The sequence below is a fragment of the Streptomyces sp. ASQP_92 genome (genome assembly GCF_025399895.1).
In the GTDB taxonomy this organism is placed as follows: Bacteria; Actinomycetota; Actinomycetes; order Streptomycetales; family Streptomycetaceae; genus Streptomyces.
Genome location: NZ_JAODUA010000001.1, coordinates 226806 through 457491, shown reverse-complemented (window position 1 = coordinate 457491; position 230686 = coordinate 226806). Strand labels below are relative to the sequence as shown.

The 230686-nt window shown below is 71.8% G+C and carries 186 protein-coding genes, 4 tRNA genes and 2 pseudogenes (1 of these 192 running past the window's edge); 92 read left to right on the top strand and 100 right to left on the bottom strand.

Annotated features, from left to right (window positions below; genetic code table 11):
- Nucleotides 1-44: 44 nt before the first annotated feature.
- The 10 genes from N4G70_RS02000 to N4G70_RS01955 form a co-directional block, all read right to left on the bottom strand.
- Nucleotides 45-1970, bottom strand: coding sequence for a TIGR03960 family B12-binding radical SAM protein (locus tag N4G70_RS02000; protein ID WP_261710603.1), 1926 nt, complete (start codon nucleotides 1968-1970; stop codon nucleotides 45-47).
- 95 nt (nucleotides 1971-2065) lie between these two features.
- Nucleotides 2066-3607 (bottom strand): CYTH and CHAD domain-containing protein, encoded by a 1542-nt coding sequence (locus N4G70_RS01995; protein WP_261710602.1) that lies wholly within the window; start codon nucleotides 3605-3607, stop codon nucleotides 2066-2068.
- Nucleotides 3608-3689: 82 nt separating this feature from the next.
- On the bottom strand, nucleotides 3690-4880 hold the full coding sequence (rodA, locus tag N4G70_RS01990; protein WP_261710601.1) for a rod shape-determining protein RodA: 1191 nt from the start codon (nucleotides 4878-4880) through the stop codon (nucleotides 3690-3692).
- Nucleotides 4881-4884: 4 nt separating this feature from the next.
- Nucleotides 4885-7122: a penicillin-binding protein 2 gene (mrdA, locus tag N4G70_RS01985; RefSeq protein WP_261710600.1), complete on the bottom strand. Its 2238-nt coding sequence runs from the start codon at nucleotides 7120-7122 to the stop codon at nucleotides 4885-4887.
- A gap of 19 nt (nucleotides 7123-7141) precedes the next feature.
- A complete protein-coding gene (gene mreD / locus N4G70_RS01980; RefSeq protein WP_261710599.1) occupies nucleotides 7142-7816 on the bottom strand; it encodes a rod shape-determining protein MreD in 675 nt (224 codons plus the stop codon).
- 12 nt (nucleotides 7817-7828) lie between these two features.
- Nucleotides 7829-8968 carry a rod shape-determining protein MreC gene (gene mreC / locus N4G70_RS01975; protein ID WP_261710598.1) on the bottom strand — a complete coding sequence of 380 codons (1140 nt, stop codon included), beginning with the start codon at nucleotides 8966-8968 and terminating at the stop codon, nucleotides 7829-7831.
- Between the two features lie 123 nt (nucleotides 8969-9091).
- Nucleotides 9092-10111: a rod shape-determining protein gene (locus N4G70_RS01970; RefSeq protein WP_053727412.1), complete on the bottom strand. Its 1020-nt coding sequence runs from the start codon at nucleotides 10109-10111 to the stop codon at nucleotides 9092-9094.
- 267 nt (nucleotides 10112-10378) lie between these two features.
- On the bottom strand, nucleotides 10379-10792 hold the full coding sequence (gene ndk, locus N4G70_RS01965; protein ID WP_261710597.1) for a nucleoside-diphosphate kinase: 414 nt from the start codon (nucleotides 10790-10792) through the stop codon (nucleotides 10379-10381).
- 87 nt (nucleotides 10793-10879) lie between these two features.
- Nucleotides 10880-11230: a DUF4233 domain-containing protein gene (locus N4G70_RS01960; protein WP_261710596.1), complete on the bottom strand. Its 351-nt coding sequence runs from the start codon at nucleotides 11228-11230 to the stop codon at nucleotides 10880-10882.
- Between the two features lie 4 nt (nucleotides 11231-11234).
- Nucleotides 11235-12740 carry a folylpolyglutamate synthase/dihydrofolate synthase family protein gene (locus tag N4G70_RS01955; RefSeq protein ID WP_261710595.1) on the bottom strand — a complete coding sequence of 502 codons (1506 nt, stop codon included), beginning with the start codon at nucleotides 12738-12740 and terminating at the stop codon, nucleotides 11235-11237.
- A gap of 101 nt (nucleotides 12741-12841) precedes the next feature.
- On the opposite strand from N4G70_RS01955, the gene N4G70_RS01950 reads away from it, so the two are divergent.
- Nucleotides 12842-13849 carry a rod shape-determining protein gene (locus tag N4G70_RS01950; protein WP_261710594.1) on the top strand — a complete coding sequence of 336 codons (1008 nt, stop codon included), beginning with the start codon at nucleotides 12842-12844 and terminating at the stop codon, nucleotides 13847-13849.
- Between the two features lie 249 nt (nucleotides 13850-14098).
- Here the strand turns inward: N4G70_RS01950 and N4G70_RS01945 are convergent, their stop codons facing one another.
- Together N4G70_RS01945 and N4G70_RS01940 are read right to left on the bottom strand one after the other, a co-directional pair.
- Nucleotides 14099-15259, bottom strand: a complete 1161-nt coding sequence (locus tag N4G70_RS01945; RefSeq protein WP_399033774.1) for a sensor histidine kinase — start codon at nucleotides 15257-15259, stop codon at nucleotides 14099-14101.
- A 184-nt stretch (nucleotides 15260-15443) separates the two neighbouring features.
- Nucleotides 15444-18068 carry a valine--tRNA ligase gene (locus N4G70_RS01940; protein ID WP_261710593.1) on the bottom strand — a complete coding sequence of 875 codons (2625 nt, stop codon included), beginning with the start codon at nucleotides 18066-18068 and terminating at the stop codon, nucleotides 15444-15446.
- 137 nt (nucleotides 18069-18205) lie between these two features.
- On the opposite strand from N4G70_RS01940, the gene N4G70_RS01935 reads away from it, so the two are divergent.
- On the top strand, nucleotides 18206-19195 hold the full coding sequence (locus N4G70_RS01935; protein ID WP_261710592.1) for a hypothetical protein: 990 nt from the start codon (nucleotides 18206-18208) through the stop codon (nucleotides 19193-19195).
- Nucleotides 19196-19285: 90 nt separating this feature from the next.
- On the opposite strand, the gene clpX is transcribed toward N4G70_RS01935, so the two are convergent.
- From clpX to N4G70_RS01910, 5 genes are all read right to left on the bottom strand, one after another.
- On the bottom strand, nucleotides 19286-20578 hold the full coding sequence (gene clpX, locus N4G70_RS01930; RefSeq protein WP_261710591.1) for an ATP-dependent Clp protease ATP-binding subunit ClpX: 1293 nt from the start codon (nucleotides 20576-20578) through the stop codon (nucleotides 19286-19288).
- Nucleotides 20579-20754: 176 nt separating this feature from the next.
- Nucleotides 20755-21438 (bottom strand): ATP-dependent Clp protease proteolytic subunit, encoded by a 684-nt coding sequence (locus N4G70_RS01925; protein ID WP_315904226.1) that lies wholly within the window; start codon nucleotides 21436-21438, stop codon nucleotides 20755-20757.
- Nucleotides 21439-21483: 45 nt separating this feature from the next.
- Nucleotides 21484-22092 carry an ATP-dependent Clp protease proteolytic subunit gene (locus N4G70_RS01920; RefSeq protein ID WP_261711336.1) on the bottom strand — a complete coding sequence of 203 codons (609 nt, stop codon included), beginning with the start codon at nucleotides 22090-22092 and terminating at the stop codon, nucleotides 21484-21486.
- 253 nt (nucleotides 22093-22345) lie between these two features.
- Entirely contained in the window at nucleotides 22346-23731 is a 1386-nt protein-coding gene (gene tig / locus N4G70_RS01915) for a trigger factor (RefSeq protein ID WP_261710589.1), read from the bottom strand.
- A 211-nt stretch (nucleotides 23732-23942) separates the two neighbouring features.
- Nucleotides 23943-24019 (bottom strand) — tRNA-Pro (locus tag N4G70_RS01910).
- Between the two features lie 212 nt (nucleotides 24020-24231).
- Between N4G70_RS01910 and N4G70_RS01905 the strand changes: the two genes are divergently transcribed.
- Nucleotides 24232-24302, top strand: a tRNA-Gly gene (locus tag N4G70_RS01905).
- A 51-nt stretch (nucleotides 24303-24353) separates the two neighbouring features.
- Here the strand turns inward: N4G70_RS01905 and N4G70_RS01900 are convergent.
- The 4 genes from N4G70_RS01900 to N4G70_RS01885 all read right to left on the bottom strand — a co-directional run bounded on the left by N4G70_RS01900 (nucleotide 24354) and on the right by N4G70_RS01885 (nucleotide 29787).
- Nucleotides 24354-24548: a hypothetical protein gene (locus N4G70_RS01900; protein WP_100579694.1), complete on the bottom strand. Its 195-nt coding sequence runs from the start codon at nucleotides 24546-24548 to the stop codon at nucleotides 24354-24356.
- Between the two features lie 310 nt (nucleotides 24549-24858).
- On the bottom strand, nucleotides 24859-27321 hold the full coding sequence (locus N4G70_RS01895) for an ABC transporter permease (protein WP_261710588.1): 2463 nt from the start codon (nucleotides 27319-27321) through the stop codon (nucleotides 24859-24861).
- Between the two features lie 351 nt (nucleotides 27322-27672).
- On the bottom strand, nucleotides 27673-28479 hold the full coding sequence (locus N4G70_RS01890) for an ABC transporter ATP-binding protein (protein ID WP_261710587.1): 807 nt from the start codon (nucleotides 28477-28479) through the stop codon (nucleotides 27673-27675).
- Nucleotides 28480-28641: 162 nt separating this feature from the next.
- On the bottom strand, nucleotides 28642-29787 hold the full coding sequence (locus N4G70_RS01885) for a PP2C family protein-serine/threonine phosphatase (protein ID WP_261710586.1): 1146 nt from the start codon (nucleotides 29785-29787) through the stop codon (nucleotides 28642-28644).
- Between the two features lie 118 nt (nucleotides 29788-29905).
- Here N4G70_RS01885 and N4G70_RS01880 point away from each other — a divergent pair, with 118 nt between their 5' ends.
- Nucleotides 29906-31135, top strand: coding sequence for a GNAT family N-acetyltransferase (locus N4G70_RS01880; protein WP_261710585.1), 1230 nt, complete (start codon nucleotides 29906-29908; stop codon nucleotides 31133-31135).
- Here N4G70_RS01880 and N4G70_RS01875 read toward each other — a convergent pair.
- Together N4G70_RS01875 and N4G70_RS01870 are read right to left on the bottom strand one after the other, a co-directional pair.
- A complete protein-coding gene (locus tag N4G70_RS01875) occupies nucleotides 31123-31932 on the bottom strand; it encodes an Fpg/Nei family DNA glycosylase (RefSeq protein WP_261710584.1) in 810 nt (269 codons plus the stop codon). The two genes, N4G70_RS01880 and N4G70_RS01875, sit on opposite strands and share 13 nt — an antisense overlap.
- A gap of 9 nt (nucleotides 31933-31941) precedes the next feature.
- Nucleotides 31942-32430, bottom strand: a complete 489-nt coding sequence (locus N4G70_RS01870) for a ribose-5-phosphate isomerase (RefSeq protein ID WP_261710582.1) — start codon at nucleotides 32428-32430, stop codon at nucleotides 31942-31944.
- 336 nt (nucleotides 32431-32766) lie between these two features.
- Here N4G70_RS01870 and N4G70_RS01865 point away from each other — a divergent pair, with 336 nt between their 5' ends.
- The gene (locus N4G70_RS01865) at nucleotides 32767-34236 is read left to right on the top strand and encodes an amino acid permease (protein WP_261710581.1); all 1470 of its coding nucleotides are present in this window, start codon (nucleotides 32767-32769) and stop codon (nucleotides 34234-34236) included.
- On the opposite strand, the gene N4G70_RS01860 is transcribed toward N4G70_RS01865, so the two are convergent.
- Complete coding sequence (locus tag N4G70_RS01860; protein ID WP_399033764.1) at nucleotides 34200-35771, bottom strand: serine/threonine-protein kinase; 1572 nt, start codon at nucleotides 35769-35771, stop codon at nucleotides 34200-34202. The two genes, N4G70_RS01865 and N4G70_RS01860, sit on opposite strands and share 37 nt — an antisense overlap.
- Nucleotides 35772-35975: 204 nt before the next feature.
- On the opposite strand from N4G70_RS01860, the gene N4G70_RS01855 reads away from it, so the two are divergent.
- On the top strand, nucleotides 35976-36767 hold the full coding sequence (locus tag N4G70_RS01855; protein ID WP_261710579.1) for an LPXTG cell wall anchor domain-containing protein: 792 nt from the start codon (nucleotides 35976-35978) through the stop codon (nucleotides 36765-36767).
- A gap of 57 nt (nucleotides 36768-36824) precedes the next feature.
- Here the strand turns inward: N4G70_RS01855 and N4G70_RS01850 are convergent, their stop codons facing one another.
- Entirely contained in the window at nucleotides 36825-37436 is a 612-nt protein-coding gene (locus N4G70_RS01850) for a Uma2 family endonuclease (RefSeq protein WP_261710578.1), read from the bottom strand.
- A gap of 204 nt (nucleotides 37437-37640) precedes the next feature.
- A complete protein-coding gene (locus N4G70_RS01845) occupies nucleotides 37641-38267 on the bottom strand; it encodes a biotin transporter BioY (protein ID WP_261710577.1) in 627 nt (208 codons plus the stop codon).
- 259 nt (nucleotides 38268-38526) lie between these two features.
- Here N4G70_RS01845 and N4G70_RS01840 point away from each other — a divergent pair, with 259 nt between their 5' ends.
- From N4G70_RS01840 to N4G70_RS01830, 3 genes are all read left to right on the top strand, one after another.
- Entirely contained in the window at nucleotides 38527-39894 is a 1368-nt protein-coding gene (locus N4G70_RS01840) for an amino acid permease (RefSeq protein WP_261710576.1), read from the top strand.
- A gap of 151 nt (nucleotides 39895-40045) precedes the next feature.
- Entirely contained in the window at nucleotides 40046-41455 is a 1410-nt protein-coding gene (locus N4G70_RS01835) for an amino acid permease (RefSeq protein ID WP_261710575.1), read from the top strand.
- Nucleotides 41456-41650: 195 nt separating this feature from the next.
- Nucleotides 41651-42292, top strand: coding sequence for a superoxide dismutase (locus N4G70_RS01830; protein ID WP_261710574.1), 642 nt, complete (start codon nucleotides 41651-41653; stop codon nucleotides 42290-42292).
- Between the two features lie 400 nt (nucleotides 42293-42692).
- Here the strand turns inward: N4G70_RS01830 and N4G70_RS01825 are convergent, their stop codons facing one another.
- The gene (locus N4G70_RS01825) at nucleotides 42693-43343 is read right to left on the bottom strand and encodes a DsbA family protein (protein WP_261710573.1); all 651 of its coding nucleotides are present in this window, start codon (nucleotides 43341-43343) and stop codon (nucleotides 42693-42695) included.
- A gap of 190 nt (nucleotides 43344-43533) precedes the next feature.
- On the opposite strand from N4G70_RS01825, the gene pepN (N4G70_RS01820) reads away from it, so the two are divergent.
- Nucleotides 43534-46113, top strand: coding sequence for an aminopeptidase N (pepN, locus tag N4G70_RS01820; RefSeq protein ID WP_261710572.1), 2580 nt, complete (start codon nucleotides 43534-43536; stop codon nucleotides 46111-46113).
- Nucleotides 46114-46249: 136 nt separating this feature from the next.
- A complete protein-coding gene (locus tag N4G70_RS01815) occupies nucleotides 46250-47296 on the top strand; it encodes a hypothetical protein (protein ID WP_261710571.1) in 1047 nt (348 codons plus the stop codon).
- A gap of 66 nt (nucleotides 47297-47362) precedes the next feature.
- Here N4G70_RS01815 and N4G70_RS01810 read toward each other — a convergent pair whose 3' ends face one another.
- Complete coding sequence (locus N4G70_RS01810) at nucleotides 47363-47833, bottom strand: NUDIX hydrolase (protein ID WP_261710570.1); 471 nt, start codon at nucleotides 47831-47833, stop codon at nucleotides 47363-47365.
- Nucleotides 47834-48083: 250 nt separating this feature from the next.
- Here N4G70_RS01810 and N4G70_RS01805 point away from each other — a divergent pair, with 250 nt between their 5' ends.
- Nucleotides 48084-51410, top strand: a complete 3327-nt coding sequence (locus tag N4G70_RS01805; RefSeq protein WP_261710569.1) for a S8 family serine peptidase — start codon at nucleotides 48084-48086, stop codon at nucleotides 51408-51410.
- Between the two features lie 66 nt (nucleotides 51411-51476).
- On the opposite strand, the gene N4G70_RS01800 is transcribed toward N4G70_RS01805, so the two are convergent.
- A complete protein-coding gene (locus N4G70_RS01800; RefSeq protein ID WP_261710568.1) occupies nucleotides 51477-52946 on the bottom strand; it encodes a M28 family metallopeptidase in 1470 nt (489 codons plus the stop codon).
- A 258-nt stretch (nucleotides 52947-53204) separates the two neighbouring features.
- Between N4G70_RS01800 and N4G70_RS01795 the strand changes: the two genes are divergently transcribed.
- Nucleotides 53205-54221, top strand: coding sequence for an aspartate-semialdehyde dehydrogenase (locus tag N4G70_RS01795; RefSeq protein ID WP_261710567.1), 1017 nt, complete (start codon nucleotides 53205-53207; stop codon nucleotides 54219-54221).
- A gap of 633 nt (nucleotides 54222-54854) precedes the next feature.
- On the opposite strand, the gene N4G70_RS01790 is transcribed toward N4G70_RS01795, so the two are convergent.
- Nucleotides 54855-55349 (bottom strand): DUF1203 domain-containing protein, encoded by a 495-nt coding sequence (locus N4G70_RS01790; protein ID WP_261710566.1) that lies wholly within the window; start codon nucleotides 55347-55349, stop codon nucleotides 54855-54857.
- Between the two features lie 131 nt (nucleotides 55350-55480).
- Between N4G70_RS01790 and pepN (N4G70_RS01785) the strand changes: the two genes are divergently transcribed.
- Nucleotides 55481-58057 carry an aminopeptidase N gene (gene pepN, locus N4G70_RS01785; RefSeq protein WP_261710565.1) on the top strand — a complete coding sequence of 859 codons (2577 nt, stop codon included), beginning with the start codon at nucleotides 55481-55483 and terminating at the stop codon, nucleotides 58055-58057.
- A 95-nt stretch (nucleotides 58058-58152) separates the two neighbouring features.
- On the opposite strand, the gene N4G70_RS01780 is transcribed toward pepN (N4G70_RS01785), so the two are convergent.
- Complete coding sequence (locus tag N4G70_RS01780) at nucleotides 58153-59088, bottom strand: helix-turn-helix domain-containing protein (RefSeq protein ID WP_261710564.1); 936 nt, start codon at nucleotides 59086-59088, stop codon at nucleotides 58153-58155.
- A gap of 127 nt (nucleotides 59089-59215) precedes the next feature.
- Here N4G70_RS01780 and N4G70_RS01775 point away from each other — a divergent pair, with 127 nt between their 5' ends.
- From N4G70_RS01775 to N4G70_RS01765, 3 genes are all read left to right on the top strand, one after another.
- On the top strand, nucleotides 59216-60268 hold the full coding sequence (locus tag N4G70_RS01775; protein WP_261710563.1) for a trans-acting enoyl reductase family protein: 1053 nt from the start codon (nucleotides 59216-59218) through the stop codon (nucleotides 60266-60268).
- 267 nt (nucleotides 60269-60535) lie between these two features.
- Nucleotides 60536-61324: an alpha/beta fold hydrolase gene (locus N4G70_RS01770; RefSeq protein ID WP_261710562.1), complete on the top strand. Its 789-nt coding sequence runs from the start codon at nucleotides 60536-60538 to the stop codon at nucleotides 61322-61324.
- A 134-nt stretch (nucleotides 61325-61458) separates the two neighbouring features.
- Nucleotides 61459-62289 carry an alpha/beta fold hydrolase gene (locus tag N4G70_RS01765; RefSeq protein WP_261710561.1) on the top strand — a complete coding sequence of 277 codons (831 nt, stop codon included), beginning with the start codon at nucleotides 61459-61461 and terminating at the stop codon, nucleotides 62287-62289.
- Between the two features lie 544 nt (nucleotides 62290-62833).
- Here the strand turns inward: N4G70_RS01765 and alc are convergent.
- A complete protein-coding gene (alc, locus tag N4G70_RS01760) occupies nucleotides 62834-64000 on the bottom strand; it encodes an allantoicase (protein WP_261710560.1) in 1167 nt (388 codons plus the stop codon).
- Nucleotides 64001-64133: 133 nt separating this feature from the next.
- Between alc and N4G70_RS01755 the strand changes: the two genes are divergently transcribed.
- On the top strand, nucleotides 64134-65039 hold the full coding sequence (locus N4G70_RS01755) for an aldo/keto reductase (RefSeq protein ID WP_261710559.1): 906 nt from the start codon (nucleotides 64134-64136) through the stop codon (nucleotides 65037-65039).
- Nucleotides 65040-65589: 550 nt separating this feature from the next.
- Here N4G70_RS01755 and N4G70_RS01750 read toward each other — a convergent pair.
- From N4G70_RS01750 to N4G70_RS01735, 4 genes are all read right to left on the bottom strand, one after another.
- The gene (locus tag N4G70_RS01750; protein ID WP_261710558.1) at nucleotides 65590-66498 is read right to left on the bottom strand and encodes a LysR substrate-binding domain-containing protein; all 909 of its coding nucleotides are present in this window, start codon (nucleotides 66496-66498) and stop codon (nucleotides 65590-65592) included.
- Nucleotides 66499-66532: 34 nt separating this feature from the next.
- On the bottom strand, nucleotides 66533-67462 hold the full coding sequence (locus N4G70_RS01745; RefSeq protein ID WP_261710557.1) for a DMT family transporter: 930 nt from the start codon (nucleotides 67460-67462) through the stop codon (nucleotides 66533-66535).
- 129 nt (nucleotides 67463-67591) lie between these two features.
- Nucleotides 67592-68572 carry an EamA family transporter gene (locus N4G70_RS01740; protein WP_261710556.1) on the bottom strand — a complete coding sequence of 327 codons (981 nt, stop codon included), beginning with the start codon at nucleotides 68570-68572 and terminating at the stop codon, nucleotides 67592-67594.
- A 40-nt stretch (nucleotides 68573-68612) separates the two neighbouring features.
- On the bottom strand, nucleotides 68613-69896 hold the full coding sequence (locus N4G70_RS01735; RefSeq protein ID WP_261710555.1) for an MFS transporter: 1284 nt from the start codon (nucleotides 69894-69896) through the stop codon (nucleotides 68613-68615).
- A 130-nt stretch (nucleotides 69897-70026) separates the two neighbouring features.
- Here N4G70_RS01735 and N4G70_RS01730 point away from each other — a divergent pair, with 130 nt between their 5' ends.
- Nucleotides 70027-70566, top strand: coding sequence for a MarR family winged helix-turn-helix transcriptional regulator (locus N4G70_RS01730; RefSeq protein ID WP_261710554.1), 540 nt, complete (start codon nucleotides 70027-70029; stop codon nucleotides 70564-70566).
- Between the two features lie 507 nt (nucleotides 70567-71073).
- On the opposite strand, the gene N4G70_RS01725 is transcribed toward N4G70_RS01730, so the two are convergent.
- The 4 genes from N4G70_RS01725 to N4G70_RS01710 form a co-directional block, all read right to left on the bottom strand.
- Nucleotides 71074-71313, bottom strand: coding sequence for a hypothetical protein (locus N4G70_RS01725; RefSeq protein ID WP_261710553.1), 240 nt, complete (start codon nucleotides 71311-71313; stop codon nucleotides 71074-71076).
- Between the two features lie 78 nt (nucleotides 71314-71391).
- On the bottom strand, nucleotides 71392-73401 hold the full coding sequence (malQ, locus tag N4G70_RS01720) for a 4-alpha-glucanotransferase (protein ID WP_261710552.1): 2010 nt from the start codon (nucleotides 73399-73401) through the stop codon (nucleotides 71392-71394).
- Between the two features lie 4 nt (nucleotides 73402-73405).
- Nucleotides 73406-73549, bottom strand: a complete 144-nt coding sequence (locus N4G70_RS01715; RefSeq protein ID WP_162952284.1) for a hypothetical protein — start codon at nucleotides 73547-73549, stop codon at nucleotides 73406-73408.
- 213 nt (nucleotides 73550-73762) lie between these two features.
- Complete coding sequence (locus tag N4G70_RS01710) at nucleotides 73763-74299, bottom strand: HNH endonuclease (protein WP_120723363.1); 537 nt, start codon at nucleotides 74297-74299, stop codon at nucleotides 73763-73765.
- A gap of 251 nt (nucleotides 74300-74550) precedes the next feature.
- On the opposite strand from N4G70_RS01710, the gene N4G70_RS01705 reads away from it, so the two are divergent.
- The 14 genes from N4G70_RS01705 (at nucleotide 74551) to N4G70_RS01640 (ending at nucleotide 93333) form a co-directional block, all read left to right on the top strand.
- On the top strand, nucleotides 74551-75633 hold the full coding sequence (locus N4G70_RS01705; RefSeq protein ID WP_261710551.1) for a mechanosensitive ion channel family protein: 1083 nt from the start codon (nucleotides 74551-74553) through the stop codon (nucleotides 75631-75633).
- A gap of 234 nt (nucleotides 75634-75867) precedes the next feature.
- Nucleotides 75868-77070 carry an ROK family transcriptional regulator gene (locus tag N4G70_RS01700; protein ID WP_261710550.1) on the top strand — a complete coding sequence of 401 codons (1203 nt, stop codon included), beginning with the start codon at nucleotides 75868-75870 and terminating at the stop codon, nucleotides 77068-77070.
- Between the two features lie 63 nt (nucleotides 77071-77133).
- The gene (locus N4G70_RS01695; protein ID WP_261710549.1) at nucleotides 77134-78471 is read left to right on the top strand and encodes an ABC transporter substrate-binding protein; all 1338 of its coding nucleotides are present in this window, start codon (nucleotides 77134-77136) and stop codon (nucleotides 78469-78471) included.
- 7 nt (nucleotides 78472-78478) lie between these two features.
- The gene (locus N4G70_RS01690) at nucleotides 78479-79423 is read left to right on the top strand and encodes a carbohydrate ABC transporter permease (protein ID WP_261710548.1); all 945 of its coding nucleotides are present in this window, start codon (nucleotides 78479-78481) and stop codon (nucleotides 79421-79423) included.
- Nucleotide 79424: 1 nt separating this feature from the next.
- Entirely contained in the window at nucleotides 79425-80312 is an 888-nt protein-coding gene (locus tag N4G70_RS01685) for a carbohydrate ABC transporter permease (RefSeq protein WP_261710547.1), read from the top strand.
- A 5-nt stretch (nucleotides 80313-80317) separates the two neighbouring features.
- Nucleotides 80318-81589, top strand: coding sequence for a 6-phospho-beta-glucosidase (locus tag N4G70_RS01680; RefSeq protein ID WP_261710546.1), 1272 nt, complete (start codon nucleotides 80318-80320; stop codon nucleotides 81587-81589).
- A complete protein-coding gene (locus tag N4G70_RS01675; protein ID WP_261710545.1) occupies nucleotides 81586-82560 on the top strand; it encodes an N-acetylglucosamine kinase in 975 nt (324 codons plus the stop codon). Before N4G70_RS01680 ends, N4G70_RS01675 begins: the two co-directional genes overlap by 4 nt.
- A 181-nt stretch (nucleotides 82561-82741) precedes the next feature.
- On the top strand, nucleotides 82742-84139 hold the full coding sequence (locus N4G70_RS01670) for a hypothetical protein (protein WP_399033735.1): 1398 nt from the start codon (nucleotides 82742-82744) through the stop codon (nucleotides 84137-84139).
- 59 nt (nucleotides 84140-84198) lie between these two features.
- Nucleotides 84199-85263: a glutamate ABC transporter substrate-binding protein gene (locus tag N4G70_RS01665; protein WP_399033733.1), complete on the top strand. Its 1065-nt coding sequence runs from the start codon at nucleotides 84199-84201 to the stop codon at nucleotides 85261-85263.
- Between the two features lie 95 nt (nucleotides 85264-85358).
- Nucleotides 85359-86639: a hypothetical protein gene (locus N4G70_RS01660; protein ID WP_261710544.1), complete on the top strand. Its 1281-nt coding sequence runs from the start codon at nucleotides 85359-85361 to the stop codon at nucleotides 86637-86639.
- A 50-nt stretch (nucleotides 86640-86689) separates the two neighbouring features.
- Complete coding sequence (locus N4G70_RS01655) at nucleotides 86690-89260, top strand: serine/threonine-protein kinase (RefSeq protein ID WP_261711333.1); 2571 nt, start codon at nucleotides 86690-86692, stop codon at nucleotides 89258-89260.
- Nucleotides 89257-90501 carry a PP2C family protein-serine/threonine phosphatase gene (locus N4G70_RS01650; RefSeq protein ID WP_399033730.1) on the top strand — a complete coding sequence of 415 codons (1245 nt, stop codon included), beginning with the start codon at nucleotides 89257-89259 and terminating at the stop codon, nucleotides 90499-90501. Before N4G70_RS01655 ends, N4G70_RS01650 begins: the two co-directional genes overlap by 4 nt.
- Before the next feature lie 73 nt (nucleotides 90502-90574).
- The gene (locus N4G70_RS01645; protein WP_261710542.1) at nucleotides 90575-91930 is read left to right on the top strand and encodes a VWA domain-containing protein; all 1356 of its coding nucleotides are present in this window, start codon (nucleotides 90575-90577) and stop codon (nucleotides 91928-91930) included.
- A gap of 101 nt (nucleotides 91931-92031) precedes the next feature.
- Nucleotides 92032-93333 (top strand): FHA domain-containing protein, encoded by a 1302-nt coding sequence (locus tag N4G70_RS01640; protein WP_261710541.1) that lies wholly within the window; start codon nucleotides 92032-92034, stop codon nucleotides 93331-93333.
- Here N4G70_RS01640 and N4G70_RS01635 read toward each other — a convergent pair.
- Nucleotides 93314-94288, bottom strand: coding sequence for a methyltransferase domain-containing protein (locus tag N4G70_RS01635; protein ID WP_261710540.1), 975 nt, complete (start codon nucleotides 94286-94288; stop codon nucleotides 93314-93316). The two genes, N4G70_RS01640 and N4G70_RS01635, sit on opposite strands and share 20 nt — an antisense overlap.
- A 167-nt stretch (nucleotides 94289-94455) precedes the next feature.
- Between N4G70_RS01635 and N4G70_RS01630 the strand changes: the two genes are divergently transcribed.
- From N4G70_RS01630 to N4G70_RS01615, 4 genes are all read left to right on the top strand, one after another.
- Nucleotides 94456-94860 (top strand): globin, encoded by a 405-nt coding sequence (locus N4G70_RS01630; protein WP_261710539.1) that lies wholly within the window; start codon nucleotides 94456-94458, stop codon nucleotides 94858-94860.
- Nucleotides 94861-95088: 228 nt separating this feature from the next.
- Nucleotides 95089-98322, top strand: coding sequence for an FtsX-like permease family protein (locus N4G70_RS01625; RefSeq protein ID WP_261710538.1), 3234 nt, complete (start codon nucleotides 95089-95091; stop codon nucleotides 98320-98322).
- Nucleotide 98323: 1 nt separating this feature from the next.
- On the top strand, nucleotides 98324-101041 hold the full coding sequence (locus N4G70_RS01620; protein ID WP_261710537.1) for an FtsX-like permease family protein: 2718 nt from the start codon (nucleotides 98324-98326) through the stop codon (nucleotides 101039-101041).
- Entirely contained in the window at nucleotides 101038-101979 is a 942-nt protein-coding gene (locus tag N4G70_RS01615; protein ID WP_261710536.1) for an ABC transporter ATP-binding protein, read from the top strand. Before N4G70_RS01620 ends, N4G70_RS01615 begins: the two co-directional genes overlap by 4 nt.
- Nucleotides 101980-102356: 377 nt before the next feature.
- Here N4G70_RS01615 and N4G70_RS01610 read toward each other — a convergent pair whose 3' ends face one another.
- The 3 genes from N4G70_RS01610 to ettA are packed head-to-tail and all read right to left on the bottom strand — an operon-like array spanning nucleotide 102357 to nucleotide 105198.
- Entirely contained in the window at nucleotides 102357-103034 is a 678-nt protein-coding gene (locus N4G70_RS01610) for a hypothetical protein (protein ID WP_261711332.1), read from the bottom strand.
- A gap of 8 nt (nucleotides 103035-103042) precedes the next feature.
- Entirely contained in the window at nucleotides 103043-103528 is a 486-nt protein-coding gene (locus tag N4G70_RS01605) for a thioesterase family protein (protein WP_261710535.1), read from the bottom strand.
- Nucleotides 103529-103533: 5 nt separating this feature from the next.
- The gene (ettA, locus tag N4G70_RS01600; RefSeq protein WP_261710534.1) at nucleotides 103534-105198 is read right to left on the bottom strand and encodes an energy-dependent translational throttle protein EttA; all 1665 of its coding nucleotides are present in this window, start codon (nucleotides 105196-105198) and stop codon (nucleotides 103534-103536) included.
- A gap of 187 nt (nucleotides 105199-105385) precedes the next feature.
- Here ettA and N4G70_RS01595 point away from each other — a divergent pair, with 187 nt between their 5' ends.
- A complete protein-coding gene (locus N4G70_RS01595) occupies nucleotides 105386-105832 on the top strand; it encodes a hypothetical protein (protein WP_261710533.1) in 447 nt (148 codons plus the stop codon).
- Nucleotides 105833-105991: 159 nt separating this feature from the next.
- Here the strand turns inward: N4G70_RS01595 and N4G70_RS01590 are convergent, their stop codons facing one another.
- The 4 genes and pseudogenes from N4G70_RS01590 to N4G70_RS01575 all read right to left on the bottom strand — a co-directional run bounded on the left by N4G70_RS01590 (nucleotide 105992) and on the right by N4G70_RS01575 (nucleotide 111818).
- Nucleotides 105992-107404, bottom strand: a complete 1413-nt coding sequence (locus N4G70_RS01590) for a Cys-Gln thioester bond-forming surface protein (protein ID WP_261710532.1) — start codon at nucleotides 107402-107404, stop codon at nucleotides 105992-105994.
- Between the two features lie 525 nt (nucleotides 107405-107929).
- Nucleotides 107930-108287, bottom strand: a pseudogene (locus tag N4G70_RS37115) (single-stranded DNA-binding protein); the annotation flags it as partial.
- Between the two features lie 211 nt (nucleotides 108288-108498).
- Complete coding sequence (locus tag N4G70_RS01580) at nucleotides 108499-110217, bottom strand: GTPase (RefSeq protein WP_261710530.1); 1719 nt, start codon at nucleotides 110215-110217, stop codon at nucleotides 108499-108501.
- Nucleotides 110214-111818: a dynamin family protein gene (locus N4G70_RS01575; RefSeq protein WP_261711331.1), complete on the bottom strand. Its 1605-nt coding sequence runs from the start codon at nucleotides 111816-111818 to the stop codon at nucleotides 110214-110216. The genes N4G70_RS01580 and N4G70_RS01575 overlap by 4 nt, the downstream gene beginning before the upstream one ends.
- Before the next feature lie 365 nt (nucleotides 111819-112183).
- Here N4G70_RS01575 and N4G70_RS01570 point away from each other — a divergent pair.
- Nucleotides 112184-112256: transfer RNA gene (locus N4G70_RS01570), tRNA-Arg, on the top strand.
- A gap of 186 nt (nucleotides 112257-112442) precedes the next feature.
- Here N4G70_RS01570 and N4G70_RS01565 read toward each other — a convergent pair.
- From N4G70_RS01565 to N4G70_RS01555, 3 genes are all read right to left on the bottom strand, one after another.
- Nucleotides 112443-113138 carry a TetR/AcrR family transcriptional regulator gene (locus N4G70_RS01565; RefSeq protein WP_261710529.1) on the bottom strand — a complete coding sequence of 232 codons (696 nt, stop codon included), beginning with the start codon at nucleotides 113136-113138 and terminating at the stop codon, nucleotides 112443-112445.
- Nucleotides 113139-113214: 76 nt separating this feature from the next.
- On the bottom strand, nucleotides 113215-113655 hold the full coding sequence (locus N4G70_RS01560; protein WP_261710528.1) for a hypothetical protein: 441 nt from the start codon (nucleotides 113653-113655) through the stop codon (nucleotides 113215-113217).
- A 68-nt stretch (nucleotides 113656-113723) separates the two neighbouring features.
- Entirely contained in the window at nucleotides 113724-115286 is a 1563-nt protein-coding gene (locus N4G70_RS01555; RefSeq protein ID WP_261710527.1) for a cytochrome bc complex cytochrome b subunit, read from the bottom strand.
- 210 nt (nucleotides 115287-115496) lie between these two features.
- On the opposite strand from N4G70_RS01555, the gene tsaD reads away from it, so the two are divergent.
- Both tsaD and N4G70_RS01545 read left to right on the top strand, forming a co-directional pair.
- Nucleotides 115497-116558 carry a tRNA (adenosine(37)-N6)-threonylcarbamoyltransferase complex transferase subunit TsaD gene (tsaD, locus tag N4G70_RS01550; RefSeq protein WP_261710526.1) on the top strand — a complete coding sequence of 354 codons (1062 nt, stop codon included), beginning with the start codon at nucleotides 115497-115499 and terminating at the stop codon, nucleotides 116556-116558.
- 133 nt (nucleotides 116559-116691) lie between these two features.
- Entirely contained in the window at nucleotides 116692-117963 is a 1272-nt protein-coding gene (locus tag N4G70_RS01545; RefSeq protein ID WP_261710525.1) for an aminotransferase class I/II-fold pyridoxal phosphate-dependent enzyme, read from the top strand.
- A gap of 56 nt (nucleotides 117964-118019) precedes the next feature.
- On the opposite strand, the gene N4G70_RS01540 is transcribed toward N4G70_RS01545, so the two are convergent.
- Nucleotides 118020-118889, bottom strand: a complete 870-nt coding sequence (locus N4G70_RS01540; protein ID WP_261710524.1) for an ABC transporter permease — start codon at nucleotides 118887-118889, stop codon at nucleotides 118020-118022.
- Nucleotides 118886-121507 carry an alpha/beta fold hydrolase gene (locus N4G70_RS01535; protein ID WP_261710523.1) on the bottom strand — a complete coding sequence of 874 codons (2622 nt, stop codon included), beginning with the start codon at nucleotides 121505-121507 and terminating at the stop codon, nucleotides 118886-118888. The genes N4G70_RS01540 and N4G70_RS01535 overlap by 4 nt, the downstream gene beginning before the upstream one ends.
- A gap of 424 nt (nucleotides 121508-121931) precedes the next feature.
- Here N4G70_RS01535 and N4G70_RS01530 point away from each other — a divergent pair, with 424 nt between their 5' ends.
- On the top strand, nucleotides 121932-122795 hold the full coding sequence (locus N4G70_RS01530) for a hypothetical protein (protein ID WP_261710522.1): 864 nt from the start codon (nucleotides 121932-121934) through the stop codon (nucleotides 122793-122795).
- A 114-nt stretch (nucleotides 122796-122909) separates the two neighbouring features.
- Here the strand turns inward: N4G70_RS01530 and N4G70_RS01525 are convergent, their stop codons facing one another.
- The 9 genes from N4G70_RS01525 to iolC form a co-directional block, all read right to left on the bottom strand.
- Nucleotides 122910-124307 carry an APC family permease gene (locus tag N4G70_RS01525; RefSeq protein WP_261710521.1) on the bottom strand — a complete coding sequence of 466 codons (1398 nt, stop codon included), beginning with the start codon at nucleotides 124305-124307 and terminating at the stop codon, nucleotides 122910-122912.
- Between the two features lie 286 nt (nucleotides 124308-124593).
- On the bottom strand, nucleotides 124594-125337 hold the full coding sequence (locus N4G70_RS01520) for a LysR substrate-binding domain-containing protein (RefSeq protein ID WP_261710520.1): 744 nt from the start codon (nucleotides 125335-125337) through the stop codon (nucleotides 124594-124596).
- Complete coding sequence (locus N4G70_RS01515) at nucleotides 125288-125854, bottom strand: Fic family protein (RefSeq protein ID WP_261710519.1); 567 nt, start codon at nucleotides 125852-125854, stop codon at nucleotides 125288-125290. The genes N4G70_RS01520 and N4G70_RS01515 overlap by 50 nt, the downstream gene beginning before the upstream one ends.
- The gene (locus tag N4G70_RS01510) at nucleotides 125851-126210 is read right to left on the bottom strand and encodes a type II toxin-antitoxin system Phd/YefM family antitoxin (protein WP_261710518.1); all 360 of its coding nucleotides are present in this window, start codon (nucleotides 126208-126210) and stop codon (nucleotides 125851-125853) included. The genes N4G70_RS01515 and N4G70_RS01510 overlap by 4 nt, the downstream gene beginning before the upstream one ends.
- A gap of 71 nt (nucleotides 126211-126281) precedes the next feature.
- Nucleotides 126282-127784, bottom strand: a complete 1503-nt coding sequence (locus tag N4G70_RS01505) for a CoA-acylating methylmalonate-semialdehyde dehydrogenase (RefSeq protein ID WP_261710517.1) — start codon at nucleotides 127782-127784, stop codon at nucleotides 126282-126284.
- A 14-nt stretch (nucleotides 127785-127798) separates the two neighbouring features.
- Nucleotides 127799-129682 carry a 3D-(3,5/4)-trihydroxycyclohexane-1,2-dione acylhydrolase (decyclizing) gene (gene iolD / locus N4G70_RS01500; protein WP_399033711.1) on the bottom strand — a complete coding sequence of 628 codons (1884 nt, stop codon included), beginning with the start codon at nucleotides 129680-129682 and terminating at the stop codon, nucleotides 127799-127801.
- A complete protein-coding gene (iolB, locus tag N4G70_RS01495; protein ID WP_261710516.1) occupies nucleotides 129679-130494 on the bottom strand; it encodes a 5-deoxy-glucuronate isomerase in 816 nt (271 codons plus the stop codon). Before iolB ends, iolD begins: the two co-directional genes overlap by 4 nt.
- 16 nt (nucleotides 130495-130510) lie before the next feature.
- Nucleotides 130511-131398, bottom strand: coding sequence for a deoxyribose-phosphate aldolase (locus tag N4G70_RS01490; protein WP_261710515.1), 888 nt, complete (start codon nucleotides 131396-131398; stop codon nucleotides 130511-130513).
- On the bottom strand, nucleotides 131395-132429 hold the full coding sequence (gene iolC, locus N4G70_RS01485; protein WP_261711329.1) for a 5-dehydro-2-deoxygluconokinase: 1035 nt from the start codon (nucleotides 132427-132429) through the stop codon (nucleotides 131395-131397). The genes N4G70_RS01490 and iolC overlap by 4 nt, the downstream gene beginning before the upstream one ends.
- A gap of 218 nt (nucleotides 132430-132647) precedes the next feature.
- Between iolC and N4G70_RS01480 the strand changes: the two genes are divergently transcribed.
- The 4 genes from N4G70_RS01480 to N4G70_RS01465 all read left to right on the top strand — a co-directional run bounded on the left by N4G70_RS01480 (nucleotide 132648) and on the right by N4G70_RS01465 (nucleotide 135525).
- Nucleotides 132648-133550, top strand: a complete 903-nt coding sequence (locus tag N4G70_RS01480; RefSeq protein ID WP_261710514.1) for a sugar phosphate isomerase/epimerase — start codon at nucleotides 132648-132650, stop codon at nucleotides 133548-133550.
- Between the two features lies 1 nt (nucleotide 133551).
- Complete coding sequence (locus N4G70_RS01475) at nucleotides 133552-134559, top strand: Gfo/Idh/MocA family protein (RefSeq protein ID WP_261710513.1); 1008 nt, start codon at nucleotides 133552-133554, stop codon at nucleotides 134557-134559.
- Nucleotides 134560-134801: 242 nt separating this feature from the next.
- The gene (locus N4G70_RS01470; protein ID WP_120723292.1) at nucleotides 134802-135002 is read left to right on the top strand and encodes an AlpA family transcriptional regulator; all 201 of its coding nucleotides are present in this window, start codon (nucleotides 134802-134804) and stop codon (nucleotides 135000-135002) included.
- Between the two features lie 211 nt (nucleotides 135003-135213).
- Entirely contained in the window at nucleotides 135214-135525 is a 312-nt protein-coding gene (locus N4G70_RS01465) for a heavy-metal-associated domain-containing protein (protein WP_261710512.1), read from the top strand.
- Between the two features lie 545 nt (nucleotides 135526-136070).
- Here the strand turns inward: N4G70_RS01465 and N4G70_RS01460 are convergent.
- Nucleotides 136071-137369, bottom strand: a complete 1299-nt coding sequence (locus N4G70_RS01460) for a citrate synthase (protein ID WP_261710511.1) — start codon at nucleotides 137367-137369, stop codon at nucleotides 136071-136073.
- A 179-nt stretch (nucleotides 137370-137548) separates the two neighbouring features.
- Nucleotides 137549-139771 carry an ATP-dependent RecD-like DNA helicase gene (locus N4G70_RS01455; RefSeq protein WP_261710510.1) on the bottom strand — a complete coding sequence of 741 codons (2223 nt, stop codon included), beginning with the start codon at nucleotides 139769-139771 and terminating at the stop codon, nucleotides 137549-137551.
- A gap of 279 nt (nucleotides 139772-140050) precedes the next feature.
- Here N4G70_RS01455 and N4G70_RS01450 point away from each other — a divergent pair, with 279 nt between their 5' ends.
- On the top strand, nucleotides 140051-140626 hold the full coding sequence (locus N4G70_RS01450; protein ID WP_261710509.1) for a DUF937 domain-containing protein: 576 nt from the start codon (nucleotides 140051-140053) through the stop codon (nucleotides 140624-140626).
- A 166-nt stretch (nucleotides 140627-140792) separates the two neighbouring features.
- Here the strand turns inward: N4G70_RS01450 and N4G70_RS01445 are convergent, their stop codons facing one another.
- Entirely contained in the window at nucleotides 140793-141035 is a 243-nt protein-coding gene (locus N4G70_RS01445; protein ID WP_261710508.1) for a hypothetical protein, read from the bottom strand.
- Nucleotides 141036-141222: 187 nt separating this feature from the next.
- Between N4G70_RS01445 and N4G70_RS01440 the strand changes: the two genes are divergently transcribed.
- Nucleotides 141223-142377: a CapA family protein gene (locus N4G70_RS01440; protein ID WP_261710507.1), complete on the top strand. Its 1155-nt coding sequence runs from the start codon at nucleotides 141223-141225 to the stop codon at nucleotides 142375-142377.
- 520 nt (nucleotides 142378-142897) lie between these two features.
- On the opposite strand, the gene N4G70_RS01435 is transcribed toward N4G70_RS01440, so the two are convergent.
- The gene (locus N4G70_RS01435) at nucleotides 142898-143968 is read right to left on the bottom strand and encodes a LacI family DNA-binding transcriptional regulator (RefSeq protein ID WP_261710505.1); all 1071 of its coding nucleotides are present in this window, start codon (nucleotides 143966-143968) and stop codon (nucleotides 142898-142900) included.
- A 280-nt stretch (nucleotides 143969-144248) separates the two neighbouring features.
- On the opposite strand from N4G70_RS01435, the gene N4G70_RS01430 reads away from it, so the two are divergent.
- The 5 genes from N4G70_RS01430 (at nucleotide 144249) to N4G70_RS01410 (ending at nucleotide 149750) form a co-directional block, all read left to right on the top strand.
- Entirely contained in the window at nucleotides 144249-145403 is a 1155-nt protein-coding gene (locus N4G70_RS01430; RefSeq protein ID WP_261710504.1) for a Gfo/Idh/MocA family protein, read from the top strand.
- Nucleotides 145400-146551 carry a dihydrodipicolinate synthase family protein gene (locus N4G70_RS01425; RefSeq protein ID WP_261710503.1) on the top strand — a complete coding sequence of 384 codons (1152 nt, stop codon included), beginning with the start codon at nucleotides 145400-145402 and terminating at the stop codon, nucleotides 146549-146551. The genes N4G70_RS01430 and N4G70_RS01425 overlap by 4 nt, the downstream gene beginning before the upstream one ends.
- Before the next feature lie 44 nt (nucleotides 146552-146595).
- Nucleotides 146596-147393, top strand: a complete 798-nt coding sequence (locus N4G70_RS01420; protein WP_261711328.1) for a sugar phosphate isomerase/epimerase — start codon at nucleotides 146596-146598, stop codon at nucleotides 147391-147393.
- 136 nt (nucleotides 147394-147529) lie between these two features.
- A complete protein-coding gene (locus N4G70_RS01415; RefSeq protein WP_261710502.1) occupies nucleotides 147530-148375 on the top strand; it encodes a VOC family protein in 846 nt (281 codons plus the stop codon).
- A 583-nt stretch (nucleotides 148376-148958) separates the two neighbouring features.
- On the top strand, nucleotides 148959-149750 hold the full coding sequence (locus tag N4G70_RS01410; RefSeq protein ID WP_261710501.1) for a sugar phosphate isomerase/epimerase: 792 nt from the start codon (nucleotides 148959-148961) through the stop codon (nucleotides 149748-149750).
- 40 nt (nucleotides 149751-149790) lie between these two features.
- On the opposite strand, the gene N4G70_RS01405 is transcribed toward N4G70_RS01410, so the two are convergent.
- Together N4G70_RS01405 and N4G70_RS01400 are read right to left on the bottom strand one after the other, a co-directional pair.
- On the bottom strand, nucleotides 149791-152100 hold the full coding sequence (locus N4G70_RS01405; protein ID WP_261710500.1) for an FtsX-like permease family protein: 2310 nt from the start codon (nucleotides 152098-152100) through the stop codon (nucleotides 149791-149793).
- A complete protein-coding gene (locus N4G70_RS01400; RefSeq protein ID WP_261710499.1) occupies nucleotides 152097-152807 on the bottom strand; it encodes an ABC transporter ATP-binding protein in 711 nt (236 codons plus the stop codon). The genes N4G70_RS01405 and N4G70_RS01400 overlap by 4 nt, the downstream gene beginning before the upstream one ends.
- 141 nt (nucleotides 152808-152948) lie before the next feature.
- Between N4G70_RS01400 and N4G70_RS01395 the strand changes: the two genes are divergently transcribed.
- Both N4G70_RS01395 and N4G70_RS01390 read left to right on the top strand, forming a co-directional pair.
- Entirely contained in the window at nucleotides 152949-153782 is an 834-nt protein-coding gene (locus N4G70_RS01395) for a sensor histidine kinase (protein ID WP_261710498.1), read from the top strand.
- A complete protein-coding gene (locus N4G70_RS01390; RefSeq protein ID WP_261710497.1) occupies nucleotides 153779-154480 on the top strand; it encodes a response regulator transcription factor in 702 nt (233 codons plus the stop codon). The genes N4G70_RS01395 and N4G70_RS01390 overlap by 4 nt, the downstream gene beginning before the upstream one ends.
- Here the strand turns inward: N4G70_RS01390 and N4G70_RS01385 are convergent.
- Nucleotides 154457-155371: an EamA family transporter gene (locus tag N4G70_RS01385; protein ID WP_261710496.1), complete on the bottom strand. Its 915-nt coding sequence runs from the start codon at nucleotides 155369-155371 to the stop codon at nucleotides 154457-154459. The genes N4G70_RS01390 and N4G70_RS01385 overlap by 24 nt on opposite strands.
- A gap of 135 nt (nucleotides 155372-155506) precedes the next feature.
- Between N4G70_RS01385 and N4G70_RS01380 the strand changes: the two genes are divergently transcribed.
- A complete protein-coding gene (locus N4G70_RS01380) occupies nucleotides 155507-156427 on the top strand; it encodes a LysR family transcriptional regulator (RefSeq protein ID WP_261710495.1) in 921 nt (306 codons plus the stop codon).
- On the opposite strand, the gene N4G70_RS01375 is transcribed toward N4G70_RS01380, so the two are convergent.
- Entirely contained in the window at nucleotides 156402-156689 is a 288-nt protein-coding gene (locus N4G70_RS01375; protein WP_261710494.1) for a DUF397 domain-containing protein, read from the bottom strand. The two genes, N4G70_RS01380 and N4G70_RS01375, sit on opposite strands and share 26 nt — an antisense overlap.
- On the bottom strand, nucleotides 156676-157500 hold the full coding sequence (locus N4G70_RS01370; protein WP_261710493.1) for a helix-turn-helix transcriptional regulator: 825 nt from the start codon (nucleotides 157498-157500) through the stop codon (nucleotides 156676-156678). Before N4G70_RS01370 ends, N4G70_RS01375 begins: the two co-directional genes overlap by 14 nt.
- Nucleotides 157501-157613: 113 nt before the next feature.
- Between N4G70_RS01370 and N4G70_RS01365 the strand changes: the two genes are divergently transcribed.
- The 4 genes from N4G70_RS01365 (at nucleotide 157614) to N4G70_RS01350 (ending at nucleotide 161337) form a co-directional block, all read left to right on the top strand.
- Nucleotides 157614-157835 (top strand): hypothetical protein, encoded by a 222-nt coding sequence (locus N4G70_RS01365; RefSeq protein ID WP_261710492.1) that lies wholly within the window; start codon nucleotides 157614-157616, stop codon nucleotides 157833-157835.
- 188 nt (nucleotides 157836-158023) lie between these two features.
- On the top strand, nucleotides 158024-158479 hold the full coding sequence (locus N4G70_RS01360; protein WP_261710491.1) for a carboxymuconolactone decarboxylase family protein: 456 nt from the start codon (nucleotides 158024-158026) through the stop codon (nucleotides 158477-158479).
- Nucleotides 158480-158551: 72 nt separating this feature from the next.
- Nucleotides 158552-159220 carry an NAD(P)-dependent oxidoreductase gene (locus N4G70_RS01355; RefSeq protein ID WP_261710490.1) on the top strand — a complete coding sequence of 223 codons (669 nt, stop codon included), beginning with the start codon at nucleotides 158552-158554 and terminating at the stop codon, nucleotides 159218-159220.
- A 350-nt stretch (nucleotides 159221-159570) separates the two neighbouring features.
- Nucleotides 159571-161337, top strand: a complete 1767-nt coding sequence (locus N4G70_RS01350) for a glycoside hydrolase family 3 protein (protein WP_399034289.1) — start codon at nucleotides 159571-159573, stop codon at nucleotides 161335-161337.
- Nucleotides 161338-161923: 586 nt separating this feature from the next.
- On the opposite strand, the gene N4G70_RS01345 is transcribed toward N4G70_RS01350, so the two are convergent.
- From N4G70_RS01345 to speB, 5 genes are all read right to left on the bottom strand, one after another.
- The gene (locus N4G70_RS01345; protein WP_261710488.1) at nucleotides 161924-163324 is read right to left on the bottom strand and encodes a S28 family serine protease; all 1401 of its coding nucleotides are present in this window, start codon (nucleotides 163322-163324) and stop codon (nucleotides 161924-161926) included.
- Between the two features lie 171 nt (nucleotides 163325-163495).
- On the bottom strand, nucleotides 163496-163888 hold the full coding sequence (locus N4G70_RS01340) for a hypothetical protein (protein WP_261710487.1): 393 nt from the start codon (nucleotides 163886-163888) through the stop codon (nucleotides 163496-163498).
- A 645-nt stretch (nucleotides 163889-164533) separates the two neighbouring features.
- Nucleotides 164534-168352, bottom strand: coding sequence for an ABC transporter ATP-binding protein (locus N4G70_RS01335; RefSeq protein WP_399033687.1), 3819 nt, complete (start codon nucleotides 168350-168352; stop codon nucleotides 164534-164536).
- A 33-nt stretch (nucleotides 168353-168385) separates the two neighbouring features.
- A complete protein-coding gene (locus N4G70_RS01330) occupies nucleotides 168386-170062 on the bottom strand; it encodes a thiamine pyrophosphate-binding protein (RefSeq protein WP_261710485.1) in 1677 nt (558 codons plus the stop codon).
- A 62-nt stretch (nucleotides 170063-170124) separates the two neighbouring features.
- Nucleotides 170125-171090, bottom strand: coding sequence for an agmatinase (gene speB / locus N4G70_RS01325; protein ID WP_120723270.1), 966 nt, complete (start codon nucleotides 171088-171090; stop codon nucleotides 170125-170127).
- A gap of 193 nt (nucleotides 171091-171283) precedes the next feature.
- Between speB and N4G70_RS01320 the strand changes: the two genes are divergently transcribed.
- The 3 genes from N4G70_RS01320 (at nucleotide 171284) to tesB (ending at nucleotide 175590) form a co-directional block, all read left to right on the top strand.
- A complete protein-coding gene (locus N4G70_RS01320) occupies nucleotides 171284-173224 on the top strand; it encodes a PucR family transcriptional regulator ligand-binding domain-containing protein (protein ID WP_261710484.1) in 1941 nt (646 codons plus the stop codon).
- A gap of 292 nt (nucleotides 173225-173516) precedes the next feature.
- On the top strand, nucleotides 173517-174674 hold the full coding sequence (locus N4G70_RS01315) for an acyl-CoA dehydrogenase family protein (RefSeq protein WP_261710483.1): 1158 nt from the start codon (nucleotides 173517-173519) through the stop codon (nucleotides 174672-174674).
- Nucleotides 174675-174714: 40 nt separating this feature from the next.
- A complete protein-coding gene (gene tesB / locus N4G70_RS01310) occupies nucleotides 174715-175590 on the top strand; it encodes an acyl-CoA thioesterase II (protein WP_261710482.1) in 876 nt (291 codons plus the stop codon).
- Nucleotides 175591-176157: 567 nt separating this feature from the next.
- On the opposite strand, the gene N4G70_RS01305 is transcribed toward tesB, so the two are convergent.
- Together N4G70_RS01305 and N4G70_RS01300 are read right to left on the bottom strand one after the other, a co-directional pair.
- Entirely contained in the window at nucleotides 176158-176925 is a 768-nt protein-coding gene (locus tag N4G70_RS01305) for a phosphatase (protein ID WP_261710481.1), read from the bottom strand.
- A gap of 84 nt (nucleotides 176926-177009) precedes the next feature.
- Nucleotides 177010-177615: a TetR/AcrR family transcriptional regulator gene (locus tag N4G70_RS01300; protein ID WP_261710480.1), complete on the bottom strand. Its 606-nt coding sequence runs from the start codon at nucleotides 177613-177615 to the stop codon at nucleotides 177010-177012.
- Between the two features lie 111 nt (nucleotides 177616-177726).
- Here N4G70_RS01300 and N4G70_RS01295 point away from each other — a divergent pair, with 111 nt between their 5' ends.
- From N4G70_RS01295 to N4G70_RS01245, 11 genes are all read left to right on the top strand, one after another.
- Nucleotides 177727-179334, top strand: coding sequence for a carboxyl transferase domain-containing protein (locus N4G70_RS01295; protein ID WP_261710479.1), 1608 nt, complete (start codon nucleotides 177727-177729; stop codon nucleotides 179332-179334).
- Between the two features lie 74 nt (nucleotides 179335-179408).
- Nucleotides 179409-181373, top strand: coding sequence for an acetyl/propionyl/methylcrotonyl-CoA carboxylase subunit alpha (locus N4G70_RS01290; protein WP_261710478.1), 1965 nt, complete (start codon nucleotides 179409-179411; stop codon nucleotides 181371-181373).
- Nucleotides 181370-182308 carry a hydroxymethylglutaryl-CoA lyase gene (locus N4G70_RS01285; RefSeq protein WP_261710477.1) on the top strand — a complete coding sequence of 313 codons (939 nt, stop codon included), beginning with the start codon at nucleotides 181370-181372 and terminating at the stop codon, nucleotides 182306-182308. The genes N4G70_RS01290 and N4G70_RS01285 overlap by 4 nt, the downstream gene beginning before the upstream one ends.
- A gap of 2 nt (nucleotides 182309-182310) precedes the next feature.
- Entirely contained in the window at nucleotides 182311-183471 is a 1161-nt protein-coding gene (locus tag N4G70_RS01280) for an acyl-CoA dehydrogenase family protein (protein WP_261710476.1), read from the top strand.
- Between the two features lie 91 nt (nucleotides 183472-183562).
- Nucleotides 183563-183757, top strand: coding sequence for a hypothetical protein (locus N4G70_RS01275; RefSeq protein ID WP_261710475.1), 195 nt, complete (start codon nucleotides 183563-183565; stop codon nucleotides 183755-183757).
- Between the two features lie 109 nt (nucleotides 183758-183866).
- A complete protein-coding gene (locus N4G70_RS01270) occupies nucleotides 183867-184901 on the top strand; it encodes an ABC transporter substrate-binding protein (RefSeq protein WP_261710474.1) in 1035 nt (344 codons plus the stop codon).
- A 2-nt stretch (nucleotides 184902-184903) separates the two neighbouring features.
- Entirely contained in the window at nucleotides 184904-185740 is an 837-nt protein-coding gene (locus tag N4G70_RS01265; RefSeq protein WP_261710473.1) for a siderophore-interacting protein, read from the top strand.
- A gap of 881 nt (nucleotides 185741-186621) precedes the next feature.
- On the top strand, nucleotides 186622-188070 hold the full coding sequence (locus tag N4G70_RS01260) for an aspartate aminotransferase family protein (RefSeq protein WP_261710472.1): 1449 nt from the start codon (nucleotides 186622-186624) through the stop codon (nucleotides 188068-188070).
- A complete protein-coding gene (locus tag N4G70_RS01255) occupies nucleotides 188054-189349 on the top strand; it encodes a lysine N(6)-hydroxylase/L-ornithine N(5)-oxygenase family protein (RefSeq protein ID WP_261710471.1) in 1296 nt (431 codons plus the stop codon). Before N4G70_RS01260 ends, N4G70_RS01255 begins: the two co-directional genes overlap by 17 nt.
- The gene (locus tag N4G70_RS01250) at nucleotides 189346-189906 is read left to right on the top strand and encodes a GNAT family N-acetyltransferase (RefSeq protein ID WP_261710470.1); all 561 of its coding nucleotides are present in this window, start codon (nucleotides 189346-189348) and stop codon (nucleotides 189904-189906) included. The genes N4G70_RS01255 and N4G70_RS01250 overlap by 4 nt, the downstream gene beginning before the upstream one ends.
- A complete protein-coding gene (locus tag N4G70_RS01245; protein WP_261710469.1) occupies nucleotides 189903-191711 on the top strand; it encodes an IucA/IucC family siderophore biosynthesis protein in 1809 nt (602 codons plus the stop codon). The genes N4G70_RS01250 and N4G70_RS01245 overlap by 4 nt, the downstream gene beginning before the upstream one ends.
- Before the next feature lie 61 nt (nucleotides 191712-191772).
- Here the strand turns inward: N4G70_RS01245 and N4G70_RS01240 are convergent, their stop codons facing one another.
- Nucleotides 191773-193365: a beta-N-acetylhexosaminidase gene (locus tag N4G70_RS01240; protein ID WP_261710468.1), complete on the bottom strand. Its 1593-nt coding sequence runs from the start codon at nucleotides 193363-193365 to the stop codon at nucleotides 191773-191775.
- 316 nt (nucleotides 193366-193681) lie between these two features.
- Here N4G70_RS01240 and N4G70_RS01235 point away from each other — a divergent pair, with 316 nt between their 5' ends.
- Both N4G70_RS01235 and glmS read left to right on the top strand, forming a co-directional pair.
- A complete protein-coding gene (locus N4G70_RS01235) occupies nucleotides 193682-193963 on the top strand; it encodes a hypothetical protein (protein WP_261710467.1) in 282 nt (93 codons plus the stop codon).
- 58 nt (nucleotides 193964-194021) lie between these two features.
- The gene (gene glmS, locus N4G70_RS01230) at nucleotides 194022-195839 is read left to right on the top strand and encodes a glutamine--fructose-6-phosphate transaminase (isomerizing) (protein WP_261710466.1); all 1818 of its coding nucleotides are present in this window, start codon (nucleotides 194022-194024) and stop codon (nucleotides 195837-195839) included.
- A gap of 93 nt (nucleotides 195840-195932) precedes the next feature.
- On the opposite strand, the gene N4G70_RS01225 is transcribed toward glmS, so the two are convergent.
- A complete protein-coding gene (locus N4G70_RS01225) occupies nucleotides 195933-196502 on the bottom strand; it encodes an acetate uptake transporter (RefSeq protein WP_261710465.1) in 570 nt (189 codons plus the stop codon).
- Nucleotides 196503-196713: 211 nt separating this feature from the next.
- Nucleotides 196714-197235, bottom strand: a complete 522-nt coding sequence (locus N4G70_RS01220) for a universal stress protein (protein ID WP_261710464.1) — start codon at nucleotides 197233-197235, stop codon at nucleotides 196714-196716.
- A gap of 459 nt (nucleotides 197236-197694) precedes the next feature.
- Here N4G70_RS01220 and N4G70_RS01215 point away from each other — a divergent pair, with 459 nt between their 5' ends.
- The 4 genes from N4G70_RS01215 to N4G70_RS01200 all read left to right on the top strand — a co-directional run bounded on the left by N4G70_RS01215 (nucleotide 197695) and on the right by N4G70_RS01200 (nucleotide 200472).
- A complete protein-coding gene (locus tag N4G70_RS01215) occupies nucleotides 197695-198018 on the top strand; it encodes a hypothetical protein (protein WP_261710463.1) in 324 nt (107 codons plus the stop codon).
- A gap of 387 nt (nucleotides 198019-198405) precedes the next feature.
- Entirely contained in the window at nucleotides 198406-199653 is a 1248-nt protein-coding gene (locus tag N4G70_RS01210) for a helix-turn-helix domain-containing protein (protein WP_261710462.1), read from the top strand.
- Nucleotides 199654-199663: 10 nt separating this feature from the next.
- Complete coding sequence (gene orn, locus N4G70_RS01205) at nucleotides 199664-200266, top strand: oligoribonuclease (protein ID WP_261710461.1); 603 nt, start codon at nucleotides 199664-199666, stop codon at nucleotides 200264-200266.
- Nucleotides 200267-200399: 133 nt separating this feature from the next.
- Nucleotides 200400-200472 (top strand) — tRNA-His (locus N4G70_RS01200).
- Between the two features lie 86 nt (nucleotides 200473-200558).
- Here N4G70_RS01200 and N4G70_RS01195 read toward each other — a convergent pair.
- Both N4G70_RS01195 and N4G70_RS01190 read right to left on the bottom strand, forming a co-directional pair.
- Entirely contained in the window at nucleotides 200559-201416 is an 858-nt protein-coding gene (locus tag N4G70_RS01195; protein WP_261710460.1) for a helix-turn-helix transcriptional regulator, read from the bottom strand.
- Nucleotides 201417-201430: 14 nt separating this feature from the next.
- Nucleotides 201431-202186: a DUF6879 family protein gene (locus N4G70_RS01190; protein WP_261710459.1), complete on the bottom strand. Its 756-nt coding sequence runs from the start codon at nucleotides 202184-202186 to the stop codon at nucleotides 201431-201433.
- A 171-nt stretch (nucleotides 202187-202357) separates the two neighbouring features.
- Between N4G70_RS01190 and N4G70_RS01185 the strand changes: the two are divergent.
- Together N4G70_RS01185 and N4G70_RS01180 are read left to right on the top strand one after the other, a co-directional pair.
- A pseudogene (locus tag N4G70_RS01185) lies at nucleotides 202358-202543 on the top strand (hypothetical protein); the annotation flags it as partial.
- An 86-nt stretch (nucleotides 202544-202629) separates the two neighbouring features.
- Nucleotides 202630-203127 carry a hypothetical protein gene (locus tag N4G70_RS01180; protein WP_261710458.1) on the top strand — a complete coding sequence of 166 codons (498 nt, stop codon included), beginning with the start codon at nucleotides 202630-202632 and terminating at the stop codon, nucleotides 203125-203127.
- A 6-nt stretch (nucleotides 203128-203133) separates the two neighbouring features.
- Here N4G70_RS01180 and N4G70_RS01175 read toward each other — a convergent pair whose 3' ends face one another.
- Nucleotides 203134-204165 carry a LacI family DNA-binding transcriptional regulator gene (locus N4G70_RS01175; RefSeq protein WP_261710457.1) on the bottom strand — a complete coding sequence of 344 codons (1032 nt, stop codon included), beginning with the start codon at nucleotides 204163-204165 and terminating at the stop codon, nucleotides 203134-203136.
- A gap of 231 nt (nucleotides 204166-204396) precedes the next feature.
- Between N4G70_RS01175 and N4G70_RS01170 the strand changes: the two genes are divergently transcribed.
- The 6 genes from N4G70_RS01170 to N4G70_RS01145 all read left to right on the top strand — a co-directional run bounded on the left by N4G70_RS01170 (nucleotide 204397) and on the right by N4G70_RS01145 (nucleotide 210050).
- Nucleotides 204397-205740, top strand: a complete 1344-nt coding sequence (locus tag N4G70_RS01170) for an ABC transporter substrate-binding protein (RefSeq protein WP_261710456.1) — start codon at nucleotides 204397-204399, stop codon at nucleotides 205738-205740.
- A gap of 2 nt (nucleotides 205741-205742) precedes the next feature.
- Nucleotides 205743-206738: a carbohydrate ABC transporter permease gene (locus N4G70_RS01165; RefSeq protein ID WP_261711327.1), complete on the top strand. Its 996-nt coding sequence runs from the start codon at nucleotides 205743-205745 to the stop codon at nucleotides 206736-206738.
- Nucleotides 206735-207577, top strand: coding sequence for a carbohydrate ABC transporter permease (locus N4G70_RS01160; RefSeq protein ID WP_261710455.1), 843 nt, complete (start codon nucleotides 206735-206737; stop codon nucleotides 207575-207577). Before N4G70_RS01165 ends, N4G70_RS01160 begins: the two co-directional genes overlap by 4 nt.
- Nucleotides 207578-207640: 63 nt before the next feature.
- Entirely contained in the window at nucleotides 207641-209044 is a 1404-nt protein-coding gene (locus N4G70_RS01155) for a GH1 family beta-glucosidase (protein WP_261710454.1), read from the top strand.
- 68 nt (nucleotides 209045-209112) lie between these two features.
- Entirely contained in the window at nucleotides 209113-209886 is a 774-nt protein-coding gene (locus N4G70_RS01150) for a MerR family transcriptional regulator (RefSeq protein ID WP_261710453.1), read from the top strand.
- Nucleotides 209886-210050 (top strand): hypothetical protein, encoded by a 165-nt coding sequence (locus N4G70_RS01145; RefSeq protein WP_261710452.1) that lies wholly within the window; start codon nucleotides 209886-209888, stop codon nucleotides 210048-210050. The genes N4G70_RS01150 and N4G70_RS01145 overlap by 1 nt, the downstream gene beginning before the upstream one ends.
- A 67-nt stretch (nucleotides 210051-210117) precedes the next feature.
- Here N4G70_RS01145 and N4G70_RS01140 read toward each other — a convergent pair whose 3' ends face one another.
- From N4G70_RS01140 to N4G70_RS01130, 3 genes are all read right to left on the bottom strand, one after another.
- Entirely contained in the window at nucleotides 210118-211638 is a 1521-nt protein-coding gene (locus N4G70_RS01140; protein WP_261710451.1) for a cellulose binding domain-containing protein, read from the bottom strand.
- A gap of 754 nt (nucleotides 211639-212392) precedes the next feature.
- Nucleotides 212393-213775 carry a HAMP domain-containing sensor histidine kinase gene (locus N4G70_RS01135; RefSeq protein WP_261710450.1) on the bottom strand — a complete coding sequence of 461 codons (1383 nt, stop codon included), beginning with the start codon at nucleotides 213773-213775 and terminating at the stop codon, nucleotides 212393-212395.
- Nucleotides 213772-214461, bottom strand: a complete 690-nt coding sequence (locus N4G70_RS01130; RefSeq protein ID WP_261710449.1) for a response regulator transcription factor — start codon at nucleotides 214459-214461, stop codon at nucleotides 213772-213774. The genes N4G70_RS01135 and N4G70_RS01130 overlap by 4 nt, the downstream gene beginning before the upstream one ends.
- Nucleotides 214462-214560: 99 nt before the next feature.
- On the opposite strand from N4G70_RS01130, the gene N4G70_RS01125 reads away from it, so the two are divergent.
- Entirely contained in the window at nucleotides 214561-215142 is a 582-nt protein-coding gene (locus N4G70_RS01125) for a hypothetical protein (RefSeq protein WP_261710448.1), read from the top strand.
- Nucleotides 215143-215192: 50 nt separating this feature from the next.
- On the opposite strand, the gene N4G70_RS01120 is transcribed toward N4G70_RS01125, so the two are convergent.
- Together N4G70_RS01120 and N4G70_RS01115 are read right to left on the bottom strand one after the other, a co-directional pair.
- Nucleotides 215193-216050, bottom strand: coding sequence for a spermidine synthase (locus N4G70_RS01120; RefSeq protein WP_261710447.1), 858 nt, complete (start codon nucleotides 216048-216050; stop codon nucleotides 215193-215195).
- 54 nt (nucleotides 216051-216104) lie between these two features.
- Nucleotides 216105-216590 carry a hypothetical protein gene (locus tag N4G70_RS01115; RefSeq protein ID WP_388721660.1) on the bottom strand — a complete coding sequence of 162 codons (486 nt, stop codon included), beginning with the start codon at nucleotides 216588-216590 and terminating at the stop codon, nucleotides 216105-216107.
- Nucleotides 216591-216839: 249 nt separating this feature from the next.
- Here N4G70_RS01115 and N4G70_RS01110 point away from each other — a divergent pair, with 249 nt between their 5' ends.
- Complete coding sequence (locus N4G70_RS01110; protein WP_261710446.1) at nucleotides 216840-218282, top strand: tetratricopeptide repeat protein; 1443 nt, start codon at nucleotides 216840-216842, stop codon at nucleotides 218280-218282.
- Between the two features lie 54 nt (nucleotides 218283-218336).
- Here N4G70_RS01110 and N4G70_RS01105 read toward each other — a convergent pair whose 3' ends face one another.
- A complete protein-coding gene (locus N4G70_RS01105; RefSeq protein WP_261710445.1) occupies nucleotides 218337-219539 on the bottom strand; it encodes an MFS transporter in 1203 nt (400 codons plus the stop codon).
- A gap of 160 nt (nucleotides 219540-219699) precedes the next feature.
- Between N4G70_RS01105 and N4G70_RS01100 the strand changes: the two genes are divergently transcribed.
- Nucleotides 219700-220524 carry a helix-turn-helix domain-containing protein gene (locus tag N4G70_RS01100; protein WP_261710444.1) on the top strand — a complete coding sequence of 275 codons (825 nt, stop codon included), beginning with the start codon at nucleotides 219700-219702 and terminating at the stop codon, nucleotides 220522-220524.
- Between the two features lie 139 nt (nucleotides 220525-220663).
- On the opposite strand, the gene N4G70_RS01095 is transcribed toward N4G70_RS01100, so the two are convergent.
- From N4G70_RS01095 to N4G70_RS01050, 10 genes are read right to left on the bottom strand one after another with little or no spacing between them, the layout of a single operon-like run.
- Nucleotides 220664-221770 (bottom strand): zinc-binding dehydrogenase, encoded by a 1107-nt coding sequence (locus N4G70_RS01095; protein ID WP_261710443.1) that lies wholly within the window; start codon nucleotides 221768-221770, stop codon nucleotides 220664-220666.
- On the bottom strand, nucleotides 221767-222585 hold the full coding sequence (locus N4G70_RS01090) for a phytanoyl-CoA dioxygenase family protein (RefSeq protein ID WP_261710442.1): 819 nt from the start codon (nucleotides 222583-222585) through the stop codon (nucleotides 221767-221769). Before N4G70_RS01090 ends, N4G70_RS01095 begins: the two co-directional genes overlap by 4 nt.
- A 56-nt stretch (nucleotides 222586-222641) precedes the next feature.
- A complete protein-coding gene (locus tag N4G70_RS01085) occupies nucleotides 222642-223376 on the bottom strand; it encodes an SDR family NAD(P)-dependent oxidoreductase (protein WP_261710441.1) in 735 nt (244 codons plus the stop codon).
- Between the two features lie 32 nt (nucleotides 223377-223408).
- Nucleotides 223409-223825 carry an aspartate 1-decarboxylase gene (gene panD, locus N4G70_RS01080; protein ID WP_261710439.1) on the bottom strand — a complete coding sequence of 139 codons (417 nt, stop codon included), beginning with the start codon at nucleotides 223823-223825 and terminating at the stop codon, nucleotides 223409-223411.
- A gap of 55 nt (nucleotides 223826-223880) precedes the next feature.
- On the bottom strand, nucleotides 223881-224402 hold the full coding sequence (locus N4G70_RS01075) for a flavin reductase family protein (protein WP_261710438.1): 522 nt from the start codon (nucleotides 224400-224402) through the stop codon (nucleotides 223881-223883).
- The gene (locus tag N4G70_RS01070; protein WP_261710437.1) at nucleotides 224396-225586 is read right to left on the bottom strand and encodes an acyl-CoA dehydrogenase family protein; all 1191 of its coding nucleotides are present in this window, start codon (nucleotides 225584-225586) and stop codon (nucleotides 224396-224398) included. The genes N4G70_RS01075 and N4G70_RS01070 overlap by 7 nt, the downstream gene beginning before the upstream one ends.
- A gap of 29 nt (nucleotides 225587-225615) precedes the next feature.
- Nucleotides 225616-226776, bottom strand: a complete 1161-nt coding sequence (locus tag N4G70_RS01065) for an acyl-CoA dehydrogenase family protein (RefSeq protein ID WP_261710436.1) — start codon at nucleotides 226774-226776, stop codon at nucleotides 225616-225618.
- On the bottom strand, nucleotides 226773-227036 hold the full coding sequence (locus tag N4G70_RS01060; protein ID WP_261710435.1) for an acyl carrier protein: 264 nt from the start codon (nucleotides 227034-227036) through the stop codon (nucleotides 226773-226775). Before N4G70_RS01060 ends, N4G70_RS01065 begins: the two co-directional genes overlap by 4 nt.
- Nucleotides 227033-228631 carry an amino acid adenylation domain-containing protein gene (locus N4G70_RS01055; RefSeq protein WP_261710434.1) on the bottom strand — a complete coding sequence of 533 codons (1599 nt, stop codon included), beginning with the start codon at nucleotides 228629-228631 and terminating at the stop codon, nucleotides 227033-227035. The genes N4G70_RS01060 and N4G70_RS01055 overlap by 4 nt, the downstream gene beginning before the upstream one ends.
- Nucleotides 228628-229410 (bottom strand): alpha/beta fold hydrolase, encoded by a 783-nt coding sequence (locus tag N4G70_RS01050; RefSeq protein WP_261710433.1) that lies wholly within the window; start codon nucleotides 229408-229410, stop codon nucleotides 228628-228630. Before N4G70_RS01050 ends, N4G70_RS01055 begins: the two co-directional genes overlap by 4 nt.
- A 520-nt stretch (nucleotides 229411-229930) precedes the next feature.
- Between N4G70_RS01050 and N4G70_RS01045 the strand changes: the two genes are divergently transcribed.
- A protein-coding gene (locus tag N4G70_RS01045) for a LysR family transcriptional regulator (protein WP_261710432.1) crosses the window boundary here: on the top strand, nucleotides 229931-230686 show its 5' portion. 99 nt of this gene lie beyond the right edge of the window; only the first 756 of its 855 coding nucleotides appear in the window; its start codon is at nucleotides 229931-229933; its stop codon lies off the right edge, out of view.

The window sequence follows — 230686 nt, the reverse complement described above, 5'->3', positions numbered from 1 at the left end:
GGCACAGATGGACACGGCAACACCTCGGCTCGAGCCGAGTAGCGCTACTTGACGACCGTCAGCGGCAGCAGCTTCTTGCCCGTCGGGCCGATCTGGATCGACGTGTCCATCTGCGGGCAGACCCCGCAGTCGAAGCACGGGGTCCAGCGGCAGTCCTCGACCTCGGTCTCGTCGAGCGAGTCCTGCCAGTCCTCCCAGAGCCAGTCCTTGTCGAGGCCCGAGTCGAGGTGGTCCCAGGGCAGGACTTCCTCGTAGGTGCGCTCGCGGGTGGTGTACCAGTCGACGTCCACGCCGTAGGCGGGCAGCGTCTTGTCGGCGCAGGCCATCCAGCGGTCGTAGCTGAAGTGCTCGCGCCAGCCGTCGAAGCGGCCGCCGTCCTCGTAGACGGCGCGGATGACGGCGCCCACCCGGCGGTCGCCGCGCGAGAGCAGGCCCTCGACGATGCCGGGCTTGCCGTCGTGGTAGCGGAAGCCGATGGAGCGGCCGTACTTCTTGTCGCCGCGGATCTTGTCGCGGAGCTTGGTGAGGCGGGCGTCGGTGTCCTCGGCGCTGAGCTGCGGCGCCCACTGGAAGGGGGTGTGCGGCTTGGGCACGAAGCCGCCGATGGAGACGGTGCAGCGGATGTCGTTCTGCCCGGAGACCTCGCGGCCCTTGGCGATGACGTTGACCGCCATGTCGCCGATCTGGAGGACGTCCTCGTCGGTCTCGGTGGGCAGGCCGCACATGAAGTACAGCTTCACCTGGCGCCAGCCGTTGCCGTAGGCGGTCGCCACGGTACGGATCAGGTCCTCTTCGGAGACCATCTTGTTGATGACCTTGCGCATGCGCTCGGAGCCGCCCTCGGGGGCGAACGTGAGGCCCGAGCGGCGGCCGTTGCGGGTCAGCTCGTTGGCGAGGTCGACGTTGAAGGCGTCCACCCGGGTCGAGGGCAGCGAGAGGCCGATCTTGTCGTCGGCGTAGCGGTCGGCGAGGCCCTTGGCGATGTCACCGATCTCGGTGTGGTCGGCGGAGGAGAGGGAGAGCAGGCCGACCTCTTCGAAGCCGGTCGCCTTGAGGCCCTTCTCCACCATCTCGCCGATGCCGGTGATGCTTCGCTCCCGCACGGGGCGCGTGATCATGCCGGCCTGGCAGAAGCGGCAGCCGCGGGTGCAGCCGCGGAAGATCTCCACGGACATGCGCTCGTGGACGGTCTCGGCGAGCGGGACCAGGGGCTGCTTGGGGTAGGGCCACTCGTCGAGGTCCATGACGGTGTGCTTGGAGACCCGCCACGGCACGCCCGACCTGTTCGGTACGACCCGGGCGATGCGGCCGTCCGGCAGGTACTCGACGTCGTAGAAGGCGGGGACGTAGACGCTGCCGGTGCGCGACAGGCGGAACAGGACCTCCTCGCGGCCGCCGGGGCGGCCCTCGGCCTTCCACGCCCGGACGATCTCCGTCATGTCGAGGACGGCCTGCTCGCCGTCGCCGATGATCGCGCAGTCGATGAAGTCCGCGATCGGCTCGGGGTTGAAGGCCGCGTGGCCGCCCGCGAGCACGATCGGGTCGTCGATCGTGCGGTCCTTGGACTCCAGCGGGATGCCCGCGAGGTCCAGGGCGGTGAGCATGTTGGTGTAACCGAGCTCGGTGGAGAAGCTGAGCCCGAACACGTCGAAGGCGCGCAGCGGGCGGTGCGAGTCCACCGTGAACTGCGGCACCCGGTGCTCGCGCATGAGCTCTTCCATGTCCGGCCACACGCTGTAGGTGCGCTCGGCGAGGACGCCCTCGCGTTCGTTGAGTACCTCGTAGAGGATCATGACGCCCTGGTTGGGCAGCCCGACCTCGTACGCGTCCGGGTACATGAGCGCCCAGCGGACGTCACACTCGTCCCAGGCCTTGACGGTGGAGTTGAGCTCACCGCCGACGTACTGGATCGGCTTCTGCACATGCGGGAGCAGCGCTTCGAGCTGTGGGAAGACGGACTCGGCAGACATCTCGACCTTCGTGGGCTGGCAGGGGGCGACTCTCTAGCGTAACGCGAGCCGCGTCGCCCCCTCACCCGACGATCAGTCGCCCCCTCGCACGACGGTCAGCGCCCGGCCCGGCCCTTGGGGAGTCCGGGCCGGGAGGCGCGGGCCCAGGCCTGGGGCAGTTCGTGCTCGCGCCGTGCGGCCGTCGCCTCCTCGTGCCCGTACAGGAGTCCCCAGGTGAACGCGGACTCGCCGGCCGCGTGGGCCTGGGCGGCCAGGGTGCGCAGCGCGTGACGGGCGACCACGCTGTCCTGGTGCTCGCCGAGCACGTTCTGGACGGCTTTGAGGCGTTTGCCGAGTTTCCTGGCGGGTTTGCCGAGGGCGGGAGCCGCGGCCTGGGCGGCGTACCGGGCCCGCTTGGCCGCCTTGCGGGCCGCGTGCAGGGCGAGGTCGCGTTCGGGGCCGGGTTCGAGGGCGAGCGCGGTGTGCAGGCGGCTCGCGAGGCGCCGGTGGTCCTTGCGGACGGCCTTGCGGAGCACACCGGCGGCGGGGCGCCCGGCGGCGGGCAGCAGCGGCGGGTCGGCGAGCAGGGCGTCGAGGGCGCCGAGCAGGGCGAGGTAGCGCTCGCCGTCGAGGGCGGCGAGGGTCCTGCGCCGGGCGTCGGCGCCCCCCGCCACGGTCCGGATGCGCAGCCGGGCGCGGACCGGGCCGAGCAGCAGCGTGTCGGGCAGCGCCGCGATACGGGTCCGCAGGCGTTCGGCGAGCACCTCGCCGTCGCGTTCGACGCCGAGTTCGGCGGCGAGCCAGGTGAGCTCCGCGCGGACGGGTTCGGTGGCGGACCGGTCGATCACCTTGGCGTACGACCGGAAGGCGCTGCGCAGCCGGCGGGTGGCGACCCGCATGCGGTGGACGGCGTCGGGCAGTTCGCGCCGCACGGCCGGGTCGAGGGCGACCAGGGTGTCGCGCTGGGCGCGCAGGTGGGCCAGGACGTGGGCGCCCGCGGTGCCGTCGCCGGGTTCGGCGTCGGGGGCGCGTGGGGGCGTGGGGGTCGTCTCGCGCAGGGCGCGGGAGAGCTTGGAGGGGCTGGACGAGGGCAGGATGCCCGCCGCGCGCAGCTCGTTCTCCACCGCGTCGAGGACGCCCTGGTCGTGGACGCCGTCGGCGAGTTCGACCTCGATCTCGGTCCAGGTGGTGGTCGAAGCGCCGTCGGTCAGCCCCTCGGCGACGACGGTGTCGACGCTGAGCTCGGCGAGCGGGGTGCCGTCGCCGGCCAGCAGATGGCGGACGTCGCGCGAGGTCAACAGCCGTACGACGGGGGCGAGTTGGGCGTTGCGGACCCGGGAGCGCAGGAGGGCGGTGAGCGCGGGAGGCGGGTCGTCGCTGAGCGGGGCGCGGATCTCGTCGCGGATCCCGGTGGCGACGGGGAACTTCAGATGCCAGCCGGCGTCGTCGCCGCCCGTTCTGCGGCGCAGGGTGAGCCGGGCGGCGTTCAGGCGCAGGTCCGGGGTGTCGTAGTAGACGGCGTCGAGCTCCATGACGCCCCGCGCCACGACGCGGGCGACGCCGGGGGCCCGGGTCAGGTCGGGGAGTTCGGTGCGGTGCTCCCCGTCGGCCGGGGGGAACTCGAATTTCCGCTCGATCTCGCGCTTCGTGTCCGCCATGACAAAAATCTAGACGCCTTCGGCGCCCGGCGGCAGGGCGCCGAGGACCGGCCGTGTCCCGGCCGGTCCCTTCCCGGGGTGGCTATGCCGTTATCGGCCGCTGCACCCGGATCGACTGGAGCAGCCCTATGGCGACCCACACCGCGAACATCGAGGACCCTCCGTAGGAGACGAAGGGCAGCGGGATGCCGGTCACCGGCATGATGCCGAGCGTCATGCCGATGTTCTCGAAGGACTGGAAGGCGAACCAGGCGATGATGCCGGCCGCGACGATCGTGCCGTACAGCTCGGTCGTCTCGCGGGCGATGCGGCAGGCGCGCCACATGACGACGCCGAGCAGCACGATGATCAATCCGGCGCCCACGAAGCCGAGTTCCTCCCCGGCGACGGTGAACACGAAGTCCGTCTGCTGTTCGGGCACGAACTGGCCGGTGGTCTGGGAGCCCTTGAACAGGCCGGTGCCGGTCAGGCCTCCGGAGCCGATCGCGATCCTGGCCTGGCTGGTGTTGTAGCCGACACCGGCCGGGTCGAGGCTGGGGTTGGCGAACGCGGCGAACCGGTTGATCTGGTACTTGTCCAGTATCCCGAGCGCGGCCACGAGCACCGCCCCGACCACTCCGGCCGAGAACAGGCCGATGATCCAGCGGTTGGACGCCCCGGACGAGAGCAGCACACCGAGGATGATCACCACGATGACCATGGTGGAGCCGAGGTCGGGCATCAGCATGATGCAGCCGATCGGCACCATCGCGAGGGCGAGGGCCTTGGTCACGGTGCGGTGGTCGGGGTGCAGTTGGTCGCCGGCGTCCACCCGCGCGGCGAGCAGCATCGCCATGCACAGGATGATCGAGATCTTCGCGAACTCGGAGGGCTGGAGGGAGAATCCGCCGCCGAGCACGATCCAGGAGTGCGCGCCGTTGACGGTGGCGCCGAGCGGTGAGAGCACCGCGAGCAGCAGCAGGATGGAGAGGCCGTACAGGATGGGCACGGCGCCGCGCAGGGTGCGGTGGCCGAGCCAGATGGTGCCGATCATCAGGCAGAGCCCGATGCCGGAGTTCACGATGTGCCGGATGAGGAAGAAGTACGGGTCGCCCTGGTTGATGCTGGTGCGGTTGCGGGTCGCGGACCACACCAGGAGCGAGCCGATGAGGCAGAGCGCGAGGGCCGCGAGCAGCAGCGGCCAGTCCAGCCGGCGCAGCACCGAGTCGCGCGCCGTCAGCTTGGCGAACGCGCCGCGCTCGGGGGCGTAGCGCTGGACGGAGAAGCCTGCCATGGCGCTAGTCCCTTCGCGGATTGCGGTTGTCGACGTTGGCCGCCGGGCTGTTGTCGGGCTGCGGCTGACCGGCGGGCTGCTGCTTGTCCTTGGGGTCCTTGGGGTCCTTGGTGTCCTTGGTCTTGCCCGCGTCCGGGTCGTACGCGGCGACCGTCGGCGCGTCGATGGAGCCGTCGGCCTGGATCTTGGGCAGGGACTGCTCGGGCTGCGGGAGCAGGGCGCGCTTGATGTCCTGGTTGCCCGCGTCGTCGATGCCGTACATCGCCTCGTAGATCTTGCGCACGGCGGCACCGGAGGCACCCGAACCCGTACCGGCCTGGGCGATCGTCATGACGACGGTGTAGTCCTTGGAGTACGTGGCGAGCCAGGAGGTGGTCTGCTTGCCGTAGACCTCGGCGGTGCCGGTCTTGGCGTGGAGTTCGACCTTGTCCTGCGGCCAGCCCTGGAACTTCCAGGCGGCGGTACCGCTGGTGACGACGCCCGCGAGGGCCTTGTTGAAGCCGTCGAGGGTGGCCTGGGTGACCGGGAGCCTGCCGTTGACCTTCGGCTTGATCTCCTGGATCGACTTGCCGTCGGCGCTGATGATCGCCTTGCCGATGGTCGGGGCGTGCATGGTGCCGCCGTTGGCGATGGCTCCGTAGATCATGGCCTCCTGGATCGGCGTGACGAGGGTGTCGCCCTGGCCGATGGAGTAGTTGATCGAGTCGCCCTCGCGCATCTTGTTGCCTTCGAGGCAGTTCTCGTACGCGATCTTCTCGACGTAACTGCCGTCCTTCTTGCCGGTCTTGCACCAGCTGTCCTTGTTGGCCGCCCAGTAGTTCTCCTTCCACTGGCGGTCCGGGACGCGGCCGGTGACCTCGTTGGGCAGGTCCACGCCGGTGGGCTTGCCGAGGCCGAACTGGTGGGCGGCCTTGTAGAAGTAGTCCTTGGGCTGGCCCTTCTTCGGGTTGATCCCGCCGTCCTTCTTCCACTCGTTGTCGGCGAGCCCGTAGAAGACGGTGTCGCAGGAGACCTCAAGAGCGCGTCCGAGCGAGATGGGTCCGAAGTTCTCGCCCTCGAAGTTCTTGAAGACCTGCCCGCCCACGGAGTACGAGCTGGTGCAGGGGTAACCGCCGTCCCACTTGTAGCCGGCCTCGACCGCGGCGGCCGTGGAGACCACCTTGAACGTCGAACCGGGTGCGGCCTGACCCTGTATGGCGCGGTTCAGCAGCGGATAGTCGCTGTCCTTGCCGGTGAGCTGCTGGTAGTCCTTGCCGGAGATGCCGCCGACCCAGACGTTCGGGTCGTAGGTGGGCGCCGAGGCCATGGCGACGATCCGCCCGGTCTTGGCCTCCATGACGATGACCGCGCCGGAGTCCGCCTTGTAGTTCTCGTTGGTGATCTTGTCGAACTGCTGGCGGGCCTCGACCATCGCGTTGTTCAGCTCGTACTCGGCGACCGCCTGCACGCGTGCGTCTATCGACGTGACGACGTTGGAGCCGGGCTGGGCCTTGTCGCTCTCGGCCTGCCCGATGACCCGCCCGAGGTTGTCGACCTCGTAGCGGGTGACGCCGGCCTTGCCGCGCAGCTGCTTGTCGTAGGTGCGCTCAAGACCCGAGCGGCCCACCTGGTCGGAGCGCAGATAGGGCGAGTCGGTGTCCTTGGCCTTGGTGATCTCGTCGTCGGTGACGGGCGAGAGGTAGCCGAGCACCTGGGCGGTGTTGGACTTGCCGGGCGCCGGGTAGCGGCGCACCGCGGTGGGGTCGGCGGTGATGCCGGGGAAGTCCTCGGAGCGCTCGCGGATCTGGAGGGCCTGCTGGGTGGTGGCCTTGTCGGTGACCGGGATCGGCTGGTACGGGGAGCCGTTCCAGCAGGGCTTGGGGGTCTTGGCGTCACAGAGCCTGACCTTGTCCATGACGTCCTGCGGCTTCATGCCGAGCACCCCGGCGAGCCGGGTCAGGACGGCCTTGCCCCGGTCGGGCATCTTGGAGAGGTCGGTGCGCGAGGCGGAGACCACCAGCCGGGTCTCGTTGTCGGCGAGCGGGACGCCCCGCGCGTCGAGGATCGAGCCGCGCACGGCGGGCTGGACGACCTGCTGGACGTGGTTGTTCTTGGCCTCGTCCTGATACTCCTGGCCGTTGCGGATCTGGAGGTACCACAGGCGCCCGCCCAGAGTGAGCAGGAGCGAGAAGACCAGGACCTGGATGATGATGAGGCGGATCTGCACCCGGGGGGTGCGTCCGGTCTCGGGGATGTTGCTCATGCGGTGACGACCCCCTCGGTCACAGTCGCTTGACGCCCTTGATGCGGCCGGCGCGGGCCGCCCTGTTCCTGGCGGCCTTGATCCGCAGACCGCCGCGCTGGTTGCCGATGCGCAGACCGGTGCCGCCGGAGAGCCAGCCGGAGGTGATGTTGCTCTTGGGGCTGCCGTTGGCGGTGGTGTCGCCGAGCGGGTCGTTCTCGGCCCGCCGGGCGATCGCCATGATCAGCGGCACCGTGAACGGCGCGAGCAGCAGGTCGTAGACGGTGGCCGTGAACAGCAGGCTGGGCAGGCCGACATGGCGGGCCGCGGTGTCTCCCACCAGCGCCCCGACGGTGGCGTAGAGCAGCGTCGAGCCGATGGCCGCGCCGACCACCACCAGCATCGGTCCTGCCGCGCTGCGCAGCCGTCCGTGGTCGGGCTTGGCGAGTCCGGCGAGGTAGCCGATCACGCACAGCACCAGGGCGTAGCGCCCGGCGGCGTGGTCGGCGGGCGGTGCGAGGTCGGCGAGCAGTCCCGCGCCGAAGCCGACGAAGGCGCCCCCGACGTGGCCGTACACCAGGGCGAGACCGAGGACGGTCAGGAGCACCAAGTCCGGTACGGCGCCGGGGAGTTGGAGGCGGGCGAGGACGCTGACCTGGACGACGAGGGCGACCACGATCAGGGCGGCGGAGAGGAGGACCCTGTTGAGACGCATCTGGATCAGCTCCTACTGCTCGCCGTCGGCGTTGGCGTTGCCTTGGCCGTTCGGGTCGCCGTTGGCGTTGGGCGGATTCGGATTGGCGTTCCCGTTCGTTCCGGCCGGTGGGTTGGCGTTGCCGGCCGGCGGGTTGTTGCCGCCGGCGTCGGGCTTGGCGTTCGGGTCGGGGCGGCCGTTGCCGTTGGCCGTCGCGTTCTGGTTGGCGATGTCGGTGTTGCCCTGGCCGTTGGGGGTGGGGCTCCCGGTGGGGCTCGCCGTGACGGTGACCGTGGGCGTCGGGGTCGGCCGGGGCTTGGCGGGGAGCACCTGGTCGCGCGGGTCGGTGCGGGGGGCCTGGACGACGACGCCGACGATGTCGAGCTTGGTGAAGCCGACATAGGGGCGTACGTAGATGGTGCGCGTGAGGTCACCGCCCGAGGGGTCGACCTTGACGACCTCGCCTACGGGCACGCCGGGCACGAACGGCTTGTCGGCCTGGGAGCCGAAGGTCACCAGGCGGTCGCCGGGGTTGACCTTGGCCTTGCCGTTGAGCAGTTGGACCGACAGCGGACGGTCGCCGTGGCCGGTGGCGAAGCCGAGCTCGTCGCTCTTCTCCATCCGGGTGCCGACCGTGAAGTCGGGGTCGTTGGCGAGCAGCACCGTCGAGGTGGAGGGGCCGACGGTGGTGACCCGCCCGACCAGGCCCTCGCCGTTGAGCACCGTCATGTCGCGCTGGATGCCGTCGTTGGACCCGGCGTCGATGGTGACCGTCCAGGAGAAGCCCTGGGCCGCTCCTATGGCGACGACCTGGGCGGCCTTGATGCCGTACTGGCCCTCGCCGGCGGTCTTCAGCATCGAGTCGAGCTGGTTCAGCCGGCTGCGGTTGCGGGCGTCGCTGCCGAGCCTCTGCTTGAGGGCCTCGTTCTCGGCCTGGAGCGCGGAGATCCTGTCGTGGCGCTTGCCGGAGTCGCGTACGGCGCCGATCGCGTTGCCGACCGGGTCGACGGCGGCCGCGACCCCGTTCTCCACCGGTCCGAAGACCGCGGCGGCGGCCTGCCGGGCGCCGTCCACCGGTGAATTCGCCCCGCCTCTGATGTCGACCGTGATCAGCGCGAACGCTACGGCGATCAGCAGCACCAGGAGCAGCCGGCTCTCTCGTGTGTCCCTCACGTGCGGCGGCCGTGCCTTCCTCGTAGGAATATGGGTGATCTACAAGATCTCTTCGATCTGTATATCAACGATCCGCCGTACGGGTTGGCAGTGACCCATACGGCGGACAGCAGGCTCCGGGAGCTATCGGCGGGGCTGCGCGTCGAGCACCTGCTGGAGCGCTTCGAACTCCTCCACGCACTTGCCGGACCCCAGGGCGACCGAGTCCAGCGGGTCCTCGGCGATGTGGATCGGCATGCCGGTCTCCCGGCGCAGCCGCTCGTCCAGGCCGCGCAGCAGGGCGCCGCCGCCGGTGAGGACGATGCCGCGGTCCATGATGTCGCCGGAGAGCTCGGGCGGGCACTTGTCGAGCGTCGTCTTCACGGCGTCGACGATCGCGTTGACGGGTTCCTCGATCGCCTTGCGCACCTCGGCCGCGGAGATCACCACGGTCTTGGGCAGCCCGGAGACGAGGTCACGGCCGCGGATCTCGGTGTGCTCGTCCTTGTCGAGGTCGTACGCGGAACCGATCGTGATCTTGATCTGTTCCGCGGTGCGCTCACCGAGGAGGAGGGAGTACTCCTTCTTGATGTGCTGGATGATCGCGTTGTCCAGCTCGTCGCCCGCGACCCGGATGGACTGTGCCGTGACGATTCCGCCGAGCGAGATGACGGCGACCTCGGTGGTGCCGCCGCCGATGTCCACCACCATGTTGCCGGTGGCCTCGTGGACCGGCAGACCCGAGCCGATGGCCGCGGCCATGGGCTCCTCGATGATGTGCACCTGGCGGGCGCCCGCCTGGGTGGAGGCCTCGATGACGGCGCGGCGCTCGACTCCCGTGATGCCCGAGGGCACACAGACCACGACGCGCGGGCGGGCCAGGTACCGGCGCTTGTGGATCTTCAGGATGAAGTAGCGGAGCATCCGCTCGGTGATTTCGAAGTCGGCGATCACGCCGTCCTTCAGAGGCCGTACGGCGACGATGTTGCCCGGCGTACGGCCGATCATCTTCTTGGCTTCCGCGCCGACCGCCAGGATGCCGCCGGTGTTGGTGTTGATGGCGACGACGGACGGCTCGTTCAGGACGATTCCGCGGCCCCTGACGTACACCAGCGTGTTGGCGGTCCCGAGGTCGACAGCCATGTCACGGCCGATGAACGACATTTTGTTGCTCCCCATGAGGATGCGTCCGGCCTTCCCTAATCGAGCGTTGACGGCTTCTCAGGTCGGCGAGGTGGGTGCGTTGAGCGTGAGGCCCCATCGTAGTCCGGCCTGCGCGGACACGGCGCGGTGGTCCACCTCAGTAATGGTGACGTCGTGTCGGGGCGATGCGTTCCCGAAGTCGGCCCGCATATGCCCTGGGACGACCGAAATTCCTTCGGTCGCCCCAGGTCATGAGCGCTATATGGCTGACATCGCGTCAGTATGTGTTCAGGCGCGGCCGGGGAAGAAGAGCTTCAGCTCCCGCTCCGCGGATTCCTCGGAATCCGAGGCGTGGATGAGGTTCTCCCGGACGATGGTGCCGAAGTCGCCGCGGATCGAGCCGGGGGCCGCCGCGATCGGGTCGGTGGGACCCGCCAACTGGCGTACACCCTCGATGACGCGCTCGCCCTCGACGACCAGGGCGACGACCGGACCCGAGGACATGAACTCCACGAGCGGCTCGTAGAAGGGCTTGCCCTTGTGCTCGCCGTAGTGCTGCTCCAGGGTGTCCTGGTCCAGGGCGCGCAGTTCGAGGGCGGTGATCCGCCAGCCGGCCTTGCGCTCGATGCGGCCGATGATCTCGCCCACCAGCGAGCGGCGGACGGCGTCCGGCTTGAGGAGGACGAGGGTGCGCTGCGTCATGGTGTACGGCTCCTTGGCAAACGTGTGCGGTCCGCCGAGATTACCGGGTGTAGCGAAACGCCCGGCACCCGGTCCCGCCAAGGGCCGTCAGGCTCCCGGCTGTGCCTCGGCCGCCGCGGCGAACCGCGCCTTCGCCTCGTCGATCTTGCGGCCGTAGTGCACCGAGGCCCACCACAGGGCGCCGAACAGGAGGCCCATGAAGAACATCAGCGGAACGACGAAACCGCTCGCGATCAGGGCGACCTGAAGGGCCCAGCCGAGCTCGACCCCGCCGCGTCGGCCGAGCATCCCGCACAGCAGCACCGAGAGCAGCATGCCGATCCCGCACACCGTCCACACGGTGGTGGTGGCGAGATGGGGGTCCTTCATCGCGACCAGGCCCGCGAAGGCGATCACGAAGAATTCACCGATCAGGGTGGACGCGCAGAGCGTACGCATCGGCTCAGCCCCTCTTCAGCAGCAGCCGGGCGTCGCCGACCGTGAACACGGAGCCGGTGACCAGGACGCCCGCGCCGGCGTACTCGTCCTCCTCCTCGGCCAGCGTGATGGCGGCCTCGATCGCGTCGTCCAGACGGGGCTCGACGACCACCCGCTCGTCGCCGAACACCTCGACGGCGAGCGCGGCCAGCTCGTCCACGTCCATGGAGCGCATGGAGGTGTTGGCGGTGACGACGACCTCGGCCAGGACCGGCTCGAACGCTTCGAGGACGCCCTTGACGTCCTTGTCGGCGCTGGCGGCGATCACGCCGATCAGGCGGGAGAAGCCGAACGCCTCGGTCAGGCCGTCCGCGGTGGCGCGGGCGCCCGCCGGGTTGTGCGCGGCGTCGAGCACGACGGTGGGCGAGCGGCGCACGACCTCCAGACGGCCGGGCGAGACGACGGAGGCGAACGCCTTGCGGACGGTGTCCAGGTCGAGCGGGCCCGGCTGCTGGGAGCCGACGCCGAAGAACGCCTCGACCGCGGCGAGCGCCACCACCGCGTTGTGCGCCTGGTGGGCCCCGTACAGCGGCAGGAAGACGTCCTCGTACTCGCCGCCCAGGCCGCGCAGGGTCAGGAGCTGGCCGCCGACGGCGACCTCGCGCCGCACGAGGCCGAACTCCATGCCCTCGCGGGCCACGGTGGCGTCCGTCTCGACGGCCTTCTTCAGCATGACCTGGGCCGCGTCGACGGGCTGCTGGGCGAGGATCACCGTCGCGCCCTGCTTGATGATCCCGGACTTCTCGACGGCGATCTCGGCGGGCGTGTTGCCGAGCCGGTCGGTGTGGTCGAGGTCGATGGGGGTGACGACGGCGACGCCCGCGTCGATGACGTTCGTCGCGTCCCAGCTGCCGCCCATGCCGACCTCGACGACGGCCACGTCGACCGGGGCGTCCGCGAAGGCGGCGTAGGCCATGCCGGTGAGGACCTCGAAGAAGGAGAGCCGGAACTCCTCCTGCGCGTCCACCATCTCGACGTACGGCTTGATGTCCTCGTACGTCTCGACGAAGCGCTCGGCGGGGATGGGCAGGCCGTCCAGGCTGATCCGCTCGGTGATCGACTGGACGTGGGGCGAGGTGTAGCGCCCCGTGCGCAGCTCGAAGGCGCCGAGCAGGGATTCGATCATCCGGGCGGTGGAGGTCTTGCCGTTGGTGCCGGTGATGTGGATCGTCGGGTAGGCGCGCTGCGGCTCGCCGAGGACGTCCATCAGGGCGGCGATGCGGCGGACGGACGGCTCCAGCTTGGTCTCGCCCCAGCGGCCCGCGAGCTCGGTCTCGACCGCGCGCAGCGCCGCGTCCACCTCGGGGTCGGCGGGCCGGCCGGGCACGGCCTCGCCCTGCGGCGCTCCGCCGTGGGTGCGCAGGGTGCGGCTGCCCGCTTCGATCACCGCCAGATCGGGGTCTCGATTGGTCTCGGCTTCGACAATTCCGTCGAAGTCATCGGCTTCACTGCGGTCGGGCTGCTCGGTCACGGGACCAGTCTACGGAGGGGTACCGACAGGACCTTGGACCCGCCCCTTTCGGGACCTTCGGCCCCCGGGTCCCCCGGCCTCTCCCGGCAAACTTGGCGATCATGGACATAGGGATCGACCTCGGGACCGCCAATACGCTTCTGTACGCCCGCGGGCAGGGCATCGTGCTCAACGAACCATCCGTGGTGGCGATGAAGGAGGGCGGCCGCACGGCTCTGGCCGTCGGCACGGAGGCCAAGGAGACCATCGGCCGCACGCCCGGTTCGATCACCGCGATCCGGCCGCTGCGGGACGGGGTGATCAGCGACTACGAGGCGGCCGAGGAAATGATCCGCCACTTCGTGAAGAAGGCCGTGCCCGGGCGCAGGCCGCGCACCCGCATGGTGGTGTGCGTGCCGAGCGGGGTGACCCCGGTGGAGCGGCGGGCCATCGTCCACGCCGCGCAGCGGGCCGGCGCGAAGGCCGTGCACCTCATCGAGGAGCCGATGGCGGCGGCGATCGGGGCCGGCCTCCCGGTGGCCGAGCCGCGCGGTTCGATGGTGGTGGACATCGGCGGCGGCACCACCGAGGTCGCCGTGATCTCGCTCGGCGGCATCGTGACCTCGCAGTCCCTCAGGGTGGGCGGCGACCGTCTGGACACCGCGATCACCGACTACGTACGCAAGGAGCACTCGCTGCTCATAGGCGAGCGCACCGCCGAGGACGTCAAGTGCGCGATCGGGTCGGCCTGGCCGGTGCCGGGCGACGAGGAGCTGGAGGAGCGGACCTTCAGGATCCGGGGCCGCGAGAAGGTGCGGGGCCTGCCCAAGACGCTCTCGCTCACCGCGCGCGAGGTGCGGGCCGCCCTCGACGAGCCGGTGGAGTCGATCATCGCGGCGGTGAAGGTGACCCTGGAGGAGTGCCCGCCGGAGCTGTCCGGGGACGTGATGGAGCACGGCATCGTCCTGACCGGCGGTGGCGCGCTGCTGCCGGGCCTGGACCTGCGGATGGCGTCGGCGACCGGCATTCCGGTCTTCGTGGCCGACGACCCGCTGGACTGTGTGGTGCTGGGCTCGGGCAAGTGCGTGGAGGACTTCGACGGGTTGCAGAAGCTGCTGGCCGGCGCGTAGGCCTTCTCCGCAGCCCGGGGCCACCGCCCTGCCGGCCCGGCACTGGCCCACCTACTAGGGGCGCGGGGAACTGCGCGCCCAGCCCACGACGGGCCGCACCGATCCACGTACACGCGGAAGCGCGACACCCCGGTGCCGGGCACCTTCGTCCGCGGACCATGGGACCCGTTCGCGCAGTTCCCCGCGCCCCTGGAGAGTTGGGGGCTGGGCGGCGCCGGCAGGGAAGGCCCCCGGGGAGGGCAGCCCCGGTCAGCCGATCGCGCCCGCCGGGAGCGTGGCCCGGACCTCGTACGTCGTGTCGGTACGGGTCGTCGCGAGCGAGCCGCCCATGCTCTCCACCCGCTCCCGCATCGAGAACGTGCCGGTCCCGGTGGAGACCGGGGCCTTCACCGGCGCCGAGCGCGGCAGCGGGTTCTGCACGGTGACCACGAGGTCCCCGGCGGCGAGCCGGATCGTCACCGCGACGGGCTCGCCCCGGGCATGCTTGACCGCGTTGGTGAGGCACTCCTGGACCACCCGGTAGACGGCCGCCTGGCGCAGCGGGGACAGCCGGTGGACGTCCTCCTCGATGTCGAGGCCGACCGGGGTGCCCGCGAGCCGGCTCTCCTCGGCGAGCGCGTGCAGCCCGTCGATGCCGGGGGTCGCGGTGCGTTCGTCCGCGCGCCGCACGATGATCTCGTTGAGCATGAGGTGGGCCCGGCGCGCGGTGTCGGCGAGCTCCTCGAAGTCCTTGTGGTGCGGCTCGTTCCTGGCGCGCAGCGCCAGCACCTCGGAGCGCACCGCGAGCATCGTCAGCTCCCGGCCCACCATGTCGTGCACGTCCCGGGCCACCGAGACCCGCTCGGCCTGCACGGCGTGCAGGGCCGCGGACTCGGCGCGCTGGGCCTCCAGTTCGTGGACGAGGTCGTGCCGGTAGGCGGAGATGCCGACGCCCGAGGCGAGCACGCCCACCGGCACCACGATCGCCAGGAACGAGCTGAGCGTCTCGCCCCGGATGTCGGGCCAGCCCGGCAGGTTGAACAGGACGTACGCCACCGCGATGTATCCGCAGGTGGCGAGGATGCCCGCGCGCCGGCCCCGGAAGCGGCCCAGCGAGTACAGCGCGAACTGGACCAGGTTCAGCTGGTGCAGCCAGCCCAGGAAGAACAGGGCGACCAGATACGGCAGCCACGGCCACCGGCGCCGCAGCAGCAGGGTCGCGGCCCCCAGGGCCAGGACGGGCGGCGCGGTGTAGCTGTTGAGGGAGTTGTCGCTCCGGGCCAGGCCCGGCACGTCCAGGACCATCAGGCCGAAGCAGCTCAGCGCGATCAGGATGTCCAGGGCGCGCTCCTCGCCCACCCAGCGCGTGCCCATCGCCCGCGCCGCCGCCAGCGCGCGCTGTGGCGCGGAGGTGGGGAGCGGGGTGTGCATGCCTTCCATCATCCAAGGTCTTTGGGCCCGAACGCCCGAGTCGAACGGCCCCCATGTAGTGATATGTCGCACGTGCCACTCGGCGCTCACCCGGTGCCGGGCCCCGGGACTCCCACCGCGCGCATGAGGAAGGCCCCCGGGACCGAGGTCCCGGGGGCCTTGCTCAGCTCACCATGACGGCCGGTCAGCCCTGGGGCAGCGACGCGATCTGGCGGGCGATGCGCTCGATGTCGGCCTCGGCCTTGGCGAGCCGCGTACGGATCTTGTCGACCACGTTGTCCGGGGCCTTCGCGAGGAAGGCCTCGTTGCCGAGCTTCTTGTTCGCGTCCGCCTTCTCCTTCTCGGCGGCGCCGAGGTCCTTGGTCAGGCGCTTGCGCTCGGCCTCGACGTCGATGGTGCCCGACAGGTCGAGCGCGACCGTGGCGCCCGCGACCGGCAGCGAGGCGGTGGCGTGGAAGTCCTCACCGGCCGGCTGGAGGCGCAGGAGCTGGCGGATGGCCGCCTCGTGCGGGGCCAGCGCCGTACCGTCCAGGGTCAGCTCGGCCGGGACCTTCTGGCCGGGCTGGAGACCCTGGTCGGAGCGGAAGCGGCGGACCTCGGTGACGACCTGCTGGACCAGCTCGATCTCGCGCTCGGCCGCCTCGTCGCGGAAACCGCTGTCCCGCGGCCAGTCCGCGACGACGAGCGACTCGCCGCCGGTCAGCGTCGTCCACAGGGTGTCGGTGACGAACGGGACGATGGGGTGCAGGACCCGCAGCATCACGTCGAGGACCTCGCCCAGGACCCGGCCCGAGACCTTCGCCTGCTCGCCGCCCGCGAAGAACGTCGTCTTGGACAGCTCGACGTACCAGTCGAAGACCTCGTCCCACGCGAAGTGGTAGAGCGACTCGCTGACCTTCGCGAACTGGTAGTCCTCGTAGTACGCGTCGACCTCGGCCACGGTCTTGTTCAGGCGCGACAGGATCCAGCGGTCCGTCGCCGAAAGCCGCTCCACGGGCGGGAGTTCACCCTCGACGGTGGCGCCGTTCATCAGCGCGAAGCGGGTCGCGTTCCAGATCTTGTTGGCGAAGTTGCGGGACGCCTGGACCCAGTCCTCGCCGATCGGCACGTCCGCGCCGGGGTTGGCGCCCTTGGCCAGGGTGAAGCGGACCGCGTCCGAACCGTACGCGTCCATCCAGTCGATGGGGTCGACCGCGTTCGGGTTGGACTTCGACATCTTCTTGCCGAACTCGTCGCGGACGAGACCGGTCAACGCGACCGTCTTGAACGGGACTTCGCCGTCCATCGCGTACAGGCCGAACATCATCATCCGGGCGACCCAGAAGAAGATGATGTCGTGGCCGGTGAGCAGGACGTCGGTCGAGTAGAACTTCTCCAGGTCGGCGGTCTTCTCCGGCCAGCCGAGCGTGGAGAAGGGCCACAGGCCCGACGAGAACCAGGTGTCCAGGACGTCGGGGTCCTGGCGCCAGCCCTCGCCGGTCGGGATCTCGTCGTCGGGTCCGACGCAGACGACCTGGCCCTCGGGGCCGTACCAGATCGGGATGCGGTGGCCCCACCAGAGCTGGCGCGAGATGCACCAGTCGTGCATGTTGTCGACCCAGTCGAAGTACCGCTTCGACATGTCCTCCGGGTGGATCTTGACCCGGCCGTCGCGGACCGCGTCACCGGCGGCCTGCGCGAGCGGGCCGACCTTGACCCACCACTGCATCGAAAGGCGCGGCTCGACGGTCGTCTTGCAGCGCGAGCAGTGGCCGACCGAGTGCATGTAGGGGCGCTTCTCGGCGACGATGCGGCCCTGCTCCTTGAGCGCGCCCACGACGGCCGAGCGGGCCTCGTAGCGGTCGAGGCCCTGGAAGGGACCCGGGACGGTGATGACGCCGCGCTCGTCCATGATCGTCATGGATTCCAGGCCGTGGCGCTGCCCGATGGCGAAGTCGTTCGGGTCGTGCGCCGGGGTCACCTTGACGCAGCCGGTGCCGAACTCGGGGTCGACGTGGGTGTCCGCGACGACCGGAATGGAGCGGTCGGTCAGCGGCAGCTTGATGAGCTTGCCGACGAGGTGCTTGTACCGCTCGTCGTCGGGGTGGACGGCGATCGCGGTGTCGCCCAGCATCGTCTCGGCGCGGGTGGTGGCGACGACCAGGGTGTCGTCCCCCTCGCCGTACTTCAGCGAGACCAGCTCGCCCGGGTCGTCCTGGTACTCGACCTCGATGTCCGAGATGGCGGTCAGACAGCGCGGGCACCAGTTGATGATGCGCTCGGCGCGGTAGATCAGCTCGTCGTCGTAGAGGTTCTTGAAGATGGTCTGGACGGACTTGGACAGGCCCTCGTCCATCGTGAACCGCTCACGCGACCAGTCCAGGCCCGCCCCGAGCCGCTTGAGCTGGCCGAGGATGCGGCCGCCGTACTCGCCCTTCCACTGCCACACGCGCTCGGTGAAGGCCTCGCGCCCCAGGTCCTGGCGGGACTTGCCCTCCTCGGCGAGCTGCTGCTCCACCTTGTTCTGGGTGGCGATGCCCGCGTGGTCCATGCCGGGCAGCCACAGCGTCTCGTAGCCCTGCATCCGCTTGCGGCGGGTGAGCGCGTCCATGAGCGTGACCTGGAAGGCGTGCCCCAGGTGCAGCGCCCCGGTGACGTTGGGCGGCGGGATGACGATGGTGTACGGGTCCTTCTCGGACCCGGCGTCGGCGGTGAAGTAACCGCGCTCCACCCAGCGCTCGTACAGCTTCCCCTCTACCTCGGCCGGCGCGTACTGGGTCGGCAGTTCGGTGGTGGGCGCTGGGTTCTGCTGCTGAGTGTTCTCGGTCACGGGGTCAGTTTAGGGGTGTCACCGGCCCGCACCGAAACGGGAATCTTTCGTAACGGTGGGGCCCCCGATGCGCGAGGTCGGCGGCCGTTCCGCGAGGATGTTCGGATCGGATGAACATCCCTAGGGGGAACCCAACCATGAGCTACAACCAGCCGGGCCCGTACGGTGGCCAGCCCCAGCAGCCCGGCCCCTACGGCCAGCAGCCTCCGCAGCAGCCCCCGTACGGGCAGCCCGGTCCGCCGCAGCCCGGCTACGGCTACCCGCAGCAGGCCCCGCAGGGCGTGCCGCCCCAGCAGCCCGGCCCCTACGGCCAGCAGCCGCAGCAGCCCTACGGCTACCCGCAGCAGCAGCCCCCGCAGTACGGCCAGCAGCCGCCGTACGGGCAGCAGCCGCCGTACGGTGGCCCGACGCACCCCATGCCGTCGGTTCCCCCGAAGAAGAAGACCGGCCTGATCGTCACGGGGGTCGTCGTGGCGCTCGCGGTGATCGGAGGCGGCGTGTGGTTCCTCACCAAGGGCGGCGCCGACAACGGGGACGTGTCGGCCGACACCAAGGGCTACAAGGTCGTCTTGCCCGCCACGGTCGAGGACTACAAGAAGGACGCCAAGGGCGACGACACGGCGCCGATGTCGGACGAGCAGAAGAAGAAGGCCGAGGCCGCCGGCGTCAAGAACCCGCAGCAGACCGGCGCCTCGTACGCCTCCGGCGACCCGAAGGTGAACCCGCTGACCGCCAAGTCGCTTCAGATCAACGCCTATTGGGGTGAGATCAGCGACCCGGCGAAGGTCATCGACGCGTCGTTCCAGAACGCCAAGGACAACACCTCCAAGAGCAAGACCATCAAGGTCGAACTCATCGGCTCGCCCAAGCTGGTCAAGCCGGCCGGGTTCAAGGGCGCCCTGATGAAGTGCCAGGACATGAAGTTCACCAACTCCGGCGCCGACGGCTCCCTCGGCAAGGGGCCCAAGGAGTTCACGGCTCCGGCGTGCGTGTGGGCGGACTACAGCACGTACGGCGTCGTGCTCCTGATGGACATCGGCAAGGCCTCCACGGGTGGCGGCGCGAGCCAGGAGGACGCCGCCAAGCTGACGGCCTCCGTCTACAACACGGCCCGTCAGAAGGCCTAGCACCAGGAGCCCCGCACACGCCAAAGGGCCGCCTGGTCAAGGAAGTTGACCGGGCGGCCCTTTGCCGTGTCCGAGAAGTCGAGCGCGGTGCTACGCGCTCTTCTCGTGCCGTCCGTCGTTCTTCACGATGCGGGGCTCGCGCGGGACCAGCGTCGGGTTGACGTTGTTGCGGACCACGTCGGCGGTGATGACGACGCGGGCGACGTCCTTGCGGGACGGCACCTCGTACATCACCGACTGGAGGACCTCCTCCATGATGGCGCGCAGCCCTCGGGCGCCGGTGCCGCGCAGGATCGCCTGGTCGGCGATGGCCTCCAGGGCCGGGCGGTCGAAGTCCAGCTCCACGCCGTCGAGTTCGAACAGGCGCTGGTACTGCTTGACGAGCGCGTTGCGCGGCTCGACCAGGATCTGGAGCAGGGCCTCGCGGTCGAGGTTGTGGACCGAGGTCAGCACCGGGAGGCGGCCGATGAACTCCGGGATCATCCCGAACTTCACCAGGTCCTCCGGCATGACCTCCTGGAACTGGTCGCTGGCCTCGATCTCCCGCTTGGAGCGGATCGTCGCGCCGAAGCCGATGCCCTTGGCGCCGGCCCGGGACTCGATGATCTTCTCCAGGCCCGAGAAGGCACCGCCCACGATGAACAGCACGTTCGTCGTGTCGATCTGGATGAACTCCTGGTGGGGGTGCTTGCGTCCGCCTTGGGGCGGGACGGAGGCGGTGGTGCCCTCCAGGATCTTCAACAGGGCCTGCTGGACGCCCTCGCCGCTGACATCGCGGGTGATCGACGGGTTCTCGCTCTTGCGGGCGACCTTGTCGATCTCGTCGATGTAGATGATGCCGGTCTCGGCCTTCTTGACGTCGTAGTCGGCCGCCTGGATCAGCTTCAGGAGGATGTTCTCGACGTCCTCGCCGACGTACCCGGCCTCGGTGAGGGCGGTCGCGTCGGCGATGGCGAACGGCACGTTCAGCATGCGCGCCAGGGTCTGCGCGAGCAGCGTCTTGCCGGAGCCGGTCGGGCCGAGCAGCAGGATGTTGGACTTGGCGAGCTCGATCGCGTCGTCCCGGCTCTGCGCGCCGCCGTTCTCGCCGGCCTGCACACGCTTGTAGTGGTTGTAGACCGCCACCGAGAGGGCCTTCTTGGCGGGCTCCTGCCCGACGACGTACCCCTCGAGGAACTCGTAGATCTCGCGCGGTTTGGGGAGTTCCTCCCACCGCACCTCGGAGGACTCGGCGAGTTCCTCCTCGATGATCTCGTTGCAGAGGTCGATGCACTCGTCGCAGATGTACACCCCGGGGCCTGCGATGAGCTTCTTCACCTGCTTCTGGCTCTTTCCGCAGAACGAGCACTTGAGCAGGTCGCCGCCGTCACCGATGCGTGCCACGAGGTGCTTCCCCTTCGCCTGGGAGACGCCATGTGCGCCGCCTCCTGGTGCTTACTGCGGTTTCCGGGGGGACGCCCCCAGACCCCCTACCGACGGTACCTTGCCGGGACCCCCGTTCGGGCCCCCCTTGGCGCGGTTCACTTCCACGTGGACCGCGCCAAGCTCGCCGAAGCGGGTCAGGCGGCCGCGGAGGTCGTCGTCTTGCGGGTCGACACGATCTGGTCGACCAGGCCGTAGGACAGCGCGTCCTCGGCCGTGAGGATCTTGTCGCGCTCGATGTCGTCGCGGATCTTCTCGATCGGCGTCGTCGAGTGCTTGGCCAGCATCTCCTCCAGCTGCGAACGCATCCGGAGGATCTCGTTGGCCGCGATCTCCAGGTCGGAGAGCTGCTCGCGGCCGGTGCCGCCCGAGGGCTGGTGGATCAGGACGCGGGCGTTCGGCAGCGCCATGCGCTTGCCCGGCGTACCGGCGGCGAGCAGGACGGCGGCGGCGGAGGCCGCCTGGCCCATGCAGACCGTCTGGATGTCGGGCTTCACGAACTGCATCGTGTCGTAGATCGCCGTGAGGGCGGTGAAGGAACCACCCGGGCTGTTGATGTAGATCGAGATGTCACGGTCGGGGTCCATCGACTCCAGGCACAGGAGCTGCGCCATCACGTCGTTGGCGGACGCGTCGTCGATCTGCACACCGAGGAAGATCACGCGCTCCTCGAAGAGCTTCGCGTACGGGTCGTACTCACGCACGCCCTGCGAGGTGCGCTCGACGAAGCGCGGGACGATGTAGCGGTTGTCGACCTGCGGGCCGGTGTAGAGGCCGGCGGCGTTGGCCGAGTTGAAGTTGCTCATGGGGGTGTTCACCATCCTGGTGGCGTTCAAGTGGGCAGGGGTAGCGGTGCGGGCCGGGGCTCAGGCCCCGGTGCCGCCGCCGCCCGGAACGCCCGAGGCAGCGGAGATGATCTCGTCGATGAGGCCGTATTCCTTGGCCTCCTCCGCCGTGTACCAGCGGTCGCGGTCGCCGTCGCGGATGATCGTCTCGACGGTCTGGCCGGAGTGCGCGGCAGTGATCTCCGCCATGCGCTTCTTCGTCCGGATCAGGTACTCGGCCTGGATCTTGATGTCGGAGGCGGTGCCACCGATACCGGCGGAGCCCTGGTGCATCAGGATGTCGGTGTTGGGGAGCGCGAAGCGCTTGCCCGCGGCGCCACCGGTCAGCAGGAACTGGCCCATCGAGGCGGCCATGCCCATGCCGATGGTGACCACGTCGTTCTGGATGTACTGCATGGTGTCGTAGACCGCCATGCCGGCCGTCACCGAGCCGCCGGGGCTGTTGATGTAGAGGTAGATGTCCTTGTTCTGGTCGGCAGCGGCCAGCAGGAGCATCTGGGCAGTGATCTTGTTGGCGATCTCGTCGTCGACCTGCTGGCCGAGGAAGATGATGCGGTCGTTGAGCAGTCGGCTGTAGACCTGGTCACCGAGGCCACCACCGAGGGACGGCTCACCGGCGGCGTAAGGCATCAGATTCGTCACGTATCCACCTGCTCGTCTCTGACGGCTTCAACCGTCTCAGCGTCTTCGTTCCGGGGGCGCGGACTCCGGCTCGCCAGACTCCACCACCCTCGTATTCATGGACCCTAACGCGCAGGTGGGACAACGCCATCCCGGTTCCCGAACTGTTCGCTCGGAGCGCAAGGTGGTTGAAGCGGAATTCGGTACGAAGAAGGGCCCGTACGCGGCTGCGCAGGGCCCTTCTCAGCGGTCAGAAGGAGGCTCAGGCCTCGGTCTTCTCCGCGGTCTCGGCCTCGGCGGACTCGGCCTCGACGGCAGGCTCGGCGGCCTCGTCCTCGGCGTCCTCCAGGTCGACGACCTCACCGTTGGTGTCGGTGACCTTGGCGGCCTCGACGACGACGGCGAGCGCCTTGCCGCGGGCGACCTCGCCGACGAGCATCGGCACCTGACCACCCTCGACGACGGCCTGGGCGAACTGGTCCGGGCTCATGCCGGAGGAGGCGGCACGCCGCATGAGGTGCTCGGTGAGCTCCTCCTGGTTGACGTTCAGCTTCTCCTTGTTGACGAGCTCGTCCAGGATGAACTGCGTCTTGATGCCCTTGACCGCCTGCTCCTCGGTCTCGGCGGTGAACTCTTCCTCGGTCTTGCCCTGGATCTCCAGGTACTTGGCAAGGTCGATGCCCATCTGGCCGAGCTGGTGGTGCTCGAGGTTGTGCTTGCGGGTCTGGATCTCGTCCGCGAGGAGCTTCTCGGGGATCGGGACCTCGGCCAGCTTCAGGAGCTCGTCCAGGACGCGCTCCTGGGCCTGGGTGGCCTGGTCGTACTGCTTCATGTTCTCGAGGCGCTTGCGGCTGTCGGCCTTGAGCTCGTCCAGGGTGTCGAACTCCGACGCGAGCTGCGCGAAGTCGTCGTCCAGGGCGGGCAGTTCACGGGCGGCGACCTGGGTGACCTTGACGGTGACCTCGGCCTCCTTGCCCTCGGCCGAGCCGCCCTTGAGCTCGGAGGTGAAGGTGGCCTCGCCACCGGCCTCCAGGCCCTTCACGGCGTCGTCGATGCCCTCGAGGAGCTCGCCGGAACCGATGGTGTACGAGACACCCTCGGCCACGCCGTCCTCCAGGACCTCGCCGTCGACCTTGGCCTCGAGGTCGATCGTCACGACGTCGCCGTCCTCGGCGGCACGCTCGACGGGGGAGGTCGAGGCGAAGCGCTCGCGGAGCTGCTCCACGGACTTCTCGACGTCCTCGTCGCTGACCTCGACGGCGTCCACGGTGACCTCGATGCCGGAGTAGTCCGGGATCTCGATGGTCGGGCGGATGTCGACCTCGGCGGTGAAGTTCAGCGTGTCGCCGTCCTTCAGCTCGGTGATGTCGACCTCGGGCTGACCCAGCGGGTTCAGCTCCGCCTCGTTGATCGCCTCGGTGTAGAACTTCGGAAGCGCGTCATTGACGGCCTCTTCGAGCACGGCGCCACGACCGAACCGCTGGTCGATCACTCGGGCCGGGATCTTGCCCTTACGGAAGCCCTTGACCGTGACCTGCTGGTTGATCTTCTTGTACGCCGCGTCGAGGCTGTCCTTGAGCTCCTCGAAGGGCACCTCGACAGTGAGCCGAACCCGAGTCGGGTTCAGGGTCTCCACGGCGCTCTTCACGGTTCGGTCTCCTTGTGGCTGACTTCTTTGGGTTTCTGCCGCAGACCGACGGTCTGGAGCGGATGGGGCCCGGTACATCGGATTCATCAGACACACGGGCACGCAGCTTGCATAGTAACCGCAAGCGGGATGCCTCCCACAATGTGATCTTGATACGCGGAGAACGCGGAGATCTCGAACGTCATCGGACGTCATCGGACATCGGTGACGCTGGTCGGGGTGGCGGGATTTGAACCCACGGCCTTCCGCTCCCAAAGCGGACGCGCTACCAAGCTGCGCCACACCCCGTCGGTGCGAGACGTAGGGTACATGCCCGCGGGGGCCGCGTCGGCCGCTTTGTTCGGGGCGTTCGTCCGGCGGGCTCGCGCCCGGATCGGCTCGGCCGGGTGCGGTCCGGCCGGGTCCGGACGGTGGCCGGGAAACGCGGTGTGCGCGTACGGGGGGTGACCCGCTACGATGCTCTACGTGCCGGGGTCGCGATGACCTGCGGCGCGATGCTTGCGGGCGTAGCTCAATGGTAGAGCCCTAGTCTTCCAAACTAGCTACGCGGGTTCGATTCCCGTCGCCCGCTCTCAACGGTCCGAAGGGCCCGGCAGCCGAGCTGCCGGGCCCTTCGGCGTGCTCAGAACTTGATCTGGTTGATCGTGTCCGCTATCGAGTTCAGGAAGCGCTGGATCGAGGGGGCCATGCCCGTCGATGCCAGGAAGAAGCCGAAAAGTATCGCGACGATGGCTGGGCCGGCCTTGATGGAGCCGCCCCGGATGAGCACCACGAGGACGACCGCCAACAGCACCACGGCTGACAGTGAAATGGCCACAACTGATCACACACCCTTGGTCGGTCCGCCTTGCCGGCCCGAGGGCATGTCGCACACACCCCCGCGAGAACCATCGTGCCACCAACACCCCTGTGGTTGTTCCCGGGTGACGGACACACCATGTATGGATCCGGCCAACCGCGAGCCGGGGTCCAGGGGTTCACTTGCTCACGAGGCGCCCCGGGCGGCCGGGTACGGGGCGGCCCGGGGCGCCCCGCCCGGCGACGTCCCCCTTCAACCGCCCGCGCGCGTACGGCAGTTCGGCGAAATCTGGCCATCGGCTCGGCAGCGTCCGCACGCCTCGGGCGCTTCACGCGGCGGTCTTCAGGGCCGCGCGGGCGGGCAGGGCGGTCGCGGCCAGGCCGAGGACCAGGATGCCGCCGGCGAACGAGCCGTACAGGAGCGGCGGTATGTACGGGGCGCGGCCGGTCAGGCCGTTCACCATCGGGACGAGGGTGGCCAGGGCGATCGCGCTGCCGAGGGCGATGCCGGCCGCGACCACCACGAGAGCCTCCCAGCGGATCATCTTGAGGACCTGGCGGCGGGTGGTGCCGATGAGGCGCAGGGTGCCGAGTTCGCGGCGGCGGTCGAAGACCGTCATCACCAGGGTGTTGACGGCGGCGACGGCCGCGAAGCCGCCGAGGACCGCGGCCATCACGGTGTTGGCCCAGGCGTTGACCTCGCGGTCCGTGCTCTGCGCGGTGGCGTGGCCCGCGGCGTCGGTGACGTGGCCGAGGGCGGCGAGGGGCGCGGCCGCAGCGGGTGCGGCCCGGGTGAGCAGGGTGGTGGGGTTGGAGTGGCTGAGGTGGGCCTTCAAGTCGGCCTGCGGGAAGGTGACTTGGGCAAGGCCCAGGCCTCGGTCGTAGGTGGCCACGATCTTCGGGGAGGCCTTCGTGCCGTCGGGCAGCAGCAGCGGGAGGCGCTCTCCCGGGCGCACGTGAGCGGCTTCGGCGAGGGAGGCGTCGAGGGCGACGGTGCCCGGGGCGAGGGCGGCCAGGGAGCCGGTGCGCAGACCCAGGTCCTGGACCTTGGCGAGGTCGGCGCCGGTGCCGGTGACGCCCTGGGCGGAGGCCTGGCTGGGGGTGTAGCCGGTGCCGCCGTTCGGGATGAGGACGGAGGTGCGGGTGAGGCCCACCGCCGTCTCGACGCCGGGGATGGCACGGGCGCGGGCCACCGCGTCGGAGGGCAGGCCCGCGGGGTCGGTGACCACCTGGTCCGCGGTGATGCCGGCCCGCTGCTGGTCCTCGATCGCCCGTTCCTCGCTGGTGTGCAGGAAGACCAGGACGGAGGAGAACGCCATCGCGAGGACGATGGGGGTGATCGCGGAGGCCAGCCGGCGGGCGTTGGTACGGGTGTTGGCGGCGGCGAGCGAACCGGCCGCGCCGGCGGCGCGCAGCGGGAGGCCGAGGACGGCGGCGCAGCCGCGGGCGATCAGCGGGCCGAGCAGGGCGACGGCCATCATGAACAGCATGACGACGCCGAGGGCGGCGTTGGCCGCGTCCTCCCCGGTCTCGGAGGCCGCGAGCCCGGCGAAGGAGCATCCGCCGACGACGGCGCCGACGCCGAGGACGGTACGGATCCAGCCGGGGCGCAGGCGCTCCACGGCGGACTCGGCGAGCGCCTGGCCGGGCTTGATCTTCGCGGGGCGGCGGGCCGCGGCGGCGCCGGCGCACAGGGCGGTCACGACGGTGGCGCCGACGGCGACGAGCAGCGGCAGCGGGGTGATCGACAGGTCAACGGTGGGCGGGATCGCGCCCTTGTCGCGCAGCTGCCCGAACCACCAGGTGGCGAGCGCGACTCCGGGCAGGCAGCCGAGCGCTCCGGCGAGCGGGGCGACGAGCAGGGCCTCGGTGGCGATGGTGCGGCGGATCTGGCGCGGGGTGGCGCCGATGGCGCGCAGCAAGGCGTACTCGCGGCGGCGCTGTCCGACGGAGAGGGCGACGGTGCCGGCGGCGGTGAACACGGCGACCATCGTGGCGACGCCGCCGAAGGAGCCGCCGAGGCCGACGAGCACCTCCTTGGCCTGGGCGAGGCCCCCGTCCTCGACGGTGGAGCGGTCGTCGCCGGTGTGCACCCGGGCCCGGTCGCCGAGGGCGTGCCTCACCTGGGCGGCGAGGGTGTCGGTGGAGACGCCCGGCTTGGGCAGCACGGCGATCGCGTCGACCTTGCCGGGGTGTCCGGACAGGGCGCGGGCGTCGGCATCACTGAGCCAGATGCCGGGGCTGCGGGCGGCGCCGGTCGTGCCGGTCGTGCCGGAAATCGTGAACTCCCTTGTGCCGCCAGGGGTGTCGAGGGTGATCCGCTCCCCCACGGCGCCCGTCGTGGTGACGACCTCGCCGGGGCGGGGCGCGGCGCCGGAGGTCGGCTTCGTACCGGTGAAGGCGGTGGAGGCCCAGTTGTACGCGGTGACGGGGACGTTCTTGTCGGTACGCACCGGCACGGCGAGGTCGGCGATCGCTGCGGCGGCGCCGGGGACCGAACCGGCCCTCGCCACCAGGGAGTTGTCCAGACGGGCCCGGTCCGGCAGGGGCAGGGCCTCCTCGTCGCGGTCCTCGCCGGAGCCGATCGTGTAGCGCAGGCTCTGGTCGGCGGCGGCCACGACGGGGGCGGCGGCGTAACGCTGGGGCGGCACGGACGCGGTGATCCCGGTCGCGAGCAGGAGACCGCAGGCGGAGACGATCATCGCGGCCATGAGCAGGGCGACGAACGTCCCGGCGAACGCGGACGGTTTGAAGCGGATGGCTGCGCGGGCCAGGCGGTTGGGGGCGTGCATAGGGGGACTCCTGCGGAGGGCTGGCGGAGGGGGCGCTGGGCGGAGGGGTGCGGGGCCTGTGGGTGGTGAGTTGGGTGCGGGCCGTCTTGGGCTGGGCGCGCAGTTCCCCGCGCCCCCAAGGGCGGACCTGTGCGCCGGGGTGCGGCGGGGAGCCCACCGGGGTGCGGGGCCTGTGCGTTGGGGCTCGGGTGCGGGTCGTCTTGGGATGGGCGCGCAGTTCCCCGCGCCCCTAGCAGGATCGATGCTGGCCCGCATCGGCCACCTCAGCCCCGTCCGGCTATTGAGGACGCGCGCCGTTCAGGCGCGAACGGGGTCTGGGGCAGAGCCCCAGGGGCCGAACCGATCAACCCGCTAGGCCGCCACGCTTACCCGGCGGGTCGTCAGGGTTGTCATGCGGGTGGCGATCTGGGCGGCGGAGGCTCGCGACAGGGCGTCCACCATCGAGCCGTCCGCGAGGAAGAGGACCTGGTCGGCGTAGGCGGCGGCCGAGGGGTCGTGGGTGACCATCACCACCGTCGCGCCGAGGGAGTCCACCGCGTTGCGGAGCAGGGCGAGGACCTCGGCCGCGGTGGTGGTGTCCAGGGCGCCCGTCGGCTCGTCCGCGAAGATCACGTCGGGGCGGGTGACCAGGGCGCGGGCGATCGCCACGCGCTGCTGCTGGCCGCCGGAGAGTTCGCCGGGGCGGCGGGCGCCCTTGCCCTCCAGGCCGACCTGGGCGAGGAGTTGGGCGGCCCGGTGCCGGTCGGGGCGGTCGCCGGCGAGCCGCATGGGCAGGACCACGTTCTGCTCGACGCTGAGCGAGGGCAGCAGGTTGAACGCCTGGAAGACGAAGCCGAGTCGGGAGCGGCGCAGTTCGGTCAGCTTGTTCTCGCTCATGCCGGTGATCTCGGTGCCGCCGAGCCGCACCGAGCCCTCGCTCGGCCGGTCCAGGCCCGCCGAGCACTGGAGGAACGTCGACTTGCCGGAGCCGGAGGGGCCCATCACCGCGGTGAAGCTCGCCCGGGGCAGGGTGAGGTCGATGCCGCGCAGGGCGTGCACGGCGGTGGCGCCGCGCCCGTACTGGCGCGTGACGCCGCGCAGTTCGACGGCCCAGTCGTGGCCGGGCGCCGCGTCCGCCGCGGTCGTCCGCCGTGTGTTCTTGGCCCGTCGCAGTGCCATGGCCCCTGCCCTTCGCTCGCTCCGGCCGACGCGTTCGCGCCGACCCTTCGAACCTAGGGAGCGGGGTGGGGTGGGGGCCATGGCGGCCGCCGGTGGATCAAGGGTGGGGCTGGCCCCACCACCGGAGCCCGGCCCTCCCCCGGGGCCGGGTCGGCGCGGGGCTCAGGCGTCGCGCCTGATCAGCAGGAGGGCGCGGTCGTCGTTGACGTCCTTGGCGACCGCTTCGATCAAGTGCCAGGCCGCCCCGCCGAAGCCCGTGGTGACATAGCGGTCGGCCTCGCCGGTCAGGCGGTCGATGCCTTCGCCGATGTCGCGCTCCGAGGTCTCCACGAGGCCGTCGGTGAAGAGCATCAGGACGTCGCCGGGAGCCAGCGAGCCCTTGGCCGGGTGGAATTCGGCGCCGTCGTAGACCCCGAGCAGGGGGCCTTCGGCGGCCTGCTCCTGCCAGCGGCCGGAGCCCGCGTGGAGTTGCAGGGCCGGGGGGTGCCCGGCGGAGAGGAGTTCGTAGTCGCCGGAGTCGAGGTCGAGGACGAGGTGGATGGCGGTGGCGAAGCCCTCGTCCCAGTCCTGGCGGAGGAGGTAGCCGTTGGCGGCGGGCAGGAAGGCGTGCGGGGGCAGCGAGCCGAGGAGGCCGCCGAAGGCGCCGGAGAGCAGCAGGGCGCGCGAGCCCGCGTCCATGCCCTTGCCGGAGACGTCGGTCAGGACGATCTCCAGGGTGCGGCCGCCGCCGGTGCGGGCGGCCACGACGAAGTCGCCGGAGAAGGACTGGCCGCCGGCGGGCCGCAGCGCCATCTCGCGGTGCCAGCCCCGGGGCAGCGGCGGCAGCGCGCTCTGGACGCGGATGCGTTCGCGCAGGTCGAAGAGCATGGTGCCGCCGCGCCGCCAGGGCACCCCGACCCGGGCCCGGAACTGTGCGATGAGCAGCCCGAAGAGTCCGCAGGCCGCCACCACCAGGACGGTGCCGGGGGTGACCCGGGAGGGCCCCGCGGTGTAGGGGCCGAGCCGTACCGATTCCACGATCAGCGCGGTCGCGGCGGCCGCGTACAGGCCGAGGAGGTTGGCGGGGCGCAGCAGGAGCCCGCCCGCCACGATCGGCAGGACCAGGGCGGAGGGGGCGCACCAGAGCGGCGCGAGGAGGGTGCCGCAGGTGATGGCGGGAACGGTGAGGAGCAGGGCGGCCAGCGCGACCCAGTCGGAGCCGTCGCCGCGGAAGTAGTCGACGCCGGATCTGCGCACCGCGTTGCGGACCCGGTGCAGCGCCTTGCGCCACCGGGCGGTGAACGAGTCCGCTCTCATCGCACGTGCCATTGCCGAGGACCCTATCCAGCCGGTGGCGCCGCGCGCAGGTGACCCCCGGCGCCCGGAACGGGCGCCCCGATGGAAACCGGGTCGCTCGGACGGCGTACTCCCTGTTTAGGTAAGGCCCATGACGATGGAGTTTCGGGTTCTGGATCCGGCCGAGTGGGACACGTGGTATGCGGCCCTGGTGGTGGCGTTCGGTGGCGTTTCTGACGCCCCCGAGGAAGTGGCCGTGTGGCGGGAGCTGATCGACCCCGGGCGGACGATCGCCGTGTGGGACGGCGACCAGTGCGTGGCCGGCACCAGCGTCTTCCCGTTCCGGTTGAGCGTCCCCGGCGGGGCCGTGGTGCCGGCCGCGGGCGTGACGGGGGTCGGCGTCATGGGCACCCATCGCCGCCGCGGCGTTCTGACCTCGATGATGCGGCGCCAGCTGGACGATGTGCGGGAGCGGGGCGAGGCGCTCGCCGTCCTGACCGCGTCCGAGCCGGCCATCTACGGACGGTTCGGCTACGGCATCGGCACGATGACGCTGTCCGCGGAGATAGACACGACCCGGGTGCGGCTCGATGTGCCGCCGGGCACCGACGAGGTGCGGCTGCGGTACGTGAGGACGGCGGACTCGCTCGCGGCGTGCGAGGAGTTGTACGCGCGTCTGGTGCCGGGGCGCCCCGGCATGCTGGCCCGGCAGCCAAGCTGGGACCGGTTCACCACGCTCGACCCGGAGGCCTACCGCGACGGCGCCTCGCCGTTGCAGTGCGTCCTCGCCGAGCGGGACGGAGCGCTGGTGGGCTACGCCCGCTACCGGACCGCGATGGCCTCGGAGCCGACGGGCCCCAACGGCACGGTGACGCTCCAGGACCTGGAGGCGGTGGATCCGGCGGCCGCCGCGGCGCTGTGGCGCTATCTGTTCGGCCTGGATCTGACGAACACGCTGAAGGTGAGGAGCCGTCCGGTCGACGACCTCTTCCAGCACCTCGTCTCCGATGTGCGCCGCTGCGGGCTGCGGCTGCGGGACTCGATGCACGTCCGTCTGGTGGAGGTGGGCGCGGCCCTGGAGGCCCGTACGTACACCGCGCCCGTGGATGTGGTCATCGAGGTGGAGGACGCCTTCTGTCCGTGGAACGCGGGCCGCTGGCGGCTGACCGGCGACACCAAGGGCGCCTCCTGCGTCCGCACCGATGACCCGGCCGAACTGGCCCTGTCCGTACGGGAGTTGGGCGCCGCCTACCTCGGCGGCGTCACCCTGGCCTCACTGGCGCAGGCGGGCCGGGTGCGCGAGCTGCGCCGGGGCGCCCTGGCCGAGGCCTCGACGGCGTTCGCCGGCGTGCTCGCGCCCTGGCTGCCTCACGGCTTCTGACAGCCGGGGCACCAGAACAGATTGCGGGCGGCGAGGTCGGCGGTGCGGATCTCGCCGCCACAGATGTGGCAGCCCTGGTGGGCGCGGCGGTAGACGTACACCTCGCCGCCGTGGTCGTCGACGCGCGGCGGCCGGCCCATCGCCTCGGGGGTGTGCTCGGGGCGGACGGTGTCGATGCGGCCCAGCCGTACGCCCTCGCGCATCAGCGCCCCCAGGTCCGCCCAGATCGCGTCCCAGGTCGCGCGGGAGAGGTCCTTGCCGGGGCGGTAGGGGTCGACGCCGTGCCGGAAGAGGACCTCGGCGCGGTAGACGTTGCCGACGCCCGCGATGACCTTCTGGTCCATGAGCAGGGCGGCGATGGTGGTGCGGCTCCTGGAGATCCGCTGCCAGGCCTTGTCGCCGGTGTCGGCGGGCCGCAGCGGGTCGGGCCCGAGCCGGTCGTGTATGGCCCGCTTCTCGCCGTCGGTGATCAGCGCGCAGGTGGTCGGCCCGCGCAGATCGGCGTAGGCGGTGTCGTTCAGGAGCCGCAGCCGTACGGTGTCGGTGGGCGGCGGGGCGGGCGCCTCGCCCAGGGCGTACTTGCCGAACAGGCCGAGGTGGATGTGGATCCAGCCCGAGGGCCCGAAGCCGAGGAAGAGGTGCTTGCCGTGGGCTTCGGCGCCCTCCAGGACCTGGCCGTCGACCAGGGCCGCGCCGTCCGAGAACTTGCCCTGGGGGCTGGTCGCGCGCAGCGGCCGGCCGCCGAACATCAGATCGTGGTCGGCGGCCAGGCGGTGGATGGTGTGACCCTCGGGCATGGGCCGGGGTCAGCCCTGCTGCGGGTGGTGGGCCGGGATCTCGGGGAGCTTGCCGCTGGTCTCGTACTCCGAGAGCATCTCGATGCGCCGGGTGTGGCGCTCCTCGCCCGAGTACGGGGTGGCGAGGAAGATCTCGACGAACCTGGTCGCCTCCTCCTCGGTGTGCATCCGGCCGCCGATGGAGATCACGTTGGCGTTGTTGTGCTCACGGCCGAGGGCCGCGGTCTGCTCGCTCCAGGCCAGTGCGGCGCGGACGCCCTTGACCTTGTTGGCGGCGATCTGCTCGCCGTTGCCGGAGCCGCCGATCACGATGCCGAGTGCCTCCGGGTCGGCGGCCGTCTTCTCGGCGGCCCGCAGACAGAACGGCGGGTAGTCGTCCTGGGCGTCGTAGATGTGCGGACCGCAGTCCACGGGCTCATGGCCGTGGGCCGTGAGCCACTCGACGAGGTGGTTCTTGAGTTCGAAGCCGGCATGGTCGGAGCCGAGGTACACGCGCATGTACCCGAGTGTGGCATGCGCGGGGGTGGGCAGGGCTGAGCGGGGTGGGGCCTGTGTCCGTACCCGGTCCGGATCAGACCGCGGCGTTTGGTGCGTGCGATCGCAAGGCGCCGGAAGGCCCTCGTAGCGGAGCTACTAGGGCATTTCGGCAACGCGGCGAGCGTGCGTGCCAAACGCCGCGGGCCCGGGCAGGGTGCGGACACAGGCCCCCAGGGCTTTGGTCCCTGTCGTTGGTCCTGTCTAACGATCCGGATTCAGGCCTTCCGTCCCGAAGCGGACCAGGTTTGAATACCCGGGCTCGTAACCCGAGTGCTCCGAAGACGTAAGGAAGCGTTCATGACCTCGCAGCCGTCCCTTGCGAAGGAAGACCGCCTGCCCGGTGAACCCGGTGATGCGCAGGTGCCCGACAGCGGCCTCAAGGCCGGTCTCAAGAACCGTCATCTGTCCATGATCGCCATCGGTGGTGTGATCGGCGCCGGCCTGTTCGTGGGCTCCGGCTCCGGCATCGCCGCGGCCGGCCCCGCGATTCTGCTCTCGTACGCCCTCGTCGGCGTGATGGTCGTGTTCGTCATGCGGATGCTGGGCGAGATGGCGGCGGCCCGCCCGTCGTCGGGCTCGTTCTCGGCGTACGCGGACCGGGCGCTCGGCCGCTGGGCCGGGTTCTCCATCGGCTGGCTCTACTGGTTCTTCTGGGTCGTGGTGCTCGCGGTCGAGGGCACGGCCGGCGCCAAGATCCTGCACGACTGGGTGCCGGGGGTCCCGCAGTGGGGCTGGGCGCTCATAGTGATGGTGGTCCTGACCGCCACCAACCTGGCCTCGGTGTCCTCGTACGGCGAGTTCGAGTTCTGGTTCGCCGGGATCAAGGTCGTCGCCATCGGCGGCTTCGTGATCATCGGCCTGCTCGCGGTGTTCGGCGTGCTGCCGGGCTCCGACAACCCGGGCGAGGGCTTCGCGCACCTCACGGACGCCGGAGGGTTCTTCCCCAAGGGCTACGGGGCGATCCTCACCGGTGTGCTGATGGTCGTGTTCTCCTTCATGGGCTCCGAGATCGTCACCCTGGCCGCGGGCGAGTCCGAGGACCCGCGCCGCGCCGTGACGAAGGCCACCAACAGCGTGATCTGGCGGATCGCGGTCTTCTACCTCGGCTCGATCTTCATCGTGCTGACCCTCCTGAAGTGGAGCGACCCCTCGATCGTCGCGGACGGCTCCTATGTGGCGGCCCTCAAGACGATCGGCATTCCGCACGCCGACCAGATCATGAACGTGATCGTCCTGACGGCGGTGCTCTCCTGCCTCAACTCCGGCCTGTACACGGCTTCCCGGATGGCGTTCTCGCTCGGTGAGCGCGGCGACGCCCCGAAGTCCTTCGCCCGGACCAACAAGCGCGGTGTGCCGCAGGTCGCGATCCTGTCCTCGGTCGTGTTCGGCTTCGTGGCGGTCTTCTTCAACTACAAGTGGCCCGACACCGTCTTCGCCTTCCTCCTGAACTCCTCGGGCGCGGTCGCCCTGTTCGTGTGGCTGGTGATCTGCTTCACCCAGCTCCGGATGCGCGGCATCATCCTGCGCGAGCAGCCGGAGAAGCTGACCGTGAAGATGTGGGGCTTCCCCTACCTCACGTGGCTGACGATCGGGATGATCTCCTTCGTCCTCGTCTACATGCTGTTCGACGACTCGGGGCGCGAGCAGGTGCTGCTCTCGCTGCTCGTCGCGGCGATCGTCATCGTGATCGCCGTGGTCAAGGAGAAGGTGCTCGCGGGCCGCGCCGCCGCCTACAGCGGAGTGAAGGACGACGTCACCGCGTCATAGGCGCCGAGGGCGGCGGTCTCCGTGTCCCCCTGGTACCAGGTGTTGACCTGGTAGGACTTGCCGCCCTCGTCGAAGCCGAGCTGGCGGGCCTTCCAGGAGACGCCGTTCTGGGTGAAGGCGTAGTCCCAGACGATGGCCGGCCGCTCGTGGAAGATGGTCCGCTCAAGACGGATCTTCCGGTAGCCGGGCACGTCGTGCGAGCCCGCCTCGGCTTCCTGCCACTGGGTCATGAGATCGCCGCCGCGTACGAGTGCGTACGAGGCGGCGATCTCCTGTTTTCCGCCCGGGGCGTGGTAGTGGACGTTGGACGGGCTCTTGGCGGTACGGGTCCAGCCCTCGGGCGGGATCCAGGCGAAGCCCGTCTCGTCGCGTGAGCCGGGCGGGGGCGTGGCCGTGGGCGGCCGCGAGGTGCCCTCGACGGTGGGCGTCACCGGACCGCCGGACCCGCTCGCGGCGCCACCGCCCCGGTCCGCGGTGGTGGCGATCAGCACGGCGGCCACGGCGGCGGCCACCGCCGTGACGGCCGCGATCAGCATCCAGCGCCGGATCCCCCGCCGGCGGGGGGCGGCCCTGCCGGACTCGTCGGGTGCGGGTGCGGGTGCGGGTTCGGGTTCGGGAGGCCGGGGCTGGGCCTGGTGCTGGTGCTGGGCCGGGGCCTGCGCGTGGGGCAACTCCCGTGGCGGGGGCGGCAGTTGGGGTCCGGGGCGCCCCGGCCAGGGCGCCGGGTCGCCGTACACCCGGAGGGTGGGCGGATGGAGCGCCGGCCCCGGGGCCGGCATGGTCGGGGGCGCGGCGATCGGCATCAGCCGGGCGGCGATCTCGTCGAGCCCCGGCCGCAGGTCCGGGTCCTTGACCAGGAGCCGCTCCAGGAGCGGGGCCAAGAGGCCCGCCGCGTGCGGAAGTTCGGGCTCCTCGTACAGCACCGCGTGCAGGGTGGCGAGGGTGGACGCCCGGGAGAAGGGGGAGTGCCCGCCGACGGCCGCGCACAGGGTGGCGCCGAGCGACCAGACGTCGGAGGCGGGGCCCTGGGGTCTGCCGGTGACGCGCTCGGGCGCCATGTAGTCCGGCGAGCCGACCAGCATCCCGACCACGGTGAGGGCCGCCGCGTCCTGGATGGCGGCGATGCCGAAGTCGGTGAGGACGACCCGGCCGCCCGGGCCGAGCAGCACATTGCCGGGTTTGATGTCGCGGTGCAGCACGCCCACCGCGTGCACCTCCACGAGGGCCGCGGCGAGACCGACGCCGATCCGGGCGGCCTCGCGCGGGGTCACGGGCCCGTCCTCCACGAGGAGCTTCTCCAGGGAGCGGGATTCGACGAGCTCCATCACGATCCACAGCCGGTCGCTCTCCTCGGCCACCACGTCGTAGACGCGCACCACGTTGGGGTGGTCGATCCGGGCGGTGGCGCGGGCCTCGCGCAGGGAGCGCTCGCGGCGAATTCGGCTGTCCTCGGCGTCGAGTTCATCGATGCGCATTTCTTTTACGGCGACCTGGCGGTCGAGTATCTCGTCCGCCGCGCGCCACACCCGCCCCATTCCTCCCTGGCCAATTGTTTCGTCCAGGCGGTACCGCCCGGCGATCAATAGCCCCCGCGTACCCGGCATGACCACCCACCCCCTCAGCACCTACTGTGACCTGGACTGATTCATGACGGTGACACCATCACAGCATAATTCCGGTCAATCTTGTGGGACCCTTCTGTGCACAGAAGCACCCACCACGGGTGAGGGGGACGGGAAATGCGTGTTCGAAAAATCAAAGGATCTCTATTCGCTCCGGTATTCGCCGCACTGCTGATGGTTCCGTTCGGCGCGGGAACGGCTCTGGCCGCCGATCCGACACCGGGCAGCAGTCAGGGCGGCACCCCGGGGCCGAGCGCTCCGGCGGGCCTGAGGATCTCCACCGAACTGCCGTCGACGATCAAGGTGAACAACACGACGCACCGCACCACGTTCACCGCGACCGTCGCCAACCACGGCAGCCGGGCGACGGGTCCGGTCACTCTGACCGTGCTCGGCCTGGACGGCATGAAGATCACCGGGGTGCGGGGCTGCGCGCCGCTCCCGAGCGCCAAGCGACCGCCGATCACCAACAGCGGCTTCGGCTGCGCGATCCCCGATCTGGCACCCGGCCGGTCGAGGTCGTACACCGTCTCGGCCACCTACGACCTGACGAAGACCGGCAAGATCTGTCTGCCGGTGACCCAGGGCAGGAGCGACAAGGTGCTGTGGCAGCAGGGCCCGGTGCCGTTCGGTACGACCAGGCCGACGCCGAACGCACCCGACACCCCGCTGCTGCTCGGCACCGACAACCTCCCCGCGGCCCCGCCCTCGGGCACGGCCTCTCCCTCCCCGAGCGCGTCCGCGACGAGCCCGGCCCCGTCCTCACCCTCCGCGCCGCCCCAGCTCCCGAAGACGGGCGCCGACGACGGAGTCCTCCCGCTCACCGCGGCCGGCGTCCTGTTCCTGTTCGCCGGGGGCGCGGGCCTGTGGTGGACGGCCAGGGGCCGAGGCCGGACGGCCGGGCGCTGAACGAAGCTCCGAACGCGCCGTCCCGGCAAGGGAGTTCGGCCCCGGACGGAAGGGGAACTACAGGACCGAGGTGTCCAGGACCGGGTACGGCGCGGGGAGCGGGAACGTACCGCCGAGTTCGGTGACCGTCGTCGTCCGATAGTGGCTGTTGAGGGGCTGCTTCTTGTCCGGCACCGGCTCGGAGTGGACGTAGACCTTGCGCTCGTAACGGTGCACGATCACGTACAGCGGCACCCCGGCGGCGGCGTAACTGCGGTATTTGGGGCCGGTGTCCGTCTCGTGGTTGGTCGACGTGACCTCTCCGGCGAGGTGCAGCAGCTCGATGGGATACCAGCCCCGGTTGGTCCTGCGGTACGCCTCGTCCAGGTCGCTCGGCTCACGCCGCATGACGTAGAAGTCGGGGACGAGCAGGCTCAGCGTCTTCTCGGCGGTCACGCCGGTGCGGTAGCCGTTGCCGATGCCGGCGTGTTCCAGCCCGGCCATGGTGAGCTGAACGCACAACTTGTAAGCCGCGCGGTTGTGGTTGTGGTCGCGCTGAGGCGGCACCATCACCATTCCCTCGACGCACTCGGCCCGAATCGGCTCCTTGGAAGCCTTCTCGAACTCGATCAACAGGTCGATGGGGTCCTGTGCCTCGTTCACCGGCTCGGTGATGGGGTCGGCGCTCATGCCGGCGTTCCTCCCTCGTCGCTGGTGTCGGGCCACGCCCGGTGGGCGGGCCCGGGCAGGAGCATGGCGGGAGCGCGGGCCCCGCCGCCGTACCCAGCGGGGACGTTCACCAGTTCGAGTGACGGAGAATCCTTCCTGCTCAGAGCGGGCGTAACGCGAAGGGCCCGGCGCGAGCCGGGCCCTTGGCTGTGGTGCGTGCCGGGGTCAGCCGCGGCGGCCGGCCAGCTTCCACGCGGCGGGCAGCAGCCCCATCGCCAGCGCCGCCTTGAGGGCGTCGCCCAGGAGGAAGGGGGTCAGGCCCGCGGCGACCGCCGCGGTCAGGGACATGCCGGTGGAGGCGGCGAGGTAGGGCACGCCCACCGCGTAGATGATCGCGGAGCCGAGCACCATCGTGCCCGCGGTGCCCAGCACCGAGCGGTCGGCCCCGCGACGGGCGAGCGCGCCGACCACGGTGGAGGCGAGCATCATGCCGAGCACATAGCCGAACGAGGCGCCGCCCGCACCGGAGGTGCCGTTCGCGAACCACGGCATCCCGGCCATGCCGACCAGGGCGTAGAGCGCGAGCGAGAGGAAGCCGCGGCCCGCGCCGAGGCCCGCCCCGACGAGCAGTGCGGCGAAGGTCTGCCCGGTGACCGGGACGGGCGAGCCGGGGACCGGCACGGCGATCTGGGCGGCGAGTCCGGTGAGCGCGGCGCCGCCGACGACCAGCGCGATGTCCTTGATGCGAGTGGGGGCACCTCCCTGCTCGAGCGAAGCCGAGAGCTTGGGGGAGGGCAGCAGGTCGGCGAGGACCGATCCGGTGCGGGGGGCGGCGGCGGACGCTGTGCTCATCGGGACTCCGGCGGGTTCTGAGGTGGCGGTACGTGCTGGGGACACGGTGACGTTAGCCCACTGAATCTCGCTGGATCACCAGCAGCCGCCCACAAAGCGGGTGTTGGAGCCTTGGTGGGGTCCGGACAAAGCGCGGGATTCATGCGCCGAGCGGCGTGACCCTCGTCACTACGGCGAAGGGCTCGGGTATCCCTTTTGCGCCCGGGGTCGCCACTCGGCGAGACTGTAGGTTCCCCATAAACCGAAAGTTACGAGCGCCATGCACGACTCCTTGCCCGCGGAGCCCCTCTCGCACGGGCTGAAGCAGCGCCATCTGACCATGCTCGGCCTCGGCGGGGTGATCGGTGCGGGGCTCTTCGTGGGGTCGGGTGCCGGGATCGCGGTGGCGGGCCCCGGCATCGTCGTCTCGTATCTGATCGCGGGCACGATCGCGATGCTGGTGATGCGGATGCTGGGCGAGATGTCGGCGGCGATGCCCGCCTCGGGCTCGTTCTCGGTGCACGCGGAGCGCGCGCTCGGCCGCTGGGCCGGGTTCAGCGTGGGCTGGCTCTACTGGTTCCTGCTGGTGGTCGTGCTCGCCGTGGAGGCGACCGGCGCCGCGAAGATCGCCCATGGGTGGGCGCCGGGGGTGCCGCAGTGGGCCTGGGTGCTGATCTTCATGGTGGTGTTCACCGGGGCCAATCTGGCCGCGGTCAAGAACTTCGGCGAGTTCGAGTTCTGGTTCGCCGCGCTGAAGATCTTCGCGATCGTCGCGTTCCTGGTGCTCGGGCTCCTCGCGGTCTTCGGGGTGCTGCCCGACACCTCGGCGGTGGGCCTGTCCAATCTGACCGGGCGGGGCGGGTTCCTGCCCGCCGGCTGGAGCGGGGTCGTCTCGGGGGTGCTCGCGGTGATCTTCGCGTTCGGGGGTCTTGAGGTCGTCACCATCGCCGCGGCCGAGTCGGACGACCCGGTGCGCGCGGTCGGGCGCGCGGTGCGCAGCGCGGTGTGGCGCATCCTCTTCTTCTATGTGGGCTCGATGCTGGTCATCGTCACGCTGCTGCCGTGGACCTCGATGAAGCCGGGCCAGAGCCCCTATGTCGCCGTCCTCGACTCGATCGGCATCCCGTCGGCCGGCCAGATCATGAACATCGTGGTGTTCGTGGCCCTGCTCTCCGCCCTGAACGCCAATCTGTACGGCTCCTCGCGCATGATCTTCTCGCTCGCCGAGCGGGGCGAGGCGCCCCGGGGGCTGCTGCGGGTTTCGGGGGGCGGGGTCCCGCGCCGTGCGGTGCTGGCGTCGGTCGCCTTCGGCTTCGTCTCGGTGCTGCTGAACCTGAAGTGGCCGGACTCGGTGTTCCTCTACATGCTCAACGCGGTCGGCGCGGTCCTGCTGTTCGTCTGGGCGCTGATCGCCCTGTCACAGGTGCGGCTTCGCCGGCGCATCGAGCGCGAGGCACCCGAGACCCTGACGCTACGGATGTGGGCCTTCCCGTATCTCAGTTGGGCCGCGCTCGCCGCGATGGCCGCGGTGCTCGTCCTGATGCTGTTCGACGCGACGGCGCGGCCGCAGGTGCTGTGGTCGGCGGGGGCCACCGCGGTGGTGCTTCTGGTGGCGGGGGTACGGGAGTTGAGGACGCGCCGCGTGTGAAGCCGAGGTGAACAAAGCGCGCGCGTTCCTTCACGCTGTGTGAGTCGGGTGTCCGCATAGCGGTCGGGTGTTCCCTCCGAGCGGGGCCGCCCTAAGACTGTGGGCTCCGTCCCGCCGACCCGGTGGATCAGCTACTGAACAGGGCATGCCCATGTCTCGGACAACCGCGCCCGCGCCGGAGGACAGCCGGCTGACGGCCGACTCTCCGCTCTCCCATGGCCTCAAGCAGCGCCATCTGTCGATGATCGCCCTCGGCGGTGTCATCGGCGCGGGGCTCTTCGTCGGCTCCGGCACCGCGATCGCCGCGGCCGGGCCCTCCATCATCCTGGCCTACGCGATATCCGGCGCCCTGGTCATGCTCGTGATGCGCATGCTGGGCGAGATGTCGGCCGCCAACCCCGCCTCCGGCTCCTTCTCGGTCCACGCCGAGCGGGCGATGGGCCCCTGGGCCGGGTTCACCGCCGGCTGGGCCTTCTGGTTCCTGCTGTGCGTGGCCGTCGGCCTGGAGGGCATCGGCGCCGCCGGCATCGTGCACGGCTGGCTGCCGGGTGTGCCGGAGTGGGCGCTGGTGGCCCTGTTCATGCTGCTGTTCTGCGGCACCAATCTGGCGGCCGTGAAGAACTTCGGCGAGTTCGAGTTCTGGTTCGCCGCGCTGAAGATCGGCGCGATCGTCCTCTTCCTGGTCATCGGCGTCCTCGCGATCGTGGGCGTCCTGCCGGACACCAGCGCCCCGGGCCTGACCAACCTCACCGGCCAGGGCGGCTTCATGCCCAACGGCAGCGAGGGCCTCATCGTCGGACTGCTCGCCTCCGTCTTCGCGTACGGCGGCCTGGAGACGGTCACCATCGCCGCGGCCGAGTCCGAACACCCCGTCCAGGGCGTCGCGAAGGCCGTGCGCACCGCGATGTGGCGGATCGCGATCTTCTACATCGGCTCGATGGCCGTCGTCGTGACGCTGCTGCCGTGGACGGCCAAGGACATCGCCACCAACGGCCCCTACGTCGCGACCCTGGACCACCTCGGCATCCCGGCCGCGAGCCACATCATGAACGTCGTGATCCTGGTCGCCCTGCTGTCGGCGATGAACGCCAACATCTACGGCGCCTCACGCATGGCCGGCTCGCTCGTCTCGCGCGGCCAGGGGCCCAAGGTGCTGGGCAGGATCTCCGGCGGGGTGCCCCGGGTGGCGGTGCTCACCTCCTCGGCCTTCGGCTTCGTGTGCGTGCTGCTGAGCTACTGGCGCCCGGACGACATCTTCCAGTGGCTCCTGAACACCATCGGCGCGATCATCCTGGTCGTCTGGTTCTTCATCGCCGTCTCCCAGTTGCTGCTGCGCCGGCGCCTGGAGCGCGAGGCGCCGGCGAAGCTGGTCGTGCGGATGTGGCTGTACCCGTGGCTCACCTGGGTCGCGCTGGTCGGCATGGCGGTGGTCTTCGTGCTGATGGCCCGCGAGGACGGCACCCGGGTCCAGCTCTACTACACGGGCGGGCTCACCCTGGCGCTCGCGATCGTCGGCTACATCCGTCAGCGCACGAGCCGGCAGGCGCCGCTCGAAGCCTGACCCTCTCCTCCCACTCCTCCTTCTCCCCCTTCCCCCCTTCTCCTCCAACAGTCCTGCGTCCGGCGGCCCCTGGCCCCGGGCGCGGGACTTTTTCCTGCGGCCACCCTGCACCCTTCGAACGTACTGCTGCTGATACCGTGCACTTGCACATCGCTTGCAATAAGCATTCGCAGTGAGCAGTCGGAGGGCTCGGACATGGCCATTTACACGCTTCCTGAACTTCCGTACGACTACGCGGCGCTCGAACCCGTCATCAGCCCGGAGATCATCGAGCTGCACCATGACAAGCACCACGCGGCGTACGTGAAGGGCGCGAACGACACCCTGGAGCAGCTCGCCGAGGCGCGCGACAAGGACTCCTGGGGCGCGATCAACGGCCTGGAGAAGAACCTCGCGTTCCACCTCTCCGGCCACATCCTGCACTCGATCTACTGGCACAACATGACGGGTGACGGCGGCGGCGAGCCCCTGGAGAAGGACGGCACCGGCGAGCTGGCCGACGCCATCGCCGAGTCCTTCGGCTCCTTCGCCAAATTCAAGGCCCAGCTCACCAAGGCCTCGGCGACGACGCAGGGTTCGGGCTGGGGCGTCCTCGCCTACGAGCCGATCAGCGGCCGCCTGGTGGTCGAGCAGATCTACGACCACCAGGGCAACGTGGGCCAGGGCTCGACCCCGATCCTGGTCTTCGACGCCTGGGAGCACGCCTTCTACCTCCAGTACAAGAACCAGAAGGTCGACTTCATCGAGGCGATGTGGCGGGTCGTCAACTGGCAGGACGTGGCGAAGCGTTACGCCGCCGCCAAGCAGGCCGGCAACAACCTGATCCTGGCCCCCTGAGGAACCCGGCGCCGTCCGAGGCGCCACGGACGTCCTGCTCGTGATCGTCTTCTCACCCTTCACGTGCGGGCGGATGGAACGACCGGCCCCCGCGAGGACATGACTCGCGGGGGCCGGTCGCGTACGCCGCGGCACGCCCGCCGCCTTCACCGCGCCGTTCAGGCGCGAACGGGGTCTGGGGCGGAGCCCCAGGAAGGCCCGGTTTCGGCTGCGGACCGTGCTCGCTTCTCGCGCAGTTCCCCGCGCCCCTAGCGGGTTGGTGCTGGCCCGCATCGGGCATTTCAGCCTGTCCGGCGATTGAGGACGAGCGCCGTTCAGGCGCGAACGGGGTCTGGGGCGGAGCCCCGGGGTAGGGCACCCGGGGTCGCAGGCCCCGCCCGTAGGGCGCCCCGCAGAGGGGTCAGAGGTTGCTGAAGTCCGGGCCCTTGCTGCGGCTGCGCTTGAGCTCGTAGAAGCCGGGAGTCGCGGCGACCAGCAGCGTGCCGTCCCACAGCTTGGCCGCGGCCTCGCCCTGGGGGGCGGGGGTGACGACCGGGCCGAAGAAGGCGATCTGCTCGCCGTCCGCGCCCGGCACCGCGATGACGGGGGTGCCGACGTCCTGGCCGACCTTCTCGATGCCCTCCTTGTGGGAGGCCCGGAGCTGGACGTCGTAGGTGTCCCGGTCGATGTAGTCGATGAGGTCGGCCGGCAGGTCCACGTCCTTGAGCGCGGCGGCGACGGCATCGCGGGTCACCCCGAGGCCCTCGTTGTGGATGCGGGTGCCGAGTGCGGTGTAGAGCGGGCCGACGACGTCGTCGCCGTGCAGCTCGCGCGCCGCGACCACCACGCGCACCGGCCCCCAGGCCTTGCCGCCGGGCCGCATGTTCTCGGCGTACTCCGCGGGCAGTTCGTCCAGGCGGTCCTCGTTGAGGACGGCGAGGCTCATCACGTGCCAGCGCACCTCGACGTCACGGACCTTCTCTACCTCCAGCATCCAGCGCGAGGTCATCCACGCCCAGGGGCAGAGGGGGTCGAACCAGAAGTCGACGGGGGTCTTGGCGGACTCGGACATGTCTCTCCTCGGGCAACGGCGCTGAGCATCGGGCAACGTCAAAAAAACACGTGTCTGTACGGCGGAACACCGGCGGCCGCCGAAACCATTCCGCCCCGCGCCCTTTTCGGCCGCTCATCTCCGCGCTCTTCCACCGAGCCGGCGGCATGGGAGGATCGAAGCCGTTCGAACGAGACACAAAGGAGTGCCCGTGCCCGGTGAGAATCTGTCCCGCGACGAGGCCCGCGAGCGGGCCGAGCTGCTGTCCGTCGAGGGCTACCACGTCTCTCTCGACCTGCGGTCCGCCGTCGGGGACGCCCCGGACGGGCCCCGCACCTTCCGGTCGCTGACCACGATCCGCTTCCGCTCCCGCCGCCCCGGCGCCGCCACCTTCGCCGACCTCATCGCCCCGTCGGTGACCTCGGTCAGCCTCAACGGCCGCGCGCTCGACCCGGCGAAGGTCTTCGACGGCAACCGGATCGCCCTGGACGACCTCGCCGAGGAGAACGTCCTGGTGGTCGACGCGCAGTGCGCCTACAGCAGGACCGGCGAGGGCATGCACCGCTTCGTCGACCCGGAGGACGGCGAGGTCTACCTCTACACGCAGTACGAACCGGCCGACTCCCGACGGGTGTTCGCGAACTTCGAACAGCCCGACCTCAAGGCCCCCTTCGTCTTCGAGGCGCAGGCCCCCGAGGGCTGGACGGTGTGGTCCAACGGCGCCGGTGGCCAGGAGGCCGACCGCGTCTGGCGCTTCGCGGCGACCGAGCCGATCTCGACGTACATCACCTGTGTGGTGGCGGGCCCCTACCACTACGTCACCGACACCTACACGCGCGCCTTCGACGACGGCCGCACCCTGGAGATCCCGCTCGGCGCGATGTGCCGCAAGGGGCTCGCCAAGCACTTCGACGCCGATGACGTCTTCCTGGTCACCAAGCAGGGCCTGGACTTCTTCCACGACCACTTCGACTTCCCGTACCCGTTCGGGAAGTACGACCAGGCGTTCGTGCCCGAGTACAACCTGGGCGCCATGGAGAACCCGGGCCTGGTGACGTTCCGCGAGGAGTACATCTACCGCGGCAAGGTGACCCAGGCCGCCTACGAGCGCCGGGCCAACGTCATCCTGCACGAGATGGCGCACATGTGGTTCGGCGACCTGGTCACCATGGTGTGGTGGGACGACCTGTGGCTCAAGGAGTCCTTCGCCGACTTCATGGGCTCCTTCTCGCAGGCCGAGGCGACCCGCTTCACCAACAGCTGGGTGACCTTCGCCAACAACCGCAAGGCGTGGGCCTACCGGGCCGACCAGCTGCCGTCCACGCATCCGATCACGGCCGACATCCGTGACCTGGAGGACGCCAAGCTCAACTTCGACGGGATCACCTACGCCAAGGGCGCCTCGGTGCTCAAGCAGCTCGTCGCCTACGTCGGCCGGGACGACTTCCTCGAAGGCGCCCGGCGGTACTTCAAGCGGCACGCCTACGGCAACACCCGCCTGGGCGATCTGCTGTCGGTGCTCGAAGAGGTGTCGGGCCGCGACATGACCACCTGGTCGCGCTCCTGGCTCCAGACGGCGGGCGTCAACTCCCTTACGCCGGTGGCCACTTACGACGCCGGGGACCGTGTCACCGAACTGGCCGTCATCCAGGAGGCCGCGGACTCCCACCCGGAGCTGCGCCCGCACCGGGTCGCGGTGGGCCTGTACCGCAACGAGTCGGGCGCGCTCGTGCGCTACGCCCGCGCGGAGGTGGACGTCGAGGGCCCGCGCACCGTCGTGGCCGAGCTCGCCGGATGCGAGCGCCCCGATCTGATCCTGGTCAACGACGACGACCTGACCTACTGCAAGATCCGCTTCGACGAGGGTTCGCTCGCCACCTTGCGCGCCCACCTCGGCGACATCAGCGACCCGTTGGCGCGTGCCCTGTGCTGGTCGGCGCTGTGGAACCTGACGCGCGACGCGCTCATGCCGGCCCGTGACTTCGTGGCGCTCGTCCTCGCGCACGCGGGGCGCGAGTCCGACATCGGCGTGCTCCAGATGCTGCACGCCTGGGCCCGGTCGGCGGTCACGCACTACGCGGCACCGGCCTGGCGCGCCGAGGGCGGGGCGCTGCTCGCCGCGGGCGCCCTGCGCGAGCTGCGCCTCGCCGAGCCGGGCAGCCAGCACCAGCTCACCTGGGCCCGCTTCTTCGCGGCGACGGCCACCTCCGGCTCCGACTTCCAGTTGCTCCAGGGGCTGCTCGCGGGCTCGGCGAAGATCGACGGCCTGGAGGTGGACCAGGAGCTGCGCTGGACGCTGCTCGAACCGCTGGCCACGCACGGCGTCGTCGACGGGGGCGCCGTCGACGCGGAGCTGGCCCGTGACGACACCGCCTCCGGCAAGCGCCACCAGGTGCGCTGTCTGGCCGCGCGTCCCTCCGCCGCGGTCAAGGCGCAGGCCTGGGCGCAGGTCGTGGAGTCGGACACGTTGTCCAACGCCCTGGTGGAGGCGACGATTTCGGGCTTCGCCCAGCCGTCGCAGCGCGAACTGACCGCCCCGTACGTCCCGAAGTACTTCGAGGCGATCGAGCGGGTCTGGGCCGAGCGTTCGATCCAGATCGGGATGGACGTCGTCAAGGGCCTGTTCCCCGGGCTCCAGGACGACGAGGCGACGCTGTCGGCGACGGACGCGTGGCTCGCCGCGCACGAGGGCGCCGCTCCGGCGCTGCGCCGCCTGGTCCTCGAAGCCCGCGACGACCTGGCGCGCACCCTGCGCGGCCAGGCCTGCGACGCGGCGGCCGCCGGCCGCTGACACCCGTTCGGGGGGCCCGGGAGCGGGCCCCCTGATCGGCACTCGAACGCCCGTACTTTAGTACGGGCTTGTCCGGGTTTGTCGACGGCCTTGTAACAGCGGTTAGCGGGCGGTCCGGCTGCGGAAAACCCCGCGCATGAACCACAACACCCCGCTCTCCCCCCGCCCCCTGAGCCACCTCACCGACGTGCAGCGGCGCGTGCTCTCGACCAACCAGCTCCGCGCGCACGGGGTTTCGGCCGCGCGCACCGCCGCCCAGTGCCGTCCCGGCGGCCCCTGGCAGCAGCTGCTCCCCGGCGTGTACGTGCTGCACCCGGGCCCGGCCACCAGCGAGGAGCGGCTGCATGCCGCGCTGCTGTACGCGGGGTGGCCGGCCGCCGGGCGCGCCAAGGGCATCCCGGAGCAGGGCAAGCCGGCGCCCGTAGAGGCTCCACAGGCCATCGTGACGGGGCTCGCGGCGCTCGCCCTGCACCGGTTCTCCTCGGCGCCTCCCCTGCTCTCGCTCGACCGGATCGACATCCTGGTGCCGCGCACCCGGCGGCTGCGCTCCACGGGCTGTGTCCAGTTGGTGCGGGCGCACGCGATGCCCGGCGCGGAGATGATCGCGGGGGTGCCGGTGGCGCCGGTGCCCCGGGCCCTCGCCGACGCGGTCGCGGTCCTGGACGACGCCGAGGCCGTACGCCGTCTGCTGACCGAGGCGGTGCGCCGCGGCCACACCGAACCGGCCGCGATCGTGCGGGAGTTGACGCAGGCGCGGCTGCTGACCCGGGACCATGTGGTGGACGCGGTGGACGCGCTGCTCGCCGAGGGGCGCTCCATCGCCGAGGAGCGGCTGTACACGATGGTGCGCGGGTTCGGCCTGCCGGACCCGCTGTGGAACGTGGACCTGCGGCTGCCGGGCGGGCCGCACCTGGGGGGCCTGGACGCGTACTGGCCCGAGCACGCGGTGGCGGTGGAGCTGGACACCCGGGCGCCGCGGCAGGGCCAGGAGGAGGAGGCCGAGCAGTGGAAGGAGTGCACCCGCAAGCGCGAGGCCCTGGAGCGGCTCGGGATCACCGTCGTGCACATCACGCCGAAGAAACTGCGCGACTGCCTGGAGCAGCAGGCGGCCGTGGTGCGGACCGCTCTGATGGCGGCCGCCGAGCGGGAGCCCGCCGCCTATGTGGTGATCCTCCCCCGCTGATCCCGGTCGCGGGCGGCGGGCCTTCAGGAGGGGAACGGCCCGCCTCCCGCGACCGAAGGGCGCGGCTCAGTCCGTGTCCGGGTGTGCCTTGCCCGTGGGGGGCCGGGTGCGCCACAACCGCACGCCCACGTCGACGAGTTCGACCCGGTCGAGGCCGGCCACCTCATCGAGACGGTGCCAGGCGGCGAGGTCGGTGGAGCCGTTGGTCTCGTGGCGCAGCTCGCCGCCGGTGACCCGGCCCTCGTACACGATGCGCAGCCCCTGGAAGTCGGCGAACCGGCCGAGCTTGCGCGGATAGCGCCGGTTGATGGAGTCGATGCCGAGGAGTTGGACCGGCTCGACGACATAGCCCGTCTCCTCGTCGAGTTCGCGGACCACCGTGTCGAGGGGGTCCTCGCCGTGGTCCATGCCGCCGCCCGGCAGCGTCCACCGCTTGGTGCCGTCCCGGGCCACCCAGCGGGCCAGAAGGATCTCCTGGACGCCTGCCGTTTCCCGGACGCATACGGCGTAGGCCGCCACCCGCAACTCCGTGTTCATTTGGTGAGGTTACGGGTCGGGGTGGGCGGGCGCTGCTCCCCGGGTGGGCTGTCGGCTTCCAGGGCCGTGGCGGCCCGCTCCGATCGCCCTGGCGGGTTGTGCGCGATGGCGGGAATGTGCCATGTGCACATCACGTAACGGTCAACTCTCCACAAACAACTGTCACATAGGCAATGCTCAGCGGTCATCCGGTACCGAAATGCGAACCGCTTACGAGTCCGGGCCCTTACCCACTCCACAGGGATGCTGAATGACCACTGAATCCCCGCGCCCCATACCCGGGGCGAGACGCACGGCCCGAATAGCGGCGGCGGCCGGCCTGGTGGCCGCGCTCGTCACGGCGGGCGCCGCACCGGCCTTCGCCGCCACCGGCAAAGACGACCCGTCGAGCGTGCCCCCGGTGAAGACCGCTCCGGCCAAGACCGCCGAGGACAAGCTCGGCAAGGCCGACGAGCAGCGTCTCGCCGAGGCGCAGGCCAAGGGCGACAAGAGCGTCACCGTCATGGTGGCCACCGCCCCCGGCGCCACCTCCGCCGTCGCCGAACAACTGCACGCGGTCGCGGGGGCGACCGTGGGCAAGCAGGACGACAAGCTCGGCTACGTCCGGGCGACGCTGCCGACGGCGAAGGCCGAGGCCGCTCTGAAGGCCGCGGCGAAGCTGCCCTCGGTGCACGGCATCGACCTCAAGCAGGACATCCCGCTGGACGACCCGACGCCCTCGGGCGACACGTCGAACTCCGCCAAGCAGCTCCGCACCTCGGGCAGCTACCCGGCACCGGACAAGAACACCCCCGCGAAGAACCCGTACAACCCGAGCTTCGAGACGGGTGCGGTCGACTTCGTGAAGCAGCACCCGCAGGCGGACGGCCGCGGGGTCACCATCGGCATCCTGGACTCGGGTGTCGACCTCGGCCACCCGGCGCTCCAGAAGACCACCACCGGCGAGCGCAAGATCGTCGACTGGGTCACCGCGACCGACCCGGTGCAGGACAACGACGGCACCTGGCTGCGCGCCAACACCGCGGTGTCCGGGCCGGTGTTCACGGCGGGCGGTAAGACCTACAAGGCCCCGGCCGGCGCGTACGACTTCTCCACCTTCGCCGAGAAGGTCACCGCGGGCGGCGACGCCAAGGGCGACCTGAACCGCGACGGCGACACCTCCGACAGCTGGGGCGTGCTCTACGACCCGGTCGCCGGCACGGTCACCGTGGACCTCAACAACAACAACGACTTCACGGACGACGCTCCGATGAAGCCGTACAAGAACGGCTACCAGGTCGGCTACTTCGGTACCGACAACCCGGCCACCGATGTCGTCGAGCGGGTGCCGTTCACCGTCGAGATCCGCAAGAACGTCGTCTACGACGCGGCCGGGCACACCTCGGACTACGTCAACATCGGCGTCATCGAGTCCGAGCACGGCACCCACGTCGCGGGCATCACCTCCGCCAACGGCCTGTTCGGCGGCGCGATGAGCGGGGCCGCGCCCGGCGCGAAGCTCGTCTCCTCGCGCGCCTGCAACTGGGACGGCGGCTGCACCAACATCGCGCTGACCGAGGGCATGATCGACCTCGTCACCAACCGTCACGTCGACATCGTCAACATGTCGATCGGCGGCCTGCCGGCGCTCAACGACGGCAACAACGCGCGCGCCGAGCTCTACAAGCGCCTCATCGACACCTACGGCGTCCAGCTGGTCATCTCGGCCGGCAACGACGGCCCGGGCGTCAACACCATCGGCGACCCCGGCCTCGCCGACCACGTCATCTCGGTGGGCGCCGCCATCTCCAAGGAGACCTGGGCCGCCAACTACGGCTCCGGCGTCTCCACGGCGTACCAGATGATGCCGTTCTCCTCGCGCGGCCCGCGTGAGGACGGCGGCTTCACGCCGACGCTGAGCGCCCCGGGCGCGGCCATCAACTCCACCCAGACCTGGCTGCCCGGCAGCCCGGTCAAGGAATCGGGCTACGACCTGCCGGCCGGCTACTCGATGCTCCAGGGCACCTCGATGGCCTCCCCGCAGGCCGCCGGCGCCTCGGCGCTGCTGATCTCGGCCGCCAAGCAGCAGGGCATCGACCTGCCGCCGGCCGATCTGCGCACCGCGCTGACGTCAACGGCCAAGCACATCAAGGGAGTTCAGGCCTACTCCGAGGGTGCCGGCCTCATCAACGTCGTGGGCGCCTGGGACGCGGTCAAGCAGACCGCCAAGAAGCACGCTCCGGCGCACGAGTACACGGTCACCGCGCCGGTCTCCAGCGCGCTCGGCTTCGCGCTGAAGACGCCGAACGTCGGCACCGGTATCTACGACCGCGAGAGCGGTCTGAAGGCCGGCCAGAAGAAGACGTACGACGTCACGGTGGTCCGCACCACGGGCCCGGACAAGAACGTGAAGCACAAGCTGTCGCTGAAGAACGACGACGGCACGTTCAAGGTGGTCGGCGACGACGAGGTGAACCTGCCGCTCGGCAAGCCCGTCACCGTCAAGGTGCAGGCGCAGCCGAGGTCGGCCGGCGTGCACAGCGCGATCCTCCAGGTCGACGACACCAAGACGGTCGGCGTGGACCAGCAGATCATGGCCACGGTCGTCGTCGCGACGCCGATCGCGGGCCCGGGTTACACCTTCACGGCGTCCTCGACGGTGCAGCGCAACTCCACCATGTCGTACTTCGTGAACGTCCCGGCCGGTGCGAAGAACCTGGAAGTCCGCATGGGCGCGCTGCGCTCGGGCAGCCAGACCCGCTTCGTCTCCATCCACCCCTACGGTGTGGCCGTGGACCCGACGGGCACGCCGAACTGCTACCCGAACTACGACAACCCGGCCAACACCTGCCGCCCCGACCTGCGGTCGTACGCCAACCCGCAGGCCGGTGTCTGGGAGATCGAGGTCGAGGCGCGCCGTACGTCGCCGTACCTGGACAACTCCTTCAAGCTGGACGTCTCGGCGCTCGGCGTCACCTTCGACCCGGCCACCCAGACGGTGCCCGAGGCGAAGACCGGCACCCCGGCCCCCGTGCAGTGGAAGGTCACCAACAACTTCGCCGCCCTGGAGGGCAAGCTGAAGGGTGGCTCGCTGGGCTCCGCGAAGGTCGCCACTCCCACCATCAAGACCGGTGAGACGCAGACCAGCACGGTCACCATCGGCGCGGGCGTCGAGCACCTCGACGTGTCGATCGGCGGCACCTCGGACAAGGGCGCCGACCTCGACCTGTACGTCCTGGACCAGAACGGCAAGACGGTCGCCAAGTCGACGACCAGCAGCTCCGACGAGTCGGTCAGCGTGGTCAAGCCGGCCGCGGGCACGTACACGATCCAGGTGGCCGGCTACGCCGTCCCGTCCGGGTCGACCACGTACGCCTACAAGGACGTGTACTTCGCGCCCTCGCTCGGCACCCTGAAGGTCGACGAGAGCAAGACCGTCAAGCTGGCGAGCGGCACCTCGGCGCAGGTCGCCGCGGACGTCGTGGTGGCGGGCGCGGCCCCCGAGGGACGCCAGTTCTTCGGCACCGTGCAGCTCGTGAACGAGCGCGGCACCGCCGCGGGCACCGGCAGCGTGATCATCGGGAAGGTCACGCAGTAACGGCCCGTACGAACACGGCGGGGCGGGTGCTCATCACGAGCGCCCGCCCCGCTTGTTCGTGGCCCCTCAGTTCTGGATCGAGCTCAGGTCGTAGGCGTAGGTGCCCACGGCGTGCGCGATGACGTCGATGTTGAGGTCGAAGAACCGCGCGTCGATGTTGTCCAGCGTGTCGCCCGCCGCGTGGTAGTTGGGGTCGAAGGCCTCGCCCGCGCGCCCGCCCCACTTCTCGGCCTGCGCGGGCGTCTTGATCTCCTCGGCGCCGGTGTAGGTGCCGCCGGCCGGGATGCCGACGGCGATGAAGGGCCCGTAGTCGGAGCGGCCGTCGAAGTCATAGCCCTCGTGCGGGACGTTTCGTCGGTCGAGGTAGGTGTTGATCAGGCCCTCGATCCGAGCCGAGCCCGCCGGGCCGGGGCCCGCGCCCTTGTGGTCGGAGTCGTCGCCGTCGTAGACGAGCTGGGCGGCGTTGGGCGAGCCGATCATGTCGAAGTTCAGATACAGCTTGATCTGCTTCTTCTGGCTCTCGGTGAGGTTCTTCACATAGTGCTCCGAGCCGAGCAGGCCGAGCTCCTCGCCCGACCACCAGGCGAACCGCACCTTGTGCGGCAGCTGCTTGGGGTGCTTCCTGGTCTGCTTGGTCTCCTCGGCGAGCTTGAGGGCGACTTCGAGCAGACCCGCGGATCCCGAGCCGTTGTCGTTGATGCCGGGGCCCGCGGGGACCGAGTCGAGGTGGCTGCCGAGCGCGACCACCTGGTCCGGGTCGCCGGTGCGGGTCTCGGCGATCACGTTGCGGGTCTTCTTGGCGAGCGCCTCGGTGGCCACGTCCAGGGTGACCTTCACCGGGCCCTTGGCGATCTGCCCGGCGAGCGCCTCACCGTCGGCCAGGGTGATCCCGGCGGCCGGGATGTGGGCGTTGCCGGGCGCCTCGACGGTGCCGTGCACCGGCTCGGTGCCGGAGTGGTTGTAGAGGATGATCCCGGCGGCGCCCGCCTTCGCGGCGACGGCCTCCTTCTCCTGGAAGGTGCAGCTTCCGCGCTTCACCAGGGCGAACTTCCCGGCGAAGCCCCCGGAGGCGTAGTCGTCGTAGTCGTCCAACGAGCAGCCCGGGGTGTCGTCCACACGGGCGGCCTTCAGCTCGGCGGACAGCCCGCCCGCCGGGGTCGAGGCGCTGAACCCATAGGCGGCGACCGGGAGTTGACGCCCCTGGACGGTCAGCTGCTGGCGCAGGGTCTTCGACTCGTAGAACGTGAAGTCCTGGTACGCCACGTCGTACCCGGCGCGCTTGAGCTGCCCGTACACATAGGCGGCCGAGGCGTCGAAGCCGGGGGTGCCCGCGGCGCGGTTGCCGCCGTTGGCGTCGGCGATCTTCTGGAAGGCCTCCAGATGACGGCGGGCGCTCTCCCCCGACGCCTCCTTGGCCAGCTTCTTCGCCAGCTGGGGATCGTGGGTCCCGCGGGCGACGGCGGGGGTCGCGAGGGACAGGATCACCGGGGCGAGGGCGAGGGCGGTTATGGCCCGGCTGCGGCGGGATACGGACACGGGAAATCCTCCGGAAGGCGGTGCGGTGTCGCCGATGATCGACCGGCTTGTCAGGACCGTAGCCAGCAAAAACGGCTCCCCGGGGCATTTCGGGGCGGATGCAACACGGATGCCATGGACTTGTCACAAGTGGGCAGGTGTCCCACACCCCGGACAATGGATTGGACAAGTCCGCCGTGCCCCGACGCATCATGGGTGCGCCGGAGCCGTACACGACCACGTGAGCAGCACGTGCGCACCAGCACCAAAGGAGACACCGTGAGGGTCGGAATCGTCGGAGCCACCGGACAGGTCGGCGCAGTCATGCGGAAGATCCTCGTGGAGCGCGCCTTCCCGGTCGAGGAGCTGCGCCTGTTCGCCTCCGCGCGCTCCGCGGGCACCGTCCTGGACGGCGTCACGGTCGAGGACGCGTCCACCGCCGACTACACGGGCCTGGACATCGTGCTGTTCTCCGCGGGCGGCGCCACCTCGCGCGCGCTGGCCGAGAAGGTCGCCTCGCACGGCGCCGTCGTGATCGACAACTCCTCCGCCTGGCGCGGCGACCCCGAGGTCCCGCTCGTGGTCTCCGAGGTCAACCCGCACGCGATCAAGGACCGCCCCAAGGGCATCATCGCCAACCCGAACTGCACCACGATGGCCGCGATGCCGGTCCTTCGCCCGCTGCACGACGAGGCCGGCCTCACCGCGCTGGTCGCCACCACCTACCAGGCCGTCTCCGGCTCGGGCCTGGCGGGCGTGGCCGAGCTGCACACCCAGGCCTGCAAGGTCGCCGAGGCGGCCGACCAGCTCACCTTCGACGGTGACGCGGTCGAGTTCCCCGAGCCAGGCGTCTACAAGCGTCCCATCGCCTTCAACGTGCTGCCCCTCGCGGGCAACCTGGTGGACGACGGCTCCTTCGAGACCGACGAGGAGCAGAAGCTCCGCAACGAGTCCCGCAAGATCCTGGAGATCCCGGAGCTGAAGGTGTCCGGCACCTGCGTCCGCGTGCCGGTCTTCTCCGGCCACTCGCTCCAGGTCAACGCCCGCTTCGCGCGCCCGATCAGCGTGGAGCGCGCGTACGAGCTGCTCGGCGCGGCTCCCGGCGTCGAGCTCTCCGAGATCCCGACGCCGCTCCAGGCGGCGGGCAAGGACGCGTCGTACGTGGGCCGCATCCGGGTCGACGAGACCGTGGAGAACGGTCTGGCGCTGTTCCTGTCCAACGACAACCTCCGCAAGGGCGCTGCGCTGAACGCCGTCCAGATCGCGGAGCTGGTCGCCGCCGAACTGAAGGGCTGAGCGCCCCTTCGACCCCCTGCGGCCCGCATTTCCCCCTTGGACCGTGCGGGGCCGCTCGCGCAGTTCCCCGCGCCCCTCGACTCTCTCGATCGTGCGGACCGTGCCCGCTTCTCGCGCAGTTCCCCGCGCCCCCAAGGGGCTGACGCCCAGCCCCGCCACGGGCGCGGGAATCTGCGCAACCACAGGATCGGGGCGAAGCCCCGCTAGAGGGGCGCGGGGAACTGCGCGACCAGCCGGCCACGGCCCGCACCCGAAGGTCAAGCTTCCTGGGGCTCCGCCCCAGACCCCGTATCGCGCCTGAACGGCGCTCGTCCTCAAACGCCGGACGGGCTGAAATGCCCGATGCGGGCCAGCATCAGTACCGCTAAGGGGCGCGGGGAACTGCGCGAGAAGCGACCACGATCCGCACGGTCGAGAGGGGTTAGGGGCGCGGGGAACTGCGCGAGAAGCGACCACGACCCGCACCCGCCCACAACCACCGGGGCGAAGCCCCGAAAAGGGGCGCGGGGAACTGCGCGACCAGCCACAAACAACCCGCACCCGACAACGGGGCCGGGGCGAAGCCCCGTTCGTAGGGGGCGCGGGGAACTGTGCGGGCGACTCACGACGGCCCGCACCCCATCGGCCGGCCGCTCAAGGCCTCCGCACCTCGAACTGAAAGCACCCGTACTCCACCGCACGGACGTGCACCAGAACAACCTCGGGGTCGCGGAACGCCTCGTCGAGCGCGGCCGAGAAGGCCGCCTCCGCGGCCGGCGGGATCTCCAGGAGCCGGCCCCCCACGATCCGCCCCGCCCCGTCGTAGCGCCGCAGCACCCGCCGCGCCCCCGCCCGCGCGAAGGGATAGCCCTCCCCGGAGGGCCCGTCGCAGGGGTCGGCGTGGATGAACACCGGCCCCTGCTCGTCGTACGCCCCCGGCGACACCGACATCCGCGCGGCCCAGCGCCGCAGCGGGGCGTACGAGACCAGGGCGATCCGCTCCCCGGGCGCGACGGGCCGCAGACAGCAGCGCAGGGGGTCACCGCCCTCGGGGTCGACGAAGGGGACGCAGGGGCGCCCGGCGTCGTCGGTGTCCCGGAGCTGCTCGAGAACGGCGGGCTCGATGGCCCGCGCGGTGTAGATCGTCATGGCTCCAGGGTGGTCGCGAGAGGCCCCGTTCCCCGGCGGAAAACGGACATCGCGCTGCGCGCACACCGCGTGCAAGGATGGCCGGAACGTCACGATCTGATGGAACTGAAGCATCTGAAGGAGATGACCGGGTGCCTGGCACGAATCTGACCCGTGAAGAGGCGCAGCGGCGGGCAGCCCTGCTCACCGTTGACTCGTACGAGATCGAGCTCGATCTGAGTGGCGCACAGGAGGGCGGAACCTACCGTTCCGCGACCACCGTGCGCTTCGATTCGGCCGAGTCCGGGGCGGAGACCTTCATCGACCTGGTCGCGCCGACCGTGCACGAGGTTGTCCTGAACGGGACCCCCCTGGATCCGGCCGCCGTGTTCGAGGACAGCCGGATCACGCTGGCCGGTCTGCACGCGGGCCGCAACGAACTGCGGGTCGTCGCGGACTGCGCCTACACCAACACCGGCGAGGGCCTGCACCGCTTCGTGGACCCGGTGGACCAACAGGCCTACCTGTACACGCAGTTCGAGGTTCCGGACGCGCGCCGCGTCTTCGCCTCGTTCGAGCAACCGGACCTGAAGGCGACCTTCCGGTTCACCGTGAAGGCCCCGAGCGGCTGGACGGTGATCTCCAACTCCCCGACCCCGGAGCCCAAGGACGACGTCTGGGCCTTCGAGCCGACGCCGCGCATCTCCACGTACATCACCGCCCTGATCGTGGGCCCGTACCACTCGGTGCACTCCTCGTACGAGGGCCCGGGCGGGCAGTCGGTGCCGCTGGGCATCTACTGCCGTCCCTCGCTCGCGGAGTTCCTCGACGCGGACGAGATCTTCGCGGTGACCCGGCAGGGCTTCGACTGGTTCCAGGAGAAGTTCGACTGCGCCTACCCGTTCGCCAAGTACGACCAGCTCTTCGTGCCGGAGTTCAACGCGGGCGCGATGGAGAACGCGGGCGCGGTCACCATTCGTGACCAGTACGTCTTCCGCTCGAAGGTGACGGACGCCGCCTACGAGGTGCGCGCCGAGACCATCCTGCACGAGCTCGCCCACATGTGGTTCGGCGACCTGGTGACCATGGAGTGGTGGAACGACCTCTGGCTGAACGAGTCGTTCGCGACCTACACCTCGATCGCCTGCCAGGCGTACGCGCCGGGCTCCAAGTGGCCGCACGCGTGGACCACGTTCGCCAACTCGATGAAGACCTGGGCCTACCGCCAGGACCAGCTTCCCTCCACGCACCCGATCATGGCGGACATCCGCGACCTGGACGACGTCCTGGTCAACTTCGACGGGATCACCTACGCCAAGGGTGCCTCGGTCCTCAAGCAGCTCGTCGCCTACGTCGGCATGGACGAGTTCTTCCAGGGCGTGCAGGCGTACTTCAAGGCGCACGCCTTCGGCAACACCCGCCTGTCCGACCTGCTCGGCGCGCTGGAGGAGACCTCGGGCCGCGACCTGAAGACCTGGTCGAAGGCGTGGCTGGAGACGGCCGGCATCAACGTGCTGCGCCCCGAGATCGCGGTCGACGACGCGGGTGTCGTCACTTCCTTCGCCGTACGCCAGGAGGCCCCGGCGCTCCCGGCCGGCGCGCAGGGCGAGCCAACGCTGCGCCCGCACCGCATCGCGATCGGCCTCTACGACCTCGACGCGGCCGGCAAGCTGGTGCGCACCGACCGGGTCGAGCTGGACATCGACGGTGAACTGACCGCCGTGGACGCCCTGGTGGGCAAGGCCCGCCCGGCCGTCGTGCTGCTCAACGACGACGACCTCTCGTACGCGAAGGTCCGGCTCGACGAGGAGTCCTTGCGGGTCGTCACCGAGCACCTGGGCGACTTCACCGAGTCCCTGCCGCGCGCCCTGTGCTGGGCCTCGGCCTGGGACATGACCCGCGACGGCGAGCTGGCGACGCGCGACTACCTGGCGCTGGTCCTGTCCGGCATCACCAAGGAGTCCGACATCGGCGTGGTGCAGTCCCTGCACCGCCAGGTGAAGCTGGCCCTCGACCTGTACGCGGCGCCCGAGTGGCGCGACACGGGCCTGACCCAGTGGACCGACGCGACGCTGGCGCACCTGCGCACCGCCGAGCCGGGCAGCGACCACCAGCTCGCCTGGGCCCGCGCCTTCGCCGCGACCGCCCGCACTCCCCAGCAACTCGACCTGCTCCAGGCCCTGTTGACGGGTGCGGAGGTCATCGACGGCCTCGCCGTGGACACCGAGCTGCGCTGGGCGTTCGTGGGACGCCTCGCGGCGACCGGCGTCTTCGACGAGGCGGAGATCGCGGCGGAACTGGAGCGCGACAGGACCGCGGCGGGCGAGCGCCACGCGGCGACCGCCCGCGCCGCCCGCCCGACGCCGGAGGCCAAGGCCGAGGCGTGGGCGTCGGTGGTGGAGTCCGACAGCCTGCCCAACGCGGTCCAGGAGGCGGTGATCGGCGGCTTCGTCCAGACCGACCAGCGCGAGCTCCTCGCCCCCTACTCCGCGAAGTTCTTCGAGGCCGTCAAGGGCGTGTGGGAGTCCCGCTCGCACGAGATCGCCCAGCAGATCGCGGTGGGCCTGTACCCGGCGCTCCTGGTCTCCCAGGAGACCCTGGACGCGACGGACGCCTGGCTCTCCTCGGCCCAGCCCAACGCGGCCCTGCGCCGCCTGATCTCGGAGTCCCGCGCGGGCGTCGAGCGGGCGCTGCGGGCGCGGGCGGCGGACGCGGCGGCCTCCGCGTAACGCCCGGCCGACCCGAGGGGGCGGGGCGCGGTCTCTCGGAGGCCGCGCCCCGCCCCTTCTTTCGCGCCCTCCGGTGCAACCTCATGGGGCAGGGCTCAGGGGCGGAAGGTGCGGCGGTAGGTGTCGGGCGGGACCCCCACACTGCGGTGGAAGTGGCGGCGCAGGGTGGTGGCGGTGCCCATGCCGGTGCTCGCGGCGATGGCGTCCACGGTGGCGTTGGTGGTTTCGAGGAGTTCCTGGGCGCGGCGGATGCGCTGGGTGTGCAGCCATTGCAGCGGCGTGGTGCCGGTGAGGTGTTTGAAGTGCCGGCCGAGGTGGCGCGAGCTCATACCGGCCCGGCGGGCCAGGTCCTCCACACTGAGCGCCTTGTCCAGTCGCTCCAGCGCCCAGGGGAAGAGTTCGCTCAGCGGGTGGTTGCCGGGGGCGGGCAGCGGGGTGGCGATGAACTGGGCCTGGCCGCCGTCGCGGTGGGGCGGGATGACCAGACGCCGGGCGATCTTGTTGGCGTTGGCCGAGCCGTGGTCGAGGCGGACCAGGTGCAGGCACAGGTCCATGGCGGCGGCCTTGCCCGCCGAGGTGAGGACGTCACCGTTGTCGACGTAGAGGACGTCCGGGTCGACGGTGGCCGCCGGGTGGCGCCGGGCCAGCTCCCGGGTGTGGGCCCAGTGGGTGGTGGCGCGCCGGCCGTCGAGCAGTCCTGCCGCGCCCAGGACGAAGGCGCCCGTGCACAGCGAGGCCACCCGGGCACCGGCCGCGTGCGCGGCGCGGACCGCCTCCACCAGGTCGGACGGTGGTTCGCGGTCGGTGTCGGCCCAGCCGGGGACGATCACCGTGTCCGCACGGGCCAGGTGGTCGAGTCCGTGGTCCGGTTCGAGGCGGAAGCGGTTGATGCGGACCGGGCCGTTCCCGCAGAGGGCGAAGTCGTACCAGGGGTTCACGACGTGGGCCAGGTCGGACCCGAAGATTTCGAGGGCCACGGACAGCTCGTAGTGGAGCATGCCGTCGGTGACGGCCAGCGCGACGGTGGGCATGTCCGAAACTGTACGTGCCATGTCGTTTCCGACGCTCGTGCGGGGCGATCCCCCGGGACAGGATGGGGGTGTCGGGCCGCGGGGGATCAGCACCGCGGCGGGCGTCCGGATACAGGGGAGCGGTCTCATGGGGTCAGGTCAGCTGGTGGCGGTCTTCGGCGCGTACGGTCACACGGGACGGTTCGTGGTCGCGGAGCTGGTCTCGCGGGGGTTCGTCCCGGTGCCGTCCGGGCGCAACGCGCAGGCGGTGGGGGAGCTGGCCCGCGAGCACGGACTCGAGGCGCGGGTGGCGTCGGCCGAGGACCCGGCCTCGCTGGACCGGGCCCTGGCGGGAACGGTGGCGGTCATCAACTGCGCCGGCCCCTTCGCCTCGACCACCGGCCCCGTCATCGAGGCGGCGCTGCGCGCCGGGATCCCGTACCTGGACGTGGCCGCCGAACTCGAGGCCAACCTCGACACCTTCGCCCACTACCGCGAGCGGGCCCGGGACGCGGGAGCGGTGATCGTCCCCGCCATGGCCTTCTTCGGCGGTCTCGGCGACCTGCTGGCCACCGCGGCGATGGGCGACTGGACCGAAGCCGACGAGGCCCACATCGCCTACGCGCTCAGCAGTTGGCACCCCACCGCCGGCACCCGCCTGTCGGGCGCGGTCTCCCGCGAGCGGCGCGGCGACCACCGGCTGCGCTACAGCGGCGGCCGGTGGGAGCGCCGCACCGACGAGGCGCCCACCCTGGAGTGGGCCTTCCCGGAGCCGATCGGGCCCCGGCAGGTGATCGGGGAGTTCACGATGGCGGACGTCGTCACCGTCCCCCAGCACCTGTCCATCCCCGAGGTGACCACGTACATGACCACCGAGGCCGTCCGCGACATCGCCACGCCCGACACCCCGGCCCCGACCGCCGCCGACGGAAGCGGCCGCTCGGACCAGACGTTCCTCGTCGACGCCGTCGTGCGCTCGGGCGGCACCGAACGCCGGGCCTCGGCGAGCGGCCAGGACATCTACGCGGTCACCGCGCCCCTGGTCGTCGAAGCCCTGGAACGCGTCCTGACGGGCCGCACCAGGACCAAGGGCGTCGCCCCCGCCGGCGAGCTCTTCGACGCCCCGGACTTCCTGCGCGCCCTGGCCCCGCACATCACCCTCGATGTGAACCCGCACACCCCCGGGCGACAGACCCCCTGACGGGCGCGGCCCACCCGCCGCTCCACCCCGCATCGCGCCCCGCACATCACCCTCGCCCTGCCTCCGCACACCCCCGGGCGACAGACCCCCTGCCCCGGGAGCCGGGACCCGGGACCCGGGAGCCGGGAGCCGAGGTGCCCCGCACATCGCCTTCGGTGTGCACCCGCACTCCCCCGGCGACAGACCCCCTGACGGGCGCGGCCCACCCGCCCCCGCCGCACCACCCCTCACCACTCCTCACCACTCGACCCAACGGAGCACCGCCTCATGTCCGTTCAGCCAGCCCGCGCCGGCCTGACCGTGGACGGTCGCGCGCTGTCCTATCTGGACTTCGGCGGCGAGGGCCGCCCCCTCATCGCCCTGCACGGCCACCTCTCCGAAGGTGCCTCCTTCGCCGCCCTGGCCGCCGCCCTCGGTCCCGAGTGGCGGGTGATCGCCCCCGACCAGCGAGGCCACGGCGACTCCGGGCGCGCCCTCGAATACACCCGCGCCGGTTACCTCGCCGACCTCCTCGCCCTCGTCGACCACCTCGGCATCGACCGGGCGGTCTTCCTCGGCCACTCCCTCGGCGGGGTCAACGCCCTCCATCTCGCCGCCAAAAGGCCGGAGTTGGTCGAGGCCCTGATCGCCGTCGACACCGCCGTCGACCTCCCCGACCACGGAACCAGCGCGCTCGCGTTCGTGCTCGGCTTCCCCTACACCGCCGCCACCCGCGAGCAACTGGCCGCCGCGTGCGGGCCTTTGGGCCCCGTGATCGGTCCGGCGCTGCGCCCGCTGCCCGAAGGCGGCTGGCGACTGCCCTTCCACCCGCAGGACACCGTCGACTCCGAGAATCTCGTCCGCGGCGACCACTGGAAGCAGTGGCTGGCCACCGACTGTCCCGCGCTCCTCGTCCACGGGCTGCGCAGCCAGGTCCTGCCCGCCGAACAGGCCCGCGCGATGTGTGCCCGGCGTCCCGGCACGGTCTACCACCCGCTGGACACCGACCACTTCGTCCCGCAGGCCGACCCCGAGGGCTTCGCCACCGCGGTCCGGGCGTTCCTCGCACGCATCTGAACCACCCCGAGGCCGGGCCGCCGCCCCTCTCCCGCCCGGCCTCCGCCATGACCCCGCGGGTAATGGCCCTGCGTGCGGCGCCGGGCAAGGATGGTGTCACCGCCCCACAGCCACCCCACGGAGGGGACCCAGTCATGCCGTACTTCACGTCCACGACCGATCGCACCCGCCTCCACTTCGTCGACTACGGTCCGGCGAGCGGCCCCGCCCTCGTCTTCGTCAGCAGCTCCTACTTCGGCACCGAGATGTGGGAGTACCAGATGCTCCCGCTGGCGGCCGAGGGGTTCCGGTGCGTCGGGCTCGACCGCCGGGGCCATGGGAGGTCGGACGACGTCTGGGACGGCTTCGACCTCGATACGCTGGCCGGCGATCTGGGCGCGCTGCTCGACCACTTGGACCTGCGCGACGTCACGCTGGTCGGGCACTCCTTCGGCACCGCCGAGGTCGTCCGCCACCTGACCCTCGGCGGGGGTGAGCGGGTGGCCCGGGCCGTCCTCGTCAGCGGGGTCGCCCCGGGTCCTGCCCGGTCCCAGGATCATCCCGGGGGACTGGATCCGGAGCGTATGCGCGCGTTCAACGAGACCTTCCGCAAGGACCGGGCGAAGTTCTTCAGCGACGGGGCGGACGCTTTCTTCGCCCGCCACCTCCCGGGCCCCGCGGTGTCGGACGCGTACGTGGCGCACATGGTCGACCGCTGTCTCGGAGCGACCGCCCGGGCCGGAACGGCCCTCAACGACCTGCTGGTCACGCTGAACCTCGTACCGGAACTGGCGAAGATCGACCGCCCGGTCCTCGTCGTGCACGGCTCCGCCGACGCCTCGGCCCCGCTCGACCTCACGGGCCGCCGCGCAGCCGCCCTGATCCCGGGCGCGGACCTGCGCGTCTACGAAAACGCGGGCCACGGCCTGTTCGCAACCCACGCGACCCGCCTCACCGAAGACCTGCGCGCCTTCGCGTGCGCGTGACGGATGCGCATCCGGTGGGCCATGGGGGCCGGGGGGGCTTCGCTGGGGGTGCGGGGGGCTTTGCTGGGGGTGCGGGGGGCTTCGCCCGGGGTGCAGGTTGCGCAGCCCTGGCCCGGGGTGCAGGGGCGCAGCCCTCGCCCGGGGGTGCGGGGGGCGCAGCCCCCGCCCGGGGGTGCAGGGGGCGCCGCCGCCGCCCGGGGGTGCAGAGCCCGCAGCCCCCGCCCGGAGTGCAGGGGGCACAACCCCCGCCCGGGGGTGCAGAGCCCGCAGCCCCCGCCCGGAGTGCAGGGGGCACAACCCCCGCCCGGGGGTGCAGAGCACGCAGCCCCGCTGGGGGTGCAGGGGGCGGAGCCCCCGCCCGGGGTGCAGGGGGCGGAGCCCCCGCTGGGGGTGTGGGGGCGGAGCCCCCGAACACACCCCCCGCACCCCCACCCGCCGGAGGCTTTCGGGAAGGGGCGGGGTGGGGAATGAAAACCGCCCGGCGGACGGGCGTCATACGCGCAACCGTTCCGCCGGGCGGGAGTCCGAGCCGAGCGGACCGGGGTCAGCCGGTCAACTCCGCGTGGCGGCGCCGCAGTTCGGCCGCACCCTCCACCGTCAGCACACCGTGCAACCGCATCCGGGCCACCCCGCCGTCGGGGAACGCGTCGAGCCGGACATGGGTCGCCACCGCCTGCGCGGGGAGGCGGAACCGGTGCAGGGTGTCGGGCTGGAGCCGCGTACGCGGGATGATCTCGAACCACTCCCCCGTCTCACCGTTGCGCCCGCTCAGCGCGATCCACCCCGCCGAGTTGCCCTTGAGGTACGCCGTGTCGATCTCGACCGCCCTGATCGCCCCCTGCGCGACCAGCCGGAAGCGCACCCAGTCGTTGGTGTCGCGGACGCGGCGACGACGGTTCTCCCAGCCGTCGTCCATCTTGCGGGACGTGCCGGGCAGGATGATCTGCGTCGGGGACGAGTAGAACTTGTCCGAAGCGTCCTCGTACGCACCGCCGTTGACGACCGCCACGAGGTCGATCGTGCCCAGCGTGTCGAGCCACTCCGGGTCCGGTACGACCTCGCCGTGCACGCGCAGGCGGGCCACGCCGCCGTCGGGGTGCTGGCACAGGCGGATGTGGGTGTAGCGGCGGCCGGTGGTGATCTCGAAGCCGTTCTCGGCATGGCCCCGCACCGGCGTCGGCGGGATGATCTCGTCCCACTTCACGTCGTCGGCGAGGAGCCGCTCGGGGCTGGGCGAGCCCTCGACGGCGGCGGCCTGGACCGAGATCCGCTGCGGGTAGTTGCCGCGGAAGTGCGCCGTGTCGACGACGATGCCCTTGATCACGCCGGGCGCGCCGAGCCGGACGAGCGCCCAGTCGTGGTCCTCGGGGGCGGGGAAGACGTGGTCGGCGTCCACCCCGCGACGGCGGCGGGTCTCCCAGCCGTCCATGATCTTGCCCTTGTGTCCGAAGTGCTCGGGGTCGAACACGGCGCGCTCGCGGACGAGGAGGTTCTCGCGCTCGGCGAAGAACTCGTCGTTGGCGGCGATGACTCCGGCGCCGAGCCTGCGGTCGGCGAGATCGACGAGTTCGGTGAAAGCGAAGTCGCCCGAGCGGTAGTCGGCGTACGGGTCGCCGCCGCCGTAGGGCGCGGCGTCGTTGGCGTGCGGGTCGACGGCGGAGGCGGTCTCGGCGTTCTTCGCGTTCTCGGCGTTCTCGGCGGCAGGAGTCATGCCCCGACTTTCGCTCGCCCCACCGCTCACGTCCATCGAAAGTTTCCGTACGGTCTCTTCAGTCCAGCTGAACAGTGCTGGCAGCTTGTGGCCATCTCGCGGCATCGCGCGCCCGCGCTGCCAGACTCCCGTCATGACCACCACCTCTGAGACGATCACCGCGGCCGCCGCGGGCACCTGGCAGCTCGGCGATCTGACCGTCAACCGGATCGGCTTCGGCACGATGCGGCTGCCGCAGCGGGGCGCGGCCCTGGTCGCCGACGCCGTCCCCAGCGACCGGGCGACGGCGATCGCCGTACTGCGCAAGGCAGTTGAGCTGGGCGTGAACCACCTCGACACCGCCGCGTTCTACTTCTCGCCGCTGCGCTCCGCGAACGAACTGATCAACACGGCGCTCGCCCCGTACGCGGACGATCTCGTCATCACCACCAAGGTCGGTCCCTGCCGGCTCCCCTCGGGCGAATGGGGCGAGCACGCCAGGACGCCCCGGGCGCTGCGCGGGCAGGTCGAGGAGAACCTGCGCCAGCTCGGCCGGGACCACCTGGACGTGGTCAACCTGCGGATCGTCGGCACCGATTCGATCGCCGAGCGCTTCGGCGCGCTGGCCGAGCTGCGCGAGGCCGGCCTCATCCGGCACCTGGGCCTGTCCAATGTGCGCCCCGCCCACCTCGACGAGGCCCTCGCCATCGCGCCCGTCGTCTGCGTACAGAATCCGTACGGCATCGGCGCGCCCGCCGAGCAGGAGGAGATGCTGCGGCTGTGCGGGGATCGGGGCATCGCGTTCGTGCCGTTCTACGCGATAGCGGGAGGCGGCCGTGAGCGGGGGGCGAGCGGCACGGAGAGCGACGAGGTACTGGCCGTCGCGCGCGATCGGGGCGTGAGCACGGCCCAGGTCCGCCTCGCGTGGACCCTTCAGCGCGGCCCCCACGTCCTGGCCATCCCCGGCACGGGCGACCTGTCCCACCTCACCGAGAACATCGCAGCCGGTGCCCTGACCCTGACCCCCGCCGAACTGTCCCGCCTGACCTCAACCCCCTGAAGGATCAAAGCCCCCCGGGACTCCTGGGGCTCCGCCCCAGACCCCGAAGCACCTTCGCCCACCCACCCGCCCGTGCGGCGGGGTTGGTTGGTTCCGGCCCTCCTGGGGCTCCGCCCCAGACCCCGTTCGCGCCTGAAGGGCGCTCGTCCTCAAACTCCCCCAAGGCCTTAAGGGCCAGGGGGGACCCCCACGACGGGCTGAAGATGCCCATGCGGGCCCGCACCGGTCCTGCCAGGGGCGCGGGGAACTGCGCGACCAGCCACAAACACCCCGCACCGAACCACAAGGCCGGGGCGAAGCCCCGCACATAGGGACGCGAGGAACTCCGCGAGAAGCAACCACGACCCGCAGGCTCAAGGGGGTTCAAGGGGCGCGAGGAACTGCGCGAGAAGCAACCACCACCCGCAGCATGAAGCGGGTTCAAGGGGCGCGAGGAACTGCGCGAGAAGCGACCGCCGCCCGCAGGATGAAGCGGGTTCAGGGGCGCGGGGAACTGCGCAGAAGGACACCTCGGCGGGCCCGCACCCACCGCCGCGCGCCAGCCGGACCGCTAGCCGGGCCGCCCAGCCGCAACCTCGCGAAGCGCACCCAGCACCCGCCCCACCGCGGGCCCCTCCTCCGCGCCCCGCCGAACCGCCGCCACCACATGCCGCCGGGGCTGATCCGCGCTGAGTATCCGTGTGGTCACCCCCGCCCGGCGGTCGGCCGCCGCCATCCGGGGTACCAGGGCCACCCCCATCCCCGCCTCCACCATGGCCAGGATCGCGGTCCAGCCGGCCGCGCTGTGGGCCTGTTCGGGGACGAAGCCGGCCGCCTCGCAGGCCGCCGTGGTGATCTCCGACCAGGGCCCGCTGCCGCCGAAGATCCACGGCTCGTGGGCCAGGTCGGCGAGGCGCAGGCCCGGCTCGGCGGCGAGCGGGTGCCCGGCGGGCAGGGCCACGTCGAGGGGGTCGGCGAGCAGCGGAAGGAGCGCGAACTTGGGGTCCCGGGCGCTCGGCGCGTGGGCCGCGAGGGACAGGGCGAGGTCCACGGACCCGGCCGAGAGCAGCTCGAACGCCTCGGCCGCCTCGGCCTCCCGCACCCGTACCTGAAGCGCCGGATGGCTGTGGCGCAGGGCCCGTACGGCCGGCACGACCAGGGCGGGCACGGCGGTGGAGAACGCGCCGATCCGCACCTCGCCCGCCTCCCCCTGCAAGTACCCCGCCAACTCCGCGTCCGCGCGCTCCAGTTGGGCGAAGACGACCTCGGCGTGGCGCAGCACCAGGTGTGCGGCGTCGGTGAGGCGGACGCGTCGGCCGTGCGCTTCGAGCAGGGTCACACCGAGCTGCTTGGCGAGGTTGGAGAGCTGCTGGGAGACCGCCGAGGGCGTCATCAGGAGCACCTCGGCGGTCGCGGTCACGGTGCCCCGCTCGCGCAGGGTCCGCAGGATGTGCAGCTTCTTGATGTCCCACTCGCTCATGGGACGCAACATACCGGCGCCTTCGCGGGGTGGCTCACCTGCGGGATCCGAGCACGACCCCGCCGAGGATCAGCGCCATGCACAGGAGCTGGGCCGGGCCCGTCGTCTCGCCGAGCAGCGGATAGGAGAACAGGGCCACACAGACCGGCTGGAGGTAGTAGACGACTCCGGCGCGGGCGGCACCGATCAGGGCGATTGCCTTGTTCCAGGCGAAGAAGGCGACGGCGGAGGAGAGCACCCCCACGTAGAGGAGCGGGCCGACGGTGCCGGGCGTCGCCGCGAAGCCGCCCTGGGCCGCCAGGCTGACACCGTACGCCGGAGCCAGCATGAGCGCGCCAAGCACAAAGGTGGTGAACAGGAAGGCGAGCGGTCCGAGTTCGGCCGGCCGGCGCCGCAGCAGCACGCTGTACGAGGCGAAGCTGAGGGCCGCCGCGACCATCCACAGGTCGCCGGGCGCGAGGTCGAGACCGAGCGATCCCTTGCCGACCAGGAGCAGTACGCCCGTCACGGCGACGAGCAGGCCGACGGTGCGCCGGGCGCCGAGCCGGCCTCCGGTGAGACGCTCGTGGACGGCCATCAGGACCGGCGAGGCGGCCATGATCATGCCCATGTTGCCCGCCGAGGTGGAGGTTCCGGCCTGGTTGACGAGTGTGTTGTACACGGCGATGCCGAGCAGCGAGGCGAGCGCCAGATAGCCCAAGTGGCTCCAGATCAGGGCCCGTTGACGCCATACCTCGCGCAGCGCGAAGGGGGCGACGGCGGCGATGGCGATCAGCCAGCGCCAGAAGGCGGCCTGGACGGGCGGCACCGAGTCGTGCAGGGCCCGGGAGGCGACGAAGCTCCCGGACCAGACGACCGTCGCGACGGCGGCGAAGACGAGCCCGAGCCCGGATGCCCCGCCCGCCCTGTCGGCCGCGGTGGCGCGCGGTGTGCTGCGGACTCGGACTCGGTCCAGGACGGTCACGATGACTCCGTTTCGGTGCGACGGGAGGGGGGTGTGCCCCTACCGTCGCACCGACCGAATCATCACGTCCATCGAATGTTTACGGTTTTTATCTTCAGCACAACTGAACAGTCGTGGGACAGTCCGGGCTTACGGGAGCTTGGCGAGCCCGGCGGGCTCCTGCGGGCCGTCCGGAATCTCCGGCGCCTCCGGGGCCGCCGGCGCCACCGCCGGGGCAGGCGAGGAGGAGTCCGAGGGGGACGCGGCCTTCAGGGGCTTCGGCGCGGCCTGCCCGGCGAGCGTGGCGCCGAAGGCGATCGCCATTCCGAGGAGCTGTACGGGAGCGAGGGCCTGGCCGAGCGCCGCCCAGCCGATCACCGCGGCCGTGAGCGGCGAGAGCGGGCCGAGGAAGGTGACCGAGGTCGCGGTCATCCGGCCGATGCCGCGGAACCAGAGCCAGTACGCGACGGCCGTGTTCACCAGGGCGAGGTATACGTACCCGGCGATGTTGCGTCCGTCGAGCGCGGGCGGCGCACCCTCCACGAAGAAGGCGATCGGCGCGATGAGGAGCCCGCCCGCGGTGAGCTGCCAGCCGGTCATGACCAGCGGACCGGTCCCCTCGGGGCGCCCCCAGCGCTTGGTGAACACGGTTCCGGCGGACATCGAGGCCGAGGAGCCGAGCGCGGCGACGACGCCGATCGTGTCGAACGCGCCGGCCGCCTTGAGGACCACGAGGCTGACGCCGAGCGCGGCGGCGATGCCGGTGAGCAGGGTCCGCAGGGTCGGCTTCTCCCCCAGGAACAGCGCGGCGAGCCCCGCCACCCACAGCGGTCCCACCGACCCGATCACCGCGGCCATGCCACCGGGCAGCCGGTAGGCGGAGAGGAACAGGAGCGGGAAGAACGCCCCGATGTTGAGCGCGCCCAGCACCACGGCCTTCCACCACCAGTCCCCGCGCGGGAGCCGTCCGGTGAGCGCGAGCAGTGCGAGCCCCGCGGGCAGCGCCCGCATCATGCCGGTGAACAACGGCCGGTCGGCGGGGAGGAATTGGGTGGTGACGAAGTAGGTGGAGCCCCAGGACATGGGCGCGAGGGCGGTGAGGGCGACGGTGACGAGGCGGTTGTTGTTCATGGCGTGGGTTCCTGTCCGGGAGGGGTGTGGCGAGGGGGATTCAGCCGGCGGCGACAGCGACCCGCACCCCCCTCCCGGCGGGAACGACCCGCACCGCACCGCCCGGCAGCACCCGCTCGAGACGCACCACGATCGCCGCCGCCACCACCGAGGTGACGACCAGCAGCGCCCACGGCAGCCGCCCGTCGACCGCCATCAAAGCGGTGAAGAGCGAGGGGGCGAGGGCCGCGGACAGCGACCAGGAGAGCTGGTACGCGGCGAGGTAGCGCCCGCGCAGCGCCTCGGGTGCGGCGGCGACGGACAGCGCCCCCGCCGACGGGCTGTGGACGAGTTCGCCCAGGGTATAGAGAGCGACGATGAGCAGCAGCGCCCCGGCGAGCACGAGTCCCGAGCCGGGCCGGAACGTACCGAGCACGATCTGCGCGGCGAACGCGGCGGCGAAGAGGAGCGAGCCGAGCGCCGTGGAGCGGGTGCGGCGGGCGCCGCGGGAGCGGACGCGGGCGGCGACCACGACCCCGCCGGCCGCGCACATCACGGTGTTGAGCGTGAACGCGGTGCCGGTGAGGGCCTGGGGTCCGCGCAGCCAGGTGGTGATGTACAGCGGGAAGAGCACCGAAAGGGCCGCGTACCCAAGGGAGTTGAGGAAGTTGGCGGCGGTGAGCCCGAGGAAGGGCCGGTCGGCGAAGACCTGGCGGTAGCCCGCGGACGGGAGGACCTCGTCGGCGACGGGCGCCCGCCGCTCGGCCTTCACGCCCCGCATCAGGAGGGCGGCGAGCGCGAAGCTGGCCGCGTTGAGCCAGGCCGCCGCGGTGAACCCGGCGTTCCCGCCGAACCCGACGATGAGGGAGGCGAGCAGCGAGCCCGCACCGAGGCCGCCGTTGCGCAGGGCGCGCGAGGAGGCCTGGAGCCGGTCCCCGTCGGCGCCCTGGGCGACCTCGCCGATGAGGGACTGCTGCACGGCGGGGAAGGCCCGGTCACCGAAGGCGGTGGCGAGCGCGACGACGGTGAAGACGGGCAGGGAGTGGGCGAAGGGGTAGAGGAGGAAGCCCGCGCCGCGCACCCCGTACAGCAGGAGCTGCACGCGCTGGGCTCCGTACCGGTCGACTGCGGCCCCCGCGACCGGCAGCGCGCCCAGCCCGAGGAGCCCGACGACGGTGAGGACCAGGCCCACGGTGGCGAACGAGAGCCCGGTGACGTGGTGGAAGAAGACCAGGCTGAACGGTACGTACATCCCCGAACCGGTCGCGTCGACCGCCATGGCGACGAGCATGCGGCGTTCTCCGGGTATGCGCGGGGTGCGGGTGCGGTTGCGGAACGTACGCATGGGGACTCCGGGGGCGAGGCGGTGGTGCGCGGGCGAGCCTTTCGCTTGACGGAAAGTAGCTTACCCCTAAGCTACTTTCCGTCAAGCAACTTTCTTGCGCCCGACCGACCACGCTCGGATACTGGAACCCATGAATCCGCCGAAGAGCACTCCCGTGCCCCCGACGCCCCGGTCGGCCGACGTCTCCTCGGACGCCGTGGACGCGATCACCGCCCAGTGGGCCGCGGTCCGCCCGGACCTCGACACGGTGCCGATGGCGGTGTACGGACGGATCTACCGCATCGCCCGCGCCATGGGCGACCGGATGGAGAAGGAGTACGCGCGGTTCGGCATCGGGCGCGGCGAGTTCGACGTCATCGCGACGCTGCGGCGCTCGGGCGAGCCGTACACGCTGTCACCCCGGCAGCTCTCGGCGACCCTGATGCTCACGACGGGTGGCATGACGGGGCGCCTCGACAAGCTGGAGCGGGCGGGCCTGCTGGCCCGCAGCCCCGATCCGACGGACCGTCGGGGGCTTCGGGTGACGCTGACGGAGCGGGGGTTGCGGCTGGTGGACGAGTCCGCGACGGCGGGGCTGGCGGTGCAGGCGGAGGTGCTGGGTGCGGCGCTGACGGAGCCGGAGTCTGCCCAACTGTCCACCCTGCTGAGGAAGTTGCTGGCGGCGCACTGATTCACCCCCGCGGGCTGTGCCCCCTTTTGCGCAGTTCCCCGCGCCCCTGAACTCCCTCGCCCCTGCGGCCCAAATCCCTATGCGCAGTTCCCCGCACCCCCAAAACCCCGGCCGACCGCGGACCGAGCCCGCGTCTCGCGCAGTTCCCCGCGCCCCTAACCTGCTCGATCCTGCGGACCGTGGTCGCTCCTCGCGCAGTTCCCCGCGCCCCTGAAAGCCCTTCGGTCTGCGGGCCGTGCGTGGCTGGTCGCGCAGTTCCCCGCGCCCCTTAGCGGTACTGATGCTGGCCCGCACCGGGCATTTCAGCCCGTCCGGCGATTGAGGACGAGCGCCCTTAAGGCGCGAACGGGGTCTGGGGCGGAGCCCCAGGGGGCCCGGAACCGGCAACCCCGCCGCACGGGCGGGTGGGTGGGAAAACACCCCGGGGTCTGGGGCGGAGCCCCAGGGTAACGGGGCGCGCCCGGGCCACCCCCTCGCGGGGGCGGAACGGGTGAGGGGCGGGGGCGGCTACGCCTTCGTCGCGGGCTTCCGGGACTTGTCCAGGACCATGACCAGACCGGCAATGATCGCGAACAGGGCGATCGGCGCGACCACGAACAGACCGATCGTGTCGATCACGCTCAGACCGGCCCCCGGATCGTCACCGTCATCGCGCGTGAGCGCAAGCGCCGGGGACGACATGAGCAGCATCATCAGCGTCGTACCGGCTGCTACGGCGCCGGCGCGCAGGGCGTTCTTCTTGTCCACGGTGCAAACGTAGCGAACGCCCGCGCGGCCCGCGCGCCCGGGGGTGCCGTACGGGCCGCACCCCCACCGGCGCACCCCTCAGAACTCCCCCCCACCCCCCCGGAACACCCGCATCAGGGCGTGCAGCCGGGGCGAGGCCACGATCGCCTCCAGGGTGAGCGGCTGCGCGTCGGGGCCGGCCACCGGCAGACGCCAGTTGGGGTACTGGTCCCAGGTGCCCGGCAGGTTCTGCGGCCTGCGGTCGCCCACCGCGTCGGGCAGCCACACCCCGACCATCCGCGCCGGGGTGCGCAGCAGGAAGCGGTAGACGGCCTGGATCTCGGCCTCCTCGTCGCCGGGGCCGTCCGGGAGCAGGCCGAGGCGTTCGAGGTGGACCAGCCATTCGGCCACCTCCGCGCGGGCCGCGCCCTGCTCCTGGACGAGCGGGCCGGCGAGCAGGCCGAGGCGGTGGCGGAGCTGGACGTGTTCGCCGGTGAGGCGGGCCGCGGTGGAGGGCAGGTCGTGGGTGGTGGCGGTGGCCACACAGCCGGACCGCCAGGACGCGGGGTCCAGCGGGCGCCCGCCGCCGGCCCAGTCGCGTTCGAACCAGAGGACCGAGGTGCCGAGCACCCCCCGCTCGGCGAGGGCCTCGCGTACGCCGGGTTCGACCGTGCCGAGGTCCTCCCCTATGACGACGGCGCCCGCCCGGTGCGCCTCCAGGGCGAGGACGGCGAGCATCGCCTCGGCGTCGTAGTGGACGTACGTGCCGTCGGTGGGCGGATGCCCCTCGGGCACCCACCACAGCCGGAACAGGCCCATCACGTGGTCGATGCGCAGGGCACCCGCGTGGCGCAGCAGGCCTTGGAGCAGTCCCCGGTAGGGGGCGTAACCGCGGGCCGCGAGCACGTCGGGGCGCCAGGGCGGCAGGCCCCAGTCCTGGCCGTGCGGGTTGAAGGCGTCGGGGGGCGCGCCGACGGACATGCCGGGCGCGAAGGCGTCCTGCTGTGCCCAGGCGTCGGCGCCCTCGGGGTGGACTCCGACCGCGAGGTCGTGGACGACGCCGACCGGCATGCCGGCCTCGCGGGCCGCGCGCTGGGCCTCGGCGAGCTGGGTGTCGGTCAGCCAGGCGAGCCAGGAGTGGAAGGTGACGCGGTCGATGAGTTCGCGCCGGGCGCGGGCGGTCGCGGCGGACCGGGGGTCGCGCAGCCCCTCGGGCCAGCGCCGCCAGTGCGGCCCGTACCGCTCGACGAGCGCGCACCAGGTGGCGTGGTCCTCCAGGGCCTGGCCCTGCTCGGCGAGGAAGTCGCAGTACGCGGCCCGGCGGCCCGGCGCGAGCGGCACCCGGTGGATCAGGTCGAGGGCCTCGCGCTTGACCTCCCACACCGCGTCGCGGTCGATCAACTCGCCCTTGGACAGCACGCGTTGGCGCAGCGCGGCGGCGCGTTCGGTCAGCTCGTCGAGTGCGGCGCGCTCGGTGACATGGGCGTACTCGGGGATGTTCTCGACGCGCAGATGGACGGGGTCCGGGAACCGGCGCGAGGAGGGCCGGTAGGGCGACGGGTCGGTCGGCGCTCCGGGTACGGCCGCGTGCAGCGGGTTGACCTGCACGAACCCGGAGCCGAGCGTACGGCCGGACCACGCGGCGAGTTCCGCGAGGTCGCCGAGGTCGCCCATGCCCCAGGAGCGGGTGGACAGCAGGGAGTAGAGCTGGACGAGGAAGCCGTGGGTGCGGCCCGGGGGCTGCGGCACGGCCGGGGGCGCGACGATCAGCGTCGCGGTCGCCGTGCGGCCGTCCCGGTGGCGTACGTCCAACTGGTGCACGCCGAGCGGGAGTTGATCGACCGGTGTCCCGATGACCGTCAGCTCGTCGCCGAGCCCCGGCACCGGTCCGTCGCCCCGGCGCACCAGCGTCGGGGGCAGCAGCCGGTTCGCCTCGGCGGCCTCGGCGTCGGCCAGGGCCCGTTGCAGCGCGGCGGGGGTCGAGGCGTCGACGCCGAGCGCGGCGAGGACGGCGACGACCGTGGCGTCGGGCACGTTCACGGTGAGGCCCGGCGACGGGGAGTACGACGTGGCCACGCCGTGCCGGGCGGCGAGCCGGGCCAGGGTCATGGCCTCAGAACCCCGCGGCAGCGGCCACCGGGGTCGGCTCGCTGGTCAGCGGGGCGGTCTCGCCCATGGGGGGTTCACTGATGAGGGGCTCGGCGTCGGCCATCGGGGGCTCGCTGGTCAGCGGTTGCTCGGGTGCGGTGGCGACCACGGGGGCCTCCAGGTTCGATGGGGGGCAGGAACAGGGATGCCCTACCCAGCGAACAGCCCGCCAGACGTAACGCCGCACACAAGCTCGTACCCAGTCCATCGCACCAGGCATACCAGACACATCGGCCCCTCGCACCGACGCCTTCGGCGGATGGGTGACGGGCCCGTCACCCACCGCGTCCCCGCGCCCGGGGACGACGAGGCCCGGATCGCGTCAGGCGGAGATGCCGTCGATCCGGGCCAGGGCGTCGTCCGCGCCGAAGGGCTGGAGGTAGGGCAGCCAGCGTGGATCTCGGTGCCCGGTGCCGATGATCCGCCAGGCCAGGCCGGTGGGCGGGGCGGGCTGGTGGCGCAGGCGCCAGCCCAGTTCCATGAGGTGGCGGTCGGCCTTGACGTGGTTGCAGCGCCGGCAGGCGGCGACCACGTTCTCCCAGGCGTGCTGGCCGCCTCGGCTGCGCGGGATGACGTGGTCGACGCTGGTTGCGACGCCACCGCAGTACATGCAGCGGCCGCCGTCCCGGGCGAACAGGGCGCGGCGGGTCAGTGGAACGGGCCCCCGGTAGGGGACCCGCACGAATCTTTTGAGCCGCACAACGCTGGGCGCGGCGACGGCACGGGTCGCGCTGTGCAGGAAGGCGCCGGACTCCTCCAGGCTCACGGCCTTGTTTTCGAGGACGAGGACGAGCGCGCGGCGGAGCGGTACGACGCCGAGGGGCTCGTACGACGCGTTGAGGACCAGGACGTGCGGCACGGGTGCCTCCTATTACGCCGGCGGCGCGTGGCTCGCGCCGGGACGATCTGCTCTCCAGTCTCTCCTCATGGCTGGTCGAAGCGCCACCACGTCCGGGTAACGGGCTCGGAGTGTTTTCGACCACACCGCCTTCTTTCCCCGGCGTGGCGCCGCTCTCCCTCGAACACGTCAACGGAGCACCCGGCTTGCCCCGTTAGTGTGGAGGGTCTGCCCTCGCCTTCGCCGGCACCGCAACGCTGGAGGTTCCTGCCGTGAACTGGTCCGCCGTCCTGGCCGACGGATCGCCGCCGCCCACACCCGCGACCCTTCAGGACGCCCAGAAGTCGGCCACCGAGGCGGCGGGCTGGGTGGAGCAGAACTGGTCGACGTGGCTGTACGTCGGATTCCGCATCCTTCTGATCATCGTCATCGCCTCGGTCCTGCGGGTCCTGGTCCGCCGGGCCCTGACGAAGCTGATCGACCGCATGAACCGCAGCGCCCAGGCCGTCGAGGGCACCGCGCTCGGCGGGCTCCTGGTGAACGCGGAGCGGCGCCGCCAGCGCTCGGAGGCCATCGGCTCGGTGCTGCGTTCGGTGGCGTCCTTCCTCATCATGGGCACGGCCGCCCTGATGGTGCTCGGCGTCCTCAACATCGACCTCGCGCCGCTGCTCGCCTCGGCGGGTGTGGCGGGTGTGGCGATCGGTTTCGGCGCCCGCAACCTGGTCACGGACTTCCTGTCCGGCGTGTTCATGATCCTTGAGGACCAGTACGGCGTGGGCGACTCGATCGACGCGGGGGTGGCCTCCGGCGAGGTGATCGAGGTCGGCCTGCGGGTGACGAAGCTGCGCGGCGCGGACGGCGAGATCTGGTACGTCCGCAACGGCGAGATCAAGCGCATCGGGAACCTGTCGCAGGGCTGGGCGACGGCGGGAGTCGACGTCCGGGTCCGCGCGAGCGAGGACCTGGAGCGGCTGCGTACGGTGATCAACGAGGCCACGGAGTCCCTGGCGAAGGACGAGCCGTGGAACGAGCGCCTGTGGGGGCCGGTGGAGATCCTCGGCCTCGACGAGGTGCTGCTCGACTCGATGGTGGTCCGGGTCTCGGCGAAGACCATGCCGGGCAAGGCGCTCAGCGTGGAGCGGGAGCTGCGCTGGCGGATCAAGCGCGCCCTGGACGCGGCGGGCATCCGCATCGTCGGCGGCCCCCCGCTGGCGGAGGAGCCCCCGATGACGGACCCGTCCTCCGCCGTCGCCGCCCCCTCGGCGCTGGCCAACCCCACCTCCCCGCAGTCCCTGGCCACGACGCCGATCCCGAACCCGGCCCCGAACAGCGCGAGTTCGAACCTGTCGAAGTAGCCGTAGCCGCCGCGCCACACAAAGGGCGCCCCTCCCGGAACTCTCCGGCAGGGGCGCCACTGCACTCCCCGTGCCATTCGGGGTGGACCGAACCCGGCATCCGGATAACGCTTTGATAGCCGCCCCCCTCCCCCATTGACGCGCCGATGACGCGCGCCCTACGTTCCTCTCAACGAATAGGAAACTTTCCTAACAGTGATGTGGGAAAGTGGCGAAGGGGGAGGTGGATCCGTCGTGGCCGGTACTACCCCGGGAACTCCGCGCGTACTCCGCGCCATGAACGACCGTGCCGCGCTCGATCTGCTTCTGGAGCACGGCCCGCTCTCACGCACCCGCATCGGCAAGCTCACCGGGCTCTCCAAGCCGACCGCCTCCCAGCTGCTCGCCCGTCTGGAGGCCGCCGGCCTGGTCGTCGCCACCGGCACGACCGAGGGCCGCCCGGGCCCCAACGCCCAGTTGTACGCGGTCAACGCGAGCGCGGCGCATGTGGCGGGTCTCGATGTGACGCCTCAGCGGATCCGCGCCGCCGTCGCCGATGTGACGGGCAACGTGGTCGGGGAGTTCGAGGTGGCCACCCCCGGGCGCCGCACCGAGTCCGTGGTGCGCCAGGTCACCGAGGCGCTGGACGGGGCGGTGAAGGCGGCCGGCCTCGCGCGGGCCGGCATCCACCGAGCCGTCATCGGCACCCCGGGCGCCTTCGACCCCGGCACCGGCCGGCTGCGCTACGCCTCCCACCTGCCGGGCTGGCACTCCCCCACCCTGCTCGACGAACTGGCCGCGGCGCTGCCGATGCCGGTCGAGTACGAGAACGACGTCAACCTCGCCGCCATCGCCGAGCAGCGTCTGGGCGCGGCCCGCGGGCACGAGGACTTCGTGCTGCTGTGGAACGAGGGCGGGCTCGGCGCCGCCCTCGTCCTCGGCGGCCGGCTGCACCGCGGCTTCACCGGGGGCGCGGGCGAGGTCGGCTTCCTGCCGGTGCCGGGCGCTCCCCTGGTACGCCATGTCACCAAGGCGAACTCGGGCGGCTTCCAGGAGCTGGCCGGCGGCCAGGCGCTGCCGCGTCTGGCCCGCGAACTCGGCGTCGACGACATCCCCACCGGCGCCACCAACGAGGTCGCCGCCGCCCTCATCACGCGCGGCGCCGAGGCCGGCCAGGGCCCCGAACACGCACTCCTCCAGGCCTTCGCCACCGGACTCGCGACCGGTCTCGCCTCGCTGGTCGCCGTGCTCGACCCGGAGCTCGTCGTGCTCTGTGGCGGGCTGATCTCCGCCGGGGGCGAGCCGCTGCGCGCGCTGGTCCAGAGCGAGCTGGGCGAGCTGGCCGCCTCCCGCCCCCGGCTCGTCATCGGCGAGGTGACCCGACTCCCCGTGCTGCGGGGGGCGTTGGAGGCCGCCCTCGCCACCACCCGCGACGAGGTCTTCGACACCACCCGCTGAACACCACCCGCTGAACCGCCCCGCCCCACCATCCCCTCCGCCCCCTCCCCGGGAGACACCGCCATGCCCGCATTCCGCCGGAAGTCGGCCGTCGCACTGGCCGCGACCGCCTCGATAGCCCTGTTCGCCTCCGCCTGCACGGGCCAGAGCAACACCAGCACGAAGGACGACGCGTCCAAGGAGACGACGATCACCTTCTGGCACGGGTGGAACGCCCCCAACGAGGTCAAGGCCATCCAGGCCAATGTGGACGCCTTCCAGAAGGCGCACCCCAACATCCACGTCAAGGTCGTCGGCGACATCAACGACGACAAGATCAACCAGGCGCTGCGCGCGGGTGGTTCCACGGCCCCGGACGTGGTGTCGTCGTTCACCACGAACAACGTCGGCAAGTTCTGCTCGTCCAACGCCTTCGTCGACCTCGCCCCCTTCCTGGCGAAGGACGGCATCGACCCGGCGAAGACGTTCCCGAAGACGATGAACGAGTACACCCAGTTCCAGGGCAAGCGCTGCGCGCTGCCGCTCCTCGGCGACTCCTACGCGCTCTACTACAACAAGGACGCCTTCAAGGCGGCCGGGATCACCGAGCCGCCCACCACCTGGTCGCAGTTCGCGGCGGACGCCAAGGCGCTGACCAAGGCCAAGGGCGACTCCTACGAGCAGCTCGGCTTCATGCCCGACTACCACGGCTACGAGACGACGACCGAGCACTACCTGGCGCAGTGGTCGCCGACGTACTTCGACACCGACGGCAAGTCGAACATCGCCAAGGACCCCGCTTTCGAGAAGGGTCTCGCCTTCCAGAAGCAGCTCGTCGACGACCTCGGCGGCTTCACCAAGCTGGAGAAGTACCGCTCCACCTTCGGCGCGGAGTTCGGCGACCAGAACCCGTTCAACACCGGCCGCGTCGCCATGGCGATGGACGGCGAGTGGCGGCTGGGCATGGCGATGGACAGCAAGCCGAAGTTCGAGATCGGGGTGGCCCCGCTGCCCGTGCCGGACGACATGCGGGCCACCCACGGCAAGGGCTATCTGACCGGCACCATCGCGGGAATCGCCGCGACCTCCAAGAAGCAGAACGCGGCCTGGGAACTGGTCAAGTTCATGACCACCAACACGGACGCGGTGGTCGACTTCGCCAACGCCATCCACAACGTGCCCTCCACCCTGGACGCCCTCAAGTCGCCGAAGCTCCAGCTCGACCCGCGCTTCAAGACGTTCCTGGACATCGCGCAGAACCCGAACTCCACCACCACACCGGCCTCCGTCAACGGCGGGCAGTACATCACCTCGCTCCAGAACCTCGGCTACGAAGTGGAGAGCGGCAAGCAGAGCGACATCAAGGCGGGGCTCGCCAAGACCGCCCAGGAGATCGACGCCGCGATCGCGCAGGCGAAGTAGGACTGCCATGAGCACGACGCACACACTGCGCGCCAAGCACCGCCGCTCGGCCCTGCGCACACTGGCGTTCCTGTCGCCCTGGCTGATCGGGTTCTGTGTCTTCTTCGCCTACCCGCTGATCTCCACGGTCTACTTCTCCTTCACCCACTACGACGGCTTCGGCGCGGCCACCTTCGACGGCCTCCAGAACTGGGGCTATGTCTTCAAGGACTACCCGCTGTTCTGGCCCGCGCTGCGCAACACCCTGTGGCTGGTGATCGTGATGGTCGCCTGCCGGGTGGTGTTCGGGCTCGGCGTGGGCCTGCTCATCACCAAGATCAAAACGGGTGTCGGCGTCTTCCGCACCCTGTTCTACCTGCCCTACCTCGCCCCGCCGGTCGCGGCCACGCTCGGCTTCGTCTTCCTGCTCAACCCCGGTACCGGGCCGGTCAATTCGCTCCTGGGCGACGTGGGCATCCCGGCCCCGGACTGGTTCACCGACCCCTCCTGGTCCAAGCCCGCGCTCACCCTGCTCGCGGTGTGGGGCGTCGGCGACCTCATGGTGATCTTCATGGCCGCGCTCCTGGACGTACCCAAGGAGCAGTACGAGGCCGCCGAGCTGGACGGGGCGTCCGCCTGGCAGAAGTTCCGCTTCGTCACCCTGCCGAACATCTCGCCGATCGTGATGTTCGCCGTGGTCACCGGCGTCATCCAGGCGATGCAGAGCTACACCCAGCCCCTGGTGGCGGGCAAGGTCGCCTCCGGGGTGCTGGCCAACTCGGGCCAGCCGTTCGAGCCCGGCTACCCCGACAAGTCGACGCTGACCCTGCCCCAGCTCGTCTACAACCTGGGCTTCCAGCGCTTCGACTACGGCTCCGCCTGTGTGGTCGCGCTGGTCCTGTTCGCCCTCTCCATGGCCTTCACGGCGCTGCTCATGAAGCGCCGCGGCGGACTGATCCAGGCAGGTGAGTGACATGACGTATGTGATGGAGACACCCAGGGCCCAGGCGGACACGCCGGCGGCCAAGGTGGCCCGGCGCAAGGCACTGCTCCAGTGGATCGCGGTGCACTCGCTCGGCGTCGCGGCCGCGCTGTTCTTCGTGCTGCCCTTCGTCTTCCTGCTGCTCACCTCCCTGATGGACGACCGGCAGACGCTGACCCGGGACCTGATCCCGCACGACTGGGCCTGGTCCAACTACCGCAGGGTCTTCGACACCCCGGGCTTTTTGAGCTGGTGGAAGAACTCCCTGCTCTACGCCGGGCTCGGCACCGTGCTCAGCGTGGTGTCCTCGGTGCCGGTGGCGTACGCGCTCGCCAAGTTCCGCTTCCGGGGCCGCAATCTGTCGCTGATGCTGGTCATCTCGATGATGATGCTGCCGCCGCAGGTGATCATCATTCCGATGTATCTGTTCTGGGCCAAGCAGCTGGACCTGTCCGGCACGCTGTGGCCGCTGATCATCCCGCTGGCGTTCGGCGACGCGTTCACCATCTTCCTGCTGCGCCAGTTCCTGATGACCATCCCCAACGAGTACCTGGACGCCGCCAAGGTCGACGGGTGCGGGGAGCTGCGGACGCTGGTCAAGGTGGTACTGCCGATGGCGCGCCCCGGCATCGCCGCCGTCGCGCTGTTCCAGTTCTTCTACGCCTGGAACGACTACTTCGGGCCGCAGATCTACGCGTCCGACACGCCGGCGTCCTGGACCCTGAGCTACGGCCTGGAGTCCTTCAAGGGCGCGCACCATACCGACTGGAACCTGACCATGGCCGCGACCGTACTGGTCATGGCCCCCGTGATCCTCGTCTTCTTCTTCGCACAGAAGGCTTTCGTCGAGGGCGTCACGCTGACCGGAGTGAAGGGCTGATCGCATTGAAGCTCGCAGTAGTGGGGGGCGGGTCCACCTACACCCCCGAACTCATCGACGGCTTCGCCCGGTTGCGGGACACGCTGCCCATCAGTGAGCTCGTCCTGGTCGACCCGGCCGCCGACCGCCTCGAACTGGTCGGCGGGCTCGCCCGGCGGATCTTCGCCAAGCAGGGCCACCCGGGGAAGATCGTCACCACCTCCGACCTGGACGCGGGCGTCGAGGGCGCGGACGCCGTGCTGCTCCAGCTGCGCGTCGGCGGCCAGGCCGCCCGGCAGCAGGACGAGACGTGGCCGCTGGAGTGCGGCTGCGTGGGCCAGGAGACCACCGGCGCGGGCGGCCTCGCCAAGGCGCTGCGCACCGTGCCGGTCGTCCTCGACATCGCCGAGCGGGTGCGCCGGACCAACCCCGACGCCTGGATCATCGACTTCACCAACCCGGTGGGCATCGTGACCCGGGCCCTGCTCCAGGCCGGGCACAAGGCGGTCGGTCTGTGCAACGTGGCCATCGGCCTCCAGCGCAAGTTCGCCGCGCTGCTCCAGGTGACGCCCGCCGAGGTCCACCTGGACCACGTCGGCCTCAACCACCTCACCTGGGAGCTCGGGGTGCGCCTGGGCGGCCCGGCGGGCGACAACGTCCTGCCGAAGCTGCTCGCCGAGCACGGCGACACCATCGCCGACGAACTGCGCCTGCCCCGCCAGGTGCTCGACCGGCTCGGCGTGGTCCCCTCGTACTACCTGCGCTACTACTACGCCCACGACGAGGTGGTGCGCGAACTCGGCACCAAGCCGTCGCGGGCCGCCGAAGTGGCCGCCATGGAGCGGGAGTTGCTCACCATGTACGGCGACCCGGCGCTGGACGAGAAGCCCGCGCTGCTCGCCAAACGCGGCGGCGCCTTCTACTCGGAGGCGGCCGTCGACCTCGCGGCCGCCCTGCTCGGCGGGGCGGGCTCCGGCAGTCCCGTCCAGGTCGTGAACACCTACAACAACGGAACGCTGCCCTTCCTCGCGGACGACGCCGTCATCGAGGTCCCGGCCCGCGTCGACGCCACGGGAGCGGTCCCGCTCGCGGTGCCCGCGCTGGACCCGCTGTACGCCGGGCTGATCGCGCACGTCACCGCCTATGAGGACCTCGCCCTCGAAGCCGCCCTGCGCGGCGGGCGCGACCGGGTGTTCCGGGCGCTGCTCGCGCACCCGCTGGTCGGGCAGTACGACTACGCCGACGGGCTCACCGACCGGCTGATCGCGCACAACCGGGAGCACCTCGCGTGGGCATGAGTGTGCTGGCGATCGACGCCGGCAACAGCAAGACCGATGTGGCACTGATCGGTGCGGACGGCACGGTGCTCGGCACCGCGCGGGGCGGCGGCTTCCGGCCGCCGGCGGTGGGCGTCGAGGTGGCCATGCACATGCTGGCCACCACGGTGGAGGAGGCCTACCTCGCCTCCCGCAGCACCGAGCCGCTGCGGGTCGAGCATGTCTCGGCCTGTCTGGCCAACGCCGATCTGCCCGTCGAGGAGCGGGAGCTGGCCGCCGCCCTCCAGACGCGCGGCTGGGGGGACTCGGTGCGGGTCCACAACGACACCTTCGCGATCCTGCGCGCCGGGCTGCCCAGCGGCGCCCGGCCGAGCGGTGTCGCGGTGGTGTGCGGCGCGGGCATCAACTGCGTCGGCATGACCCCGGACGGGCGCACCGCCCGCTTCCCGGCGATCGGGAAGATCTCCGGGGACTGGGGCGGGGGCGGCGGGCTCGCCGAGGAGGCCCTGTTCTTCGCGGCGCGCGCCGAGGACGGCCGCGGCGAGCCGACCGCGCTCGCCGCCGCGCTGCCCGCCCACTTCGGGCTCACCTCGATGTACGAGCTGATCGAGGCGCTGCATCTGGAGAAGATCCCGCTCGCGCGCCGGCACGAGCTGAGCCCGGTCCTCTTCGAGGTCGCGGCGGCCGGGGACGCGGTGGCGCGCTCCCTCGTCGACCGGCAGGCCGAGGAGATCGTGGCGCTGGCGACGGTCGCCCTGGGCCGGCTCGGCCTGCTGGAGGTGGCGACGCCGGTGCTGCTCGGTGGCAGTGTGCTCGCCGCCCGCCACCCGCAACTGGACGACCGCGTACGGGAGTTGCTGGCGGCCCGGGCGCCCAAGGCGGAGCCGCTGGTGGTGACCACCTCCCCCGTGCTCGGCGCGGCGCTGCTCGGTCTCGACCACCTGTCGGCCCCCGCCGAGGCGTACGCGCGCCTGCGCCGGCAGTACGCCTGAGCTCCCCCGGCGACCGCCCCCGCCCGCGGGGAACCGAATGGATCCCCACCGCGTATACATGGTGGGGACGTGGGGCAGGGGCACGGGGCGCGCGACGGCAGGTAACAAGATCCAGACAACCCTGGATGGTTGTCGGTCCCTGCGGCCATACTGCCTACGCAGCGACCGAGGGGGAGGTCAGGTGGCGAATCCGCCGAACGTGCGCGAACCGGGGGTGCGGGAGCCCGCGGCCCGGCCCGCGGCGCAGCCGCGACCCGGCACGCCGCGCCCCGGCCCGCAGCGGGGCCTGGCCGAGGTCCGCGACCGGGTGCGCGCGGCCGCGACGACCGAGCCGGGCCGGCTCTGGCTGATCGGTGCGGTCGTGGCGGTGCTGGTGGTGGCCTTCGGCGCCGTCACCGCCTGGGAGGTATCCGACCGCTCGGCCGCGGCGGGCGACGTGGTGAGCCGCAGCCAGCCGCTGAGCGCGGACGCGGCCTCCATCTACCGCTCGCTCGCCGACGCCGACACGGCCGCGGCGAGCGGGTTCCTGGCCGGCGGCCAGGAACCGCTGGACGTGCGCAAGCGCTACGACACGGACATCGCGACCGCCTCCCGCCTCCTGGTGAAGGCGGCCGCGAACACCACGGGCTCGGCCGAGTCGGCCCAGCAGATAGCCACTCTCAACGAGCAACTCCCGCTCTACAACGGCCTGGTCGAGCAGGCGCGCGCCAACAACCGGCAGGGCTTCCCGGTCGGCGGCGCCTATCTGCGCTTCGCCAACCAGAAGATGAGCACCAGCCTGCTGCCCGCGGCCCAGAAGCTGTACGAGGCCGAGACGGGGCGCCTCTACGACGACTACGACCAGGCGGACACCTGGCCGTACGCCTCGACGGTGCTCGGCCTGGTGGCGCTCGGCGGCCTGGTATGGGTCCAGCGCCGCAACTACCTGCGCACCAACCGGGTGTTCAACCACGGTCTGCTCGCCGCGACGGCGGCCTCCACGGTGGTGCTGCTGTGGCTGGTGGTGGGCCACGCGGTGGCGACCTCCGACCTGTCCACCTCGCGCGCGCACGGCCAGGAGTCCCTGAAGGTCCTCAACGACGCCCGGATCAGCTCGCTCCAGGCCCGTGCCAACGAGAACCTGACCCTGGTGGCCCGCGGCGCGGTCCTCACCCGCGAGGGCAAGGACCTGTACGAGGCGGAGTTCGGCAAGGAGATGGCGTCCCTGTCCGGCAGACTGGCCGCCGCCAGGAGCCTCGCCGACGACGACGCGGGCAAGACCCCGGTGGCCAAGGCGGTCGGCGACATGGAGGAGTGGCAAAAACGCCACACGTCGGCCCGCAGGACGGACGACAGCGGTGACTACGACGGCGCGCTGACCCAGGTCCTCGGCGCCAAGGGCTCCACCGGCGAGTGCTTCGACCAGGTGGACAAGGAGCTCGACTCGGCGATCGCCCACGAGCAGCGCCAGTTCACCACGGCCGCCTCCGACGGCCACGGCGCCCTGACGGGGCTGCCGCTGGGCGCGGCCCTGCTCGCGGTGCTCGCGGCGGCCGCCGCCGGCGTCGGCATCAGCCGCAGGCTCGCGGAGTACAGGTGAGCGCCATGGACAGCGGCAAGGGACGTGCAAGCAGCGGCGGATGGGCGAGAGGGGTCGCGATGAGCGGCGCGAAGAGCTCGGCGGACCCGGCACGCCCGGCCGGGTCCGGCACCGACACACCCGGCCGGGCCCGGCCCGTTCCGCGCCGCACGGGCGGGCGGCTGCGCGGCTGGGGCGGGGTGGCCGGCATGGCGCTCGCGCTCGCCCTCGCGGCCGGGGCGCTGGTCCCGCTGACCCGGCACGGCGGCGAGGCGGCCGCGGCGGGCCTCGCGGGCCCGGGCACCGCGGGGGCGGTGCGGGCCAAGGCGGACGACTGCAAGGACCCGGAGGCGAGCCTGCCCGCGGCGAACGCGGACGGCCCCGCCATCGACGCCATCAAGCAGCGCGGCAAGCTGATCGCGGGCGTCGACCAGAACAGCTTCCGCTGGGGTTACCGCAATCCCGCGACCCGCACCCTGGAAGGCTTCGACATCGACCTGGTGAAGGCGATCGCGAAGAACATCCTGGGGGACGAGAACGCGGTGATCTACCGGGCCATCCCCACCAGCCAGCGCATCCCCGCCCTCCAGAACGGCACGGTCGACGTCGTGGTGCGCACGATGACCGTCAACTGCTCCCGCATCAAGCAGGCGTCGTTCTCCACCGCCTACTTCGAGGCGGGCCAGCAGGTGCTGGCGCCCAAGGCGTCCGCCATCACCGGCTTCGACGACTCCCTCAAGGGCAAGCGGGTCTGCGTGGCGGCGGGCTCCACCGCCTTCGACGCGCTCAAGGCCGACGCGCACGGAGCCGACTACCAGGACTTCACGGTCCCCAACCAACTGGACTGCCTGGTGCGCCTCCAGCAGAACCTGGTGGACGCGGTCGTCACCGACAACGCGCTGGCCGCCGGCCAGGCCGCCCAGGACCCCGCGGTGCAGCTCAAGGGCAGCCCGTTCACCACCGAGTACTACGGTGCGGCCGTCAAGCTCGGCAACACCGATCTGGTCCGGCGGATCAACCAGGTCCTGGTGGACTACCGGGGCGGCGGCGCGGGCAGCCCGTGGATGACGGCGTACCGCAAGTGGCTCGCCGCCGACCTGCCCGGCATATCCGGGCCGCCCGCCCCCAAGTACCGGACAGGATGAGCCAGTTGACGGCACAGGCGTACCACAGAGCGGAGAGGTGATCGATGGGCGCGGGATCCTCCCCCAGCTCCACCGGGGGACCCCCGGGGCCGGTCATGGACCGGGACGAGGTGGACCGTGCCCTGGCGCGCCTCGACGCGGAGCACGAGGCCGTCGAGACCTCGCTGCTCGCCCTCCAGGACCACGCCGGACGCCGGCTCCTGGAAGGCGCGGCCCTCACGGGCGTCACCAAGGAGCGCTGGGCGGCCACCGAGCAGTCGATCACCCTGCTGTGGGCGTACTTCGACGCGTACACGGCGGCCCTGGAGGCGGCGCGTGAGCTGCGCGAACGGCGGCGCTGGCCCAGCCGGGAGGATCTGGCCGAGCTGACCGAGCGGCTGCGCGGCGAGTCCGTGACGCTCTCGGGCGCCGCCCTGCACGGCGCTCCGACACTGGCCGGGGGGCCCGCGAAGCTCACCGAACGCTTCACGCTCGGCGAGCTGGTCGACCGGATGAACGAGCTGTACGCGCGCTCGCTCGACCTGGTCGTGGCCGCCGACACGGTGTGGTCCGCGCTGCCCGCCCGGATAGACCTCCTCGCCGCCGAGCTGCACCGCACCCGGGGCCTCGCCCACTCGGTGGGGGTGCGGCCGGGGGAACATCCCTCGGGCGACGACCTGGAGTCGATCACGGCCGAACTGGCCGGGCTGCGCGCCCAGGTGATCGCCGATCCGCTCGCGTTCTGGGTGCCCGCGCCGGGCAGCTCGGCGCCCGGCGGCGGCCGGCCCGACACCGACCGCTACGACCGCGCGGCGCGCGCCCTTGAGGACGTACGGCGCGAGATCGACGCGGTCCTGACGGTCCGTCAGGATGCCGAGCAGCGCCTGATCAAGCTGCGCGACGTGCTGTCGCGGGCGGACCGCACCCTGGCCGAGGCCCGCTCGGCGCGCGGCGAGGTGCTCGCGAAGATCGCCGCCAGCGAGGTGCCCGCCGTGAGCGGCCCCTCCATCGCGCTCCAGGAACAGCTCGCCACCGCCGCCGAATACCGCAGGCACTCCCAGTGGCACCGGCTCTCGCCGCTCCTGGAGTCCCTGGAACAGGAGGCCGAGAACGAACTCCTGCGCGCCCGCGAGTCGTTGACGGCGGTCACCGCGCCGCTCGCGGTCCGCGCGGAGCTGCGCGGCCGGCTCGACGCGTACAAGGCGAAGGTCGCCCGGCACGGCATGGCCGAGGACCCGTTCCTGATCGAGCGCTACGACGCGGCCCGCCGGATGCTGTGGTCGGCGCCCTGCGATCTGCGCGTCGCCGAAGAGGCGGTGCTGCGCTACCAGCGGGCGGCCGCGGACGTCCTGGTCCCGAGAGAATCCGGACCCGTTGACCAGAGGGGGGATTCGTGAGCGAGAACACCCGGTGCCAGCGCCCCGGTTGCGCGGGTTCGTACGAGGACATGGGCGGCGGCGAGCTGTACTGCGACCTGTGCGGGCTCGCCCCGGTCGTGTCGCCGACGGGCATGGTGTCGTCGCCGCCGACCGGCATCACCGGCGGCGGCCACCGCTCCGCCTCGCAGTCCTCGCGCTCCTCGGCGCGCAGTTCCCGCTCCTCGCGGTCCTCGACCTCGCGGCGCTCGGTCTCCGGGCGCCTGTCCTCGCTGTCCGGCGCCTCCACCTCGCGTTCGGTGTCGGTGCGCAGCTCGGGCTCGGCGGCGAACACCTCGGCGCGCAGCAGGCTGGGCGCGGGCCTGGTGTCGGTGCCGGGGGTGCCGCGCCCCGACCCGCGCTCGGCGGTGATGGAACACCCCGAGGTCCCCGAGCGCAAACGGTTCTGTTCGCGTTCGGACTGCGGGGCGCAGGTGGGCCGTTCGCGCGGGGACCGGCCCGGGCGCACGGAGGGCTTCTGCACCAAGTGCGGCCATCCGTACTCGTTCGTGCCGAAGCTGCGCGCGGGCGACATCGTGCACGGCCAGTACGAGGTGGTGGGCTGTCTGGCGCACGGCGGCCTCGGCTGGGTGTACCTCGCCGTGGACCGCGCGGTCTCCGACCGCTGGGTGGTCCTCAAGGGCCTGCTCGACACCGGCGACCAGGACGCGATGGCGGCGGCGATCTCCGAGCGGCGCTTCCTCGCCGAGATCGAGCACTCCAACATCGTGCGGATCTACAACTTCGTGGAGCACCTCGACCAGCGGACCGGCTCGCTCGACGGCTACATCGTCATGGAGTACGTGGGCGGCAAGTCGCTGAAGGAGATAGCCAACGAGCGGCGCACCACCATCGGCAAGCGTGACCCGCTGCCCGTGGAGCAGGCCTGCGCCTACGGCATCGAGGCCCTGGAGGCACTCGGCCATCTGCACAGCCGCAACCTGCTGTACTGCGACTTCAAGGTCGACAACGCGATCCAGACCGAGGACCAGCTCAAGCTGATCGACATGGGCGCGGTGCGCCGCATGGACGACGACGAGTCCGCGATCTACGGCACGGTCGGCTACCAGGCGCCCGAGGTCGCCGAGGCCGGCCCCTCGGTCGCCTCCGACCTGTACACGGTGGCCCGCACCCTGGCCGTGCTGACCTTCGACTTCCAGGGCTACACCAACGTCTACGCGGACAGCCTGCCCGACCCGGACACCATCGACGTGTTCCGCACCTACGAGTCGTTCTACCGGCTCCTGGTGCGGGCCACCGACCCGGACCCGGCGCGCCGGTTCGCCTCGGCGCAGGAGATGGCCGAGCAGTTGACGGGTGTGCTGCGCGAGGTCGTGGCGCTCCAGACGGGCCGCCCCCGGCCCGCCCTCTCGACGCTGTTCGGCAGCGAACTGCGCGTCACCGACACCAAGTTGTTCGCCGAGCACCAGGGGGACGTCTCGCGGCTCGGATCGCGGGCGGCGCCGGTGGGCAGACGCGCCCGCAAGGCGCTCGCCACGGGACGGGCCCCGGCGGTGGCCCTGTCCCCGGACCCGGCGCGGGCCGCCGTCCCGGCGGGCGCGCCGCCGGTGCCCGCCCTCGCGCCCCCCACCCCGGGCATGCCCCACCCCGCCACACAGGGCGCCATCCCGGTGCCGCGCAGTGAAGGCACCCCCGGCTCCGGGCAGGGCATGCCCCTGCTCGCTCCTCTCGACCCGCGCACCACCGCGCTCGCGCTGCCGGTGCCGCACGTGGACCCGAGCGACCCCAACGCGGGGTTCCTCGCGGGCCTGATGGCCGCGGCCCCCGCCGAGCTGATCACCGCGCTGCGCTCCGCGCCGGCCCACTCCATCGAGCTCCGGCTGCGCGAGCTGCGGGCCCGGCTCGACATGGACGAGCGGGTCTCGGCGGGCAAGGCACTCGACGCCCTGGAGGCGGACCACCCGGACGACTGGCGGGTGGTCTGGTACCGGGGGCTCGCCTCGCTGACCGCCGGCGACAACGAGAACGCGGCGCTGTCCTTCGACGCGATCTACGACGCGTTTCCCGGTGAGCCCGCGCCCAAGCTGGCGCTGGGGGTGTGCGCGGAGGTGCTCGGCCAGCTCGACAACGCCGCCGAGTACTACCGCCTGGTGTGGACGACCGACCTCAGTTACGTCAGCGCCGCCTTCGGCCTGGCCCGGGTGCAGCTCGCCGCCGGGGACCGCACCGGCGCCGTACGGACGCTGGAATCCGTGCCGGAGTCCTCCATCCACTACACGGCGGCGCGCGTCGCGGCGGTCCGGGCGCGGCTGCGCAGCAGGTCCCCGCAGGACCCGCTGTACGAGGATCTCCTGGCGGCCGCGGCCCAGGTCGAGGCGCTCGACGCGTTCGGTCTCGACGCGGTACGCCGTGAACAGCTGGCCACCGAGGTCCTGGGCACCGCCCTGGACTGGGTACTGTCGGGGAGCACCGGCGCCGGGCAGGGAAGGACCGTACTGCTCGGCAGCGAAGTCGACGAGCGGGGCCTGCGCTTCGGTCTGGAACGTTCGTACCGGGTGCTCGCCCGGCTCGCACAGCGTGGCGAGGAAAGGATCGACCTGGTGGAACGGGCCAACCGATTCCGCCCCCGGACCTGGGTGTGACGATGTCGCAGACGCATCAGCTCGCCGCCTGCCCCGGCTGCGAAGAGCCGCTGGAGACGGGCGACCTGTTCTGCGGGGCCTGCGGGTACGACCTGTCGGCCGTGCCCGAGCCGCCGCTGGACCATCCCACCATCGAGATGGCGTCGCCCCTCGGTGGCGGCGGCGAGCCCCAACTCGCGCCCTCCGTAAGGACGGACGAGCCGGCCCCGGCCGCCGCCGGCGGCGCGGCCGAGGAGTACCCGCTGCCCGCGCCCGACCCGCGCGCCGCCGAGCCCGACCCGGACACCCATGTGGCCCGGCCCCCCGCGCCGGGCGCCAAGGTGTGCGTGGCCTGCCGGGCCGGGCGGGTCGACGACGACGGGTACTGCGAGAACTGCGGGCACGCCCAGCCGCGCGAGCGCGACCACATGGAGCAGGAGCTCGACTCGGTGTGCGCGGTGAGCGACCGCGGGCTGCGCCACCACCGCAACGAGGACTCCTTCGCGCTGTCCTCGACGGCGCTGCCGGACGGTTCGCCCGCCGTGGTGGCGATCGTGTGCGACGGGGTGTCGTCGGCGACCCGTCCCGACGAGGCGTCCGCGGCGGCGGCCGCCGCCGCCAACGAGTCGCTGCTCTCGGCGCTGCCCCAGGGCACCCACCCCCAGCAGGCCATGCACGACGCGATCCTGGCCGCCGCCGAGTCCGTCAACTCCCTTGCGCAGGAGCCCGGTCAGGCCCTCGGACACGATGCGCACCGCCATCAGAACGCGCCGGCCTGCACGCTGGTCGGGGCGGTCTCGGCGAGCGGTCTGCTCGTGGTGGGCTGGGTCGGCGACAGCCGCGCCTACTGGGTGCCCGACGACCGTACGGCGGCCCCGGCCCGGCTCACCGAGGACGACTCGTGGGCCGCGCAGATGGTGGCGGCCCGCCTGATGAGCGAGGCCGACGCCTACGCCGACGAGCGGGCCCACGCCATCACGGGGTGGCTGGGCGCGGACGCCTATGAACTGGACCCGCACACCGCCTCGTTCAAGCCGGACCGCCCCGGTGTGGTGGTGGTCTGCACGGACGGGCTGTGGAACTACGCGGAGGCCGCCGAGGAGATGGCCCGTGTCCTTCCGCCGGACGCCGCGGCGCGGCCGTTGCACAGTGCGCAGGTGCTCGTCGGGCACGCCCTGGACGGCGGCGGCCACGACAACGTAACAGTGGCCGTGCTGCCGTTCGCGGTGGAGCGGCAAGGGGCAGGATCCGCCTACAACTAGGCCACCGTCCCTATTGCGCCACTTGCTCGCCTTCCTTCACTTCAGGTCCATGGAGCCTCAAGGAGCCTTTTCGATGGCCAACTTCTCCAAGTCCACCGTGCCGCAGTTCTCCGTCGAGGTGTACCAGAACGAGTTCCTGCCCGAGGGCGGCCGCGAGGTCAACGCGATCGTCACCGTGGCCTCCACCGGCGGCGGCACCCTGGGCGGCGCCCCCTTCACGGCGTCGGCCACGCCGGCCTCCCTGCCGGGCCGGTCGTCCGCCGCCGCCGTGGTGATCATGGTGGACTGCTCGGGCTCGATGGACTACCCGCCGACCAAGATGCGCAACGCCCGGGACGCGACGGCCGCCGCCATCGACACCCTGCGCGACGGGGTCGCCTTCGCGGTCGTCGCGGGGACGCACATCGCGCGCGAGGTCTACCCGGGCAACGGCCGCCTGGCCACCGCCGACAGCCGGACCCGCGCCGAGGCCAAGGAGGCGCTGCGCAAGCTGAGCGCGGGCGGCGGCACGGCGATCGGCACCTGGCTGCGCCTCGCCGACCGGCTGCTCGGGGCCGCGGACGTCCCCATCCGGCACGGCATCCTGCTCACCGACGGGCGCAACGAACACGAGTCGCCCGAGGATCTGCGCGCGGCCCTTCAGGCCTGTGCCGGGCGGTTCACCTGTGACGCCCGGGGCGTCGGGACCGACTGGGAGGTCAAGGAGGTGACCTCGATCGCCTCCGCCCTGCTCGGCACCGCGGACATCGTCGCCGATCCGGCCCACCTGGCGGCGGACTTCACGCGGATGATGGAGAACGCGATGGGCAAGGAGGTCGCGGACGTGGCGCTGCGGCTGTGGACCCCGGTCGGCGTGGAGATCAGGTTCGTCAAGCAAGTGGCGCCCACCGTCGAGGAGTTGACGTCCCGTCGGACCGAGGCGGGGCCGCGCGCCGGGGACTATCCGACCGGTTCCTGGGGGGACGAGTCGCGCGACTACCACGTGTGTGTGGAGGTGCCGCGCGCCAATGTCGGCCAGGAGATGCTGGCGGCCCGGGTCTCGCTGATCGTGCCCGGCCCCGACGGCGGCGCCCCGCAGGTCCTCTCGCAGGGTCTGGTGCGGGCGGTGTGGACCGATGACATGGTGGCGTCCACCTCCATCAACCCGCAGGTCGCGCACTACACGGGTCAGGCCGAACTGGCGCAGGTCATCCAACAGGGCCTCGATGCGCGCAAGTCGGGCGATGTGGACGGCGCGACCGCCAAGCTGGGCCGTGCGGTGCAGCTGGCCGCCGTCTCGGGGAACGCCGATACGGCGAAACTGCTCGCGAAGGTGGTGGACGTCGTCGACGAGGCGACGGGTACTGTGCGACTGAAGGCGAAGGTCGCGGAAGCGGACGAGATGACCCTCGAAACGCGCTCCACCAAGACCGTTCGCGTCAAGAAGTAACAAGAAGTAGCAAGAAGCGAACAACAAGCAGCTATGTCCGTTGTACGCCAGCGAAACGCCACGGCCCGCCGGGGCGGATGACGAGAGGGGGAAGCGACTCCATGCCGACCTGCCCGAACGGACACCAGTCGGGTTCCGACGACTGGTGCGAGATCTGCGGCCATCGCATGGGCGCCGTGCCGCCGCCTCCCCCGCCTCCGCCCGCGTACGGCTATCCGGGCCCCGGGGATCCGAACGCCACCGCCCAGGCCGAGCTCTGCCCGCAGTGCCGCACCCCGCGTGAGCCGGGTGCGCCGTTCTGCGAGGAGTGCCGCTGGAACTTCCTCACCAATACGGCGACCTCGTACACCCCGCTGGCCCCGCAGCAGCCGATGCCCCCGCCGGGCCCCGGCCCCGCGCCCGGCCCGGGCCCGCAGCTGCCGCCCGCCTTCCAGCAGGGTCCGCCGCCGGCGCCCCGCGACCCGTACGAGTACCAGAGCTCGCGGCCCTCGCAGGTGAACCGGCCCGCCGAACCGCTGTCCGCCGAGCCCTCGCAGCGCTCGGGGCGGCAACTGCCGCCGAACCCGTTCCAGCAGCAGCAGCCCGCGCCACCGGCGCCCTTCAACGGCGCGCCGGGCGGCCCGCCTGCGCCGCCGCCCGCCTTCCAGCGGCCCACGCCGCCCGCGCCGCCGCAGCCCCAGCAGCCCGCCGGGGAGGACGACTGGATGCTGCCGCCACCGTCCCAGCCCGCGCAGGGCCCGGGCCATGCCCCGGCGCCCGGGCGCGGCGGTGACGACGACTGGCCGCAGCCCGCATCCCCGCCCGGACCCGAGCGCGGCGACGACTGGCCCCTGCCCGTGACCCCGCCCGGACCCGAGCGCGGCGGCAAGGAGTGGCCCCAGCCGGTGTCCCCGCCGGCGTCCGAGCGCGGCGGCGACGACTGGCCGCAGCCCGCGGCCCCGCCCGCGCCCGAGCGCGGCGGCGAGGAGTGGCCGCGGCCCGTGACGCCGCCCGCGCCGGCCACCTGGTCCATCACCATCGGGCCGGACCGGGAGTACTTCCTGGCGATGATGCAGCGCAGCGGTCCGGAGGCGGCCGGGCTCAATCTGCCCGCGTACTCCCCCGAGCAGCAGCGCCCGCTCTCCGGCAACCAGATCACCATCGGCCGCCGGCGCCACTCCACCGGCGAGGCACCTGACATCGACCTGTCGGTTCCGCCGGAGGACCCGGGCGTCTCGCACCAGCACGCGGTGCTGGTGCAGCAGCCGGACGGCACCTGGGCGGTCGTCGACCAGAACTCGACGAACGGCACCACCGTCAACGGCGCCGGCGAACCGATCCAGCCCTACGTTCCGGTGCCGCTCCAGGACGGCGACCGGGTGCACGTGGGCGCCTGGACGACGATCACCGTGCGCCGGGGCTGAGCGGCGGCTCCCGCAGGGGCCAGGCGTAGGGCCCCTGCGGATCGTCCAGCCACGCCCACTGGGCGTCGCCCTGGAGCGTCACCCCGAACCGCTCCCTGGGGGGCCGCTGCTCGCGGCGCCACAGCGCGTGCGCCTCATACGGGTCGAGGCTGCCCGCCGTCAGTTCGAGCAGGAAGCGGAACAGCTCGTTCGTCACGACCTCGCGCGGCAGACCGCCGGTGTGCGGGGTCGCCCTGGCCCCCGACCGCGTACCGCGCAGCGGCACGAAGTACGCCGGGGTGTGCAGGAAGCGTCCCTCGGCCCGGTCCGGGCCCGTCACCTCAAGACGGATCAGGCCGGTCGCCAGTGGGGCGAGGATCAGCGCGCCGGGGCGGCACTGGGCCGGCCAGTCCTGGGGCACCGAGCCCACCGTGCAGGTCGCCATGATCCTGTCGAAGGGCGCCCGCGCTGGGGCCCCGCGCGCCCCGTCCCCGGTGATCACGGCGGGGCGGTACCCGGCCGCCTCCAGGTGGGCCCGCGCCGATTCGGTGATCTCGGGGTCCAGGTCGACGGTGGTGACCTGTGCCGCGCCGAGCCGGTGGCACAACAGCGCCGCGTTGTATCCGGTGCCCGCACCGACCTCCAGGACCCGGTCGCCCGCGCGGACGTCGAGGGCCTCCAGCATGCGGGCCATCAGGGAGGGCTGGCTGCTGGAGGAGAGCAGCTCGCCGTCGCGCATCCGGGTCGCCAGCGGCGCGTCCGCGTACGCCCCGGTCAGCCAGCGCTCGCGCCGGGCCGGGTCGGGGTCCTCGCCCCACAGCCGGACGTATCCACCGGCCGCGCTCTCGTAGTAGTACGGCACGAACAGGTGGCGCGGCACGTCCTCGAACGCGGCCCGCCAGGCCGGGTCGGCGAGCGCTCCGCCCGCCACGATCTCCCGCACCAGGGCCCGTCTCAGTGCCAGGTCCGCGCTCATACGTCCACTGTGCTGCGCCGGAGCCGAGGAGGCGAGTGGTCCTACGCCCCCGGTCCTCGGCCACCGGGTCTGAGACCATGGAAGGGTGCCGCATCTCCGGGGGACGGCCCCTGGACTCCGGGCGGCGTCCCGGGGCAGGCCCGAATGACATTGCGAGGGTGTTCAACGTGACCGAGATTCCGCGCGGCACGCTCGAGGAGCAGACCTTCTACGAGCAGGTCGGCGGCGAGCAGACCTTCCGCCGGCTCGTGCACCTCTTCTACCGGGGCGTCGCCGGGGATCCGCTGCTGCGGCCGATGTACCCGGAGGAGGACCTGGGTCCCGCCGAGGAGCGTCTGGCCCTGTTCCTGATGCAGTACTGGGGCGGCCCGCGCACCTACAGCGACGGCCGGGGCCACCCGCGGCTGCGGATGCGGCACGCTCCGTTCACGGTCGACCGGGCCGCGCACGACGCCTGGCTGCGCCATATGCGGACGGCCGTCGACGAGCTCGGCCTCTCCCCCGAGCACGAGCGGACGCTCTGGAACTACCTCACGTACGCGGCCGCTTCGATGGTCAACTCCGAGGGCTGACCCACCCGGAACCCCTGCCACGGCCCTGCCACGGCCCTGCCACGGACACGGCCGCTGCCCCAACGCACCTGCGGAAACTGCCCTCGCGACCGGAATTCGGTCGTCCGTTGTCGCATTCCGATCACGATCGGGCAAGAACGCCTGGCAAGCGGTTTCCACGACCCCGTGACTCCTGAAAGCATCTGGACACATTTCGGGGGGATGGCCTAAAAGCCCGAGGGGGGCCGTGTGCCGGGGTTCGTCTTGCTGCGCGTCCGCGCACATCGTCTGCTGCTCCTGGCGGCGCTGCTCGCCGTGCTGCTCACGACCTCGGTCCTGGCGGCGCTGGCCGCGTTCTCCGGGTCCGTCTCGGACGCGGCGCTGCGGCACACCCTGGCCACCCGCTCCGCGGCGCCCGCGGCGCTGGTCGTCAAGTCCGGGGTCAAGCCCGACCAACGGGCGGCCGCGGCCGAGGCGATACGTAACGGAGCTCGCGCCACCTTCGACCAACTCCCGGTCACCACACAGGAGTTGACCCAGTCCGGGCCCTACGCCCTGCCGCGCTCCCTCCAGTCGGCGGACGCCCGCGGCGGCGACCCCGACCTCACCCTGTTCGCCGCGATGGACCGCTCGCGGATCCGTCTCACCTCGGGCGGGTGGCCCGCCGCCCCGGCGAGCGCTCCGAGCGCCGAGATCCAGGTGGCCCTGCCCGAGTCCGCGGCCGCACGTCTGCACGTCGCCACCGGCGCCACGCTCGCCCTCGCCGACCGGCTCGGCGGCCCGGGCGTCACCGTCCGGATCACCGGGATCTACCGGGCAGCCGATGTCTCCGACCCGTACTGGCGCCTGGACGAACTGGGCGGCCGGGGCATGCACAAGCTCGCCTTCACCACCTACGGGCCGCTGCTCGCCGACCCCTCGGTGCTGGGCGGCCGGGTCAGCCCGGGCCAGAGCGCCTGGCTCGCCCGTGCCGACTTCTCCGGGATCGACGTCGCCCGGATCGACAGGCTCCGCGCGGCCGCCACCGAGGGGCCCAAGTCCCTCATGAGGCAACCGGTGTTCGGGGGCAACGCCTCCGCGGCGACCTCGCTGCCCGAGATCCTCGACCGGGCCGACCGCTCGCTCCTGGTGTCCCGTTCCACCCTGCTCATCGTGGCGCTCCAACTGGCCCTGCTCGCCGGGTACGCGCTGCTCCTGGTCGCCCGGCTGCTCAGCAGCGAGCGGGCGGGCGAGACCGAACTCCTGCGTGCCCGCGGCGGATCCCGCCGCCAGATCACCTGGCTCGCCGCCGCCGAGGCCCTGCTGCTCGCGGTGCCCGCCGCGCTGCTCGCGCCGCTGCTCGCGGGCCCGCTGACGCGGCTGCTCGCCGGGCGGGGCGCGCTCGCGCGGGTCGGCCTGCACCTGGACACCTCCGTCACCGCCACGGTGTGGCTGGTCGCCCTGCTCGTCGCGCTCGGCTGCGCGGCCGCGGTGGTGGCGCCCGCCCTGTCGGCGGGCCCGCTGCGCCGCGGCGGCCGGGACGGGGCGCTGCCCGCGCCGGTCCGCGCGGGCGCCGACATCGGCCTCCTGGTGATCGCGGGCGTCGCCTACTGGCAGCTGCACCGGCAGACCTCGGCCTCCGGCTCCGGCGCCCTCGACGCCGACTCCTCGGGCAGCCTCGGCATCGACCCGCTGCTCGTGGCCGCGCCCTCGCTCGCCCTGCTCGCCGGGACCGTCCTCGTGCTGCGCCTGATGCCACCCGCGGCCCGGCTCGCGGAACGACGGGCGGCCGGTGGGCGTGGGCTGCCCATGGCGCTGGCGGGCTGGCAGTTCAGCCGCCGTCCGCTGCGCGGCGCGGGCCCGGTGCTGCTCCTGGTCCTGGCGGTCGCGATGGGTCTGCTCACCCTCGGCCAGTCCGGGACCTGGAACCGTTCCCAGAGCGATCAGGCCGACTTCCGCGCGGGCACCGACATCCGGGTCCTCGGCTCCACCCTCGGCCCCTTCGGGCAGGGCGGCTCCTACGACGCGGTGCCCGGGGTGACCGCGGTCGCCCCCGCCGTACGCGGCTCGATGACGATGAGCGCCGGCCGCTCGGGCACCGTGATCGCCCTGGACACCCGGCACGCCGACGGCTTCCTGCTCCGCGGTGACCTCGCGGACCGCTCCGGCAAGGAGCTGCTCGCCCTGCTCACGCCGAAGCAGGACGCCCCGGCCGGCGCCGCGCTCCCCGCGGACGCCCGGCGCATCGACTTCACCCTGCGGCTGACCGGCGGCGCCCCGGGCGGACCGCCCGGCGCCGCCACGCTCACCCTGGAGGACCGCTACGGCACGCCGTACCGGTTCGCCCTGGGCAACCTGGCCTCCGACGGCCTCCCGCACGCCTTCGCCCTGGACCTGGCCGCCGCCGCGGGCGAGCCCACCGGGCGGCCCGCCGGGCCGCTGCTCCTGACCGGTCTCGACGTGGTGCGCGAGCTGCCCGAGGGCCCGGCCGTGCGCCAGGGCATCGCCCTGGAGGGGCTGCGCGCCACCGGCCCCGGCGGGGGGCAGACCGCCGTCACCGTGCCGGCCGGGCGGTGGACCGCCGACAGCGTGGACGCCCCCGGCCCCACCAACTGGGACACCGGCCTCGGATCGGTCACCCGCACCGTGCGGCTCGTCGCGTCGCACGGTGCGCCGCCCGCGCTGAGCGCCGTCGCCGACGAGCGGTTCCTCCAGTCCAGCGGCAGCAAGGTCGGCGAGACCATCGACGTGCCGCTCGTGAACAAGACCCTCAAGGTGCGGATCGTCGACCGGCTCGAGCAGCTCCCGACCACCGGCAGCGGCGCCGGGGGCCCCGACGGCGCGGCCACCGGCACACCCGGCACCGACGGCGGCGGCCTGCTCCTCGATCTGCGGGCCGCCAACCAGGTCCTGCGGGACACGGGCGACGGCCTGTCCGCCACCGAGTGGTGGCTGACCACCGGGCCCGGCCGCGCGGCCGAGGCGACCGCGGCGCTCAAGAACCGCCCCGACATCGACCCCGCGCAGATCGTGTCCCGCTCCGAGATCGCCAGGGAGCTCGGCGACGACCCGCTGGGCGCGGGACCGCAGTCCGCGCTGGCCGCCGCGTCCATCGTGGCGGCGGCGCTCGCGGCGGTGGGCTTCTCGGTGAGCGCGGCCGGGTCGCTGCGCGAACGCGCCGGGGAGTTCGGCGTGCTGCGCGCCCTCGGCACCCCGCGCCGCCAGCTCGCCCGCCTGATCGCCGCCGAACAGGGCGTCCTGGTGGGGATCGCGCTCCTGGCCGGGCTCGGCCTCGGCGAAGTGCTCGCCCGTGCGGTGGTGCCGCTGATCGTGCTGACCGACCAGGCCGCCCAGCCGGTCCCCACCGTCCTGGTCGAACTGCCCGCGGGGCGCGTGGCGTTGCTGCTGGCGGGCGTCGCCGCGGTGCCGATCCTGATCGTCGCGGCGATCGCCCTGCGCCGCACCGATCCCGCCGTCACACTCCGCACCCAGGGGGGCAACTGACATGACCGGCAAGGCCCTCGCACCCTGGGTGCGCACCCGGCTGCGGACCGCGCCGGGCGCCGCGGCCGCGCTCGCCCTCCTGGTCCTGGTCACCGCGTGGCTGGCCGCCGCCTATCCGCGGGCCGTCGACGCGTACGAGGACAAGGGGCTGCGCGAGACCGTGTCCTCGGCCGCCCCCGGCCGCACCGCCCTCCAGTTCGCCGCGGGCTCGCCCGGCATGGCGCTGGGCGACGAGCAGCGGGCCGCGCTGGTCTCCCCCCAGGAGATGGAGAAGCGTTTCGACGCGGTCGCGAGCGCCGTGCCGGCCCCGCTCACCACCGACCGCTCCCAGTCGGCGTACGGGCTGCGCACCACCCGGAAACTGGGCTCCGACGAGCCCTATCTGGCCCGCCCCTCCGGGCTCGCGCCGCGGTTCACCGTGGCCACGCCGTCGGATCTGGCCGCGCACGCCCGGGTCGTGTCGGGCCGCCTGCCGGGGGGCAGCGCGGACCAGAGGTCGGACGGCGCCGAGGTCGCCGTCACCTCGGCCACCGCCAAGGCCCTGCACATCGAGGCGGGTTCGGTGCTGCGCGTGCCCGGCCTGGGCCGTCACCAGCTCGCTCTGAAGGTGACCGGCGTCGTGGAGCCGCTGCTGCCGGAGGCCGGGTACTGGTCGGTCCTGCCGGTGCTGCGCACCCCGCAGCTGCTTCCCGCCAACGACGACCCCGATCCGCCCCGGTTCTGGCACGGCGGCCTGCTGCTCGCGCCGGGCGCCGCCCCGGCGCTGCTCGCCACCGACAGCAAGCCCGAGATGTACGTCCAACTCGCCCCGGACACAGCGCATCTGAATGCCCGTCAGTTCGACGGCCTGAAGTCGTCGGTGGCGGCGCTCCAGAACGGCCCCGGGCTCTCGAAGGTGCGGGACGTCTTCGCCGTCTCGGCGACCGTCTACACCGAGCTGGACCGGGTGCTCCTGTCGTACGCCACGGTGCGCGACGCGATCAGCCCGGTGGTGGCCGTCGCCGGCTTCGGCACGGCGACCGTCGCGGGTGTGGTGCTGCTGATGGCGGGCGGCCTCGCCGCGTCCCGCCGCACCGCGGAACTCGCCCTGCTGCGGGCCCGCGGCGGCGCGCTGCGCCAGCTCGCCGGGCGACTGTTCGCCGAGGGCGCGGTCGTGGTGGTTCCGGCCGCCGCCCTCGGCCTGCTGGGGGCCGTACTCGCCGTGCCGGGCGGCCGGTTCATGCCCGCGCTCACCGCGGCCTGCGGGGTCGCGGCGTTCGGCTGCCTGGCCCTGCCGGTGCGGGCCGCGCTGACGCACCGCACGGTCGGCTCGGCGGCCGAACGCACCGACCTGGTACGGGAGAAGCCCTCCGCGCGGCGCACGGTGGCCGAGCTGACGCTGCTGGTCCTCGCGGTGGGCGCGGTGTTCGCGCTGCGCCGCCGGGGCACCTCCGGCACCTCCGCCGACTCGCTGACGAGCGCGGCACCGGTGCTCGTCGGGGTGATCGCCGCGCTGGTCCTGATCCGGCTCTACCCGCTGCCGCTGCGCTGGGCGGCCCGTCCCGCGGCCCGGCGGCGCGGCACGGTCGGCTTCCTGTCCCTGGCCCGCGCGGGACGGGCCCCGGGGGGCGGCGTACTGCCCCTGCTCGCCCTGCTCACGGCGCTGACCACGGCCGCGTTCGGTGGCTCGGTCCTGGCGGGCTCCGACGACGCGCGCGACCGGGCCGCGCTGTACGCCACCGGCACCGACGCCCGCATCGACAGCGACCTCTCCCTGCCCAAGGACCTCGCGGACCGGGTGGCCAAGGTCGCGGGCGTGCGGGGCGTGTCCCCCGTACACATCGAGTACGCGGTGACGCTGCCCGACGGCGACAAGGCCGCGGTCGCCTCGGTGGACCCCGACTCCTACGCCCGGCTCACCGCGGGCACCGCCCTCGGCATCGACGCCGGCCGGCTCAAGGCCCCGCCGGGCCCGCCCGGCAAGGTCGTGCTGCCCGCCATCGCCTCCCCCTCCGTCGCCCAGCGCCTGGGCAGGGAACCGGTCGGGCTGCGCGTCGCGGGCTACGACGTGCGGGTCCGGGTGATCGCCGCGCAGGACGGCTCGGCCGCCGTACCGGGCAGCGACTACCTCCTCCTGGACACCGCGGGCCTCGGCGCGAAGGAGCCGACGACGCTGCTCGTCGGCGGGACGTCCATCGACGCCAAGGCGCTGCGCAAGAGTGCCGAGAACGCCCACACGGGTGTGCGGCTGCGCTCCGAGGCGCGGCAGGAGTACGCGGGCTCGCCGTTGCAGACCGGCGCCGGACGCATCTACGCGGCGGCCGTCGCAGCGGGCGCGGGTCTCGCCGTCCTGGCCCTGCTCCTCTCCCTGCTGCGCGGCGCCCCCGAACGCTCCGCGCTGCTGGCCCGGCTGCGCACCATGGGCCTGACCCGTCGCCAGGGCCGCGCGCTGCTCGTCCTGGAGGCGCTGCCGCCGGCCTTGCTCGCGGCGGCCGGCGGCGCGCTCACCGGCTGGGCCTCGATCGCGCTGCTCGCGCCCGGCATCGACCTCGCGGGTCTGGCCCTGGCCACCACGAGCGGCCTGGCACCGGTCGGCTCCGAACTGCGCGCCGACCCGATGTCGCTGCTGCTGCCCGCCGGGTGCGTGGTGCTGCTCGCGGCGGGCGTGGCCGCGGCGCAGGCCTGGTGGAGCGGCCGCCGCGGATCCATCACCGAACTCAGGGCAGGAGACGCTCGATGACGACCACCTCACTCGAAGACCTGGAGCGCCGGGCCACGGCCCGCCGGGAGCGCCCCGCCTACGGCCATGACGCACTGATCGCCTGCGACCGTCTCGTACGCGTCTTCACCACCGACGGCGTCGAGGTCCAGGCCCTCCAGGGCCTCGATCTCCTGGTCACCGAGGGCGAGTTGATGGCCCTGGTCGGCGCGTCCGGCAGCGGCAAGTCGACGCTGATGAACATCCTGGCGGGCCTGGACGTGCCGACGGCGGGGGCCGCGCGGGTCGCGGGCCGCGACCTGCTCACGATGGACGCCAAGGCGCGTCTCGGCTACCGCCGCGACGTGGTGGGCTTCGTGTGGCAGCAGACCGCCCGCAATCTGCTGCCGTACCTGACGGCCGTGCAGAACGTGGCGCTGCCCATGCAGTTGGGCAGCCGGCAGCCCAAGCGCAAGAAGGCCGAGCGGGCCGACTCGCTGCTCACCCTGCTCGACGTCGCCCACTGCCGCGACCGCAGACCGCACCAGCTCTCCGGCGGCGAGCAGCAGCGCGTCGCCATCGCGGTGGCCCTCGCCAACAATCCGTCGGTGCTGCTCGCCGACGAGCCCACGGGCGAGCTGGACTCGGCGACCGGCGAGCAGATCTTCGCGGCGTTCCGCACGGCGAACGAGGAGCTGGGCACGACGATCGTGATCGTCACCCACGACCAGGCGGTGGCGAGCGAGGTCCGCCGCACGGTCGCCATCCGCGACGGCCGCACCTCGACGGAGGTCCTGCGCCGCACCCAGGTGGACGCGACGACCGGCGAGGAATCCCTGGTGGCCCGCGAATACGCCATGCTCGACCGAGCCGGCCGCCTCCAACTCCCCGCCGAATACACCCGCGCCCTGAACATGGAACACCGAGTGGCCCTGGAACTGGAACCCGACCACATCCAAATCTGGCCGGACGAACAGTAGCCCCATCCCCCTGGGCAGGGGGTTTAGGGGCGCGAGGAACGGCGCGAGAAGCGACCACGCCCCGCAGACAACAGGGGGTTCAGGGGCGCGAGGAACTGCGCGAGAAGCACCCACGCCCCGCAGACAACAGGGGGTTCAGGGGCGCGAGGAACTGCGCGAGAAGCGACCACGCCCCGCAGACAACGGGGGGTTCAGGGGCGCGAGGAACTGCGCGAGAAGCGACCACGCCCCGCAGACGACAGGGGGTTTAAGGGGCGGGGGGAACTGCGCAAAAAGCGACCACGACCCGCAGACAACGGGGGGTTCAGGGGCGCGGGGAACGGCGCGAGAAGCCCAAAACGACCCGCACCTCACAGCACCCCGGCGGAGCCGAAGCGTCACACGGGCCTGACGCCGAGCCCCCCCGCCCCAGCCCGCCGCAACGCAACAGACCCGTACGACGTACGCAGCCGCAACCACGGCCCGGAGGCGAACAACGCCACCGCCTCGGGCCCAGCCGGCCCCGCCGACGCCAACGCCCGCACCGGCCGCAAAAACCCGAGGGACTGCGCCGCGTGCACAGCGCGAAGGGGAAGCTCGGTGGTCCCGAGCGTGCGGGACCAGATCTCGTGCCCGATCCGCTCCCGCTCCCCCCGCGTACGCGACTCCGCGGGCAACGCCCCGTCCCGCGCCCGGAATTCGGCGACGGCCGCCGCCACCACACCCCGCATCCGCTCGGGTTCGGGCAGCCCCGGCACCGGCTCCCAGCCGCCGCGCGGCGGCAGTACCCCGGCCCAGGGCGGACCGGTGACGGCCGCGGGAACCCGCGCGGTGGCGGCCGACTCGTCGAGGGATTCGAGGAGTTCCCCGGCGGAGACGGTCACGTCCAGCGCGAGGGCGTCGTCGCCGAGCCGCGCCGTACGGATCGCGAGCACCTCGAAGGACGGCGGCCGGCCGAAGACGCCAAGGGCCCCACCGCCCGCCTGGAGGCGCACCGCGGCGGCCCGGTCGTAGTGGAGCAGGCGCCCCAGGAACGCGCCGAGATCCGCAGCCTCCCCGCCGTCCTCGAACCGCAGCAAGGCGCTCACGCCGCCGCCCGCTCCCGCCCGGCACGGGAGCCGTCGTCGGCACGGGACCCGTCATCGGCACGGGACCCGTCATCGACGTACTCGCGCAGGAAGGACTTCTCCTCGGCGGTGATCCGCCGGGGCCGCCCCTCCGCGAGGTCGTAGGGCACCACGACGGTGGAGGCCTCGACGTACACGAGGCCGCCCTCGCCCGGCTCCTTGACCTCGTAGGCGATGGTCAGCGACGCCGCCCCGATCCTGGTCACCCACGACTCGATGATGACCGGCTCGTGCCGGTGCACCAGGGGTCGCTTGTAGTCGATCTCGTGGCGGGCCACGACGGACCCGCCCTTGAACGAGGGCGACCCGTCACCCGGCGCCAGCCGGAACATGAAGTCGATGCGGGCTTCCTCCAAGTACCGGACGAAGACAGCATTGTTGACGTGCCCGAAGGCATCCATGTCCGACCAGCGGAGCGGGCAGCGGTAGATGTGGCGGGTCACTGCGCTCAGCCCCGGGTGAGCTTCTTGTACGTGGCGCGGTGCGGGCGAGCCGCGTCCGCACCCAGACGCTCGATCTTGTTCTTCTCGTACGACTCGAAGTTGCCCTCGAACCAGTACCACTTGGAGTCACCCTCGTAGGCGAGGATGTGGGTGGCGACCCGGTCCAGGAACCAGCGGTCGTGGGAGATCACGACGGCGGCACCGGGGAACTCCAGGAGCGCGTTCTCCAGCGAGGAGAGCGTCTCGACGTCGAGGTCGTTGGTGGGCTCGTCGAGGAGCAGCAGGTTGCCGCCCTCCTTGAGCGTGAGCGCCAGGTTGAGGCGGTTGCGCTCACCACCGGACAGCACGCCCGCGGGCTTCTGCTGGTCCGGGCCCTTGAAGCCGAAGGCGCTGACGTAGGCGCGGGACGGCATCTCGACCTGGCCGACGTTGATGTAGTCGAGCTCGTCGGAGACGACGGCCCACAGCGTCTTCTTGGGGTCGATGTTGGCGCGGCTCTGGTCGACGTAGCTGATCTTGACGGTCTCGCCGACCTTGATCGAGCCGTTGTCCGGCGTCTCCAGGCCCTGGATCATCTTGAAGAGCGTGGTCTTGCCGGCGCCGTTGGGGCCGATGACGCCCACGATGCCGTTGCGCGGCAGCGTGAAGCTGAGGTCGTCGATGAGGACCTTGTCGCCGAACGCCTTCGAGAGGTTGTTGACCTCGACGACGATGGAGCCCAGACGCGGGCCCGGCGGGATCTGGATCTCCTCGAAGTCCAGCTTCCGCATCTTGTCCGCCTCGGCGGCCATTTCCTCGTAGCGGGCCAGACGCGCCTTGGACTTGGTCTGACGCCCCTTGGCGTTGGACCGCACCCATTCCAGCTCTTCCTTGAGCCGCTTCTGGCGCTTCTCGTCCTTGCGGCCCTCGACCTTGAGACGGGCCGACTTCTTGTCGAGGTACGTGGAGTAGTTGCCCTCGTACGGGATCGCGCGGCCGCGGTCGAGTTCGAGGATCCACTCGGCGACGTTGTTCAGGAAGTACCGGTCGTGGGTCACGGCCACCACGGCTCCCGCGTACTTCGAGAGGTGCTGCTCCAGCCAGTTCACCGACTCGGCGTCGAGGTGGTTGGTGGGCTCGTCGAGCAGGAGCAGGTCCGGGGCCTCGATGAGCAGCTTGCAGAGCGCGACGCGGCGCTTCTCGCCACCGGAGAGGTTGACGACCGGCCAGTCGCCGGGCGGGCAGCCCAGGGCGTCCATGGCCTGCTCGAGCTGGGCGTCGAGGTCCCAGGCGTTGGCGTGGTCGAGGTCCTCCTGGAGCTTGCCCATCTCCTCGAGGAGCGCGTCCGAGTAGTCGGTCGCCATGAGCTCGGCGACCTCGTTGAACCGCCTCAGCTTGCCCATGATCTCGGCGGCGCCGTCCTGCACGTTCTCCAGGACCGTCTTCGTCTCGTCGAGCTGGGGCTCCTGCATGAGGATGCCGACGCTGTACCCGGGCGAGAGGAAGGCATCGCCGTTGGAGGGCTGCTCGAGCCCCGCCATGATCTTGAGAACGGTGGACTTACCGGCACCGTTCGGGCCGACCACACCGATCTTCGCGCCCGGCAGGAAGCTCAGCGTGACGTCGTCAAGGATCACCTTGTCGCCGTGCGCCTTGCGCGTCTTGCGCATGGTGTAGATGTACTCAGCCAAGAGAAACCGTCCGGCAGTGTGAATCGGGCTGTGGGCAGATACACCCCATCTTGCCTGAAGGCCAGCCCCGGGGGGAAACGGGTTCGGCCCGGGGGCCGCGACCTGGACGTTCGCCCCGCCTCCGGAGCGCGCGGGGTGCCTCCCTAATTGTCTTGCCCGCCGCGGCCGCATGCGGTCGCATACGCCCATGAGCAGAATGGCGCAGGTACTCGTGCTGGCCCGGTACGAGGACGAAGTGATGGAGCCACTGACCCGGCGCGACGAGTCGCGTACGTGGCGAGGCCAGTTCGAGCAGATACCGGGATGGTTCGTCGGCGGGTGGCATCTGGAGTTCTGTCGGGATAACGCGCGCACCGGAATCCTGAGGGAGCTGGAGGCGCTGCCGTGGAACAACCCGGAGTGCGTGCAGGTCATGCTCCATGACGAGGATGACGACTGCTTCGGGCTGTGGATGTTCCGTGAGGGCAAGCTGGTCGAGCTGCCGCTGCCGGGCACCGAGCGCTTCTACGCCCCGGCCCCCGACACGCAGGAGTACCCGCCCCGCCCCGGTTGCCTGTGGCGCACGGACGTCGGACACACCTGGCTGCCCGAGCAGACCCCGGAGGAGCTGCGGGACCCCCGGCCGGCCTGGTAGGGCCCGGCTGAGCACCACCGGTCCGCTGGTCCTCGCCCGCACCTGAGGGCGCATCGATGCCGGGCGAGGACGGGCGACGGCCCCGGTACGGGGTGCGTACCGAGGCCGTCGCCCGTCATCCGGTCTTCACGGTGAGCTCATCGAACGGTGCGGGCGTGGTCAGCTGCCGCCGCCCGTGTTCCTCTTGCGGAGGAAGAAGACCGCGCCGCCTCCGAGCAGCACCAGGACGATCGCCGCACCGGCGATCATCGGGGTGGCGCTGGAGCTGCCGGTCTCGGCGAGGCCGGTGCCGCCCTTGGTCCCGGTCGAGCCGCCACCCACCGAGGCGGGGCTGGGCTTCGAGGACGGGGTGGGGGTGCCCGTACCGGCGGTCTTGCAATCGAGGGTGCCGGAGAAGTGCTGGCCCGCGAGGGTGAAGTCGTACTTCCCGTCCTCGGCGACCGGGAACAGCACGGTCTTCGAGGCGCCGGCGGGGACCGTGGCGACCGTTCGGCCACCGACGGTCACCGGGTACGGCTTGTCACCCTTGTTGGTGACGGTGATGTCCACGCCGCCCTTGGCGCAGTCCTTCTTGACGGTCACGGCCGGGATGGCACCCTGCTTGGCCCAGGTCACCTTGGCCTCGGCGTTGACCGTCGAGTCGCTGGAGCCGGCCAGGATCTGCGTCTGGCTCTTGGAGTCACTGGCGAACGCGCGGCCGACGGGAACCTGAGTGGTGGCCGAAAGACGCAGCGTGCCGACTCCCGGCTGAGCACCCGCCGGGGGGTTGAAGAAGAGCTGGCTGTTGTCGACGGCGGAGGTCGCGACCTTCCCCGTCTTGTCCACGACCTTGACGCCGGCGGCCTTGAGCTCCTCGGACGGGGTGACCGTGACCTTGTCGGCGTTGGTGTGCACCGTGACCGGACCGAGCTTCTGGCCGGCCTTGCCCGCCGCCGACGCGCCGTCGAGGGTCAGCGAGGCCTTGGGCTCCGCGGCGACCTGCGCGTTTTCGTACAGCCACTCGGCCAGCTTCTTACCGACCTCGTTCGTGACCGTGACCTTGGCATTGTCCGAGTAGCGCCAGATGGCGACCTGGGTGGCCGCGGCGGCCTCGGCGTTGCTGAGCTTGCCCTCGATGTGCGCGGCCCTGGCCAGACCCGCGAGGTCGTTCTTCTGCGGGTAGGAATTCTCCAGGATCCAGCGGATCTTGCCGGCGTTCGCGTTGTTCGCCAGCGAGGTCCCGCTCCACGGCGTCTCGCGGTACTTCGCCTCGCGCTGCGTGGGGTTGTGGATGTCGATGCAGTACGTGCGCAGCGTGCCGCCGCCGTCGACGTTCATCCGGAACAGACCGGCGGAGACGTTCTCCTTCTCTCCGTCGGCGCCCTCGATGACCGCGTCGGCGAAGGAACCGGGCTCCAGGCCCTGGATGGTGGCGGTCGCGCCGCCCAGACCCTGCTGGCCCGGCGTGTCCGCGAAAGCCCCACCCGCCCCGGCTATCGCACCCGCGGCGACAAGTCCCGATACGGCTGCGGCGGTGGCGAGGCGCAGAGCACCCCGCTTGCGGGCGGAAGGCCCGTGAACGGCTGAAAACACAGAATTCCCCTTCGGGCGAGGCTCTTTCGCATGTGGTGCGCGTGCACCAGTGGTGCGCGTGGGGGAAGTGCCTCGCCGGCAGACTCAAGTGCCCCGTGAGTACGCGGGAATCCTAGGGATACGGAAGTCGACGATCCGTGGTGATGTCATCAGATAACCATTCCGATTCGGAATCGTTATCCCGAAACACGTGTACGGGCTTGGCTTATCGACAAATCGCCTGGACAGAGGGGGAGTTTCGGGACACGTTCCGTGCTCGACCACCTCTCCACCCCGCACCCCCTCCGCGCCGCCCTCCCCCAAGTGCCGTCTCCTATACGCCCATTGGCGCCGCCTTCTCGGCCCCGCTGATGGCCGATTCCCATACCACCGTCGTGGGGGTCGTGGCCGAAACAGCGCCGGTGGCACCACCCGGAGCCGGTGCCGGAGCCGATGCGGACGCGGGCGGCGGGGCCTCGTTCCGGTTCGGTGCCGGGCCCTCCGCCCCCGCGGCCCCGGCCCGTTCGACCGGGACCGCCTCCCCCTTGAACACGCGCCGGAACGCGGTGGTCCCCCGTGTCATGTCGTGCCCGATCGCCACCGCGTCGACATCCGCCGAGAACCAGCGCGGGCCGTCCGCGCGTTCCTCGTCCCGCACCTTCAACCGGCCGTGCACAACGACCGGTTCACCGATGGCGACCGAGCCCGTCAGGTTCATGCCGAGTGTCCGTGCCGCCCACACCGTGTAGAAGCTGGTGGCCCCGTCGACCCAGGCCTGCTTCTCCCGGTCGAAGCGGCGCGCGGTCACCGCGAGCCGGAACCGCGCGACCCCTCCCGTCGCGGTCTCCCGCCACTCCACCTGCGTGGCCACATTGCCGACCAGCGTCACCATCGTCTCGTTCACTGCCCTCAACCCCCGTACCGTGTATCGCCGTTGGTTCGATCCCCGGGTTCTTCCGGCCCCGGCCGCCCGGGACCACCCCGGAACGCGGCACAGAAAAGCCCCGCCCGGTCCAGCCGTCGATCGAACCCTTGCGCTGTCGATCTCCATGCTGGACCGGACGGGGAGTACGTGCCGGGGCCTGTGGACTACCGCCCCTTTGTGGAAAACCCGTTCACCCCTGCGTGAGAACTCCGGTCCCCGCCACCGCCGCGTACTGCTCACGCACCTCGCGGTACCGCAGCAGCTCGGCGGCCACCGGGTCCAGGACCTTGGCCCGGCCGCAGGCCGCCGCGGCCTCGCGGAGTCTGCGTTCGGCCTCCTGCCCGTAGCGCCGTCCGGGCCCGCGCGCGGCCACCGCGCACGCCCACTCGATCAGCGGGCCGCCCACGATGCCGCCCAGCATCACGAGCGCGGGGACGATCAGTCCGGGGGGCAGCACCCCGACGATCTGGCCCACCAGCCACAGCCCGCCCACGACCTGGATGCCCGTCATGACCATCTGGGCCAGCACGGCGGCCGGCCACCACGGCGGCCGGGGCGAGGTGCCCCGCTCCAGCTCCTCCCGTACCGCGAGCTCGTCCAGCGCCTCGGGAAGCCCTTCGGCGCCCCGCACGGCCGCCTCGCGCACGGCCTGGGCCCAGGGTGCGGGCAGCCCGGCCGCGGCCTCGCCGGCGACCGTGCGGACCGCCTGCTCCACGTGCTGGCGGGCGGTGACCTGCTCCTCGGCCTTGCTGCCGGAGCGGGGCCGCTGCACGGCCGGGACCCGGATCCGGTCGTACCAGCGCCACAGCCGCAGCCACGGTGTGCCGCAGGCGCGCTGGGCGTTGCGCCGCCACTCGCGTTCGGCGGCCTCCCCCGCGGCCGAGGCGCCGACCGCCGTGGCCAGGCGGTCACCGAAGTCCCTGCGGGCCCGTTCGCCGAGTCCGGGGTGGCCGTCGGCCACATACAGCGGACGCAGTTCGGCGGCGGCCGCGTCCACGTCGGCGGCGAGGCGGCGGGCGGCTGCGCCGCGCTCCCGCACGAACCGGCCGAGCTGCTCGCGGAGTTCGCCCACGCCCTGGCCGGTCAGCGCGGAGAGGGCGAGCACCGAGGCGCCGGGTTCGCCGTGTTCGCCCAGCGCCATGCCGTCCTCGTCGAGGAGCCGGCGCAGATCGTCGAGTACCTGGTCGGCGGCGTCCCCGGGCAGCCGGTCCACCTGGTTGAGCACGACGAAGCTGACTTCGGCGTGCCCGGCGAGGGGGCGCAGATAGCGCTCGTGGAGTACGGCGTCGGCGTACTTCTCGGGGTCCACGACCCACACGATCGCGTCGACCAGGGCGAGGACCCGGTCGGCGGCGTGCCGGTGCGAGACGACGGCCGAGTCCAGGTCGGGCAGGTCGACCAGGACCAGGCCCTCCAGGTCGCCGGGCGCGCCGTCGAGCGGCCTGCGGCGCAGCCGGCCCGGGATTCCGAGCCGGTCGAGCAGCCCGGCGGCGCCGTCGGTCCAACTGCACGCGATGGGCGCCCCGGTGGTCGGGCGGCGCAGCCCGGTGTCCGAAATCTGGCTTCTGGCAAGGGAGTTGAAGAGGGTGGACTTGCCGCTTCCGGTGGCGCCCGCGATGGCGACGACGGTGTGCCGCGCGGACAGGCGCTGGCGCGCGGACGCCTCGTCGAGCACCCGGCCGGCCTCGGCGAGCGCCTGGGCATCCAGCCGGGTGCGGGAGAGGCCGACCAGTTCGCGCAGCGCGTCCAGGCGTCCTCGTACCGTGCCGACGTACGGGCCGCCGATGGGCTCGAACGCGGCGTCCTGCGGCTCCTCGCCCTCCTGGGGGCCGGTCGTCATCTCGCCGGGCTCGGCGGCGCGCCTCGCGATCAGCCCGTCGGCCCAGCGGTCCTCGGCCTGCTGCGTCATGCCGCTTTCCTCTCCTTCTGCACCACGGACAGTGCGGCGATCAGCCCGGCCTGCGGTTCGGGCGTCACCTCAAGGGCGTCCAGCGGCGCGAGCCGCCGTTCACGTTCGGCGCCGAGCACCTGGTCGATGTAGGTGGCGACGAGTTCGCCGCCCTTGTCGCGCAGCCGCAGCGCGCCGTGGGCGCCGATCCGCTCGGCGAGCCGCTCGCCGGCCCGGCGGGCCCGGCGGCCGCCGAGCAGCGCGGCGGCCAGCAGCGCGGCCACGGTCTCGGGGTCGGGCGCGACCGAGCGTTCCATCTCCCGCACCTCTTCCTCGGCCAGCTCCTCCAGGACCCGCCGCCAGCGCCGCACGGCGAGCCCGATGCGGTCCTCGGGGTCCTCGTGGCGTACGTCGTCGGCGAATCCCTGTGCCGCCGGTTCGCCCGCCCAGGCGTCCCTGACCCGCTCGTCCGCGGCGGCGGCCGCGCACCGCAGCAGTTCGGCGAGGCTCTCCACCAGCGCGTCGAGGAGTTCGCCTGCCGAGGCCCCTCCGGGGTGGGCGCGCCAGCGGGTGAGCGCGTCCCCGGCCAGCACCTCACCGGCCCGCAGGCGCCGCCGCACCCGGTCGCCCTCCGCGGCGTACGCGTCCTCGACGGCGGCGGTCAGGCGTACGGCGGCGGCGTACTGCGCGGCGACGGCCGAAGCCAGTTCCGGCATCCGCGCGTTGAGCGACTCGATCGCGCCGGACGCGGTCCTGGCGACGGCCTGCTGGCGGGCGGCCGGGTCCTGGCTGCGGTGGGTGAGCCAGGTACGCAGCGCCGCGACGGCGGTGGAGGGCAGCAGCCCGTGCGAGGCGCCCGCGGACTCGGGCAGTTCGGGCACGGTGAACCGGGGCACGTCCCCGAGCCCTGCCCGGGTCAGCAACGCCCCGTACTGCCGCGACACTTCGGCCAGCACCTGGTGCGGCACCCGGTCGAGCACGGTGACCAGCGTCGCGTCGTACTCCTTCGCGGTACGCAGCAGATGCCAGGGCACCGCGTCGGCGTACCGCGAGGCGGTGGTCACCATGACCCAGACGTCGGCGGCGCAGATCAGTTCGGCGGCCAGGATGCGGTTGCTGACGACCAGTGAGTCGATGTCCGGGGCGTCGAGGAGTGCGAGCCCGCGCGGCAGCGTGGTGGCGGTCTCCACGCGTACGGCACCCTCCTCGTCCCCGCCGGACAGGTCGACGCCCTCAGCGTCCTCGTGCTGTTGCGGCAGCCAGACGCGGGTGAGTTCGGGCAGCACCCGGGGGCCGGAGAACCACTCGCGGTCGTCGGGGTGGCACACGAGTACGGGCGTACGCGTGGTGGGCCGCAGCACTCCGGCCTCGCTGATCCGGCGCCCCACAAGGGAGTTGACGAGCGTGGACTTGCCGGCGCCGGTGGATCCGCCGATGACGGCGAGCAGCGGGGCTTCCGGATCTCGCAGCCGGGGCAGCAGATAGTCGTCGAGCTGTGCGAGCAGCTCGCTGCGCGTCTGCCGGGCGCGTGGCGCGCCCGGCAGGGGCAGTGGGAGACGCACGGCGGCGACACTGTCGCGCAGGGCGGAGAGTGCGTCGATGAGCTGAGGCCGTACGTCCAAGGTCACCACATGCGAAGAATGCCCAATTTTGGCGGCTTTTTGAAGCGTATGGCCACTTCCGCGCGCGTCCATAGGCCACCGAGACGCGCCGATCGGACAGATGGGGCACTTGGGACGAGTGGGGCGCAGGCATAACGAGTGCACAACACCCTGCGCCGCGAGCGTCAAAAGCGCTGCAGGATTCGCACCTGCCTGCGATTATCGGTTCGCTTCACCGAACCTCCACATCGTGCCACGCAGGTGAAGCAACCGGGACGAGGTGACAGGAGCCCTATCCTTGTCCCCGGCAAGGTCATCGGCCCGGGACCCGTCCCGGACCCAAGCCCTCGCCGCCCCGGCCTCCGGGCCACCGAGGCCCCATTTCGGCCCCCGTAGCTCAGTGGATAGAGCAGGCGCCTTCTAAGCGCTTGGCCGCAGGTTCGAGTCCTGCCGGGGGCGCCCAAGACCACCGGGCGTTCGGCCCTCCTTCGGGAGGGCCTTTTTGCTGGGCGGGCCGTGCGTGTCCTGGGGCGCTCGCGGGCCGGTGGGGGTGGAGGTCGGCCGGTGGGGTGGAGGTTGGGGGTGAGGCCGGCGCCGAGCGGGCTGCCATTGCTTCTGCCAACCCGACCCGGGTCAACCACCCCCTCACACCGCCGGCGGCTCGCCGCCCATTTCTCGGTAGACGCGGTCCGTCTCCGCCGGGGTCAACGGCCGTTCGGGAAGGGGGCGTTGGGCTTCGGCTCGGAAGCCGTCCAGGAGGAGGGCGAGGGGGCGGCGCCAGGAGCCGGGGCGGGTCGCCTCCACCGCCGGGAGCGAGGTGCCGAGCGCGCTCAGGGCGAACAGGAGGTCCTCCGCGACCACGTCCGTGCGCAGTTCACCCGCCTCCGCCGCCCGCCGCATCAGTTCGCTCACCGTCGCGTGGTTGTGGGCGTGGATCGCGTCCAGGGTCGGGGCGCCCTCGATGCCCGTGGTCATCAGGTCGCCCACCCCCCGGTCCCGGGCAAGCAGGGCGCACACGCCCTCCAGATACGCGGTGAGCGCGCCCCACGCGTCCCGTGCCAGGCGGGCCTCCTCGCCGGAGGCCATCACCGAGGTCAGGTCCTCGTGGAAGACGGCCTCCACCAGATCGCCCCGGGCCGGAAAGCGCCGGTAGAGGGTCGCGTTGCCCACCCCCGCGCGCTTGGCGATCTCGTCGAGCGGAACGTTCAGCCCCTGCTCGGCGAAGAGCTCCCGCGCCGCCGCCACCAGCAGGTCCCGGTTGCGCCGGGCGTCGCTCCGCAGGGGCGGGGACTTCTTCTGCTCGTTCTGCGACGGTGCCTTCTCGTTCTGCGACGGTGCCATGGGGTCCGACCCTATAGCGACAGGTGGGGGCTCCTCCCCGGTTCCTCGACGTCGGCCCCCGTCGCCTTCCCGCCCCCTAGTTCGGCCAGTACACCCAGTTCGGCTCCCACTCCTCCCCCAGCGCCCCGCCGCCCTCCGCTCCCAGCACCAGCCGGACCCCCACCGTCCCGGCCGGCCCGTACCGCAGGCGGCTGCGGGCCAGCGCGGCCACCGCCGCGAGGCCGTACTTGTCGATCAGGGCGGTGCGGTAGCCCACGCTCGACTCCTCGTCCAGGAACGCCGCCCTCGCCCGCAGCGAAGGTGTCCTCGGTCCGGCGGCGACCAGGACGCGCGAGCCCGCGCGCAGCCGGTCGGCGAGCGGTGATCCGGTCGCGGTGAGGATGCCGAGGGCCGGTCCGTCCCGGATCACCCACGGCCGGTCGACCACGGAGTGGCCGGCCTGCGCACGCCCCGCCGCGTACGGCGTCGCACGCCCCGCCGCGTACGTCGTCGCACGCCCCACCGCGTACGTCGTCATCAACAGCCGCCTGGCGCACGCCAGTTCAGCGGCCCGGGGACGTGGCGTACGCGTCGACACCCCTCGACTCACTGCCCCTCCCCCTCGTGACGGGCCGCGATCGCGGTGTACTCGTGCTCCGTCGCCCGGCGGACCTGGCCGCCCTCGCCGAAGTAGGCGCGTGCGAGGCGGGCCCGCAGGGATCGGTCCTCGACCGCGGGCGGCTCGGGCTGTTCGTGGGCGGTGAGGGTGTGCAGGCGCTCGGGCGGCAGCGGTTCGTGGATCTCGACGTACTCGCCGTGCGGCAGCTTTCTGATGCGGCCGGTCTCCCTGCCGTGCAGCACCAGATCGCGGTCGCGCCGCTGAAGACCCAGGCACCAGCGGCGGGTGATCTCGAAGACCAGCACCGGGACCGCGAAGAAGCCGATGCGCACCGTCCAGGTGATCGCGTTGAGCGAGAGGTGGAAGTGCGTGGCGAACAGGTCGTTGCCGCCGCCGACCAGCGTCACCAGATAGAGGCTGACCCAGGCCGCGCCCAGCGCGGTGCGCACCGGCGCGTTCCGCGGCCGGTCGAGCAGATGGTGCTCGCGGCGGTCCTTGGTGATCCACGACTCGATGAACGGATACACCGCGATCAGGCCGAGGATCGTCGGGAAGAGGAGGAAGGGGATCAGTACGCCGAGGGCCAGGGTGTGGCCCCACGCGCTGATCTCCCAGCCGGGCATCACCCGGATCAGGCCCTCGGCGAAGCCCATGTACCAGTCGGGCTGGGCGCCGGTGGAGACCTGGTCGGGGCGGTAGGGGCCGAACGCCCAGATCGGGTTGATCGAGGCGACCGCCGCGACGGCCGCGATCACGCCGAACACCAGGAAGAAGAAGCCGCCCGCCTTCGCCAGGTAGACCGGCATCAGCGGCGCGCCCACCACGTTCCTCTCGGTGCGGCCGGGACCCGCGAACTGGGTGTGCTTGTGGAAGAAGACCAGGATCAGATGCGCCACGAGCAGGCCGAGCATGATGCCGGGGATGAGCAGGACGTGCAGGCTGTAGAAGCGCGGCACGATGTCCGTGCCCGGGAACTCCCCGCCGAACAGGAACATTTGGACGTACGTTCCGACGACCGGCACCGCCAGGATGACGCCCTCGATGAAGCGGATTCCGGTGCCCGAGAGCAGGTCGTCGGGGAGGGAGTAACCGAAGAAGCCGTCCAGCATGCCGAGGAACAGCAGGCCGAAGCCGAACAGCCAGTTGACCTCGCGCGGCTTGCGGAAGGCGCCGGTGAAGAACACCCGCATCATGTGCACGAACATCGCCGCGACGAAGACCAGCGCCGCCCAGTGGTGGATCTGCCGGATCAGCAGCCCGCCGCGCACCTCGAAGCTGATGCGCATCGTGGAGTCGAATGCCTCGGAGACCCGCTGCCCGTTGAGCGGGACGTACGAGCCGTCGTAGACCACCTCGGCCATGCTCGGCTTGAAGAACAGCGTCAGCCAGACGCCCGTCAGGATGATGACGACGAAGCTGTACAGGCAGATCTCGCCCAGCATGAACGACCAGTGGTCCGGAAAGATCTTCCGCAGATTGCTCCTGGCGAGACGGTGGATCCCCGTCCGCGCGTCCGCCCAGTCGGCGATCCGCTCTCCGCGCCCTGCCATCCCGAACCCCCTTGTCCCCGGGCCCCATTCGGCCCCGGTGCGCGCGGCGCGCACCTCGCGGCGGCAGGGAGGCGCGCTCCGCTGCCGACCTCCGCATCCTAACCGGGGAGCTCTCCCCATTTACTGGAGGGGGTGCATCCGGGGGCTCCCCCTCTATGCTTCTTGCACATTGGTTGCAATAGCCATTACTCGGCAGAAGAGGTGCTCGGCGTGGGTCTTCCGGTGGTGCTCGGGATCGAGTCGTCCTGCGACGAGACCGGGGCCGGTCTGGTGCGGGGAGGGCGGCTGCTCGGTCACGCGGTGGCGTCGAGCATGGACGAGCACGCCCGGTACGGCGGAGTGGTGCCGGAGATCGCCGCCCGCGCCCATGTCCACTCGTTCACACCGGTCGTCCAACGGGCGCTGGAACAGGCCGAGTTGAGGATGCCCGACATCGACGCGGTCGCCGTGACGACCGGCCCGGGCCTGTCCGGCGCCCTCCAGGTCGGGCTCGCGGGCGCCAAGGCGCTGGCGTACACCCTGGACGTACCGCTGTACGGGGTGCACCACCTCGCCGGGCACGTGGCCGCCGACACCCTGGAGCACGGCCCGCTGCCGAACCCCTGCATGGTGCTGATCGTGTCCGGCGGTCACACCTCGCTGCTGCTCGTACGGGACCTGGCGCGCGACCCGATCCTGCACCTCGGCGACACCCTGGACGACGCGGCGGGCGAATGCTTCGACAAGGTGGCCCGGGTCTTCGGGCTGCCCTATCCCGGCGGCCCCGCCATCGACCGGGCGGCCAGGGACGGAGACGCCCGGGCCGTGCCGTTCCCCCGGCCGCTGACCGGCCCGCGCGACGACCCGTACGCCTTCTCCTTCTCCGGGCTCAAGACGGCCGCCGCCCGCTGGGCCGAGCGGCACGCCGGTTCCCCGCTGCCCGTCGCCGACGGCTCGGCGGCCCTCCAGGAGGCCGTCGCCGACGTGCTGACCCGCAAGGCGGTCGCCGCCTGCCGGGCCCACGGCGTCGACACCCTGGTCGTGGTGGGCGGGGTCGCCGCCAACTCCCGGGTGCGCTCACTCGCCGAGCAGCGCTGCGCCGAGGCCGTGATCACGCTGCGGGTGCCGCCCCTGGGTCTGTGCACCGACAACGGGGCGATGATCGCCGCGGTGGGCGACCTGCTGGTCAGGGCCGGTGCGAAGGCCGCGCCGCTGGACCTCTCCATCGACCCGTCCGCCCCGCTGGAGTACGCGGCCCTGCACCCTGTGGCACGGGCCGCGCGCGTCGCGTGACGGCTTCACGGGCCTTGGGGGACCACGGGGGAAGCCGGTCGTCCGGCCCTCAGGGGGCTCTTTGTAAGCTCGACAGGGCGCACCCACCCCATGCCGTCTGACGCACACGCGCGGCCCCGCGAGAGGAAACACCATGACCACCCAGTTGAGCACCGACGCCCTGGCCGGGCTGCTCGACCAGGCCCGGCAGGACTACGCGGCCCTTGCGGCCCGCGGCCTCAAGCTCGACCTCACCCGGGGCAAGCCCGCACCCGAGCAGCTCGACCTCTGCGAGGACCTGCTCAGCCTGCCCGGCGGCCGCTACACCTCCGCCGACGGCACCGACGTACGCAACTACGGCGGCCTCCAGGGGCTCCCCGAGCTCCGCGAGATCTTCGCCGAGGTGCTCCAGGTGCCGGCCGGGCAGCTGCTCGCCGCGGGCAACTCCAGCCTGGAGCTGATGCACGACTGCCTGGTACACGCGATGCTGAGTGTCGTCCCGGGCGCCGAGTCGCACTGGGTCGACCAGGAGCGCCTCGCGTTCCTGTGCCCGGTGCCCGGCTACGACCGGCACTTCGCGCTGTGCGAGCGGTTCGGCATCGAGATGATCCCGGTGCCGATGACCGACGCGGGCCCGGACATGGACGTCGTGGAGCGCCTGGTCGCCGAGGACGCGGGCATCAAGGGCATCTGGTGCGTGCCCAAGTACAGCAACCCCAGTGGCGTCAGCTACAGCGACGAGACGGTGGCCCGGCTCGCCCGGATGGAGACCGCGGCCCCCGACTTCCGGATCTTCTGGGACAACGCCTACGCCGCCCACCACCTCACCGACGAGCCCGTGGAGATCGCCGACCTGCTCGGCGCCTGCGCGAGCGCCGGCCACGCGGACCGCGCCTTCGTCTTCGGCTCCACCTCGAAGATCACGGCCGCGGGTGCGGGCGTCGCCTTCTTCGGCTCCTCGCCCGCCAACGTGCAGTGGCTGCTCGCCAACAACGCCAAGCGCTCGATCGGCCCGGACAAGGTCAACCAGCTGCGCCACGTGCTGTTCCTCAAGGACGCGGACGGCGTACGCGCCCACATGGAGCGCCAGCGCGCCCTGCTCCAGCCGAAGTTCGAGATCGTCCAGCGGATCCTGGAGAGCGAGCTCGGCGGTACGGGCCTGGCGAGCTGGACGGTCCCCAAGGGCGGTTACTTCGTCACCCTCGAAGTGCCGGAAGGCTGCGCGAAGGAGGTCGTGGCGCGGGCCGGCCAGGCGGGTGTCGTGCTGACCCCGGCCGGCGCGACGCACCCGTACGGCGACGACCCGAAGGACGCCACGATCCGCATCGCGCCCAGCTACCCGGGCCTGGCCGAGCTGGAGCAGGCGATCCTCGGCCTGACCGCGTGCGTACGGCTCGTCGGATACGAGAAGCTCCTCGCGGCCTGACCGGCCCCCACCGCGCGGAGCCTCGCCCGCGAGGACGTCGATCCCAGGACTTGGTCCTAGGAGACGATGTCCTTGCGGGCGAATCCGCGGAAGGCCAGCGCGAACAGCACCAGCGCGTACGCGACGGAGACCGCCGAGCCCTTGAGCATGCCGCCCCACTCCAGGTGCGGCTGGAGCGCGTCGGCCCAGGCGAACTGCCAGTGCGCGGGCAGGAAGTCCCGCCAGTGGCCGAGCGCGGTCACCGCGTCCAGGACGTTGCCGACGATGGTCAGGCCCACCGCGCCGCCGACCGCGCCGAGCGGCGCGTCCGTGCGGGTGGAGAGCCAGAACGCCAGCGCGGCGGTGACCAGTTGGGACACGAAGACGAACGCGACGGCGACCGCGAGGCGCGGCAGCGCCTGGCCCGCGCCGAGCGAGCCGCCGGTGGGGAGCTGGAGCGGCCCCCAGCCGTACACCGCGGTGCCCGCCGCGAGCGCCACCACGGGCAGCAGCACGATCGCGGCCGCGCTGAACCCGAGCGCCACCGCCAGCTTCGACCACAGCAGCCGGGCCCGGGGCACCGGCGCCGCGAGCAGATAGCGCAGCGAGGACCAGCTCGCCTCCGAGGCGACGGTGTCGCCGCAGAACAGCGCGACGGGCACCACCAGCAGGAAGCCCGCCGAGACGAACAGACAGGTCGCGGCGAAGTTGGCGCCGGACGCGGTCGCGGTGTCCATCAAGGTGATGCGGCCGTTGCGACTGCTCGGGCTGCCGCCGATGGCGAACGCGACGATCAGGACGAACGGCAGCGCGCCGAGCACCGCGCCCATCACCAGGGTGCGCCGGCGCTTCAGCTGCCGTACGGCCTCGACGCGCAGCGGCAGGGTGCGCCGGGCCCGGTAGCCGGGGGCCGTCTCGCCCGCCGGGGTCTCCAACAGAATGCTCACGCGGAACCTCCGATCAGGGTGAGGAAGGCGTCCTCCAGGCGGCGGTGCGAGCCCACGCCGGTCAACGCGACGTCCAGGCGCAGGAGTTCGGCGATCAGCTCGGTGGTGGTGGCCCCTTCGAGGCGGACCAGGAGCCCGTCGTCGGTGCGCAGCGCGGAGCCGATGCCGGCGAGCGCGGCCACCTTGTCCACGACGGCTTCGGCGACCGGTTCCGCGGTGGTCACGAGCAGGGTGTCGCTCGCGCCGGTGATCTCGGCGACCGGTCCCGCCTGCACGAGCCGGCCGCGGTCCATCACCACCAGATGCGTGCAGGACTGCTCGACCTCGGACAGGAGGTGGCTGGAGACGATCACGGTGCGGCCGCCCTCGGCGTACTGGATCATCACGTCCCGCATCTCGCGGATCTGGGGCGGGTCCAGCCCGTTGGTCGGCTCGTCGAGGATCAGCAGGTCCGGCATGCCGAGCATGGCCTGCGCGATGGCGAGCCGCTGGCGCATGCCCTGCGAGTAGGTGCGCACGGCGCGCTGGAGGGCGTCGCCCAGGCCCGCGATCTCCAGGGCCTCCTCGATGCGGGAGTCCTTTTCCGGGCGGCCGGTCGCCCTCCAGTACAGCTCCAGGTTCTCCCGGCCCGACAGGTGCGGCAGGAATCCCGCGCCCTCGACGAACGCGCCGACCCGGGACAGGACGGGCGAGCCCGGCCGGATGGCGTGGCCGAACACGCGGATCTCGCCGCCGTCGGGCCGGATCAGGCCCATGAGCATGCGCAGGGTGGTGGTCTTGCCGGCGCCGTTGGGCCCGAGGAGGCCGAGCACTTGGCCCTGCTCGACACGGAAGGACAGCTCGCGCACGGCGTACCGGTCGCTGGACTTGGCGTACTTCTTGGTCAAGTCGGTGATCTGGAGCGGCACTTGGGCCAGCTCTGGGTCGGGGGCCGGGGTGTGGGTGCGCCGGGTGATCAGGAGCGCGCCGCCGATCACGGCACCGGCGAGCGGCAGCCCCCACACCCACCAGGCCAGGCCCGCCGAGGCGGTGCGCGCGGCGGGGACGGTGGGCACGCTCAGGCCACCGCCCGCCAGTGAGACGGTGTAGGTGGCGGGCGCGGCCGGGGAGGCGAAGCCGAGGTCGGTGGCGGCCACGACGAGGCGCAGCCGGTGGCCGGCCTCGACGTTGTGGTCGACGGCGGGCAGGGTCAGCTCGACGGTCCGGCCCCCCTTCGCGCCGTCGACGCGCAGCGGGGAGACGAGTTGGGAGGGCAGCACCTGCTGTTTGCCGTCGGGGCCGACGTCGTACAGCTTGCCGAAGAGCACGGCCTCGTCGCCGCCGGCCTTGACCTTGAGGGTGACGGTGGGCGCGCCGGTGAGGTGGACGCCGGTGGTCAGGGGCGCCGTCTCGAACCGGGCGTACTGGCCGGGGAAGTCGAGGGAGATGCCGACGCCGAGCGAGGACAGGCCCGTCAGACCCGCGCCGAGGCCGGGTACCGCGGAGATCGCGGGCGGGGCGCCGCCGGGCGGGTTGTCGAAGCTCTGCTCGCGGCCGGTGAGCGCGAGGGTGTGCCGACCGCTTCCCAGGCCGGGGTAGCTGTCGCTGGTGGCGCCCCTCAACTGGGCGGATCCATCGGTGGAGTTGAGGCCTCCGGTGCGGGTGACACGGAAGGCGGGGCCGGTGTCGGCGCCCTTGTCGTCCTTCAGATAGCGGTCGAACCACCGCGTGACGCGGGCCTGGGTGCGGCCGCTCTCGCGGTCGCCGCCGTCGTGGCCGCCCGCGATCCAGTCGACGGAGACGGGCGCCTTGTTGGCGGTGATCCTCTTCGCCATGGCGTCGGCCTGGCCGAGCGGGAACAGCGAGTCGGTCTGGCCCTGGATGATCAGCGCGGGCACCTTGATCCGGTCGCCCACGGTGGAGGGGCTCTTGGACTCCAGGAGCTTCTCGGCCTCGGCGTCCGGCCGGCCGGCGGTGGCGACCCGGTTGTACATGGCGCAGATGCCGGGCTCGAACTTCTGGCAGCCGCCGGCCGTGGAGACGAAGATCCCGGCCCACAGCTTCTTGTAGACGCCGTCGGGGAAGAAGACGTCCGACAGGTTCCAGTACGTCATCTCGGGGGCGATAGCGTCGACCCTCTTGTCGTATCCGGCGGCGAGCAGCGAGATCGCCCCGCCGTAGGACACCCCGGTCACGCCGACGCGCGGGTCGCCCGGTGCGTCGAGGCGCACCTCGGGGCGGCGGGCCAGCCAGTCGATCAGCCGTGAGACGTCCTTGACCTCGAACTCCGGGTCGTTGAGCCCGATGCGGCCGGTGGACTTCCCGAAGCCGCGCGCGGACCAGGTCAGGACCGCGTACCCGTCCCGCGCGAGTTGTTCGGCCTGGCCCCGCACCTCGTCCTTGCTGCCGCCGAAGCCGTGCCCGATCAGCACGGCGGGCCGCTTGTCCCGGGGGGTGCCCGCGGTGAAGAACGAGGTGTCGATCCTCGCTCCGGGCATGTCGAGCACCACGTCCTCACGGTGCACGGCGGGGGCGCCCGAGGCGCCCGCGGCACTCCAGACGCCGGCGCCGGCCAGGGCGACGAGAGCGGCCGCCCCCGCGGTCACCCGCCATCGGCGTCCGCGCATGCTGATCTCCATGCCCCCACGGTATGCGCCCGCACCGACAACCGGAGCTGCCGCTGGGTGGAAGTGCCGGGTGTACCCGGGGAGTACGGGCGGCCAGTGCCGTACCGCAGCGGGAGTAGGCGGGCCGGCGACGGGAGTGGCCGGGCGCAGTTCCCCGCGCCCCTAACTGCTCGGTGCCGGGCAGCACGGGACACCTCAGCCCGTCATGGGGGTCCCCCCTGGCCCTTAAGGCCTTGGGGGAGTTTGAGGACGAGCGCCGTTCAGGCGCGAACGGGGTCTGGGGCGGAGCCCCAGGAGGGCTCGGAACCGACTGTCTCGTTGCAAGGGGGCCCGGGCCCGCCAGGGCCCGCTCGACCGCCCCGCCCGGGGACTGTCGGTGCCGTTGGATACAGTCCGTTCTTCGCGTTGTATTCCGTGAGGGGTGGGGACCATGGGCATGCGTGCCTCAGGGGTGTGGGTGACCGGCGCCGTGATGGTGGTGGCCGGTGTGACGGGGTGTTCGGCCGGCTCGGCGGTGGACACCGGCAAGAAGGCGGCGGGCAAGGCCGCGAACGCGGCCGACCGTGCGAACAGCGCGGTGCTCGCCGCGCTGACCTCGGCGGGCGACCGTTCGCAGAAGGCCGGTTCGGCCGAGGTGACGATGACGACCCAGCTCCAGGGCCAGGCGGCCCCGGCCGCCATGTCGGGCACGTACTCGTGGGGCGACGGCCTCGCGTTCGACGTCGAGGTGGACGCCAAGAGCCTCCAGATGCAGCAGCTCGTCTCGGACGGGACCGTGACGATGCGCTATGTGAAGGGCGCCTACTACTACGGCGTCGACGCCCAGCCGAGCGGCCCGCTGAAGGGCAAGCACTGGATGAAGATAGAGGCCTCGGCCGTCCTGGGCGAGCAGGGCGAGGCCGCGGTCGCCAACAGCGGCAACCCGACGGCCGGCCTGCGGTCCCTGCGCTACTCCAAGAACGTCTCGGAGGTCGGCAAGGAGACCGTCCTGGGCCGGGCGACCACGCACTACAAGGCGGTGCTGTCCAAGGACGACCTGGGCCAGGCCGGCAAGGTCCTGTCCGGCGAGGGCGACGGCAACCTGATGGGGCAGTTCACCGGCGGGGTCAGCGAGCTGGCCTTCGAGGTGTGGGTGGACGGCGAGGGCATGCCGGTGCGGGTGAACGAGCAGTTCGGCCAGGCGAAGGTGGCCATGGACTTCAAGAAGTTCGGGGCGACCAAGTCCGTCCAGGTGCCGCCCGCGTCGGACACGGCGGACATGACCGAGGCGATCAAGCAGCGGGGCGCGCAGGCCGGTTGAGCGGCGGACGTCGAGGGCGGGGCCCGCAGGTACTCGACGGGCCCCGCCCCGGGGATCGTTGGTGCCGCGGCCCGCGGCCCCTCCACCGGCCCGCCGGCAGCGCTTCGCGCGGCCTCAGGCCCGGGCGTCCTCGGGGATGCTGACGAGCCAGCGGGTCGCGCGGCGCGGCCGCAGGTACAGCGCCCAGTACAGCGTGGCGGCGGCCGTGATGCCGCCGGTCCAGAGCAGGTACTGGGTCTCCTGCTGGGTGAGGATGTAGGCGAGTACGACGATGAGCAGGACCGGCACCGCGGGCCACAGCGGCATCCGCCAGGCCGGGACGTCCTTGTGGGCGCCGCGGCGGCAGAGCAGGGCGGCGACGGCGACCAGGAGGTACATCGCGGTGACCGAGACGCCGGTGACGCCGTAGAGGGTGTCGAGCTTGACGAAGCACAGGCCCGCGCCGGGGACGCCGACGAGGAGGGTGGCCACCCACGGGGAGCCGAACCGGCCGAGCCGGGACAGGCCCCGGTTGACGGGCTCGGGCCAGGCCTTGTCGCGGGCGGAGGCGAACAGGACGCGGGAGTTCTGGATGACCATGACGATGCCCGCGTTGATGATCGCGAGGGCGACGCAGAGGCTGACGAAGGTGCCGACCGCGGAGTTCGACCAGGCCGTGACCATCTCGCTGAGGTTGCCGCTGGTGAGGGCGGCGAGGTCGGGCGCGCCCAGGGTGATGGCGACAACGGGCAGCAGGATCACGGCCGTTGAGATGGCGAGGGTGGCGAGCACGGTGCGGGCGACGTTGCGCCGGGGGTGCTCCAGCTCCTCGGAGAGGTAGACGGCGGTGGAGAAGCCCTGGGTGATGAAGAGGGCGATGGCGAGCCCCGAGATCACCATCATCGCGGTGACCGTGGAGGGCGCCCCGCTGTCGCCCGCGACCGAGCCGTGGACGAGGGCGGAGGCGCCGCGCTCGCTGTGGGCGAAGCCGAGCACGGCGACCACGCCGGCCGCGATGACTTCGAGTACCAGGAAGATTCCGGTGATCCAGGCGTTGGCGCGCAGGTCGAGCAGGCCGGCCAGGGTGGCGAGCAGCATGACGCCGGCGCCCGCGAGGGGCGCGGGTATGTGCACGATCGGGGAGAGGTAGTCGGCGGTGCCCATCGCGATGACGGGCGGCACGATCATCACCACGAGCAGCGAGAGCACGAAGACCAGCCAGCCCGCGAGGCGTCCCGCCATCGTCGACACCATGGCGTACTCGCCGCCCGCGCTGGGGATGAGGGTGCCCAGCTCGGAGTAGCAGAAGGCGACGCCGATACAGAGCAGCGAGCCGATCGCGATGGTGAGGGCGGTGTAGGTGCCGAGCGTCGCGAACAGGTCGGGCACGACGACGAAGAGGGTGGAGGCGGGCGTCACGCAGGACAGCGTGAGCAGGGTGCCGCCCACGACGCCGATGGACCGCTTGAGCTTTTGCGGGGTGGGTCCGGTCGCGGGGGCGAGCGCCTGGGGGGCGCTGAGCGTTTCCGTCATCGTGCGGTTCCGATCGACTGGTGCGGTTCCGATGCTCGGGAGCGGTATCGCCTCCATAGGCGGGTGGTGATGTGGTTCGCGGCTCCCGGGTTGCCGATATGCAATCCTTCGAAGAACCGCAGGTCAATAGTTGGTTACCTGCGGAATCCGAAGATCCGGGACGTCCGGACGCCGGTTTTCGGCGTTAAGGACGTGTCAAGGCACCACGTTCGCGGGGTGCGGGAACCGCAGCGCCCGCGCCGAACTTTGTCCGTAACTTTCCGCGGTACGGACGCTCGGGCTCCGGTCAGCCGGTCAGCGCCGCCACCAGCGCGCGCACCGGACCGGCCGGGTCGCGCGGGTGGATGATCTCCGTGCGGTGCACCAGGCGCGGCGCCGAGACCGGCACCGCCACCGTCCCCCCGAGCCCCTCGGCCTCCCCCGCCGCGAGCGCGGCCAGCCCGTGCCCGGCGGCGACCAGCGCCCCGAGCCCCCTCAACTCCGTTCCTCCGTACGCCACTTGGGCGGCGAAGCCGTCGCCGCGGGTGGCGGCGCGCAGGTGCGCCAGGGGTACGGCGGTGTCCGGGGCGTCAATCCATCGGGCATCGGCGAGGTCGCTCAGGCGCAGCGCGGGGCGGCCCGCGAGGGGGTGGTCGGCCGGAAGCAGCACGGCCAGGGGTTCCTCGGCGGCGGCGAGGGTGACCATCGGGCCCACCTCGGGCAGCGGCAGGGGGTCGCTGGGGGCGGCGGCGCCGGTGACCAGGCCCAGGTCGGCGGCCCCGGTCAGGACGGCCCGCACGCTCTCGTCCGGGCCGAGGACTCGCACCTCGACGGCGAGGCCGGGGGTGTCCCGGCGCAGGACGGCGAGCGCCTCGGCGAGGGCGGGGGTCAGGGCGGCGGGCGCGCAGGCGACGGCGAGCCGCGAGGGCCGTACCCGGGTGAGCCGCGCGATGTCGGCACGGGCCGCGTCCAGGCGGAGCAGGAGCGGCCGCGTACCCGACTCAGGCCTGCAGCAGGGCGCCCAGCATGCGCACCAATGGCCCGTTGTCACCCAGGTAGCTCTTGATGCTCGCGTACTCGTTCTCCGCGGGGTCCATACCGGCCCAGTCCAGCTCGTATCCCGCGTCCGAAGCCAGTTGCGCACAGAAGGCACGCTGGGTGCGGCCGTTGCCCTCGCGGAACGGGTGCAGCGCGTTCAGGTCGCCGTACAACTCGGCAAGGGCGTCTGCGAATGCGGCACGGCCCAGGCCTCGCAGGTATCCGGCGGACGCCAATCGCCCGAATACCTCCTCGCCGAAGGAGACCAGATGGGCGGAAAGGCAGAACGGAGTGCGCTTGGAGATCTCCACCACCCGCAACTCACCCGCCCACGGGTAGACGGCACCGAAGATCGCGACATGAAAGGCTTGCAGATGCCCCAAGTCGTACGCCCCGGCCAGGGGTCGCTCCGCGAGCCGGATCAGTTCGGCGTGGGTGATGTCCGCCTCCGCCCGGACCAGCAGGTCGGGGTCGGTGATGCCAAGTCGGTTGCGCAGCACCCCGCTCGGGTGGAGGTAGGGGTCGATCACCCAGCCCGCCTCGCGGTCGCCGTCACGGTCGAGTGACGCGCGACCGCCCGAGCTACGAGATCGTCGGCCGAGAGCTGTCCGCTCACGTATGCCTCTGTGTCACGGCCCGCCGCGTCGGTGACCGTCAGCCCCTCGGCCGCCAGCGAGCCCGTAGCGGAGTCGACGGCGGCCTGCCGCGCCGCGCGACCGCTCAGCCGCTCGAAAGCCGCAACCGAGAGAAGCACTCCCTGGGGCCTGCGGTGCGCGCCGATGAGGACCGGCTGGGCCGTTGCACCCTCGTGTTCCAAATCGGCGAGCATCCGGGACAGGCCTACGCGCGCGTCGCTGACCGTCACGACGTCCGGAATCTTTTCCATGGGTTCATGCTACGCCGACCGTACCGAAATCTGTACAGAAATAGGTACAGCCGGACGCCGGCCCCAAGCCCTCAGTGGTTCCGCGGAAAGCCCAGGTCGACGCCGGACGGCCCGTCCGCCGGGTCCGGCCAGCGGGTGGTGACGACCTTGCCGCGGGTGTAGAAGTGCGTGCCGTCGTTGCCGTAGACGTGGTGGTCGCCGAAGAGCGAGTCCTTCCAGCCGCCGAAGGAGTGGTAGCCCACCGGCACCGGGATCGGCACGTTGACACCGACCATGCCGGCCTCGACCTCCAGCTGGAAGCGGCGGGCCGCGCCGCCGTCGCGGGTGAAGATGGCGGTGCCGTTGCCGAAGGGGGAGGCGTTGATCAGGGCCAGGCCCTCTTCGTACGTCTCGGCGCGCAGCACGCACAGGACCGGGCCGAAGATCTCGTCGCGGTAGGCGTCGGCGGTGGTCGGCACGTGGTCCAAGAGGGACAGTCCGATCCAGTGGCCGTTCTCGAAGCCCTCGACCGTGTAGTCGGACCCGTCGAGGACGACCGTGGCGCCCTGGGCCGCCGCGCCCTTCACATACGAGGCCACCTTGTCGCGGTGGGCCGCGGTGATCAGCGGGCCCATCTCGGAGGAGGGGTCGTTGCCGGGGCCGATCTTGATCTTCTCGGCGCGCTCGCGGATCCTTTCCACCAGCTCGTCGCCGATGGCGCCCACCGCGACGACCGCGGAGATCGCCATGCAGCGCTCGCCCGCCGAGCCGTACGCGGCCGAGACGGCGGCGTCGGCCGCCGCGTCCAGGTCGGCGTCGGGCAGCACCAGCATGTGGTTCTTGGCGCCGCCGAGCGCTTGGACCCGCTTGCCGTTGGCGGAGGCCGTGGCGTGGATGTGGCGGGCGATGGGCGTCGAGCCGACGAAGGAGACCGCCGCGATGTCGGGGTGGGCAAGCAGCGCGTCGACGGCGACCCGGTCGCCGTGCAGGACGGTGAAGACGCCGTCGGGCAGGCCCGCCTCGGCGAGGAGTTCGGCGATCTTCATCGACGCCGAGGGGTCCTTCTCCGAGGGCTTCAGGATGAAGGTGTTGCCGCACGCGATGGCGATCGGGAACATCCACATCGGCACCATCGCCGGGAAGTTGAACGGGGTGATGCCCGCGACGACGCCCAGCGGCTGGCGGATGGAGGCCACGTCCACCCGGCTGGAGACCTGCGTGGACAGCTCGCCCTTGAGCTGGGTGGTGATGCCGCAGGCCAGGTCGACGATCTCCAGGCCGCGGGCGACCTCGCCGAGCGCGTCCGAGTGCACCTTGCCGTGCTCGGCGGTGATCAGCTCGGCGATGGCGTCCCGGTTGGCGTCGAGCAGCGCCCGGAACGTGAACAGCACGGTGGTGCGCTGGGCGAGCGAGGAGGTGCCCCAGGTCAGGTAGGCCGCTCGCGCGATGGCCACCGCCCGGTCCACCTCCTCGGCCGACGCGAAGGCGACCTGGGTGGTGACGGCGCCGGTCGCCGGGTCGGTCACCGGACCGAAGTTGCCCGACGTGCCTTCGACGGTCTTGCCACCGATCCAGTGGTGGACGGTCTTCGTCATGTCCAAGTGCTCCTTCACAGATGGCGGCGTCGGGCGGTGACGTGCCGTTCGTACTCCTCGCGGGCCGTGACCGCCGACCGACGGGTCGCGGTCTCGGCCACGGGCACATCCCACCACGCCTGGGCCGGGGGCGGGCCCGACACTGTGTCGGGCGTTTCGGTCTCCACGTAGACACATGTGGGAACGTCGGCGAAGCGCGCACTCGTCAGGGCTTCCCGCAGGTCACGCACGGTGCGGGCGCGCAGGACCCGCATCCCGAGCGAGGCCGCGTTGGCCGCCAGATCGACCGGAAGCGCCTCACCGCCGTACGTCCCGTCCGGGGTCCGGAACCGGTACGCCGTGCCGAACCGCTCACCCCCCACCGCCTCCGAGAGCCCGCCGATCGAGGCGTACCCATGGTTCTGCAGGATCACCACCTTGATGGGGATGTTCTCCTGCACGGCGGTGACGATTTCGGTCGGATTCATCAGATACGTCCCGTCGCCGACCAGCGCCCACACGGGACGGCCGGGCGCCGCGAGGGCGACCCCGATGGCCGCGGGGATCTCGTAGCCCATACAGGAGTAGCCGTACTCGACGTGGTACTGGTCGTGCGAGCGGGCCCGCCACAGCTGGTGGAGGTCGCCGGGGAGCGAGCCCGCCGCGTTGATCAGGATGTCGTCCCCGGTGACCAAGGTGTCGAGTACGCCGAGGACTTGGGCCTGCGTGGGGCGGGCGTCGTCCGAGGCGGGCGTGTAGGCGGCGTCCACCCGTGCGTCCCACGCGGACTTCAGACGCGCGCACTCGGCCGCGTAACCCTCGTCCACGCGATGGCCCTTGAGCGCCTCGCGCAGTGCGGCGAGGCCGGTGCGGGCGTCGCCGACGAGCTGTCGGCCGCCGAGCTTGTGGGCGTCGGCGGGCCGGATGTTGAGGTTGACGAAGCGGACGTCCGGGTTCTGGAAGAGGGTGGCGGAGGCGGTGGTGAAGTCGGTCCAGCGGGTGCCGATCCCGAGCACCACGTCGGCGGTGCGGGCCAGTTCGTCGGCGGCGGCCGTGCCGGTGTGGCCGATGCCGCCGACGTCCTGGGGATGGTCGTGGGCGAGCGCGCCCTTGCCGGCCTGGGTGGCGGCGACCGGGATGCCGGTGTCCGCCGCGAAGGCGTCGAGCACGTCCTGCGCGCGAGCGTGCCGCACCCCGCCCCCCACGACGACGAGGGGCCGCCGCGCCCGCCTCAACTCCCCTGCCGCCAGGCCGAGTTCATCCGGGTCCACCGCAGGGGCCCGTACCGGCCACACCCGCTCCCGGAAGAACTCCTCGGGCCAGTCGTACGCCTCGGCCTGGACGTCCTGCGGCAGCGCGAGGGTGACCGCGCCGGTGTTCGCCGGGTCGGTGAGGACGCCCATCGCGTTCAGGGCGGCCTGGATCAGCGCCTCGGGCCGGGTGACGCGGTCGAAGTAGCGCGAGACCGGGCGCAGGCAGTCGTTGACGGACACATCGCCCGCGTAGGGGACTTCGAGCTGCTGGAGCACCGGGTCGGCGGGGCGCGCGGCGAAGGTGTCGCCGGGCAGCAGCAGCACCGGCAGATGGTTGACGGTGGCCAGGGCGGCGCCCGTGACCAGGTTGGTGGCGCCCGGGCCGATGGAGGTGGTGACCGCGTGCGTGGAGAGCCGGCCCGACTGACGGGCGTAGCCGACGGCGGCGTGCACCATGGCCTGCTCGTTGCGGCCCTGGAAGAAGGGCATCGCGCCGGGCCCGGCTTCGAGCAGTGCCTGCCCGATCCCGGCGACGTTGCCGTGTCCGAAGATGCCCCAAGTCGCCCCGATCAGACGGTGGTTGACGCCCTCGTACGAGGTGTACTGGCGGGCCAGGAACGCGATCAGCGCCTGGGCGGTGGTGAGGCGGCGCGTCGTGGCGCTCACTGGTATCCCTCCCTGTGGTCGGGGTGGAAGGAGATCTTCCACTCCCGTTCCGGTCCCGGTCCCGCCATCACGTTCAGGTAGTACATGGCGGTGCCGGGCCGGGCGATCGACGGCCCGTGCCAGCCGTTGGGCACGAGCACCGCGTCCCCGTCGCGGACCTCGGCGAGCAGGTCGGCGCCGCCCTCGCGGGACGGCGAGATCCGCTGGTAGCCGTAGCCGTCCGGATGCTCGAACGCGAAGTAGTAGATCTCCTCCAACTCGCTCTCGCGGCCCGGCAGATGCTCGTCGTGTTTGTGCGGCGGATAGGAGGACCAGTTGCCGCCGGGCGTGATCACCTCCACCGCGATGAGGCGGTCGCAGTCGAAGGCGTCCGCGGCGGCGAAGTTGCGCACGGTGCGGGCGCAGTTGCCCGAACCCCGTGCTTCGACGGGCACCTCCGGCGCGGGGCCGCGGCGAGCGGGGAGTCGTCGCTCGCACCGCGCTCCTGTCAGGGCGAAACGGCCGCCCGCGCCGGAGGAGATCAGGGCATCCGCGTCACGCGGTACGTAGGCGAAGTCGGTGGGGCCCTCGAACACGTCGCGGCGACCGGCCAGTTGAAGCTCCTGGCCTTCCGAGCGCACCGTGCAGCCGCCGCTGAGCGGCACCACCAGCCACTCGCTGTCCCCGGCGGCCAGCTCGTGCGTGCCCCCGGGCGGCAGATCGAGCACGCGCAGGGACGAGTGGCCGAGGGCGGCCCGCTCCGGGCCGATGGCGAGGGCGTACGCCTCGTCGGCGCTCTCCCCCGCCCGTACGAACAGTTCCCGTTGATCCATGTCCGATCCCTACCCCTTACAGCAGACCGACGGCGGTATCGACGGCCCCCGCCACATCGCCGTCGGCCGGATAGAGCAGCGAACGCCCCGCGACCAGGCCCTGCACGGTGGGCAGGCGCAGCGCCCCGCGCCACTTCTCGAAGGCGGCGTCCCGGTCGTCCTCCAGGTCCCCGCCGAGCAGCACCGCGGGCAGCGTACTGGCGGCCATGACCTCGGCCATGTCGTCGGGGTTCTCGGTGACGGGCACCTTCAGCCAGGTGTACGCGGAGGTGCCCGCCAGGCCCGAGGCGATGGCGATGGAGCGGGTGACGGCCCCGGCGGACAGATCGTTGCGGATCCCGCCCTCATGGCGGTGGCAGATGAACGGCTCGACGAACACCGGGAGTCGGCGTTCGGCCATCGCGTCGATGGCGCGGGCCGCGGCGTGCAGCGTGTCCAGCGAGCCCGGGTCGCGGTAGTCGATGCGCAGCAGCAGCTTGCCCGCGTCGAAGCCGAGCCGTTCCAGGTCCTGGGCGCGGTGCCCGGTGAAGCGGTCGTCCATCTCGAAGGCGGCCCCGGCGAGGCCGCCGCGGTTCATGGAGCCGATGACGACCTTGTCCTCCAGGGCGCCGAGCAGCAGCAGGTCCTCCAGGACGTCGGCGCCGGCCAGCACCCCGTCGACGCCGGGCCGGGACAGGGCCAGACACAGCCGGTCGAGAAGATCGCCCCGGTCGGCCATGGCGAGCCCGTCCGCGCCGACGCCGAGCGCGCCGCGGGCCGGATGGTCGGCCGCGATCACCATGAGCCGCCCGCCGTCTTGGCGCAGCAGCGGTCTGCGCACCCGGCGCGCGGCGGCCTCGGCGACCGCCTCGGGGTGCCGGGCCCGGATCCGCGCGAGCCCCGCGGGCCCGAGCGCGGCGCTCATGCCCGCCCGCCGTGCAGGACGCGCTCGACCTCGGCCGGGTAGGGCATCGCGGAGGAGCAGGCGAGCCGGGAGGTGACGATGGCCCCGGCGGCGTTGGCGTACCGCATGACGCGTTCCACCTCCCACCCGGCGAGCAGCCCATGGCAGAGCGCGCCGCCGAACGCGTCCCCCGCGCCGAGCCCGTTGACCACGTCGACCGGCACCGGCGCCACCTCGGCGACCGTCCCGTCCCGATGCACGGCCAGCACGCCCTTGGGCCCCTGTTTGACGACGGCGAGCTCGACCCCGGCGGCCAGCAGCGCCTCGGCGGCGGCCCGGGGTTCGCGCTCCCCGGTGGCGATCTCGCACTCGTCGACGTTCCCGACGGCGACGGTGGCGTGGGCGAGCGCGGCCCGGTAGTGGACGCGGGCGTCGTGCGGGTCGTCCCAGAACATGGGCCGCCAGTCGAGATCGAAGACGGTAGCGCGGCGGGGCGCGCTCCCGGCCCCCGAGGGTTCCCCCTGGACGTGGCCCCCGGGGGAGTTCGAGGAGCGGAGGTCCGGGACCGGCGCCCCCGCCGGGCGGCCCGCACCCGGCCCGCTCCCCCGCGCCCGAAGCGCGGCCAGCGTCGCCCCCCGGCTGGGCTCCGCACACAACCCCGTCCCCGTCACCCAGAAGATCCCGGCCGCCCGCACCGCCGCCAGGTCCAACTCCCCTTCGCACAGCTCCAGATCGGGCGCCTTGGGCAGCCGGTAGAAGTACAGCGGGAAGTGGTCCGGCGGAAAGATCTCGCAGAACGTGATCGGCGTGGGCAGTCCGTCCACCGGGGTCACCCAGCGCGCGTCCACCCCGAACTCGCCCAGCTCCGCCCGGAGATACGCCCCGAAGGGATCCCGCCCCGTACGCGTGATGACGGCGACGCGCCGCCCGAGCCGCGCCGCGGCGACCGCCACGTTGGAGGGTGAGCCGCCGAGGAACTTCCCGAACGAGGTGACCTCGGCCAGCGACACCCCGGTCTGCAAGGGGTAGAGGTCGACCCCGATCCGCCCCATCGTGATCACGTCGTGGGGGGCGTCGCCCTCGGGCTCCGGGCCGAGCCCCCCACTGCCACGCCCGCTTCCGTACGGAGCCTCGTCCATGCACGCCCCCTCGGGTCGCCGCGTCGCCGGTTCCCCCAGGTCTAGCCCTCCGCTCCCACCCCTGTCAATCTTTGTCCTTACATTCGGACGTGGCCTTGACACTCCTGACGGGCCCCCGGAAGGCTGGTGCCATGACGACGGCGAAGACCCGCATCCGGATCGGTTCGGCTCCCGACTCCTGGGGCGTCTGGTTCCCCGACGACCCTCGCCAAGTCCCCTGGCAGCGCTTCCTCGACGAGGTCGCGGGCGCGGGCTACCGGTGGATCGAACTCGGACCGTACGGCTATCTCCCCACCGATCCGGCGCGCCTCACCGAGGAGACCGCCGCACGGGACCTGGCGGTCTCGGCCGGGACCGTCTTCACCGGCCTGCACCACGGCCCGGCGGTGTGGGAGAAGACCTGGGCGCACGTCTCGGACGTGGCCGCGCTCGCCCGGGCCGTCGGCGCCCGTCACCTCGTGGTCATCCCGTCCTTCTGGCGCGACGACAAGACCGGCGCGGTCCTGGAAGACAGCACCCTGACCGCCGCGCAGTGGCGCGATCTCGCCGGTCAGACCGAGCGCCTGGCCCGCGAGGTGCGCGACCGCTACGGCCTGCGCGTGGTCGTGCACCCGCACGCGGACACCCATATCGACAGCGAGGAGAACGTGGCCCGCTTCCTGCACGCCACCGACTCCGACCTGGTCTCGCTGTGCCTGGACACCGGGCACTACGCCTACTGCGGCGGCGACAGCGTCAAGCTGATCGAGACGTACGGGGAGCGGATCGGCTACCTCCACCTCAAGCAGGTGGATCCGGAGGTGCTGGCCCAGGTGCGGTCCGCCGGGACACCGTTCGGGCCGGCCGTCGCCCAGGGCGTGATGTGTGAGCCGCCCCACGGTGTGCCCGCGCTCGAACCGGTCCTCGCCGCGGCCCAGGCCCTGGACGTCGACCTCTTCGCGATCGTCGAGCAGGACATGTACCCATGCGATCCGGACAAGCCGCTGCCCATCGCCGAGCGCACCCGCGCCTTCCTGCGGTCCTGCGGGGCCTGAGATGAGCCTGGGCATCGCCGTGATCGGCACCGGCCGGATGGGCGCGGACCATGTGCGCCGCATCGACTCCGTCATCGGCGGCGCGCGCGTCGCCGCCGTCGCCGACCTGGACGCGGACCGCGCGCACGAAGCGGCCGCGGGCATCGAGGGCTGCTCCGTGCACACGGATCCGGCGGCCGCGATGGACGCGCCCGGCGTGGCCGCGGTCCTCATCGCCTCATCGGGCCCGGCCCACGAGGCGGCCCTCCTGGAGGCCTTCGCGCGCGGCCTGCCGGTCCTGTGCGAGAAGCCGCTCACCCCCGACCCGGCCGGCACCCTGCGCGTCATGGAGGCCGAACAGCGGCTCGGCCGCCGCCTGGTCACGGTGGGCTTCATGCGCCGCTACGACAGCGAGTACCTCGACCTCCACCGCACCCTTGGACAGGGCGATTTGGGGCGCACCCTGATGCTGCACTGCCGTCACCGCAACGCGCGGTCCCCGTCGTTCTTCACCACCGAGATGCTGATCCGCGATTCCGTGGTGCACGAGGCGGACGCCACCCGCTGGCTGCTCGGCCAGGAGATCACCGCCGTCCAGGTGCTGCGCCCGCGCCCCTCCTCGGACGCGCCCCAGGGCCTCGGCGACCCCCAGCTGGTCCTCTTCGAGACGTCGGGCGGCGTCGTGGTCGACGTCGAGATCTTCGTGAACTGCGGCTTCGGGTACGAGGTGCACTGCGAGGCGGTCTGCGAGCGCGGCACCGCCTCGATCGGCGGGGGCGCCGGGCCCGTCACCCGGAGCGCGGGGCGCGAGGGGCGCGCCGTCCCGCAGGACTTCACGGTCCGGTTCGCCGAGGCGTACGACCGCGAGGTGCGGGCGTGGGTGGGCGGGATCCGGAGCGGCCGTGTCGCGGGGGCGAGCACCTGGGACGGATACGCGGCGGCGCTGGTCTGCGAGGCCGGGGTGCGCGCCCAGGAGTCCGGCGAGCGGGTCGCCGTGGAGCTGCCGGAGCGCCCGCCGCTGTACACATAGCGGCCCCCGTTCACCCATTCGCCCCAACCGCCCTCTACGTCACATCCGTTACAAGGATCCGGCTCCCGTCACACATGTCTCGGTTACGCGGGTCTTGCGTCACAGGCGGTCTACAGGAGCCCCCCTGGCCTCACTCTCCGTCGTTCAACGGGCACAGGCTGAGTGATCGCCAAGCGAACGCGGCGCAGCTCCCCCGACGGTCTTCCGGCCGCCGCTGCGGCGCACGCAGGGAGGTGCCTTGCATGACCGACCGAAGGCTCTGGTCCTACAAAGAGATCGCCGCGCACATCCGGGTGCAGCCGGACACCGTGCGCTCGTACCGCAAACACGGACTTCTTCCGGCGCCGGACCTCGTGGAGAACGGCAAGCCCTATTGGTTCGCGGACACCATCCGCACCTGGGTCGCCCGGCGCCCCGGCAACCGTGGCCGCCGCGCCGATTGAACGGGCGCACCGGGACGGGCACTTGGTCGTTATCACCGCGCGCACCCGCGTCACCCGGCGCCGCCACCCGCCTCCGCGCCACTCCGCACGCCCGCCAAAGCTCGCCTCATACCCCCTGGGGGTATAGTCTTGCTCTGCGTGAGGGTGGCGCGGCCGCACCGTGGCCCCCTGATGCACCATGGATCCGTACGCCCGTGAAGAGGAGAACGCCATGACCGCCGAGACCGAGACCCCCGTCGCCGCGACCGGTTCCTGCTGCTCGCCCGCCGGTGCCTGCCACAGCGGTGAGGCGTCCGACGTCCAGGTGGGCGCCGTCACCACCGTCTACAAGGTCGCCGGCATGACCTGCGGCCACTGCGAAGGCGCCGTGTCCGGTGAGATCTCCGAGATCGAGGGTGTCGCTTCGGTGAAGGCCGTCGCCGCCACCGGCGAGGTCACCGTGATCTCGGCGGCCCCGCTCGACGAGGAGGCCGTCCGCGCCGCCGTCGACGAGGCGGGCTACGAACTGGTCGGCCTCGCCTGACCCCGAACCCCTCCCCCTCCCGTCCGGCCGCCCCCAGGGGCGGCCTTTTCGGGCATACGACCCCATCACGGGCGGGGCGCCACCGACCGCGCCGGCCCGCCGAATCCGATGATCGCGGGTGGGGCTATGGCGCTGGGCTCCGAGTTCGTGGTACCCAACTGCCTATGGTTGCGTTCCTTCACCCGACCTCCACAAAGAGATCTAGATCACAGAGGTTTTGAGGTAACCATCGGGAGGGGTCGGGAGTCTAAGTGGGCGATGCCGCGGATGTCTTGGGGGACGTCCATGGAATGTCTTGGGGGACGTTCCAGGCAACGCGTTGGCCGGGGCACGTACGTCGGGAGCTTTGAGCGGCCCACCCGACAGGTACGTACCCCGGCAGACCGCCTAGACCCCCGGCTCGGATCCCGTGGGGGGAATCCGCACCGGGAAACAGGGAAGCGCCCCGACTGCCGACCCGTGGGGGGATCGGCAGCGGGGCGCTTTCCGACTTTCTGGAGCCGAACTCCCGGCGCGTTACCGGAAGTTCGGGCAAGGCCGACGGGTCAGCGACCCTCGACCGGAACGAAGTCCCGCAGAACCTCGCCCGTGTAGATCTGGCGCGGGCGGCCGATGCGGGAGCCGGGCTCCTTGATCATCTCGTGCCACTGGGCGATCCAGCCCGGGAGGCGGCCGAGGGCGAACAGGACCGTGAACATCTCGGTCGGGAAGCCCATCGCGCGGTAGATCAGACCCGTGTAGAAGTCCACGTTCGGGTACAGGTTGCGCGAGACGAAGTAGTCGTCGCTCAGCGCGTGCTCTTCGAGCTTCAGCGCGATGTCGAGCAGCTCGTCGGACTTGCCGAGGGCCGAGAGGACATCGTGCGCGGCAGCCTTGATGATCTTGGCGCGCGGGTCGAAGGACTTGTACACCCGGTGGCCGAAGCCCATCAGGCGGACGCCGTCCTCCTTGTTCTTCACCTTGCGGATGAAGGAGTCCACGTCGCCGCCGTTGGCCTGGATGCCTTCCAGCATCTCCAGGACGGACTGGTTGGCGCCGCCGTGCAGGGGGCCCCACAGGGCCGAGATGCCGGCCGAGATCGACGCGAACATGTTGGCCTGCGAGGAGCCGACCAGACGCACGGTGGAGGTCGAACAGTTCTGCTCGTGGTCCGCGTGCAGGATGAGCAGCTTGTCCAGGGCCGAGACGACGACCGGGTCCAGCTCGTACTCCTGGGCCGGCACCGAGAACGTCATGCGCAGGAAGTTCTCGACGTAGCCGAGGTCGTTGCGCGGGTAGACGAAGGGGTGGCCGATCGACTTCTTGTACGCGTACGCCGCGATCGTCGGCAGCTTGGCGAGCAGCCGGATCGTGGAGAGGTGGCGCTGCTTCTCGTCGAACGGGTTGTGGCTGTCCTGGTAGAACGTGGACAGCGCGGAGACCACCGAGGACAGCATCGCCATCGGGTGGGCGTCGCGCGGGAAGCCGTCGAAGAACCGCTTCACGTCCTCGTGGAGCAGCGTGTGCCCGGTGATCTCGTCCTTGAAGCTGGCGAGCTGGTCGACGGTCGGCAGCTCGCCGTTGATCAGCAGGTAGGCGACCTCGACGAAGGTCGAGCGCTCCGCGAGCTGCTCGATCGGGTACCCGCGGTACCGCAGGATGCCCTGCTCGCCGTCCAGGTAGGTAATGGCGGATTTATAGGCGGCGGTGTTGCCGTATCCGCTGTCGAGGGTGACCAGTCCGGTCTGGGCTCGGAGCTTCCCGATGTCGAAGCCCTTGTCGCCGACGGTGCTGTCGATCACCGGGTAGGTGTACTCGCCATCGCCGAACCGCAGTACTACAGCGTTGTTCGCGTTCTCGCTCACGTCATCCCTCACCGACGTAGTGCCTCTTCTTCGAGGTGCCCTGACTGTCTCTACCATCCCCCATTTGGCTCAGCAGAGTGCACTCGGGGTCGCCCATTGGGCTTATTCACGGCACTCAGTGCCGTCAACCTGCTCATCCTGCCCCGTTCGCCCCGGTTAGGAAAGTCCGGGGTGATGATTCACACCAAATGCCCGCATGCCAGCCGATGAGCGAGTGCGGTGAAGCGTCTGCCCGCGGAAACGGTACGCACCGCCTGTCCGATCGCCTTGCGGGACCCGACCAGGACGACGAGCTTCTTGGCGCGGGTCACCGCCGTGTAGAGCAGATTGCGCTGGAGCATCATCCAGGCACCCGTGGTGACCGGGATGACGACGGCCGGGTACTCGCTGCCCTGGGAGCGGTGGATCGTCACGGCGTAGGCGTGGGCCAGCTCGTCCAGCTCGTCGAAGTCGTACGACACCTCCTCGTCCTCGTCGGTGCGGACCGTCAGGCTCTGCTCGTCGAGGTCGAGCGCGGTGACCACGCCGACGGTGCCGTTGAAGACGCCGTTCGCGCCCTTCTCGTAATTGTTGCGAATCTGGGTGACCTTGTCGCCGACGCGGAACACCCTTCCGCCGAACCTCTTCTCCGGCAGGTCGGGCCGGGCCGGCGTGATGGCCTGCTGGAGCAGGCCGTTGAGGTTGCCGGCGCCGGCCGGGCCCCGGTGCATGGGCGCGAGCACCTGGATGTCGCGGCGCGGGTCGAGGCCGAACTTCGCGGGGATGCGCCGGGCGGCCACGTCCACCGTGGTGCGGCCCGCGTCCTCCGTCTCCTCCTCGACGAACAGGAAGAAGTCGTCCAGGCCCGAAGTGATCGGGTGGGAGCCGGAGTTGATGCGGTGGGCGTTGGTGACGACCCCGGACTCCTGGGCCTGCCGGAAGATCCGCGTCAGCCGCACCCTGGGGACGGGCCCGCCCTCGGCGAGCAGATCGCGCAGCACCTCCCCGGCGCCGACGGAGGGCAGCTGGTCCACATCGCCGACCATCAGCAGATGGGCGCCGGGGGCCACCGCCTTGACGAGCTTGTTGGCGAGCAGCAAGTCGAGCATGGACGCCTCGTCGACGACGACCAGGTCCGCCTCCAGCGGACGGTCCTTGTCGTACGCCGCGTCGCCTCCCGGTTTCAGTTCGAGCAGGCGGTGCACGGTGGAGGCCTCGGCGCCGGTCAGCTCGGCCAGCCGCTTGGCGGCCCGGCCGGTCGGCGCGGCGAGCACCACCTTGGCGTTCTTGGCGCGGGCCAGCTCCACCACCGAGCGCACCGTGAAGGACTTGCCGCAGCCCGGCCCGCCGGTGAGCACGGCGACCTTGCTGGTCAGGGCCAGCTTGACCGCCTCCTGCTGCTCGGGCGCGAGCTCGGCCCCGGTGCGCCCGGCGAGCCAGCCGAGCGCCTTGCCCCAGTCGACGTCGGCGAAGGACGGCATCCGGTCCTCACCGGTCCGCAACAGCCGGCCGATCTGGGCGGCCAGGGACAGCTCGGCGCGGTGGAACGGCACGAGGTAGACGGCGGTGACGGGCTCGCCCCCGTCCGGCCCCGGCACCTTCTCGCGCACCGCTCCCTCCTCGGCGACGAGCTCGGCCAGACACTCGATGACCAGCCCGGTGTCGACCTGGAGGAGCTTGACCGCATCCGCGATCAGCCGCTCCTCGGGCAGGAAGCAGTGGCCCTGGTCGGTGGACTGGGACAGCGCGTACTGGAGGCCCGCCTTGACGCGCTCCGGGCTGTCGTGCGGGATGCCGACGGCCTGGGCGATCTTGTCGGCGGTGAGGAAGCCGATGCCCCAGACGTCGGCGGCCAGCCGGTAGGGCTGGTTCTTCACCACGGAGATCGAGGCGTCCTCGTACTTCTTGTAGATGCGCACCGCGATCGAAGTGGAAACGCCGACCCCTTGCAGGAAGACCATGACCTCCTTGATGGCCTTCTGCTCCTCCCAGGCGGCCGCGATCTTCTTGGTCCGCTTGGGACCCAGGCCCGGCACCTCGATCAGGCGCTTCGGGTCCTGCTCGATGATGTCCAGGGTGTCGGCGCCGAAGTGCCGGGTGATCCGGTCGGCGAAGACCGGGCCGATGCCCTTGATCAGGCCGGAGCCGAGGTAGCGGCGGATGCCCTGGATGGTGGCGGGCAGGACCGTCGTGTAGTTCTCGACGGTGAACTGCTTGCCGTACTGGGGATGGGAGCCCCAGCGGCCCTCCATGCGCAGCGACTCACCGGGCTGCGCGCCGAGCAGCGAGCCGACCACGGTGAGCAGGTCGTTGCCGCCCCGGCCGGTGTCGACCCGGGCGACGGTGTAGCCGCTCTCCTCGTTGGCGTACGTGATCCGCTCGAGGACCCCCTCCACCACCGCCGCACCCGTGAGACTGGACATGCCCCGACGCTACCGCCCCGCACTGACAACGCGGGCAACACGGCCTCGGGGAAAGGGAGTCCAGGACTTCACCGGAAGTTCAAGGGGGCCCGGCCCGTCGACCGGGCCCCTTGATTTCCCTCCCCGTCGGCGCTTCCCGAAATCCCCCCGGATCCCTCCCCTGAAGCACCGACGCACCATAAGACTTCCGTCACCCCCGAAGGGTTGCACGACTGCGGGCGGTAATTTTTCCGGAACCTCGACATGCCGACGAAGCGGGCCGAACGTAGCGTTTGCGGCATGAGCGACAATCCCTCTCCCGCCTCGGACCAACAGCCCTCCCAGCCCTCCCACCCCTCCCTCCATCAGGATGTCCTGGACGAGCTGGGGGACGACGGGCTCCAGCGGGTCGCCGGGCTGCTCGGAACGGATGCGGCCGGCGCGCGGGACATGGTCGGCACCACGATGTCCACGCTGTCGGGCGGGCTGCCGCCCGAGGACCACGAAGAGGTCCGCCAGGCGGTGACGGAAGCGGCCGCCGAGGCCCCGCCGCAGGAGGCTCCCTTGCAGGGCGTGGCCACGCTGGGCGGCGGTCTGGGCGGAATGCTGAGCGGCGGCCTGGCGGCGGGCGTGCTGGCCAAGGTGGCCCGCCCGGTGGCGAACGCGGTGGCCAAGAAGACGGGCCTGCCGCCGGCCACGGTGGCCAAGGCGCTGGAGGTGGTCCTTCCGGCCGCCCTCGCGGTCCTGACGAAGCGGGCGGCGTCGAAGTCGTCCGCGCCCGGGTCGGCGGAGGGCGTCGGTGAAGGCGGGGGTGGGGGCGGCGGCCTGGGTGGGCTGCTGTCCCGGATTCTGGGCGGCGGGGGCGGGAGGAAGTAGGGCGCCCGCCCGGGGCCGCCCGGCGCGGGAGGAAGTGGGGCGACCGTCCGGGGGCCGACCGCCCCCTCGGCTCCCGCCCCGCGTACGCGCCCGCAACTGCCGTACAGGGTAAGGGGGTTGGGCCCCCGCCCGGCCGCGCGGGTCGGGCGGTATCAGGACCTCGGACTCAGCTACCGCTACCGCGCAGGAACGCGTCCCCGTGTGCGGTGATGTGTGCCTGTACGGCGGTGAGGGCCTGCTGTGTGGCCTCCGGGGAGCCGCCGCCGTGCCGCTCCGCGTAGTACGCCGCGCCGAGCCGCTTGAGCAGATCGTTGCCGGCCCGTTGCTGCTGGACCTCGTCCACCTTCTGCTTGCCCTGGTTCAGCGCGCTCTGCGCCTGCTCCTTGGCCCGGTCCAGAAAACCTGACATGACCGCCTCCGATCGTGATCGTTCCCCGTCCTGGGATCACTTCCCCCAACCCGGTCGCACATGCTCCTCGGTACGCCCGATCGGCCCCGGGTGGCGGTAGGGGCGGGGTTTTCGGCGGCCGGGCGGGCGTGTGGGAAAGGGCACCCCGCACCCCGCTTCGCACGCCCGCGCGAATACGCTGGCCCGCATGCCCGCCCCCGCCCGCCCCAGGGCCCTCAGCCGTCACTCCGCCACCACCAGGGCCTGCGTCCTGGCGCTCGGCGTTCTGGCGGCGGTCACGTCGGTCACGGCCTGCTCCGGGTCGCCGTCGCCCGCGCCCGCGTCCGCCGCCGAGCGGTCCGCACCGGGGAGCCCCGAGGCGGCGCCCGCCGTCACGGCCGTTCCGACGCCGGACCTTCCGGCGGGCACGATCACGCTGGCGTTCGGCGGGGACGTCCACTTCACCGAGCGGACCGCGTCCCGGCTCGCCGCCACCCCGGCCGACCCGGCCCTCGGCCTGATAGCCAGGACCGTCGCGAGCGCCGACTTCGCGATGGTCAACCTGGAGACCGCGATCACCACGCGCGGCACGGCGGAGCCGAAGCTCTACCACTTCCGCACCCCGCCGTCCGCGCTCAGCGCGCTGCGGGACTCGGGCGTGGACGCGGTGTCGATGGCCAACAATCACGCCGTCGACTACGGCCCCGCCGGTCTGGCCGACACCCTCGACGCCGTCCACCACGCCCCCATCCCGGTGCTCGGCATCGGGGCGAACGAGGCCGAGGCGTACAAGCCGTACGTGAAGGAGATCCGCGGGGTGAAGCTCGCCGTCCTCGCGGCGAGCCAGGTCATGGACCTGACGAACGACAAGTTCCGGGCCGGCCCGAAGAAGCCGGGCATAGCCTCCGCGCTCGACCCGGCGAAGCTGGTCGCCGCGGTGAAGCGGGCGAAGGCGAAGGCGGACGTCGTCGTGGTGTATCTGCACTGGGGTACGGAGGGGCAGAGCTGTCCCGGGGCGGAACAGAAGTCCATCGCCGCGAAGTTGGCGGCGGCGGGGGCGACGGTGGTGGTCGGTACGCATGCGCATGTGATGCTGGGGTCGGGGATGTTGGGCTCGACGTACGTCAACTACGGTCTGGGGAACCTGCTGTGGTACGGGACGTCGCCGTATCCGCACTCCAACGACAGCGGGATCGCCACGTTGACGGTTGCGGGGGGTCGGGTGGTGAAGCAGGGGTTTGTGCCGGCGGAGGTTGATGGGCGGGGTGTGCCGATGCCCCGGGAGGGGGCCGGGGGGAGGGCCATCCTGGACCACCTCGCCGCCCTCCGCCCCTGCGCGGCCCTGGCCCCGGGCCCCCGCTAGGGGCTCCGCCGGGACCGGGGGGTTCTCCCACCCACCCGCCCGTGCATCAGGGTTGGCTGGCTCCGGCCCCCCTGGGGCTCCGCCCCAGACCCCGGGGCGTTTTCCCACCCACCCGCCCGTAGGCGCAGGGTTGGAGGGTTCCGGGACCCCTGGGGCTCCGCCCCAGACCCCGTTCGCGCCTTAAGGGCGCTCGTCCTCAATCGCCGGACAGGCTGAAGGTGCCCCAGCACCGAGCAGCTAAGGGGCGCGGGGAACTGCGCGACCAGCCACACACCGCCCGCAGACCGAAGGGCTTTTAGGGGCGCGGGGAACTGCGCGAGGAGCGAGCACGGTCCGCAGACCGAAGGGCCTTTAGGGGCGCGGGGAACCGCGCAAATAGCGACCACGGCCCGCAGGACCGAGAGGGGTTAGGGGCGCGGGGAACTGCGCGAGAAGCGAGCACGGTCCGCACATGACCAGAGGGCTCAGGGGCGCGGGGAACTGCGCAAAAGGCGACCACGGCCCGCAGGCCGAAGGGGGTTCAGGGGCGCGGGGAACTGCGCGAAGGGCGGCCGGTGCGGGGCGGGGTCGTGGAGGCTCGGACCATCAGTTCGCCGTGGACCGTCGCGAGACCCCCCGGCGGCGCACCCTCCAGCCCCAACGCAAGCCGCCCCGCCCGAACCCCCACCTCGTACAACGGCAACCGCACCGTCGTCAGCGCCGGCACCGCGTCCGCGCTGAAGGGGAGGTCCACGAAGCCCCCCACCGAGACGTCCTCGGGGACGGACAGGCCGCGGTCCCGCAGCGCCGCGCACGCGCCCAGCGCGACGGTGTCGTTCGCGGCGACCACCGCCGTCAACTCCGGGTCCCTGCGCAGGAGTTCAAGAACGCCGTCATACCCGGAGCGGCGGTCGTAGGAGCCGTGCACGACCAGGTCGTCGAGCGCGAGGCCCGCCGCCGTCCACGCGGCCCGGTGGCCCTCCAGGCGGTGCCGGGTCGTGGTGCGCTCGGTGGGGCCCCCGATGTAACCGATCCTGCGGTGGCCGAGGCCGATGAGGTGCTCGGTCAGGCGCCTGCCGCCGCCCCGGTTGTCGAAGGCGAGGGTCGCGGTGACGCTGTCGCCGGGCAGCGGGGGGCGGCCGCACAGCACGATCCTGGTCCCCGCGTCCGCGAGCCGCGCGAGCTTGGCGCCCACGGCGGCCTGGTGCTCGGGGTCCTCGAGGGCCCCGCCCGTCACGATGACGGCCGCCGCGCGCTGGCGCTGGAGCAGCGTCAGATAGGTGAGTTCGCGTTCCGGTGAGCCGCCGGTGTTGCAGATGACGGAGAGCTTCTCGCGCGCCCCCCGTTCCTCGCCGATCGCGGCCTGCGCGGCGCCGGCCATGATGCCGAAGAACGGGTCGGCGATGTCGTTGACGAGGATGCCGACCAGGTCGGAGGTGGCCGCGGCGAGGGAGCTGGCCGGGCCGTTCAGGACGTAGTCGAGTTCGTCGACCGCGCGCAGCACCCGTTCCCGCGTGGCCGCCGCCACCGGGTAGTTGCCGTTGAGCACCCGCGAGACGGTCGCCGGGGACACCTGGGCCCGGGCCGCCACATCCGCCAGGGTCGCTGTCATCTCTGCCTCCGCACCGGTCGGGCCATGACGAGCCCCCTGTCGCCATCGAGGTGGACGGCGGGCACGGGGCCGCGCCGTTCAAGCTTTCGGCCTCTTGTCCGAGGCGCTGTGCGCAGGCTAGCGTCCTGCCTCGTAGAAAGCGCTTGCTATCGGGTGCGGTCGGAGAGATTTCCATCATGTCCATGCCTGTGCCCGCGTTCACTCAGCCCGCTCAGCCCGCTCAGCACACCCCGCATACCCAGCACACCCCGCACACCCCGCACACCCCCGGAGGGATCGGATGACGGAACGCAGGATCGTGCGTATCGCCATGAACGGCGTCACCGGACGCATGGGTTACCGCCAGCACCTCGTACGCTCCCTCCTCGCCCTGCGTGAGCAGGGCGGCCTCGATCTGGGCGACGGGACCACGCTGTGGCCCGAGCCGGTCCTGGTCGGGCGCCGTGAGCACGTACTGAAGGCGATGGCGGATCAGCACGGCCTCACCGAGTGGTCGACCGAACTCGACGCGGTCCTCGCCGATCCGAGCATCGACATCTATTTCGACGCCCAGGTCACCTCGGCCCGCGAGGAGGCGATCGGGAAGGCCATAGCGGCCGGAAAGCACATCTACACCGAGAAGCCCACCGCGACCGGACTGGCCGGCGCGCTCGGTCTCGCCCGGCTCGCCCGTGAGGCCGGCGTCAAGCACGGGGTCGTCCAGGACAAGCTGTTCCTGCCGGGTCTGCTGAAGCTGAGGCGTCTGATCGACGGCGGCTTCTTCGGCCGGATCCTGTCCGTGCGGGGCGAGTTCGGCTACTGGGTCTTCGAGGGCGACTGGCAGTCCGCCCAACGCCCGTCGTGGAACTACCGCCGCGAGGACGGCGGCGGCATCGTCGTGGACATGTTCCCGCACTGGGAGTACGTGCTGCACGAACTGTTCGGCCGGGTCACCTCGGTGACCGCGCACACCGCGACGCACATCCCGCGCCGCTGGGACGAGCACGGCGAGCCGTACGCGGCGACCGCCGACGACGCGGCGTACGGGATCTTCCAGCTGGAGGGCGGCGCGGTCGCGCAGATCAACTCCTCCTGGGCGGTACGCGTCAACCGCGACGAGCTCGTCGAGTTCCAGGTCGACGGGACCGAGGGCTCGGCGGTCGCGGGCCTGCGCAACTGCCGTGTGCAGCACCGCGGTTCGACGCCGAAGCCGGTGTGGAACCCGGACCTTCCGGCGACGGAGGAGTTCCGTTCGCAGTGGCAGGAGGTGCCGGACAACGACGTGTTCGACAACGGGTTCAAGGCACAGTGGGAGCTGTTCCTGCGCCATGTCGTGCTCGACGAGCCCTACCACTGGGACCTGCTCGCCGGAGCGCGCGGCGTCCAGCTCGCCGAGCTGGGACTGCGTTCCTGCGCCGAGGGTCGCCGCCTGGACGTGCCGGAGATCGCGCTGTGAGCCCGCTGCTGCCGCGCCCCGACGGCACGACCGTGCGGTACGAGCCGCGCGCGAGCCCGCTCGCCCTCGCCCCGGGCCCCGCCCTTCGCTCCCGTACGGTCTTCGCGGCCGCGCATGTCGTCGCCGACCCGTACGCGGACGTCTCGCCCGATTCGCCCGCCGCCGTCGACTGGGACGCCACGCTCGCCTTCCGCCGCCATCTGTGGGCGCACGGCCTCGGCGTCGCGGAGGCGATGGACACCGCGCAGCGCGGCATGGGCCTGGACTGGCCCGCCGCCGCGGAGCTGATCGGCCGAAGTGCCGCCGAGGCCAAGGCGGTTGGCGGCCGGATCGCGTGCGGAGTGGGTACGGATCAGCTCGCCTCGGGCGATGTGGCCCAGGTGACGGCGGCGTACGAGGAGCAGCTCGGCCTCGTCGAGGGCGCGGGGGCGCAGCCGATCCTGATGGCCTCGCGGGCGCTCGCGGCGTCGGCCCGCTCCCCCGAGGACTACCTCACCGTCTACACGGACCTGCTCCGCCAGGCGTCCGGGCCGGTGATCCTGCACTGGCTGGGCCCGATGTTCGACCCGGCGCTGGACGGCTACTGGGGCTCGACCGACCTGGACGCGGCGACCAAGACCTTCCTGGAGGTCATCGCCGCCCACCCCGACAAGGTCGACGGCATCAAGGTCTCCCTCCTCGACGCCCAGCGGGAAGTGGAGCTGAGGCGGCGCCTCCCGGACGGCGTCCGGTGCTACACGGGCGACGACTTCCACTATCCCGAACTGATCGCGGGCGACGAACAGGGCTTCAGCCACGCCCTGTTGGGCATCTTCGACCCGCTCGGCCCGCTCGCGGCGCGGGCCGTCCGAGCCCTGGACCAGGGCGACACCGACACCTTCCGCTCGCTCCTGGACCCGACGGTCGAACTGTCCCGGCACCTCTTCCAGGCCCCCACGCGCTTCTACAAGACGGGTGTGGTGTTCCTGGCATGGCTGGCCGGGCACCAGTCTCACTTCACCATGGTCGGCGGTTTGCAGTCCGCGCGGTCGCTGCCGCATCTGGCGCGGGCGTACGAACTGGCCGACGGGCTCGGCCTGTTCCCGGACCCGGCCCTCGCGGCGGACCGCATGACCTCCCTCCTGACCGTGCAAGGAGTCCCCCAGTGACCACCCCTTCCCCCGCCGCCTCCGTCCGCTTCAGCATCAACCAGATGACGGTGAAGCAGCTTTCCCTGCCGGGCCTCGTGGAGGCGTGTGTACGGCTCGGGGTACGGGGGGTCGGGCTGTGGCGCGAGCCGGTGGCGCGGTACGGGCTCGACGCGTCGGCAAAGCTGGTGCGGGACGCGGGACTTGAGGTGACCTCCCTCTGCCGCGGCGGCTTCCTCACGGCGGCCGACGCGGCCGGGCGGGCGGCGGCCATCGCCGACAACCGGGACGCGATCGACGAGGCGGCGGCGCTGGGCACCGACACGCTGGTGCTCGTCTCGGGCGGCCTTCCGCCCGGCTCCAGGGATCTGGCGGGCGCGCGGGAGCGGATCGCCGACGCGCTGGCCTCCCTCGCCCCGTACGCCGCGTCACGCGGGGTGCGCCTCGCCATCGAGCCCCTGCATCCGATGTTCGCCTCGGACCGCTGTGTGGTGTCCACGCTGGACCAGGCGCTGGCGATCGCGGAACGCTTCCCCGCGTCCCAGGTGGGGGTGGCCGTCGACACGTACCACGTGTGGTGGGACGACCGGGCGCCCGCGGCGGTGGCCCGCGCGGGTGCGGGCGGGCGCATCCACGCCTTCCAACTGGCGGACTGGGTCACGCCGTTGCCGGCCGGGGTGCTGAACGGGCGGGGCCAGTTGGGGGACGGGGTGGTCGATCTGGGGTGGTGGCGCTCACTGGTGGATTCGGCGGGTTACGCCGGCCCGATCGAGGTGGAGCTGTTCAACGACGCGTTGTGGGCGGGGGACGGGGTGGCGCTCCTGGAGGAGACGGTCCGGCGGTTCGGCGAGGTGCTCGCTTAGCCCGGGCGGCCGTGTGTCACGGCGTCGCCGCGGTCGCCGCCGGAGTGTCACCGGAGTGTCGCCGGACGCGCACGTAGAGTGCCCTCCCGTCAGAACCGGCCGTGCCACACCGCACAGGACACAGGAGTCGATCGACATGCCCGAGTACGCGGAAGGCGCCCCCTGCTGGGTGGACGCCATGTTCACCGACGTGGAAGCCGCCAAGACCTTCTACGCGCAGGTCCTGGGCTGGACCTTCGGCGAGGCGGCCAGTGAGTTCGGCAGCTACACGCAGGCCTACTCCGACGGCAAGGCGGTCGCGGCCGTCGTCCCGCCGATGCCGGGCACCGACGCCCCCTCGCAGTGGTGCCTGTACTTCGCCTCGCCCGACGCCGCGGCCACCGGCGAGAAGATCAAGGCGGCGGGCGGCGAGCTGCTCATGGAGCCGATGCGGGTCGGTACGTTCGGCACGATGCTGATCGCGAAGGAGCCGAGCGGCGCGGTGTTCGGCGTCTGGCAGCCGGACGAGCACAAGGGCTTCGAGAAGGCCGGGGAGCCGGGGTCGTTCGCCTGGGCGGAGGTGTTCACGCGGGACGCGGCGAAGGTGGACGGGTTCCTGCCGCGGGTCTTCCCGTTCCAGGTCCAGACGATGGACATGAGCGGTGGGGGTGCGGGCGACGGTGGGGGTGCGGGCGACGGCGGGGGTGCGGGCATGGACTACAAGGTCTTCAGTCTCGGCGCGGGGCAGCCGGCGCTGGGCCGGATGGTCATGGGCTCCGAGTTCCCGGCGGAGATCCCGCCGTACATCCAGGTCTTCTTCGGGGTCCCGGACTGCGACGAGGCGGTGGCCGCGGCGCGGGAGCTGGGGGGCCGGGTTCATTTCGGGCCTGTGGACAGCCCGTTCGGGCGGATGGCGGCGGTGACGGATTCTCAGGGGGCGGCGTTTGCGGTCATTGACATGGCCAAGCGGGTAGGAGCCGTCCCGAAAATGACCCCTGCGTAGCCCCCTTTTTCCCTGGGGCTCCGCCCCAGCCCCCGGCCCGTTTTCCCACCCACCCGCCCGTGCGGCGGGGTTGGTCGGTTCCGGCCCCCCTGGGGCTCCGCCCCAGACCCCGGGACGTTTTCCCACCCACCCGCCCGTGACGGGGGTTGGAGGGTTCCGGGACCTCTGGGGCTCCGCCCCAGACCCCGTTCGCGCCTGAACGGCGCTCGTCCTCAAACGCCGGACAGGCTGAAATGCCCGATGCTGGCCAGCACCGAGTAGTTAAGGGGCGCGAGGAACTGCGCGAAAAGCGACCACGGTCCGCACACGACCGATGGTTTTGGGGGCGCGAGGAACTGCGCGAGAAGCGACCACGACCCGCAGGATCGAGAGGGGTCAGGGGCGCGGGGAACTGCGCAAGAAGCGCCCACGGCCCGCGGTGGACAGGGGGTTTTAGGGGCGCGGGGAACTGCGCGAGAAGCGCCCACGGCCCGCAGGATCGAGAGGGCTCAGGGGCGCGGGGAACTGCGCGACCAGCCACCCACGGCCCGCACAGGACAGCAGACCCGCACAGGACAGCCGCACAGAAAGGACCCACCCAAAAATGAGGCTCGCCCTCTCCACCCTCGGCCTGCCGGGCATACCGCTCGCCGAGGTCGCCCGTCTCGTCGCGCGGGCCGGGTTTCACGGGGTGGAGCTCCGTGTCCACCCCGAGGCCCACGTTCATCCCGGACTCGACACCGCCCAACGCGCCGCCGTCGTCGCCGAGTTCGAGGCGTCCGGCATCGAGATCCTCTCCCTCGCCGGCTACGCCCGCGTGGCCGACCCTGACGATGACACCGAGCTGCCGCAACTGCTGACCCTGGCAAGGGACTTGGGGGCCGACTACCTCCGCGTCTTCCCCGGCGGGACGGGCTCTCGCGCCGACGACGACACCGCCGTCCACCGCCTCACCTCCGCCGCCCACCTCGCCCGCGAGAGCAACATCCGCATTCTGCTCGAAACCCACGACTCCCACCGCACCGGCGAAGCCACCGCCCGCGTGCTGAACCGGGTCGGAGACCCGGATGGCGTCGGTGCGCTCTGGGACGTCATGCACACCTGGCTCGGTGGTGAGAGCCCCACCGAGTCCTATGGGCACCTCGCGCCCCACCTCGGCTACACCCAGGTGAAGGACATCGCGTCCGCCGAGGACACCACCCCGCTCGCCCTCGGCGCCGGCGTACTCCCCCTCGCCGAGTGCCTCGCCCTGCTGCCGCCGGACGGCTGGGTGTGCTGGGAGTACGAGAAGCGCTGGTATCCGGAGGCCGCCCCGCTGCCCGGACTGCTGGGCGCGGGGCAGCGGTACCTGACCTCGATGGCCCCGGGCGCCCCGGCCGCCCCCCGCGAGGGGTGACGGCGGCCCCCTACGGCGACCCCCGACCCCTCACGGCCCCCTACTCCGTGTGCAGCACCGACGCGATCGTCATCCGCGCCGCCGAGCGGGCCGGTATCAGCGCGCCGAGGACGGCGATCAGCACCCCCGCCAGGACCATCGCCGCCAGTTGCGGCGCGTGCCACACGTCCTTCATGCGTTCGGGGAAGTCGATCACTCCGACGTGGTCCACGACCAGGCGGTGCGCGGCGATGCCGAGCGGGATGCCGAGCAGTGCGCCGACCGCGCCGAGTCCGGCGACCGAGGTCACCGTCATCAGCACCACCTGCCGGGGCGTCATCCCGATCGACTTGAGCATGCCGAGGTCCCGGCGCCGTTCGCGGATGTTCAGGAGGACGGTGTTGAAGACGCCGAGCGAGGCGACGAGGGTCAGCAGCGCCGTGAAGACCGTGGCGAAGGCGATGACGGTGTCCGTGCCGGCGTTGTCGAAGTCCAGTACCGAGGCGTGCAGGGCCGGGTCGAGTGCCGTGACCGCCTCGGTGTAGGCGCGGGTGTCGGCGCCGGGGGCGAGCCGCACCGTGTACTCGGTGGCGTGGCCGCCGGGGACCAGCTCGGTATAGGTGGCCCAACTTCCTTGCACCGCACGGGCGTTGCCCTCGACCAGTCGTCCGACGACGGTCGCGGTGGTCTTTCTGCCGTTCAGTTCCAGCGTGATCCGGTCGCCCAGCTTCAGTCCGCGCTGGGTCAGGAACGTCGGTCCTGCCACGACCTCGCCCGCCCCGGTCGGGGCGCGGCCCTCGACGATGGCGTCGTCGTACGCGGCGTCGTCGCCCCGGTAGAAGTCGGCGAAGATGGCCTGGGGCTGTCCGGTCATGGTCGCCTGGGACAGCGCGCGGGCCCGTACCCCTTGTGCGCCGGGGAGGGACCGCAGGCGTTCCTCGATCCCCGGGTCGGTGAGCCGGGGCGGTGTCTTGTCCGGGCCCGATCCTCCGGTCGTCACATGGACGCGGGCGCCTCCGTCCTCCCGTCCGACGTTGCCGAAGGCCACCAGGGTGCTGGTCAGTCCGGTCGCCAGGGTCACCGTGGTGACGCCGAGGACGATGGCCGCGAGGGTGAGCAGGGTGCGGGCCGGGCGGGCGAAGGGCTGGCCGAGGCCGAGGCTGACCGGGCGCGGCAGCCGGGTTGAGCCGAGGATGCGCTGGACGCGCAGGCCGCGCCCCTTGCGTGGCGCGCCGCCCGCGCTGATGGCCTGGGCGGCCGACAGCCGTTGGGCGCGCAGGGCGGGGACGAGGGCGGCCAGTACGACGAGCGCGGGCATGCCGAGCAGGCAGGCCACGGACGCCCAGGGGCCGGCGCCGCCGATCGAGGCGCGGCCCACGTCGATGCCGGTGAAGGCGACCTTCAGGATCGGCTCGGCGAGCGCGTTGCCCGCCACGGTGCCCAGCAGACAGCCCACCACCGCCGGCACGGAGAGCATCGTCAGATAGACGGCGACGACCTGTCGCGGGGTGAAGCCCACGGCCTTGAGCACCCCGATGTGGCGGTAGCCGGAGACGACCGCGCCGCTGACCACGTTGCCGACGATCAGGGCGGAGACCAGCAGACCGAGGATGCCGAAGAGCGTCATGAACGGCAGGTAGGAGTCGGCGAGGGCGGAGAACGCCTGCTTGAGGGCGAGATAGGTTCCCGCGCCGGTCAGCGCGTCCTTCGGCAGGCCCGCGGTGGCCCGTGCCAGCGAGGCGGTCAGGGCGGCCTCGGTCGAGGAGTCCGTGAAGCGGTAGAGCATCTGGGCCGAGGTCGGGTGCAGGGCGGTCATCTGCTCGGGCGAGACCCAGGCGCTCGCCGACTTGCTCATGCTGGCGGCGAATCCGACGACGGTGAGCGTCTGCCCGCCGGGGACGGCCAGCTTGGTGCCGAGGAGTTCGGTGCCGGGAGAGCCCTGGACACCCCAGTTGACGACGATCTCGCCGGACGCGGTTGCCCAGTGCCCCTCAAGGAGCGCGATGCGGTCCACCGGGCCCGCCGGGTCGGCCCGGCCCACCACGGTGAGGGTGCCGCCCGCCATCCACAGCCAGTCCTTGGGGATGTCGACGACGGCCTGTCCGAACGGTCCGGCCGCGGCCTCCACGCCGGGCCGGTGGGCGGTCCCCGCGAGTTGTTCCCCGCTGACCTTCGTGGTGTCGAAGCTCGCCACGGTGTGGGCGCCGCGCTGCTCGGCGTACGCCGTGTCGAAGGGGCTCGAAGCGGCGCTCAGCAGCGTCAGGGCGAGCAGGACGGTCGTGGTGGAGCAGAGCACGACGAGTCCGATGACGAAGGTCTGGAGCCGGCGGCGCTTGACCGCGGCGCGCGAGGCTCTCCATACGGCGCTCACGCGGTCGCCTCCAGGGCGCTCTCGCGGGCGACGCGGCCGTCGGCGACTTCGACCAGCCGGCTTGCGCAGCGGGTGGCCAAGTGCGGGTCGTGGGTGACGATCAGGAGGGTCTGGCCGATCTGGTTGAGGTCGATCAACAGGTCCATGACCTGTTCGCCGGAGCGACTGTCGAGGGCGCCGGTCGGCTCGTCGGCCAGCAGGAGTGCGGGCCGGTTCATCAACGCCCGTGCCACGGCGACGCGTTGGCGCTCGCCGCCGCTGAGGGTGGCCGGATAGTTGTTGCGGCGCTCGGCTACACCGAGTTCGTCCAGGAGCTCCAGGGCGCGGCGTCGTGCCTGCCGGGCGGGGGTGCCGGTCAACTGGGCGGCGAGCGCCACGTTGTCGAGGACGGGCAGGTCGTCGATGAGGTTGAAGAACTGGAAGATCATGCCGACGTTGCGCCGCCGGAACAGCGCCAGGCCGGTCTCGTTCAGCCTGCCCAGGTCGTGGCCCCGCACCTCGACCGTGCCCGAGGTCGGCCGGTCGAGGCCGGCCACCATGTTGAGCAGGGTGGACTTGCCGCAGCCCGAGGGGCCCATCACGGCGACCGCCTCCCCGGCCCGTATCTCCAGCGAGAGTCCGTCGAGGGCCTTCGCGTCGCCGAACTCCTTGTGTACGCCGTCGAGGCGCACCACCGTCTGCCGGCCATCGCCGTGCTCAGTTGTCATGCCCTGAACCTAGGTCGCGGCCGGTGACAGGGCGTCACCCCCCGGATGTATCCGTCCCGGGAGGTCATCCTGTGGATGTACGCGGCCGGGTCCCGGGGGGGGCCGATGTGCGGGGCTCGGGGCGGCTGCGAGGATGACCACGTGGCGGAATCCTGGACGACATGGCTGGTCATCGCGTTGGTGGGGGCGGTTGGCGCCGCCGCGTGGCTGGGCGTGGTGGCGCTGCGGGCCCGGCGGCGGCACCGCGTGGCGATCGAGGAGCGCGGCTGGCTGCTTGAGCGGGAGCGCGAGAGCGCGACGCGCACCGCGGTGGACGCCGAGCGGGCCAGGATCGCCGCGGAACTCCACGACATCGTCAGCCACAACGTGAGCGTCATGGTGGTCCAGGCCGGTGCCGCCCGCGAGGTGCTCGCCACGATGCCCGAGGAGGCGGCGGCCGCGATGACCGCCGTCGAGACCGCCGGGCGCACCACGATGACCGAACTGCGCCATCTGCTCGGCCTGCTCGCCCCCGCGCAGAACGGCGATGACGAGCCCTACGACGTGGATCTGTCGCCGCAGCCGAGTGTGAGCCGGCTCGGCCCGCTCGTCGACAAGATCGCCTTCGCGGGGCTGCCCGTCGAGATGCGGATCTCGGGAGAGCCGCGCCCGCTGCCGACGGGGATCGACGTCACCGCCTACCGGATCATCCAGGAGGGCCTGACCAATGCCCTCAAGCACGGCAACGGAACGAAAGCCGAGGTGACGGTGGGCTACACGAACCACTATCTGCGCGTGGAGGTCCTGACCACCGGGCCGAGCGTGCTGTCCGGCGGCGCTCCCGCGTCGAAGGAGCCGCGCAGCGCGGACGGGGCGGGACGCGGGCTGCTCGGTCTGCGCGAGCGCGTCGCGGTGTTTGGCGGCGATCTGGACGCCCGCCGTCGCCTCGGCGGCGGCTACCGGCTGCGTGCCCGGCTCCCGCTGGACCGCCCGTGACCGCGCCCGCCGACCGCGCCCCGCGCGTGGTGATCGCCGACGACCAGGAACTGGTCCGCACCGGCTTCCGGCTGATCCTGACCGCGCGCGGCATCGACGTGGTGGGCGAGGCCGCCGAAGGGGCGGAGGCCGTGGCCAAGGTGTGCGAACTGCGCCCGGACGTGGCCCTGTTGGACATCAGGATGCCCGTCATGGACGGCCTGGAGGCCGCCCGCCGCATTCTCGCCCAGGTCCCCACCTGCCGGGTGATCATGCTGACCACCTTCGACCTCGACCGGTATGTGTACGCCGCCCTCGCCGCCGGGGCCAGCGGCTTCCTGCTCAAGGACGTCACCCCCGCCCATCTGGCCGCCTCGGTACGCCTGGTCGACACCGGAGACGCCCTGCTCGCCCCCTCGATCACCCGCCGCCTGGTGGAGCGCTTCGCCGCCGACGGCCCGGCGACGGGTCCTCGCCCCGCGTCCCCGGCCGTCCACCGCGACCTGGCCGCGCTGACACCCCGCGAACACGAGGTGCTCACGCTCATGGGCCGGGGCCTCTCCAACACCGAACTGGCCCGGGAACTGACGCTCAGTGAGGCCACGGTGAAGACCCATGTGGCCCGTATCTTCGCCAAGTTGGGCCTGCGCGACCGGGCCCAGGCGGTCGTCCTCGCCTATGAGACAGGGCTCGTGTCACCCGGAGAGTCCGGCGGCTAGCGGACGCGTCCCCGCCTCGGGCATCGGGGCCGGCGTCGCCGGACGGGACAGCGAGGTCACCGCCACCCCGCCCACGAGCAGCGCCGCCGCGCACCACCGCAGCGGCGTCACCGACTCGCCGAGCAGCAGCGCCGCCGAGGACATGCCGAACACCGGCACCAGCAGGCTGAACGGCGCCACCGACGACGCCGGGTAGCGGCGCAGCAGCATCCCCCACGCCCCGAAGCCGAACACCGTACTGATCCACGCCACGTACACCAGCGCCCCCGCCCCGCCCCAGTCGAACCCGGCCAGCGCCTCGGCGTCCCGCGCCGGGCCCTCGAACAGCAGGGACAACGCCAGCAGCGGCAGTACGGGGACGACGGAGACCCACACCATGAAGTTCAGCGCGTCGGGCGGCGCCGCCCTGCGGGTCAGGACGTTCGACACGCCCCAGCACGCCGCCGCGCCCACCGTCAGCGAGAAGCCGAGCAACGGCCCGCCCGACCCCTCGTCGATCCCCGCCACCACGATCCCCGCCAGCGCCACGCCCATCCCCAACAGCCTCACGCCGCCCAGCCGTTCACCCAGTACGGTCGTCGCCACGACCACCGTGAACACGGCCTGCACCTGAAGGACGAGCGAGGAAAGACCGGCCGGCATCCCCTGGCTCATCCCGATGAACAGCAGCCCGAACTTCGCCACCCCCAGCACGAGCCCCACCGCCACGATCCACTTCCAGGCGACCTTGGGCCGCCCCACGAAGAACACGGCGGGCAGCGCCGCGACCAGGAAGCGCAGGGCGGAGAACAGCAGCGGCGGGAAGTGGCCGAGCCCCACGTCGATGACGACGAAGTTGACTCCCCAGACGGCGGTGACCAGCACGGCGAGCGAGATATGTACGGGACGCATGCGTCGAGGATCACTGCCCCGGACCGTTCAGCACCAGCGCGGATTCCTTGATGATGGGATGAAGCACCGCTTAATCCGCATGATCCGCCGGCCCACGTGAGCTGCCCTGTTCACGTCCCCCTGGAGTGAGGTCCCGTGCTCGATCTGGCCCGGCTGCGCGCGCTGCACGCGGTCCACGTCCACGGCTCGGTCGCCGCCGCTGCCGCCACGCTCGGCTACACCCCGTCCGCGATCTCCCAGCAGATCTCCAAGCTCGAACGCGAGACCCGTACGACCCTCCTGGAACGCCGGGGCCGGGGCATCGCGCTCACCGAGGACGCGCTCCATCTCGTCGCCGCCGCAGGGGAGTTGCTGGCCATCGTCGAGCGTACGGAGACCACGCTCGAAGAGCGGCGCGGGCTGCCCACCGGCGATCTGACCATCGGCGCCTTCGCGACGGCCGCGCGCGGACTCCTCCCCGCCACGCTCGCCGCCCTCGCCCGCCAACACCCCACCCTGCGCGCGCGGTTGTCCGAAGTCGATCCGCACCTCTCCGTCGACCTCGTCGCCAAGGGTGTCCTCGACCTCGCCGTCGCCCACGACTGGGACATCGCACCGCTGCCCGCGCCCGACGGTGTCGAGCACGCCCACATCGGCGACGACCTCTGCGACGTACTGGTCCCGGGCGACCACGCCCTCGCCACCCGCGCGGTCATCCACCGGGCCGACCTCGCCCACGAACCCTGGATCTGCCAGCCGCCCGGCTCGGTCTGCCACGACTGGCTCGTCCGCACCCTGCGCGCCGACGGCCACGAGCCGGAACTGCGCCACCAGGCCGCCGAGTACCACACCCAACTCGCCCTGGTGCGCGCGGGTTTGGGCATAGCGCTGATACCGCGACTGGGCCGGGGACCGCTCCCCGACGGCGTCGTGGCCCTACGCCTCGACCCGGTCCCGACCCGTCACGTCTACGCCCTGTGGCGTACCGGCGCGGCCCGCCGCCCCGCGATCACGGCAACGGTCCACGCCCTCCGCGAGGCCTGGGCGACCCTCAGCGACCCAGCGCCCCGCCCTTGACCGCCCCCACGAACGCGCCCCAGGCCTCCGGGCCGAACACGACGGCCGGGCCGGTCGGGTTCTTGCTGTCCCGCACGGGTACGCACGTGGCGCAGGAGCCGCTGAACTCCAAGCAGTCGCCGCTGGTTCCGCCGCTGTAGGTGGACTTCCGCCAGACCTCGGTGACTTCGAGGCAGTCCCCACTTTCGCCACCGCTGTAACTGGACTTCCTCCAACCGGTCAGCACGGAGGCGTCGGGCACGTTCTGCTCACTGCGATTCATGCTCGTAATCCTCCGCCACGGACCTGATCAGCGCCAGGGACTTACGATGCGACATCGCGTCACCTAGCGCGTGATCGTAGGCCACCTGGCATTCCCTCACTACGGACGGAAGTTCCCACACTCTGCCTGTTCGCAGGCCCTCGACATACGCGATGGGCGGGAGGTCCTCGAACCACATGAGGGACACGATCCCCTCCAGCAGGGCGTGGAAGCCCGTGTCGAAGGGGAGCACATGCACCCGGATACGACGGCTCTCACCCAACGCGGCGATGTGCCGCAACTGTTCGCACATCACGGCTGGCCCACCTATCGGGCGGCGGAGTACCGCCTCGTCCAGCAGGGACCACACCACGGGCGAGTGAAACTCTTCCAGCACACGAGCACGTTCGAGTCGAGTCCTGATCATCATGTCCCGCTCTTCGTCGCTCTTCGGGAAGGCGCCGGAGCTCAGCACCTCGCGCGCGTACGCCTCCGTCTGAAGAATTCCGGGAACCAACTTGGCGGCGTAACCACGAATCACCGTCGCCTGGCCCTCGAACTCAAGCGCCTCCTCGAAGTGTTCTGCCACCTTGCGGCCGTCCAGCGCGGGCAGGAACCGCTCAAAGAAGCCCCCCGTCCCCAGCACCACGTCCAGCCGCCGCGCGTCCGCGATGTCCGGTCGGCGGCGGCCCGCCTCGATGTGGGCGATGTGCGTGCGCGACATGACCGCACGTTGACTGAGCTCCTCCTGGGTGAGTCCGGCCGCCTCGCGCCGGGCCCTGAGTTCCTCGCCGTACTTGATCCGGGATACCGGGTTGTCCTCGATCGCCACGCCATCAACTCCCTTTTGTGCGGCCTCCGTTGTCACTGTCCGTGCACTGTTCAGCGTACGGAACGTCACGCCACGCTGTGAGCGAAACGACACACACAGTGAGAGGCCGTCGCATGGAAGCCCACGACGTGGGGACGTACGTCGCCCACACCGGTACCGACGTGTACGGGCCCGGCAAGGTGATCGGTACGGACGGTGACTGGCGGCGGGTGCGGTTCGTGTACTTCGTCGCGACCGTCGCCGTGGGTGATCTGCGGGCCGCCTCCGCGCGGGAGGAAGAGGAGGTGTGCGCATGGCTGATGGAGAAGGCCGCCCGTCATGGGGGCAACTGGTAGCCGGGCCCGCGCTGGCGTTGCGGGTGTCGCGGGACGGCGGGGCGACGTGGGAGCCGTACGTCATGCCGCGCCCAGGGTGGTGGGAAAGAAGTTCGGCCGGGCTGTCACATCTCCGTACGCCGCCGTGTCAGGGCGGTGAAAGCCAACGAGAAGCAGGCACATCGCCCCGGCACACAGGAGTCGCAGCCATGCAGGCACGTATGAAGAGCCCCGCACACGTCATCCCCAGCGCCATGCCGGCCATCCTGGGCATCCTCGCGGCGGCCAAGGAGGGCGGGGTTCCCGGGTCCACCCTGGAGCTGGTGCACCTGCGGGCCAGCCAGATCAACGGCTGTGCCCCGTGTGTGTACGGAGGCATCACCAGCGCCCGCAAGAACGGTGTGGACGAGGACAAGCTGGCCACCGTCGCGGCCTGGCGGGAGGCGCCGTTCTTCAGCGACGCCGAGCGCGCGGCCCTCGCACTCGCCGAGGCCTCCACCCGGCTCGCCGACCGCCCGGACGCGGTGTCCGACGAGGTGTGGGACGAGGCGGCCCGCCACTACGACGAGAAGGGCCTGGCCTCGCTCGTCCTCATGATCGGCGTGACCAACCTCTTCAACCGGCTCAACGCCACCACCCGGCAGGTCGCCGGGGGGACCTGGTAACCGCCGAGCCGCGCGGACCACGGACCACGGACCACGGACTACGGACTACGGACTACGAACATCGGGCAACCCATGAAGCTGACCATTTTCGCGGCGAGCGGCGGTATCGGCCGGCTCGCCGTTCACCAGGCGGTCGCCGCGGGCCACGAGGTGACCGCGGCGGTTCGCGACCCGGCCAAGGTGGCCTCGGACAAGGTCCGTACGGTCGCCGTCGATCTGTCCCGGCCGGACCAGGACGCGCTGCGCGAGGCGCTGGCCGGGGCCGATGCGGTGCTGTCCGGGCTGGGGGCCGCCACCAAGGCGGACTTCGGCGTCGCCGAGCGCGGCACCCGGGCGATCTGTGAGGCGATGCGCGCCACGGGGGTGCGCCGCATCGTCGTGATCAGTGCCGCGCCGATCGGCACCGTACCGTCGCCGGGGCGGCCCAACCCGCCCCGGCACGACCCGGGCGACGCGTTCATGCAGCGCAGCGTCGCGTATCCGATCGTGAAGGCGATCCTGAAGAAGCGGTACGCGGATCTCGCGCGGATGGAGGACGTGCTGCGCGCCAGCACGCTCGACTGGACCGCGCTGCGTCCGCCGCGCCTCAACGACAAGGCGCTGACCGGGCGTTACCGCACCGAGGTGGGGCGCAACGTGCGGGGCGGCGGGATCATCTCGCGGGCCGATGTCGCGCACTGCATGCTGGAGGTTCTGGACGACCCGTCGACGTTCCGTCAGACGGTCGGCCTGTCCGACTGAGGCCTCTTCTTTCGTAAGGCCACGCCGCCGCTTTTCGGCAACTCCGGTTCTTTGCACGGGAGTTGATGAGTTGGCGGCGAGCCGGTCCGAACCCGTCGCCATCGGTGCGCGAGGTCCCCCTGACCGCACCGATGGCGGCGTCTCACTTCACGGCGACGCCGGACGGCGCGGTGCGCATAGCCTTGACCGGCAGTAACTTTCCGGATATCGGTTCAGTTTGGAAGTTTCTTCCAATTCCCGGGTTCCCTGGGTACCACCCGGTTCCCAGGGCGCCACCGCCGGAAGGAGCGCACGTGCAGCACCGCACCTCAAGACGCAGCCTCCTCACCTCCACCGCCGCCGTGGCCGCCATGACCGCCCTCGGCGCCCAGCTTCCCGCCCACGCCCTCGATGCCCCGGACGCGGTCGGCCGCGACCGCGGACTGCGCGCGCTCATCGCCCGTATGTCGGTCGAGGAAAAGATCGGGCAGCTCTTCGTCATGCGCGTCTACGGGCACTCCGCGACCGCGCCCGACCAGGCGGACATCGACGCCAACCTGCGCGAACTCGGCGTGCGCGATGCGGCCGAACTCATCGCCAGGTACCACGTCGGCGGCATCATCTACTTCTCCTGGGCGCACAACACCCGCGACCCGCACCAGATCGCCGAGCTGTCCAACGGCATCCAGGCGGCCGGGCTCGCCCAGCGCGTACCGCTGCCGCTGCTGATCGCGACCGACCAGGAGCACGGCGCGGTGTGCCGCGTCGGCAAGCCCGCCACGCTGTTCCCGGGCGCGATGGCGATGGGCGCGGGCGGCTCGGCGCGCGACGCCCGCACCCTGGGCCGCATCTCGGGCGCGGAGCTCGCGGCGATCGGCATCCGGCAGGACTACTCCCCCGACGCCGACGTGAACGTCAACCCGGCCAACCCGGTGATCGGCGTACGGTCCTTCGGCGCGGATCCGGCGGCCGTGGCCCGCATGGTCGCGGCCGAGGTGCGCGGCTACCAGGAGTCCTCGGTGGCCGCCACCGCCAAGCACTTCCCCGGACACGGCGACACCACCGTCGACAGCCACACCGGCATCCCGGTCATCACCCACAGCCGCGAGGAGTGGGAACGGCTGGACGCGCCGCCGTTCCGGGCCGCGATCGCCGCCGGGATCGACGCGATCATGACGGCGCACATCCAGTTCCCCGCGCTCGACCCGAGCAACGACCCGGCCACCCTGTCCCGCCCCATTCTCACCGGCATCCTGCGCGAACAGCTCGGCTTCGACGGCGTCATCGTCACCGACTCGCTCGGGATGCAGGGCGTACGCGACAAGTACGGCGACGACCGGGTGCCGGTGCTGGCCCTGAAGGCGGGCGTCGACCAGCTCCTCGACCCGCCCAAGCTGGACGTGGCCTTCAACGGCGTACGGGCGGCGGTGTCGAGCGGGGAGCTGAGCGAGGCCCGCCTCGACGCGTCGCTGCTGCGCATCCTGCGGCTCAAGGAGCGGCGGGGTCTGTTCGCCCGGCCCTATGTCACCGCGCGCGGTGTGGACCGTACGGTCGGTGCCCGGGCCCACTTGAACGCCGCCGACGAGATCGCCGAGCGCACCACGACCCTGCTCGCCAACCGTCGGGGGCTGCTGCCGCTGTCCCGGCGCTCGCACCGCCGGCTCCTGATCGTGGGCGCCGACCCCGCCTCCCCGTCCGGCACGACGGGCCCGCCCACCACGGTCCTGGCCTCGGCCCTGACCGAACTCGGCTTCCGCACCACGGTGTTGCCCACGGGAACGCTGCCCTCCCCGGCGCAGATCCAGGCGGCGGTGGCTGCGGCGGCGGGGCAGGACGCGGTGATCGTGGGCACGTACAACGCGGGGGCGGGGGGTGCGCAGAGCCGTCTGGTCGCGGCGCTGGGCGCGAGCGGGGTGCCCGTGGTCCACCTCGCGCTGCGCAACCCGTACGACATCGCGTACGTCAGCGGGTTCGGGGCGTCGCTCGCCACGTACTCCTGGACGGATGTCGAACTCCGGGCGGCGGTGCGGGTGTTGGCCGGGCTCGGCCGTCCGCGCGGGCGCCTCCCGGTGGCCGTACCCCGCGCGGACGACCCCGCGCGCGCCCTGTACCCGATCGGCTACGGCCTGACGTACTGACCCCCTGGGGGGGTTCGCCCACCCACCCGCCCGTGCAGCGGGTTGATTGGTTCGGGCCTCCCTGGGGCTCCGCCCCAGACCCCGGGGGTTTTCCCACCCACCCGCCCGTGCAGCGGGTTGATTGGTTCGGGCCTTCCTGGGGCTCCGCCCTAGACCCCGTTCGCGCCTTAAGGGCGCTCGTCCTCAAACGCCGGACGGGCTGAGGTGCCCCGTGCGGGCCAGCACCAGTACCGCTAAGGGGCGCGGGGAACTGCGCGAGGAGCGACCACGATCCGCAGACGAAGGCGGGTTTCAGGGGCGCGAGGAACTGCGCGAGAAGGGGGCACGGTCCGCGGACGAAGGCGGTTTTTTTGGGGGCGCGGGGAACGGCGCGAGAAGGGGGCACGATCCGCAGACCGAAGGGCTTTTGGGGGGCGCGGGGAACTGCGCGAGAAGGGGGCACGATCCGCAGGATCGAGAGGGTTTAGGGGCGCGGGGAACTGCGCAGAGGGGGGCACGGGCCGCAGACCCAAGGGGTTTTGGGGGCGCGGGGAACTGCGCAGAGGGGGGTGGGGTCTGGGCCCCGGGCGGGCCGGGGCCCAGGGGGTTAGGGGTGGAGGGTGGGCTCGTGGAGGGAGGGGGATGTGTCCAGCTTCGCGTCGAAGGTGGGGCGGACCGTCCCCGCCCCAACCCCCGCCCACCGAAGAATCGCCGACGTCGCCGCCGCCTTCTGCTCCGCCGCGAGCAGCGCCACCTTGGAACCGTGGTTGCCCCCCGCCACCGTATAGACGTAGGAGTCCCGCGCCCCCGCTCCCAGCGAGAACCGCTCCGCACCCCACGGGTCGTTCTGCCCGTACACGTACAGCATGTGGTCGGCATGGTGCTTGACCCACGAGTCGACGTCCCGCATCGCCCACGGCTGGAACCGCATCGGGATGTCCCGCGGCACGAAGTTGCGCGGCGGCTGGTACCCGTAGCGGCTCAGGTTGCCGAGCCAGGGCTGCTTGATGGTGGGCGAGCCGAGCTGCGTACCGGCCTGGTAGTAGTACGCCGTGTAGGGAGCAAGACCCTGGTCGGTGTAGAACGAGAAGCCGGAGATCGTGTCGACCGAGTCCCAGATCGCCTGGTCGGTGGCGTGCTCCGGGTCCGCCGGGAGCGTGTCGCACTCGGCGAGCAGGTGATACTGCCAGAAGCCCCAGACGTAATCGAGCACGACCGCCTCGTACGCCTTGTCGAGGGTGCCGACCGTCGCGAAGGTGTAGCCGTTCGCGGTCGCGTACTCCTGGTACTTCTTCTCCAGGGGCGCCCGCCGCACCAGCGCCTGCCGCTGCACGCCCTCCAGCTTGTCGCGGCACTCCTTGGTGCCGACCGTCCGGAAGAACCGGTCGTAGGCCGAATCCTCGTTGTTCACCACGTCGTTGGGGGCGACGTACGCGACGACGCCGTCCATGTCACGGGGGTAGAAGCGCTTGTAGTACGTGGCCGTCATGCCGCCCTTCGAGGCGCCCGTGGTCAGCCAGTTCTTGGCGTACACCGGCTTCAGGGCCTGGAAGATGGCGTGCTGGTCACTGGCCGCCTGCCAGATGTCGTCCTTGGACCAGTCGGTGGGCGTGGGCCGCGACTGGGGGAAGAACCGGTACTCGACGGACACCTGGTTGCCGTCGACGATCGCCGTCGGCTCGGAGCGGCTGGGGTTGGTGGAGACCTCGTAGCCGCTGGTGTACATGACCGTCGGCCGGTCCGTGTCCTTGTGCAGCACGGTGATCCGCTGCTGGAAGGTGGCCCGGCGGTACGGGTTGTGGTGGTCGACGGGCTGGGTGAAACTCAGCACGAAGTAGCGGTAGCCGTTGTACGGCTTCTCCGCGATGAGGCTCACCCCGGGTATCGCCAGGATGCGGTCCTTGATGTCCGGCTCGGCGGCGGTGGCCGCCCCGGCCGTGGCTCCCGTCGCGGCCATCGTGCCTGTCAGCACGACCAGCGACAGCAGCCATCTGAGCGCCTTGCGCATTCACACTCCCCTGTGGGGCCCCTGTGGGCTCGGAACGTGGCCCCGCGAACCTAGCGGGGTCAACACGCCGCCCGCCAGACCTGGTTGAGCCGCGCCGCCGATCTTCACGGGTGGCTCACGGGGCCCCGCACGGATGGCCCTCGCCGACGCCCCCGCCGACGCCCCCTCCCGTCAGCACACCCAGCCCGTCTCCGCCGAACTCCCGGATATCGCGCCGGTCGCGCGGACGCAGCGGTTGCCGATGTGCACGGTGACCGGGCCGGCCCGCTGCGTGTAGGCGCCCGAGTCGCCGGCCGGGGCGCCGCCGCGAGCCTGGATCGTCACCGACATCTGGCGCCGCGGGCCTGGGCTCCTTGCCTCGGTGACCGCGCAGGCGTATCCGTTCCCCTTGTACAGGCGCAGCTCCCCCGTGCTGAGCCCGACGGTCTTCACCGGCCGCCCGGCACAGGCCGCGGCGGCGTCGGCCCGGCCGCTGACCGGGCCGAACACCAGGAGGCCGGCGGCCGCGGCGAGCACCGCGAGCGCCGGGATCGTGTGGTTGTTGCTCCTTGCCCCACCGAACACGCTTGCGTCCTTCCTTCGGGTGCGCGTATGTGGGGAGGGACGCGGGATGTCATCCGACGGTTCTTCAGCGCGGCCCCCCTTTGCGACGCCCCGCGCCCCTCGCGCCGCCTTCGCCCTCACCCCCCACGTGGCTGGTCGCGCAGTTCCCCGCGCCCCTAACCCCTCTCCACCCTGCGGATCGTGGACGCTCCTCGCGCAGTTCCCCGCGCCCCCAAAACCATCGGTCGTGTGCGGATCGTGGTCGCTTCTCGCGCAGTTCCTCGCGCCCCCAAAAACCATCGGTCGTGTGCGGGCCGTGGGCGCTTCTCGCGCAGTTCCCCGCGCCCCTGGCAGGACCGGTGCGGGCCCGCATCGGGCAACCTCAGCCCGTCCGGCGATTGAGGACGAGCGCCGTTCAGGCGCGAACGGGGTCTGGGGCGGAGCCCCAGGGGGTCCCGAAACCAACCAACCCTGCGCTTACGGGCGGGCGGGTGGGCAAAGGTGCCTCGGGTCTGGGGCGGAGCCCCAGGAGGGCCGGAACCGACCGACCCCGCCGCACGGGCGGGTGGGTGGGCGAACCCCCCGGGGGCTGGGGCGGAGCCCCAGGAAGCCGGAACCAGCCAACCCCGCCGCACGGGCGGGTGGGTGGGAAAGCGCGCCCCCCGCTCAACCCGCCGTGCGCACCGGCTCCGGAGGCCCGATGAACGTATGCCACAGGCGGGCGTACTTGCCGTCCAGGGCGAGGAGTTCCTCGTGGGTGCCGTCCTCGGCGACCCGCCCGCGGTCCATCACGATGACCCGGTCCGCCCGCGCCGCCGTCGTCAGCCGGTGGGCCACCACCAACGTCGTGCGGCGCCCGCTGAGCCGCTCGGTCGCCTGGTTGACCTGCGCCTCGGTCGCCAGGTCGAGCGCCGCCGTCGCCTCGTCGAGCAGCAGGATGTCCGGGTCGACGAGTTCCGCGCGGGCCAGCGCGATCAGCTGGCGCTGACCGGCGGACAGGTTGCGGCCGCGCTCGGCGACCTCGTGGAGGTAGCCCCCGTCGAGCGTGGCGATCATGTCGTGGGCGCCGACCGCGCGCGCCGCCGCCTCGACCTCGGCGTCGCTCGCGCCGGGACGCCCGTAGGCGATGGCGTCACGGACCGTGCCGGGGAAGAGGTACGCCTCCTGCGGCACCACCCCGAGCCGGTGCCGGTAGGCGGTGATGTCCAGGTCGCGCAGGTCCGTACCGTCGACGGTGACCCGCCCGCCCGTCGGATCGTAGAAGCGCGCCACCAGCTTGACGAGGGTGGACTTGCCCGCGCCCGTCTCGCCGACGAAGGCGACGGTCTGCCCGGCGGGTATGCGGATGTCGACCCCGGTGAGCGCCTCCTCGGGTTCGTCGCCGGAGCCGTCCGCCGAGCCGTACGCGAAGTCGACGTTCTCGAAGGCGATCTCGCCCCGCAGTGACCGCACGTCGAGCGGCTCGGCCGCCTGGGAGGTGGACGTCTTCTCCTGGAGGAGTTCCTGGATGCGGCCGAGCGACACGGCCGCCTGCTGGTAGCCGTCGAAGACCTGGGAGAGCTGCTGTACGGGGGCGAAGAACAGGTCGATGTAGAGGAGGTAGGCGACGAGGGCGCCCGCGGTGAGGGTGCCGTTGTCGACCCGGCCCGCGCCCACGATCAGTACGGCCGCCGCGGCCACCGACGACAGGAGCTGCACGAACGGGAAGTACACCGAGATCAGCCACTGGCCGCGCACCCGCGCCTGGCGGTAGTGGTCGCTGCGCCCGGCGAACCGCTCGGCCCCGTCGTGCTCGCGCCGGAAGGCCTGCACGATGCGCAGCCCGGACACCGACTCCTGGAGGTCGGCGTTGACGACACCGACCCGCTCACGGGCCAGCTCGTAGGCCTGGACGCTCTTCTTGCGGAAGACGTACGTGCCGACGACGAGCAGCGGCAGCGTCGCGAAGACGACGAGGGCGAGCTGGAGGTCGATGACGAGCAGCGCGACCATGATGCCGAAGAAGGTGACGACGGAGACGAACGCGGTGACCAGGCCCGTCTGGAGGAACGTGGAGAGCGCGTCCACGTCCGTCGTCATGCGGGTCATGATCCGTCCGGTCAACTCCCGCTCGTAGTAGTCGAGTCCGAGCCGCTGGAGCTGGGCGAAGATCTTCAGGCGCAGCGTGTACAGGACGCGTTCGCCGGTGCGTCCGGTCATCCGGGTCTCGCCGGTCTGGGCGAGCCACTGGACGACGACGGTGAGCAGGCCGAGACCGGCCGCCGCCCACACCGCGCCGAGCGCGAGCTTGGTGACGCCCTGGTCGATGCCGTGCCGGATGAGGACCGGCAGCAGCAGCGACATTCCGGCGTCGATCGCGACGAGGAGGAGCGAGACGAGCAGGGGGAGACCGAAGCCGCGCAGCAGCCTGCGCAGGCCGTAGGAGTCCTCGGGCTGCACGGCCCTGGCCTCGTCGATGTCGGGGGTGTCGGTCGCCGACGGCAACGCCTCGACCTGGGCGAGCAGTTCGGGCGTGGCCGGCATGCCGCCGGGGGCCGCCGATTCGGGCTTCTCCTCGCGCACCCACAGGGGCGGGGTGATGCCGCGCTCGGCGTCGAACTCCGCGTCCAGCTCGTCCCGTACGGAGTGGTCCTCCTCGTCCGGGGCGGGGGTGGTGGGGGTGTGGCCGGGCGAGACCGCGCCGAGTTCGTCGGGGTCGGTGAGCAGCCGGCGGTAGAGGGCGCTGTCGCGCTGGAGTTCCTCGTGGGTGCCGATCGCGGCGAGCCGTCCGCCGTCGAGGACGGCGATGCGGTCGGCGAGGTTCAGGGTGGAGCGGCGGTGCGCGATGAGCAGGGTGGTGCGGCCGGCCATGACCGAGGCCAGCGCCTCGTGGATCTCGTGCTCGACGCGGGCGTCGACGGCGGAGGTCGCGTCGTCCAGGACGAGCAGCCGGGGGTCGCTGAGGATGGCGCGGGCGAGTGCGACGCGCTGGCGCTGGCCCCCGGAGAGGGTGAGGCCGTGCTCGCCGACGGTGGTGTCGTACCCCTTGGGCAGGTCGCTGATGAAGCCGTGCGCCTGGGCGGCGCGGGCGGCCTTCTCGATCTCGTCCTGGGTGGCGTCCGGCTTTCCGTACGCGATGTTGGCGCGGACGGTGTCGGAGAAGAGGAAGGAGTCCTCGGGGACGAGTCCGATGGCGGCGCGCAGCGAGGAGAGCGTCAGCTCGCGCACGTCGTGCCCGCCGATGAGTACGGCGCCGTGCGAGACGTCGTAGAAGCGGGGCAGCAGCATCGAGACGGTGGACTTGCCGGAGCCGGAGGAGCCGACCACGGCGACGGTCTCGCCGGGCCGGATGTCGAGGGAGAACCCGTCGAGGACGGGCCGCTCGTCGTCGTACCCGAAGCTCACGTCGTCGAATTCGACGGTGGCGGGGGCGCTGGGCGAAAGCTCCTTGGTGCCGTCCTCGATGGAGGGTTCGGTGTCGATGAGCTCCAGGACGCGTTCGACGCCGGCCCGGGCCTGCTGGCCCACGGTGAGCACCATGGCCAGCATGCGGACGGGCCCGACGAGCTGGGCGAGGTAGGTGGAGAACGCGACGAACGTGCCGAGCGTGATCTCGCCGCGGGTGGCGAGCCAGCCGCCGAGCGCCAGCATGGCGACCTGGCCGAGCGCGGGGACGGCCTGGAGGGCCGGGGTGTAGCGGGAGTTCAGCTTGATCGTGCGCAGGCGTCCCGCGAACAGCTTGCGGCCGACCTCGCGCAGTTTGCCGGTCTCCTGGTCCTCCTGGCCGAAGCCCTTGACGACCCGGACCCCGGACACGGCGCCGTCCACGACCCCGGCGACGGCCGCCGCCTGGCCCTGGGCGTACCAGGTGGCGGGGAACAGCCGGGTGCGGCTGCGCTTGGCGATGAACCACAGGGCGGGTGCGACGGCGAGGGCGACGAGGGTGAGCAGCGGCGAGAGCCACGCCATGATCGCGACGGAGATCACGAAGAGCAGGATGTTGCCGATGGTCATCGGCAGCATGAAGAGCAGGCCCTGGATGAGCTGGAGGTCGCTGGTGGCGCGCCCGACGACCTGCCCGGTGGACAGCTCGTCCTGGCGCCGCCCGTCGAGCCGGGTGATCGTGCGGTACATCTCGGTGCGCAGGTCGTGCTGAACGTCGAGGGCGAGGCGTCCGCCGTAGTACCGCCGGATGTAGGTGAGCCCGTACACCACGACGGCGGAGGCTATGAGCAGGCCGGTCCACACGGCGAGCGAGCGCGTGTGGGCGCCGATGACGTCGTCGATGACCACCTTGGTGATCAGCGGGACGAGCGCCATGACGGCCATGCCGGCGAGCGAGGAGCCCAGCGACAGCACCACATTGCGCCGATAGCGCCAGGCGTACCCGGTCAGCCTGCGGGCCCACCCCTGGCGCGTGTCCTGATGCGCACCCTCCGTCACGTGATTCCTCCCGTTGGTCCTGGCCCTGCCGCAAGCCCCAACACGGCGGTCGGCGGATTTCATCCCGCCGTAACGAATACGGCCGAAGGGACCGGGTCACCGGTGGGTCGGCGCGAACATCTTCAGGACGGCGGGCAGCACGACCACCGAGGGGCCGGGGGCGGCCAGCGCCTTGGCCAGGTCGGCGGCCAGGGTGTCGGGGGTGGTGCGGACGGCCGGGACCCCGAAGGACTCGGCGAGGGCGACGAAGTCGGGGCGGGCCAGTTCGGTGGCGGTGGCCGTGGCCTCACCGAACGCGTCCTTCATGTAGGCGCGCAGGATGCCGTAGCCGCCGTCGTCGACGATCAGCCAGGTGACCGGCAGACCGTACTGCTTCGCGGTGGCGAGCTCGGCGATGGAGTACAGGGCGCCGCCGTCGCCGGACACCGCGAGGACGGGCGTGCCCGGGTCGGCGACGGCCGCGCCGAGGGCCGCCGGGAAGCCGTAGCCGAGGCCTCCGGCGCCCTGCGCGGAGTGCATCGCGCCGGGCCAGGCCGACCAGGCCCAGTAGGTCAGGATCGTCATGTCCCAGAAGCTGGGCGCCCCGGCGGGCAGCGCCTCGCGCACGGCGGCCAGGATGCGCCGTTCCTCGCCGAGGTCCTGCGCGTCGATGCGGGCCGCGACCTTGTCCAGGACGGTCCGTACGCGTTCGGCGGCCGTCGGGTCGGTGCGCTCGGGCACCGTTTCGAGCAGGGCCTGGAGGGCGGTGCGGGCGTCGGCGTGGATGCCGAGCGCGGGGTGGTTGGACTCCAGTTTGCCGAGGTCGGCCTCGATCTGGATGATCCGGCCGCGCGGTGTGAACGTGTGGTAGTTCGAGGAGAGTTCGCCGAGTCCGGAGCCGACGACGAGCAGGACGTCCGCGTCCTCCAGGAAGTCGGTGGTGTGCCGGTCCTCCAGCCAGGACTGGAGCGAGAGCGGGTGCTCCCAGGGGAAGGCGCCCTTGCCTCCGAAGGTCGTCACGACCGGCGCGTCCAGGCGTTCGGCGAGCGCGCGGAGCTTGCCCGAGGCGTCGGACCGTACGACACCGCCGCCCGCGATGATCACCGGACGGGCCGCGTCCGCGAGCAACCCGGCCGCCACGGCGGTCAGTTCGGGGCGCGGGAGCAGATCGTCGGGGAAGGCGTCCATCGGCGTGACCACGGGCAGCGCGGCCTCCGCGAGCAGCACGTCCTCGGGGATCTCTACCCACACCGGGCCGTGCGGGGCGGTGAGCGCCGACTGCCAGGCCGCCGCGATCGCGGAGGGGATCTGCGACTGGGCGCGCACCACGTGGACCGACTTCACGATGTCGCGGAACGAGGCCTGCTGGTCGCGCAGTTCGTGCAGATAGCCGTGACGCCCGCCGCCAACTCCCGCCGTGGGCACCTGACTTGAGATCGCGATCACCGGCGAGGAGGCGGCGGCCGCCTCCTGGAGGGCGGGCAGCGAGGTGAGCGCGCCGGGGCCGGTCGACAGGAGCAGCGGGGCCGCCTCCCCGGTGATCCGGCCGTACGCGTCGGCGGCGAAGCCCGCGTTGTTCTCGACCCGCAGCCCTACGTAGGTGAGGTCCGAGCGGCGCAGCGCGTCGAACATGCCGAGCGCGTGCTGGCCGGGCAGCCCGAACACCGTGGTGGCGCCGAGCCCGGCCAGCGTCTCCACGACCAGATCACCGCCGATGCGGCCCGGCGGAGGGTTCAGGGCCGCCTCCACCTGGCGCGGTGTGGGCCGCAGCTCGATGTCGTGGTCGTGGGTCATCGCGTCCCCTTCTGCGGCTTCCGCGGCGCTCGGCTCGGCGCCCTACCGGTCCCTGCCCTGCCTCAGGCGCGGCTCGCGGCGATCTGCCGGGACATGATCGTGGTCAGCTCGTACGCGGTGTGCGAGGCGGCCACGCTGGTGATCTCGGCGTGGTCGTAGGCCGGGGCGACCTCGACGACATCGGCGGAGACCAGGTTGCAGGAGGCGAGGCCCCGCAGGATCTCCAGGAGCTCGCGCGAGGTCATGCCGCCGGCCTCGGGCGTGCCGGTGCCGGGCGCGTGGGCCGGGTCGAGGCAGTCGATGTCGATGGAGATGTACAGCGGGCGGTCGCCGATGCGCTGGCGGAGCTGGTCGGCGACCTCGTCGGCGCCGCGCCGGTAGACATCGGCCGAGGTGACGATGCCGAAGCCCATCTTCTCGTCGTCCGTCAGGTCCTGCTTGCCGTACAGCGGGCCGCGGGTGCCGACGTGCGAGAGCGCCTCGGTGTCGAGGATGCCCTCCTCGACGGCCCGGCGGAACGGGGTGCCGTGGGTGTACTCGGCGCCGAAGTAGGTGTCCCAGGTGTCGAGGTGCGCGTCGAAGTGGAGCAGCGCGACCGGGCCGTGCTTCTTGGCGACGGAACGCAGCAGCGGCAGCGCGATGGTGTGGTCGCCGCCGAGCGTCATCATCCGGGCGCCGGTGCCGAGCAGGTCGTCGGCCGCGGCCTCGATCGTCTCGACGGCCTCGTTGATGTTGAACGGGTTGGCCGCGATGTCGCCGGCGTCCGCGACCTGGGCGAGCGCGAAGGGCGAGGCGTCCTGCGCCGGGTTGTACGGGCGCAGCAGCCGGGAGGCCTCGCGGATGGCGTTGCCGCCGAAGCGGGCGCCCGGCCGGTAGGAGACACCGCTGTCGAAGGGCACGCCGACGACGGCGACATCGGCGGTGCCGACCTCGTCGAGGCGGGGCAGCCGGGCGAAGGTCGCGGGTCCGGCGTACCGCGGGATGCGGGACGAGTCGATCGGACCGCGCGGCGTTTCGTTGCTGCTCATGTGAAGTGCCCTTCGTTGTCGGCGAGTTGGGGCGGCACGGGGCCGCCGGTCCGGCGCGTGCGGCGGGATGTCGCGCGGGCCTGCCCCCGCGCGCCGGCTGCCGCCGGTCGGCTCGACCCTAAGTGGCCGGACAGCTCCACTGAAGTGTACGTTTCCTCCACTTCTCGTGCCGTCCAGGGATGGATCGTCCACCATGCCGGAACCCACCGCCCCGCAGACCCCGCCCACCCCGCCCATCGCGCTGTCCGCGCTGCTGGCCCGCGCCGACCTGGGGCTGCGGCAGATCGCCGGGCCGCCGGACGCCACGATCCGCTGGGTGCACACCTCGGAGATGGCCGACCCGTACCCCTATCTGCTCGGCGGGGAGCTGCTCATGACGGCGGGGGTCCAGCTCGGCGACCCCGAGGTCTATGTGTCCCGGGTCGTGGCGGCGGGCGCGGCGGCGCTCGGCTTCGGGGTGGCGCCGGTCTACGACTCGGTGCCGCCCGCGCTGGTGGAGGCGTGCGCACGGCATGGTCTGCCGCTCCTCGAGGTGCCGCCGCAGACGACGTTCTCCGGGGTGGCGCGGGCGGTGTGGCTGCTCATGGCCCGGGCCCGCGAGGACGAGCTGCGCCGCGTGAGCGAGGCCCAGCGGGCCCTGGCCGCGGCGGCGTCCCGGCCCGATCCGGTGCGAGGGGTCCTGCGGGTGCTGGCCGGGCGGCTCGGGGGGTGGGCGGCGCTGATGACCCCGGAGGGGTCGGTCCTCGATGCGGCGGGGGCGGCGCCGTCGGGTTCGGTGGGGGTGGGGGTGGGGGCGTTGGTGCGGGTGGTGTCGCCTTCGGCGGATCTTCCCCACCCCGCCCCTTCCCGCAAGCCTCCGGCGGACGACGCCCCTGCGGGCCGGCGTGAAGCCCGGGGGTTCCACCCCCAGACCCCCGCTCCTCAAACGCCGGAGGGGCTGAATAGCCAACCTCCTCCGCCGGATGGCGACCCCGCACCCCGGCGGACACGGGGCTCCGCTCCGGACCCGGCTCCTCAAGCGCCGGAGGGGCTGCATACCCATCCGGACCTGGCACCTCCGCCGGATGACGCCCCCGCACCCCAGTCGGCACGGGGCTCCGCTCCGGACCCCGCACCCCGGTCGGCACGGGGCTCCATCCCGGACCCCGCACCTCAAGCGCCGGAGGGGGTGAACAGGCGACCGGACCTGGAGCCTTCGCCGGGGCGGCCGGGCAGGGGGCCCGATCCAGCCCCTCCGGCGTTTGAGGAGCGGGGGTCTGGGGGCAGGGCCCCCAGTGCGCCCGCTGCGGCCGCCCCGTCGCAGGGCGGCCCACCCCCGGAGGGTCTCGGGAAGGGGCGGGGTGGGGAGAGCTCGCCGAAGGCGCACCCCCTCACCGCCACCGACACCGTCGGCGACACCCACCTCGCCGCCTACGCCCTGGCCGACACGACGGGAACCGCCCTCGCCCTCGCCACCCCCCACCGCGCCCCCGGCGACCACACCATCGCCGGCGTCGCGGCCGTCCTCCTCGCCCTGCTCACCGCCGGACGGCCCGGCGCGGACGAGGCCGCCCGTTCGGCCGCACTGGTGCGGATGATGCTCGGCGGCGCCCCGCAGGACACGGCGACGCTGCTCGGCGAAGGGCCCTGGGTCGTCGTGCACGCCCGGGGGCACGGGGTCGCGCCCGATCTCGGGACCTCCCTGGTCGACGCGAGCGGGCGGACCGCGCGCGCCCTCGTACCCGCCGACCGCGAGGTCACGACGCACCCCGGCTGGACCCTCGGCGTCAGCGCCCCCGCCGCACTCGACGGCCTCGCCGTCGCCGACCTCCAGGCCGCCCGCGCCCTGGAGCGCGCCGAGGCGACCCGCACCCCGCTCGCCCGGCACCGCCCCGCCGGATTCGGGGCGCTGCTCGACCCCGAGGAGGCCGCCGCGTACGCCCGCGAACTGCTCGCCCCGCTGACCGACCCCCTGCGCACCACCCTGCGCATCTGGCTCTCGCTGCACGGGAGTTGGGACCGCAGCGCGGTGGCGCTGGGGGTGCACCGCAACACCGTCCGCCAGCGGATCGGCCGCTGCGCGGCGCTGCTCGCCGCCGACCTCGACGACATGGACGTACGCACGGAGCTGTGGCTGGCGCTGCGCCACTCGTGAAGCCGCCCCCGGAAAAGTCCCGCCCTCGAGGAGGCAGCAGGGCTTGCCACCCGGGCCGACCCCGCGAGCAACCATCCCTCGCCCCTCATGTGCCCCCTCCCGCACGCCGGTTCGGGTACGGCCGAATCACGACCCCGAGAGCGGTGAGCCAGAGCACGCGCCGCCGCCGGGCCTCCGGGTGGCACCCGAGCGTGTGCAGTCTCACTCTGGACAGTGCCGGTGACTGCCGGGTAACTTCGTATTTCAACCTGAGCAAGCGCTTAGACGAATGTGTGAGCCGAGGAGGGCGACCGTGCGCCGTACGGTATTCAACGAAGACCACGAGGCGTTCCGGGAGACCCTGCGCGCCTTCATCGAGGCCGAGGTCGTCCCGGCGTACGACGAGTGGTTCGCGCAGGGCATCGTGCCGCGCGAGTTCTACTACAAGCTCGCCGAGCTCGGCATCTTCGGCATCCGCGTGGACGAGGAGTTCGGCGGCGCCGGCATCGACTCGTACAAGTTCGAGGCCGTCATGTACGAGGAGACGGCCCGCGCGGGCGTCCAGTTCGGCGGCTCCGGCGTGCACGTGCTGCTCGGCCTGCCGTACATCAAGATGCTCGCCACCGACGAGCAGAAGAAGCGCTTCCTGCCGAAGTTCGTCTCCGGCGAGGAGATGTGGGCGCTCGCGATGACCGAGCCGGGCACCGGCTCCGACCTGGCGGGCATGAAGACCACCGCCAAGCTCTCCGAGGACGGCTCGCACTACGTCCTCAACGGCGCCAAGACCTTCATCACCGGCGGCGTCCACGCCGACCGCGTGATCGTCTGCGCCCGCACCGACGCCCCCTCCGCCGAGGACCGCCGCCACGGCATCTCGCTGTTCGCGGTGGACACCAAGTCCGAGGGCTACTCGGTCGGCCGCAAGCTCGACAAGCTCGGCCTGAAGACCTCCGACACCGCCGAGCTGGCGTTCGTCGACGTCAAGGTGCCCGTCGAGGACCTGCTCGGCGAGGAGAACAAGGGCTTCTACTACCTCGGCCACAACCTCGCCTCCGAGCGCTGGGGCATCGCGTTCGGCGCGTACGCGCAGGCCAAGGCGGCCGTCCGGTTCGCCAAGGAGTACGTGCGGGACCGCACCGTCTTCGGCAAGCCGGTCGCCTCGTTCCAGAACACCAAGTTCGAGCTGGCCGCCTGCCAGGCCGAGGTGGACGCCGCCGAGGCGGTCGCCGACCGCGCCCTCGAAGCCCTGGACGCGGGCGAGCTGACCCCGGCCGAGGCCGCCTCCGCGAAGCTCTTCTGCACCGAGGTCGCGCACCGGGTCATCGACCGCTGCCTCCAGCTGCACGGCGGCTACGGGTTCATGAACGAGTACCCGATCGCCCGCCTGTACGCCGACAACCGCGTGAACCGGATCTACGGCGGCACCAGCGAGATCATGAAGTCGATCATCGCCAAGGACATGGGCCTGTAGGCCAGTAGGCCCGTCACCGCACTCGGGTACAACTACCTTCATGCATAAGGCACTTGAGAGCCTCCTCGATCTGCTCGACCTGGAGCGGATCGAGGAGGACATCTTCCGCGGCCAGTCCCGCTCGGCGCTCGTGCCGCGCGTCTTCGGCGGCCAGGTGGCCGCCCAGGCGCTGGTCGCCGCGGGCCGCACCGTCCCCGCCGAGCGGACGGCGCACTCGCTGCACGCCTACTTCCTGCGGGCGGGCGACCCGGGCGCGCCGATCGTCTACACCGTCGACCGCATCCGTGACGGCGCCTCGTTCACCACCCGCCGCGTCGTCGCCATCCAGCACGGGCAGCCGATCTTCCACCTCTCGGCGTCGTTCCAGAGGTACGAGGAGGGCATGGAGCACCAGGCCGACATGCCGCCGGCCCCGGACCCCGAGTCACTGCCTACGGCCGCCGAGATGCTGCCGCGGTACGCGTCCGCCTTCCGCGACGAGGGTGTGGTGGACCGTCTGATCGAAGCCCGCGCGGCCGTCGACCTGCGGTACGTGGACGCGCCGCCGTGGGCCAGCGTCGGCACCCCGCGCGAACCGCGCTCGCAGGTGTGGTTCCGCACCAACGGCAAGCTCACCGACGACCCGCTGCTGCACGTGTGCCTGGCGACCTACGTCTCCGACATGACGCTGCTCGACTCGGTGCTGCTCGCCCACGGGCGCGGCGGCTGGGCGGTCGGCGACGTGGTGGGGGCCTCGCTCGACCACGCGATGTGGTTCCACCGGCCTTTCCGGGCGGACGAGTGGCTCCTGTACGACCAGGAGTCGCCGTCCGCGTCCGGCGGGCGGGGGCTGGGCCAGGCCCGGATCTACACGCAGGACGGCCGCCTGGCGATCACCGTCATCCAGGAGGGCGTCGTCCGCGTCCCCCGCGGCTGACCCCTGGGGGCGCCCAGGAATCGCCTTCGCGCAGTTCCCCGCGCCCCTAAACGCCCTTCGGTCCGCGGGCCGTGCGTGGCTGGTCGCGCAGTTCCCCGCGCCCCTGAAAACCCTTCGGCCCGCGGACCGTGCTCGCTCCTCGCGCAGTTCCCCGCGCCCCTAACCCCGCTCGATCCTGCGGACCGTGATCGCTTCTCGCGCAGTTCCCCGCGCCCCTAAAGGCCCTTCGGTCCGCGGACCGTGGTCGCTTCTCGCGCAGTTCCTCGCGCCCCTGAAAGCCCTTCGGTCTGCGGGCCGTGTGTGGCTGATCGCGCAGTTCCCCGCGCCCCTTAACTACTCGGTGCTGGGGCACCTTCAGCCCGTCCGGCGATTGAGGACGAGCGCCGTTCAGGCGCGAACGGGGTCTGGGGCGGAGCCCCAGAGGTCCCGGAACCAACCAACCCTGCGCCTACGGGCGGGTGGGTGGGAAAACGCCCCGGGGTCTGGGGCGGAGCCCCAGGGGGGCCGGGGCCGACCAACCCCGCTGCACGGGCGGGTGGGTGGGAAAGCGCGCCCAGAGGGGAGCCGCTACGCGAGGCCCGCCGCGTTCAGGAGGTAGGCCGTCAGGGGCTCGTAGAAGCGGGGGTCCAGGACGTGGTCGTCCAGGGGAACCGTCACCTGGAGCGTCCCCTCCGCCTCCGCGAGGAACAGCGCGGGGTCGTTACTGTCCGCGTACCCCATCGCGTCCACCCCCCGCTGCCCCGCACACCCCGCCCACCCGTGATCGGCGACCACGAGGTCCGGCGGGGTGGACAGCGCGTCCAGGATCGCCCGCATGGGCTCGGGCGAGTGGGTGTGCCACAGCGAGGCACCCCGCTCGAAGACGGCGACGTCCGCGAACTGCACGACGTACCCCTCGTCCGCGGTGAGCCCGCCCGGGATCCGGACGATGTCGCAGCCCGCCGAACGCAGCGCGGCCGCGGTACGGCTGTGGACGTCGATGAGCGCCCCGGGGTGCCCGGTCGCGAACAGCACCCGCTCCCGCCCGGCCGCCGCCTTGCGCAGCCGCGCCGCCATCCGGTCCAGGCCGTCCACGGTGAGCTCGGGGTCGATGGTGTCCTGGCCGGTGCGGTGTCCGGGGTCGTCCACGACGCCGCAGCGCTCGGCCATCACGGCGAGTACGTCCTGTTCGTCGGTCCAGCGGTCCCCCAGCTCAAGACCCAGCCAGTAGTGGCGATCGCCGTTGGCCAGCTTGCGGTAGTGGGAGAGGTTGTTGTCGCGGGGCGTGGCGACGTCACCGGCGATACGGGTGCGGACTAGGTGGTCGACAAGGGCGGCGCGGCTGGGTATCGGCATGCCGCCCATTCTGCCCCGGCCGGGCCGAGTCCGACCGTCGTGTCCCGAGCCCCGGACGCCTGCGCCCGGCGTACCGGAGCCGGCTCAGCGCCCGCCGTGCGGGGCGAGCGAGGCGAACGCGCCGTGCGCCAGACGGCGCAGCAGCGTCTCGGTGGCGGCGCGGCCGGGCAGTCCGCTGCCGTACGAGCCGAGGTGCGGGGTGGAGTTGAGCAGGCCGAACACGGCGTGCACCGCCCCGCGCACCTCCGCCTCCGCCACCGCCGGGTACAGCTCGCGCACGACACCGACCCACAGCTCGACGTACTGGCGCTGGAGCTGGCGCACCAGCTTGCGGTCGCTGTCGCGGAGCCGGTCGAGCTCGCGGTCGTGCAGGGTGATCAGCGCCCGGTCGTCGAGGGCGAAGTCGATGTGTCCGTCGATGAGCGCGCCGAGCAGCCGCTCGGGGTCGCCCGCCGCCTCGGCGACCCGCTTGCGCCCGCCGTCGTAGAGGCGCCCGCTGATGCCGACGAGCAGCTCGGCGAGCATCGCGTCCTTGCCCGCGAAGTGCCGGTACAGGCCGGGGCCGCTGATACCGACGGCGGCCCCTATCTCGTCGACGCCGACGCCGTGGAAGCCGCGCTCGGCGAAGAGCCGGGCGGCCTCGCGCAGGATCTGCTCGCGGCGGGTCGGTGCGTCGGTACGGGTGCTCATGGGAATTCATTCTAGACAACGCGGTTAGCGCTCGTTAACCTGAAGGAAACGAGTTAACGGTCATTAACCTGTCGTTGACTACGCCGCGTACGGGCAAGGGGGCTCGACACGATGCAGCAGGCACCGGTCCTGGGGAGTGCGGCCGATCCCGCCTCCGCGGCCTGGCGGGCCAATGAGGAGGCGCACCGCGCGCTGGGCGAGGAGCTGCGGGCGAGGCTCGCCGCGGCCCGGCTCGGCGGAGGCGAGCGCTCCCGGCAACGGCACGTCGCGCGCGGCAAACTGCTGCCGAGGGACCGGGTGGACACGCTGCTCGACCCCGGCTCACCCTTCCTCGAACTGGCACCGCTGGCCGCCGAGGGGATGTACGGCGGGCAGGCGCCGGCCGCGGGCGTGATCGCCGGGATCGGGCGGGTGAGCGGCCGCGAGTGCGTGATCGTCGCCAACGACGCCACGGTCAAGGGCGGCACGTACTACCCGATGACGGTGAAGAAGCACCTGCGGGCCCAGGAGGTGGCGCTCGAAAACCGCCTCCCGTGTCTCTACCTCGTGGACTCGGGCGGCGCGTTCCTGCCCATGCAGGACGAGGTCTTCCCCGACCGCGAGCACTTCGGGCGGATCTTCTACAACCAGGCCCGGATGTCCGGCGCGGGCATTCCGCAGATCGCGGCCGTCCTCGGCTCCTGCACGGCGGGCGGCGCGTATGTGCCGGCGATGAGCGACGAGGCCGTGATCGTCCGCAACCAGGGCACGATCTTCCTCGGCGGCCCCCCGCTGGTGAAGGCGGCGACCGGCGAGGTCGTCACCGCTGAGGAGCTCGGCGGCGGCGAGGTGCACGCGAAGGTCTCCGGCGTCACCGACCACCTGGCCGAGGACGACGCGCACGCGCTGAGGATCGTCCGCAACATCGTCGCCACCCTCCCCGAGCGCGGCCCGCTGCCCTGGTCGGTGGAGCCGGCCGAGGAGCCCAAGGCGGACCCGTTCGGGCTGTACGGCGCGGTGCCCGTCGACTCGCGCACCCCCTATGACGTCCGGGAGGTGATCGCCCGGGTCGTCGACGGCTCGCGCTTCCAGGAGTTCAAGTCGGAGTTCGGGCAGACCCTGGTCACCGGGTTCGCGCGCATCCACGGCCACCCGGTGGGGATCGTCGCCAACAACGGCATCCTGTTCTCCGAATCCGCCCAGAAGGGCGCCCACTTCATCGAGCTGTGCGACCAGCGCGGCATCCCGCTGGTGTTCCTCCAGAACATCTCCGGCTTCATGGTGGGCCGGGACTACGAGGCGGGCGGCATCGCCAAGCACGGCGCGAAGATGGTGACGGCGGTCGCCTGCACCCGGGTGCCGAAGCTGACCGTCGTGGTCGGCGGATCGTACGGCGCGGGCAACTACTCGATGTGCGGCCGGGCCTACAGCCCCCGCTTCCTGTGGATGTGGCCCAACGCCAAGATCTCGGTGATGGGCGGCGAGCAGGCCGCCTCCGTCCTCGCCACCGTCAAGCGCGACCAGTTGGGCGACGACTGGAGCGCCGAGGACGAGGAGGCGTTCAAGGCCCCCATCCGCGAGCAGTACGAGACGCAGGGCAACGCCTACTACGCGACGGCCCGGCTCTGGGACGACGGGGTGATCGACCCGGTCGACACCCGCCAGGTGCTCGGCCTCGCCCTGACCGCCTGCGCCAACGCCCCGCTGGCCGACCCCGCCTTCGGCGTCTTCCGGATGTGACGGTCGTGATGGCTGAGACATCCGCGACGGCACCCGCGTCGACTTCCACCTCGACTTCCCTGGTGAGGGCTTCCATGTTCACGACAGTGCTCGTCGCCAACCGGGGCGAGATCGCGGTCCGCGTCATCCGCACCCTGCGCCAACTCGGCATCCGCTCGGTCGCCGTCTTCAGCGACGCGGACGCCGAGGCGCGCCACGTCCGCGAGGCCGACACCGCGGTACGCATCGGTCCCGCGGCGGCGTCCGAGAGTTATCTGCGCCCGGAGCTGCTCATCGAGGCGGCGCGGCGCACCGGCGCCCAGGCCGTCCACCCGGGCTACGGCTTCCTCGCCGAGAACGCGGGCTTCGCCCAGGCCTGCGCCGAGGCCGGCCTGGTCTTCATCGGGCCGCCCGCCCCGGCGATCTCGCTGATGGGTGACAAGATCCGCGCCAAGGAGACCGTGCGGGCGGCCGGGGTGCCGGTCGTGCCCGGCTCCTCGGGCAGCGGCCTCACCGATGCCCAACTGGCCGACGCCGCGCGGGAGATCGGCATGCCGGTGCTCCTGAAGCCGAGTGCGGGCGGCGGCGGCAAGGGCATGCGGCTGGTGCGCGAGGAGGCGCTGCTCGGCGAGGAGATCGCGGCCGCGCGCCGCGAGGCCCGCGCCTCGTTCGGCGACGACACGCTGCTCGTCGAGCGGTGGGTCGACCGTCCCCGGCACATCGAGATCCAGGTCCTGGCCGACAACCACGGCAACGTGATCCACCTCGGCGAGCGCGAGTGCTCGCTCCAGCGCCGCCACCAGAAGATCATTGAGGAGGCGCCCAGCGTCCTGCTCGACGAGGCGACGCGCGCGGCGATGGGTGAGGCGGCCGTCCAGGCGGCCCGCTCCTGCGGCTACTCGGGCGCGGGCACGGTCGAGTTCATCGTGCCGGGCAGCGACCCGTCCTCGTACTACTTCATGGAGATGAACACCCGCCTCCAGGTCGAGCACCCGGTGACCGAGCTGATCACCGGTATCGACCTGGTGGAGTGGCAGCTCCGGGTGGCCGCGGGCGAGCGGCTGCCCTACGAGCAGAAGGACGTCACCCTCACCGGCCACGCCATCGAGGCCCGGGTCTGCGCGGAAGACCCCGCCCGCGGCTTCCTGCCGTCCGGCGGTACGGTCCTGGCGCTGCGCGAGCCGCAGGGCGACGGGGTCCGTACGGACTCGGGCCTGAGCGAGGGCACCGAGGTCGGCAGCCTGTACGACCCGATGCTGTCCAAGGTCATCGCGTACGGCCCCGACCGGGCGACCGCGCTGCGCAAGCTGCGTGCCGCGCTCGCCGACACGGTGACCCTGGGCGTACCCACCAACGCCGGGTTCCTGCGCCGCCTGCTGGCCCACCCGGCCGTGGTGGCGGGCGAGTTGGACACCGGCCTGGTCGAGCGCGAGGCGGATGCCCTCATCCCCGACGGCGTCCCCGACGAGGTGTACGCGGCGGCGGCCGCGGTGCGGCTCGACGCGCTGGCGCCCGCGCCCACCGACGGCTGGACCGACCCGTTCTCGGTGCCGAGCGGCTGGCGCATGGGCGGCGAGCCCAAGGCTTTGGCCTTCCCTCTGCGGGTAGCGGGACATGAACCGGTCACTCACCCCGCGCCCACCACCGCGAGGGTCACCGCCGACCGGGTCACCGTCGAACTCGACGGCCTCGCCCACACCTTCCACCGGGCCGGCGCCTGGCTCGGCCGGGACGGCGACAGCTGGCACGTCACCGACCACGACGCCGTCGAGGCCGCCCTGAGCGGCCGGACGCACGGCGGCGCCGACACCCTCGCCGCTCCCATGCCGGGCACGGTCACCGTCGTCAAGGTGGCCGTCGGCGACGAAGTGGACGCCGGGCAGAGCCTGTTGGTGGTCGAGGCGATGAAGATGGAGCACGTCATCTCCGCGCCGCACGCGGGCACCGTCACCGAACTCGACGTCACCCCCGGCTCGACCGTGGCCATGGACCAGGTCCTGGCCGTGGTCACCCCGGCCGCCCAGGACAGCCCGCAGGAGAGCCCCGAGGAGACCTCATGACCGACCTCCCCATGGTCGTACCGGCGCGGGACCTGCCCGCCCGGGTGCGCATCCACGAGGTGGGGGCGCGCGACGGGTTGCAGAACGAGAAGACGGTGGTGCCGACCGAGGTCAAGGCGGAGTTCGTGCACCGCCTGGCCGCGGCGGGCCTGACCACCGTCGAGGCGACGAGCTTCGTGCACCCCAAGTGGGTGCCCCAACTCGCCGACGCCGAGGCCCTGTTCCCGATGCTGGACGATCTCGACGGGGTGGCACTGCCCGTCCTGGTGCCGAACGAGCGGGGCCTGGACCGGGCGCTCGCGCTCGGCGCCCGCCGCATCGCGGTGTTCGCCAGCGCCACCGAGTCCTTCGCCAAGGCCAATCTGAACCGCACCGTCGACGAGTCGCTCGCGATGTTCGAGCCGGTCGTCGCCCGCGCCAAGGCGGACGGGGCCCATGTGCGGGGCTATCTGTCGATGTGTTTCGGCGACCCGTGGGAGGGCGCCGTGCCCGTCGCGCAGGTGGTGCGGGTCGCCAAGGCCCTGATGGACCTGGGCTGCGACGAGCTGAGCCTCGGCGACACCATCGGCGTCGCCACCCCCGCCCATGTGAGGGCGCTGCTCACCGGCCTGGGCGACCGGTCGATCGCGACCGAGGCCATCGGGGTGCACTTCCACGACACCTACGGCCAGGCGCTGGCCAACACCTTCGCCGCGCTCCAGCACGGAGTGAACACCGTGGACGCGTCGGCGGGCGGCCTCGGCGGCTGCCCCTACGCCAAGTCCGCGACCGGAAACCTCGCCACCGAAGACCTCGTGTGGATGCTCCAGGGCCTCGGTGTCGACACCGGGGTCGATCTCGGCCGGCTCACCGCCACCAGCGTGTGGATGGCCGAACAGCTGGGCCGCCCCAGCCCTTCCCGCACCGTACGTGCCCTCTCCCACCAGGAGTCGTAGCCATGCCCCTCGACCACCGTCTCACCCCCGAGCACGAGGAACTCCGCCGTACCGTCGAGGAGTTCGCCCACGATGTCGTCGCCCCGAAGATCGGCGACTTCTACGAGCGCCACGAGTTCCCGTACGAGATCGTCCGCGAGATGGGCCGCATGGGCCTGTTCGGGCTGCCCTTCCCCGAGGAGTACGGCGGCATGGGCGGCGACTACCTGGCGCTCGGCATCGCCCTGGAGGAGCTGGCCCGGGTCGACTCCTCGGTGGCCATCACCCTGGAGGCGGGCGTCTCGCTGGGCGCGATGCCCATCTTCCGGTTCGGCACGGAGGAGCAGAAGCGCCAGTGGCTGCCGAAGCTGTGCTCGGGCGAGGCGCTGGGCGCGTTCGGCCTGACCGAGCCGGACTGCGGCTCGGACGCGGGCGGCACCCGGACCACCGCGGTGCGCGACGGCGACGAGTGGGTCATCAACGGCTCGAAGTGCTTCATCACCAACTCCGGTACGGACATCACCGGTCTGGTCACCGTCACCGCGGTCACCGGCCGCAAGGACGACGGCCGCCCGCTGATCTCCTCGATCATCGTGCCGTCCGGCACGCCGGGCTTCACGGTCGCGGCCCCGTACTCGAAGGTCGGCTGGAACGCCTCGGACACCCGGGAGTTGTCGTTCTCGGACGTCCGCGTGCCGGTGGCGAACCTGCTCGGCGAGGAGGGCCGCGGGTACGCCCAGTTCCTGCGCATCCTGGACGAGGGCCGCATCGCGATCTCGGCGCTCGCCACCGGTCTGGCGCAGGGCTGTGTGGACGAGTCGGTGAAGTACGCCAAGGAGCGGCACGCGTTCGGGCGGCCGATCGGCGACAACCAGGCCATCCAGTTCAAGATCGCCGACATGGAGCTGCGGGCGCACATGGCGCGGGTGGGCTGGCGTGACGCGGCGTCCCGGCTGGTGCACGGCGAGCCGTTCAAGAAGGAGGCGGCGCTGGCGAAGCTGTACTCCTCGACGGTCGCGGTGGACAACGCTCGCGAGGGCACGCAGATCTTCGGCGGCTACGGCTTCATGAACGAGTACCCGGTGGCCCGCATGTGGCGGGACTCCAAGATCCTGGAGATCGGCGAGGGCACCAGCGAGGTGCAGCGGATGCTGATCGCCCGCGAACTGGGGCTGCCCGCCTGACCTTCGCGCCTCCTGGGCCCCGGGTCCCCCGATGGAGTGGTGGCGTCCGCGTCGCCACCCCCGCGGGGATCCGGGGCCGCACCCTGTCAGGGTGACTCCGCCGAACTGCCCCACCTGCGCGAGCCGTCCACCGCTGTGGAAGGACACCTCGGCCACCGCGCCGGGCGCCGCCGACCGCTGGCACTGGCACTGCGGGACCTGTCGGCGCACCTACGAGCCGAGCCCCTCGCACAAGGTGCGGTTCACGTACGCGCCGCTGCGGCAGCAGGCGCCGTTGCTGGGGTAGGCGGGATGCCGGGCCCGGCCACTGGACAAGAGATCAGGTTAGGCTAACCTATCTTCGCACCCCGTCAGTGGCCGGTCACCGGCACGTACGTATGAAAGCGGACACCGTCATGCCCCACGCCCGAGCGTCCCTGCCCACCCGTCGCGGCCTGTTGGCCATGGGCGGCGCGATCGGCATCGGTGCCGCGCTGACCGCCTGTGGCGGCGGCGACAAGAAGAGCGGGTCGGCGAACGGCGCCACGGGGGCCGCCCCCTCCGGGCCCTGGTCGTTCAAGGACGACCGCGGTCAGACGGCCCGGACCAAGGCCGCCCCCAAGAACATCGTCGCCTTCACCGGCACCGCGGCCGCCCTCTTCGACTACGGGATCACCGTCAAGGGCGTGTTCGGGCCGACGAGGACCAAGGACGGCAAGGCCGATGTGCAGGCCGGCGATCTCGACATCAGCAAGGTCGAGGTCATCGGCAACACCTACGGCGAGTTCAGCGTCGAGAAGTACGCGGCGCTCCAGCCCGACGTGCTGATCACGGACATGTGGCAGAAGGACGTCCTCTGGTACGTGCCCGACAACAGCAAGGACAAGATCCTCAAGCTGGCCCCGAGCGTCGCGCTGTGGGCGGCCGACCAGAGCATGCCCGCCGCCCTCCAGCGCCGCGCGGACCTCGCCAAGTCCCTGGGCGCGGACCTGAACGCGAAGAAGGTCACCGACGCGAAGGCCGCCTTCGAGAAGGCCTCCGCGCGACTGCGCGCCGCGGCCAAGGCCAACCCCGGCGTCAAGGTCCTGCTCGGCTCCGCCAGCCCCGACCTGTTCTACGTCTCCGAGGCCAAGCGCAGCTGCGACACCCGGTACTTCCAGGAGCTGGGCGTCCGGTTCGTCACGCCGAAGGTCGACTCGCAGGGCTTCTTCGAGTCGCTCAGCTGGGAGAACGTCGGCAAGTACCCGGCCGACCTGATCCTCATGGACAACCGCACCGGCACGCTCCAGCCCTCCGACCTCGGCTCCAAGCCGACCTGGGCCCAACTGCCCGCCGTCAAGGCGCACCAGATCGTGCCGCGCCTGACCGAGCCGATCTACTCCTACGCGCGCGTCGCCCCCATCGTCGACGCGCTCGCCCAGGCCATCGAGAACACGAAGAAGGTCGCCTGACGATGACAGCACCGGCCGAGACCGCCATCGCCCCCTTCCGCCTCTTCGATCTGCGCGTGGTACGGGCCCGGCGGCTCGGCCCGTCGCTGATGCGGGTCACCTTCGGCGGCTTCGGCGACGAGGACCTCTCGTCGTTCGCCGCCGGGGGCCGCGACCAGAGCCTGTCCCTCTTCCTGCCGCACCCCGGCCAGGAGGCGCCGGTCCTTCCGCCCACCGATGACGCGGAGGGCTGGTGGGGCGCCTACCGCTCACTGCCCGACGACGTACGGGCGGTGATGCGCTCGTACACGGTCCGGGCGCAGCGCCGCGATCCCCGGGGCGGGCCCGGCGAGATCGACATCGACTTCGCGCTGCACGGGGACGGCGGCCCCGCCTGCCGCTGGGCGGGCTCGGCGCGGGCCGGGGACCGGGTCACGGTGCTGGGTCCGGCCGTCGCGGACAACACGGCGGTACGTTTCCGACCGCCGGCCGGGACCGACTCCGTCGTCATCTGGGCCGACGAAACGGCCCTGCCCGCCGCGGCCGGCATCCTCGAATGGCTGCCTCCCGGGCTGCCCGCCCAGGTCTGGATCACGGCGCCCGAGACGCCGGACGCGCTGCCCCGGGCCACGGCGGCGGACGCGCGGGTGACCTGGCTCTCCTCCGCCTCCCCCCTGGACGCGATCCGCGAGGCTCCCCTGCCCGGGGCCTCCCCCTACGTCTGGATCGCCGGGGAGGCGTCCCAAGTGCGGTGTCTGCGGAGGCACTTCGTGGGGGAGCGGGGGGTTGAGCGGGGGCGGGTCACGTTCGTGGGGTATTGGCGCCGGGGCCGCACGGAGGACGAGCTCCGCGCGGCGTGACCCCTGGGGCGTTCTCCCACCCACCCGCCCGCGCACCGGGGTTGGCCGGCCCCGGCCCCCTGGGGCTCCGCCCCAGACCCCGAGCACCTTTGCCCACCCACCCGCCCGTAAGCGCAGGGTTGGATGGTGCCGGGACCCCTGGGGCTGCGCCCCAGACCCCCTTCGCGCCTTAAGGGCGCTCGTCCTCAATCGCCGGACAGGCTGAAATGCCCGATGCGGGCCAGCACCAGCACCGCTAGGGGCGCGGGGAACTGCGCGAGAACCGACCACGATCCGCAGACCGAAGGGCTTTTAGGGACGCGGGGAACTGCGCGAAAAGCGAGCACGGCCCATGGACGAAGGCGGGCTCAGGGGCGCGGGGAACGGCGCGACCAGCCACGTACGGCCCGCGGACGAAAGCGGATTTTGGGGGCGCGAGGAACTGCGCGACCAGCCACGCACGGCCCGCAGCCGAAAACGGGTTTGGGGGGCACGAGGACTGCGCGAAAACGCCCACGGCCCGCGCACGGAGGCGGCCTTAGGGGCGCGGGGAACTGCGCGACCAGCCACGCACGGCCCGCGGACGAAAACGGGTTTCAGGGGCGCGGGGAACTGCGCGAGAGGCGGTCCCGCGCGCTCCAGCCAGCACCGCCGAAGACGACCTCGCCCTGCTGGCCCAACTGCCGTACAAGCACGCCGAGTTGACCCACCCCTCCGCCGCCAACGGCGATGACGACCCACAGGTCGCTCAGCCTTCCCAACCCCGCCGAACGGGCGGGCGGGTGGGAAAACCCCCCACCTTGAGCCCAAACTTAGGTTAGGCTAACCTCACTTCGAGACCGCGGCCCTCACCCCACCCCTTCCTGCCCGGAGGGCCCCGCTCCCCGACCCGGGAGGACCCCATGCGTGCGCACCTGCTCAACGACACGACCGCGGAGCACTACCGACGCTCCGTGACCGAGGGAGTCGAGCGGGTGGCGCGCAAACTCGCCACGACGCGGCGGCCGTTCAGCGGCGTCGGCGTGGACGAGCTCGCCCCCGTCATCGACCGCATCGACCTCGACGCCCCGCTCGGCGACGCCTCCGCCGTGCTCGACGAGCTGGAGGACGTCTACCTCCGCGATGCCGTGTACTTCCACCACCCCCGCTACCTCGCCCACCTCAACTGCCCCGTCGTCATCCCGGCCGTCCTCGGCGAGGCGGTGCTCTCCGCCGTGAACTCCTCCCTGGACACCTGGGACCAGAGCGCCGGCGGCACCCTCATCGAGCGGCGCCTCATCGACTGGACGACGGGGCGCATCGGCCTCGGGCCCGCCGCCGACGGCGTGTTCACCAGTGGCGGCACCCAGTCCAACCTCCAGTCGCTGCTGCTGGCCCGCGAGGAGGCCAAGACCGCCGACCTCGCGCGGCTGCGCGTGTTCGCCTCCGAGTGCAGCCACTTCAGCGTGCAGAAGTCGGCCCAGCTCCTCGGCATGGGACGGGACTCGGTGGTGTCCATCCCCACCGACCACGACAAGCGGATGCAGACCCTGGCCCTCGCCCGCGCCCTGGAGCGCTGCGTGAGCGAGGGCAACGTGCCCATGGCGGTCGTCGCCACCGCCGGCACCACCGACTTCGGCTCCATCGACCCGCTGCCCGGCATCGCCGAGCTGTGCGCCCAGTACGGGGCCTGGATGCATGTGGACGCGGCCTACGGCTGCGGCCTGCTCGCCTCGCCCACCCCGGCCCGCCGCGCCCTGCTCGACGGCATCGAGCGCGCCGACTCCGTCACCGTCGACTACCACAAGTCCTTCTTCCAGCCGGTGAGTTCGAGCGCCGTCCTGGTCCGCGACGCGGCCACCCTGCGCCACGCCACGTACCACGCCGACTACCTCAACCCGCGGCGCGCCGCCGAGGAGCGCATCCCCAACCAGGTGGACAAGTCGCTCCAGACCACCCGCCGTTTCGACGCCCTGAAACTGTGGATGACGCTGCGCACGATGGGCGCCGACGGCATCGGCTCGCTCTTCGACGAGGTGTGTGAACTGGCCGAGCAGGGCTGGCAGTTGCTGGCCGCGGACCCGCGCTACGACGTCGTCGTCCAGCCCACCCTGTCCACCCTGGTCTTCCGCTACATCCCCGCCACCATCACCTCGCCCGCCGAGATCGACCGGGCCAACCTGTACGCCCGCAAGGCGCTGTTCGCGTCCGGCGAGGCCGTCGTCGCCGGGACCAAGTCCGGCGGCCGCCAGTACCTGAAATTCACCCTGCTCAACCCCGAGACGGGCGTCGACGACATCGCCGCCGTGCTCGACCTGATCGCCGGCCACGCCGAGCAGTACCTGGGAGAGAACCTTGTCCACGCGTCCTGAAACCCCCGGCACCGGTGAGGCGTACGACTTCATCGGGATCGGGCTCGGCCCCTTCAACCTGGGTCTCGCCTGCCTCGCCGAGCCCATCGAGGAGCTGAACGGGCTCTTCCTGGAGACCAAGCCCGACTTCGAGTGGCACTCCGGGATGTTCCTGGAGGGCGCCCACCTCCAGACGCCGTTCCTGTCCGACCTGGTCACCCTCGCCGACCCGACCTCGCCGTACTCCTTCCTCAACTACCTGAAGGAATCGGGGCGGTTGTACTCGTTCTACATCCGCGAGAACTTCTATCCGCTGCGCACCGAGTACAACGACTACTGCCGCTGGGCCGCCGCGAAGCTGAGCTCTGTCCGGTTCAACCAGACCGTCCGCGAGGTGACGTACGACGAGAACAGCGAGACCTACCTCGTCGCCACCACCACCGGAGACACCTTCCGCGCCCGCCGGCTCGTACTCGGCACCGGCACCCCGCCGCATCTGCCCGAGCCCGTCCGCGGCCTCGGCGGGGACCTGCTGCACAACTCCCGCTATCTGGAGCACCGGGAGGCGCTCCAGAAGAAGGAGTCGATCACGATCGTCGGCTCGGGCCAGTCGGCCGCGGAGATCTACTACGACCTGCTGTCCGAGATCGACGTCCACGGCTACCGGCTGAACTGGGTGACCCGCTCGCCCCGCTTCTTCCCGCTGGAGTACACCAAGCTCACGCTGGAGATGACGTCCCCGGAGTACATCGACTACTTCCACGCGCTGCCCGAGGCGACCCGCTACCGGCTCGAATCGGCGCAGAAGGGTCTGTTCAAGGGCATCGACTCGGAGCTGATCAACGCCATCTTCGACCTGCTGTACCAGAAGAACCTCAAGGGTCCCGTCCCCACCAGACTCCTGGCCAACTCCGCGCTCACGGCCGCCAGTTACGACACCACCAGCGGTACGTACACGCTGGGTCTGCGCCAGGAGGAGCAGGAGAAGGACTACACCCTCAGCACCCAGGGCCTGGTGCTCGCCACCGGCTACCGGTACGCCGAGCCGGATTTCCTCGCGCCCGTCTCCCAGCGGCTGCGGCGCGACGGCCGGGGGCGTTTCGACGTGGCCCGCAACTACTCCATCGACACCACCGGCCACGGCGTCTTCCTCCAGAACGCCGGGGTGCACACCCACTCGATCACCTCGCCCGACCTCGGCATGGGCGCCTACCGCAACGCGTACATCATCGGTGAGCTGCTCGGCCGTGAGTACTACCGGGTCGAGAAGTCCATCGCCTTCCAGGAGTTCGCCATATGAGCACCCCGACCTCCCTCGGGTCCCTCACCTTCCGCCCGCTCGATCCGCTCAGCGACGCCGAGCTCGTGCACTCCTGGGTGACGCACCCCAAGGCCGCGTTCTGGCTGATGCAGGACGCCAGGCTCCAGGACGTCGAGCGCGAGTACATGGCGATCACCGCCCACCCGCACCATCACGCGCTCATCGGCCTGCACGACGGCGAGCCCGCCTTCCTGATGGAGCACTACGACCCGCGCCATGTCGAGCTGGTCGGCCTGTACGAGCCGCTGCCGGGCGATGTCGGCATGCACTTCCTGGTCGCCCCGACCGACACCCCGCTGCACGGCTTCACCCGGGCCGTCATCACCGCCGTGATGGAGAAGCTGTTCGCCGACCCGGCCACCGCGCGCGTCGTCGTCGAGCCGGATGTCGCCAACACGGCGGTGCACGCCCTCAACAAGGCCGTCGGCTTCGAGATCGCCGGGCGCATCGCCAAGCCCGAGAAGGACGCCTATCTGTCCTTCTGCACCCGTGAACAGTTCCGTACGGCCCAGGCCCGAGAGGCGGCAGCACGATGACCACCGACCCCGCGGTCACCCACCTCACCCCCGAGCTGTGGGCCGAGGCCAACCGGCTCCTGATCCGCAAGGCGCTCGCCGAGTTCGCCCATGAGCGCCTGATCACCCCCGAGCCGCTCGGCGAGGACCTCCCCCACGCCCCGGGCTCCGCCGGGCCGGAGGGGACCGCCTACCGGGTGCGCGCCGACGAGGGCTCCATCGAGTACCGCTTCACGGCCTCCCGCCTCGCCCTCGACCACTGGCAGGTCCTCCCCGAGTCGATCACCCGCCACGGCGCGGACGGTCAACTGCCCCTGGACGCCCTGGACTTCTTCCTCGACCTGCGCTCCTCACTCGGCCTGAGCGACGCCATCCTGCCGGTGTATCTGGAGGAGATCTCCTCCACGCTCTCCGGCACGGCCTACAAACTGACGAAGCCTCACATCGCCTCCGCCGAGCTGATCCACTCCGGCTTCCAGGCCATCGAGACGGGCATGACCGAGGGCCACCCCTGCTTCGTCGCCAACAACGGGCGGCTCGGCTTCGGCATCCACGAGTACCTCGCGTACGCACCCGAGGCCGCGAGCCCGGTGCGGCTGCTGTGGCTGGCGGCCCGCCGCGACCGCGCCACGTTCACGGCGGGCGCGGGGCTCGACCACGAGACGCTGATGCGCGACGAGCTCGGCGGCCCGGCCCTGGACCGGTTCGCCGCTCAACTGGCCGAGCGCGGCCTGGACTTGGCGGATTACCTGCTGCTCCCGGTGCACCCCTGGCAGTGGTGGAACAAGCTGTCGGTCACCTTCGCCGCCGAGATCGCCCAGGAGCGTCTGGTGCTGCTCGGCGAGGGCGACGACGACTATCTGGCCCAGCAGTCGATCCGTACCTTCTTCAACACCGGCGACCCGGCCAAGCACTACGTCAAAACGGCCCTGTCGGTCCTCAACATGGGCTTCATGCGGGGGCTTTCGGCCGCGTACATGGAGGCGACGCCCGCCATCAACGACTGGCTCGCGGGCCTGATCGCCGCCGACGACACCTTCCGCGCGGCCGGGTTCTCGATCATCCGCGAGCGGGCGGCGATCGGCTACCGCCACGAGCAGTACGAGCGGGCCACCGACCGCTACTCCGCCTACCGCAAGATGCTGGCCGCGCTGTGGCGCGAGAGCCCGGTGCCGTCCCTGGAACCGGGCGAGCGGCTCGCCACGATGGCCTCCCTGCTGCACGTCGACCGCGAGGGCGCCTCGTTCGCGGGCGCGCTGATCGCCGAGTCCGGCCGCACCCCCGCCGAGTGGCTGCGCGGCTATCTGGACGCCTATCTGGTGCCGGTGCTGCACTCGTTCTACGCGTACGACCTGGTGTTCATGCCGCACGGCGAGAACGTGATCCTGGTGCTCGGGCAGGACGGCACGGTCGCGCGGGCGATCTTCAAGGACATCGCCGAGGAGATCGCGGTGATGGACCCGGACGCGGTCCTGCCGCCGGCCGTGGAGCGGATCCGCGCGGACGTCCCCGAGGACCTGAAGCTGCTCTCGGTCTTCACCGACGTCTTCGACTGCTTCTTCCGCTTCCTGAACGCGACCCTGGCGAGCGAGGGCGTCCTTGAGGAGACCGTGTTCTGGCGGACGGTGGCCGAATGTGTCACCGCCTACCAGGACGCCCATCCCGAACTGGCCGACCGTTTCAAGCAGTACGACCTGTTCGCGCCCGACTTCGCGCTGTCCTGCCTCAACCGTCTCCAACTGCGCGACAACGCCCAGATGGTGGACCTTGCCGACCCGGCGGGCGCCCTCCAGCTGGTGGGCAGGCTCGCCAACCCGATCGCCTGACCGACGGAGGCCGGGGCCCGGTTCGGGTGGAACCGGGCCCCGGCCCGTGGCGTGCGAAGGATCAGACCCAGGGCACCAGCGGCGAGCGGTAGTAGTTCATGCCGAGCGCCGCCATCCTCGGACCCTGCTGGGCCAGGCGCACCTTGTAGGACGCCCAGTCGTGCGTGGACGCCGGCGACCAGCCGATCTCGGCGATCCCCTGGAGCCTCGGGAACGCCATGTACTCGATCTGCGCGCTGGTGGAGAGCGTCTCCGACCAGATCGGCGCCTCCACGCCGAGCACCGCCTCGGCGGGCACGCCCTTGACGAAGGTGTCCGGGTCCCACTGGTAGGACTTGTCGACCTCGACGTATCCGGCCCAGTTGGTGCCGAGCGGGGACTTCGCGTCGTACTTCATGTCGAGGTAGGCGCGGTTGGCGGGAGACATCACCAGGCGGGTGCCGGCCCGCGCCGCGGCCGCGACCTCCGCCTCGTTGCCGAGCGTGCCCCAGTACTGGGCGACGGCCCCCTCCACCGGGTCCGCCTCGACGATCTGGTGCCAGGCCATCACGGCCTTGCCGTACTTGCCGACGACCGGCTGGGCCCGGTCCATGAAGGTCTCGTAGTCCTCCTTCGAGGTGGACTCCGCCTCGTCACCGCCGATGTGGACATAGCGGCCGGGGGTGAGCGCGGCGATCTCGCGCACCACGTCGTCGAAGAACCTGTACGTCACGTCCTTGGGGACGCACAGCGAGCTGAAGCCGACCTTGGTGCCGGTGTAGAGCGGGGGCGCGACGCCGTTGCAGTTCAGCTCGGCGTAGGAGGCGAGGGCCGCGTTGATGTGTCCCGGGGTGTCGATCTCGGGCACGACCTCCATATAGCGGGAGGAGGCGTAAGCGAGGATCGCCTTGTAGTCGCCCTTGGTGTAGTAGCCGCCCCTGCCGCCGCCGACCTGGGTCTGGCCCCCGTAGGTGGCGAGCCGGGGCCAGGAGTCGACGGCGATCCGCCAGCCCTGGTCGTCGCTGAGGTGCAGATGCAGCTCGTTGATCTTGTAGAGGGCCAGCTGGTCGATGTAGCGCTTGACCTGGTCGACCGAGAAGAAGTGCCGGGAGACGTCGATCATCGCGCCGCGGTAGGCATAGCGCGGGGAGTCGGTGATGGTGCCGCCCGCGACCTTCCACGGACCGCTCTGCTTCGTCCGCTTCTCGACGTTCGCGGGCAGCAGCTGGCGCAGGGTCTGGACGCCGTGGAAGAGACCGGCCGGCTCGTTGGCGGCGATGGTGAGCGAGCCGCCGCGCGAGGTGAGCCGGTAGCCCTCGTCCCCGAGTGCGTCGTCGTCGGCGCCGAGCAGCAGTCTGATGCCGTCGTCGCCCGCGGTGGCGGTGACCGGCAGGGCGTACCCGGTGGAGGGGCGCAGCACGCCCGCCAGATAGTCGCCGATCCGCTGGGCCTCGGCCGAGCCGCCGGTCACCCTGATCGGGGTGGCGGGGGCGATCGTGTACGCGGTGCCGCCCGCGGAGACGGAGGCGGGGGCCGGCACGATCTGGCCCAGCGGACGGGGGGAGCCCGCGGCGGCGGGGGCCGCGGACGCTCCGACACTGGCGAGCCCGGCGCCCGCCACCAGAACCAGGGAGCCGAGGAGCCGGGCGAATGTCCTGCGCTGTCTCTGTCTCACAAGCGGTTCCCTTCCAAGGGGTCGCGCAACTGTGGGGGCTGAGCAACCGAACACTTTCCATGGGACCCGCGGACCCGGCCGGGGTCAAGACGGCGACCGGTGCGGCAGGGACTTCGGTAGCTCGATCATGGCCCCCGGGCGCGGGGCGCCAACCGCGCCGGGACGGAAATCATCCGGAAGGACGCCTCCGGGAGGCGCGCGTCCGAGAGCCGTGTGCGACTCCACCTGGTCCAGACCAGATGCGTGATCATGCAAATCCTGCCCGGAATCGGGCAGGATTCTTGCGTACGGTGCCAATAGCCCGCAATATCGACGGGTGCTCGAACGCCGCAACCCGTCGTCCCACGACGACCTCGTAGATCATCTGGTGCGCAGCACCGCGCTCCAGCGCGGTGAGGCGGCCCGGGTGGTGCTCGAGGTGCTGGCGTATTTCGACGAGACGCACGAGGAATTCGTCCGTCGGCGCCACCGTGAACTGCAGTCCGGTGGGGCCGTGAACGCGGAAATCTTCGAGCGGATCGCGGCCGAACTGCCGCACCGCGCCGTGGCGCCACCGGAGCTCTCGCTCCGGCAGCTGCGCCGCATCGTCTACGGCTGAGGCGCGGCCGGGCACATCTGGACTTGAACTTGTACGTCGATGGAGGGGCAGAGACTCTATGTGCGGAATCGTCGGTTATATCGGTAAGCGTGATGTCGCTCCGCTGCTGCTGGAAGGCCTGGCGCGGCTGGAGTACCGGGGTTACGACTCCGCGGGCATGGTCGTCAACACCCCCAAGTCCGGGGCCCTGAAGATGGTCAAGGCCAAGGGCCGCGTCCGCGACCTGGAGGCCCGCGTCCCCAAGCGCTTCGCCGGCACCACGGGCATCGCCCACACCCGCTGGGCCACCCACGGCGCCCCGTCCGACGTGAACTCGCACCCGCACCTCGACCCCGAGAACAAGGTCGCCGTCGTCCACAACGGCATCGTCGACAACGCGGCCGAACTGCGCGTCAAGCTGGAGGCCGAGGGCGTCGTCTTCGCCTCCGACACCGACACCGAGGTCATCACCCACCTCATCGCCCGCTCCGCCGCCGACTCCCTGGAGGAGAAGGTCCGCGAGGCGCTCAAGGTCATCGAGGGCACCTACGGCATCGCCGTGATGCACGCCGACTTCGCCGACCGCATCGTGGTGGCCCGCAACGGCTCCCCGGTCATCCTCGGCATCGGCGAGAAGGAGATGCTGGTCGCCTCCGACGTCGCCGCGCTGATCGCCCACACCCGCCAGGTCGTCACCCTCAACGACGGCGAGATGGCGACCCTGAAGGCCGACGACTTCCGCACGTACACGACCTCGGGCACGCTCACCAACACCACCCCCGAGACCGTCGAGTGGGAGGCCGCCTCCTTCGACATGGGCGGCCACGACACGTACATGCACAAGGAGATGAGCGAGCAGGCCGAGGCCGTCGACCGCGTCCTGCGCGGCCGCATCGACGACCGGTTCTCGACCGTTCACCTCGGTGGCCTGAACCTGGACGCCCGCGAGGCCCGCGGTGTGCGCCGCATCAAGATCCTCGGCTGCGGCACCTCGTACCACGCCGGCATGATCGGCGCCGGTCTCATCGAGGAGCTGGCCCGCATCCCCGCGGACGCCGAGCCGGCCTCCGAGTTCCGCTACCGCAACCCGGTCGTGGACCCCGACACCCTGTACATCGCGGTCTCCCAGTCGGGCGAGACCTACGACGTCCTTGCGGCCGTGCAGGAGCTCAAGCGCAAGGGCGCCCGGGTCCTCGGCGTCGTGAACGTGGTCGGCTCGGCGATCGCCCGCGAGGCGGACGGCGGCACCTATGTGCACGCCGGTCCCGAGGTCTGCGTCGTCTCGACCAAGTGCTTCACCAACACGGTCGTCGCCTTCGCGCTGCTCGCCCTGCACCTCGGCCGGATCCGCGACCTGTCGGTGGCCGACGGCAAGCGGATCATCGAGGGCCTGCGCAAGCTGCCCGGCCAGATCGAGGAGATCCTGGCCATGGAGCCGGAGATCGAGAAGCTGGCCCAGGAGTACGCGGGCGCGCAGTCGATGATGTTCATCGGGCGCGTGCGCGGCTACCCGGTCGCCCTGGAGGCCTCCCTGAAGCTCAAGGAGATCTCCTACATCCACGCCGAGGCCTACCCCGCCTCCGAGCTGAAGCACGGCCCGCTCGCGCTGATCGAGCCCGCGCTGCCGACGGTCGCCATCGTCCCTGACGACGACCTCCTGGAGAAGAACCGCGCCGCCCTTGAGGAGATCAAGGCCCGCAGCGGCCGCATCCTCGCGGTCGCCCACCAGAACCAGGAGAAGGCCGACCACACCATCGTCGTGCCGAAGAACGAGGACGAGCTGGACCCGATCCTCATGGGCATCCCGCTCCAACTCTTCGCGTACCACACGGCGTTGGCGATGGGCCGCGACATCGACAAGCCGCGCAACCTGGCCAAGTCGGTCACGGTCGAGTAGTCCTCACGCACAGAAAAGGGCGACCCCTGCTCATCGGCGGGGGTCGCCCTTGTGCGTGCCGGTGCCGCGCGGGCACCGGCCTCGCGCGGCCGGTCAGCCGGTGGCCGTCACCCCCCGGCCGGCGGCCCGTCGGGGCAGGGCGGTCGGCCACTTGGCGAGCGAGGCCGTCGCCCCGTACCAGGCCACGGCGCCCGCGACCACGGCGACCCAGCCGGCCACCTTGGCGAGCGAGGAACCGCCGGCGAACTGGCCGATGGCCAGCAGCACCAGGGCGAGGAAGAGCAGCCCGTAGGTGCCCTGCCGCAGCAGCCCGGTGCCCGCCGCGCCGGCGGCCAGGCTGAGCGCGAGAAGCGCGAACAGGACCAGGAAGAGGCCGGCGGCGTTGGACGAGAACTTGGTGTCCGCGCCCGCGGCCCAGGTGAACCAGAAGGCGCCGAGGCCGGCGAAGGCGGTGCCGGTGAACGCGTCCTGGTCGCGGAAGGCGAGGACGCCGAGGACGAACAGGCCGATGCCGCCGATGTAGGTGGCGATCGAGACCGAGTCGGCCACCGTCACGCCGTCGATCACGCGGGTGTTGCCGAGGCCGAAGGCCAGCAGAGTGAGTCCGAGTGCGAGATGGCCGAGCGTGGAGGTGGTGCTTCCCGCGGGAACTTCGTTGTCCACGGCGGGCTCCCTTCATGTGCCGTTGTGCTGCTTCCCAGCGACACTTATCTACCCTTCACAAGGGCACATTCCACCCCTACGCGACAGTAGATTCCCCACGTGGGCAAGGAAGTTGACGGCGCATCAGCCAAACATCCATCCCGGTCTCAACTGGGACAACGCCCGATCACGGGATGACGACGGAGGGCCGGGGCCCGATCCCGGACGAGGGCTACGGGATGACGACGACGGGCCGCTGCGCGCGGCGCGCGAGCCGTCCGGCGACCGAGCCGAAGATCCGCCCGACGAGACCGTGCGTGGAGCCGACGACGATCGCGTCCGCCGCGTACTCGCGCCCGACCTCTTCCAGCTCGTGGCAGATGTCGCCGCCGCGCTCCACCAGGATCCAGGGGACCTCGGCGAGATAGTCGGCGCAGGCGAGTTCGAGTCCGAGGACCTCGGTGCGGTGGTCCGGCACGTCCACGAAGACGGGTGGCTCGCAGCCCGCCCACACCGTGGTGGGGAGCCGGTTGGCCACATGGACGATGATCAGCCCCGAGCCGGAGCGCTTGGCCATGCCGATGGCGTACGCGAGGGCCCGCTCACTGGACATCGAGCCGTCGAAGCCCACCACGACGCCATGACGGAAGGCGGGGTCGCAGGAGTGACGTGGTTCTGTCGCCGCCTGGAGGTCCGACGTGGGGTCGGCTACCTGCTTGCGGTCCGCGGGTTCGGAGAATTCGTGACCGGCCATGGGTGTCTCGGCGAAAGAGATCCTCAGTCGAGGGACAGCGGGGACTGGTGAGCAACAACGAGTCGACGACGGAGCGGTGCCCGGGGGAGCTGTGTCCGGGAATCATCTTCCCAACCCCATACCCCCAAGGGTACGGCGACACTCCTCTCCTGCCCAGAGCCCGCCGAACCTACTCGGCGTTCCCCGGAGCATGCACGAGGCCGCCCCGGATGGCAATGCCCGGTGCCCTCTACAGCGGTCCCCCGCCGAACCGCCGCCGCACCCCGCCGATGATCTTCCAGTGACCGGAGCGGGTGCCTCCGCGTTAGCCAGGCGATCACTCCGACCCCGATCAGGAAGCACCTCCTCGTGCCCCCTCCCCCGGTCGCCCGTCCGTCCACCCCGGCCACGCCGTCCGGCGCCCGCCGCCGACCCCCCGGGCCCGCGCCCGCGGCCGAATCCGTACGTACCGCCCGGTCCGTGAACACCGAACCACTCCGGTCCGCCGCCGCCCGGCCCGCGGCCGATCCGGCGGACGACCTCGTGCGCTGGGCGGCCTTCAGCTGTGTGCTGGTGCCCGTGGTGCTCGTCGTCTACGGGTCCTCGTTCGCGGGGGCGACCGGCTCCGCCCTGGGGCTCATGGCGGTGACGACGGTGTGCCGGCTGCTGCTGCGCCAGTCCGAGCGGGCGGCGGCCGAGGAGCGGGCCCGGCGGACGCCCACGACACCCGGCCGCCATGGCCGAGGAGCCTTGAGCGCGCATCACAGCGGGCGGCACGGGGGAGGCTGTACACCCCAGGGGTGAACTGGCCGCACACCTGGACCCATACGTTTTCGGCCAAGTTCCCCCGGTGGCGGATTCAGCGGCCAAATGGCCTGCCAACCCCCTTGTCACCAGGGAGGAAAGGCCCATTGCGGCCTCTGGCACCATACGGGTACGGGCCATCCCCATGAGGCGCACTTCCCCTACGGGGCCCACGAGTGAAACGCTTTGTGATCGAAAGCTTCGCGCCAAGTTGCCTTGTCGACATAGCGCTGGGTGCCGGACTTGTCACGCCGGCGCCACGGGACGCAGTAGATTCGATCATGCGTATCGAAGGCTGGGGACTCGTGCAAAACCGAGGGGAAAAGTGCAGGAGCGACAGGCCCGACAAGAACGGGGAGCCGCGAACACCGAGGGGGGCTTAGCGCCATGAGCCAGGACTCCGCTGCCGCATCACCGGAGACCGCAAGGAAGCTGGCCGGCCGCCGACGCCGGGAAGTTGTCGCCGTACTGCTGTTCAGCGGCGGCCCCATCTTTGAAAGTTCCATTCCGCTCTCCGTGTTCGGAATCGACCGACAGGACGCGGGAGTTCCGCGATACAGACTGCTGGTGTGTGCCGGTGAGGAAGGACCCCTGCGGACCACAGGGGGACTCGAACTCACCGCGCCCTACGGTCTGGAAGCCATCAGCAGGGCGGGAACGGTGGTGGTGCCCGCGTGGCGTTCCATCACCTCCCCGCCCCCCGCGGCCGCGCTCGACGCGCTGCGCCGCGCACACGAGGAAGGGGCAAGGATCGTCGGGCTGTGCACCGGCGCGTTCGTGCTCGCCGCGGCCGGTCTGCTCGACGGCCGCCCGGCGACGACGCACTGGATGTACGCGCCGACACTGGCCAAACGCTATCCATCGGTGCACGTGGATCCGAGGGAGCTCTTCGTCGACGACGGAGACGTCCTCACGTCGGCCGGAACCGCGGCCGGAATCGATCTCTGTCTCCACATCGTGCGGACGGACCACGGCAGCGAGGCGGCCGGCGCGCTGGCCCGCCGACTGGTCGTGCCACCCCGTCGCAGCGGTGGGCAGGAGCGCTATCTCGACAGGTCTTTACCTGAGGAGATCGGCTCCGACCCGCTGGCCGAGGTCGTCGCCTGGGCGCTGGAGCACCTCCACGAGCAGTTCGACGTGGAGACCCTGGCCGCGCGGGCGTACATGAGCCGCCGCACCTTCGACCGTCGTTTCCGCTCGCTGACCGGATCGGCCCCCCTCCAGTGGCTGATCACTCAGCGGGTCCTCCAGGCCCAGCGCCTGCTGGAGACGTCCGACTACTCCGTGGACGAGGTGGCGGGCCGCTGCGGCTTCCGCTCCCCGGTCGCGCTGCGCGGGCACTTCCGCCGCCAGCTCGGCTCGTCCCCGGCGTCCTATCGCGCGGCCTACCGGGCCCGTCGTCCGCAGCCGGAACCCAGTGCGGGTCCCGTCGCGGTGCCGATGCCGGCTCCGGTGCCGGAAACCGTCCCGTCCGCGGCGCTTCCCCAGGTCAGGCGGACGGCGGCGGCCAGTGCGGTCGTGGGGCCCTCCGCGACCTCGCACACCGCCGACTCCGGCAAGCCGAGCTCCGATCTGTACGCCGCCGGGTACGCCGGTGGCCGTCCGAGTCTGCCCGGCCAGCGGAGCGCCCCGTAGGGTGAGGCACATGAACGACCGCATGGTGTGGATCGACTGCGAGATGACCGGGCTCTCGCTGGCGGACGACGCACTCATCGAGGTGGCCGCACTGGTCACCGACTCGGAGCTGAACGTACTCGGCGAAGGGGTGGACATCGTGATCCGTCCCCCCGACGCCGCGCTGGAGACCATGCCGGAGGTGGTGCGCGCCATGCACACCGCCTCCGGGCTCCTCGACGAACTGGCCGGCGGCACCACGCTGGCCGACGCCGAGGAGCAGGTCCTCGCGTATGTACGGGAGCACGTCAAGGAGCCGGGCAAGGCGCCGCTGTGCGGAAACTCGGTCGGTACCGACCGGGGCTTCCTGCTGCGGGACATGCCGAGCCTGGAGTCCCACCTCCACTACCGGATCGTGGACGTCTCCTCCGTGAAGGAGCTCGCCCGCCGCTGGTATCCGCGGGCGTACTTCAACAGCCCCGACAAGAACGGCAACCACCGGGCGCTTGCGGACATCCGCGAATCCATCGCGGAGCTCCGCTACTACCGGGAGGCGGTCTTCGTGCCGCAGCCGGGCCCGGACTCGGACACGGCGAAGGCCATCGCGGCCAAGTACGTCCTGCCTGCGGAGTAGCCCTCCACAGGGGGTTCGGGAGGGCGCCTCGAAACGTGTGCGCGAGCACCCTCCCGGACCATGTACACTTTTTCTCGGCCGGTAGGGAAGCCCCCAGGGACTTCCCAAGACCACAACAGTCCGGTCGTGCATGGTGGGTATAGCTCAGATGGTAGAGCACCTGGTTGTGGTCCAGGATGTCGCGGGTTCGAGTCCCGTTACTCACCCTGAAGGATGAGGGCCCGCTCCGGGAAACGGAGCGGGCCCTCTTCGCGTTCCGTCGGCGTCGCCCGGTCGGTGTGCGCATACGCGGTCAGGGTTGGTTCAGCGCGCTCTGGGCGCGGGCGATCAGCCGGTGCGCCTCGGTCCCGTGGACCGCGGACTCGCGCAGCGTTCGCCACACGCGGAGGTAGGTGGCGACGCTGTCGGCGTCATCGATCCACAGCTCGGCGTGCCAGTCCTCCACCACCACGAGGCGCTCGTCGTAGACCCAGAAGCTGTTGCCCGGCCAGATCTTCAGCGGCGCCGCGAAGGGGACGATGCCGAGTTCCACGGTGTCCAGGCCGATGACACCGGCGAGGTGGTGCAGTTGGGCGGCGAGCACGGACGGTGGGCAGACCAGGGACCGCAACGCGCCTTCCCACATCATGATCCGGTAGACGCGACCCGGCCGGTACAGCCCTTCCTGCCGCTGGATCCGGGCGCGCACGGCGTCCTCGGTGTCGCGCGGTGATCGCATCAGGTCGGCGTGCCGGTTGAAGGTGTGGCGAGCGTATTCGGGGATCTGCACCATGCCGGGGACCAGAACGTTCTCCCAGATGGTCAAGGTGTGGGTGCGGTCGTGCTCCACGGTGACGGCGTCCTGCACCGGCCTGTGTCCTGCGGCCAGTTGGCGACGCCACGACCGGATGTGGGACTCGAAGCCCCGCAGCCGGGCGATCAGTTCGTCACCGGCGCCGGGCTGACCCGTTCCGGCCGCCCACGCCCGCAGGTCTTCGGCGGTCGCCGTCTGCTTGCCGTTCTCCAGCTTGCTGATCTTGGCCTTGGTCCATCCCGATCCGAGCCGTTCAGCGAGCCGCGTACCGGTGAGCCGGCCTTCGGGCGCCGTGAGGCGCAGTTCCCGGAGCCTGAGCCCGAGCTCCTCACGTGCCTTCTGATAGTCCGTGCTCACCGGTACTCACCTGCTTACCCCTCCTTCGCAGCCAGCTCAGCCACGAATCGCTCGTTCGGGACGGCGTAATGCTGTGCCACGTCACGCAGCCGGTTGTACTGGTTGACGCGTGCCGGTTCGGTGATCAGCTCGACTCCCGTGAGGTTGTCGTCGTCATCGAACAGGCACAGCGCGACGATGTGGGAGTCGAAGATCCAGAAGTCCTCGTCGGGGAGGTTGGCACGCTCGGCGTCGGCGCGCCACATGTTCCGGACTTCCTCGCCGAGCGCGGCGTTGTGCTCCGCGTACGCCAGCAGGAACCTCTGGCCCTCGGTCGGCGGGTCGTCGACGATGCGGACACGCCCCACGTACGCGCCGTCCCGCGTCTTGGCGCCGATGGTACGAGCCCAGGGTGAGTCCACGTCCCAGCTCAGGGCCTCGCCCCGGACGAATTGGGCGTAGGTGTCACAGGCCCGGTCCACCGCATAGCCCTTGCGCATCTCCAGATGCCAGGCGCTGTGCCGGAAGTTCTCGAACATCCGGGCAAACGTGTCCGGGTCGAGGACGCGCGGCTCGGGGTCCCGGGCCTTGGGGCCGAAGTCCATCAGCGTGTTGCGCGGCACCACGATCGGGATCTCGTCCTCGTCCAGGTGCTGGAGCTGGGCAAGGTCGTCGGGGTCGGTGAGCCGGGGGCCGTGCACGATGACCTCACCGGTGTCCAGGTCCTCGTGCACGGCGGGACAGGAGCCGCCACCACTGCCGGTGCCGTTGAAGCGCAGCCGTCGCGCCATGATCAGTTCCTTTCGTCGGGGACCGATCCCGCAAGCATCGCGCAGCCCAACTCCCTTTCCGCGCAACTGACTTGGCCCGCATGCATAACTTCGCGCAACTCCGCCCGGCGGTCAAGAAACTTCGAGCAACTCGGCCGGAGTCGAGGCACTCCCCCGCCCTACCTTCGGTGCATGGGTACGAACCATTCGGCCGAGCGGGACGCCGGCCCTCGCACGGCAGTCGAAGCGCTGAAGGCCGCCCTGGCCCGCACCGGGCTCGTCCTCCCCTCGCTCGGGATCGACGACGGATCGTCACTGGGTCTGGTCAACCTCGGGCGTGTGCGCCCCGACGTCGCGTTGCGCCTCGCGGTCCTCCTCAGCCAGGCGCACGACACACCCCTCGAGGCCGACATGGCTCTGGAGCCAGGGTCGGCGCGCACCGCCTCACCCGGACAGGAGCGGTGGTGAGCATCGTGCCCGAAGCGGTGCGGCGAGAGGCCGTTGCCGCGTGGCTGGCCGGGAGTCTCAACAGGCCCCGCAACGCCCACCAGGAGTGGGCCGCCTGCGGCATCGCCCTCCTGGCACTGGGGCGCCGCTTCTCGGCCCTGCGCGTTGCCGAGGAGCTGGTGTGCGCCACTGCCCGAGGCACAGACACCACCACCGTGAACAACCTCCTGCGCGACGCCCTGCACGGCCCCGTCATCCACGACCCGCGCGGGCGACGGTTCTATGTGCTGGTGCCGTCGTCGCCGCCCGTCCAGAGCCTCGGCCCGTACGCCACGTACTTGGGCCTCGGCACCTACCTGGGCGTACCGCACATCGAGTGGCGCCGGCCGGACGAGCGTCACGGCGGCTACTGGGCCGTCCCCATGGAGACGCCCGGCGCGCTCTGTGATCCGGACCGGGTCCTCGGGCTCATCGAGGCCGGCTCGGCGGCGCTCGACGAGGGGGGCGTGTCGTGAAGCGCCCTACGAAGACTCCCGCACCACCAGCTGCGTGGGCAGCACCAGGCGGGGGCGGGTGGGTTCGGGGGTGGATATCTCGGTGAGGAGCAGGGTCGCCATCGCACGGCCCATCTCCTCGATCGGCTGGCGCACGCTGGTCAGCGGCGGGTCCATGTGGCGGGCTATGGACGAGTCGTCGAAGCCGATCAGGGCGGTGTCCTCGGGGATGCGGCGGCCGTGGTCGCGCAGGACCTGGCGGGCGCCCGAGGCCATCACGTCGGACGCGGCGAAGACCGCGTCGAGGTCGGGGGCGCGCTCCAGGAGTTCGGTCATCGCGCGGCGGCCGCCCTCCTCGGTGAAGTCCCCGTGGGCGGTCAGCGCGGGCAGGCCCGCCTCCGCGAGGGCCGCCCGGTAGCCGTCCAGGCGGCGGCGGGCGCCGTACACGTCGAGGGGGCCGGTGATCGTCGCTATGCCGCGCCGGCCGCGCGCCAGCAGATGGGCGACGGCGGCGCGGGCGCCCTCGAAGTTGTCGGAGTCGACCGAGGCGAGCGGTTCGTCCTCGGAGCGCCGGCCGCTGATGACGACGGGGATGCCGAGCTGTTCCAGGAGGTCGGGGAGCGGATCGTCGGCGTGGACGGAGACCAGCAGGACGCCGTCCACCCGGTTGGAGGCCAAGTACTGGGCCAGTCTGCGCCGTTCGCGGTCGCCGCCCACCAGGGTGAGCAGGAGCTGCATCTCGGTGTCGGCGAGCGCCGCGCCGACCCCGCGCACGATGTCGGAGAAGTACGGCTCCGCGAAGAAGCGGGCCTCGGGCTCGGGGACGACCAGGGCGATCGCGTCGGTCCGGTTGGCGGCGAGCGCCCGGGCCGCGCGGTTGGGTACGTAGCCGAGTTCGGCGACGGCGGCCTCGACGGCGGCGCGGGTCTCCTCGCTGACCCGGGGTGAGCCGTTGATGACCCGGGACACCGTGCCCCGGCCCACTCCGGCCCTGGCCGCCACTTCTTCGAGGGTGGGTCGCCCCGCGCTGCGACCCCTGACCGTGCGAGCTGCTGTCACGTCTGCCTCCCCAACTCGCGCAACTCCGGTGAAAATAACAGCCCCCGCCGGACCGGGAGCGTCATCCCCAGTCATTGCGCGGTCCCTTGACAGTCCAACAGGGAGCCGCGACCCTTCAACACATCACGGCTGGGAGCGCTCCCACAGTAGTAGGTCCCTACACCTTTCGCATCCCTTCCGCCCGCGCCTCGCGTCAACTCGCCTGGCCCGGACGACAGTTGGAGGAAGCACATGCGCACGCGTACACGTATGTCCAGACGGCTGGCGGCTTTCGTCGCGGTGGCCGCGCTCGGCACCGGGCTGCTCGCCGGATGCGCCGACGACGGCAAGTCCCCGTCGGCGGACGGCTCACCGGCGGGTGGCGGCGGAGGCGGGGGCGGTGCGAAGACCACGCTCACCGTCGGCGTCTTCGGCGCCTTCGGCCTGAAGGAGGCCGGGCTCTACGACGCGTACATGAAGCTCCACCCCGACATCGAGATCAAGCAGACCTCGATAGAGCGGAACGAGAACTACTACCCCCAGCTCCTGACCCACCTCGGCTCCGGCAGCGGGCTCGCCGACATCCAGGCCGTCGAGGTCAGCAACATCGCCGAGGTCACCGCGACCCAGAGCGGCAAGCTGGAGGACCTGTCCAAGACCTCCGGGGTGAACAAGGACGACTTCCTGCCGTGGAAGTGGGCCGAGGCCACCGCCAAGGACGGCAAGACGGTGGCCCTCGGCACCGACACCGGGCCCACCGGCATCTGCTACCGCAAGGACCTGTTCGCCAAGGCCGGTCTGCCCACCGACCGCGAGGCCGTGGGCAAGCTGTGGGCGGGCGACTGGAACAAGTACCTGGAGGCCGGGCGCCAGTACAAGGCGAAGGTGCCGTCCGGCGCCGCTTTCGTCGACTCGGCCTCGGGGGTGCTGAACTCGATCACCGGGTCCAGTGCCACGCGGTACTACGACGGTGACGGCAAGGTCGTCTACAAGACCAATCCGTCCGTGAAGCAGGCCTGGGACACCGCCGCCGCGTTCGCGACCGGCGCGCTCACCGCCAAACTCCAGCAGTTCCAGCCCACATGGGACCAGGGCTTCGCCAACGCCTCCTTCGCCACCGTGTCCTGCCCGGCCTGGATGCTCGGCTATATCCAGGACAAGGCGGGCGCCTCCGGCAAGGACCAGTGGGACGTGGCCGCCGCCCCCAAGCCCTCGAACTGGGGCGGCTCCTTCCTGACCGTCCCCTCGGCCGGCAAGCACAAGGCCGAGGCCGCCAAGCTGGCCGCCTGGCTGACCGCGCCCGCCCAGCAGGCCACCCTGTTCGAGAAGCGCGGCAGCTTCCCGAGCGCCAAGGCCGCCTATGGGCTGCCCGCGGTGGCCAACGCCAAGCACGCCTACTTCGGCGGCGCCCCCATCGGCCAGATCTTCGCGAAGGCCGCCGAGGGAACCCCGGTGCAGACCCTCGGCCCGAAGGACCAGATCATCCAGCAGAACCTCTCCGACGTCGGCATGCTCCAGGTCGACCAGAAGGGCACGTCGCCGCAGCAGGGCTGGGAGGCCGCGGTGAAGGCGATCGACAACGCGCTGGACCAGTGACGATGGCGAGCGACGCCACGACCGCCGTGCCCTCCCCCGGTTCCGGGCAGGAGGGCACGGCCCCCGCCCGGGCCCGCGCCGAGGAGCGCCGCAGCCGCCGCTACCGGCGGGACATGCGCTGGAGCCCGTACGCGCTGATCGCCCCGTTCTTCGTGTTCTTCGCGGCCTTCGGCCTCTTCCCGCTGCTCTACACCGGCTGGGCCTCGCTGCACCAGGTCGAGCTGACCGCGCCCGACGACATGACGTGGGTGGGTCTGCGGAACTTCTCGCGGCTGCTTTCGGACGACTTCTTCTGGAACGCGCTGCGCAACACCTTCACCATCGGGGTGCTGTCCACGGTGCCCCAGCTGCTCGTCGCGCTCGGCATCGCGCACCTGCTCAACTACAAGCTGCGCGCCTCGATGTTCTTCCGGGTCGCCGTGCTCACCCCGTACGCCACCAGCGTGGCGGCGGCGACCCTGGTGTTCGTGCTGCTCTTCGGGCGCGACTACGGAATGATCAACTGGGCGCTCGGGCTCGTCGGGTTCGACCCCGTGGACTGGCAGAACGGGAGCTGGACCTCCCAGCTCGCGGTCTCCACCATCGTCATCTGGCGGTGGACCGGCTACAACGCGCTGATCTATCTCGCCGCGATGCAGGCGGTGCCCGTCGATCTGTACGAGTCGGCCGCCCTGGACGGCGCCTCGCGCTGGCAGCAGTTCCGCCATGTGACGATCCCCGCGCTGCGGCCGACGATCCTGTTCACCACGGTCGTCTCCACCATCGGCGCGACCCAGCTGTTCGGTGAGCCGCTCCTGTTCAACGGCGCCGCGGGCGCCACCGGCGGCTCGGACCACCAGTTCCAGACGCTCGGCCTCTACCTGTACGAACAGGGCTGGGTGAATCTGCACCTGGGCCGGGCCTCGGCGATCGCGTGGGCGATGTTCCTGATCCTGCTCCTCATCGGCGCGGTGAACTGGATCGTCTCCCGCACCTTGCGTAAGGGGATGACGAGTTGAGGGCCCAGCGCGCCGGCCGCCAGCTGTACGGCGGCCGCCTCACCTACGCGGTACTGATCGTGTTCACCGCGGGATCGCTGTTCCCGCTGGTCTGGACGGCGGTCGCCGCCTCCCGCACCAACACCCGGCTCGCGCAGACACCCCCGCCGTTCTGGTTCGGGGGGAACCTGTTCAAGAACCTCCAGATCGCCTGGACCGACGCCAACATGGGCACGGCCCTGCTCAACACGACGATCGTGGCCGGGTCCATCGCGGCGGGCACGGTGTTCTTCTCCACCCTGGCCGGCTTCGCCTTCGCCAAGCTGCGCTTCCGCTTCAAGAACCTGCTGCTGCTCCTGGTGATCGGCACGATGATGGTGCCGCCGCAGCTCAGTGTCGTACCGCTGTACATGATGGTCGCCAAGCTGTCCTGGACCGACCAGCTCCAGGCCGTCATCCTGCCCACCCTGGTCAGCGCGTTCGGGGTGTTCTTCATGCGGCAGTACCTCGTGGAGGCGCTGCCCACCGAGCTGGTCGAGGCCGCCCGGGTGGACGGGGCGAGCAGCTGGCGGGTGGTGTGGCACATCGTGTTCCCGGTGGCCCGGCCGGCGATGGCGGTGCTCGGGATGCTGACGTTCGTGATGGCCTGGAACGACTTCTTCTGGCCGATCATCGCGCTGACCCAGAACGGCAGCCCCACCGTCCAGGTGGCGCTCACCGGCCTCGGCCGCGGCTACATCCCCGACCAGTCGGTGATCATGGCCGGCGCCCTGCTCGGCACGCTCCCGCTGCTGCTCGCGTTCGTCCTGTTCGGACGGCAGATCGTGGGCGGCATCATGCAGGGCGCGGTCAAGGGCTGAGCGGCTCCAGAAGGCGAACAGGTCGTCAACCCCCCTTATTCCTCTGCTCGTTGGGAGTGTCGTATGTCCGACCGCTTTCCGCCCGGGTTCCTCTGGGGCGCCGCCACCTCCGCCTACCAGATCGAGGGGGCGACGGCCGAGGACGGCCGCACCCCCTCGATCTGGGACACCTTCAGCCACACCCCGGGCCGGACCGCCGACGGCGACACCGGCGACCTGGCGGTGGACCACTACCACCGGATGCGCGAGGACGTCGCGCTGATGGCGGAGCTGGGCATCACCTCGTACCGCTTCTCGGTGTCGTGGTCGCGGGTGCAGCCCACCGGGCGCGGGCCCGCCGTCCAGCTCGGCCTCGACTTCTACCGGCGTCTGGTCGACGAGCTGCTCGACCACGACATCACGCCCGCGCTCACCCTCTACCACTGGGACCTGCCGCAGGAGCTGGAGGACGCCGGCGGCTGGCCGGCCCGCGACACCGCGCTGCGATTCGCGGAGTACGCCACGCTCGTCGGGGCCGCGCTCGGCGACCGGGTCGAGCGGTGGACCACCCTCAACGAGCCCTGGTGCAGCGCCTTCCTGGGGTACGCCTCCGGGGTGCACGCGCCGGGACGCACCGAGCCGGCCGCCTCCCTGAGCGCCGCCCACCACCTCAACCTGGCGCACGGGCTCGCCACTTCGGCCCTGCGCTCCGCGATGCCCGCGCGCAACCAGATCGCGGTCAGCCTCAACTCGGCCGTCATCAGGCCCCGTTCACAGGACCCGGCCGACCTGGAGGCGGTCCGCCGGATCGACGACCTCGCCAACGGCGTCTTCCACGGGCCGATGCTGCACGGGGCGTACCCGGCTCGGCTGTTCGCGGACACCGCGTCCCTCACCGACTGGTCCTTCGTGCGGGACGGCGACCTGGGCGCCATCCACCAGCCCCTGGACGCGCTCGGTCTCAACTACTACACGACCTCCCTGGTGTCGGCGGCCGCGCCCGAGCCGGGCGCCCCCCGCGCCGACGGGCATGGCGCGAGCGCCCATTCGCCCTGGCCGGGAGCCGATTCGGTCGCCTTCCACCAGCCGCCGGGCGAGCGCACCGCGATGGGCTGGACCATCGACGCGTCGGGCCTGTACGACCTGCTGCTGCGCTACACCAAGGAGGCGCCCGGACTGCCCCTCCTGGTCACCGAGAACGGCGCGGCCTGCGACGACAAGCCGGGGCCCGACGGCTCGGTGCACGACCCGGACCGCATCCGCTATCTGTACGACCACCTCGCGACGGTCCGCCGGGCGATGGAGGCGGGCGCCGATGTGCGCGGTTACTACCTCTGGTCCCTGATGGACAACTTCGAGTGGTCGTACGGGTACGGCAAGCGATTCGGGGCGGTGTACGTGGACTACGAGACGCTGGCCCGTACCCCGAAGTCGAGCGCCCGCTGGTACGCCGAGCTGGCCCGGACGGGCGAGCTGCCCGCGGTGTGACCGGGGCGACGCGGCAGTGGGGGCGACGGGCTTGAACCTCACGCGGCGTGAGGTTGCACAGTTACCCCATGAGCGAATCCGACGAATCCACGTGGAAGGTGGGTCCCCTGGCGCAGGCGTGCGGGCTCACCGTCCGCACCCTGCACCACTGGGACACCATCGGTCTGCTCTCGCCGTCCCGCCGCACCGCCGGCGGGCACCGCGAGTACACCGGGAGCGACATCGAGCGGCTGTACCAGGTCCTCGCCCTGCGCAGCCTGGGGCTCGGCCTCGACACCATCGCGGTGTGCCTGGACTCGGGGGTCGACCCCACCCGGGTCCTGCGCGACCACCGCGAGAGCGTCGAAGCCCGTCTCACGGCGCTGGAGCACCTGCGGGACCGGCTCGTACGCATCGAGGAGCAGGTGGCGCGGGGCGCGGGGCCGACGACCTCGGCGCTCATCGACGCGCTGCGCGCCACGGGCGCCGCGAGCCCCGGCGCCGACCAGGCCCTGCGCCGCCACCTCGACGACGAACAGCTCCAGGCACTGGGCACCCACGGCGCGGCCGTCGGCCCGTCGGCGCACTACTTCCTGGAGGTCGAATGGCCCGAACTGTACCGCCGGGCCGATGAGTTGAGACGCTCCGACGTTCCGCCCACCGACGCCCGCGTCCGCAGGGTCGCGGCCCGGATGGACGAGCTGAGCGCGCTGTTCAGCGGCGGTGACCGAACGATCTCCACCGGCGTACGAACCGCCTGGCGCGAGGACCCGGCGGCCCTGTCCGGCGACGCGTCGGCGCGGCCGGGCCGGTGGGACGGCCTCGCGGACTATCTGGACGAGGCCCGGAAGGGAGACAGGTGATGGGCCGGTACTCGTGGTTGCCGTTCGTACTGCTCACGCTGCCACTGGTGTGCGTGCTGGCGGCGTTCGGGGTGTTGGGGTGGGACGTGGTGGTGGGGATGGCGATCGCGATCGGCGTACTGGCGCTGGTGGCGAGGGCGTTCACGCGGGCGTCCGGGGGTTGAGGGGCCCGCTCGTACCCCGGCTGAACGGGCCCGCTCGTACCGCTGGTGGACGGGCCCGCCCGTACCGCTACTTGTAGGCGCCGAAGGCCTCGGTGAAGGCGAGCGGGGCCTGGGTGATCGAGGAGCAGGTGGGGTCGGCGGAGTTCTTGGCGCCGCCCGGGCACTGCTGGTCGCGCGCGGCGGACCACATGGAGAGCCTGCCGATCCCCTTGGACTTGGCGAAGTCGACCAGCTCGCCGGCGTCGGCCACGGTGAACTTCTCGACGTTGACGTCATTGACGCCGATCATCGGCGTGACGGCGACGGCGGCCCACGCGGCGGCGTCGCTCAGCCCCAGAACTCCCTTGATCTGAGCCTGGGTCGCCGTGGCTGCCTGGATGGCGTAGCCGCCCATGTCGCCGCTGTAGGAGGGCCCGTAGTCCATCGCCATGATGTTGACGGCGGACACCTTCACACCGTTCTTCTTGGCGTCGGCGACGAGGTCCACGCCGGGCTGGGTCAGGCCCTCCGGCATCACCGGCAGCGTGAAGGACACGTCGAGGCCGGGATGGGAGGCCTGGAGCTTGGCGATGGCCTGGGCGCGGCGGGCGTTGGCGGCGGTGTCCGGCAGCGCGGCACCCTCGATGTCGAAGTCCACCTTGGTCAGCTTGTACGCGTCGATGACCTTGCCGTACGCGGTGGCGAGCTCATCGGCGCTCTTGCAGACGAGGCCGAGCTCGGAGCCGGAGGCGCCGCCGAAGGAGACCCGGGCGTCGCCGCCCTTGGCGCGCAGCGCGCCGACCTGCGAGGCCACCTTGTCGTTCGCCAGGTCGGTGACGCCGCCCCACAGCGGGGTGCAGCCGCCGCCGGAGGTGATGAAGGCGAGGGTGAACTCCTTGACGCCGGTCTTCTCGGCGGTGCCGACGATGTCGTACGCCGGGTAGAGCGAGGTGTCGACGTACGGAGCGAACCGGGCCCCGCTCGCGGTGCCGCCGCCGGCTGGCTTGCTCGGGGTGGGTATCGCGGTGGCCGGCTTGGACGGCTGGGTGGTGGGCTTGGTGCCGGTCCCGGTGGTCGGCTTCGTACTGGCCGACTGCGAGGGCTTGGGGGTGGGCTGCCCGGTGGGGCGGCCGCTGGGCTTCGGGGTGGCGCCGGTGTCGACGGAGCACTTCTCCTGGTTGATGAGACAGCCGGTGGGGTCGGCCGCGGTGCCGCTTGAGGCGGTCCCGCTTGTGGCGGTGACGAAGCCGACGGTCATCGAGGCGCCGGGCGCGAGGCCGTCCTTGGCCCAGCTCGGGGGCTTGACGGTGACATGCGAGCCCTTGACGCTCTGGTCGCCGTTCCAGAGGGAGGAGAGGGTGGTGCCGGCCGGGAGGTCGAACTCCAGGGTCCAGTCGGGGAGCGCCTTGCCGGAGTCGTTGGTGATGACGTACTGCCCGGTGTAACCACCGGTCCAGCTGCTGGTCCTGGTGTACGCGGCGCCGACCGAGGCGGCCTGTGCGGTGCCGGTGAGCGCGAAGGCCGCGCCGCCGACGACCGCGGCGGCGACCACCGCGCCGATCGCCTTGGTCTTGCCGCTCGCCCTGCGCCGGTGCGTCCTGGTGCCCATGCCGTGCCTGCCTCTGCGTTACGGGGTGTATCGGGGGGTGCGGGGTGCACGCTAGCGGCGCGGGATCGGACAAATTGGCCTTCCCGGGAGGGGGTTGGGGATCTTAGGGTGGGCTTAAGGGTGCGATCGGGGGTGATTAAGCCCGGGGGTGTTCTCCCACCCACCCGCCCGTGCAGCGGGTTGGCAGGCCCCGGCTCCCCTGGGGCTCCGCCCCAGACCCCGGGGGGTTCGCCCACCCGCCCGCCCGTGGCCCGGGGTTGGTTGGTTCCGGGACCCTGGGGCTCCGCCCCAGACCCCGTTCGCGCCTTAAGGGCGCTCGTCCTCAAACGCCGGACGGGCTAGGTATGCCAGCGCTGGCCGGCGCCGAGTAGTTAAGGGGCGCGGGGAACTGCGCGAGAAGCGACCACGGCCCGCGGACGAAGGCGGGTTTTGGGGGCGCGGGGAACTGCGCGAGAAGCGAGCACGGTCCGCGGACGAAGGCGGGTTTTGGGGGCGCGAGGAACTGCGCGAAAAGCGGGCACGGTCCGCAGGATCGAGAGAGGTTGGGGGCGCGGGGAACTGCGCGAAAAGCGGGCACGGTCCGCAGGATCGAGAGAGGTTGGGGGCGCGAGGAACTGCGCGAAAAGCGGGCACGGTCCGCAGGATCGAGAGGGGTTGGGGGGCGCGGGGAACGGCGCGAAACGTGGGCGCCCGCGTTCGGGGCCGTTGCCCCCGGAGGGGGTCGGGGAGGGGCGGGGTGGGGAACAGCGGGCGGTTACGCCGGGGCGCCGCGGCGGGCGCGCCGCAGGCGGTGGCCCCGGCGATCGGGGGCCGCGCGGCCGAGGCCGATCCAGAGGCGGACCTCCGTGCCCCCCAGCACCGAGTGCCCGATCCGAACGTCCCCGCCCGTCGACTCCGCGACCCGCCGCACGATGTCGAGCCCGAGCCCGGTGGACCCGGGGCGGCCCCCGCTGTTGCCGCGCGCCAGCGCCGCCCGGGGGTCGGAGATGCCCGGCCCCGCGTCGGAGACGAGGACGATCACCGCGTCCTCCCCGTTGTGGACGTCCACCGAGAACGCCGTCCCCTCCGGCGTGTGCCGGAACACGTTGCCGAGCAGCGCGTCGAGCACGGCCACGAGGTCGGCCCGGGCCACCGGGATGCGGACCGGCCGGTCCACGCCGGCGAGCCGCACCTCGCGGCCCTGGTCCTCGGCGAGCGCCGACCAGAACTCCATCCGTTCCCGGATCACCTCGCAGGCGTCACAGCCCGCGCCCGGCCCGGCGGGCTGGGTCTTGGGCTTGGCCTCGCGCGCGGTGCGGATGATCGTGTCGACCTCCCGCTCCAGTTGCTCGACCGCCGCCCGGGTCTGGTCGGCCGCGGGCCCGTCGCCGAGAGAGGCCGCGTTGAGGCGGAGTACGGTGAGCGGCGTACGCAGCCGGTGCGAGAGGTCGGCCGCCAACTCCCGCTCGTTGGCGAGGAGTTGGACGACCTGGTCGGCCATGGAGTTGAACGCGGTGGCCGCCTGGCGCAGTTCGGTGGGGCCCTCCTCGGGGACCCGCGCCCCGAGCTTGCCCTCGCCCAGGTCCTGTGCCGCGCCCGCGAGCCGCTGGGCCGGGCGGACCATGCGTACACCCAGCCGGTCGGCGACGGCCACGGAGCCGATGATCAGGCCGATGCCGACCCCCGCAAGGACCAGCCACGCCGTCGCGACGCCGTTGGTGACCTCGGCCTCCGGCACGAAGACCTCGACGATCGCGATCTGGCCGGAGCTCAGCGCGGTCGGCTGGAGCAGGGTGGAGCCGCCCGACACGTCGGAGATCGAGGCCTTGATGACCTTCCGGGTGGTTTCGAGGTCCTCGTCCGCGGCCCGCTGACGTCCGATCTCCACCGGCGCGCTGCCCGGTACGGCCGGGTCCGCCGGGACGTGCACGGCCATCCGGCCCTCGGCGCCGGACTGGGTGGAGGCGACGGCCCGCTCCAGGGCGTCGCGGCCGGTGGTGATGGACAGGGTGGGGCCGATCGCGGCGGCCTGCCGCTCGGCGTTGGAGAACGCCCGGTCGCGGGCCATCTCCTTGATGACGAGGCCGAGCGGGACCGCGAAGGCGACCACGACCATCACGGTGACGGCGAGACACACCTTGACCAGCGCCCACCTCATCGAGGCGGCTCCAGCTTCACGCCGACGCCGCGCAGGGTGTGCAGATAGCGCGGCCGGGCCGCGGTCTCCCCCAACTTCCGCCGCAGCCAGGACAGATGGACGTCGATGGTCTGGTCGTCGCCGTAGGACTGCTGCCACACCTCGGCGAGCAGCTCCCTGCGGGCCACGACCACTCCGGGCCGCCCGGCGAGGAAGGCGAGCAGGTCGAACTCGCGCCGGGTCAGGTCGAGCCGTACTCCGTCGAGTTCGGCCTGGCGGCGCAGCGGGTCGACGCGGAGCCCGCCGACCTGGAGCACGCGCGAGGGCGGTTCGGCGTCGGCCGTGGCGCGCGCCCGGCGCAGTACGGCGGCCATCCGCGCGGAGAGGTGCTCCACGGAGAACGGTTTGGTGAGGTAGTCGTCGGCGCCGTCGTTGAGCAGCCGGACGATCTCGCTCTCGTCGTCCCGGGCGGTCGCGATGATCACCGGTACGTCGGTGATGCCGCGCAGCATCTTCAACGCCTCCGAGCCGTCCAGATCGGGCAGTCCGAGGTCCAGGATGACCACGTCGAACCGGAAATGGGCTACTTCGCGCAGCGCCTCAAGTGCCGTGCCGACGCTCCGTACCGTGTGGGAGGCCTCGGTGAGGTGGCGGATGAGGGCGGAGCGGACAAACTGGTCGTCCTCGACCACGAGCACACTTGCCATGGGCCGCACCGTACGCCATCCGGAGGACCGGAGTCCCCCGAGGGAGTGGAGTCGGCGGCGGTGGGACACGGGTGGGGCGCGTGGTGCAGTATGGCCCGGATGCACAGAGGACTCGTACACGGTTTGGCGTGGTCGCTCGCTACCGGAGCGGCGGTGACGCTCTCCTGGTGGGGTGTCCACACGGTGATGGCCGGCACGGCGTACGACCCGCCCCGCGCCCTGCCGATCAGCGGTGACGCGCGCATCGACCAGGGCTCGCGGCCGGACGCCTCGTCCACCCGGCGCCCCAAGGAGACCCCCTCCCCATCGCCCTCCGCGTCCGCCTCCGCGACACCCTCGAAGGACGCCGCGAGCGACAAGCCGCCGGGCGGCCACTCCTCGCCTCCCGGGTCGTCCGGCGGCACCAAGTCGGCCTCGATGTCGGGCAGTTCGGGCACCGCGGGCAACCCGGCCAATTCCGGTGCGGTACAGGGGTACAACGTCGCGGGCGGGCGGGTCGTCTTCGACCTCGGGGACAGCTCGGCCCAGCTGGTCTCGGCGACGCCCGCCTCGGGTTGGCGGATGGAACGCTGGATCCAGTCGCAGTGGATCCGGGTCACCTTCACGCGCGGCAGCGAGACCGTCTCGGTGTTCTGCACCTGGAACGGCCATCCGCCCATGGTGGAGATCAACAACACCTGACCGGACGGCCCGCCCGAAGGCCCGGGTTCAACGGCACGCGACCCGGCGGCTCATCCGAACGCCGAGGCGGGCGGCGCCGGTGAGGGCTTGGCGCTCGCGTCGCTCACGGCGAGCGCCCCGCCCGTGAAGTCGGCGAGCTCCCGCCCGTGCTGGACGCGGCCGGGGTGCGGGTCGCCCGCGATCCGCCGGGTCAGCTCGGCGACCGGCAGCGCCACCGCCGAGCACACCAGGACCGCGTTCCCGAACCGCTTGCCGCGCAGCACCGTGGGATCGGCGGCGAGCGCGAGTTCGGGGAAGACCCCGGCGGCGGTCGCGATCTGGCCCCGCAGATGCGCGAGCGGCGGCCCGTCGGCGAGGTTCGCGGCGTAGGTGCCGCCCGGCTTCAGCACCCGGCGTACGTCCGTGAGGAACTCGGTGCTGGTGAGGTGGGCCGGGGTGCGGGCTCCGCTGAACACGTCCGCGATGACGAGGTCGGCCCAGGCGTCGGGGAGCTTGGCGAGCCCGGCGCGGGCGTCCCCGCCGCGTACCCGGATCCGCGCCCCGGGGTCCAGCGGCAGCTCCCGGCGCACGAGCTGGACAAGGGCTGCGTCCAGCTCGACGATCTGCTGGGTGGAGCGGGGCCGGGTGGCCGCGATGTAGCGGGCCAGGGTGAAGGCACCACCGCCCAGGTGCAGGACGTTGAGGGGCTGACCGGCCGGGGCGCAGAGGTCGATGACGTGCCCGAGGCGGCGCTGGTACTCGAAGGTCAGCCGGTCCGGGGCGTCGAGGTCCACGTGCGACTGGGGAGCCCCGTCCAGCAGCAGCGTCCACCCGCCGGTCCGGTCCCGGTCGGGTATGAGTTCGGCGAGGCCGCCGTCCACCGTCTCGACGACGGGCTCGGGCCCGCGCCGCCTGCTGCTCTTCGCCATCCGGCCATTATCGACCGGCGGGACGGGTGCCGCCTTCCCGGGCCCGGGCCCCGCTCAGCGGCCCTCGGTCCCGCAGGTCCCGTGGGCCGCCTCTCTGATCCCGTCGGCAGCCTCGATCATGCGGGCCGCCTCGCCGAGGGCCGCCCGCAGCAGGCCCGGATCGGTGACCTCGGTCGTGTTCGGCGGGAGCAGCCAGCCCGATCCGGTGACGGGGGGCGCCGCGGGCAGGCCCTCGATGCGCAGCCCGCGCCCGCTGGTCTCCGTACAGGCGCTGCCCGGCACGTCCCAGGCCGCCGCGGTGCCCGGCGGGACCAGGAAGCCGAGGGTGTCGCAGGTTCCGTCGTGCAGGACGGGTCCGACGGCGGCGGGGGTTTCGCCGCGGCGGATGATGTCGACGGCCTCAAGTCCCTGACGGGCGGGCACGGTCACCAGGTCACAGGGTTCCGCGGGGGCGCAGCCGGGGACCGGCGGGGCGCCGGCCCGCGCCGAGTGCGGATGACGGGCGGCCGTCGTCTGCGGACCGGAGACGGTGAAGTCGATGGCGGTGTCGGTGTTCACGCAGTCCTCCAAGAAGGCAAGCCCGCCGCGTCGCTGCGGTGTCTGGCGCTCTCCGCATGGTTCAACGCCCTTGCGCGTCAAGGGGAACGGCGGCACGCCGCCGCAAAGGATGGCAGTTCATGGCGGATCAGGGGTGAGATATCCCTTTTGTAGCCAAACACTGCGTGAACAAGCCATCACAGCCGGTACGTTTTTGCTCCGCCACACCCCGCCGGAGAGAGCTGTCCAGCCATGGCGCCGTCACCAGATCCCCAGGCAGACCACCGGGCGAACGACCGGACCCCGCGGACCCCGGAGCGGCTCACGCGTGAACCCAACGCGGCCTTCCGGCAGTTGAGGGGTGCCCGCTCGCCGGGCGAGTTCGCGGCCTCGGTCCGCCGGGCCGCCCGGGAGATCGGTGAACAGGTCGCCTGCGACGCGCGTTATATCGGGCGGGTGGAGAACGGCGAGATCCGCTGCCCGAACTATGCGTACGAAAGGGTCTTCCGGCACATGTTCCCGGGTTTGACCCTGGCCGACCTGGGGTTCTCGTCGAGGGAGACGGTACGCGGGCGAGGAGCGCGCCCGCTGTCCGCCGCACCCCCGCTCCCTGTCGCACCCCGCCCCGCCGATCCGTCGCACCACCCCTCGTGCGACCCCTCGCACGAGCCGTCCCATGACCACCAGAACCACGAGGAGAGCGACGTGCTGCGTCGCGCATTCATGACGGGCTCCACCGCCACGGTGGCGGCCGTCTCGCTGGGCCTCGGCCCGGTATCCGCCCATGCCGTCCAGCGCGTCGGCGAGGCCGAGGTGAGCGCCGTCGAGGAGGCGGTGCGCAGAATCAGGCTCCTGGACGACCGGCACGGCGCGGACGGCCTCTACCAGCGGGCCGCCCAGCCGCTGCGCACCGCCTACGCCCTGCTCGACGCGAGCGCGTCCCGGCGCTCCACGCAGGAGCGGCTGCACTCGGGCGCGGGTGAACTCGCCATCTCCGTCGGCTGGTTGGCCCATGACTCCGGCCGCTTCGGAGAAGCCCGCTCGCACTACGCGGAGGCGCTCGCCACGGCCCGGCTCGCCGGGGACCCCGCTCTGGAGGCGCACGCGTTCTGCAACATGTCGTTCCTGGCCAGGGACATGGGGCGGCCGCGCGAGGCGATGCGGGCGGCACAGGCGGGCGAAAGCGCGGCCCGGACGCTCGGCTCCGCGCGCCTGCTGTCCCTGCTCGCGCTGCGCGAGGCCGGGGGCTGGGCGGGGCTCGGCGACCGCTCGGCGTGCGAGGAATCGCTCGCGCGGGCGCACTCCCAGTTCGCGCGGGGCGCCTCGGGCGCCGACCCCGAGTGGATGAGCTTCTTCGTCGAGGCCGAGCTGGAGATGCTCCAGGCGCAGTGCTTCTCGGCGCTCGGCGACTGGTCCCGGGCGGCCCGGCACGCGCACCGGGCGGCGGCGGTGCAGGATCCCCACTTCGCCCGGAACCTGGCCCTGTACCGGGCCGAGCTCGCGGACGATCTCGCGCGGGCGGGGGCGCCGGCGGAGTCCGCGGCGGCGGGGCAGCAGGTCCTGGACCTGCTGAACCAGGTCCAGTCCACGCGGATTCAGGCGATGCTGGCGGATACGGCCCGGATCCTGGCGCCGCATCGGGGGGCGGCGGAGGTGGCGGCGTTCTTGGAGCGGCGGGGGGCGGTGGCGGTGTAGGGGTCCCCTCGCCCCACGGCCCGAGGTCCTGCCCCCTGCCCCCGGGCCCCCGGGTCAACCCCGGTATCGGGCGCGACCCACGGCCGCCGCGATCGTCAGCGGTACGGTGAGGATCGCGGCCGTCAGGAACAGCCCCCCGTACGCGTGGTGTTCGGCAGGCCCGGCGGCGATGGCACTGGCCAGGGCGCTGCCGACGTAGAGGGCCAGGCCGAACATCGCGACGCCGGTGGCGCGGGCCGCCGGGGACAGGCCGGTGGCCCAGGACTGGATCGTGGAGTGCATGAACGACCAGCCGCCGCCGAGCAGCAGCGTGCAGGCCACCAGCGCGGGCACCGACCGGCTGGCCGCGGCGACGCCGAACGCCAGGGCCATCTGCACCCCGCCGACCACGATCAGCCGCGCCGGTGTCCAGCGGCCGACCAGCCGCTTGACCGTCTGGGCCGCGGTCATCGAGCCCACGCCGTACAGCGCGGACACCGCGCCGGCCAGGGTCGCCGAGGCGCCCTGGGATTCGAGGGCCGGCGCGATGTACGTCAGGAAGCCGAGCAGGACGGCGCCTTCGAGCATGGCGACGGCCATGACGTACCACTGCCAGCCGGACCGCAGGACGACCTTGAACGGGGCGAACAGTGCGCCGGACGCCGCGCGCGGCGGCTCCGGCAGGCGGCGCAGGGCCACGGCCAGGTAGGTGGCGATCAGGCCGGGCAGGGCGAAGACCAGCCGCCAGCTCACATAGTGCGCCAGTGCGCCGGCGACGACCGTGGCCACAGCGGTGCCCAGGGCGAACGCGGTCATCAGTTCGCTGAGCGGACGTTGACGCACCGCGGCGGGCACGGTGTCCCCGATGTAGGTGATGGAAGCCGCGATGGACGCGGCGAAGAACGCGCCGGCCGCGGTGCGCGCCACGATCAGCACCGTCGCGCCGGGCGCGATCACCGAGCAGAGCGCGGCGACGGCGGCACCGGCCAGGGAGATCCGCATCACCCGCACCCGGCCGAGTCGGTCACTGGCCAGGCCCCAGACCGGCTGCATCAGGCCGTAGGCGAGGAAGTAGCCGCTGGCCGCGAGCATCACCGTGGGCAGCGAGACGCCGAGTTGGGTGCCGATGAGCAGCAGCATCGGGGTGATGCAGAAGCGGTCGAAGTTGCTGACGAATCCGGCGGCGCGCAGCAGCCGCAGCGAGCCGGCGGGAAGCGAAGGGCCGGAGGGGGGCGCGGGAGGTGCGGGGGTGGTACGTGGTGAGTCGGTGGTGTCCATGGGGCTCCTTGTGGCGTGCCTGCCGGTGCTTTCGGACCGGCAGGACCAGCTCACCACCGCCGGCGATCAAGGTGGCACCCCAGCCGATTACCCTTGCTCACACCCTGAGGGCGAGGCGTACGGCCCTCGGCGGCAGGGGCCCACGGTGTGAGGGGGAAGCATGAACGGCGCAGGAGTCGACGGCCGGGCCCGCGAACTGGGCGCGTTTCTGCGCTCCCGCCGTGAGCGGCTTGCCCCCGCCGATGTGGGACTGCCCGGCTCACCGCGGCGGCGCACCCCGGGGCTGCGGCGCGAGGAGGTCGCGGAGCTGGCCGGGATCAGCAGTTCCTGGTACGCGTGGCTGGAGCAGGGGCGGGTGCGTACGTCGGCGCAGGTGCTGCGGTCGGTGGCGCGGGCGCTGCGCCTCGACGCGGACGAGACCGCCCATGTGATGTCGTTCGTGGAGCACGCCGAGCCGGCCGAGCGGCCGCCGGGATGGGTGTCGCGCAACCTGCTGTCCCTGGTGGAGTCGCTGGAGCCGAACCCGGCCGCGGTGCTCGACCCGCACTGGGACCTGCTGGCCTGGAACCCGGGGTACGCCGCGCTGCTCACCGATCTGGCGCGGCTGGCACCCAAGCAGCGCAACCTGCTGTGGCTGGTGTTCCGCTGGCCCCCCGCCCGTACGTTGCTGGCCAGTTGGGAGCAGGAGGCACGGAGTCTGCTGGGCCAGTTCCGGGCGAAGGCGGCAAGGCATCCCGAGGACGGCCGGTATGCCGAGATCATCGCGGAGCTGCTCGCCGACCCGGACGCGGCGCGCTGGTACGACCGCCGGGAGACCTCGGCGTTCCATCCCGCCGTACGTCACTTCCGTCATCCGGTGGCCGGTGATGTGCGTCTGCGGTACGTCAAGCTCGCGGCCGTCGACGAACCGGGCCACCATCTGCTCGCCTATCTTCCCGACGACCGGGCGACGGAGGAGGCACTGGGCCTGCTGGTCCGGGGTTGAGCCGGTGCCCCCCGGGTGACCACGGCATGCGGGCAGCGGTGACGGCCCGATCGCTCCGGTGGGTCGCGGTCGGGCCGTCACCTTCACCTTCACCGGCGCGTCGCGGGGGTCGGTGCGCCGGCAGGTGAGCCTGGGGGTGTCAGGAGGTGAGTACCGCCTTCATCACGGAGCCGTCGGCGACCGCGCTGAGCGCGTCGGCGTGCTGCTCCAGGGGGAACGGCGTCACCAGACTCGCCAGGTCGAACCGGGCCGTGAGGGCCGGCAACAGGCGGACGTATTCGACGAGATGGGCGCCGGTGAAGGCCCAGGAGCCGACGACGTCGAGCTGGCGGTGGACGATCTGGTGCGGATTGATCAGGGTGTCCCCGGCGTCCGTGTACTGGCCGATGATCAGGTAGCTTCCGCCCCGGCGGGCGAGGGTGAGCCCCTGCCCGACGGCGGCCGGCACCCCGGCGCACTCGATCACCAGGTCGGCGCCGTCCCCGCCGGCGGCCTCGCGTGCCTCGCGCAGGACCTCCTCGGGGTCCTCGGCGTCGGCGATGTTCAGGTGGACGTCGCCGATGCCGGCGGCGGCTGCCCCCTCCAGGCGGCCGGCGGGGCCGCCGACGACGATGACCTTGGCGGCGCCGGCCAGGTGCGCGAACGCGGCCGCCGCGAGGCCGACCGGGCCGCTGCCCTGCACCACCACGGTCTCGCCAAGACGCACGGGCCGCCGCTCGTACAGGGCGTGCGCCACGGTGGGCCCGGCGCAGGCCAGCGACATGGCCGCGATCGGATCGACGCCGTCGGGCACCTTGACGACGGCGGTGCCGGGCTGGAGCACGATGTGGTCGGCCCAGGCGCCGGAGAGTTCGGGACCGCTGTCGAGGCCGCGATTGACGCCATAGGTGCGGCGCTGCTCGCACAGGGTCGGTTCGCGGTGCAGCCGACAGGGCGGGCAGACGCCGCAGGCGATGGAGGACGCCCACATCACCCTGTCACCGGCCGCGAGCGGCGCTCCGGTGGCGTCGCGGTGGACGCCGGCGCCCAACTCCCTTACGACGCCGAGTCCTTCGTGGCCCAGGACGAGCGGGACGGGGATGTCGAGGTGCCCCTGCTTCAGGTGCAGGTCGGTGCCGCAGACGCCGCCGTAGCCGCAGGCCACGATCATGCCGCCGTCCGGGGCCGGGGGAAGCGCGAACTCCCTCAGCCGCAAAGGGGAGTTGAACTGTTCGAGGACTACGGCGCGTCCGGTGCGCGGCGTCATGACGTCACCGTACGCAGGCCGAGCGCCTCGGAGAAGGATGAGTCCAGGGGGCGCAGCGGCTCGGTGTCGCGGCACACGACGTAGTCCGGACGCGGCGCGCCCGCGGGGCGCGGCAGGTTCGCGGTGTCGTTGTAGGTGGCGATCAGCAGGCGGCGGGCGAACGGCGACATGTTGGGCGCCGAGCCGTGCACGATCTCCGGCGAGAACAGCACCACGGAGCCGGCCGGGCCCTTCGGACTGGTCATGCCGTGCCGGTCGACGAGTTCGGCGAGCTGCCGGGGGGTCAGCGAGATGTCGTCGGGGTCGAGGTGCTGGTCGGACTTGGCGACGGCCGAGCGGCCCTCTCGGACGAGTCCGCCGCGGTGCGAGCCCGGCAGGAAGATGACGGGGCCGTTGAACTCGGTGACGTCGTCGAGGAAGACCCCGATGCTGATCTGCCGCGGTGCGGGGAGCCCGTCGGCGAGACGCCAGGCGAGGTAGTCCTGGTGCCAGGCCCACTTGTCGCCGCCGAAGGGCGGCTTGGCGTTGATCTTGAACTGGTAGATGTAGACGTCGTCGGTGAGGAGCTGCTGGACGGCCGGCAGGATGCGGGGATCGCGGACCAGGCCGGCGTACTCGGGCTGGCGCTGGTGCGAGGAGTAGACCGCGCGGACCTCCGTGCCGCCGTCCTCGGTCACCAGCTGGGGGCCGGGGATCTTGGTGTCGCGGTCGAGGGCCGCCCGGAGCGTGTCCACCTCGCGGGGGTCGAGGAGGGCTTCCAGCGTCAGGAATCCCTGGTCGTGGTACTGGTCGACCTGTTGCCGGGTCAGTCGCATGGTGTCTTCTCCTGAGGGTGTGGGGTGTGTCGGTGCGTGGGGCGGGGGTGGGGCCGTCACCCCATGAAGTGGCCGCCGTCGACGATGAGTTGCTGCCCCGTGACATAGCCGCCGCGCGCGGTCACCAGATACTCCAGGGCGTCGGCCATGTCGTCCGTCGTGCCGAGCCTGCGGGCAGGAATGGTGTCCAGGACCGTGGCCAGCCGCTCCGGGTCGTCGAGGCGGTAGCGCTCGGTGACCTCGTCGGTGTCGGTGAAGCCGGGCAGCAGGGCGTTCACTCTGATGTGCGGGGCCAGTTCGAGGGCCAGGCACTTGGTGAGCTGGATCAGGCCCGCCTTGCTGGCGCAGTAGTTGGCGCCGTCGCGCCGGGGCCGGATCGCCGTGGTGGAGGCGACGTTGACGATGCTGCCGCCGCCGGCCTCCACCATCACCGGCGCCAGGGCCCTGCTGAGGTGGAAGGGGCCGGACAGGTTGGTGGCGAGGACCGTGTCCCAGTCCTCGGCGGTCATGGACAGGAAGGGCCGGTCGCGGTTGACACCGGCGTTGTTGACGAGCACCGCGGGCGTGCCGTACTCACCGGTGATCCGGTCGCAGACCGCCCGGATCTCGTGGGGCCGGGTGAGGTCGCAGCGCAGTGTCGCGATCCGGCCCTCGCCGGCCTTCTCGGTCTGCTCGGCGGCACGGTCGTCGCCGCGGTAGAGGGCGATCACCCGGTGCCCGAGGGCGGCGAGCCGCAGGCTCAGTGCGCGTCCGATGCCACGGGTGCCGCCGCTGACCACGGAGGTCGTCATAGTGAGCTCCCTGAACTGCCTGGTACGAATGGTCAGTTGGCGACGAGGTCGCCACGCTTGAGACCGGAGCCCTCGGGCACCGCGGCCGGGTCACCGCCGAGGTCCACCACCTCGTTGCGCTCGTCGACGAAGACGACGTGCGGAACGAAGCTCGCGGTCTCCTCGTCCGTCATGGCGGCATACGCGATGATGATCACCCGGTCGCCGGGGCTGATGAGGCGGGCGGCGGCACCGTTGATGCCGATGACGCCGGAGCCGGCCGGGCCCTCGATGACATAGGTGGAGAGCCGGGAGCCGTTCTCGATGTCGACGATGTCGACCTTCTCGCCGGGCAGCAGGTCCGCGGCCTTCATCAGGTCGGAGTCGATGGTCAGCGAGCCGACGTAGTGCAGGTCGGCCTGGGTGACGGTGGCGCGGTGGATCTTCGACTTCATCAGGGTGCGGAACATGGGTACTCCTTGGGTGAGGTGTTGATGGGTGCGAGCGGGCCGGGGCCGGTCCCCGTCAGGTGGTCGGCCAGGTGGCGTAGCGGCGCATGCCGTACAGGAGCGGCGCCGCGTCGGGCACGGATGAGTGGGTCTCGGTGTGCACCACCTCGCCGATGACGAGGGTGTGGTCGTCGGCCGGGATGAGCCGGGCCACGCGGCACTCGGCGCTGGCGTGGGCGTCCTGCGCCAGCACGGGGAGACCGGTGGCGGGCGCGGGCCGCCAGGCGGTGGTGCGGAAGCGCTCGGCCGCGGGCCCCGCGAACGCCTCGGCGGCGCGCCGCCCGGCGCCGTGCAGGAAGTTGACGGTGAACGCGCCGCGGGCGGCGATCACCGGCAGGGTGCTGCCGGTGTTGGCCACGGACACCAGGAGCTGCGGCGGGTCGAGGGACAGCGAGCACAGGGCGGTGCAGGTGAAGCCGTACGGCCTGCCCTGCGCGTCGGCCGTGGCGATGACGGCGACGCCGCTGGGGTGCGAGCCCATCAGGGCCCGGAAGGCGTCGCGTGTGACGGCGGGGGCGTCCTGGACGGGGATCACCATGCGAAGGCCCGGGCGTCGTAGAGATTGACGCCGACGGCGGCCTTGCCCAGGTACTCCAGGCAGTCCTGCGGTTTGGCCGGCATCACATGGGCGAAGGACGCCTCGCGGATCAGCCGCTCCAGGGGGTGTGCGCGGCTGACGGCGGCCGAGCCGCACAGCCGCAGCGCGTCCTGGGCGAGCTGCGGACCGGCCTCGCCGACGACGTACTTGGCGGCGTGCACCATCGCGTTGGCCTCCAGGCTGCCGCGCTCGGCGGTGACCAGGTCACCGGCCTCGTGCACCAGGGCGCGGGCGGCCCGCAGCCGGGCCGACATGCGCCCCAACTCCTGCTGTACGACCGGCGATTGGGCTCGCGCGGGAGACGCCGTGACGTGGTCGACGGTGTGCCGGAAGAGGGCCTCGGCGATGCCGAGGTAGGCGCCGGTGTAGCCCGCGATCATCCAGTGCGGCTCGCGTACGACCTTGAACAGGGACATGCCTTCGACGCCCAGGTAGAGCCGGGACCGCGGCACCGGGACCTCGTCCAGGGTCATGGCGGCGGTGCTGGTCCCGTACATCGCCGACATGTGGTGGACGCTGCCGAAGCCGACGCCGGGGTCGTCGGCGGCGACGACGAAGTGCGAGACCTCGGCGGAGTCCTCGGCACCGTCGTCGGCCACGGCCGCGACGACGTAGTAGTCGGCGGCGCCCGCCAGCGAGACGAACGACTTGTGGCCGGTCAGGATGTAGTGCGCGCCGTCGTCGGAGAGCCGGTAGCGGGTGTGCATCCCGCGGAGTTTCGCGCCCCGGCCGGTCTCCGAGGTGGCGGAGGCGAACAGCTTGCGGCCGTGCACGACCTCGTCCAGCATCCAGGCGCGGAACGTGTCGGCGGCCGGGGACAACCGGGTGCCGGCGGAGTCGGCGAGCGCGCCGATGACGACGTGGTGCATGTTGAAGCCGAGGGCGGCGGCCCCGTTGTGCGCGCCGAGTTCGGCGAGGACGCGCCAGTAGTCGCCGAAGCCGAGGCCGGCGCCGCCCGACTCCTTGGGGACGAGCAGCGCGAGCAGGCCGGAGTCGCGCAGGATGCGGTAGGTCTCGTGGCCGTCGGCACGTCCGGCATCGACGTCGGCGGCGAGCGGGGCGAGCGCCGCGCCGGTTTCCGCGGCTAGTTTGAGGAGGTCGTCGAGTTGGGTCGGCAGCGTCATCGATGTCCTTCGGTTCGGGTCTCGATCGGTCAGTTCTCGACCGGTAGGCCGAGTTGCCGTGCGACGCCCACGCGCAGCAGGTCGTTGGGGCCGGCGTAGGTGAGGGCCGCCATGGGGCTCGCCAGGTCGGCGGCCAGGTCGAAGTCGGGCAGGAAGGCGCGTACGCCCGACAGCGCGGTGGCGTGTTCGGTCAGCCGTACGTAGTCCTCGGAGACGGAGATCTTGGTGAGGGCGGCCTCGGCGGCCAGCTTCCGGGCGGGAGTTCCGGCATCGAGCCGTGCGGCCATCGCGTAGAGCTGGACGCGGGAGCGGTGCAGTGCCAGGGCCATGTCGCTGACGCGGGCCGCGACCTGGTGGCTCGCGCCCATGCGGCGGCCGAAGTGTTCGCGGTCCGCGGCCCACTCGACGGTACGGACCAGGGTGCGGCGCATCGGGCCGAGCGCGTAGCCGAGGATGACGGAGCGCTCCCAGGCGGTGGTGGAGGCCATCACCGCGAGACCGGAGCCCTCCTCGCCCAGCAGTGCTTCCGGGCCCAACCGCACGCCCTCGAAGAGGAGTTCACCCATCGGCACGGTCGGCAGGGCGGTCTTGGTGAAGGACTCGCCGCGTCGGACGCCGGGCAGGTCGAGCGGGAAGAGGAAGGCGGACAGGGCGAACGGGGAGCGTCCTTCTCCGGTACGGGCGAAGACGATCGCCCGGTCCGCGACGGGAGCGGCGGTGATGAACGTCTTGGCGCCGTCGAGGACGAAGCCGTCGCCGTCGCGCCGGGCCCGGGTCTCCATGGAGAACGGGTCGCTGCCGCCGCCGCGTTCGGTCAGCGCGTGGCACAGCAGCACCCGGCCCTCCTGGACCTCGGCGACCGCGCGCCAGGCCTCGGCCGTGAGGGTGGCCCGCAGCGGGAACTGCATGCCGAAGATCTGGGAGGCCAGTGCGTAGCAGAGGCCGGGATCGGCGCCGGCAAGACCGATGCCCTCGACCATGGCGAGCGAGCGGGTGACGGGGCCGGGCGCCGTCGCGTCCGGGTCGGGAAGACGCAGGACGCCGAGGTCGGCCATGGCCCGCCACTGGGCGATGAAGTCGTCGCCGGCGGTCTTCTCCAGGACCGGCGCGGCCAGGTCCCGGTAGGTGTCGACGATCCGCTCGGTCTCCGCGGGGCCGCAACGCAGCGCCGCGAGGGCCGCCGCGCTCACGCGCCCTCCTCGGCCCGGAGTCGCTCGATGGCGACCCAAAGCGCCTTGGGGGTACGGAAGTTGGCGGCGACGATCTCGGTGTCGGGCAGGCTGATGCCGGCCTCGGCGTCGAGCGCCGAGACGATCTCCATGATCGCCAGGGAGTCGACCAGACCCATCTCCAGGAGTGGGGTGTCCGCGTTCAGGGACTGCGGGTCCTCGCCCCGGCCCCAGGTGATGCGGCGGGCGATGAGGGCGCAGAGGTCTTCGACGCTGTTCATGCGGGGATCTCCTCGATGAGTACGGAGCCGGTGGGGATGGGTTCGGCGCCGGTGGGGGTGGGGTCGCCGTCGTCACTCAGGGCACGGCGGTCGACCTTGCCGCTGGTGGTGGTGGGCAGAGTGGTGACCGGGACGACCCGGTCGGGCAGCATCCGCTTGGGCAGCACGTCGCGCAGTGCGGCCAGAAGCTCCCGTTCGGACGCGTCCGCCTGCGCGTAGGCCCAGATCTGACCCGCGTGCGGGCCGCTTTTGGCGACGACGGCGGCGGTGGCGACCTGCGGCAGGTCGAGGACGGCGCTCTCCACGTCCATCAGGTCGATGCGGTGACCCCGTCGTTTGACCTGGGAGTCGCGCCGACCGCGCAGGAAGACCCGGCCGTCGGAGGTGATCCGGCCGATGTCGCCGCTGGCGTAGGCGCGGCGTGCCACGCCGTCGCGGAAGACCACGGTGCGGGTGGGGTCGCTCGGTTCGCCGCCGCGCAGATATCCCTGGAAGACGGTGGGTCCGGCGATGTGGATCTCGCCTTCGCCGTCGGTGGGACGGCCGTCCTCGTCGAGCACCTCGATGTGTACGCCGGCGATACCGCGGCCGATGGTCAGTTCCTGGTCGGCGCTCCAGTCGGCCGGCACCCGGTAGTAGGTGCACGCGTTGGTCTCGGTGGGCCCGTACAGGTTGTAGAAGGGGACGCCGTCGAGCAACTCCAGGTACCTCTCCAGGAGTTCGGGAGCGAACGCCTCTCCGCCGAAGGCCGCGACGCGCAGGTGGGGCGGCGGGGCGTCGGCGATGCCGCCCTGCTGGAGCATGCCGTGGTAGAGCGACGGCACGGCCACGAAGTGGGTGATGCGCTGTTCGGTCAGCCAGCCGGCGACGTCGCGCGGGAAGGCGCGCAGAAGGTCCGGCATCAAGACCGTGCAGGCCCCGACGGCGGCGGCGCTGAACAGGTCGAAGGTGGTCAGGTCGAAGGTGAGGGCGGCCTGGGAGCCGATCCGGTCCTCAGGGGTGAGGCCGAACTCGCCGGCGGCCCACAGGGCGTAGTGGGCGACGTTCTCGTGCGACAGCAGGACGCCCTTGGGCCAGCCGGTGGAGCCGGAGGTGAAGAGGATGTAGCCACCGCGGTCGGTGGGCGCGGGCAGCGGCCCGGGCCGCTCGTCGGGCGCCAGGACGCGCAGCCAGTGCAGGCCGTGGTCGAGGGCGCCGTCGTCGGCCGGGACGCCGTCGCGGGCACGGGCGGCGGCGCGGTGCGCTCCGGCGAGGGCGCGGTCGGTGGTGAGCAGCAGCGACAGACCGGCGTTGCGGATCATGCGGGCGGTGCGTTCCGGCGGGTCGGCCACGTCCAGGGGTGCGACCACCGCACCGGCCCGCAGGGCCGCGTACAGGGCGATGACGGTGGCGGGGCTCTTGGGGGCGAAGACCCCGACCCGGTCGCCGGGTGCGAGCCCGTTCGCGGTCAGCCGCTCGGCCGACTCGGCGACGGCGTGCTCCAGTTGGGCGTACGTCCAGCTCTCGCCCGCGCCTTCCAGGGCGGTGCGCCCGGGGTGGGTGCGGGCGGAACTGGCCAGCAGGGCGTCGAGGCGTACGGGGTGCTCCGTGGTCATCGGACGGCCTCCGCGGAGGGGGTGCCGGCGGTGTGCGCGGCGAGGAAGTCGCGGACGGTGTCGATGACGAGGTCGGGGCAGACCAGGTGGGGGTAGTGGTCGCAGCCTTCGGGCACCAGGCGCCGGAAGGGGCCGCGTACCGCGCGTTCGACGGCGTCGACCTGGCCGAGGGAGCCGTACTCGTCCGCGTCGCCCTGGACCATCAGCACCGGCGCGGTGACGTCGAGATCGCCCTCGATGTTCCAGTCGCGGAAGCCGGGCGAGAGCCAGACCCCGGACCAGCGCTCGAAGACCCCTCGGGGGTCGTCGTGCACCAGGGCCAGCTTCTTGGCGAGCGGGCCGGCGTCGTAGGAGGCGCGGGCGGCCTCGATGCCGAGGCGATTCTCCTCCTCGAAGTACATGTGCGGGCCCATCCCGACGACGGCCTCCACCGGGCGCACCGAGGCGTGCAGCAGCGCGATCGAGGCGCCGTCGCTGTGACCGACCAGGACGGGACGGTGCACGCCGAGGGCGTCGAGCAGGCCGGGCAGAAGGTCCTGGGCGTGCTCGTGCATATAGCGCGGGGTGCGCGGCAGCGGGTCGGGTCCGCTGCCGCCGTTGCCGTGGCGGGAGTAGACGAGGGCACGGCGCCCGGTGGCGGCGGCGAGCCTGGCGGGAAAGCGCCCCCACGAGGCGACGCAGCCGAGTCCGCCGTGCAGGAAGACCAGCGGTGCCAGGTCCGGGTCACCGTCGATGAATACGTACTCGACGGGACCGTTGCATGTATCAATTACTGGCACATCAATATCCTTCGGTGATTACGGCAGAGGAAACAGACATTCCGGAAGCGGCGGCCAGAATTACGTCATGCCGATGAGCCGCACCACGCGCGACGGCAGCCGCGCAGCCCGGATGGAAAGAAATCGTGAATAGTTGAGGAAATAACTTCCACGGTGACAGGCGTGACAGACGTCACCGCCGACGAAGAAGTGTGGGACCGAGGCCGCCCGAGGGCCCTCTTCCTACCGCTGACCCTCGGAGGCCTTGGTGGGAACGGCCCTGGGCAGGGACGTCCGCGGCGCGGACCAGCCCCTCGCCGAGCCTTTTGCTTTCATTTTGACCGGCTTCGGCGCCGTTCCAGTTGACGGCGCGCACCAGTATTCACTCATGACGTACCCCCGTTGAGTGCATGGCAGTACACCAGCGGTTCGTGAACGCCGACCCTGTCGGGCATCCGGTCCGCTCGGTGACATCAAGCAGCCTATGCACACAGTCAGGCCGTGAGAAATGACAGTGCGGCGCCACCTATAGGATCGCCGAATGAATATAGATCTGCGCCATCTCAGATGCTTTCTGGCCGTCGCCGAGGAAGGCGGCTTCACGGCCGCCGGCCGTCGTCTGCACCTGGCCCAGCCGACCTTGACCCGCACCATCAGAACGCTGGAGGAGTCGTTGGGCGTGCGGCTCTTCGAACGCACCACCCGCAGGACGGAGTTGACCGACAAGGGCGTGGCCCTGCGCAAGAAGGTCGCCCCCCTGCTGCGCCAGCTCGACGCGGCGCTGCGGGAGGTGCAGGAAGGCGAGACCCTGCGCATCGGGTTCAGTTGGGGGCTGCCCGAGGGGTTATCGCGGATCGCTGCACGTTTCGGGGAGGAGGCGGGGGTGGCCGTCGAGTTCGTCCGCTGCGACACCCCGCAGGCCGGACTCGACACCGGGGAGGTGCATCTGGGCCTGCTGCGCTGTGCGGAGCTGCCGCAGGGGCTGCGTGGTGTCCTGCTGTACGAGGAGCCGCGCATCGCCGCCGTCCCCGCGAGCTGGCGGCTGGCCGGGCGCACCGAGCTGGACTGGGCGGAGCTCGCCGAACTGCCGCTGGTCATCAACACCGTGAGCGGCACCACGTTCCCCGACATGTGGCCGGACGGACGTCGGCCCGTCGTCGGCGCCGAGTGCCACAACTTCGACGAGTGGCTGGAGCAGGTGGCCGTCGGCCTCGGCGTGGGCACCGCGCCCGTCGCCGCGGCCCGCCGCTACACGCACCCCTTCGTCCGCCTGGTCCCGCTGACCGGGGCGCCCACC

Bases quoted from the DNA above. Each gene is read 5' to 3' on its own strand.
- N4G70_RS02000 (WP_261710603.1), bottom strand. From the start codon at position 1,970: ATGTCTGCCGAGTCCGTCTTCCCACAGCTCGAAGCGCTGCTCCCGCAT.
- N4G70_RS01100 (WP_261710444.1), top strand. From the start codon at position 219,700: ATGAACGGCGCAGGAGTCGACGGCCGGGCCCGCGAACTGGGCGCGTTT.
- N4G70_RS01555 (WP_261710527.1), bottom strand. From the start codon at position 115,286: ATGGCAGGGCGCGGAGAGCGGATCGCCGACTGGGCGGACGCGCGGACG.
- N4G70_RS01190 (WP_261710459.1), bottom strand. From the start codon at position 202,186: ATGGCGCGACGGCTGCGCTTCAACGGCACCGGCAGTGGTGGCGGCTCC.
- N4G70_RS01855 (WP_261710579.1), top strand. From the start codon at position 35,976: ATGCGTGTTCGAAAAATCAAAGGATCTCTATTCGCTCCGGTATTCGCC.
- N4G70_RS01105 (WP_261710445.1), bottom strand. From the start codon at position 219,539: ATGGACACCACCGACTCACCACGTACCACCCCCGCACCTCCCGCGCCC.
- N4G70_RS01525 (WP_261710521.1), bottom strand. From the start codon at position 124,307: ATGACGGAAACGCTCAGCGCCCCCCAGGCGCTCGCCCCCGCGACCGGA.
- N4G70_RS01165 (WP_261711327.1), top strand. From the start codon at position 205,743: ATGGCGAGCGACGCCACGACCGCCGTGCCCTCCCCCGGTTCCGGGCAG.
- N4G70_RS01830 (WP_261710574.1), top strand. From the start codon at position 41,651: ATGGCCATTTACACGCTTCCTGAACTTCCGTACGACTACGCGGCGCTC.
- N4G70_RS01400 (WP_261710499.1), bottom strand. From the start codon at position 152,807: ATGACAACTGAGCACGGCGATGGCCGGCAGACGGTGGTGCGCCTCGAC.
- N4G70_RS01545 (WP_261710525.1), top strand. From the start codon at position 116,692: ATGACCACCCAGTTGAGCACCGACGCCCTGGCCGGGCTGCTCGACCAG.
- N4G70_RS01145 (WP_261710452.1), top strand. From the start codon at position 209,886: ATGGGCCGGTACTCGTGGTTGCCGTTCGTACTGCTCACGCTGCCACTG.
- iolC (WP_261711329.1), bottom strand. From the start codon at position 132,429: ATGGGGCGGATCGGGGTCGACCTCTACCCCTTGCAGACCGGGGTGTCG.
- N4G70_RS01780 (WP_261710564.1), bottom strand. From the start codon at position 59,088: ATGCCCACCGTCGCGCTGGCCGTCACCGACGGCATGCTCCACTACGAG.
- N4G70_RS01690 (WP_261710548.1), top strand. From the start codon at position 78,479: ATGAGCACGACGCACACACTGCGCGCCAAGCACCGCCGCTCGGCCCTG.
- N4G70_RS01640 (WP_261710541.1), top strand. From the start codon at position 92,032: ATGCCGACCTGCCCGAACGGACACCAGTCGGGTTCCGACGACTGGTGC.
- N4G70_RS01090 (WP_261710442.1), bottom strand. From the start codon at position 222,585: ATGCGACTGACCCGGCAACAGGTCGACCAGTACCACGACCAGGGATTC.
- N4G70_RS01675 (WP_261710545.1), top strand. From the start codon at position 81,586: ATGAGTGTGCTGGCGATCGACGCCGGCAACAGCAAGACCGATGTGGCA.
- N4G70_RS01655 (WP_261711333.1), top strand. From the start codon at position 86,690: ATGGGCGGCGGCGAGCTGTACTGCGACCTGTGCGGGCTCGCCCCGGTC.
- N4G70_RS01895 (WP_261710588.1), bottom strand. From the start codon at position 27,321: ATGCACGCCCCCAACCGCCTGGCCCGCGCAGCCATCCGCTTCAAACCG.
- N4G70_RS01935 (WP_261710592.1), top strand. From the start codon at position 18,206: ATGAGCTACAACCAGCCGGGCCCGTACGGTGGCCAGCCCCAGCAGCCC.
- N4G70_RS01825 (WP_261710573.1), bottom strand. From the start codon at position 43,343: ATGTCCGAGTCCGCCAAGACCCCCGTCGACTTCTGGTTCGACCCCCTC.
- N4G70_RS01375 (WP_261710494.1), bottom strand. From the start codon at position 156,689: ATGAATCGCAGTGAGCAGAACGTGCCCGACGCCTCCGTGCTGACCGGT.
- N4G70_RS01295 (WP_261710479.1), top strand. From the start codon at position 177,727: ATGCAGCAGGCACCGGTCCTGGGGAGTGCGGCCGATCCCGCCTCCGCG.
- N4G70_RS01150 (WP_261710453.1), top strand. From the start codon at position 209,113: ATGAGCGAATCCGACGAATCCACGTGGAAGGTGGGTCCCCTGGCGCAG.
- N4G70_RS01305 (WP_261710481.1), bottom strand. From the start codon at position 176,925: ATGCCGATACCCAGCCGCGCCGCCCTTGTCGACCACCTAGTCCGCACC.
- N4G70_RS01620 (WP_261710537.1), top strand. From the start codon at position 98,324: ATGACCGGCAAGGCCCTCGCACCCTGGGTGCGCACCCGGCTGCGGACC.
- N4G70_RS01450 (WP_261710509.1), top strand. From the start codon at position 140,051: ATGAGCGACAATCCCTCTCCCGCCTCGGACCAACAGCCCTCCCAGCCC.
- N4G70_RS01075 (WP_261710438.1), bottom strand. From the start codon at position 224,402: ATGGTGATCCCCGTCCAGGACGCCCCCGCCGTCACACGCGACGCCTTC.
- N4G70_RS01475 (WP_261710513.1), top strand. From the start codon at position 133,552: ATGAGCCTGGGCATCGCCGTGATCGGCACCGGCCGGATGGGCGCGGAC.
- N4G70_RS01945 (WP_399033774.1), bottom strand. From the start codon at position 15,259: ATGCACACCCCGCTCCCCACCTCCGCGCCACAGCGCGCGCTGGCGGCG.
- N4G70_RS01055 (WP_261710434.1), bottom strand. From the start codon at position 228,631: ATGACCACGGAGCACCCCGTACGCCTCGACGCCCTGCTGGCCAGTTCC.
- N4G70_RS01615 (WP_261710536.1), top strand. From the start codon at position 101,038: ATGACGACCACCTCACTCGAAGACCTGGAGCGCCGGGCCACGGCCCGC.
- N4G70_RS01530 (WP_261710522.1), top strand. From the start codon at position 121,932: ATGCGTGCCTCAGGGGTGTGGGTGACCGGCGCCGTGATGGTGGTGGCC.
- N4G70_RS01660 (WP_261710544.1), top strand. From the start codon at position 85,359: ATGGACCGGGACGAGGTGGACCGTGCCCTGGCGCGCCTCGACGCGGAG.
- rodA (WP_261710601.1), bottom strand. From the start codon at position 4,880: ATGGCAGGCTTCTCCGTCCAGCGCTACGCCCCCGAGCGCGGCGCGTTC.
- N4G70_RS01755 (WP_261710559.1), top strand. From the start codon at position 64,134: ATGACCACCACCTCTGAGACGATCACCGCGGCCGCCGCGGGCACCTGG.
- N4G70_RS01085 (WP_261710441.1), bottom strand. From the start codon at position 223,376: ATGACGACCTCCGTGGTCAGCGGCGGCACCCGTGGCATCGGACGCGCA.
- N4G70_RS01790 (WP_261710566.1), bottom strand. From the start codon at position 55,349: ATGACGATCTACACCGCGCGGGCCATCGAGCCCGCCGTTCTCGAGCAG.
- N4G70_RS01335 (WP_399033687.1), bottom strand. From the start codon at position 168,352: ATGAAATCCGCCGACCGCCGTGTTGGGGCTTGCGGCAGGGCCAGGACC.
- N4G70_RS01510 (WP_261710518.1), bottom strand. From the start codon at position 126,210: ATGGAAAAGATTCCGGACGTCGTGACGGTCAGCGACGCGCGCGTAGGC.
- N4G70_RS01385 (WP_261710496.1), bottom strand. From the start codon at position 155,371: ATGCGTCCCGTACATATCTCGCTCGCCGTGCTGGTCACCGCCGTCTGG.
- N4G70_RS01835 (WP_261710575.1), top strand. From the start codon at position 40,046: ATGTCTCGGACAACCGCGCCCGCGCCGGAGGACAGCCGGCTGACGGCC.
- N4G70_RS01270 (WP_261710474.1), top strand. From the start codon at position 183,867: ATGCCCCACGCCCGAGCGTCCCTGCCCACCCGTCGCGGCCTGTTGGCC.
- N4G70_RS01440 (WP_261710507.1), top strand. From the start codon at position 141,223: ATGCCCGCCCCCGCCCGCCCCAGGGCCCTCAGCCGTCACTCCGCCACC.
- N4G70_RS01445 (WP_261710508.1), bottom strand. From the start codon at position 141,035: ATGTCAGGTTTTCTGGACCGGGCCAAGGAGCAGGCGCAGAGCGCGCTG.
- N4G70_RS01850 (WP_261710578.1), bottom strand. From the start codon at position 37,436: ATGAGCGCCGACCCCATCACCGAGCCGGTGAACGAGGCACAGGACCCC.
- N4G70_RS01155 (WP_261710454.1), top strand. From the start codon at position 207,641: ATGTCCGACCGCTTTCCGCCCGGGTTCCTCTGGGGCGCCGCCACCTCC.
- malQ (WP_261710552.1), bottom strand. From the start codon at position 73,401: ATGACCCTGGCCCGGCTCGCCGCCCGGCACGGCGTGGCCACGTCGTAC.
- N4G70_RS01840 (WP_261710576.1), top strand. From the start codon at position 38,527: ATGCACGACTCCTTGCCCGCGGAGCCCCTCTCGCACGGGCTGAAGCAG.
- N4G70_RS01350 (WP_399034289.1), top strand. From the start codon at position 159,571: ATGACCGCCCTCGGCGCCCAGCTTCCCGCCCACGCCCTCGATGCCCCG.
- N4G70_RS01435 (WP_261710505.1), bottom strand. From the start codon at position 143,968: ATGACAGCGACCCTGGCGGATGTGGCGGCCCGGGCCCAGGTGTCCCCG.
- N4G70_RS01925 (WP_315904226.1), bottom strand. From the start codon at position 21,438: ATGGTGAACACCCCCATGAGCAACTTCAACTCGGCCAACGCCGCCGGC.
- N4G70_RS01685 (WP_261710547.1), top strand. From the start codon at position 79,425: ATGACGTATGTGATGGAGACACCCAGGGCCCAGGCGGACACGCCGGCG.
- N4G70_RS01560 (WP_261710528.1), bottom strand. From the start codon at position 113,655: ATGACGACGTACGCGGTGGGGCGTGCGACGACGTACGCGGCGGGGCGT.
- N4G70_RS01805 (WP_261710569.1), top strand. From the start codon at position 48,084: ATGACCACTGAATCCCCGCGCCCCATACCCGGGGCGAGACGCACGGCC.
- N4G70_RS01410 (WP_261710501.1), top strand. From the start codon at position 148,959: ATGAGGCTCGCCCTCTCCACCCTCGGCCTGCCGGGCATACCGCTCGCC.
- N4G70_RS01775 (WP_261710563.1), top strand. From the start codon at position 59,216: ATGGGGTCAGGTCAGCTGGTGGCGGTCTTCGGCGCGTACGGTCACACG.
- alc (WP_261710560.1), bottom strand. From the start codon at position 64,000: ATGACTCCTGCCGCCGAGAACGCCGAGAACGCGAAGAACGCCGAGACC.
- N4G70_RS01260 (WP_261710472.1), top strand. From the start codon at position 186,622: ATGCGTGCGCACCTGCTCAACGACACGACCGCGGAGCACTACCGACGC.
- N4G70_RS01750 (WP_261710558.1), bottom strand. From the start codon at position 66,498: ATGAGCGAGTGGGACATCAAGAAGCTGCACATCCTGCGGACCCTGCGC.
- N4G70_RS01360 (WP_261710491.1), top strand. From the start codon at position 158,024: ATGCAGGCACGTATGAAGAGCCCCGCACACGTCATCCCCAGCGCCATG.
- N4G70_RS01845 (WP_261710577.1), bottom strand. From the start codon at position 38,267: ATGAGCACAGCGTCCGCCGCCGCCCCCCGCACCGGATCGGTCCTCGCC.
- N4G70_RS01170 (WP_261710456.1), top strand. From the start codon at position 204,397: ATGCGCACGCGTACACGTATGTCCAGACGGCTGGCGGCTTTCGTCGCG.
- N4G70_RS01285 (WP_261710477.1), top strand. From the start codon at position 181,370: ATGACCGACCTCCCCATGGTCGTACCGGCGCGGGACCTGCCCGCCCGG.
- mrdA (WP_261710600.1), bottom strand. From the start codon at position 7,122: ATGAGCAACATCCCCGAGACCGGACGCACCCCCCGGGTGCAGATCCGC.
- N4G70_RS01765 (WP_261710561.1), top strand. From the start codon at position 61,459: ATGCCGTACTTCACGTCCACGACCGATCGCACCCGCCTCCACTTCGTC.
- N4G70_RS01815 (WP_261710571.1), top strand. From the start codon at position 46,250: ATGAACCACAACACCCCGCTCTCCCCCCGCCCCCTGAGCCACCTCACC.
- speB (WP_120723270.1), bottom strand. From the start codon at position 171,090: ATGAGCAGCAACGAAACGCCGCGCGGTCCGATCGACTCGTCCCGCATC.
- N4G70_RS01770 (WP_261710562.1), top strand. From the start codon at position 60,536: ATGTCCGTTCAGCCAGCCCGCGCCGGCCTGACCGTGGACGGTCGCGCG.
- iolB (WP_261710516.1), bottom strand. From the start codon at position 130,494: ATGGATCAACGGGAACTGTTCGTACGGGCGGGGGAGAGCGCCGACGAG.
- glmS (WP_261710466.1), top strand. From the start codon at position 194,022: ATGTGCGGAATCGTCGGTTATATCGGTAAGCGTGATGTCGCTCCGCTG.
- ndk (WP_261710597.1), bottom strand. From the start codon at position 10,792: ATGACGCAGCGCACCCTCGTCCTCCTCAAGCCGGACGCCGTCCGCCGC.
- N4G70_RS01995 (WP_261710602.1), bottom strand. From the start codon at position 3,607: ATGGCGGACACGAAGCGCGAGATCGAGCGGAAATTCGAGTTCCCCCCG.
- N4G70_RS01880 (WP_261710585.1), top strand. From the start codon at position 29,906: ATGACGATGGAGTTTCGGGTTCTGGATCCGGCCGAGTGGGACACGTGG.
- N4G70_RS01890 (WP_261710587.1), bottom strand. From the start codon at position 28,479: ATGGCACTGCGACGGGCCAAGAACACACGGCGGACGACCGCGGCGGAC.
- N4G70_RS01095 (WP_261710443.1), bottom strand. From the start codon at position 221,770: ATGACGCCGCGCACCGGACGCGCCGTAGTCCTCGAACAGTTCAACTCC.
- N4G70_RS01140 (WP_261710451.1), bottom strand. From the start codon at position 211,638: ATGGGCACCAGGACGCACCGGCGCAGGGCGAGCGGCAAGACCAAGGCG.
- N4G70_RS01345 (WP_261710488.1), bottom strand. From the start codon at position 163,324: ATGCGCAAGGCGCTCAGATGGCTGCTGTCGCTGGTCGTGCTGACAGGC.
- N4G70_RS01920 (WP_261711336.1), bottom strand. From the start codon at position 22,092: ATGCCTTACGCCGCCGGTGAGCCGTCCCTCGGTGGTGGCCTCGGTGAC.
- N4G70_RS01810 (WP_261710570.1), bottom strand. From the start codon at position 47,833: ATGAACACGGAGTTGCGGGTGGCGGCCTACGCCGTATGCGTCCGGGAA.
- N4G70_RS01130 (WP_261710449.1), bottom strand. From the start codon at position 214,461: ATGGCAAGTGTGCTCGTGGTCGAGGACGACCAGTTTGTCCGCTCCGCC.
- N4G70_RS01415 (WP_261710502.1), top strand. From the start codon at position 147,530: ATGCCCGAGTACGCGGAAGGCGCCCCCTGCTGGGTGGACGCCATGTTC.
- N4G70_RS01505 (WP_261710517.1), bottom strand. From the start codon at position 127,784: ATGACGAAGACCGTCCACCACTGGATCGGTGGCAAGACCGTCGAAGGC.
- N4G70_RS01135 (WP_261710450.1), bottom strand. From the start codon at position 213,775: ATGAGGTGGGCGCTGGTCAAGGTGTGTCTCGCCGTCACCGTGATGGTC.
- N4G70_RS01635 (WP_261710540.1), bottom strand. From the start codon at position 94,288: ATGAGCGCGGACCTGGCACTGAGACGGGCCCTGGTGCGGGAGATCGTG.
- N4G70_RS01210 (WP_261710462.1), top strand. From the start codon at position 198,406: ATGAGCCAGGACTCCGCTGCCGCATCACCGGAGACCGCAAGGAAGCTG.
- N4G70_RS01535 (WP_261710523.1), bottom strand. From the start codon at position 121,507: ATGGAGATCAGCATGCGCGGACGCCGATGGCGGGTGACCGCGGGGGCG.
- N4G70_RS01490 (WP_261710515.1), bottom strand. From the start codon at position 131,398: ATGAGCGCCGCGCTCGGGCCCGCGGGGCTCGCGCGGATCCGGGCCCGG.
- mreD (WP_261710599.1), bottom strand. From the start codon at position 7,816: ATGCGTCTCAACAGGGTCCTCCTCTCCGCCGCCCTGATCGTGGTCGCC.
- N4G70_RS01125 (WP_261710448.1), top strand. From the start codon at position 214,561: ATGCACAGAGGACTCGTACACGGTTTGGCGTGGTCGCTCGCTACCGGA.
- N4G70_RS01665 (WP_399033733.1), top strand. From the start codon at position 84,199: ATGAGCGGCGCGAAGAGCTCGGCGGACCCGGCACGCCCGGCCGGGTCC.
- N4G70_RS01355 (WP_261710490.1), top strand. From the start codon at position 158,552: ATGAAGCTGACCATTTTCGCGGCGAGCGGCGGTATCGGCCGGCTCGCC.
- N4G70_RS01265 (WP_261710473.1), top strand. From the start codon at position 184,904: ATGACAGCACCGGCCGAGACCGCCATCGCCCCCTTCCGCCTCTTCGAT.
- N4G70_RS01070 (WP_261710437.1), bottom strand. From the start codon at position 225,586: ATGACGCTGCCGACCCAACTCGACGACCTCCTCAAACTAGCCGCGGAA.
- N4G70_RS01465 (WP_261710512.1), top strand. From the start codon at position 135,214: ATGACCGCCGAGACCGAGACCCCCGTCGCCGCGACCGGTTCCTGCTGC.
- panD (WP_261710439.1), bottom strand. From the start codon at position 223,825: ATGTTCCGCACCCTGATGAAGTCGAAGATCCACCGCGCCACCGTCACC.
- tesB (WP_261710482.1), top strand. From the start codon at position 174,715: ATGCATAAGGCACTTGAGAGCCTCCTCGATCTGCTCGACCTGGAGCGG.
- N4G70_RS01290 (WP_261710478.1), top strand. From the start codon at position 179,409: ATGTTCACGACAGTGCTCGTCGCCAACCGGGGCGAGATCGCGGTCCGC.
- N4G70_RS01970 (WP_053727412.1), bottom strand. From the start codon at position 10,111: ATGTCGTTCATCGGCCGTGACATGGCTGTCGACCTCGGGACCGCCAAC.
- N4G70_RS01455 (WP_261710510.1), bottom strand. From the start codon at position 139,771: ATGTCCAGTCTCACGGGTGCGGCGGTGGTGGAGGGGGTCCTCGAGCGG.
- N4G70_RS01875 (WP_261710584.1), bottom strand. From the start codon at position 31,932: ATGCCCGAGGGTCACACCATCCACCGCCTGGCCGCCGACCACGATCTG.
- N4G70_RS01470 (WP_120723292.1), top strand. From the start codon at position 134,802: ATGACCGACCGAAGGCTCTGGTCCTACAAAGAGATCGCCGCGCACATC.
- N4G70_RS01120 (WP_261710447.1), bottom strand. From the start codon at position 216,050: ATGGCGAAGAGCAGCAGGCGGCGCGGGCCCGAGCCCGTCGTCGAGACG.
- N4G70_RS01695 (WP_261710549.1), top strand. From the start codon at position 77,134: ATGCCCGCATTCCGCCGGAAGTCGGCCGTCGCACTGGCCGCGACCGCC.
- N4G70_RS01320 (WP_261710484.1), top strand. From the start codon at position 171,284: ATGCCGGAACCCACCGCCCCGCAGACCCCGCCCACCCCGCCCATCGCG.
- N4G70_RS01220 (WP_261710464.1), bottom strand. From the start codon at position 197,235: ATGGCCGGTCACGAATTCTCCGAACCCGCGGACCGCAAGCAGGTAGCC.
- N4G70_RS01580 (WP_261710530.1), bottom strand. From the start codon at position 110,217: ATGACGCAGCAGGCCGAGGACCGCTGGGCCGACGGGCTGATCGCGAGG.
- N4G70_RS01595 (WP_261710533.1), top strand. From the start codon at position 105,386: ATGAGCAGAATGGCGCAGGTACTCGTGCTGGCCCGGTACGAGGACGAA.
- N4G70_RS01730 (WP_261710554.1), top strand. From the start codon at position 70,027: ATGAATCCGCCGAAGAGCACTCCCGTGCCCCCGACGCCCCGGTCGGCC.
- N4G70_RS01645 (WP_261710542.1), top strand. From the start codon at position 90,575: ATGGCCAACTTCTCCAAGTCCACCGTGCCGCAGTTCTCCGTCGAGGTG.
- N4G70_RS01060 (WP_261710435.1), bottom strand. From the start codon at position 227,036: ATGAACAGCGTCGAAGACCTCTGCGCCCTCATCGCCCGCCGCATCACC.
- N4G70_RS01480 (WP_261710514.1), top strand. From the start codon at position 132,648: ATGACGACGGCGAAGACCCGCATCCGGATCGGTTCGGCTCCCGACTCC.
- N4G70_RS01330 (WP_261710485.1), bottom strand. From the start codon at position 170,062: ATGACCCACGACCACGACATCGAGCTGCGGCCCACACCGCGCCAGGTG.
- N4G70_RS01365 (WP_261710492.1), top strand. From the start codon at position 157,614: ATGGAAGCCCACGACGTGGGGACGTACGTCGCCCACACCGGTACCGAC.
- N4G70_RS01960 (WP_261710596.1), bottom strand. From the start codon at position 11,230: ATGCGTACGCTCTGCGCGTCCACCCTGATCGGTGAATTCTTCGTGATC.
- N4G70_RS01250 (WP_261710470.1), top strand. From the start codon at position 189,346: ATGAGCACCCCGACCTCCCTCGGGTCCCTCACCTTCCGCCCGCTCGAT.
- N4G70_RS01885 (WP_261710586.1), bottom strand. From the start codon at position 29,787: ATGGCACGTGCGATGAGAGCGGACTCGTTCACCGCCCGGTGGCGCAAG.
- N4G70_RS01430 (WP_261710504.1), top strand. From the start codon at position 144,249: ATGACGGAACGCAGGATCGTGCGTATCGCCATGAACGGCGTCACCGGA.
- orn (WP_261710461.1), top strand. From the start codon at position 199,664: ATGAACGACCGCATGGTGTGGATCGACTGCGAGATGACCGGGCTCTCG.
- N4G70_RS01110 (WP_261710446.1), top strand. From the start codon at position 216,840: ATGGCGCCGTCACCAGATCCCCAGGCAGACCACCGGGCGAACGACCGG.
- N4G70_RS01860 (WP_399033764.1), bottom strand. From the start codon at position 35,771: ATGGGGCGGGTGTGGCGCGCGGCGGACGAGATACTCGACCGCCAGGTC.
- N4G70_RS01420 (WP_261711328.1), top strand. From the start codon at position 146,596: ATGACGGTGAAGCAGCTTTCCCTGCCGGGCCTCGTGGAGGCGTGTGTA.
- N4G70_RS01950 (WP_261710594.1), top strand. From the start codon at position 12,842: ATGGACATAGGGATCGACCTCGGGACCGCCAATACGCTTCTGTACGCC.
- N4G70_RS01735 (WP_261710555.1), bottom strand. From the start codon at position 69,896: ATGCGTACGTTCCGCAACCGCACCCGCACCCCGCGCATACCCGGAGAA.
- N4G70_RS01300 (WP_261710480.1), bottom strand. From the start codon at position 177,615: ATGAGCACCCGTACCGACGCACCGACCCGCCGCGAGCAGATCCTGCGC.
- N4G70_RS01565 (WP_261710529.1), bottom strand. From the start codon at position 113,138: ATGGCACCGTCGCAGAACGAGAAGGCACCGTCGCAGAACGAGCAGAAG.
- N4G70_RS01740 (WP_261710556.1), bottom strand. From the start codon at position 68,572: ATGAACAACAACCGCCTCGTCACCGTCGCCCTCACCGCCCTCGCGCCC.
- N4G70_RS01865 (WP_261710581.1), top strand. From the start codon at position 32,767: ATGACCTCGCAGCCGTCCCTTGCGAAGGAAGACCGCCTGCCCGGTGAA.
- N4G70_RS01280 (WP_261710476.1), top strand. From the start codon at position 182,311: ATGCCCCTCGACCACCGTCTCACCCCCGAGCACGAGGAACTCCGCCGT.
- N4G70_RS01245 (WP_261710469.1), top strand. From the start codon at position 189,903: ATGACCACCGACCCCGCGGTCACCCACCTCACCCCCGAGCTGTGGGCC.
- N4G70_RS01870 (WP_261710582.1), bottom strand. From the start codon at position 32,430: ATGCGCGTGTACCTCGGCTCCGACCATGCCGGCTTCGAACTCAAGAAC.